The sequence below is a fragment of the Microbacterium hatanonis genome (assembly GCF_008017415.1).
Lineage (GTDB): Bacteria > Actinomycetota > Actinomycetes > Actinomycetales > Microbacteriaceae > Microbacterium > Microbacterium hatanonis.
On record NZ_VRSV01000002.1, the window covers coordinates 963,462 to 1,192,773 of the forward strand.

General features: G+C 70.2%; 217 protein-coding genes, 1 tRNA gene and 1 pseudogene (2 of these 219 only partly in view). 143 read left to right on the forward strand and 76 right to left on the reverse strand.

Annotated elements, in window-relative coordinates; all coding sequences use genetic code 11:
• The 5 genes in view from FVP77_RS14590 to FVP77_RS14610 are tightly spaced (at most 12 nt apart) and all read left to right on the forward strand, a layout consistent with a single transcriptional unit that may run on beyond the window.
• Window positions 1-113, forward strand: partial view of an urea amidolyase associated protein UAAP1 gene (locus FVP77_RS14590; protein ID WP_147895285.1) — the 3' portion only. Its footprint begins 727 nt before the window's first position; only the last 113 of its 840 coding nucleotides appear in the window; its start codon lies beyond the left edge, outside the window; the stop codon is at window positions 111-113.
• A 12-nt stretch (window positions 114-125) separates the two neighbouring features.
• Window positions 126-806, forward strand: a complete 681-nt coding sequence (locus FVP77_RS14595; RefSeq protein ID WP_147895286.1) for an urea amidolyase associated protein UAAP2 — start codon at window positions 126-128, stop codon at window positions 804-806.
• Complete coding sequence (uca, locus tag FVP77_RS14600) at window positions 803-4,417, forward strand: urea carboxylase (RefSeq protein WP_147895287.1); 3,615 nt, start codon at window positions 803-805, stop codon at window positions 4,415-4,417. Before FVP77_RS14595 ends, uca begins: the two co-directional genes overlap by 4 nt.
• On the forward strand, window positions 4,414-6,084 hold the full coding sequence (locus FVP77_RS14605) for an allophanate hydrolase (protein ID WP_147895288.1): 1,671 nt from the start codon (window positions 4,414-4,416) through the stop codon (window positions 6,082-6,084). The genes uca and FVP77_RS14605 overlap by 4 nt, the downstream gene beginning before the upstream one ends.
• A gap of 1 nt (window position 6,085) precedes the next feature.
• On the forward strand, window positions 6,086-6,913 hold the full coding sequence (locus tag FVP77_RS14610; RefSeq protein ID WP_187266959.1) for an N-acyl homoserine lactonase family protein: 828 nt from the start codon (window positions 6,086-6,088) through the stop codon (window positions 6,911-6,913).
• Between the two features lie 66 nt (window positions 6,914-6,979).
• Here FVP77_RS14610 and FVP77_RS14615 read toward each other — a convergent pair whose 3' ends face one another.
• A complete protein-coding gene (locus FVP77_RS14615; RefSeq protein ID WP_246134129.1) occupies window positions 6,980-7,993 on the reverse strand; it encodes a LacI family DNA-binding transcriptional regulator in 1,014 nt (337 codons plus the stop codon).
• A 124-nt stretch (window positions 7,994-8,117) separates the two neighbouring features.
• Between FVP77_RS14615 and FVP77_RS14620 the strand changes: the two genes are divergently transcribed.
• The 3 genes from FVP77_RS14620 to FVP77_RS14630 are packed head-to-tail and all read left to right on the forward strand — an operon-like array spanning window position 8,118 to window position 11,400.
• The gene (locus FVP77_RS14620; RefSeq protein WP_147895291.1) at window positions 8,118-8,825 is read left to right on the forward strand and encodes a ThuA domain-containing protein; all 708 of its coding nucleotides are present in this window, start codon (window positions 8,118-8,120) and stop codon (window positions 8,823-8,825) included.
• Entirely contained in the window at window positions 8,798-9,880 is a 1,083-nt protein-coding gene (locus FVP77_RS14625) for a Gfo/Idh/MocA family protein (RefSeq protein WP_147895292.1), read from the forward strand. The genes FVP77_RS14620 and FVP77_RS14625 overlap by 28 nt, the downstream gene beginning before the upstream one ends.
• Window positions 9,880-11,400 carry an alpha-N-arabinofuranosidase gene (locus FVP77_RS14630; RefSeq protein ID WP_147895293.1) on the forward strand — a complete coding sequence of 507 codons (1,521 nt, stop codon included), beginning with the start codon at window positions 9,880-9,882 and terminating at the stop codon, window positions 11,398-11,400. The genes FVP77_RS14625 and FVP77_RS14630 overlap by 1 nt, the downstream gene beginning before the upstream one ends.
• A gap of 111 nt (window positions 11,401-11,511) precedes the next feature.
• Here the strand turns inward: FVP77_RS14630 and FVP77_RS14635 are convergent, their stop codons facing one another.
• Window positions 11,512-12,537, reverse strand: a complete 1,026-nt coding sequence (locus FVP77_RS14635) for a LacI family DNA-binding transcriptional regulator (RefSeq protein WP_147895294.1) — start codon at window positions 12,535-12,537, stop codon at window positions 11,512-11,514.
• 185 nt (window positions 12,538-12,722) lie between these two features.
• On the opposite strand from FVP77_RS14635, the gene FVP77_RS14640 reads away from it, so the two are divergent.
• From FVP77_RS14640 to FVP77_RS14665, 6 genes are all read left to right on the forward strand, one after another.
• Window positions 12,723-14,072, forward strand: coding sequence for an ABC transporter substrate-binding protein (locus FVP77_RS14640; RefSeq protein WP_147895295.1), 1,350 nt, complete (start codon window positions 12,723-12,725; stop codon window positions 14,070-14,072).
• Between the two features lie 95 nt (window positions 14,073-14,167).
• Window positions 14,168-15,046 (forward strand): carbohydrate ABC transporter permease, encoded by an 879-nt coding sequence (locus FVP77_RS14645; protein ID WP_425463149.1) that lies wholly within the window; start codon window positions 14,168-14,170, stop codon window positions 15,044-15,046.
• Entirely contained in the window at window positions 15,043-15,867 is an 825-nt protein-coding gene (locus FVP77_RS14650; RefSeq protein WP_147895296.1) for a carbohydrate ABC transporter permease, read from the forward strand. Before FVP77_RS14645 ends, FVP77_RS14650 begins: the two co-directional genes overlap by 4 nt.
• A gap of 49 nt (window positions 15,868-15,916) precedes the next feature.
• Window positions 15,917-16,879: a glycoside hydrolase family protein gene (locus FVP77_RS14655; protein ID WP_147895297.1), complete on the forward strand. Its 963-nt coding sequence runs from the start codon at window positions 15,917-15,919 to the stop codon at window positions 16,877-16,879.
• The gene (locus FVP77_RS14660) at window positions 16,876-18,033 is read left to right on the forward strand and encodes a serine hydrolase domain-containing protein (RefSeq protein WP_147895298.1); all 1,158 of its coding nucleotides are present in this window, start codon (window positions 16,876-16,878) and stop codon (window positions 18,031-18,033) included. Before FVP77_RS14655 ends, FVP77_RS14660 begins: the two co-directional genes overlap by 4 nt.
• 117 nt (window positions 18,034-18,150) lie before the next feature.
• Window positions 18,151-19,140, forward strand: coding sequence for an NADP-dependent oxidoreductase (locus FVP77_RS14665; RefSeq protein ID WP_147895299.1), 990 nt, complete (start codon window positions 18,151-18,153; stop codon window positions 19,138-19,140).
• 109 nt (window positions 19,141-19,249) lie between these two features.
• Here the strand turns inward: FVP77_RS14665 and FVP77_RS14670 are convergent, their stop codons facing one another.
• Genes FVP77_RS14670 through FVP77_RS14695 form a run of 6 tightly spaced genes read right to left on the reverse strand, consistent with a single transcriptional unit; the run spans window position 19,250 to window position 26,249 of the window.
• Window positions 19,250-20,674: an alkaline phosphatase family protein gene (locus tag FVP77_RS14670; RefSeq protein WP_147895300.1), complete on the reverse strand. Its 1,425-nt coding sequence runs from the start codon at window positions 20,672-20,674 to the stop codon at window positions 19,250-19,252.
• Window positions 20,671-21,831 (reverse strand): metabolite traffic protein EboE, encoded by a 1,161-nt coding sequence (gene eboE / locus FVP77_RS14675; RefSeq protein WP_147895301.1) that lies wholly within the window; start codon window positions 21,829-21,831, stop codon window positions 20,671-20,673. Before eboE ends, FVP77_RS14670 begins: the two co-directional genes overlap by 4 nt.
• A gap of 2 nt (window positions 21,832-21,833) precedes the next feature.
• Window positions 21,834-22,718 carry a TatD family hydrolase gene (locus tag FVP77_RS14680; RefSeq protein ID WP_147895302.1) on the reverse strand — a complete coding sequence of 295 codons (885 nt, stop codon included), beginning with the start codon at window positions 22,716-22,718 and terminating at the stop codon, window positions 21,834-21,836.
• 29 nt (window positions 22,719-22,747) lie between these two features.
• Window positions 22,748-24,181, reverse strand: coding sequence for an EboA domain-containing protein (locus tag FVP77_RS14685; protein ID WP_147895303.1), 1,434 nt, complete (start codon window positions 24,179-24,181; stop codon window positions 22,748-22,750).
• Complete coding sequence (locus FVP77_RS14690; RefSeq protein WP_147895304.1) at window positions 24,178-25,041, reverse strand: SCO3242 family prenyltransferase; 864 nt, start codon at window positions 25,039-25,041, stop codon at window positions 24,178-24,180. Before FVP77_RS14690 ends, FVP77_RS14685 begins: the two co-directional genes overlap by 4 nt.
• Window positions 25,038-26,249 carry an inositol-3-phosphate synthase gene (locus FVP77_RS14695; protein ID WP_187266960.1) on the reverse strand — a complete coding sequence of 404 codons (1,212 nt, stop codon included), beginning with the start codon at window positions 26,247-26,249 and terminating at the stop codon, window positions 25,038-25,040. The genes FVP77_RS14690 and FVP77_RS14695 overlap by 4 nt, the downstream gene beginning before the upstream one ends.
• 324 nt (window positions 26,250-26,573) lie before the next feature.
• On the opposite strand from FVP77_RS14695, the gene FVP77_RS14700 reads away from it, so the two are divergent.
• The gene (locus tag FVP77_RS14700; RefSeq protein WP_147895305.1) at window positions 26,574-26,879 is read left to right on the forward strand and encodes a DUF3253 domain-containing protein; all 306 of its coding nucleotides are present in this window, start codon (window positions 26,574-26,576) and stop codon (window positions 26,877-26,879) included.
• Here the strand turns inward: FVP77_RS14700 and FVP77_RS14705 are convergent.
• The gene (locus FVP77_RS14705) at window positions 26,876-27,385 is read right to left on the reverse strand and encodes a MarR family winged helix-turn-helix transcriptional regulator (RefSeq protein ID WP_147895306.1); all 510 of its coding nucleotides are present in this window, start codon (window positions 27,383-27,385) and stop codon (window positions 26,876-26,878) included. The genes FVP77_RS14700 and FVP77_RS14705 overlap by 4 nt on opposite strands.
• 56 nt (window positions 27,386-27,441) lie before the next feature.
• On the opposite strand from FVP77_RS14705, the gene FVP77_RS14710 reads away from it, so the two are divergent.
• From FVP77_RS14710 to FVP77_RS14760, 11 genes are all read left to right on the forward strand, one after another.
• Entirely contained in the window at window positions 27,442-27,912 is a 471-nt protein-coding gene (locus FVP77_RS14710) for a MaoC family dehydratase (RefSeq protein ID WP_147895307.1), read from the forward strand.
• Window positions 27,909-28,820: an SDR family NAD(P)-dependent oxidoreductase gene (locus tag FVP77_RS14715; RefSeq protein WP_147895308.1), complete on the forward strand. Its 912-nt coding sequence runs from the start codon at window positions 27,909-27,911 to the stop codon at window positions 28,818-28,820. The genes FVP77_RS14710 and FVP77_RS14715 overlap by 4 nt, the downstream gene beginning before the upstream one ends.
• 2 nt (window positions 28,821-28,822) lie before the next feature.
• Window positions 28,823-30,424, forward strand: coding sequence for an AMP-binding protein (locus tag FVP77_RS14720; RefSeq protein ID WP_147895309.1), 1,602 nt, complete (start codon window positions 28,823-28,825; stop codon window positions 30,422-30,424).
• Window positions 30,421-31,305 carry an amidohydrolase family protein gene (locus FVP77_RS14725; RefSeq protein WP_147895310.1) on the forward strand — a complete coding sequence of 295 codons (885 nt, stop codon included), beginning with the start codon at window positions 30,421-30,423 and terminating at the stop codon, window positions 31,303-31,305. Before FVP77_RS14720 ends, FVP77_RS14725 begins: the two co-directional genes overlap by 4 nt.
• A complete protein-coding gene (locus tag FVP77_RS14730; protein ID WP_147895311.1) occupies window positions 31,302-32,483 on the forward strand; it encodes an acyl-CoA dehydrogenase family protein in 1,182 nt (393 codons plus the stop codon). Before FVP77_RS14725 ends, FVP77_RS14730 begins: the two co-directional genes overlap by 4 nt.
• A 107-nt stretch (window positions 32,484-32,590) precedes the next feature.
• A complete protein-coding gene (locus tag FVP77_RS14735) occupies window positions 32,591-33,592 on the forward strand; it encodes an ABC transporter substrate-binding protein (RefSeq protein ID WP_187266961.1) in 1,002 nt (333 codons plus the stop codon).
• A gap of 70 nt (window positions 33,593-33,662) precedes the next feature.
• Window positions 33,663-34,517 (forward strand): ABC transporter permease, encoded by an 855-nt coding sequence (locus FVP77_RS14740; RefSeq protein ID WP_147895313.1) that lies wholly within the window; start codon window positions 33,663-33,665, stop codon window positions 34,515-34,517.
• A complete protein-coding gene (locus FVP77_RS14745) occupies window positions 34,514-35,362 on the forward strand; it encodes an ABC transporter permease (RefSeq protein ID WP_147895314.1) in 849 nt (282 codons plus the stop codon). The genes FVP77_RS14740 and FVP77_RS14745 overlap by 4 nt, the downstream gene beginning before the upstream one ends.
• Window positions 35,359-36,174 carry an ABC transporter ATP-binding protein gene (locus FVP77_RS14750; RefSeq protein ID WP_147895315.1) on the forward strand — a complete coding sequence of 272 codons (816 nt, stop codon included), beginning with the start codon at window positions 35,359-35,361 and terminating at the stop codon, window positions 36,172-36,174. Before FVP77_RS14745 ends, FVP77_RS14750 begins: the two co-directional genes overlap by 4 nt.
• A 107-nt stretch (window positions 36,175-36,281) precedes the next feature.
• Window positions 36,282-37,121, forward strand: a complete 840-nt coding sequence (locus FVP77_RS14755; RefSeq protein ID WP_147895316.1) for a helix-turn-helix transcriptional regulator — start codon at window positions 36,282-36,284, stop codon at window positions 37,119-37,121.
• Between the two features lie 119 nt (window positions 37,122-37,240).
• Entirely contained in the window at window positions 37,241-38,170 is a 930-nt protein-coding gene (locus FVP77_RS14760) for an SDR family oxidoreductase (RefSeq protein WP_147895317.1), read from the forward strand.
• Between the two features lie 3 nt (window positions 38,171-38,173).
• On the opposite strand, the gene FVP77_RS14765 is transcribed toward FVP77_RS14760, so the two are convergent.
• On the reverse strand, window positions 38,174-39,142 hold the full coding sequence (locus FVP77_RS14765) for an LLM class flavin-dependent oxidoreductase (RefSeq protein ID WP_147895318.1): 969 nt from the start codon (window positions 39,140-39,142) through the stop codon (window positions 38,174-38,176).
• A 103-nt stretch (window positions 39,143-39,245) separates the two neighbouring features.
• Here FVP77_RS14765 and FVP77_RS14770 point away from each other — a divergent pair, with 103 nt between their 5' ends.
• The 9 genes from FVP77_RS14770 (at window position 39,246) to FVP77_RS14810 (ending at window position 48,188) form a co-directional block, all read left to right on the forward strand.
• A complete protein-coding gene (locus FVP77_RS14770; protein WP_147895319.1) occupies window positions 39,246-40,133 on the forward strand; it encodes a carbohydrate kinase family protein in 888 nt (295 codons plus the stop codon).
• A 380-nt stretch (window positions 40,134-40,513) separates the two neighbouring features.
• Complete coding sequence (helR, locus tag FVP77_RS14775) at window positions 40,514-42,673, forward strand: RNA polymerase recycling motor ATPase HelR (RefSeq protein WP_147895320.1); 2,160 nt, start codon at window positions 40,514-40,516, stop codon at window positions 42,671-42,673.
• 30 nt (window positions 42,674-42,703) lie between these two features.
• Complete coding sequence (locus FVP77_RS14780; protein WP_147895321.1) at window positions 42,704-43,489, forward strand: alpha/beta fold hydrolase; 786 nt, start codon at window positions 42,704-42,706, stop codon at window positions 43,487-43,489.
• Window positions 43,486-44,154 (forward strand): esterase/lipase family protein, encoded by a 669-nt coding sequence (locus FVP77_RS14785; protein WP_147895322.1) that lies wholly within the window; start codon window positions 43,486-43,488, stop codon window positions 44,152-44,154. Before FVP77_RS14780 ends, FVP77_RS14785 begins: the two co-directional genes overlap by 4 nt.
• A gap of 48 nt (window positions 44,155-44,202) precedes the next feature.
• On the forward strand, window positions 44,203-44,694 hold the full coding sequence (locus FVP77_RS14790; RefSeq protein ID WP_147895323.1) for a metallophosphoesterase family protein: 492 nt from the start codon (window positions 44,203-44,205) through the stop codon (window positions 44,692-44,694).
• 72 nt (window positions 44,695-44,766) lie between these two features.
• A complete protein-coding gene (locus FVP77_RS14795; protein ID WP_147895324.1) occupies window positions 44,767-45,777 on the forward strand; it encodes an SDR family oxidoreductase in 1,011 nt (336 codons plus the stop codon).
• A 42-nt stretch (window positions 45,778-45,819) separates the two neighbouring features.
• Window positions 45,820-46,305, forward strand: coding sequence for an SRPBCC family protein (locus FVP77_RS14800; RefSeq protein WP_147895325.1), 486 nt, complete (start codon window positions 45,820-45,822; stop codon window positions 46,303-46,305).
• Window positions 46,302-47,756 (forward strand): phytoene desaturase family protein, encoded by a 1,455-nt coding sequence (locus tag FVP77_RS14805; protein WP_147895326.1) that lies wholly within the window; start codon window positions 46,302-46,304, stop codon window positions 47,754-47,756. Before FVP77_RS14800 ends, FVP77_RS14805 begins: the two co-directional genes overlap by 4 nt.
• Window positions 47,757-47,855: 99 nt before the next feature.
• The gene (locus tag FVP77_RS14810; protein WP_147895327.1) at window positions 47,856-48,188 is read left to right on the forward strand and encodes a hypothetical protein; all 333 of its coding nucleotides are present in this window, start codon (window positions 47,856-47,858) and stop codon (window positions 48,186-48,188) included.
• Between the two features lie 15 nt (window positions 48,189-48,203).
• On the opposite strand, the gene FVP77_RS14815 is transcribed toward FVP77_RS14810, so the two are convergent.
• Entirely contained in the window at window positions 48,204-48,650 is a 447-nt protein-coding gene (locus FVP77_RS14815) for a MarR family transcriptional regulator (protein ID WP_246134130.1), read from the reverse strand.
• 211 nt (window positions 48,651-48,861) lie between these two features.
• On the opposite strand from FVP77_RS14815, the gene FVP77_RS14820 reads away from it, so the two are divergent.
• The 3 genes from FVP77_RS14820 (at window position 48,862) to FVP77_RS14830 (ending at window position 51,536) form a co-directional block, all read left to right on the forward strand.
• Entirely contained in the window at window positions 48,862-49,215 is a 354-nt protein-coding gene (locus FVP77_RS14820) for a DUF7882 family protein (RefSeq protein ID WP_246134131.1), read from the forward strand.
• A gap of 147 nt (window positions 49,216-49,362) precedes the next feature.
• Window positions 49,363-50,382, forward strand: coding sequence for a pyridoxal-phosphate dependent enzyme (locus FVP77_RS14825; protein WP_147895328.1), 1,020 nt, complete (start codon window positions 49,363-49,365; stop codon window positions 50,380-50,382).
• Window positions 50,379-51,536, forward strand: a complete 1,158-nt coding sequence (locus FVP77_RS14830; protein ID WP_147895329.1) for a cystathionine gamma-synthase — start codon at window positions 50,379-50,381, stop codon at window positions 51,534-51,536. Before FVP77_RS14825 ends, FVP77_RS14830 begins: the two co-directional genes overlap by 4 nt.
• A gap of 79 nt (window positions 51,537-51,615) precedes the next feature.
• Here FVP77_RS14830 and FVP77_RS14835 read toward each other — a convergent pair whose 3' ends face one another.
• The 5 genes and pseudogenes from FVP77_RS14835 to FVP77_RS14855 form a co-directional block, all read right to left on the reverse strand.
• Window positions 51,616-52,905 carry an alpha-hydroxy acid oxidase gene (locus FVP77_RS14835; RefSeq protein ID WP_147895330.1) on the reverse strand — a complete coding sequence of 430 codons (1,290 nt, stop codon included), beginning with the start codon at window positions 52,903-52,905 and terminating at the stop codon, window positions 51,616-51,618.
• A gap of 62 nt (window positions 52,906-52,967) precedes the next feature.
• Window positions 52,968-54,383: a rhamnulokinase gene (locus FVP77_RS14840; protein WP_147895331.1), complete on the reverse strand. Its 1,416-nt coding sequence runs from the start codon at window positions 54,381-54,383 to the stop codon at window positions 52,968-52,970.
• A 97-nt stretch (window positions 54,384-54,480) separates the two neighbouring features.
• Window positions 54,481-56,574, reverse strand: a pseudogene (locus tag FVP77_RS14845) (bifunctional aldolase/short-chain dehydrogenase); the annotation flags it as partial.
• Between the two features lie 86 nt (window positions 56,575-56,660).
• Window positions 56,661-57,824 carry an L-rhamnose isomerase gene (rhaI, locus tag FVP77_RS14850; RefSeq protein ID WP_147895333.1) on the reverse strand — a complete coding sequence of 388 codons (1,164 nt, stop codon included), beginning with the start codon at window positions 57,822-57,824 and terminating at the stop codon, window positions 56,661-56,663.
• A 99-nt stretch (window positions 57,825-57,923) separates the two neighbouring features.
• Complete coding sequence (locus tag FVP77_RS14855) at window positions 57,924-58,922, reverse strand: LacI family DNA-binding transcriptional regulator (protein ID WP_147895334.1); 999 nt, start codon at window positions 58,920-58,922, stop codon at window positions 57,924-57,926.
• A 294-nt stretch (window positions 58,923-59,216) separates the two neighbouring features.
• On the opposite strand from FVP77_RS14855, the gene FVP77_RS14860 reads away from it, so the two are divergent.
• Window positions 59,217-60,299, forward strand: coding sequence for a fatty acid desaturase family protein (locus tag FVP77_RS14860; RefSeq protein ID WP_147895335.1), 1,083 nt, complete (start codon window positions 59,217-59,219; stop codon window positions 60,297-60,299).
• A 247-nt stretch (window positions 60,300-60,546) separates the two neighbouring features.
• Here the strand turns inward: FVP77_RS14860 and FVP77_RS14865 are convergent, their stop codons facing one another.
• From FVP77_RS14865 to FVP77_RS14880, 4 genes are all read right to left on the reverse strand, one after another.
• Window positions 60,547-62,133: a hypothetical protein gene (locus tag FVP77_RS14865; RefSeq protein ID WP_147895336.1), complete on the reverse strand. Its 1,587-nt coding sequence runs from the start codon at window positions 62,131-62,133 to the stop codon at window positions 60,547-60,549.
• Window positions 62,115-62,858 carry an ABC transporter ATP-binding protein gene (locus tag FVP77_RS14870; protein WP_116648377.1) on the reverse strand — a complete coding sequence of 248 codons (744 nt, stop codon included), beginning with the start codon at window positions 62,856-62,858 and terminating at the stop codon, window positions 62,115-62,117. Before FVP77_RS14870 ends, FVP77_RS14865 begins: the two co-directional genes overlap by 19 nt.
• A 78-nt stretch (window positions 62,859-62,936) precedes the next feature.
• Entirely contained in the window at window positions 62,937-63,515 is a 579-nt protein-coding gene (locus FVP77_RS14875; protein ID WP_147895337.1) for a DnaJ family domain-containing protein, read from the reverse strand.
• Window positions 63,516-63,774: 259 nt separating this feature from the next.
• Complete coding sequence (locus FVP77_RS14880; RefSeq protein ID WP_147895338.1) at window positions 63,775-64,695, reverse strand: oxygenase MpaB family protein; 921 nt, start codon at window positions 64,693-64,695, stop codon at window positions 63,775-63,777.
• Between the two features lie 174 nt (window positions 64,696-64,869).
• Between FVP77_RS14880 and FVP77_RS14885 the strand changes: the two genes are divergently transcribed.
• From FVP77_RS14885 to FVP77_RS14910, 6 genes are all read left to right on the forward strand, one after another.
• Window positions 64,870-65,583 (forward strand): L-ribulose-5-phosphate 4-epimerase, encoded by a 714-nt coding sequence (locus FVP77_RS14885; RefSeq protein WP_147895339.1) that lies wholly within the window; start codon window positions 64,870-64,872, stop codon window positions 65,581-65,583.
• On the forward strand, window positions 65,580-67,157 hold the full coding sequence (locus tag FVP77_RS14890; protein ID WP_147895340.1) for a xylulokinase: 1,578 nt from the start codon (window positions 65,580-65,582) through the stop codon (window positions 67,155-67,157). Before FVP77_RS14885 ends, FVP77_RS14890 begins: the two co-directional genes overlap by 4 nt.
• Window positions 67,158-67,303: 146 nt before the next feature.
• On the forward strand, window positions 67,304-68,416 hold the full coding sequence (locus FVP77_RS14895; RefSeq protein WP_147895341.1) for a hypothetical protein: 1,113 nt from the start codon (window positions 67,304-67,306) through the stop codon (window positions 68,414-68,416).
• Window positions 68,413-69,432, forward strand: a complete 1,020-nt coding sequence (locus tag FVP77_RS14900; protein ID WP_147895342.1) for a LacI family DNA-binding transcriptional regulator — start codon at window positions 68,413-68,415, stop codon at window positions 69,430-69,432. The genes FVP77_RS14895 and FVP77_RS14900 overlap by 4 nt, the downstream gene beginning before the upstream one ends.
• A 155-nt stretch (window positions 69,433-69,587) precedes the next feature.
• Entirely contained in the window at window positions 69,588-71,099 is a 1,512-nt protein-coding gene (araA, locus tag FVP77_RS14905) for an L-arabinose isomerase (protein WP_147895343.1), read from the forward strand.
• A gap of 1 nt (window position 71,100) precedes the next feature.
• The gene (locus FVP77_RS14910) at window positions 71,101-72,054 is read left to right on the forward strand and encodes an aldose 1-epimerase family protein (protein ID WP_147895344.1); all 954 of its coding nucleotides are present in this window, start codon (window positions 71,101-71,103) and stop codon (window positions 72,052-72,054) included.
• 18 nt (window positions 72,055-72,072) lie between these two features.
• Here FVP77_RS14910 and FVP77_RS14915 read toward each other — a convergent pair whose 3' ends face one another.
• Window positions 72,073-72,654, reverse strand: a complete 582-nt coding sequence (locus tag FVP77_RS14915; RefSeq protein WP_147895345.1) for a hypothetical protein — start codon at window positions 72,652-72,654, stop codon at window positions 72,073-72,075.
• 17 nt (window positions 72,655-72,671) lie between these two features.
• The gene (locus FVP77_RS14920; protein ID WP_147895346.1) at window positions 72,672-73,082 is read right to left on the reverse strand and encodes a DUF4383 domain-containing protein; all 411 of its coding nucleotides are present in this window, start codon (window positions 73,080-73,082) and stop codon (window positions 72,672-72,674) included.
• Between the two features lie 176 nt (window positions 73,083-73,258).
• Here FVP77_RS14920 and FVP77_RS14925 point away from each other — a divergent pair, with 176 nt between their 5' ends.
• Together FVP77_RS14925 and FVP77_RS14930 are read left to right on the forward strand one after the other, a co-directional pair.
• Window positions 73,259-73,690, forward strand: coding sequence for a YdeI/OmpD-associated family protein (locus FVP77_RS14925; protein ID WP_147895347.1), 432 nt, complete (start codon window positions 73,259-73,261; stop codon window positions 73,688-73,690).
• Between the two features lie 43 nt (window positions 73,691-73,733).
• Complete coding sequence (locus FVP77_RS14930) at window positions 73,734-74,300, forward strand: asparagine synthase (RefSeq protein ID WP_147895348.1); 567 nt, start codon at window positions 73,734-73,736, stop codon at window positions 74,298-74,300.
• Window positions 74,301-74,378: 78 nt separating this feature from the next.
• Here FVP77_RS14930 and FVP77_RS14935 read toward each other — a convergent pair whose 3' ends face one another.
• The 11 genes from FVP77_RS14935 to FVP77_RS14985 form a co-directional block, all read right to left on the reverse strand.
• Window positions 74,379-74,906: a hypothetical protein gene (locus tag FVP77_RS14935; protein WP_147895349.1), complete on the reverse strand. Its 528-nt coding sequence runs from the start codon at window positions 74,904-74,906 to the stop codon at window positions 74,379-74,381.
• Window positions 74,907-75,091: 185 nt separating this feature from the next.
• Window positions 75,092-75,164: transfer RNA gene (locus FVP77_RS14940), tRNA-Arg, on the reverse strand.
• A gap of 87 nt (window positions 75,165-75,251) precedes the next feature.
• On the reverse strand, window positions 75,252-76,787 hold the full coding sequence (locus FVP77_RS14945; protein WP_147895350.1) for a CoA-acylating methylmalonate-semialdehyde dehydrogenase: 1,536 nt from the start codon (window positions 76,785-76,787) through the stop codon (window positions 75,252-75,254).
• Between the two features lie 24 nt (window positions 76,788-76,811).
• Complete coding sequence (locus FVP77_RS14950) at window positions 76,812-78,134, reverse strand: aspartate aminotransferase family protein (protein ID WP_147895351.1); 1,323 nt, start codon at window positions 78,132-78,134, stop codon at window positions 76,812-76,814.
• A gap of 88 nt (window positions 78,135-78,222) precedes the next feature.
• The gene (locus tag FVP77_RS14955) at window positions 78,223-79,374 is read right to left on the reverse strand and encodes an ABC transporter substrate-binding protein (protein ID WP_147895352.1); all 1,152 of its coding nucleotides are present in this window, start codon (window positions 79,372-79,374) and stop codon (window positions 78,223-78,225) included.
• A gap of 85 nt (window positions 79,375-79,459) precedes the next feature.
• Window positions 79,460-80,266: an ABC transporter permease gene (locus tag FVP77_RS14960; RefSeq protein WP_147895353.1), complete on the reverse strand. Its 807-nt coding sequence runs from the start codon at window positions 80,264-80,266 to the stop codon at window positions 79,460-79,462.
• Entirely contained in the window at window positions 80,263-81,063 is an 801-nt protein-coding gene (locus FVP77_RS14965) for an ABC transporter ATP-binding protein (protein ID WP_147895354.1), read from the reverse strand. Before FVP77_RS14965 ends, FVP77_RS14960 begins: the two co-directional genes overlap by 4 nt.
• Window positions 81,063-81,890, reverse strand: coding sequence for an ABC transporter permease (locus FVP77_RS14970; RefSeq protein WP_246134155.1), 828 nt, complete (start codon window positions 81,888-81,890; stop codon window positions 81,063-81,065). Before FVP77_RS14970 ends, FVP77_RS14965 begins: the two co-directional genes overlap by 1 nt.
• A 122-nt stretch (window positions 81,891-82,012) precedes the next feature.
• On the reverse strand, window positions 82,013-83,029 hold the full coding sequence (locus FVP77_RS14975; RefSeq protein ID WP_147895355.1) for a TIGR03842 family LLM class F420-dependent oxidoreductase: 1,017 nt from the start codon (window positions 83,027-83,029) through the stop codon (window positions 82,013-82,015).
• 8 nt (window positions 83,030-83,037) lie between these two features.
• Entirely contained in the window at window positions 83,038-84,468 is a 1,431-nt protein-coding gene (gene hydA / locus FVP77_RS14980) for a dihydropyrimidinase (RefSeq protein WP_147895356.1), read from the reverse strand.
• Window positions 84,469-84,667: 199 nt separating this feature from the next.
• Window positions 84,668-85,531, reverse strand: coding sequence for a nitrilase-related carbon-nitrogen hydrolase (locus FVP77_RS14985; protein WP_147895357.1), 864 nt, complete (start codon window positions 85,529-85,531; stop codon window positions 84,668-84,670).
• A 238-nt stretch (window positions 85,532-85,769) separates the two neighbouring features.
• On the opposite strand from FVP77_RS14985, the gene FVP77_RS14990 reads away from it, so the two are divergent.
• From FVP77_RS14990 to FVP77_RS15010, 5 genes are all read left to right on the forward strand, one after another.
• Complete coding sequence (locus FVP77_RS14990) at window positions 85,770-86,909, forward strand: sensor histidine kinase (RefSeq protein ID WP_147895358.1); 1,140 nt, start codon at window positions 85,770-85,772, stop codon at window positions 86,907-86,909.
• Window positions 86,906-87,559, forward strand: coding sequence for a response regulator (locus tag FVP77_RS14995; protein WP_147895359.1), 654 nt, complete (start codon window positions 86,906-86,908; stop codon window positions 87,557-87,559). Before FVP77_RS14990 ends, FVP77_RS14995 begins: the two co-directional genes overlap by 4 nt.
• Before the next feature lie 56 nt (window positions 87,560-87,615).
• Window positions 87,616-89,190, forward strand: coding sequence for a bifunctional phosphatase PAP2/diacylglycerol kinase family protein (locus FVP77_RS15000; protein WP_147895360.1), 1,575 nt, complete (start codon window positions 87,616-87,618; stop codon window positions 89,188-89,190).
• 81 nt (window positions 89,191-89,271) lie between these two features.
• Entirely contained in the window at window positions 89,272-90,051 is a 780-nt protein-coding gene (locus FVP77_RS15005) for an ABC transporter ATP-binding protein (RefSeq protein WP_147895361.1), read from the forward strand.
• On the forward strand, window positions 90,048-91,517 hold the full coding sequence (locus FVP77_RS15010) for an ABC transporter permease (RefSeq protein WP_425463145.1): 1,470 nt from the start codon (window positions 90,048-90,050) through the stop codon (window positions 91,515-91,517). Before FVP77_RS15005 ends, FVP77_RS15010 begins: the two co-directional genes overlap by 4 nt.
• A 119-nt stretch (window positions 91,518-91,636) precedes the next feature.
• Here FVP77_RS15010 and FVP77_RS15015 read toward each other — a convergent pair whose 3' ends face one another.
• The 4 genes from FVP77_RS15015 to FVP77_RS15030 all read right to left on the reverse strand — a co-directional run bounded on the left by FVP77_RS15015 (window position 91,637) and on the right by FVP77_RS15030 (window position 94,179).
• A complete protein-coding gene (locus FVP77_RS15015; protein ID WP_147895362.1) occupies window positions 91,637-92,137 on the reverse strand; it encodes a hypothetical protein in 501 nt (166 codons plus the stop codon).
• A 36-nt stretch (window positions 92,138-92,173) separates the two neighbouring features.
• Window positions 92,174-92,662 (reverse strand): SprT-like domain-containing protein, encoded by a 489-nt coding sequence (locus FVP77_RS15020; protein WP_147895363.1) that lies wholly within the window; start codon window positions 92,660-92,662, stop codon window positions 92,174-92,176.
• 43 nt (window positions 92,663-92,705) lie between these two features.
• Window positions 92,706-93,233, reverse strand: a complete 528-nt coding sequence (locus tag FVP77_RS15025; protein WP_147895364.1) for a hypothetical protein — start codon at window positions 93,231-93,233, stop codon at window positions 92,706-92,708.
• A 79-nt stretch (window positions 93,234-93,312) separates the two neighbouring features.
• Complete coding sequence (locus FVP77_RS15030; RefSeq protein ID WP_147895365.1) at window positions 93,313-94,179, reverse strand: spermidine synthase; 867 nt, start codon at window positions 94,177-94,179, stop codon at window positions 93,313-93,315.
• Window positions 94,180-94,344: 165 nt separating this feature from the next.
• On the opposite strand from FVP77_RS15030, the gene FVP77_RS15035 reads away from it, so the two are divergent.
• The 3 genes from FVP77_RS15035 to FVP77_RS15045 all read left to right on the forward strand — a co-directional run bounded on the left by FVP77_RS15035 (window position 94,345) and on the right by FVP77_RS15045 (window position 98,061).
• Window positions 94,345-96,012 carry an ABC transporter substrate-binding protein gene (locus FVP77_RS15035; RefSeq protein WP_147895366.1) on the forward strand — a complete coding sequence of 556 codons (1,668 nt, stop codon included), beginning with the start codon at window positions 94,345-94,347 and terminating at the stop codon, window positions 96,010-96,012.
• A gap of 88 nt (window positions 96,013-96,100) precedes the next feature.
• The gene (locus FVP77_RS15040) at window positions 96,101-97,105 is read left to right on the forward strand and encodes an ABC transporter permease (protein WP_147895367.1); all 1,005 of its coding nucleotides are present in this window, start codon (window positions 96,101-96,103) and stop codon (window positions 97,103-97,105) included.
• A 71-nt stretch (window positions 97,106-97,176) separates the two neighbouring features.
• Window positions 97,177-98,061 (forward strand): ABC transporter permease, encoded by an 885-nt coding sequence (locus tag FVP77_RS15045; RefSeq protein WP_147895707.1) that lies wholly within the window; start codon window positions 97,177-97,179, stop codon window positions 98,059-98,061.
• Between the two features lie 108 nt (window positions 98,062-98,169).
• Here FVP77_RS15045 and FVP77_RS15050 read toward each other — a convergent pair whose 3' ends face one another.
• On the reverse strand, window positions 98,170-99,825 hold the full coding sequence (locus FVP77_RS15050; protein WP_147895368.1) for an ABC transporter ATP-binding protein: 1,656 nt from the start codon (window positions 99,823-99,825) through the stop codon (window positions 98,170-98,172).
• Window positions 99,826-100,033: 208 nt separating this feature from the next.
• Here FVP77_RS15050 and pxpA point away from each other — a divergent pair, with 208 nt between their 5' ends.
• From pxpA to FVP77_RS15080, 6 genes are all read left to right on the forward strand, one after another.
• Window positions 100,034-100,789, forward strand: a complete 756-nt coding sequence (gene pxpA / locus FVP77_RS15055) for a 5-oxoprolinase subunit PxpA (RefSeq protein ID WP_147895369.1) — start codon at window positions 100,034-100,036, stop codon at window positions 100,787-100,789.
• 10 nt (window positions 100,790-100,799) lie between these two features.
• A complete protein-coding gene (locus tag FVP77_RS17085; protein ID WP_147895370.1) occupies window positions 100,800-101,444 on the forward strand; it encodes a 5-oxoprolinase subunit B family protein in 645 nt (214 codons plus the stop codon).
• Window positions 101,441-102,310 (forward strand): 5-oxoprolinase subunit C family protein, encoded by an 870-nt coding sequence (locus FVP77_RS17090; RefSeq protein ID WP_147895371.1) that lies wholly within the window; start codon window positions 101,441-101,443, stop codon window positions 102,308-102,310. Before FVP77_RS17085 ends, FVP77_RS17090 begins: the two co-directional genes overlap by 4 nt.
• Window positions 102,311-102,583: 273 nt before the next feature.
• Window positions 102,584-106,084 (forward strand): DNA-directed RNA polymerase subunit beta, encoded by a 3,501-nt coding sequence (rpoB, locus tag FVP77_RS15070; RefSeq protein WP_147895708.1) that lies wholly within the window; start codon window positions 102,584-102,586, stop codon window positions 106,082-106,084.
• Window positions 106,085-106,191: 107 nt separating this feature from the next.
• Window positions 106,192-110,082, forward strand: a complete 3,891-nt coding sequence (gene rpoC / locus FVP77_RS15075; protein WP_147895372.1) for a DNA-directed RNA polymerase subunit beta' — start codon at window positions 106,192-106,194, stop codon at window positions 110,080-110,082.
• A 243-nt stretch (window positions 110,083-110,325) separates the two neighbouring features.
• Window positions 110,326-110,928: a hypothetical protein gene (locus FVP77_RS15080; protein WP_187266962.1), complete on the forward strand. Its 603-nt coding sequence runs from the start codon at window positions 110,326-110,328 to the stop codon at window positions 110,926-110,928.
• Between the two features lie 81 nt (window positions 110,929-111,009).
• Here FVP77_RS15080 and FVP77_RS15085 read toward each other — a convergent pair whose 3' ends face one another.
• A complete protein-coding gene (locus FVP77_RS15085) occupies window positions 111,010-111,606 on the reverse strand; it encodes a hypothetical protein (protein WP_147895374.1) in 597 nt (198 codons plus the stop codon).
• 127 nt (window positions 111,607-111,733) lie between these two features.
• Between FVP77_RS15085 and FVP77_RS15090 the strand changes: the two genes are divergently transcribed.
• The 50 genes from FVP77_RS15090 to FVP77_RS15335 all read left to right on the forward strand — a co-directional run bounded on the left by FVP77_RS15090 (window position 111,734) and on the right by FVP77_RS15335 (window position 164,164).
• Window positions 111,734-112,804, forward strand: coding sequence for a ribonuclease E domain-containing protein (locus FVP77_RS15090; RefSeq protein ID WP_147895375.1), 1,071 nt, complete (start codon window positions 111,734-111,736; stop codon window positions 112,802-112,804).
• Window positions 112,805-112,816: 12 nt separating this feature from the next.
• Window positions 112,817-113,302 carry a hypothetical protein gene (locus tag FVP77_RS15095; RefSeq protein WP_147895376.1) on the forward strand — a complete coding sequence of 162 codons (486 nt, stop codon included), beginning with the start codon at window positions 112,817-112,819 and terminating at the stop codon, window positions 113,300-113,302.
• A gap of 62 nt (window positions 113,303-113,364) precedes the next feature.
• A complete protein-coding gene (locus FVP77_RS15100; RefSeq protein ID WP_147895377.1) occupies window positions 113,365-114,039 on the forward strand; it encodes a spermidine/putrescine ABC transporter substrate-binding protein in 675 nt (224 codons plus the stop codon).
• 130 nt (window positions 114,040-114,169) lie between these two features.
• On the forward strand, window positions 114,170-115,303 hold the full coding sequence (locus FVP77_RS15105; RefSeq protein ID WP_147895378.1) for a serine/threonine-protein kinase: 1,134 nt from the start codon (window positions 114,170-114,172) through the stop codon (window positions 115,301-115,303).
• On the forward strand, window positions 115,304-121,222 hold the full coding sequence (locus FVP77_RS15110) for an Ig-like domain-containing protein (RefSeq protein WP_147895379.1): 5,919 nt from the start codon (window positions 115,304-115,306) through the stop codon (window positions 121,220-121,222).
• Between the two features lie 31 nt (window positions 121,223-121,253).
• Window positions 121,254-122,219 (forward strand): AAA family ATPase, encoded by a 966-nt coding sequence (locus FVP77_RS15115; RefSeq protein ID WP_147895380.1) that lies wholly within the window; start codon window positions 121,254-121,256, stop codon window positions 122,217-122,219.
• A gap of 28 nt (window positions 122,220-122,247) precedes the next feature.
• On the forward strand, window positions 122,248-123,621 hold the full coding sequence (locus FVP77_RS15120) for a DUF58 domain-containing protein (RefSeq protein ID WP_147895381.1): 1,374 nt from the start codon (window positions 122,248-122,250) through the stop codon (window positions 123,619-123,621).
• Complete coding sequence (locus tag FVP77_RS15125; protein ID WP_246134132.1) at window positions 123,618-126,077, forward strand: transglutaminase TgpA family protein; 2,460 nt, start codon at window positions 123,618-123,620, stop codon at window positions 126,075-126,077. Before FVP77_RS15120 ends, FVP77_RS15125 begins: the two co-directional genes overlap by 4 nt.
• Window positions 126,074-127,570 (forward strand): DUF5684 domain-containing protein, encoded by a 1,497-nt coding sequence (locus FVP77_RS15130; protein WP_147895382.1) that lies wholly within the window; start codon window positions 126,074-126,076, stop codon window positions 127,568-127,570. Before FVP77_RS15125 ends, FVP77_RS15130 begins: the two co-directional genes overlap by 4 nt.
• Window positions 127,567-128,205, forward strand: coding sequence for a hypothetical protein (locus tag FVP77_RS15135; protein ID WP_147895383.1), 639 nt, complete (start codon window positions 127,567-127,569; stop codon window positions 128,203-128,205). Before FVP77_RS15130 ends, FVP77_RS15135 begins: the two co-directional genes overlap by 4 nt.
• A 103-nt stretch (window positions 128,206-128,308) precedes the next feature.
• Window positions 128,309-129,397 carry an RDD family protein gene (locus tag FVP77_RS15140; protein ID WP_147895384.1) on the forward strand — a complete coding sequence of 363 codons (1,089 nt, stop codon included), beginning with the start codon at window positions 128,309-128,311 and terminating at the stop codon, window positions 129,395-129,397.
• The gene (locus FVP77_RS15145; RefSeq protein ID WP_147895385.1) at window positions 129,394-133,866 is read left to right on the forward strand and encodes a type VII secretion EssC family protein; all 4,473 of its coding nucleotides are present in this window, start codon (window positions 129,394-129,396) and stop codon (window positions 133,864-133,866) included. The genes FVP77_RS15140 and FVP77_RS15145 overlap by 4 nt, the downstream gene beginning before the upstream one ends.
• A 117-nt stretch (window positions 133,867-133,983) precedes the next feature.
• Window positions 133,984-134,274, forward strand: coding sequence for a WXG100 family type VII secretion target (locus tag FVP77_RS15150; protein ID WP_246134133.1), 291 nt, complete (start codon window positions 133,984-133,986; stop codon window positions 134,272-134,274).
• A 92-nt stretch (window positions 134,275-134,366) separates the two neighbouring features.
• Window positions 134,367-134,663, forward strand: a complete 297-nt coding sequence (locus FVP77_RS15155) for a hypothetical protein (RefSeq protein WP_121148494.1) — start codon at window positions 134,367-134,369, stop codon at window positions 134,661-134,663.
• On the forward strand, window positions 134,660-136,030 hold the full coding sequence (locus FVP77_RS15160; protein WP_121148496.1) for a hypothetical protein: 1,371 nt from the start codon (window positions 134,660-134,662) through the stop codon (window positions 136,028-136,030). Before FVP77_RS15155 ends, FVP77_RS15160 begins: the two co-directional genes overlap by 4 nt.
• A 1-nt stretch (window position 136,031) precedes the next feature.
• A complete protein-coding gene (locus FVP77_RS15165; RefSeq protein WP_147895386.1) occupies window positions 136,032-136,871 on the forward strand; it encodes a hypothetical protein in 840 nt (279 codons plus the stop codon).
• Window positions 136,868-137,461, forward strand: coding sequence for a hypothetical protein (locus tag FVP77_RS15170; protein ID WP_147895387.1), 594 nt, complete (start codon window positions 136,868-136,870; stop codon window positions 137,459-137,461). Before FVP77_RS15165 ends, FVP77_RS15170 begins: the two co-directional genes overlap by 4 nt.
• Window positions 137,458-138,111, forward strand: coding sequence for a hypothetical protein (locus tag FVP77_RS15175; RefSeq protein ID WP_147895388.1), 654 nt, complete (start codon window positions 137,458-137,460; stop codon window positions 138,109-138,111). The genes FVP77_RS15170 and FVP77_RS15175 overlap by 4 nt, the downstream gene beginning before the upstream one ends.
• Window positions 138,112-138,428: 317 nt before the next feature.
• Entirely contained in the window at window positions 138,429-138,797 is a 369-nt protein-coding gene (gene rpsL, locus FVP77_RS15180; protein ID WP_017201609.1) for a 30S ribosomal protein S12, read from the forward strand.
• 5 nt (window positions 138,798-138,802) lie between these two features.
• The gene (gene rpsG, locus FVP77_RS15185; RefSeq protein WP_116648283.1) at window positions 138,803-139,273 is read left to right on the forward strand and encodes a 30S ribosomal protein S7; all 471 of its coding nucleotides are present in this window, start codon (window positions 138,803-138,805) and stop codon (window positions 139,271-139,273) included.
• Between the two features lie 91 nt (window positions 139,274-139,364).
• Window positions 139,365-141,479: an elongation factor G gene (gene fusA / locus FVP77_RS15190; RefSeq protein ID WP_147895389.1), complete on the forward strand. Its 2,115-nt coding sequence runs from the start codon at window positions 139,365-139,367 to the stop codon at window positions 141,477-141,479.
• Window positions 141,480-141,644: 165 nt separating this feature from the next.
• On the forward strand, window positions 141,645-142,838 hold the full coding sequence (gene tuf / locus FVP77_RS15195; RefSeq protein WP_147895390.1) for an elongation factor Tu: 1,194 nt from the start codon (window positions 141,645-141,647) through the stop codon (window positions 142,836-142,838).
• Window positions 142,839-143,140: 302 nt separating this feature from the next.
• Window positions 143,141-147,475, forward strand: a complete 4,335-nt coding sequence (locus tag FVP77_RS15200) for a DUF7933 domain-containing protein (RefSeq protein ID WP_147895391.1) — start codon at window positions 143,141-143,143, stop codon at window positions 147,473-147,475.
• Window positions 147,476-147,555: 80 nt separating this feature from the next.
• On the forward strand, window positions 147,556-149,067 hold the full coding sequence (locus tag FVP77_RS15205) for a SpaH/EbpB family LPXTG-anchored major pilin (RefSeq protein WP_147895392.1): 1,512 nt from the start codon (window positions 147,556-147,558) through the stop codon (window positions 149,065-149,067).
• Window positions 149,068-149,136: 69 nt separating this feature from the next.
• Window positions 149,137-150,051, forward strand: a complete 915-nt coding sequence (locus tag FVP77_RS15210) for a class C sortase (RefSeq protein WP_222707743.1) — start codon at window positions 149,137-149,139, stop codon at window positions 150,049-150,051.
• Between the two features lie 13 nt (window positions 150,052-150,064).
• A complete protein-coding gene (locus FVP77_RS15215; RefSeq protein WP_147895393.1) occupies window positions 150,065-150,280 on the forward strand; it encodes an Rv0909 family putative TA system antitoxin in 216 nt (71 codons plus the stop codon).
• Window positions 150,281-151,033: 753 nt separating this feature from the next.
• Window positions 151,034-151,342 carry a 30S ribosomal protein S10 gene (gene rpsJ, locus FVP77_RS15220; protein ID WP_116648288.1) on the forward strand — a complete coding sequence of 103 codons (309 nt, stop codon included), beginning with the start codon at window positions 151,034-151,036 and terminating at the stop codon, window positions 151,340-151,342.
• An 8-nt stretch (window positions 151,343-151,350) separates the two neighbouring features.
• Window positions 151,351-152,010 (forward strand): 50S ribosomal protein L3, encoded by a 660-nt coding sequence (rplC, locus tag FVP77_RS15225; RefSeq protein WP_116648289.1) that lies wholly within the window; start codon window positions 151,351-151,353, stop codon window positions 152,008-152,010.
• A gap of 4 nt (window positions 152,011-152,014) precedes the next feature.
• Window positions 152,015-152,677, forward strand: coding sequence for a 50S ribosomal protein L4 (gene rplD / locus FVP77_RS15230; RefSeq protein WP_147895394.1), 663 nt, complete (start codon window positions 152,015-152,017; stop codon window positions 152,675-152,677).
• Window positions 152,674-152,970, forward strand: a complete 297-nt coding sequence (gene rplW / locus FVP77_RS15235; protein ID WP_116648291.1) for a 50S ribosomal protein L23 — start codon at window positions 152,674-152,676, stop codon at window positions 152,968-152,970. Before rplD ends, rplW begins: the two co-directional genes overlap by 4 nt.
• A gap of 25 nt (window positions 152,971-152,995) precedes the next feature.
• Window positions 152,996-153,835 carry a 50S ribosomal protein L2 gene (gene rplB / locus FVP77_RS15240; RefSeq protein ID WP_147895395.1) on the forward strand — a complete coding sequence of 280 codons (840 nt, stop codon included), beginning with the start codon at window positions 152,996-152,998 and terminating at the stop codon, window positions 153,833-153,835.
• Between the two features lie 13 nt (window positions 153,836-153,848).
• The gene (rpsS, locus tag FVP77_RS15245; RefSeq protein WP_116648293.1) at window positions 153,849-154,130 is read left to right on the forward strand and encodes a 30S ribosomal protein S19; all 282 of its coding nucleotides are present in this window, start codon (window positions 153,849-153,851) and stop codon (window positions 154,128-154,130) included.
• 25 nt (window positions 154,131-154,155) lie between these two features.
• Window positions 154,156-154,554 (forward strand): 50S ribosomal protein L22, encoded by a 399-nt coding sequence (rplV, locus tag FVP77_RS15250; protein ID WP_121148515.1) that lies wholly within the window; start codon window positions 154,156-154,158, stop codon window positions 154,552-154,554.
• Complete coding sequence (gene rpsC, locus FVP77_RS15255; RefSeq protein WP_116648295.1) at window positions 154,554-155,324, forward strand: 30S ribosomal protein S3; 771 nt, start codon at window positions 154,554-154,556, stop codon at window positions 155,322-155,324. The genes rplV and rpsC overlap by 1 nt, the downstream gene beginning before the upstream one ends.
• The gene (rplP, locus tag FVP77_RS15260) at window positions 155,324-155,743 is read left to right on the forward strand and encodes a 50S ribosomal protein L16 (RefSeq protein WP_116648296.1); all 420 of its coding nucleotides are present in this window, start codon (window positions 155,324-155,326) and stop codon (window positions 155,741-155,743) included. Before rpsC ends, rplP begins: the two co-directional genes overlap by 1 nt.
• Window positions 155,743-156,054: a 50S ribosomal protein L29 gene (gene rpmC, locus FVP77_RS17190; protein ID WP_116648297.1), complete on the forward strand. Its 312-nt coding sequence runs from the start codon at window positions 155,743-155,745 to the stop codon at window positions 156,052-156,054. The genes rplP and rpmC overlap by 1 nt, the downstream gene beginning before the upstream one ends.
• Window positions 156,054-156,449 carry a 30S ribosomal protein S17 gene (gene rpsQ, locus FVP77_RS15270; protein WP_425463146.1) on the forward strand — a complete coding sequence of 132 codons (396 nt, stop codon included), beginning with the start codon at window positions 156,054-156,056 and terminating at the stop codon, window positions 156,447-156,449. The genes rpmC and rpsQ overlap by 1 nt, the downstream gene beginning before the upstream one ends.
• A 3-nt stretch (window positions 156,450-156,452) precedes the next feature.
• On the forward strand, window positions 156,453-156,821 hold the full coding sequence (rplN, locus tag FVP77_RS15275; RefSeq protein ID WP_116648298.1) for a 50S ribosomal protein L14: 369 nt from the start codon (window positions 156,453-156,455) through the stop codon (window positions 156,819-156,821).
• Between the two features lie 2 nt (window positions 156,822-156,823).
• Window positions 156,824-157,183 carry a 50S ribosomal protein L24 gene (gene rplX, locus FVP77_RS15280; RefSeq protein ID WP_116648299.1) on the forward strand — a complete coding sequence of 120 codons (360 nt, stop codon included), beginning with the start codon at window positions 156,824-156,826 and terminating at the stop codon, window positions 157,181-157,183.
• A gap of 2 nt (window positions 157,184-157,185) precedes the next feature.
• On the forward strand, window positions 157,186-157,776 hold the full coding sequence (gene rplE / locus FVP77_RS15285; protein ID WP_116648300.1) for a 50S ribosomal protein L5: 591 nt from the start codon (window positions 157,186-157,188) through the stop codon (window positions 157,774-157,776).
• 69 nt (window positions 157,777-157,845) lie between these two features.
• On the forward strand, window positions 157,846-158,244 hold the full coding sequence (rpsH, locus tag FVP77_RS15290; RefSeq protein WP_147895396.1) for a 30S ribosomal protein S8: 399 nt from the start codon (window positions 157,846-157,848) through the stop codon (window positions 158,242-158,244).
• Between the two features lie 6 nt (window positions 158,245-158,250).
• On the forward strand, window positions 158,251-158,787 hold the full coding sequence (rplF, locus tag FVP77_RS15295) for a 50S ribosomal protein L6 (protein ID WP_147895397.1): 537 nt from the start codon (window positions 158,251-158,253) through the stop codon (window positions 158,785-158,787).
• Between the two features lie 2 nt (window positions 158,788-158,789).
• Entirely contained in the window at window positions 158,790-159,149 is a 360-nt protein-coding gene (gene rplR / locus FVP77_RS15300; RefSeq protein WP_116648303.1) for a 50S ribosomal protein L18, read from the forward strand.
• A 26-nt stretch (window positions 159,150-159,175) separates the two neighbouring features.
• Complete coding sequence (gene rpsE / locus FVP77_RS15305) at window positions 159,176-159,844, forward strand: 30S ribosomal protein S5 (RefSeq protein ID WP_187267014.1); 669 nt, start codon at window positions 159,176-159,178, stop codon at window positions 159,842-159,844.
• Complete coding sequence (rpmD, locus tag FVP77_RS15310) at window positions 159,844-160,029, forward strand: 50S ribosomal protein L30 (RefSeq protein WP_091484804.1); 186 nt, start codon at window positions 159,844-159,846, stop codon at window positions 160,027-160,029. The genes rpsE and rpmD overlap by 1 nt, the downstream gene beginning before the upstream one ends.
• The gene (rplO, locus tag FVP77_RS15315; RefSeq protein WP_116648304.1) at window positions 160,029-160,577 is read left to right on the forward strand and encodes a 50S ribosomal protein L15; all 549 of its coding nucleotides are present in this window, start codon (window positions 160,029-160,031) and stop codon (window positions 160,575-160,577) included. The genes rpmD and rplO overlap by 1 nt, the downstream gene beginning before the upstream one ends.
• Before the next feature lie 143 nt (window positions 160,578-160,720).
• Window positions 160,721-162,043, forward strand: coding sequence for a preprotein translocase subunit SecY (secY, locus tag FVP77_RS15320; protein WP_116648305.1), 1,323 nt, complete (start codon window positions 160,721-160,723; stop codon window positions 162,041-162,043).
• The gene (locus FVP77_RS15325; protein WP_147895398.1) at window positions 162,043-162,630 is read left to right on the forward strand and encodes an adenylate kinase; all 588 of its coding nucleotides are present in this window, start codon (window positions 162,043-162,045) and stop codon (window positions 162,628-162,630) included. The genes secY and FVP77_RS15325 overlap by 1 nt, the downstream gene beginning before the upstream one ends.
• A 1-nt stretch (window position 162,631) precedes the next feature.
• Entirely contained in the window at window positions 162,632-163,471 is an 840-nt protein-coding gene (gene map / locus FVP77_RS15330; RefSeq protein WP_147895399.1) for a type I methionyl aminopeptidase, read from the forward strand.
• Between the two features lie 3 nt (window positions 163,472-163,474).
• A complete protein-coding gene (locus tag FVP77_RS15335) occupies window positions 163,475-164,164 on the forward strand; it encodes a DsbA family protein (protein WP_147895400.1) in 690 nt (229 codons plus the stop codon).
• A gap of 68 nt (window positions 164,165-164,232) precedes the next feature.
• On the opposite strand, the gene FVP77_RS15340 is transcribed toward FVP77_RS15335, so the two are convergent.
• Complete coding sequence (locus tag FVP77_RS15340) at window positions 164,233-165,096, reverse strand: hypothetical protein (RefSeq protein WP_187266963.1); 864 nt, start codon at window positions 165,094-165,096, stop codon at window positions 164,233-164,235.
• Between the two features lie 400 nt (window positions 165,097-165,496).
• Here FVP77_RS15340 and infA point away from each other — a divergent pair, with 400 nt between their 5' ends.
• The 6 genes from infA (at window position 165,497) to rplQ (ending at window position 168,590) form a co-directional block, all read left to right on the forward strand.
• Window positions 165,497-165,718 carry a translation initiation factor IF-1 gene (gene infA / locus FVP77_RS15345; RefSeq protein ID WP_116648310.1) on the forward strand — a complete coding sequence of 74 codons (222 nt, stop codon included), beginning with the start codon at window positions 165,497-165,499 and terminating at the stop codon, window positions 165,716-165,718.
• A gap of 64 nt (window positions 165,719-165,782) precedes the next feature.
• Complete coding sequence (rpmJ, locus tag FVP77_RS15350) at window positions 165,783-165,899, forward strand: 50S ribosomal protein L36 (RefSeq protein WP_005050492.1); 117 nt, start codon at window positions 165,783-165,785, stop codon at window positions 165,897-165,899.
• A 163-nt stretch (window positions 165,900-166,062) separates the two neighbouring features.
• Window positions 166,063-166,437, forward strand: coding sequence for a 30S ribosomal protein S13 (gene rpsM, locus FVP77_RS15355; RefSeq protein WP_121148533.1), 375 nt, complete (start codon window positions 166,063-166,065; stop codon window positions 166,435-166,437).
• Window positions 166,438-166,469: 32 nt separating this feature from the next.
• Window positions 166,470-166,868 (forward strand): 30S ribosomal protein S11, encoded by a 399-nt coding sequence (gene rpsK / locus FVP77_RS15360; protein WP_116648312.1) that lies wholly within the window; start codon window positions 166,470-166,472, stop codon window positions 166,866-166,868.
• 124 nt (window positions 166,869-166,992) lie between these two features.
• A complete protein-coding gene (locus FVP77_RS15365) occupies window positions 166,993-167,982 on the forward strand; it encodes a DNA-directed RNA polymerase subunit alpha (protein WP_147895402.1) in 990 nt (329 codons plus the stop codon).
• 38 nt (window positions 167,983-168,020) lie between these two features.
• Window positions 168,021-168,590, forward strand: a complete 570-nt coding sequence (rplQ, locus tag FVP77_RS15370; RefSeq protein ID WP_147895403.1) for a 50S ribosomal protein L17 — start codon at window positions 168,021-168,023, stop codon at window positions 168,588-168,590.
• Between the two features lie 70 nt (window positions 168,591-168,660).
• On the opposite strand, the gene FVP77_RS15375 is transcribed toward rplQ, so the two are convergent.
• Window positions 168,661-170,559, reverse strand: a complete 1,899-nt coding sequence (locus FVP77_RS15375; RefSeq protein WP_147895404.1) for an acyltransferase family protein — start codon at window positions 170,557-170,559, stop codon at window positions 168,661-168,663.
• A 72-nt stretch (window positions 170,560-170,631) separates the two neighbouring features.
• Between FVP77_RS15375 and truA the strand changes: the two genes are divergently transcribed.
• Both truA and FVP77_RS15385 read left to right on the forward strand, forming a co-directional pair.
• Window positions 170,632-171,483 carry a tRNA pseudouridine(38-40) synthase TruA gene (truA, locus tag FVP77_RS15380; protein ID WP_147895405.1) on the forward strand — a complete coding sequence of 284 codons (852 nt, stop codon included), beginning with the start codon at window positions 170,632-170,634 and terminating at the stop codon, window positions 171,481-171,483.
• 76 nt (window positions 171,484-171,559) lie between these two features.
• Window positions 171,560-172,261, forward strand: coding sequence for an endonuclease/exonuclease/phosphatase family protein (locus FVP77_RS15385; protein ID WP_147895406.1), 702 nt, complete (start codon window positions 171,560-171,562; stop codon window positions 172,259-172,261).
• Between the two features lie 60 nt (window positions 172,262-172,321).
• Here the strand turns inward: FVP77_RS15385 and FVP77_RS15390 are convergent, their stop codons facing one another.
• Entirely contained in the window at window positions 172,322-172,894 is a 573-nt protein-coding gene (locus FVP77_RS15390; protein WP_187266964.1) for an LPXTG cell wall anchor domain-containing protein, read from the reverse strand.
• Window positions 172,895-173,006: 112 nt separating this feature from the next.
• Window positions 173,007-174,782, reverse strand: coding sequence for a DUF4012 domain-containing protein (locus FVP77_RS15395; RefSeq protein ID WP_246134134.1), 1,776 nt, complete (start codon window positions 174,780-174,782; stop codon window positions 173,007-173,009).
• A 76-nt stretch (window positions 174,783-174,858) separates the two neighbouring features.
• Between FVP77_RS15395 and FVP77_RS15400 the strand changes: the two genes are divergently transcribed.
• Window positions 174,859-175,485 (forward strand): hypothetical protein, encoded by a 627-nt coding sequence (locus FVP77_RS15400; RefSeq protein WP_147895408.1) that lies wholly within the window; start codon window positions 174,859-174,861, stop codon window positions 175,483-175,485.
• Here the strand turns inward: FVP77_RS15400 and FVP77_RS15405 are convergent, their stop codons facing one another.
• Window positions 175,486-176,604: a hypothetical protein gene (locus tag FVP77_RS15405; protein ID WP_147895409.1), complete on the reverse strand. Its 1,119-nt coding sequence runs from the start codon at window positions 176,602-176,604 to the stop codon at window positions 175,486-175,488.
• 12 nt (window positions 176,605-176,616) lie between these two features.
• Window positions 176,617-178,278 (reverse strand): sensor histidine kinase, encoded by a 1,662-nt coding sequence (locus FVP77_RS15410; protein ID WP_147895410.1) that lies wholly within the window; start codon window positions 178,276-178,278, stop codon window positions 176,617-176,619.
• A 177-nt stretch (window positions 178,279-178,455) separates the two neighbouring features.
• On the opposite strand from FVP77_RS15410, the gene FVP77_RS15415 reads away from it, so the two are divergent.
• On the forward strand, window positions 178,456-179,187 hold the full coding sequence (locus tag FVP77_RS15415) for a fructose 1,6-bisphosphatase (protein ID WP_187266965.1): 732 nt from the start codon (window positions 178,456-178,458) through the stop codon (window positions 179,185-179,187).
• Between the two features lie 122 nt (window positions 179,188-179,309).
• Entirely contained in the window at window positions 179,310-180,785 is a 1,476-nt protein-coding gene (locus tag FVP77_RS15420) for a glycosyltransferase family 2 protein (RefSeq protein ID WP_147895411.1), read from the forward strand.
• Window positions 180,786-180,866: 81 nt separating this feature from the next.
• Here the strand turns inward: FVP77_RS15420 and FVP77_RS15425 are convergent, their stop codons facing one another.
• Entirely contained in the window at window positions 180,867-181,877 is a 1,011-nt protein-coding gene (locus FVP77_RS15425; RefSeq protein ID WP_147895412.1) for a response regulator transcription factor, read from the reverse strand.
• 131 nt (window positions 181,878-182,008) lie between these two features.
• Window positions 182,009-183,013: a glycoside hydrolase family 6 protein gene (locus tag FVP77_RS15430; RefSeq protein WP_246134135.1), complete on the reverse strand. Its 1,005-nt coding sequence runs from the start codon at window positions 183,011-183,013 to the stop codon at window positions 182,009-182,011.
• Between the two features lie 345 nt (window positions 183,014-183,358).
• Here FVP77_RS15430 and FVP77_RS15435 point away from each other — a divergent pair, with 345 nt between their 5' ends.
• Window positions 183,359-183,682 (forward strand): DUF7882 family protein, encoded by a 324-nt coding sequence (locus FVP77_RS15435; protein ID WP_147895414.1) that lies wholly within the window; start codon window positions 183,359-183,361, stop codon window positions 183,680-183,682.
• 12 nt (window positions 183,683-183,694) lie between these two features.
• Here the strand turns inward: FVP77_RS15435 and FVP77_RS15440 are convergent, their stop codons facing one another.
• The gene (locus FVP77_RS15440; RefSeq protein ID WP_147895415.1) at window positions 183,695-184,168 is read right to left on the reverse strand and encodes a MarR family winged helix-turn-helix transcriptional regulator; all 474 of its coding nucleotides are present in this window, start codon (window positions 184,166-184,168) and stop codon (window positions 183,695-183,697) included.
• A gap of 113 nt (window positions 184,169-184,281) precedes the next feature.
• Here FVP77_RS15440 and FVP77_RS15445 point away from each other — a divergent pair, with 113 nt between their 5' ends.
• Window positions 184,282-184,659: a PPOX class F420-dependent oxidoreductase gene (locus FVP77_RS15445; protein WP_147895416.1), complete on the forward strand. Its 378-nt coding sequence runs from the start codon at window positions 184,282-184,284 to the stop codon at window positions 184,657-184,659.
• A 52-nt stretch (window positions 184,660-184,711) separates the two neighbouring features.
• Here the strand turns inward: FVP77_RS15445 and FVP77_RS15450 are convergent, their stop codons facing one another.
• A complete protein-coding gene (locus tag FVP77_RS15450) occupies window positions 184,712-185,167 on the reverse strand; it encodes an SRPBCC family protein (protein WP_147895417.1) in 456 nt (151 codons plus the stop codon).
• 85 nt (window positions 185,168-185,252) lie between these two features.
• On the opposite strand from FVP77_RS15450, the gene FVP77_RS15455 reads away from it, so the two are divergent.
• Complete coding sequence (locus FVP77_RS15455; protein ID WP_147895418.1) at window positions 185,253-185,639, forward strand: DoxX family protein; 387 nt, start codon at window positions 185,253-185,255, stop codon at window positions 185,637-185,639.
• A 66-nt stretch (window positions 185,640-185,705) separates the two neighbouring features.
• On the opposite strand, the gene FVP77_RS15460 is transcribed toward FVP77_RS15455, so the two are convergent.
• Both FVP77_RS15460 and FVP77_RS15465 read right to left on the reverse strand, forming a co-directional pair.
• Complete coding sequence (locus FVP77_RS15460) at window positions 185,706-185,960, reverse strand: hypothetical protein (RefSeq protein ID WP_147895419.1); 255 nt, start codon at window positions 185,958-185,960, stop codon at window positions 185,706-185,708.
• Window positions 185,961-186,084: 124 nt separating this feature from the next.
• Window positions 186,085-186,903: an endo alpha-1,4 polygalactosaminidase gene (locus FVP77_RS15465; RefSeq protein WP_147895420.1), complete on the reverse strand. Its 819-nt coding sequence runs from the start codon at window positions 186,901-186,903 to the stop codon at window positions 186,085-186,087.
• A gap of 69 nt (window positions 186,904-186,972) precedes the next feature.
• Between FVP77_RS15465 and FVP77_RS15470 the strand changes: the two genes are divergently transcribed.
• Window positions 186,973-188,148, forward strand: coding sequence for a glycoside hydrolase family 3 protein (locus tag FVP77_RS15470; protein WP_187266966.1), 1,176 nt, complete (start codon window positions 186,973-186,975; stop codon window positions 188,146-188,148).
• 125 nt (window positions 188,149-188,273) lie between these two features.
• Here the strand turns inward: FVP77_RS15470 and FVP77_RS15475 are convergent, their stop codons facing one another.
• A complete protein-coding gene (locus tag FVP77_RS15475; protein ID WP_147895421.1) occupies window positions 188,274-189,305 on the reverse strand; it encodes a TerC family protein in 1,032 nt (343 codons plus the stop codon).
• Between the two features lie 223 nt (window positions 189,306-189,528).
• Between FVP77_RS15475 and FVP77_RS15480 the strand changes: the two genes are divergently transcribed.
• The 5 genes from FVP77_RS15480 to FVP77_RS15500 all read left to right on the forward strand — a co-directional run bounded on the left by FVP77_RS15480 (window position 189,529) and on the right by FVP77_RS15500 (window position 195,131).
• Window positions 189,529-190,098, forward strand: coding sequence for a helix-turn-helix domain-containing protein (locus FVP77_RS15480; protein WP_147895422.1), 570 nt, complete (start codon window positions 189,529-189,531; stop codon window positions 190,096-190,098).
• Between the two features lie 51 nt (window positions 190,099-190,149).
• Window positions 190,150-190,401 (forward strand): hypothetical protein, encoded by a 252-nt coding sequence (locus tag FVP77_RS15485; protein ID WP_147895423.1) that lies wholly within the window; start codon window positions 190,150-190,152, stop codon window positions 190,399-190,401.
• Window positions 190,402-190,485: 84 nt separating this feature from the next.
• Window positions 190,486-191,457, forward strand: coding sequence for a carboxypeptidase-like regulatory domain-containing protein (locus FVP77_RS15490; RefSeq protein WP_147895424.1), 972 nt, complete (start codon window positions 190,486-190,488; stop codon window positions 191,455-191,457).
• 167 nt (window positions 191,458-191,624) lie between these two features.
• The gene (locus tag FVP77_RS15495; RefSeq protein WP_147895425.1) at window positions 191,625-194,447 is read left to right on the forward strand and encodes a M14 family zinc carboxypeptidase; all 2,823 of its coding nucleotides are present in this window, start codon (window positions 191,625-191,627) and stop codon (window positions 194,445-194,447) included.
• Window positions 194,448-194,522: 75 nt separating this feature from the next.
• A complete protein-coding gene (locus FVP77_RS15500) occupies window positions 194,523-195,131 on the forward strand; it encodes a hypothetical protein (RefSeq protein ID WP_147895426.1) in 609 nt (202 codons plus the stop codon).
• Between the two features lie 6 nt (window positions 195,132-195,137).
• Here FVP77_RS15500 and FVP77_RS15505 read toward each other — a convergent pair whose 3' ends face one another.
• From FVP77_RS15505 to FVP77_RS15525, 6 genes are all read right to left on the reverse strand, one after another.
• Window positions 195,138-196,109 carry an LLM class F420-dependent oxidoreductase gene (locus FVP77_RS15505; RefSeq protein ID WP_147895427.1) on the reverse strand — a complete coding sequence of 324 codons (972 nt, stop codon included), beginning with the start codon at window positions 196,107-196,109 and terminating at the stop codon, window positions 195,138-195,140.
• Between the two features lie 363 nt (window positions 196,110-196,472).
• Window positions 196,473-197,327 carry an ABC transporter permease subunit gene (locus FVP77_RS15510; RefSeq protein ID WP_147895428.1) on the reverse strand — a complete coding sequence of 285 codons (855 nt, stop codon included), beginning with the start codon at window positions 197,325-197,327 and terminating at the stop codon, window positions 196,473-196,475.
• Window positions 197,324-198,262 carry an ABC transporter ATP-binding protein gene (locus tag FVP77_RS15515; protein ID WP_147895429.1) on the reverse strand — a complete coding sequence of 313 codons (939 nt, stop codon included), beginning with the start codon at window positions 198,260-198,262 and terminating at the stop codon, window positions 197,324-197,326. The genes FVP77_RS15510 and FVP77_RS15515 overlap by 4 nt, the downstream gene beginning before the upstream one ends.
• 70 nt (window positions 198,263-198,332) lie before the next feature.
• Window positions 198,333-198,473 carry a hypothetical protein gene (locus tag FVP77_RS16885; RefSeq protein ID WP_187266967.1) on the reverse strand — a complete coding sequence of 47 codons (141 nt, stop codon included), beginning with the start codon at window positions 198,471-198,473 and terminating at the stop codon, window positions 198,333-198,335.
• Between the two features lie 45 nt (window positions 198,474-198,518).
• A complete protein-coding gene (locus FVP77_RS16890; protein WP_187266968.1) occupies window positions 198,519-200,354 on the reverse strand; it encodes a DUF2207 family protein in 1,836 nt (611 codons plus the stop codon).
• Between the two features lie 108 nt (window positions 200,355-200,462).
• Window positions 200,463-200,669: a hypothetical protein gene (locus tag FVP77_RS15525; RefSeq protein ID WP_147895430.1), complete on the reverse strand. Its 207-nt coding sequence runs from the start codon at window positions 200,667-200,669 to the stop codon at window positions 200,463-200,465.
• Window positions 200,670-200,846: 177 nt separating this feature from the next.
• Between FVP77_RS15525 and FVP77_RS15530 the strand changes: the two genes are divergently transcribed.
• The 4 genes from FVP77_RS15530 to FVP77_RS15545 all read left to right on the forward strand — a co-directional run bounded on the left by FVP77_RS15530 (window position 200,847) and on the right by FVP77_RS15545 (window position 206,102).
• Complete coding sequence (locus FVP77_RS15530) at window positions 200,847-201,686, forward strand: class II fructose-bisphosphate aldolase (protein WP_147895431.1); 840 nt, start codon at window positions 200,847-200,849, stop codon at window positions 201,684-201,686.
• Window positions 201,687-201,699: 13 nt separating this feature from the next.
• A complete protein-coding gene (locus FVP77_RS15535; RefSeq protein WP_147895432.1) occupies window positions 201,700-203,142 on the forward strand; it encodes an FGGY-family carbohydrate kinase in 1,443 nt (480 codons plus the stop codon).
• A 55-nt stretch (window positions 203,143-203,197) separates the two neighbouring features.
• The gene (locus FVP77_RS15540; RefSeq protein ID WP_147895433.1) at window positions 203,198-204,640 is read left to right on the forward strand and encodes an FGGY family carbohydrate kinase; all 1,443 of its coding nucleotides are present in this window, start codon (window positions 203,198-203,200) and stop codon (window positions 204,638-204,640) included.
• Between the two features lie 118 nt (window positions 204,641-204,758).
• The gene (locus tag FVP77_RS15545; protein WP_187266969.1) at window positions 204,759-206,102 is read left to right on the forward strand and encodes an FGGY-family carbohydrate kinase; all 1,344 of its coding nucleotides are present in this window, start codon (window positions 204,759-204,761) and stop codon (window positions 206,100-206,102) included.
• A 3-nt stretch (window positions 206,103-206,105) separates the two neighbouring features.
• On the opposite strand, the gene FVP77_RS15550 is transcribed toward FVP77_RS15545, so the two are convergent.
• A complete protein-coding gene (locus FVP77_RS15550) occupies window positions 206,106-206,852 on the reverse strand; it encodes a GntR family transcriptional regulator (RefSeq protein WP_187266970.1) in 747 nt (248 codons plus the stop codon).
• A 225-nt stretch (window positions 206,853-207,077) separates the two neighbouring features.
• On the opposite strand from FVP77_RS15550, the gene FVP77_RS15555 reads away from it, so the two are divergent.
• From FVP77_RS15555 to FVP77_RS15570, 4 genes are all read left to right on the forward strand, one after another.
• Window positions 207,078-208,142 carry a sugar ABC transporter substrate-binding protein gene (locus FVP77_RS15555; protein WP_187266971.1) on the forward strand — a complete coding sequence of 355 codons (1,065 nt, stop codon included), beginning with the start codon at window positions 207,078-207,080 and terminating at the stop codon, window positions 208,140-208,142.
• A 42-nt stretch (window positions 208,143-208,184) separates the two neighbouring features.
• The gene (locus FVP77_RS15560) at window positions 208,185-209,711 is read left to right on the forward strand and encodes a sugar ABC transporter ATP-binding protein (protein ID WP_147895437.1); all 1,527 of its coding nucleotides are present in this window, start codon (window positions 208,185-208,187) and stop codon (window positions 209,709-209,711) included.
• A 5-nt stretch (window positions 209,712-209,716) separates the two neighbouring features.
• Window positions 209,717-210,727 (forward strand): ABC transporter permease, encoded by a 1,011-nt coding sequence (locus FVP77_RS15565; RefSeq protein ID WP_205781275.1) that lies wholly within the window; start codon window positions 209,717-209,719, stop codon window positions 210,725-210,727.
• An 86-nt stretch (window positions 210,728-210,813) separates the two neighbouring features.
• Window positions 210,814-211,380 (forward strand): SIS domain-containing protein, encoded by a 567-nt coding sequence (locus FVP77_RS15570; RefSeq protein WP_187266972.1) that lies wholly within the window; start codon window positions 210,814-210,816, stop codon window positions 211,378-211,380.
• Between the two features lie 76 nt (window positions 211,381-211,456).
• Here FVP77_RS15570 and FVP77_RS15575 read toward each other — a convergent pair whose 3' ends face one another.
• The 6 genes from FVP77_RS15575 to FVP77_RS15600 form a co-directional block, all read right to left on the reverse strand.
• The gene (locus tag FVP77_RS15575) at window positions 211,457-213,280 is read right to left on the reverse strand and encodes an amidase family protein (protein ID WP_246134136.1); all 1,824 of its coding nucleotides are present in this window, start codon (window positions 213,278-213,280) and stop codon (window positions 211,457-211,459) included.
• Between the two features lie 53 nt (window positions 213,281-213,333).
• Window positions 213,334-214,080, reverse strand: a complete 747-nt coding sequence (locus FVP77_RS15580) for a cohesin domain-containing protein (protein ID WP_147895713.1) — start codon at window positions 214,078-214,080, stop codon at window positions 213,334-213,336.
• A gap of 126 nt (window positions 214,081-214,206) precedes the next feature.
• A complete protein-coding gene (locus FVP77_RS15585) occupies window positions 214,207-215,253 on the reverse strand; it encodes a PAS domain-containing sensor histidine kinase (protein WP_147895440.1) in 1,047 nt (348 codons plus the stop codon).
• A gap of 72 nt (window positions 215,254-215,325) precedes the next feature.
• Window positions 215,326-215,685 carry a hypothetical protein gene (locus FVP77_RS15590; protein WP_147895441.1) on the reverse strand — a complete coding sequence of 120 codons (360 nt, stop codon included), beginning with the start codon at window positions 215,683-215,685 and terminating at the stop codon, window positions 215,326-215,328.
• 358 nt (window positions 215,686-216,043) lie between these two features.
• Window positions 216,044-217,060, reverse strand: coding sequence for a hypothetical protein (locus FVP77_RS15595; RefSeq protein WP_147895442.1), 1,017 nt, complete (start codon window positions 217,058-217,060; stop codon window positions 216,044-216,046).
• A 287-nt stretch (window positions 217,061-217,347) separates the two neighbouring features.
• Entirely contained in the window at window positions 217,348-218,283 is a 936-nt protein-coding gene (locus tag FVP77_RS15600) for a diacylglycerol/lipid kinase family protein (protein WP_147895443.1), read from the reverse strand.
• A 237-nt stretch (window positions 218,284-218,520) separates the two neighbouring features.
• Between FVP77_RS15600 and FVP77_RS15605 the strand changes: the two genes are divergently transcribed.
• Genes FVP77_RS15605 through FVP77_RS15620 form a run of 4 tightly spaced genes read left to right on the forward strand, consistent with a single transcriptional unit; the run spans window position 218,521 to window position 220,779 of the window.
• The gene (locus FVP77_RS15605) at window positions 218,521-218,865 is read left to right on the forward strand and encodes a PadR family transcriptional regulator (protein WP_147895444.1); all 345 of its coding nucleotides are present in this window, start codon (window positions 218,521-218,523) and stop codon (window positions 218,863-218,865) included.
• A 2-nt stretch (window positions 218,866-218,867) separates the two neighbouring features.
• Window positions 218,868-219,242 (forward strand): DUF1048 domain-containing protein, encoded by a 375-nt coding sequence (locus tag FVP77_RS15610; protein WP_147895445.1) that lies wholly within the window; start codon window positions 218,868-218,870, stop codon window positions 219,240-219,242.
• Window positions 219,239-220,015 carry an ABC transporter ATP-binding protein gene (locus FVP77_RS15615; RefSeq protein WP_147895446.1) on the forward strand — a complete coding sequence of 259 codons (777 nt, stop codon included), beginning with the start codon at window positions 219,239-219,241 and terminating at the stop codon, window positions 220,013-220,015. Before FVP77_RS15610 ends, FVP77_RS15615 begins: the two co-directional genes overlap by 4 nt.
• Window positions 220,015-220,779 carry an ABC transporter permease gene (locus tag FVP77_RS15620; protein WP_147895447.1) on the forward strand — a complete coding sequence of 255 codons (765 nt, stop codon included), beginning with the start codon at window positions 220,015-220,017 and terminating at the stop codon, window positions 220,777-220,779. Before FVP77_RS15615 ends, FVP77_RS15620 begins: the two co-directional genes overlap by 1 nt.
• Before the next feature lie 86 nt (window positions 220,780-220,865).
• Here FVP77_RS15620 and FVP77_RS15625 read toward each other — a convergent pair whose 3' ends face one another.
• From FVP77_RS15625 to FVP77_RS15675, 11 genes are all read right to left on the reverse strand, one after another.
• Window positions 220,866-221,045 (reverse strand): hypothetical protein, encoded by a 180-nt coding sequence (locus FVP77_RS15625; RefSeq protein WP_147895448.1) that lies wholly within the window; start codon window positions 221,043-221,045, stop codon window positions 220,866-220,868.
• A gap of 78 nt (window positions 221,046-221,123) precedes the next feature.
• Window positions 221,124-221,573: a VanZ family protein gene (locus FVP77_RS15630; protein ID WP_147895449.1), complete on the reverse strand. Its 450-nt coding sequence runs from the start codon at window positions 221,571-221,573 to the stop codon at window positions 221,124-221,126.
• 8 nt (window positions 221,574-221,581) lie between these two features.
• On the reverse strand, window positions 221,582-221,974 hold the full coding sequence (locus FVP77_RS15635; RefSeq protein WP_147895450.1) for a DUF5684 domain-containing protein: 393 nt from the start codon (window positions 221,972-221,974) through the stop codon (window positions 221,582-221,584).
• Window positions 221,975-222,001: 27 nt separating this feature from the next.
• A complete protein-coding gene (locus FVP77_RS15640) occupies window positions 222,002-223,327 on the reverse strand; it encodes a UDP-glucose dehydrogenase family protein (RefSeq protein ID WP_147895451.1) in 1,326 nt (441 codons plus the stop codon).
• A 97-nt stretch (window positions 223,328-223,424) separates the two neighbouring features.
• Window positions 223,425-223,610 carry a hypothetical protein gene (locus FVP77_RS15645; protein WP_147895452.1) on the reverse strand — a complete coding sequence of 62 codons (186 nt, stop codon included), beginning with the start codon at window positions 223,608-223,610 and terminating at the stop codon, window positions 223,425-223,427.
• 126 nt (window positions 223,611-223,736) lie between these two features.
• Complete coding sequence (locus FVP77_RS15650) at window positions 223,737-224,744, reverse strand: glycosyltransferase family 2 protein (RefSeq protein WP_187266973.1); 1,008 nt, start codon at window positions 224,742-224,744, stop codon at window positions 223,737-223,739.
• The gene (locus FVP77_RS15655) at window positions 224,741-226,039 is read right to left on the reverse strand and encodes a wax ester/triacylglycerol synthase domain-containing protein (protein WP_147895454.1); all 1,299 of its coding nucleotides are present in this window, start codon (window positions 226,037-226,039) and stop codon (window positions 224,741-224,743) included. The genes FVP77_RS15650 and FVP77_RS15655 overlap by 4 nt, the downstream gene beginning before the upstream one ends.
• Complete coding sequence (locus tag FVP77_RS15660; protein WP_147895455.1) at window positions 226,029-227,402, reverse strand: wax ester/triacylglycerol synthase domain-containing protein; 1,374 nt, start codon at window positions 227,400-227,402, stop codon at window positions 226,029-226,031. The genes FVP77_RS15655 and FVP77_RS15660 overlap by 11 nt, the downstream gene beginning before the upstream one ends.
• On the reverse strand, window positions 227,399-228,085 hold the full coding sequence (locus tag FVP77_RS15665; RefSeq protein WP_147895456.1) for a 4'-phosphopantetheinyl transferase family protein: 687 nt from the start codon (window positions 228,083-228,085) through the stop codon (window positions 227,399-227,401). Before FVP77_RS15665 ends, FVP77_RS15660 begins: the two co-directional genes overlap by 4 nt.
• Window positions 228,082-228,357: an acyl carrier protein gene (locus tag FVP77_RS15670; protein ID WP_147895457.1), complete on the reverse strand. Its 276-nt coding sequence runs from the start codon at window positions 228,355-228,357 to the stop codon at window positions 228,082-228,084. Before FVP77_RS15670 ends, FVP77_RS15665 begins: the two co-directional genes overlap by 4 nt.
• A 20-nt stretch (window positions 228,358-228,377) precedes the next feature.
• On the reverse strand, window positions 228,378-229,312 hold the 3' portion of the coding sequence (locus FVP77_RS15675) for an AMP-binding protein (RefSeq protein WP_147895458.1). Its footprint extends 784 nt past the window's final position; only the last 935 of its 1,719 coding nucleotides appear in the window; its start codon lies beyond the right edge, outside the window — the gene reads right to left on this strand; it ends in the stop codon at window positions 228,378-228,380.

Sequence of the window (229,312 nt, forward strand, 5' to 3'; positions counted from 1 at the left end):
TCGCCTGGACGGAACGGCCGACGGGCGAGGACGACGACGTCTTCCACGCCAGCCCCGAACGCGAACGCGCCTACCGCAACACCGTCGCCTACGCCGAGCTCGCCGGTCTCTGAGAGGACGCCAGAATGATCACCACCGTTCCCGACCGCCCCGTCCACGCCGCCGACGCGCCCCTCGACTGGTCGAGCCCGCTCGTCGACGGCGCCGTCGTGCTCGACCAGCGCGTCGCACCGCGAGCCGCCTGGTCGGCCGTCGTCGCCGCCGGCGACGTGCTGACGATCGTCGACGTCGGGGGGAACCAGTCGGCCGACTTCCTCGTCTACGCCGCCTCCGACACCGACGAGCGCTACAGCGCCGCCGACACGATCGCCTGGCAGCAGAACGTGTACGTGCGCACCGGCACGGTGCTGCGCAGCAACCTCGGGCGCCCGTTGATGACGGTCGTGGGGAACGAGGTCGACCGCCAGGACACGATCGGCGGAGCGTGCAGCAAGGAGTCGAACACCCTGCGGTACGGGCATCACACCCTGTTCCAGCACGGGTGCCGGGAGAACTTCCTCGCCGAGGCCGCCCGTCACGGACTCGGGGCGCGCGACCTCGTCTCGAACCTCAACTGGTTCATGAACGTGCCCGTCGAGGCGGACGGGTCGCTCGGGATCGTCGACGGGATGTCGGCGCCGGGCAAGCGCGTGGCGCTGCGGGCGGAGCGCGACGTGCTCGTGGTCGTGTCGAACTGCCCGCAGATGAACAACCCCTGCAACGACTTCAGCTGCACGCCGCTGCACATGATCGTGACGCGCCCGTGAGGGGCTTCGACACCCTGCTCGTCGCCAATCGCGGCGAGATCGCCCGTCGCATCATCCGCTCCGCACGAGAGCGGGGTTTGCGCACGGTCGCGGTCTACTCCGACGCCGACCGGGCGGCCCCCCACGTGCGCGAGGCCGACACCGCCGTGCGGCTCGGGCCGGCTCCCGCCTCGGAGTCGTACCTGCAGCTCGACGCCGTCCTCGAGGCGGCCGCCCGAACGGGTGCCGGCGCGATCCACCCCGGCTACGGCTTCCTCGCCGAGAACGCGGGAGCCGCCCGTGCCGTGGAGGCCGCCGGGCTCGCGTGGGTCGGTCCCACTCCCGATCAGCTCGACGCTTTCGGGCTGAAGCACACCGCGCGGGGGCTCGCCGCCGCAGCCGGTGTCCCGCTGCTCCCGGGCAGCGGCGTGCTGGAATCGCGCGACGCCGCTGTGGCGGCCGCCGAGTCGATCGGGTTCCCGGTCATGCTCAAGGCGACGGGCGGGGGCGGCGGGATCGGCATGCGGGTCTGCGGCGACGCCGATGCGGTGGCCGAGGCGTTCGACGCGGTCACCCGTCAGGCGCAGGCGAGCTTCGGGTCGTCGGGGCTCTTCGTGGAGAAGTTCGTGCGCCCGGCGCGCCACGTCGAGGTGCAGCTGTTCGGTGATGGGGCCGGGCGCGTCGCCGTGCTCGGCGACCGCGACTGCTCGCTGCAGCGCCGGAACCAGAAGGTCGTCGAAGAGGCCCCGGCGCCGCGCCTTCCCGACGCCGTGCGCGCACAGCTCCACGCCACGGCCGCTGCCCTCGCCTCCAGCGTCGGCTACCGTTCCGCCGGCACGGCGGAGTTCGTCTACGACCCCGTCGCCGAGGCCGCCTACTTCCTCGAGGTCAATGCGCGTCTGCAGGTCGAGCATCCGGTCACCGAGGCGGTCTACGGTCTCGATCTGGTCGGACTCATGCTCGACCTCGCGGCGGGCGGACCCGAGGCCGTCGACCCCTCGCTCTTCGACGCTCCGCGACAACCCGACGGGCACGCCGTGGAGGCGCGCATCTACGCCGAGGATCCCGATCGCGGCAACGCCCCGTCGACCGGACTCGTCACCGGGGTCCGCCTCCCGGAGGGAGACGGCATCCGTGTCGACTCCTGGATCGAGGCGGGAATGGACGTCACGTCGTACTACGACCCGCTGCTCGCGAAGGTCATCGCGCACGCGGCGACCCGCGACGACGCCCTCGACCTGCTGCACGCCTCGCTGGCCGGCACCCGCATCGACGGGATCGTCACCGGCACCGGGATGCTGCGTGAGATCGCGCAGCATCCGGACGTCCGCGACGCCACCCACGACACCGGCACCCTCGACGGCGTCGGCGACCCCGACCCCCGGATCGAGGTGCTCGAGCCGGGCATGATGACCACCGTGCAGGACCTCCCCGGCCGTCTCGGGTACTGGCAGGTGGGTGTTCCGCCGTCGGGTCCGATGGACTCGGTGTCGTTCCGGGAGGCCAACCTCGCGGTCGGCAACCCGCCCGAGGCGCCCGGGCTCGAGGTCACGCTCACCGGACCCACCCTGCGGTTCACCGCGGCCACCCGGGTGTGCGTCACCGGAGCACCGGTCGACGTCACGGTCGACGGCGTGACGGTTCCGCTCTGGGAACCGGTCGAGGTTCCCGTCGGCGGCACGCTCCGCATCGGTGCGTCACCCGGCCCCGGCATCCGCACCTACGTCGCGATCCGCGGCGGGATCGACGTGCCCGCCTACCTCGGAAGCGCGGCGACCTTCACGCTCGGCGGGTTCGGCGGTCACGGCGGGCGGGCGCTCGTCGCCGGCGACGTGCTGCGCCCCGCCGCCGTCGAACCGGCCGCTCCCGGCGGCGCGACCCCACCCGAGCGACGACCGCACATCGGGCGGGAGTGGCGCATCGGCGTCACCGAGGGCCCGCACGCCGCTCCCGAGTTCTTCACCCGCTCCGACATCGACGAGCTCTACGCCGCGGAGTACACGGTACAGGTCAATTCGGCCCGCACGGGCGTTCGCCTCAGCGGCCCGCAGCCCGAGTGGGCGCGCACCGACGGCGGAGAGGCGGGCCTGCACCCCTCGAACATCCACGACACCCCCTACGCCGTGGGAGCCCTCGACTTCACCGGCGACACCCCGATCATCCTCGGACCCGACGGGCCGAGTCTGGGCGGTTTCGTGTGCCCCGCGGTCGTCGCCAGCGGCGAGCTGTGGAAGATCGGCCAGCTGCGCCCGGGTGATTCCCTCCGGTTCGTTCCGGTGCGCGAGGCGGACGCCGCCCGGCTGGACTCCGCCCGCTCGCTGGGCGCGCCCCCGCTCATCGGCGGCGGCGACGGCGACGACGGGGTGATGTCGGTGCGAGAGGCCGACGTCGACGAGACCGGGGTGCAGCGTCCTCGCGTGACCTACCGGCGCGGCGGCGACGACAACGTGCTCGTCGAGTTCGGCGCGCAGGAGCTGGATCTGGGGCTTCGCATGCGCGTGCACGCGCTGCAGACCCGTCTCGCCGAGCACGCGCCCCGTGGCATCCTCGACGTCACCCCCGGCATCCGATCGCTGCAGGTGCACACCGACGCATCCGTGCTCCGCGCCTCGCAGCTCGTCGGGCTCCTCCGGGAGCTCGACGACGACCCGCCCCCGACGAGCGAACTCGTCGTGCCCTCCCGCGAGGTGCGTCTGCCGTTGTCATGGGACGACCCGGCGACGCGGTTGGCGATCGAACGGTACATGGCGGGCGTCCGCGACGACGCCCCGTGGACGCCGTGGAACATCGAATTCATCCGGCGCATCAACGGGCTCGACAGCGTCGACGACGTGTACCGCACGGTCTTCGACGCGCAGTATCTCGTGATGGGTCTCGGCGACGTCTACCTCGGCGCCCCGGTCGCGACCCCCCTCGATCCGCGTCACCGGCTCGTCACCACCAAGTACAACCCGGCCCGCACGTGGACCGCCGAGAACTCCGTCGGCATCGGCGGCGCGTACCTCTGCATCTACGGCATGGAGGGTCCGGGCGGCTACCAGTTCGTCGGTCGCACCGTGCAGGTGTGGAACAGATTCCGACGCGGCGGTCTGTTCGCCGACAACCCCTGGGCGCTGCGGTTCTTCGACCGCATCCGCTGGTACCCGGTGTCGGCGGAGGAGCTCCTCGAGCTGCGCGCTGAGACCGACGCGGGGCGGGGCGACTTCGAGACCTCGGAGGGCGAGTTCCGCCTGGCGGAGTACGAGACGTTCCTCTCCGACAACGCGGCCGGCATCTCGTCGTTCCGCGATCGTAAGCAGCGCGCCTTCGCCGAGGAGCGCGACCGCTGGCGCGAGGCGGGGGAGTTCGATCGACCGGTGGAGTCGGATGCCGTCGCCACCGCCCCGGTCGAGGATCCCTTGCCGCCCGGCTGCGTCGCGGTGCGGGCGCCCTTCTCGGCGGCGGTCTGGAAGGTCGAGACGGAGCCGCGGCAGAGTGTCGCGGAAGGAGAACGGATGCTGGTGTTGGAGGCGATGAAGATGGAGACCACCGTGAGTGCGACACAGGCGGGGATCGTGCGCGACGTGCTCGTGCGACCGGGGGAGCGCGTGGAGGCCGGGCAGCTGCTGGCCGTCGTGGAGGTCGCCCGATGAGCGCGGTCGAGCGGGTCGCCGCCGCGTACCTCCGAAACGCCGAGATCGACCGCCCCGAGGCGTGGATCGCTCTGCGGCCCGAAACCGAGGTGCGCGCCGAGGCCGCCGAGATCGACCGACGCGTCGCCGCCGGGGAACGGCTGCCGCTGGCGGGGACCGTGCTCGCCGTCAAAGACAACATCGACGTCGCGGGCCTGCCCACCACCGCGGGGAGCCCCGCGTACGCGTACGCGCCGGAGGCGGATGCCCCGGCGGTGGCGCGGCTGCGCGCGGCCGGAACGGTCGTGCTCGGCAAGACCAACCTCGACCAGTTCGCCACCGGCCTCGTCGGCACGCGCAGCCCGTACGGTGCCGTGCGCGGGGCCTGGGACCCGGCGCGCATCTCCGGCGGCTCGAGCTCGGGATCCGCCGTCGTCACCGCCCTCGGGGTCGTCGACCTCGCTCTCGGCACCGACACGGCGGGTTCGGGACGAGTGCCGGCCGCCCTGAACGGCATCGTCGGGGTCAAGCCCACGGTCGGCCTCGTGCCGACGACCGGCGTCGTCCCGGCGTGCCGGAGCATCGACTGCGTCACCGTCTTCGCGCGGGAGCTGTCCCTCGCCCGTCAGGCCGCCGAGCTCATGGCGGGGCCCGACGGCATCGATCCCCTGGCTCGCATCGACGTGCCGGCGCCGCCGCTGGATGCCCGGCCCGTCGTCGCGATCCCGACCCCCGAGCACCTGGAGGGTCTCGCCGAGGGATGGGTGGAGGCCTTCCGCGGCGTCGTCGGCAGGCTCGCCGCATCCGGCGTCGACATCGTCGAGGTCGACATCGCGCCGCTCCTGGATGCCGCATCGCTCCTGTACGGCGGGGCGTTCGTCGCCGAGCGCACGGCGGCGGTCGGCGCCTTCATCGAGGCGAATCGCGAGCTCATCGGCACGGATATCGACCCGACCGTCGCCGGCATCGTGCTCGCGGGAGCCGACGCCCGGGCCGCGGACTACTTCCGCGACCGGGAGCGGCTCGACCGACTCGGGCTGGAAGGCCTGGGGCGTCTCGCCGGCGCGGTGGCGCTGCTGACTCCCACGACCACGTGGCACCCGACCCTCGACGAGGTGGCGGCCGACCCCGTCGGCGCGAACTCCCGCATGGGGCGCTTCACGAACTTCGCCAACCTCCTCGACCGCAGCGCGCTCGCCGTTCCGGCGGGGGTCGTGGGAGGCAAGCCCTTCGGCGTCATGCTCACCGGCGCCCCCTTCGCCGACCGCACGCTCGCGCAACTCGCCGAGCGCGTGTCGGCCCCTCCGGTCGACGTGCTCGTGGTGGGCGCGCACCTGCGCGGTCAACCGCTGAACCACCAGCTCGTCGCCGCCGGGGGGTCGTTCGTCGCGTCGGTCTCGACGGCACCCGACTACCGGCTCTTCGCCCTGGCGACCACGCCTGCCAAGCCCGGCCTCGTGCGCGTCGCCGACGGCGGGGCGCCGATCGAGGGGGAGGTCTGGCGGCTGCCGGCCGCCGGGTTCGGCCGCTTCGTCGCGGCGCTTCCCGAACCGATGGGCATCGGCACCGCGCGACTGGCCGACGGCTCGACCGTCTCGGGCTTCCTCTGCGAGACGGTCGCGCTCGAGGGCGCCGCCGACATCACCGGGTTCGGTGGCTGGCGGGCCTACCTGGCATCGGCGGTGTGATGTGACGGCGACGCCCTGGGCTGATGCGGCGCCCCTCCGCCTCGGCGGGCGCCCCCGGCGGCTCGTCCCCTTCGTGGTCGGCTACGAGCCCATCCCGGAGGGAGTCTCGGTCGCCGGCGGCAGCTTCTTCCGATTCCTCCTCGAACCGGTCACCGCCGCCGCCGTCGTCTTCGACGAGGGGTGGGTGCTCGTCGACGGCGGGTTCGACCCGGCCCGCATCCGCGACCGCGATCGGCGCGTGGCGAGCTTCGACTACGAGAACTACACGCCCCTGGTTCCCGCCGGCGACCCGCTGGTCGAGCAGGTCGCCGACGCCGGACTCGACTGGAGCGACCTCGCCGCGGCCGCGATCACCCACGTGCACTTCGATCACACCGGGGCGGCGCGCCTGCTCGCCCCCGACCAGCCCCTGCTCCTGCAGGAGCGGGAGTGGGAGCACGTGCACACGGTGGACGACGCCCGCGCGGGGTTTCTGTTCGTCGATGACGTCGTGCGCGACGGGCTCTCGGTCGTGACGCTCGACGGCGACACCGAGCTCGCGCCGGGCCTGCAGGCGATCGACACGTCGGGCCACACCCCGGGCCACCAGTCGTTCGTGATCGAGCTGGGGGAGCGCACCGTCGTGCTCGCCGGTGACGCGGCCGATCTGCGCCGCAACGTCACCGACTGCGTGCGGTGCGGGTCGACGGTGGGCGAGGGCGGCGACGAGCGCGCGGATGCCGCGATCCGGCGCCTCCACGACCTCGACGCACGCGACGGGGTCGAGGTGTGGCCCGCGCACGACCCGAACTGGGGTCCGTGGCGAGAGGTCATCGCCGACCGCGCCTGACGCCCGTGCCGCACGGGCTCGGGCTGTGCCGGTGCCGTCCCCGGGCGTCCCTGACGGGGTCTGCGGTCAGTCGCCGGCGCCGCGGGTCGAGCCGCGGGCGATGAGCTCGGTCGGCAGCTCCACGATCGCCTCTGCCGAGGGCGCGCCGGTGGCCAGCATCCGCACGGCGGCGGCCGCCATCTCGCGGATCGGCTGGCGCACCGTGGTCAGCGAGGGCTGCAGCCACCGCGCCCCCCGCAGGTCGTCGAACCCCACGATCAGCACGTCGACACCGACTCGCAGCCCCGCGTCGGCCACCGCGCGGTAGGCGCCGGCCGCCATCTCGTCCGAGCAGGCGAACACTCCCACGGGCCCGTCGCCGGAGATCCCTACGAGCGCGCGCTGACAGGCCTCCCGCCCCTCCGTCGCGCCCCAGTTCGCACTCTCGTGCACTCGCGCGGCGCGGGGGAGCGCAGCATCCAGGGTCTCGAAGAACCCCTCCACGCGCGCCCGACCCCAGCGGTAGGGAGGACTGCCCCCGATCACGACGAAGCGGCCCGCACCCCGGGCGATCAGGTGCTCGGCCGCCGCCGACCCGCCGGCCCGGTCGGTCGAGCGCACGCTCGGCAGCCCCCGCGACGAGCCGCTCGGCGGCTCGAGCAGCACCACGGGGATGCCCGCCTCGCGCATCACCGCGGTCTGCGTCGCCGTCGGAAGGATGAGGCCCAGCACGACCCCGGCGCTCCCGCGGGAACGGATGCGGACGGGCCAGTCGTCGTCGGGATCGTCGCGCTCGGTCGTCAGCACGAGGTCGTAGCGCAGGTGCGCCGCCGCGGTCCGCGCACCCGCTGTCACCTCTTCGGTGTACGGGTTGTGGAAATGGGAGAGCACCAGGTCGATCAGCCGGGCGGTGCCTCCGCGTGGGCGACCGCGCCGCTCACCGTCGTGCGTGTACCGGAGCGCTGTCGCGGCGGCCGCTACCCGTGCGCGCGTCGCTGCGGCCATCTCGCCCTGTCCGCGCAGGGCGCGTGAGGCGGTGGTCACGCTCACGCCCGCCGCCGCCGCCACGTCGGCGAGCGTGGAACGGGCGGATGCGGGCACCCCCCTATTTTGCGCAATATCTGGGCGATCGGTCCACGGTGTGTGACATCGTGTTGCCGTCCCCGCCGGGGGGAGCGCGTCGCCGCCTCCCCTTTCCGGCCACCTCTGCGTCGAGGAGTTCGTCATGACCGCACGCCACGCCCTGATCGTCCGAGGCGGGTGGGAAGGACACCATCCGGTCGAGGCCGCCGAGCTCTTCGTGCCGTTCCTGCGCGACAACGGCTTCGACGTGCGCGTCGAGTCCGACCCGGAGGTCTACGCCGACCTCGACGCGATGAACGCCGTCGACCTCGTCGTGCAGTCGGTCACGATGTCGCAGATCTCGCGGGAGGCGGTGGCGGGGCTCCGCGCCGCCGTCGAGCGCGGCGCCGGGCTCGCCGGCTGGCACGGGGGCATCGCCGACTCCTACCGCGGCGACTCCGACTACCTGCAGCTGGTCGGAGGGCAGTTCGCCACCCACCCGTCACGGCACCCCGACGAACGCTCCGGCGACGAGCGCGACAACTTCCTCGACCACACGATCGAGGTCACCGCCGCCGGCCGCGCGTCGGTGATCATGGCCGGCATCGAAGACTTCGCCCTGCGCACCGAGCAGTACTGGGTGCTCACCGACGACCTCAACGACGTGCTCGCCACGACCACTCACCCGGTGCAGCCCTATCACCCGTGGCACCGCCCGGTCACGTCGCCGGCGGTATGGACCCGCGAATGGGGGCGGGGCCGCGTCTTCGTCGCGACCCCCGGTCACGACCTCGACGTGCTGAAAGACGACAACGTCCGCACGATCATCGAGAGGGGGATGCTGTGGGCAAGCCGCACGGAATCGGAATAGTCGGGCTGGGCGTCATCTCGGCCCAATACCTCGACACCCTCGTCGGACTCGACACGGTGCGGATCGCCGCCGCCGCCGACCTCGATCCCGCCCGCGCGCGAGCGATCGCCGATCGCGTGCCGGGGTGCCGGGCCCTCTCGGTCGACGAGCTCGTGGCCGACCCGGAGGTGCAGACGGTGCTGAACCTCACCGTTCCCGCCGCGCACGCGTCGGTCGCGCTCGCGGCGCTCGCCGCCGGGAAGAACGTCTACGGCGAGAAGCCGCTCGCCGCCACGCTCGCCGAAGCGCTCGAGGTCGTCGCGTCCGCCGGCGATGCCTGGGTGGGAGGCGCGCCCGACACCGTGCTCGGCACCGGCGTGCAGACCGCGCGGGCGGTCGTCGACGCGGGGGAGATCGGCCGACCGGTGTCGGCGACGGCGACCTGGGTGGCTCCGGGCCACGAGGCCTGGCATCCGAACCCCGACTTCTACTACCTCGCGGGAGGCGGGCCCCTGTTCGACATGGGGCCGTACTACCTGACCACGCTCTTCCACCTCCTCGGTCCGGTCGTCCGGGTGTCGGGCGTCTCGTCACGGCCCCGCGACGAACGCATCATCGCGACGGGTCCCCGCGCGGGGGAGCGCATCCCCGTCGAGGTCGACACGCACGTGACCGGCGTTCTCGAGCACGTCGGCGGCGCGGTCTCGACGGTGACGTTCAGCTTCGACGCGGTGGCGACCGCCGCCGCGCCCCTCGAGGTGCACGGCGAGAGCGGATCGCTGACGGTGCCCGATCCGAACACGTTCGACGGCGAGGTGAGGCTGCGCCGCTCGCGTTCCGACGAGGGCGCGGTGATCGAGCCCCGCGCCGGCTACGAGCAGGCGGGGCGCGGTATCGGCCTGATCGACTTCGTCGCCGGTCACGGGCGGGCCGGCGGCGACGTCGCCCTGCACGTGCTCGAGATCATGACCGCGCTGACCGAGTCCGCGCGGGAAGGCCGACGCGTCGACCTGGCCACGACCGCGGAGCGCCCCTCGCTCGCACCCCTCACGCCCCGCACCGCTTGGAGAGCATAATGACCTCGACGGCACGCGCCGTGATCGACCTCGACGTGACCGGCGATCGCATCAGCCGCCACCTCTACGGGCACTTCGCCGAGCACCTCGGCCGATGCATCTACGACGGGTTCTGGGTGGGGGAGGACTCGCCGATCCCGAACGTGCGCGGCATCCGTCTCGACATCGTCGAGGCGCTCCGCGCACTCGACATCCCGAATCTGCGGTGGCCGGGCGGATGCTTCGCCGACACGTACCACTGGCGCGACGGCATCGGACCGCGCCAGCGGCGTCCGAAGATCGCCAACACCAACTGGGGCGACGTCGTCGAGAACAACCACTTCGGCACGCACGAGTTCATGGACCTCTGCGACCTGCTCGGCGCCGACGCGTACGTGAACGGCAACGTCGGCAGCGGCACGGTGCAGGAGATGTCGGAGTGGGTGGAGTACCTGACCCGTGCCGATGACAGTCCGATGGCGAGGCTGCGACGGCAGAACGGACGAGACGAGCCGTGGCGGGTGCCGTTCTGGGGACTGGGCAACGAGGCGTGGGGGTGCGGCGGCAACATGTCGGCGTCGTTCTACGCCGAGGAGGCGCGCCGCTACGCCACCTTCTGCCACGAGCACGGCGGCAACTCGCTCACGAGGATCGCGGCGGGCGCGAACGAGGACGACCTCGAGTGGACGCGCACGCTCATGAAGTCCCTGACGGAGTGCCACGGCTGCACGATGGGCGGGAATCTGCCGTATCAGGCCATCTCTTTCCACTACTACACGCACTCCGGGTCGGGCATCAACAGCGAGGCGGCGACCGCGTTCACCACGGCGCAGTACTACGAGACCGTGGCGTACGCGGCGGGGATCGAACGCATCGTGCGCGGGCACGTCGCCGTCATGGACTCCTACGACCCGCAGAACCGCGTCGGTCTGGTGTGCGACGAGTGGGGCACGTGGTGGAACGCCGCCGAGGGCACGAATCCCGGCTTCCTCTTCCAGCAGAACACCGTGCGCGACGCCCTCGTCGCCGGTCTGCACTTCGACGTCTTCCACCGCCACGCTCGTCGCCTGACGATGGCGAACATCGCGCAGACGGTGAACGTGCTGCAGGCGATGGTGCTCACCGACGGCGAGAACCTCGTGCTCACCCCGACCTACCACGTGTTCGAGATGAACAAGGGACACCAGGATGCGGCAGGCCTCCCGGTGCACGTCCTCGAGACGCCGACGACCACCGTGCGCGGCGACGATCTCGACCTCGTGTCGATCTCGGCGTCGACGCGCGACGACACGGCGCTGGTGTCGTTGACCCACCTGTCGGTCGATGCCCCGTGCACGGTGCGGGTCGATCTGCGGGGTCGAGCCGCGAGCGTCGTGCGCGCGCGCGTGCTCACGGGCGACGCGGCATCTTCGTTCAACGACGTCGACGCGCCCGAACGTGTTGCGCCCCGACCGCTCGAGGCGAGCCTCGAGGCGGACGGGGTGCTCGTGGTCGAGCTCCCGCCCCACTCGTTCGCGACGGTCGAGCTCGCGCTCGGCTGACGGGTGCCCCTGGACCGCGAGACGTCAACGTGGATACGAGACTGCGACCCTCGTGCGCAGTGTCGTATCCCGGATGACGTCTCGCGGGCTGGGCGGGGATCGGGGCGGGGGTCAGCGCCGCGGGGGAGCGATCGAGGCGCGCTCGATGGTGGGCATCGGGATCAGCGACTCGCCGGGTGCCCCGGGGTCGAGCAGCCGCTCGACCGCGCGACGCCCCATCGCCTCGTGCGGCAGTCCGATGGTGGTGAGGCCGGGGCGGAGGTACGCGGCGAGCTCGTCGTTGTCGAACGAGACGACCGACACGTCGCCCGGCACCGACAGCCCCGCCTCGGTCAGAGCCTGGTAGGCGCCGAAGGCGAGACGGTCGTTCATGCAGATCAGCGCTCGGGGCGCGGGCCTCGAGGCCAGGAGGTCGCGGACGGCCTCGTACCCGTGGTCGGGCTCCCACAGCCAGATCGAGCGCTCCGCGGCGAAGGCCACCCCGGCCTCCGCCATCGCGTCGCGCACCCCGGCGACGCGTCGGGCGACGGTCGTCGAGCGGAACACGTCGCGTTCGGCCTCGTCGCTCTGACCGATGAGGGCGATGCCCTCGCGATGGCCCGCCTCGAGCAGCAGGCGCACGGCAGCCCGCCCGCCGCTGTACTCGTCGGGGAGGACGGATGCGGGGTGGCCCGGGTTGATCGCGTTGAGCATCACGGCGGCGGTGCCGCGGGGCAGTTCGGGGACGAAGAGCTCGCGGGCCCGCATCGTCGCGAAGATGATGCCGTCGACCTGGCGGTCGACGAGCGCGGCGATCGCCTCCTCTTCGCGGGCGGGGTCGCCGTCGGTCTCGATCACGAGCACGACGTGCGCGGCGGCGCGTGCCGCCTCGAGCGCGCCCTTGATCAGGCCGCTCGCGAAACGGGTCGTCGCGACGAGGTCGGAGACGAAGCCGAACGTCGAGGTCTTGTCGGTGCGGAGTCCTCGGGCGGCGATGTTCGGGCGGTAGCCGAGCTCGGTCGCCGCGGCGTGCACGCGGTCGTGGGCATCCTTCGACAACCGGGTGTCGGGCCGACCGTTGAGAATGAGGGATGCCGCGCTGACCGATAGCCCCGCTCGTTGCGCGACATCGGCGAGCGTCACGCGCTTGGTCGCCATCGATCATCCTCTCGACCTATGGATGCTATCGCCGCTCGGCGCACTTGACAGAACCCGGGCATGCATCCCATGATGAGGGTGCTAAAACCTTTCAGCACCTGCAGAACAGCCGAAACATCCGCAGTACCCCCGCACCACCCCGGTGACCCGCACCGGGGCGCATCACATGACGAAGGAGTCGTTTCATGCCCTCATCCCGCCGCCCCGCAGGGCGCCGCGCGATCGCCCTCGGCGCGCTCGCCGTCGTCGGCGTCGTGCTCTCGGCCTGCGCGCCGGGTGCCGCCGCCCCCGACACCAGCGCCGACGCCGTCAACGTGTCGACCGAGCTGACCTCCGACGAGGTCACCCTCACGATCGCCGACGAGACCGGGTTCCCGGTCACCGACAAGTTGACGGAGGAGTTCACCAAGCAGCATCCGAACGTCACCTTCACCATCACCCGCGACACGTTCCAGAACCTCACGGCGAACGCCCCCAAGCTCCTCGCCAGCTCCACGCCGCCCGACCTCATCCGCCTCCCCACTCTGGGCGAGACGGTGAAGGACGGGCTCGTGCTCGACCTCGACCCGTACTTCGACGCCTACGGATGGGACGCCTGGCCCGCCTCGCAGCTCGCGCCGCTGCGCATGAGCGAAGACGGCGTGCGCGGCTCGGGCGCGCTGTACCAGCTGGGTCTGGGCTACAGCATCACCGGCATCTACATGAACACGGCGCTCGCCGACCAGCTGGGCATCGACGGACCCCCCGCGACGATGGCCGAGCTCGAGGAGGACCTCGCGACGGCGAAGGCCGGTGGCGTGCAGCCGATCATGGCCGGCGACAAGGACGGCGTGGTCAACTTCGTGACGCAGGCCGCGATGAACCAGTACGCCGACAAGGACGAGTTCTTGGCGTGGATGTTCAACGAGCCCGGCGCCACCTACAACACGGAGGGCAACACCGAAGGCGCAGAGCTCATCCGGCGCTGGGCCGACGAGGGCTACTTCCCGTCCGACATCAACGCTCTGGACTACTTCACCTTCGTCAGCCAGTTCTCCGACGGCGGGGCACTGTTCACCTTCAACGGCAACTGGGAGGCGGCGAACTACCAGGCGGCCCTCGGCGACGACGTCACCTTCTTCCTCGTGCCCCCGATCGAGGAGGGCGGCGACCACGTCGCGATGGGAGCGGCCAACTCGTTCTCGGTGGCGGCGAAGTCGCAGCACAAGAACGAGATCGTCTACTTCCTGAACTGGATCCACACCGACCCGGTCGCGCGGCAGATCATCGTCGACGTCACCGGTGCCTCGCCCGGCGGCGACCCGTCGCTCGCCCTCCCCGAGGTCGAGTCGGGCTCGCTCATCGAGAAGGCCCTCGAGATGTCGGCGCAGATCGGCGAGGAGAACGGCCAGGTCGACTTCATGGCCAACACCACCGCCGGCATCTACGCGGGATCGATCATCCCGGAGTCGCAGCTGCTCGTGACGAGTCAGATCACCGGGGCCGAGTTCACCGAGCGCGTGCAGAAGTTCTACGAGAGCGAGGTCGGCGGGTGACATCCCGACCCGCGATCGACCCCGATGTGCTGACGCCGGGGGACACCCCGGCGTCAGCCGTCGCGGGTTCGCGAACCCCCCGTCGGGCCACTGCCATCGCGGTGGCCCGACGGGCCACGCTCGTCGGCTGGGCGCTGCTCGTGCCGGCACTGCTGGCGTACGTCGGCTTCGTGATCTGGCCGCTGATCCAGGGCGTGCAGTACTCGTTCTACGACTGGAACGGCGTGGGCGTGGCCACCTGGGTCGGCTTCGACAACTACCTCCGGGTGTTCACCGACCCCGACCTGCTCGGCGCGATCCGCAACGCGTTCCTGCTCATCGCCTTCTTCACCGTCATCCCGGTGAGCGTCGGCCTCGTGCTCGCGACGCTCATCCGCTCCATGAAGGCCGGCGCGTTCGCCAGCATCTCGCAGACGATCCTCTTCCTCCCGCAGATCATCCCGCTCGCGGCGGCCGGCATCGCCTGGTCGTGGATGTACGCCCAGACCGGCGCGGTCAACCAGATCCTCAGCGGCGTCGGCCTCGGCTGGATCACCCGGTCATGGCTCGCCGACTACACCACCGCCCTCCCCGCCGTCGGCCTCATCGGGTCGTGGGTGCTGACGGGGCTGTGCACCGTGCTGCTGCTCACCGGCATCGGCAAGATCGACGTCTCGCTCTACGAGGCGATCCGTCTCGACGGCGCCGGCTGGTGGCGGGAGTTCTTCACCATCACCCTCCCGGGCCTGCGGCAGGAGATCGCCGTGCTGGTCACACTGACGGTGATCGCTGCCCTCAGCAGCTTCGACATCATCTACACCTCCACCCAGGGAGGACCGGGCCGGGCCACCCTCGTGCCGGGTCTGTCGATCTTCCGCATCGGATTCACCCAGAGCGATGTCGGACTCGCCTCGGCGTTCGGCATCGTGCTGATGGTGCTCATCCTCATCGTCGTGCTGCCCATCCAGCGCCTGTCCCGGACGGAATCCCGATGATCGCCAACCGCACCGAGGTGATCCTCGGCCGGACGCTCCTCATCCTCGCCCTCATCCTCACCGTGATCCCGCTGGTGAGCATGCTGTCGGCCGCGCTCGCACCCGCCGACCGCAACCCGACCGGCATCGAGTGGCCGAGCGATCCGCAGTGGGTCAACTTCGTCACCGCCTTCGAGACGGGCAACGTGCTGCGGCTCATGGGCTCGAGCACCCTCATCGTGCTGGGCGTCGTGCCCATCAGCCTGCTGATCGCGACCCTCGCCGGATACGCGCTGGGAGGACTTCGGGTCAAGGGCGGCCGCGGCATCCTGATCTTCTTCGTTCTCGGTCTCACGATCCCGTTCGAGTCGCTGATCATCCCGCTGTACTACCAGTCGCAGGCGATGGGCACCCTGAATACGCAGTGGGCCGTGATCTTTCCGCTGATCGGTCTGTTCATGCCGTTCAGCGTGTTCTGGATGCGCGCGCACTTCATCAACGTGCCGCCGGAGCTCGGCGAGGCGGCGCGGGTGGACGGCGCCAGCACGTGGCAGGAGTTCCGCCGGATCCAGCTCCCGCTCGCGATGCCCGCGCTCTCGGCGCTGGCGATCCTGCTGTTCATCTGGACCTGGAACCAGTTCATCCTGCCGGTGGTGCTCATCGCCGACCCGTTGAACCGCACGGTGGCCGGTGCGCTCACCTTCTTCCAGGGGCAGTACTCGCTCAGCATCCCCCTCCTCAATGCGGGAGCGCTCATCATCATCACCCCCGCGATCGTGCTGTTCCTGATCTTCCAGCGACAGTTCATCAAGGCCTTGCTGCAGGGCGCGGTGAAGGGGTGAGCCCCCGCTCGTCCCTGACCGCCGCCGCTCATCACGACAGGACAGCCGCATGACCTTCTCCCGACCGGACTCGTGGGTCTGGGACTTCTGGATCGCCCGCGACGGCGAGACGTTCCACCTCTTCTACCTGCACGCCCCGCGATCGCTCGGCGACCCCGACCTGCGGCACCGCAACGCCCGCATCGGGCACGCGGTCTCCGCCGACCTGCGCGCATGGGACGACCTCGGCGTCGTGCTCGGCCCGGGGCCCGACGGGTCGATCGACGCGTCGGCGGTGTGGACCGGATGCGTCGTCCGCGACGATGCGCGCTGGCTGATGTTCTACACGGGGTCGAGGTTCTTCCGCGACGGCGAGATCACGAACGTCGAGACCGTGGCGATGGCCGAGTCGACCGACCTGCACGACTGGACCAAGCTGCCCTTCGCGTTGGGCGCCGACCCCGAGCGCTACGAGGTGCTCGCCGACGGCACCTGGCACGAGGAGGCGTGGCGCGACCCGTGGGTCTTCCGCGTCGGGGATGAGTGGCACATGCTGCTCACCGCGAGGGCGCGCGGCGCGGCCGACGACCGCGACCGCGGGGTCGTCGCGCGTGCACGGTCGAGCGATCTCGTCGAGTGGACGGTCGAGGCGCGCGTCTCGGCCCCGGGCTCGGGCTTCGCGCACCTCGAGGTGCCGCAGGTGGTCTCGGGCGACGGCGTGGAGGCGGTCGTCTTCTCGTGCGACAGCGCCCACCTCGCCGGCGATCGTGCCGGTCAGCAGGGCGGCATCTGGGTGGCACGACGCGACCCCGAGACGGGGTGGATCGACGCGGGCGAGGCCCGCCTGCTCGTGGACGAGAGCCTCTACGCCGGACGCATTGTGCGCGACACCGACGGAGCCCTGTCGCTGATGGGGTTCGAGAACGTGGTCGACGGAGCGTTCGAGGGCCGCATCGGCGACCCGCTCAGGCTCGACGCGGACGACGACGGACTGCTGGTGCTCGCCAGCGACCGGGAAGGGGCACGCGCATGATCGCCATCGACGGCCGGGCAGACGCCCGGTTCGACCGCGTGGTCGACGCCTTCGGCTCGGCTTTCGACGGGCGCCCCGACATGGGCGCCGCCCTCGCCGTGCGCGTCGACGGGCAGCCCGTGGTCGACGTCTGGGCGGGCGTGGCGGATGCTGCGACCGGAGCGCCCTGGCGCGAGGACACCGTCAGCGTGGTCTTCTCCTGCACCAAGGGGCTGATGTCGATCCTCGCCGCGCGCGCCGTCGAGCGCGGCGACCTGCGATACGCCGACCCCGTGGTGGGGCTCTGGCCCGAATTCGGCGTCGGCGGAAAACAGGGCACCACCGTGGCCGACCTGCTCGCCCACCGCGCGGGCCTGTCGGCGCCGCGCGTCGACCTCTCGGAGGACGACATCGTGGACTGGGCGCGCGTGACCGAGGTGCTCGCCGGTCAGGAACCGCTGTGGACGCCGGGTGACGAGTACGGGTACCACGCGATCACCCACGGCTGGCTCATCGGCGAGGTGCTGCGTCGACGCACCGGCCGCTCGGTGGGCGACCTCTTCCGCGACGAGGTCGCGGGCCCGCTCGGTGCCGACGCGTGGATCGGGCTGCCCGCCGCCGTGGAGCCGCGGGTGGCGCCGATGCGCATCGGCGCGACCCTCGCCGCCGCGACGGAGGAGATGCTCCGGCCCGAGGGCGGGCGGTCGTGGCCCGCGCGTGCGATGACCCTCGGCGGGGCGCTCCCCGCAGCCCTCGTCGGGGACGGCATCGGCTTCAACTCGCCGCGCGTGCGGGCGGCCGAGATCCCCGGCGCCGGCGGCGTCGCGTCGGCGCGGGCGCTGGCGGCGATCTGGTCGGCGACCGTGACCCCGACCGACGGGGTGCGCCTGCTCGGCGACGAGGTGCGGGAGGCGGCCACCGTGCCGGTGAGCGCCGGACGGCCGTTCTTCGAGGCGGCGCCCCCGTGGCCGCGGTGGGGCATGGGGTTCCAGCTCGACTCCGAGGCCCGCCGCTACCTCTCGCCCGACGGCTTCGGCCACGACGGTGCGGGCGGGCAGGTCGCGTTCGCCGACCCGGGCCGACGCATCGGCTTCTCGTTCGTGACGAACCTGATGGAGGCCGGCGACGACCGGGGAACCCGGATCGTCGCGGCGCTCGCCGACGCGCTCGCCTGACGACGACACGAGGCCTTGCATCCGCGACGCGTTCGGCTACGAATAGAGCTATGGCGACCGGGTTCCGGTTCGGCCGCCGTGCACACCGTCCGTGCGTTCGACGAAAGGTCGTCCATCGTGTCCAGGAAACCGAGCCAGACCGAGGTCTACGAGTACGACGCCCCGGGTGAGGCCGATGCGCTGACGCTGCGCACGCGGGACCTCGCCGCCCCGGGCGCCGGAGAGGTCACCGTCGAGGTCATCACGGCCGGCATCAGCCACATCGACGGCTTCCTCCGCAGCGGCCGCGAGGCATCGGAGGGCGGATGGCCGCGCCGGTCGGGCAGCGAGTTCGCCGGCGTCGTGGTCGCGCTCGGCGACGGGGTCTCGGCCTTCCGGATAGGCGACGACGTCATCGGCCACGTCTCGAGCGGTGCGCACGCGACCTACCTCAACGCGCCCGTGTCCTCACTTGTGCGCAAGCCCCGCGAGGTCACGTGGGAGGTCGCGGGCGGCCTCTACCTCGCGGGAGCGACCGCGCTCACGGTGCTCGACGAACTCCGCATCGGCGCCGACGACACCGTGGTCATCTCCGCTGCCGCCGGTGGGGTGGGAAGCATCGAGGCACAGGTCGCGAAGCACCTCGGGGCGAAGGTGATCGGAACGTGCGGAGAGCGCAACTTCGACTACCTCCGTCAGCTCGGCATCAAGCCCGTGAAGTACGGCGACGGCCTCGCCGAGCGACTCCGCCGCGCGGCGGAAGGCCGACCCATCACGGCCATGATCGACAACTTCGGCAAGGACGGGCACGAGCTGCTCCCCGGGCTCGGAATCCCCGCGGGGCGCTACCGCTCGAGCGCCGACCGACGAAACATCGAGCTCCGCCTCCTCGACGGCGACCCCGAGGCGGTCGCGAAGGGCACGGATCTGCTGCGCCGCGTCGCGGAACTCGCCCGGGTTCGGGCCTTCACCCCGTTGGTGTCGGGGTTCTACCCGCTGGCCGAGATCGCCGACGCCTACGCCGACCTCGACAAGCTGCACGCGCGAGGCAAGATCATCCTCGCGACGCACCCGGTCACGACCGCCCGCACCCCGAACGCCCGCCAGATCCACGAGGCCGCGCGCTGACCTCCGTGCCGTCCGGAGGAGATGTGCAGACGGGAGGGCGCCCGAGCGGCGATTCTCCTCCGGTGCGCGCATCTCCTCCGGTACGACCGCCGGCTGATCGGGATGCGGGTCAGACGCGCGAACTGCGCCGGGTGGGGGCGTTCACCGGCGAACCGTGGGCGGCCAGGATGAGGTCGCGCACGTCGGTCGCCGCGACTGACGTCACGCTGTCGTCGAGCAGCGCCGCATCCGAGCACAGCAGCAGCGGGGTGTCGGCCGCCGACTCCGGCAGGCGGCCGTGCGTCCCGCGTACCCACGAGGGGTCCAGCGGCACGGTGCTCATCGCGTAGCGCAACCCGAGCTTCTTCTTGACCAGGTTGAGCCCTGCCTTCGCCTTCGCGAGGCGGTCGGCGGGGTCGAAGAACAGCTCGGCGGGGTCGTAGCCGGGCTTGCGGTGGATGTCGACGCCTCGCGCGTACTCCGGGGCGAGGTCGTCGTCGAGCCAGAAGTAGTAGGTGAACCACGCACCGGGTTCGGCGACCACGACGAGTTCGCCCGAGCGCTCGTGGTCGAGTCCGTACGCGGCCTGCGCCTCGCGGTCGAGCACCTCGTCGACGCCGGGGAGCGCGCGCAGCAGGGAGGCGACCCGGGCGATGTCGCTCTCGTCGTCGACGTAGACGTGCGCGACCTGGTGGTCGGCGACGGCGAAGGCGCGCGAGGTCCACGGATCGAGCTGCTCCCGGCCGTCCTGCACGTAGACCTCGAGCAGTCCCTCGCGTCGCAGCGCGCGGTTGATGTCGACGGGCCGATTCGCGTCGGCGATGCCGTACTCCGCCAGCGCGACGACCGTGTACCCGCGGGCCTCCGCGTCGTCGAGGAGCGGCGCCAGTGCGGTGTCGAGCTCCCGCGCGGCGCGGTCGGCCTCGGGCGAGTTCGGACCGAACCGCTGCAGGTCGTAGTCGAGGTGGGGCAGGTACGACATGACCAGCTCGGGAGCGGGCGAGCCCCACCGCTCGCTCAGCATGCCGCGGGTCGCGTCGATGAGCCACTGCGACGAGGCGATGGTCGCCGTCGGTCCCCAGTACTGGAAGAGCGGGAAGTCGCCGAGGTCGCGCACGAGGGGGTCGTGCAGCGCCGCCGGGCGCACGTAGGCGTCGGGGCTCTTGCGCCCGTCGGCGTGGTAGATCGGGCGCGGGGTCACGGTCACGTCGGTCGTCGCACCCATCGCGTACCACCAGCCCAGGTTGGCCGCGCGATAGTCGGAGTCGCGGCGCCGCGCGGTCTCCCACAGCTTCTCGCCGGCGACGAGCTTGTTGTGCTGACGCCACAGCAGCGGGTCGCCGAGTCCGCGGAAGTACCATCCGTTGCCGACGATGCCGTGGTCGCGCGGCATCGTCCCGGTGAGGATCGTCGACTGCACGCTGCAGGTGACGGCAGGGAGGATCGTCTCGAGCTGCACGGTGCGGCCGCGGTCGCCGAGGGCGCGCAGGCGCGGCATGGCTGCGAGGGCTCGCGGGGTGAGGCCGACGATGTCGAGGAGAAGGACGTTCTTCATGGTGTGGTGACCTCTGCGGGGAGTGTGAGGGCGGGGGCGAGCTGGGTCGTCGCCCAGCGGAGCTCGGCGGCGATGCCCTCGACGAGCGAGTCGGGCTGCAGGTGGTCGGGCAGCACCGTCCAGGTGTAGGTCTCGACGTCGAGGTGCGCGTCACGACCGTGCGGGGTCTGCAGCACGGCGTCGACGGCGGCGCGCAGCACCTCGGTGGTGGCGCGCAGGGGCGGGGCGGGGGTCGCGTGCAGCGGGATGTGCACGTGCACCCGCCATGGTCGATCGGTCGGCCAGGCGGGGTCGGCGGCGAGCACCTCGGGCAGGTCGTCGGCGGCGAACTCGGGGACGGATGCGGCGGGACGCGCGCGCACCTGATGCACGTAGCGCGCCTCGGCGAAGGGGGCGAGGGCCTCCAGCGTCCCGTCGGCGGAGGGGTCGGTCACCTCGAGCGCGACCGATGCCTGCACCTTCACGATGCGCACGCCCGCCCGTTCGGCAGCCGCCACGGCGGCGGTGGGGTCGGCGAACGACACGGCGAGGTGACAGGTGTCGAGGCAGAGCCCGAGGAGTCCGTCCGCGGTGAGGTGCGGTCGCGCGCCGAGCCAGGCCACCACGTCGGCGACGTCGTCGAGGATGCAGCCGGGCTCCGGCTCGATGCCGACGCGCACGGTGCGTCCGGTGCGCCGCTCGATCTCCTGGAGACCGTCGACCAGGGCACCGAGGGCGGCCTCGGCGGCGGCGTCGGCGTCGGCATCCCATCCCACCCGCCACCCGAGCGGCAGGGTCGAGATGCTCCCCGACGCCCCCTCGGGCAGCAGCGCGGCGAGCAGGGTCGCGCAGTCGAGCGTGTACCGCAGGCGCTCGGCGCTCGTCCAGTCGGGCCGGTAGACCGCGAGCTTCACCACGTCATCGTGGAACCCGCGGTACGGGAACGCGTTGATCGTCCGCAGCGTGAGCGCGTTGCGCTCCAGCGCGGCCGACAGTCGTCCGCGCGCCGACGCGTCGGCGGCGAGGACGGCAGCGGTGTCGGCCGGGATCCAGAGCCCGACCCCGAGGGCGTCGAGGCCCGCCGCGGCCCGGACGGGGCCGGCGTGCACGTCGAGCTGCTCGATGATGCCGTCGAGGTCTTCGGCCGGGTGCACGTTGGTGCAGTACGACAGCTCCACGCTCAGGCCTCGCGGCGCGACGCGACGCCGCGGAGCACCGAGTTGCCCTCGAAGGTGTCGGGTCCCTGGCGCTCCGGCTCGAAGCCGGGCACGGGGTCGAGGATGAGTCGGCCGCTCTGGCCGTAGAAGTCGACCGGGTTCTGCCACAGCACGCGGTCGACGTCGGCGGCGGTGAACCCCGCGTCGAGCATGGCCTGACCGGTCTTGGCGGTCTTCAGCGGGTCGGAGCGCCCCCAGTCCGCCGCGGAGTTCACGATGACCCGGTCGAGACCGATGCGCTGCATGATCGCCACGACGCGCTGCTCGTCCATCTTGGTGTCGGGGTAGATGGAGAAGCCCATCCACGCCCCGCTGTCAGCGACCATGTCGACGCAGGTCTCGTTGAGGTGGTCGACCAGCAGGTGCTCGACCGGCAGCCCCGACTCGATCGCGACGTCGAGCGTGCGGCGGGTGCCGGTGACCTTGTCGCGGTGGGGGGTGTGCACGAGCGCGGGCAGCGCGTACTCGATCGCGAGGGCGAGGTGCTGCGAGAGGATGTCGTCCTCCTCCGGCGTCATGGAGTCGTAGCCCGTCTCGCCGACCGCCACCACGCCGTCCTTCAGCAGGTAGCGCGGGAGGTGCTCCATCACCTCGCGGCAGCGGGGGTCGTTCGCCTCCTTCGGGTTGAGGGCGATCGTGCAGTGGTGCCGGATGCCGAACTGCGCGGCCCGGAACCTCTCCCACCCGATCAGCGCGTCGAAGTAGTCGATGAACGACCCGACGGTGGTGCGCGGCTGCCCGAGCCAGAACGCCGGCTCGACGAGGGCGCGGACGCCGGCGTCGTACATGGCCTCGTAGTCGTCGGTGGTGCGGGAGGTCATGTGGATGTGCGGGTCGAAGATGCGCATCGGTTCGCCTTTCGGGGGAGCGGGACGGGTCAGGCGAGGACGAGGAGGGAGATGTCGTCGGGGATGCTGCGGCCGGCCGCCCGCCGCTCGTCGGCGTAGCGCGCCGCCATCTCCGACAGTTCGGCGTCGCGTCGGCGCTCCAGTCCGCTGACCACGGAGAGGGGGACGCCCATGAACACGAGCTTGAGCACGCCGTGTCGCCAGGCATGGTCGTCGAGGTGCGCGTCGGCGAAGCCGCCCATGGCGGCGGCGACCAGTCGCGGGTCGTTCGTTCGCAGTGCGTCGGCGACGAGCTCGCCGCCCAGGCGACGCCACTCGGGATCGAGCTCGGCGTCGCGCTCGACGAGCAGGTTCAGCCCTCGCAGCACGCCGCGGCGTTCGGCGTCGTCGCCCTCGCGGTAGAGGGCCGCCACGAGGTCGGCGCCCGACGAGTCGGACGAGGCGAGGGCGGCCACGAGCGCGGCGCGCGCCAGGTCGTCGACGGTGCCGCCGACGCCCTGGGTGTCGGCGGGGTCGACCGGTTCGCGCCCCACGGCGCGACCGGCCTCCGCGAACAGACGCCGTACGCGGGCGGGGTCTGCGGCGACGGTGTCGACGGCGGCCGCGGTCCAGGGGTGGGGCTCGGCGGACAAGGCGCTCATGATGGCCTCCATGCTCGTGCGGGCGAGCCGCGGGGCGTCGAAAGAATGACGGGGCAGCTCGACGGCCGCGACCCCGCGGTAGCCGATCTTCGAAAGCGTCGCGAAGGCCGCGACGAGGTCGAGCTGCCCCGTACCGAGCTCGAGATGCTCGTGTACGCCGGGCATCATGTCGTCGACCTGCACGTTGAGGAGCAGATCTCCGGCCGCCCGGAGCGCCCCGACGACGCCCTGGGGCTCGACGGCGACGCAGTGCCCCAGGTCCACGGTGATCCCCACGGTCACCGGGTCGCCCAGGGCGGTCCGCAGCCGCAGCGCATCGTCGACGGTCTCGACGAGCATGCCCGGCTCTGGTTCGATCGCGAGGCGGACGCCGGCCGCCGCGGCGAAGGGGACGAGTTCGCCGAGACGCTCGACGAGCAGCGTCCACCCGCGCTCGGCCGTGACATCGTCCGGGAGCACGCCGCTCCACAACGACACGCAGTCGGCTTCCAGGACGGCGGCGATCTCGACGGCGCGGCGGAGGAACAGCATCCGCTTCTCGGCCTCGACGTCGACGAGGGTCGGACGATGCTTCTGCCACGGGTCGAGCAGGTAGCGCGCCCCCGTCTCGACCACCACGCGCATGCTTCGACGGCGCAGGTCGTCGCGGAGGGCCACGGCCGCCTCGCGCCAGCCGTCGGCGAACGGGTCGAGGTGCGGGTGCCCGAGGGTCAGCGCGACCGCTCGATATCCGGAGCCCTCGAGGACGTCGAGGGCATCGCCGAGGGTGTGGTCGGCGAAGCCGTTCGTGCCGTACCCGATCACCCAACCGGGATCGGTCATGTCACGTCGCCCTTCGAGCGGAGTCTCGCCAGCACGCGTCCCGCCGCCTGCACCGCGAGGAGCAGCGCCGTCGGAGCGACCGCGCCGGTCCGCGCGACGAGTGCGGTCTGCAGCGGAACCATGGCGTGGATGCTGGCACGCGCAGCCGATCGCGCGTGCTCGGCGTCGGGCTGCCGCGCGGCGGCCACCTGCGACGGCAGAGCCGCTGCGAGGTAGCCGGCGCCGCCGAGGAGGGCGGCGGTCGTGTGCGGTGCGGCTCCGACGACGGAGGCCGCGGCGGCGCCCACGCTCGCGACGGCGGTGGCGCCGGCGGTGGCGGAGGTGGTGCCGTTCACCTCTCCGCGCGCGATGACGGTGAGCGAGGCTGTGTGCGCGGCGACGATGATCGCGGGGACGATCGCGCGGCGCCACCCGGGTCCGGCCGCGCCCATCATCACGTCGAGTCCGCGGCAGACGGCCATGACGACCGGGCCGAAGCGGGTCGGCTTGGCCGCGAGGTCGTAGGTCCAGATCGACGCCGCCAGTGCCAGCGAGATCCAGCCCGACGAGCGGCGGGAGGCGAAGGCCAGGCCGACGCCCGCGACCGTCAGGCCCGCCCCGACCTTGAACGCCGTGTCGCGGGCGACCCGACCCGACGGGATCGGTCGCTCGGGGCGTTCGACGGCATCGAGCTCGGCGTCGGCGTAGTCGTTGAGCGCCATGCCCGCCGCGTACAGGCAGGCCGACGAGGTCGACAGCGGCAGGGCCGAGACGCCCGTGCTGCCGCGCGCGTTCGTCGCGCCGACGAGGGTGTCGCCGATGACGGTCAGGGCCGCGGGGGCCCGCACGAGGTCGAGCAGATCGGTCAGGCGGCCGGTCATCCGGCGCTGACCTCCTCCGCCAGGCGGACGAGGACACCGGTGCGCTGCACCCACGCGACGTACGCGGCGGTCTGGTCGGCGAAGGCGTGCGTGTCGCTTCCCCACGGATCTTTGAAGAAGCATCCGAGCTCCGCGATCGCCCCCGACTGGCCGGCCGCCGACGCCAACGCGAGCACGCGGACGAGGTCGAGCACGAGGGGCGCGGCGAGCGTCGAGTCATACGCGCTCCACGTCGTCTGGAGGGTCACGCGGCTGCCGAGGAAGCCGACGGCGCTGATGTGGTCCCACGCGGTCTTGACGTCGCCGAGGTCGGGCACGTTGTCGATGTGCAGGGGTGCGACGACGTCGTCGCCGACGAGCGAGTGCAGTCCGCGGTTCTTCGACACGAGCTTCGAGCGCACGGCCTCGGGGTCAGCGAGGGTCGCGCCGTCGCCGCCGCCGAGCAGGTTCGTTCCCGCCCACGAGCGCACCTTCAGGTTGCGCGCGGTGAACATGGGAGCCAGCACGGTCCGCAGGAGGGTCTCGCCGGTCTTGCCGTCCTGGCCGGCGAAAGCGATGCCGGCCGCCTCCGCCCGAGCGCGGAGCACGGGCAGGTTGAGGCTGGTCGAGGGGGTGAAGGCGGCGAGGGCGGCGCCCGCCTGGATCGCGGCGGCGGCCGCGACCGCGCTCGCCGGCAGCACCCGCTGCGTCGGGTCGGCGAGGGCGTCGCGCAGTGCCTCTTCGGAGTGGAAAGCCGGGTGGTCGGCGGGGAGCGGCTCCGTCGACGACACGTCGACGACCACGACCGTACTGAGGCCGTGCCGGTCGCGGAAGTCGGCGATGTCGGCCGCCATGCGGTCGATGTGGTCCTGCTGGGTCGGACCCGAGAGGTCGATGAGGCGCAGGTCGTCGTCGGTGCGGTCGAGGTCGGCGCGGACGGCTTCGACGAGCGCATCGGAGAACATGCCGCCGGCAGCGAGCGAGGCGGCCTTCGCCGCGAGCGGCACCTCGTAGATGTCGTGACCGCCGACGACGATGTCGTCGAGGGCGACCAGCGGCACGTCGGCGAACTCGTCGTTCGCGGTCGTCAGGCCGGTCGGAGCCGCCGCCCCGCGGGCGAGGGCGAACAGGCCCACGGTCGCGGTGGTCGCGAGCGACCCGCGGGCTCCGATGAACCAGGCGCCGACGCGGGGCGCGATGAAATCGGGAGAAGAAGCACTGTCGGTCATCGTTGTCCTTGCTCTGTGCGCGGCGGTGCGCGGGGCGCTTCGTGGGGGACCGAGGCGCGTAAACGACCGTATGTCGACCTAATGCCTTCGGTCAAGCAGAAGTCGCGTTGATGTTTGATAAAAGGTGAGCTATGCCCCGCGCGCTTTCGTGCGAACCTCTCGCCGAATGCTCGGTGGGCTACTCGACCGCTGGCCGCGCGAGGCGGCGCTTCCTGCGGCCCTCCCGCCCTCCGCCGGGTGCGGGGGGCGAGGTGCGCGGATCAGGGTCCGGCGCGAGGCGCAAGCCCCACCGGCCGGGGTCCTGTCGGAGAGAGGATCAGGCGCATGCCCGAGGAGCCGTCGACAGCGCAGAGCGCAGCATCCGATCGTGACCTCGAAGCCGCGATCCTCGGACTGCTCGCACAGCGCGCCGCCTCCTCGACGATCTGCCCCTCCGAGGCTGCGCGGGTCGTAGGCGGTGAGCAGTGGCGTGAGCAGATGGATGCTGCGCGCGCCGCGGCGGCGCGACTCGAAGCGGCGGGCATCGTCGACGTCACCCAGGGCGGAGAGGTCGTCGATCCGGCGACCGCCCGCGGGCCGATCCGCATCCGTCGGCGGCCCACGGACGAGGGGTCGGCGGCGGACGCCTAGGAGCGTTTCGGCGGGGCGTTCGGGGTCTCGATCGCCGACTCGGCGAGGCTCCGGCGCGCCCGACGCAGGAAGCTCGCGAAGAGGGCGACCTCGTCGTCGTCGAAGTCGCCGAGCATGGCGTCCTCGATGGCGCGGACGGTCTCGGCCATCGCGTCGATCTTCTCGATGCCGGCCGGGGTGATCGACAGCAGGATCTGCCGACCGTGGTCGGGGTTGCGGTCCCGGCGGGCGAGCCCCGCGTCGACAAGGGGGGTGAGGGTCTCGGCCATCGACTGCGGGCGCACGAACGAACGGCGGGCGAGGTCGGACGACGTGAGGCCGGGAAGGCGTTTGAGCACCGTCAACGCGGTGTACTGCGCGTAGTTCAGCCCGTGCGAGGCCACCGCGTCGATGAACGGACGTCTCACGGCCATCTCGGCCTGTTTGAGCAGGTAGATGAGGCCTCTGTCGCCGGGCATGTTCTCGCGGGCGTCCTTTCCGCGGAGCGGGCCCGCGGGATTCATCATGTCACCCGGATGAGTTTCAGGTAAACTGATACAAATCGCGTTCGAAGGAGAATGAGATGACCTCACCGGATGCTGCGCGCCTGAGCGTGTCGCTGGACGACCTCCCCACCCTCGTCGGGCGGACCTTCGGTCCGTCGTCGTGGCGGGAGATCCCGCAATCGGAGGTGACCGCCTTCGCGGATCTCACGGGGGACCACAACCCCATCCACCTCGACCCCGAGATGGCGGCGACGACTCCCTTCGGCGGCACGATCGTGCACGGGTATCTCACCCTGAGTCTCGTCGTGCCCCTGATGGCCGAGGTCTTCGAGGTGACGGACATCGGCGTGGGCATCAACTACGGGCTCGACCGCCTCCGCTTCCCCTCGCCCGTGCCCGTCGGCTCGCGGGTGCGGATCGCCGGAGAGGTGACCGCGGTCGACGAGGTCGCCGGGGGTCTTCAGGTCGCGGCACGCGTGGTCTTCGAGGTCGAGGGCGGGTCGAAACCCGCCTGCGTGGCCGACATGGTGCTGAGGTACTACCGATGAGCGCGGTCGACCTCACCGGTCGGGTCGCCGTCGTCACCGGCGCCGGACGCGGCCTCGGCAACGCCTACGCCGTGGCGCTGGCCGCGGCGGGGGCCGGGGTCGTCGTCAACGACGTCGACGAGGAGTCGGCGCGGCGCACGGCCGATGAGATCACGTCGGCGGGCGGGCGAGCGGCGGTCGTCGTCGCCCCGGTGGGGCCGGCGGAGACGGCAGACCGCCTCGTCGCCGCCGCGGTGCACGAGTTCGGTCGGCTCGACGCGATGATCGCCAACGCCGGGGTCCTGCGCGACAGGGTGCTGTGGAAGACGAGCGACGCCGAGTTCGACGTCGTCGTGGAGACGCACCTGCGCGGCGCGTTCACCTGCGGGCGCGCGGCGGCGCAGCATTTCCGGGAGGCGGGCGGGGGCGGACGCATCATCCTGATCGGTTCTCCGGCCGGGCAGTTCGGCAACTTCGGCCAGACCGCCTACGCCGCCTCGAAGGCGGGCGTGGTCGCGATGGCGCGCACGTGGTCGCTCGAACTGGCACGAGCCGGAGTGACGGTGAACGCGGTGATCCCCACCGCGATGACCGCGATGACGGGAACGATGCCGATCTACGCCGACCACTACGAACGCCTCCTCGCCGGCGAGCCGTTGCCGCGCGTGATCCGACAGGAGCACGCGCTCGGAACCCCGGCCGACGTCGCACCGCTCGTCGTCTGGTTGGCGTCCGCCGCGTCGGAAGGGGTCACCGGTCAGGCCATCGGTCTGGGCGGTGATCGTCTGACCCTCTACGCGCACCCCTCCGTGCTCGCCACGCACGATTCCGACGGCGGCTGGACGGCCGAGGGGATCGACGCGTACTGGCGGTCCGAGCTCGGCGCCTCCGCTCAGCCCTCGGGCCCGACGTTCGCGCCCCTGGACTGATCGTGGAGGCGCACTACGCGGATCTGTGGCATCGGATCGCGCAGGCGGTCCCCGACCGTCCGGCCATCGTCACGGTCGGCGAAGGGTCGATGACCTACGGCGAATTCGACGATGCGGCCTCCCGGTTCGCCGCCCTCGTCGCCGAACTCGGCCTTCGTCGCGATGACAAGGTGTCGATCCTGCTGCACAACCGCCCCGAGTGGCTCGTGACCTTCGCCGGGTCGATCCGGGTCGGAATCGTCCCCGTCTCGCTCAACTTCCGCTACCGCGCCCACGAGGTCGCGAGGCTTCTCGACGACTCCGACTCGGCGGCCGTCGTCTACGCGGCCAGCCTCGCGCCGGTCGTCGCCGAGGCGGTGTCGATCCTCGGGCGGCCGATCGCCCTCCTGCAGGTGCAGGACGTGGATGCGGAGCTGCTCCCGGGCGCGATGGACTTCCGCGAGCACCTCGCCCGCGACCCGCTGGCCTACGAGGATCCGGTCGACGGCGACTTCTTCATGTACACGGGCGGCACGACCGGAGCGCCGAAGGCTGCGGTGTGGAGCGTGCGGCAGATGCTCTCGATGCAGGTGTACAACGCCTACGTCACCGCGGGACGCCCGTTGCCGCAGACCCCCGAAGACGTCGTCCGCCTCGCGACGGATCCGGCTCACGGGCGCATCATCGCTCTGGCGCTGTCGCCCTACATGCACGGCACCGCGCTGACGACCGTCATCAACGCACTGCTCCTGGGCGGCACGGTCGTCGTGCTGCCGACCGCGAAGTTCGATCCCGTGGGCGCTGTGCGTGCGATCGTCGATGAGCGCGTCACCCGGGTCGCGGTCGCGGGCGACGCGATCGCCCTGCCGCTCCTCGAGGCGGCGGAGGAGATGGGCATCACGGAGCTGCCCCTCCTGGAGTCGGTGCTGTCCTCGGGCATGAGGTTCAGCGACACCACGAAGGCACGCCTCCACGCGCTCGGTCCGGTCGTCATCACCGACATCCTCGCGTCCACCGAGGGCGGGGCGGTGGCGCTCGGCATCACGCGGTCGGTCGACGATCTCCCGGCGCGATTCCGTCTGACGCCGGGCACGGTGATCCTCGACGACGCGCTCGAGGAGGTGCAGTCCCTCCCCGGGGCGGCGGGGCGGATCGCCTTCACCGGCGGCATGCCCCGCGGCTACTACAAGGATGCGGCGAAGACCGCGGCCAACTTCGTCGAGATCCGCGGGCGCCGCCACATCATCGCGGGCGACCTGGTGCGCGTCGAGGCCGACGGGTACATCGAGCTCCTGGGGCGCGGTGCGACCGTCGTCAACTCCGGGGGAGAGAAGGTGTTCCCCGCCGAGGTCGAGGAGTCGCTGCTCGGTCATCCCGCCGTGCGCGACGCCGTCGTGTTCGGCATCCCCGACGACCGGTGGGGGGAGGTCGTCGCCGCGGCGATCGCGGTGGACGACCCGTCGTCCCTCTCCCGCTCGGAGGTGATCTCCCACGTCGGGGCCGAACTGGCAGGCTACAAGAAGCCCAAGCGGCTTCTCGTCGTGGCGGATCTCGAACGCAGCGGAAGCGGGAAGGTCGATCTGGCGAGGCTCCGGGCCCGACTTCTTCAGGAGGAGACGCAATGACCCGTTACGAGCCGGCGATCGACGTCGACGCCATCCGGGCGATCGACACCCACGTGCACGTGCAGTTCGACTCCGAGGGGCGGCGCTCGCTCCCCGACGATCTGCTCGCCGCCATGGACGCGTATTTCGGGCATGCGCCCCGGGCACTGGCGATCGACGAGCTCGCCCAGTACTACCGGGACCGCTCGATGGCGGCGGTCGTCTTCACGGTCGACGCCCGCACCGCCATGGGTGTCGTGCCGAACAGCAGCGCGGAGATCGCCGAGGGCGCCGCCCGCAACGCCGACGTGCTGATCCCGTTCGGCAGTGTCGACCCGCGGACCGGATCGGCGGCGATCGAGCTGGCTCGGGCGCTCTTCCATGACCACGGCGTCCGCGGCTTCAAGTTCCATCCGACCGTGCAGGCCTTCGACCCGTCGGACGAGCGCTACTACCCGTTATGGGAGGCGATCCAGGACCTCGGCGTGCCGGTGGTCGTCCACACGGGTCAGACCGGTGTCGGCGCGGGTCTTCCCGGCGGGTACGGGCTGAAGCTCCGCTACTCCAACCCGATGCTCATGGACGACGTCGCCGCCGACTTCCCCGCGCTCACCGTCATCCTCGCCCACCCGTCCGTGCCCTGGCAGGACGAGGCCCTCTCGATGGCGGCGCACAAGGCCAACGTGTTCATCGACCTCTCGGGCTGGTCTCCCACGTACTTCTCGCCGTCGCTCGTGCGGCAGGCCGGCAGCATCCTGCAGGACAAGATGCTGTTCGGCTCCGACTACCCGGCCCTGACGCCCGATCGGTGGCTCGACGACTTCTCGCGCCTGGAGATCAAGGACGCGGCGCGTCCGAAGATCCTCAAGCACAACGCGGTGCGGTTGCTGGGGCTGTCATGACCGCGCTCTACCCCGTCTCCGACCTCTACGGGTTCGCCGACCTTCTCACCGAGGCCGAGACCGCCAAGCTCAGGTCGCTGCGCGAACTGCTCGAGACACGGCTCGCGCCGATCCTCCCCGACTTCTGGGAGCGCGCGGCCTCGCCGGTGCACCTGCGCGAACCGCTGCGCGACCTGCGGCTCGTCGACGACCCCGCGCTGCTCGGGCCCGACGGGCGCACGCGGGAGCTGTACAACGGCTTCCGGGCGTTCGAGTTCTCGCGCACCGACATCAGCACGGGGATGCTGTTCCACGGGCAGACGGCGATGTTCCGCGAGCTCGTCCGCCAGGGTGGGAGCGACGAGCAGGTGGCCGCGTGGGACGACGCGATCGTCTCGTTCGAGATGACCGGATGCTTCGCCCTGACCGAGCCCGACCACGGCTCCGACGTGGCGGGCGGTCTCGCGACGACCGCGCGGCGCGAGGGCGACGAGTGGGTCCTCGACGGAGCCAAGCGGTGGATCGGCAACGCCGCCTACTCGGAGTTCGTCGGGGTGTTCGCGCGTGACGTCGCCGATGGTCAGGTCAAGGTCTTCCTCGCCCGCACCGACGACCCCGGCATGACGCTGACCACGATCGAGCGGAAGGCGGCCCTGCGTCTGATCACCAACTCCGACATAGCGCTCGACGGAGTGCGCGTGCCCGAGACGCATCGGCTCCAGAGGGTGTCGTCGTTCGCCGACGTCTCCGCGCTCTTCCGCACGCTCCGCCCCGACATCGCCTGGATCGCTGCGGGCGCCCAGGCGGGTGCGTACGAGGCGGCACTTCGCTACACGCTGTCGCGCGAGCAGTTCGGGCGGCCGATCGCGGGGTTCCAGCTCGTGCAGGACAAGCTCGTGCGGATGCTGGGGAACGTGACCGCATCGCTCGGCATGGCGGTGCGCCTCGCCGAGCGGCGACAGGCGGGGGTCTCGCGCGACGAGGACTCCGCCCTGGCGAAGGTGTGGCTGTCCGACCGCCTGCGCGAGACCGTGGCGTGGGCCCGCGAGGTCGTCGGCGGCAACGGGATCGTCATCGACAACGATGTGGCGCGGTTCTTCACCGACGCCGAGGCCGTCTACACCTACGAGGGAACCCGCGAGATCAACACCCTCATCGTGGGGCGGGCGGTGACGGGGTTGAGCGCCTTCACACGATGATCGCGCGACCCCTTGGCTCCGCGGAGTGTTTCAGGTAACCTGATACCCAGCCCGGCGTTCACTGGATCGTCGGCACCCCATCTCGATGAAGAGATATGAGGAGAGCAATGGCGTTTTCCCGTAAGCACATGGCGGCCTTCGCCGCCGCAATCCTGATCACCGGTCTCGCCGGCTGCTCGGGTTCCAGTCCGCAGAGCGGAGGCGGGGGCGATCAGACCCTCGACCCCGCGAGCCCGGTCGCCATCACCGTGGGAACCCTTCCCGCCGGTGATTACGCGCCCCTCTACATCGCACAGGACCAGGGGTTCTTCGAGGACGAGGGACTCGACGTGACCATCGAGACGATCGCCGGCGGTGCGGTCGGCGTCACGCAGCTGATCTCCGGCGACCTGCAGTTCAGCTCGGCGACGTGGACGAACATCCTCTCGGCCGTCTCGCAGGGACTCGAGCTGCAGGTCGTCCGCGAGGGGACGGACTCCAACAAGGAGGGGATCAACGGCATCATCGCCGCCGAGGGCTCGGGCATCGAGTCGATCGAGGATCTTCGCGGCCAGACGGTGTCGGTCAACACGCTGCAGTCGGCCACCGAGCTGCAGGTGCGCGACTGCTTCGCGTCGGCGGGGCTGGAGCCCGGCGACTACGAGCTCGTCGAGGTGCCGTTCCCGGAGGTCGGGGCCGCCGTCAGTCAGGGTCGGATCGCCGCAGGCCTCGTGCCCGAGCCGTTCATCACCATCGGGGCATCCCAGGGCCTCACCAGCATCCTCGCCCCCTCGGTCTGCAACGACGACCAGCGCAACAGCCCCATCGTGACGTGGAACACGTCGAAGGCCTACGCGGAGCAGAACCCGGCGGTCGTGGCCGCGTTCGTGCGAGCCATGGACAAAGCGACGGAGCTGGCACTGGACGATCCCGACACGGTCACCGAGATCCTGCCGACGTTCACCACCCTGACGCCCGAACTCGCCGCTCAGATCACGCAGCCGAGCTTCGTGCGCGACGGCACACCGAACCTCGACGGCGCGCAACTGACGATGGACCTCATGGTCGAGTACGGACTGCTCGACGCTCCGCTCGACGACCTGTCGCAGTACGCCTGGCAGGGCGAATGAGCACGCCGCGCGGGGGCCGGGTCGCGCACCCGGCCGCCGCGTCGGCGACGCCCTCAGTGAGGGAGGGGCGATGACGTCGGTGACCGGCAGCGGCACGCGGCTCGCGCCCCGACGGGCGCGGGCGGCATCGGGACGAGCGTCGAGACGCGGCAAGACAGTGGTGCGCGGAGCGATCGGCCTCCTCGCCCTCTTCGTGATCGCCGAGATCGTCTCGCGCTCGGGGATCGTCGACGCCGCGTTCCTGCCCCCGACGTCGCTGGTGCTCGTCCGGGTCGCCGAACTCCTCGTCGACCCGGCGTTCCTCGGTGCCATTGCGTCGACCCTTCAGGCCTGGGCGATCGGTCTGGTGATCTGCATCGTCGTGTCGGTCTCACTGGGCGTCGTACTCGGTTCGTCCCCCGGTGCCTACTCCGCGAGCCGCGCCGTGATCGAGTTCCTGCGGCCCATCCCGTCGGTCGCGCTCATCCCGCTGGCCATCCTCGTTCTCGGCAACGACGCCGAGATGAAGATCGCGCTGATCGTCTTCTCGACCGCCTGGCCGGTGCTGTTCAACACGATCTACGGCATGCACGACGTCGATCCGATCGCGAAGCTCACCGCGAAGAGCTTCGGACGCGGGCGTCTCGCCACGCTGTGGCAGGTATCCCTCCCGAGTGCCGCACCCTTCATCTTCACCGGCATCCGCATCGCCGCCTCGGTCGCGCTGATCGTCGCGATCAGCGCCGAACTGCTCGCGGGCGCCTCCGACGGCCTCGGGCGGTGGATGCTGGACGCCAGCGCGACCGGAAACCGTCCCGACCTCGTGTACGCCGCGACGATCATCGCCGGCCTCCTCGGGCTCGCCATCAACGGCGTGCTCGTGCTCGTGGAGCGGCGGTTCCTGTCGTGGCAGCCGGCACTGCGGTCGACGGGAGACGACGCATGACGACGACCACGTGGATCGGCGTCGTCCGTCCACCCCGGCGTGCGATCACTTCGCGACACGTCGGGCAGTTCGCCATCAGGTGGGGGGCGCTCCTCGCGCTCGGCATCGTGTGGGAGATCGCCGCGCGAGCAGCCGGCTCCCTCTACTTCCCGCCGATCTCCGACATCATCCGCCGGTTCGCCGAGCGGTGGCTCTCGGGGCCGCCGACGTCGCTGTTCCTCACCGAGAGCGTCTCGACCGACATCGTCCCGAGCCTCGTCCGCATGCTCGGAGGGTGGTCCATCGCGGTCGTCATCGGCGTCGTGCTCGGTGTCGCGATCGGGCGCAGCCGCGTGCTGGGCGACTACATCGAGCCCATCGTGCATTTCGCCCGCGCGATCCCGCCGCCCGCCCTTCTCCCGATCTTCTTCATCCTGCTCGGATTCGGGAACGAGATGAGGGTGTCGCTGATCGCCTTCGCGGTCCTATGGCCGGTGCTCCTCAACACGATCGACGGTGTCCGTTCCGTCGAGCCGCTGCACCTGGACACCGCGCGGGTGTTCGAGATGGACCGCGGCAAGGTGTTCTTCGGCATCGTGCTGCCGAGCGCCTCGCCGAAGATCTTCGCCGGGATGAGGGTGAGCCTGTCGGTCGCTCTGATCGTCATGGTCATCTCCGAGATGGTGGGGCAGCAGGAGGGGATCGGGTCGATCATCCTCGGAGCCCAGCGCACCTACCGGATGCTCGACATGTGGTCGGGCATCCTCCTCCTCGGAATCCTGGGCTACGTGCTCAACGCGATCCTCGCCCTGGTGGAATCGCGCGTCACGAGATGGCACCGGGGCGCACGAGAGGGAGTGTCATGAGCGCGACGACCACGGCCGCAGACCTGTTGACGATCGAAGGTCTCGGTCACGTCTACGAGGGCCGCCAACGCCACGAGGCGATCGGCCGGCTCGACTTCGTCGTCCCGGAGGGCGCGTTCGTGTCGATCGTCGGACCGTCGGGCTGCGGCAAGACGACGATGCTGCGTTGTCTGTCCGGGTTGATGAGGCCCACCCGCGGCACCGTGCTGCTCGGCGGCGAGCCCGTGCTGGGTGTGCCGCGCGACCTCGCGCTGGTGTTCCAGGACTACAGCCGGTCGCTCTTCCCCTGGCGCACGGTCGCTCGGAACATCGCGTTCGTGCTGCCCCGCAACGGCCTGTCGAAGGAGGAGCGTCAGGCCAGGATCGCCGAAAGCCTCGACGCCGTCGGTTTGACGGGGTCGGCCGACAAGTACCCCTGGCAGCTGTCCGGAGGGATGCAGCAGCGCGTCGCGATCGCACGCGCTCTGGCCTACCGCCCGAAGATCCTGCTCATGGACGAGCCGTTCGCCTCGGTCGATGCCCAGACGCGGGCGGAACTCGAAGACCTCATGCTCGCCGTCCGCGACAGGTTCGGGATGACGATCCTGTTCGTCACCCACGACATCGACGAGAGCGTCTACCTCGCCGACCGGGTGCTGGTGCTCTCGAAATCGCCGTCGACGATCGTCGCGTCGATCGATGTCGACCTCCCGCGTCCGCGCGACCAGGTGACCACGCGCGAGCTCGACGCGTTCGTCCACCTCCGCGGAGCCATCGCCCGCATGATCCGCGATCAGTCCACCCGGCGGCCGGCGACCGATACCCCTTCGTAGCCGGGCCGTGATCCCAGGGATGGATCGCGAGGTCCTGGCAGCGCCGACCGCCAGAGGGTAGGAACGTGGTGGGGGCGGCTCGAAGTCCGTCCGCCGGAGGAGGGCGCATGATCGATCGTGCGGGGTTGGCGACGTTCCTGCGGCGCCGACGCGAATCGCTGCAACCCGAAGACGTGGGGCTCGGGCGCGGGCAGCGCCGGAGGACCGCGGGGCTGCGACGCGAGGAGGTCGCGGCGCTCTGCCACATGTCGACCGACTACTACGCGCGGCTCGAACGCGGCACCGGCCCGCACCCCTCGGAGCAGATGATCGCGTCGATCGCTCAGGGGCTGCACCTGTCGCTCGACGAGCGCGACCACGTCTTCCGCCTCGCGGGCCACAACGCCCCGGCCCGGGGCGCAGACAGCGACTTCGTCGGTCCCGGGCTCCTGCGCATCCTCGATCGACTCCACGACACCCCGGCCGAGATCGTCACCGAACTCGGCGAGACCCTGCGTCAGACCCCGCTCGGGGTCGCCCTCACCGGCGATGCGAGCGAGCGCATCGGGCCGGCGCGCAGCCTGGGGTACCGGTGGTTCACCGAGCCGGCGTCGCAGGAGGCGTACCCCGACGAGGAGCGCGCGCAACTCTCCCGCCTCTACACGGCGGGATTGCGGGAGATCGCGACGATGCGGGGAGCGGACTCGCGAGCGGCTCGCCTCGCGGCGCGGTTGCGCGGCGAGAGCGAGGAGTTCGCGCGTCTCTGGGACGCGCACGAGGTCGGCAGGCGTCCCCCCGAGGTGAAGCGGTTCCGTCATCCCGTGGTGGGGGAGCTCGAACTGTCGTGCCAGACGCTTCTCGACCCCGACCAGTCGCACCGTCTGCTCGTGTACACGGCGGTGCCTGGCAGCGAGAGCTACGAGAAGCTCGAGCTGCTCGCCGTCGTCGGGGCATCACCGATGTCGTGACGGCCGACGGGTGTTCCCCGCATCCGTGGATCGTCAGGCCCTGAATATCGCACGCTCGCGGGGCGAGCATCGGGGTACATCGTTTCCGCGGCTCCGGGCCGCACGACCGAGGAGTCCTCATGGCACGCCGCATCGACATCACCGTTCCCGACCTGACCGGAAAGATCGCCGTCGTCACCGGCGCCAGCGACGGGATCGGGCGCGTGATCGCGATGCGCCTGGCCCGCGCGGGGGCGGAGGTGGTCATGCCGGTGCGCTCGCCGGCGAAGGGGGAGCGCGCCGCCGGGGAGATCCGCACGGCGGTTCCCGGGGCGTCGGTCTCGACGCGGGCGCTCGACCTCTCCTCACTCGACTCGGTCGGGGCCCTCGTCGACGAGCTCCGCGCCGAGGGGCGTCCCCTCGACCTGCTCGTCAACAACGCCGGCGTCATGCGGCCGCCCCAGCGGCAGGAGACGCGCGACGGGCACGAACTGCAGTTCGGCACGAACCATCTCGGTCACTTCGCGCTCACGCTGGGCCTGCTGCCCCTGCTGCGCGAGGGGCGAGCGCGCATCACGCACCAGACGAGCATCGCCGCCCGCAGCGGGGCGATCCACTGGGACGACCTGGACTGGCGCGACGACTACAACGGGATGGCCGCCTACAACCAGTCGAAGCTCGCTGTCGCCCTGTTCGCCCGCGAACTGGATGCGCGAAGCCGTGAGGGCGGATGGGGCATCACGAGCAACTCGTCGCACCCGGGTGTGTCACCGACGAACCTGCTCGCCGCCCAGCCGGGGATGGGTCGCGAGAAAGAGACTCCCGAGCGGCGCGTGATCGGTGTGCTCGCGTGCATGGGCGTCGTGGGCACGCCGGAGACCGCTGCTCTCCCCGCGCTGATGGCGGCCACGGATCCGACGGCGAAAGGCGACGAGTTCTACGGGCCGACCCGAGTGGTCGGTGGACGACCCGCACGACGGGAGCTGTGGGCCCCCATGGCGAGCATGGCCGATGCGCGTCGGCTGTGGGAGGCGTCGGAGAGTCTCGTCGGCGCCCGGTTCGCGGCCTGACCCCTAGCCGAGGGCGCCGGCGAGGTCTTCGAGCGCGGCGGAACGGTCGGGACCGACGGGCGTGAGCACCACGCTCGTCGCACCCGCCGCGTGCCGCGCAGCGATCCCGGCGCGCACCCGGTCGGCCGTACCCGCGAGGGTGAGCGCGTCGATCCACTCGTCGGGGAGCGCCGCGGCGAACGCCTCGGGGCTGCCGGTCCGCTCGCGCAGCGCCACGAAGTCGTCGGCGAACGGCAGAGGCGCGATGTGCGGGTGCCAGTCGGGTTCGCCGACGATGCCCAGAGCCGGCCGCACGAGTTCGCGCGCCGCCGCATCCGTCGCCGCGACGGCGGCGATGTCGTACGCGACGACCAGCGGCGCCGCATCCGCGCGTCCGGTGTCGAACGCCGTGGTCTCGATCGACGCGCGGATGTACGCGGGCGCCGACGGCTCGGCGAGCACGACGCCCTGGGCGACGCGTCCCGCCGCTGCGAGCGACCGAGGACCCCGCACGCCCCAGACGATGGGCGGGGGCGTCGACGGCACGAGATCGAGGCGGAGACCCGACACGTCGACGTAGCGGCCTGCCTCGGGCGTCTGCTCGCCGCGCAGGAGAGCGGTGAGAGCGACCGTGTACTCGCTCAGCAGTGTGAGCGGGCTCTTCGGCCACACCCCGAGCGAGCGCATCCAGTGCGGCATGCCGTGGCCGATGCCGACGACCACGCGACCGGGGAAGAGCTCGCCGAGCGTGGCGATCTCCATCGCGGCGAAGGCGACGTTGCGCGCACCCGCGGGGAGGATGCCGACGCCGACCCTGATGCGGCTCGTCGAGGCCAGCACGGCCGAGGCCTGCGCGATGCCGCCGCGGAAGCCGAGGTCTTCGACGACCCACAGCTCGTCGAATCCGAGCTCTTCCGCTCTGCGGGCGAAGGAGACGACCTCGCCGGCCGGCAGATCGCGGGGCAGGATCACTCCCACATTGTCAGGACTCATCGTTGTCGGCCTTTCGTGGAACGGGCCCCTCATTATGGCAACGCCGCCGCTCCTCGCCGCGTACATTCGAGGGACGCGGCACCCGACCGGCACAGGAGAACCCATGAGCACCGCCCCCACCCTCGACGTCGTCGTCATCGGCGAAGCGCTCATCGACATCGTCGAGACGGCGGGAGGAGCGACGGAGCACGTCGGCGGGAGCCCCGCGAACGTCGCGCTCGGTCTCGGCCGGCGCGGGGTCGGCGTCGCACTCGTCACCCAGCTCGGAAGAGACGACCGCGGAGCGCGAATCGCGGCACACCTGGAGGAGTCGGGCGTGGTCGTGCCGCGGGAGTCGTTCGCCGCTGACGCGACGTCGACGGCGCGTGCGCGGATCGCTTCCGACGGCCAGGCGTCGTACGTGTTCGATCTCGCATGGGACCCGTTCGTCGTGCCCGTGGACCTCCGGCCCCGCGTGCTGCACACCGGGTCGGTTGCGGCGTTCCTCGAGCCCGGCGCCACCTCGGTGCGCGAGGCGTTGAGCGCATCGGCTGCGGGCGAGGTCACCTTCGATCCGAACATCAGACCGGCTCTCGTCGGCGAGCACGCCGCCGCGTTCCCGGCGTTCGAAGCCACCTCCCGCCTCTCGACGGTGGTGAAGCTCAGCGACGAGGATGCGGCGTGGCTCTACCCCGGGGAATCGCCCGACGCCGTGGTCGACGCGATCCTCGCACTCGGCCCGCGGCTTGTCGCCGTGACCCTGGGCGGCGAGGGCGCGATCGTCGCGACGAGCACCGAACGGCTCACGATCCCCGCCGAGAAGGTGGCGGTGGTCGACACGATCGGTGCCGGCGACACGTTCATGGCGTCGCTCATCGCCTCGGTCGCCGCATCGGGAAGTGCCGATCTCGACCGGGCGGCCCTCGAGCGGATCGGCGGTGACGCGATCCGCGCCGCGGCGCTCACCGTCTCACGCGCCGGCGCCGACCTCCCCTGGGCCCGCGAGCTCTGACGGCCCACGCCCGCCCGGTCTTCGCCGTCGGGAGCGATGTACCTGGTGGGGGCCGCTGGCATCGGGACTGGCGGGGCGGCGGCCGCAGGCCGACGCCGGGCATGCGGAGTCGGTCGCGCTGTGCTCCGGGCGCGGTGACGTTCGCGGAGCGATGTGCCTGGTGGGGGCCGCTGGCATCGGGACTGGCGGGGCGACGGCCGCAGGCCGACGCCGGGCATGCGGCCCACGCCGGGCACATCGCGCAGCGGACCAGGGGGCGCGAACTCCCTGCCTGGCTCCATTTTACGGCTCGATAGGGGGCTTGCGGCAAGGCCCCCGTCGCGGTGGAGAATCGGCGGCGCCCCGCGCTCGGGGCGTCCGTCGAACCCGGAGCCGATGCCGTGACCTCTTCCGTCTTCTCGCTGCCCGATCACCTCGCCGCCAAGGACGACCCGACGCTCATCGGGGACGACGAACGGCACTTCGCCGAGATCGCCCGAAGCCTCGCGCAGCAGATCGACGACCTGTCGGCGCGACTCGACGCCGAGCGACGGGCCCCGGGCGGCACGGGCCAGGCGGCTCTCGACCGCGACCTCGAGATCCATCGGCTGACCGCTCGACTGCGAACGCTCCGCCGGTTCCGCCTCGACCTCTGTCTGGGGCGCATCGTCGCCGACGACGCGACGCCGCCGCTCTATATCGGGCGCCTCAGCCTCACCGACGGTGCCGGGCGCCTGCTGCTCGTCGACTGGCGCGCGCCCGCCGCAGAGCCCTTCTTCGCCGCCACGCACGGCGACCCGCGGGGACTCGTCAGCCGTCGACGCTACCGCTGGAACGGCGGGCGCATCACCGACTACTGGGACGAGGTGTTCACCGCCGACGGGTTCGCCCAGCGCGCTGCCCTCGATGACCGTTCCGCTTTCATCGCGAGCCTCGGAAGCACCCGCTCGCCCCGGATGCGCGACGTGCTCGGCACGATCCAGGCCGACCAGGACGCCGTCATCCGGGCGGACTCGCGCGGCGCCCTCGTCGTGGACGGCGGGCCGGGCACGGGGAAGACCGTCGTCGCGCTGCACCGCGCGGCGTATCTGATCTACTCCGACCCGCGCCTCGCGCGCGGCCACGGCGGGGTGCTCTTCGTCGGGCCCCACCAGCCCTACCTCGCCTACGTGGCCGACGTGCTGCCGAGCCTCGGCGAAGACAGTGTGCAGACGTGCACGCTCCGCGACCTCGTGCCCGAGGGGAGGGATGCCGCGCCCGAGGCCGATCCGCGCGTGGCCGCGCTCAAGGCATCCGCCGCGCTCCGCGGGCTCGTCGAGGCGGCCGTCCGCCACTACGAGAGGCCGCCGACCGAGACCCTTCGGATCGAGACGGCGTGGGCGGACGTCTCCCTCACCGCCGCCGACTGGGCCGACGCGTTCGACGCGCCCGACCCCGGCACCCCGCACGACGAGGCCCGTGACGAGGTGTGGGATCACCTCCTCGACACCCTCGTCGACCAGCACGACGACGACGTCCCGGCCGGCGTGGTGCGCCGGGCGGTGGCTCGCGACGAGACACTCGCGCGCGCCTTCACCCGCGCCTGGCCGCTGCTCGACCCCGTGGGCGTGGTCGCCGACCTCTGGGCGGTGCCCGCCTACCTGCGGCAGTGCGCTCCGGATCTGACCGAAGGCGAGGTACGGATGCTGCGCCGCGACCCGTCGGAACCGTGGACCGAATCCGACCTTCCGTTCCTCGACGCCGCGCGGCGGCGCATCGGCGACCCGGAGGCGAACCGGGCGGCGAGACGGCGCGAAGCCGCACTCGCCGCGGACCGGGAGCAGATGGACCGCGTGGTCGACGACCTGATCGCGTCGCACGAGCTCGACGACGGCGAGGGCCTCATGACGATGCTGCGGGGCGATGACGTCCGCACGTCGCTCGTCGACGACGCATCCGTTCCCCGCCTCGACCCCGACCTGCTGAGGGGGCCGTTCTCGCACATCGTCGTCGACGAGGCGCAGGAGCTGACCGACGCCGAATGGCGGATGCTGCTGGATCGCTGCCCGTCGCGCAGCTTCACGATCGTGGGAGACCGCGCGCAGGCGCGGCACGGCTTCGCCGAATCGTGGGAGGAACGCCTGGAGCGGGTGGGGCTCCGTCACGTGCGCACCGCGACGCTGACGGTGAACTACCGCACGCCGGAGGAGGTCATGGCCGAGGCCGAGCCCGTCATCCGCGCGGTGCTCCCCGAGGCGAACGTGCCGAGGGCGATCCGCCGGAGCGGGCTGGCCGTCCTCCGCGGCCGCGCGTCGGATGCGCGCGAGATCGTGGCATCGTGGCTCGCGGCGCACGAGGGGATCGCCTGCGTGATCGGCGACCCGGCCTTCCCGTCGACCGAACGGGTGCGGTCGCTCCCGCCGCAGCACGCGAAGGGGCTGGAGTTCGACCTCGTCGTGCTGGTCGAGCCGGACTCCTTCGGCTCCGGCGTCGAGGGCGCCGTCGACCGCTACGTCGCGATGACGCGGGCGACCCGCCAGCTCGTGATCCTAGACGGGTCACGGAGTCGGTCGTCGACCTGATCGGCTCCGCCGGCGGGGTACGTTTACCCGATGACACGAGCGCCCGCCTTCCCCGCCATCGAGCGCCGGGTCGACCTCGACGGCGCCGTGTTCCGCGTGCTCACCTCGGAGTCGACCGCTGCGGATCCCGGCACCCCGTTCGTCCTGATCCACGGGATCGGGATGTCTCACCGATACCTGACGAAACTGCATGCGCGGCTGGCGGTGGAGGCCGACGTGCACTCCGTCGATCTGCCGGGATTCGGCGGGCTGCCGAAACCGGGTCGCGACCTCGGCATCCCGGCCATGGCGGACTTGCTCGGAGAGGTGCTCGACGGCATCGACAGCGGCCCGGTGGTGCTCGTGGGGCATTCCATGGGGGCGCAGTGGACGGTCGAGCTCGCCGCTCAGCGCCCCGATCTCGTGCGCGGGGTCGTCGCGATGGGGCCGGTCGCCGATGAGAAGCACCGCTCGCTGCCCGCGCAGGCGCTCGCCCTGACGATCGAGTCGTTCGGCGAGCCGCCGGCGATCAACTACCAGGTGTTCACCGACTACGTGCGGTGCGGGCCGCGGTGGTATCTCGCGCAGGTGCGACACATGCTGTCGTATCCGATCGAGGAGCGCGTGGCGGCGATGACCGCGCCGCTCCTCGTGCTGCGGGGCGGGAGCGATCCGGTCGCCGGACTCGACTGGTGCCGGCGCTTGCGCGACGCCGCGGTCGACGGTGCGCTCGTCGAGGTGCCCCGCCACCACCACGTGGTGCAGCAGACGGCGCCGCGATCGGTCGCCTCCGCCATCGACGCGTTCGTCGCGGAGCGCGTCGAGGGTCGAGGGTGAACCCGCTCCAGATCCCGGTCTGGTGGGCGAGGGACTACGCCTACGCCGTCGTGTGGCAGGTGCGCGCGTTCTTCAATCGCACGGATCCGGCGATATTCCTCTCCGGCGACCGCACGCCCATCGTGGTGCTGCCCGGCGTGTACGAGACGTGGAAGTTCATGCAGCCGTTGATCGAGGAGCTGCACGGGCGCGGCCACCCGGTGCACGTGGTCGATCTGCTGCGGCGCAACGAGCGTCCCGTCGTCGAGATGGCCGAGCGTGTGACGGAGTATCTCGAGCAGCACGACCTGTCCGACGTGGTGCTCATGGCCCACAGCAAGGGCGGTCTCGTCGGCAAGCAGGCGATGGCGTTCGGCGCGGCGGCGGGTCGAGTGCGGGGGATGCTCGCCGTCGCGACGCCGTTCGGCGGCTCGAGCTATGCGCGGCTCATGGTGCTCGCACCCACGCTGCGCATCTTCTCCCCGCGTGACGCGACGATCCGGGCGCTGGCGCGGGAGACCGCCGTGAACGCGAAGATCGTCTCGGTGTACGGGCGGTTCGACCCGCATATCCCCGAGGGCAGCGAGCTGGTCGGGGCGAAGAACGTGCGGCTCGAGACGGGCGGCCATTTCCGCATCCTCGCGCATCCACGGGTGCTGGCCGAGCTCGCCGTGCTGGCCGACTGACGGGTGCGGCGCAGCATCGCCCCGAACCGGTGGGGGTAGCGTCGAGGCATGGCGACACGGATGCTGCTGATCTCCGACACGCACATACCGGGCCGGGCGCGGGTTCTGCCCGAGGCGGTTCTGCAGGCGGCCGACGAGGCCGACCTCATCGTCCACGCCGGGGACTGGGTGAGCGAGGGCGTGCTCGACGAGCTCCGGCGGCACGGCGACGTGCTCGGCGTGTGGGGCAACAACGACGGCGCCGACCTCCGCGCGCGTCTGCCCGAGGTCGCGCGGCGCGAGATCGAGGGCGTGCGGTTCGCCGTGATCCACGAGACGGGCGACGCCAAGACGCGGGAGCGCCGGATGCCCGCCGCGTTCCCCGACACCGACGTGCTCGTCTTCGGTCACAGCCACATCCCGTGGGACACCTCGGCTGAGGGACTGCGCCTGCTCAACCCCGGATCGCCCACCGATCGTCGTCGGCAGCCGCACCACACGTACATGACCCTCGTCGTCGACGACGGCGCTCTCGCCGATGTGCAGCTCGTGACGGTCTGAGACCCCTAGCCGCCCGCGGGCACCCTGGCAAGACGGGGGGTCGCGGCATCCGGCCTGCGTAGCCTCAGCAGAATGAGCGACACGAACGCACGAGGTACCGCCGTCATCACCGGCGGATCCGCAGGACTCGGACGGGCCACCGCCCGTGAGCTGGCCGACCGCGGCTGGGACGTCGTCGTTCTGGCGCGCGGGGAAGACGGCCTCGCGGCGACCGTCGCCGAGATCGAGGCGGCCGGGCGCCGGGGGCTCGGCATCTCCGTCGACGTCGCCGACGCGAAGGCGGTGGATGCTGCGGCCGCGCGCGTCGAGGAGGAGTTCGGCGGCATCGACCTCTGGATCAACAACGCCATGACCGGGACGATCTCACCGTTCCTCGACACGGCGGAGGAGGACTTCGAGCGCGCCACCGACGTCACCTACCTCGGAGTGGTCAACGGAACGCGCTCGGCGCTGCGGCGTATGGTCCCTCGGGGTCGCGGCCACGTCATCCAGATCGGCTCCGCTCTCGCTCACCGGGGGATCCCGCTGCAGGCGGCGTACTGCGGGGCGAAGCACGCGATCCATGGTTTCACCGACGCGGTCATCGGCGAGCTGTCGCACGACGGCATCCCGGTGGCGATCTCGATCGTCGACATGCCGGCGCTCAACACGGTGCAGTTCAACTGGGTGAAGTCCGACTTCGCCGAGCACCCGCAGCCCGTGCCGCCGATCTTCCAGCCCGAGGTGGGCGCGCGCGCCGTCGCCGACGTGGCGGACACCCCGCGGCGACGCACCTGGGTGGGGCTGCCGACGGTGGGCCTCATCCTGGGAACCCGGTTCGCGGGTCGCTTCATGGATTGGTACCTCGCGAAGACCGCGTGGAGCGGGCAGCTCTCACCCGACCACACCGACCCGCAGCTCCCGGCGAATCTGTACGAGCCCGTCGCGGGCGACCACGGCGCGCGCGGCATCTTCGACGACAAGGCGAAGTCGGGCAGTATTCAGACGTGGGCGATCCACCACCGGCGTCTGCTCGCTGGGGCGGGCGTCGCCGGATCGGCTGTCGCTGCGATCGGGGGAGCGCTCGCACTACGACGGCGCTGATCACCGGATCGCCACTCGCCAGGAGAAACGGGAGGAAATCGGATGTCTTCGAACGTACGCGTGCTCCACTGCACGGCCGACGACGTGTTCGCGGTGATCGCGAACGGCTGGTTGTTCCCGTCCTGGGTGGTGGGCTCGTCCCGCATGCGAGAGGTCGACGACGCGTGGCCCGAGGTGGGGTCTCACCTCTACCACTCGTTCGGCGTCTGGCCCGTGCTGATCGACGACACGACGGTGTCGCTCCAGTGGGACCCGCCGCGTCGCGCCGTGCTTCGTGCGCGAGGGTGGCCGGTGGGCGAGGCCCTCGTCACCATCGACGTCAAACCCCGCGGCGACGGGTGCGTCGTCCGCATCCAGGAGGAGGCCGTCGCCGGACCCGGCCGGCTGGTGCCCGACGCGCTGATGGACGTCGGTCTGTACATCCGCAATGCCGAGACGCTGCATCGTCTCGCGTATCTCGCCGAGGGTCGTGCGCTCCACGCCCGCTCTTCGACCGCGGAGCGCGAGATCGCCGAGGACGGCGAGTGACCGAGGAGTTCGACGCGATCGTCGTCGGGTCGGGTCCCAACGGGCTCGCCGGGGCCGTGACGCTCGCTCGGGCCGGGCTCCACGTGCGCGTCTACGAGCGGGCATCCCTGGTCGGCGGCGGTGCGTCGACGACCGAGCTGACCCTGCCCGGCTTCCTGCACGACGTCTGCTCGGCGGTGCACCCGATGGCGTTCGAGTCGCGGTTCTTCCGCGAGTTCCAGCTCGGGGCGCGCGTGGACTTCGTCGTGCCCGAGGTCTCCTACGCGCATCCCCTCGACGGCGGGCGCGCGGGCCTGGCCTATCTCGATCTCGCCCGCACGGTGGAGAGCCTCGGTCGCGACGGCGCGGCGTACGACCTGCTCATGCGTCCGCTGGCCGAGCATGCGTCCCGGGTGGCGGAGTTCACCGGGTCGACGCTGCTGCGCGTGCCGCGGCATCCTGTCACCGTCCTGAACTTCGGGCTGCGCGCGATCGCTCAGGGCGGCCCGTGGTGGAACGCCCCGTTCCACGAGCAGACGGCTCCCGCCATGATCACGGGTGTGGCCGCGCACACGATCCTCCATCAGCCGAGCCTCGCGGCCGCCGGCGCGGGCCTCGCGCTCGCGGCGTACGGGCACGCGCGCGGATGGCCGATCCCGCGCGGCGGCAGTCAGGCCATCGTCGACGCGATGGTCGACGACCTCGTCGCCCACGGGGGCGAGGTGGCGACCGATCACGAGGTGACCTCGCTCGACGAGCTCCCGACGTCGCGGGTGGTGCTGCTCGACGTGACGCCCGACGCCTTCGTGAGGCTCGCCGGCGATCGGATGCCGCAGTCCTACCGCGCGAAGATGGAGCGCTTCCGCTACGGCGGGGGCGTGGCGAAGGTCGATTTCGCCCTCTCCGAGCCCGTGCCCTGGACCCACCCGGAGGTGCGACGGGCCGGTACCGTGCACGTCGGCGGCACGCGTGCCGAGATCGCCGAGGCCGAGAACGACGTCTCCCGCGGCAGACTCCACGACCGCCCCTACGTGCTCGCCGCGCAACCGTCGCTGTTCGACGCGGGCCGCGCCCCCGAGGGCGCGCACACGCTCTGGACGTACACGCACGTGCCCGCGGGCAGCGACGCCGACCGCGCCGACGCCGTGATCGCCCAGATCGAACGGTTCGCACCGGGCTTCCGCGACACGATCCTCGCGACGAGTTCGCGGACGGCCGTCGACGTCGCCAGCTACAACCCGAACTACCCCGGGGGCGACATCTCGGCGGGAGCCCCGACGTTCGATCAGCTCGTTCGGCGCCCCGTGCTGAGCCCGGATCCGTGGCACACCCCGGTGCCCGGGGTCTACCTCTGCTCGGCCTCCGTCAGTCCCGGACCGGGTGTCACCGGCCTCGTCGGCTGGCGCGCCGCGCTGAGCGCTCTCCGCCATGATTTCGGCGCGCGCGCCGAGCCGTCGCTCGCGCCGTTCTGAGATCGTCTCGACAGGCGGGAATCTCGACGCCCCGGCCCCGCCGCGACCCCCATAATGGACCCATACGGCGGTCTCAGCCGGGGGAGATGAGGGTCACCGATGCCGTTCCGAAGCCAGGACACGCTGCAGGAGTGGCTCGATGAGTTCCACGACCTCGGCTACCCGGTCTCGGGCACGCTGAAGGTGCTCCCGCAGGACGGCGAGGACGGCTCGAACACCGGCCTCGTCGCGGTGAGCCTGCACAACGCCTCGACCGTGACCTACATCCAGCCCGAGTCGCAGGGCTCGCACCGATGGGTCGTCACCCTCGAACCGCGGGAGAACGCCGTGGTGCTGGATGCGGCCGGTCTGCACGGCCTCGCGTCGGAACTCTCGATCGCGTCGGTGCTGTGCTCGTTCCTCCAGGGGAAGTCTCAGAGCTTCTCCGACTGAGCGAGCGGTCGCGCGTCAGGACGCCCGGGCCATGGAGGCGACGGCGGCGGTGAAGTCGTCGAGCGTCCGCGCGAAGTGCGCGGTGTGCTCCCGGTCACCGGCTGCGACGGCCCGGTCGAAGTCGTTGTCGAACTGCTGCAACGCCGACCACGGCAGCTCGCCGAGATCCACGGTGACCGTGATGCGGTTGACGCGGCGGTCGTCGGGGTCGACGTCGCGGCGCACGGCCTCTCGCTCGACGAGACGGTCGATGAGAGTCGTCACGCCTGCCGAGGTGATGCCGAGGTACTGCCGGAGCTGCGTGGGACGAGCGCCCGGGTTGTCGGCGATGAACAGCAGCGCACGCGCGTCGAGTTCGCCGATCTTGAGCTCGCGGCGCGCCTCGATCATTGCGGCGTGACGAGCATCGACGTACTTCTGCAGAGCGCGACGGAGGGGCGACGGTGTCAGTGATCTACTCACGCGTCCTCCTCCTGTGCGTTCGGGCGACCGCGCCCACGTTATCAGAATAGGTAGTGGGGCGAAGATGTAAAGAGATTAGCTAATTTACTGAGATAACTGTATCGTTCTTCCCGAGGGTTCCGCCCCGAAACGGTGACAGTCTCCGGCGGTCGCACATGACGCAGGAACCTCTCCACCGCGCCGATTCGCGCACCGAACAAAGGAGCATCCGATGGGCAAACTGTTCTACGGCAGCACGGACCAGCCGATCGACATGCCCGACCGGGTTCTCGCGCACGTCAAGGTCGTCGTCGCCACCAAGCTCCGCCGAGGCGAGAGCTTCACGCTGTCATGGCGTCACGATGCCGACACCCCGCGCGGTCGTTCGACGATCTGGATCCAGCCGTCGATCCCGCTGCGTTTCGTGTTCTCCTCGGCCGAACCGGAGCTGCTCGACCCCGAGCACCTCAAGAGCCTCGCGAACGATGCGAGTTCGACGTCGGGCCTCGTCGTCGATTTCAACGCGTTCGCGAACGAGGTCGTCGAGACGCGCGTGCCGCGCACCCGCCGCACCGCAAAGGTCTGACGGCCTTCTCACCCGTACTGCGGTGCGGGGCGCCGGGTGTGTACTGTGGGTGTGTGCTGAACTGTCGCTGTTGTCGCTGAGCTCTCTGCTCTCACCGACCCCGACAGATCTCCGCGCCCTCCGCGCGGCTCACCCCAGGAGCAATCCGTGCGATACGCCCGCACCGTCACCGACCTCGTCGGCAATACCCCTCTCGTCCAGCTCAACCGGGTCACCGACGGCGTCCGCGCCACGGTGCTCGCGAAGGTGGAGTACTTCAACCCCGGCGGCTCGTCGAAAGACCGCATCGCGGCCAACATCATCGACGCCGCCGAGCGCGAAGGCCTCCTCCGCCCGGGCGGCACCATCGTCGAGCCGACCAGCGGCAACACCGGCGTAGGGCTCGCCCTCGTCGCTCAGCAGCGGGGATACCGCTGCGTCTTCGTGGTGCCCGACAAGGTCGCCGAAGACAAGCGTGCCGTGATGCGCGCCTACGGCGCCGAGGTCGTGGTGACCCCGACCAACGTCGAGCCGGAAGACCCTCAGTCGTACTACAACGTCTCCGACCGCCTGGTCTCGGAGATCCCCGGGGCGTTCAAGCCGAACCAATACGCCAATCCGAACGGCCCTCGCAGCCACTACGAATCGACGGGTCCTGAGATCTGGCGCGACACCGACGGACGTGTGACCCACTTCGTCGCGGGTGTCGGCACGGGCGGCACCATCACCGGCACCGGTCGGTTCCTGCGCGAGGCATCGGGCGGAAGCGTGCGCATCGTCGGGATCGATCCGGTCGGCTCGATCTACACGGGCGGTCCGGTGCACGGGTATGACGTCGAAGGCGTCGGCGAGGACTTCTGGCCGCCCGCCTACGACCCCGGAGTCGTGGACGAGCTCCACCGGGTCTCCGACGCCGAGTCGTTCGCGATGACGCGACGGCTGGCACGCGAAGAGGGGCTCCTCGTCGGCGGATCCAGCGGCATGGCCGTCGTCGGCGCCCTCCGCGCCGCGCGCGATCTGCCCGAGGACGCCGTCGTGGTCGTCCTCCTCCCCGACCACGGTCGCGGCTATCTCAGCAAGGTCTTCGACGACGACTGGATGACGGCTCGCGGGTACGCGATCGACGACCCGTCGTCCGCCGCATCCACTCCCTCAGCATCCGCACCCGAATCGGAGAACCGCTCATGACCACCGAGAACATCCGCGGATTCGACAGCCTGGCCGTTCACGCCGGCCAGGAGTTCGACCCCACGACCGGTGCGGTCATCCCGCCCGTGCACTTCTCCACGACCTACGCGCAGGACGGCGTCGGCGGTCTCCGCCAGGGCTACGAGTACGGCCGCAGCGGCAACCCCACACGCACGTCGCTGCAGACGCAGCTCGCCGCGATCGAGGGTGGGCGCCACGCGCTGTCGTTCGCCTCGGGCCTCGCCGCCGAAGACGCTCTCCTGCGCGCGGTGCTGCAGCCGGGCGACGAGGTGCTGCTCGGCAACGACGTCTACGGCGGGACATACCGCTTGATCGCCCGCATCCTCGGTCCGTGGGGTGTGAAGCTGCGCGTGGTCGACATGAGCGACGCGAATGCCGTCGCCGCGGCGATCGAGGAGCGCGCACCCCAGATCGTCTGGGTCGAGACCCCCAGCAACCCGCTGCTGCGCATCACCGACATCGCCGAGCTCGCCCGCGTCTCGCACGCGGCCGGCGCTCTGGTCGTCGTCGACAACACGTTCGCCTCTCCGGCGTTGCAGCAGCCTCTCGCCCTCGGCGCCGACGTCGTCGTGCACTCGACGACGAAGTACCTCGGCGGTCACTCCGATGTCGTCGGCGGGGCGCTCGTGCTCAACGACGACGAGCTCGCCGAGAAGGCGAAGTTCTTGCAGTTCGCGGCCGGGGCGGTCTCCGGTCCCCTCGACGCGTGGCTGACGACGCGCGGTATCAAGACGCTGGGCATCCGCATGCAGCGCCACAGCGAGAACGGACAGGCCGTGGCCGACTTCCTCGCCGGTCACGGTGCCGTCGCCCGGGTGTACTACCCGGGCCTCGCCTCGCACCCCGGCCACGAGATCGCCGCCCGCCAGATGTCGGCGTTCGGCGGCATCGTCTCGCTGGCGCTGGCGGATGCTGCCGCCGCCCGCCGGTTCGCGGAGTCGACGCGGGTCTTCACCCTGGCCGAGTCGCTCGGCGGCGTCGAGAGCCTGCTGAACTACCCCGACGAGATGACGCACGCGTCGGTACGCGGCACCGAGCTGGCCGTTCCCGAAGAGGTCATCCGCCTCTCGGTCGGCATCGAGTCGGCCGAGGATCTGCTCGCCGACCTCGAGCAGGCGCTCGCGGGTCTCTGACGCCGAATCCACGCGAGAACGCCCCGATCCACATCCCGTCGCAGCGCGGGAGTGTGGATCGGGGCGTTTCGGTGTGGACTCAGGCGTCGAGCGCGGCGGCGGCCTGGGCCGTCGAGGCCGACACCGGCACCAGGCGCGCCAGCTGAGTGACGTGGCGGGGTTCGAGTTCGTCGAGGTGGGAGACGCCGAGGAGGGCCATCGTGCGCTCGATCTCGGTGCGCAGGATCTCGATCGTGCGATCGACCCCCGCGCGCCCGCCGGCCATGAGGCCGTAGAGGTAGGCGCGGCCGATCAGCGTGAACTTCGCCCCCAGTGCCACGGAGGCGACGATGTCGGCGCCGTTCATGATGCCGGTGTCGACCATGACCGTCGCGTCCTTGCCGACCTCGCGCACGACGTGCGGCAGGAGATGGAAGGGGATGGGAGCGCGGTCGAGCTGGCGCCCGCCGTGGTTGGAGAGGATGATGCCGTCCACCCCGGCGTCGATGAGCCGCGTGGAGTCCTCGACGTTCTGCACGCCCTTCACGACGAGCTTGCCGGGCCACATCGAGCGGATCACGTCGAGGTCGTCGTAGCTGATCGTCGGATCCATGGCGGCGTTCAGGAGCTCCCCGACCGTGCCGCCGGTGGTCGAGAGCGACGCGAACTCGAGCTTCGGCGTGGTGAGGAAGTCGATCCACCACCAGGGCCGGGGGATCGCGTTCACGATCGTGCCCACGGTGAGCTGCGGGGGGATCGAGAATCCGTTGCGCTTGTCGCGCAGGCGCGCGCCCGCGATGGGGGTGTCGACGGTGAACTGCAGGGTGTCGAAGCCGGCCTTCGCCGCGCGCTCGACGAGTCCGTACGAGATGTCGCGGTCGCGCATGACGTAGAGCTGGAACCAGTTGCGTCCGGGAATCGGTCCCCGGGGCTCTCGGACGGTGGCCGCCTTCACGTCTTCGATGGACGTGGTGCCGAGCGTGGAGAGCGTGAACGGGATGCCGGCCGCGGCCGCCGCCCCCGCCCCCGCGCTCTCGCCCTCGGTCTGCATGAGGCGCGTGAATCCGGTCGGAGCGATGCCGAAGGGCAGCGCGCTCGGGCCCCCGAGGATCGTCGTGGAGGTGTCGACGTTCGCGGCGGGCCGCAGCACGTCGGGGTGGAACTCGATGTCGCGGAACGCCTGCCGTGCACGCGCGAGCGACAGCTCGCCCTCCGCGGCGCCGTCGGTGTAGTCGAAAGCTGCCTTGGGCGTGCGGCGCTTCGCGATCAGGCGCAGGTCGTCGATCGTCAGCGCCGATTCGAGCCGGCGGCGCTTCAGGTTCAGGTCGGGCTTCTTGAACTGCATCAGCTCGAGGAGCTCGCCGACCTGGGGGAGTTGGCGCGTGACCATGGGAGTGTCCTTCGGTTGCGTGTGGTCTGACCACACTCTACGTGTGGAGAGGGCGGTGAGGGTCAGTTTCTCGGGTCGAATCGGCGAGGGGTGAACGATGTCGCCACCGCCGCGCGGAGGGTCTCGAGCGAAGCATCCGGCCCGAACCACCCGTGCGCGCGGGCCTGCACGAGCACGTTACCGAGGGCCGTGGCCTCGACGGGGCCCGCGAGCACGGGAACGCCCGAACGATCGGCGGTGGCCTGGCAGAGCAGGGAGTTCAGCGCGCCGCCTCCCACGATGTGGATCACGTCGATGCGACGGTCGGTGAGGTCGCCCGCGGTGCGGACCGCCTCGGCGAACGCGGCGGCGATGCTCTCGACAATGAGCCGGGCGAACGCGGGGCGGGTGTCGGGTACGGCGTCGCCGGCTTCGCGCAGCAGGGCCGAGATCCGTGCGGGCATGTCGCCGGGAGACGCGAGCGACGGGTCGTTCGCCGCGAAGATCGCGCGAGGCGGATCGACCCGGGAGGCGGCGTCGAGGAGGGCGGGAAGGTCGATGGGCGCCGCATCGTCGACCTCCCACGCGCGGATCGTCTCGCTCAGCAGCCAGAGCCCTGTGACGTTGTGGAGGAAGCGGATGCGGCCGTCGACGCCGCCCTCGTTCGTGAAGTTCGCCTCGCGGGCGGCGTCGGAGACGACGGGCGCGTCGAGCTCGACGCCCACCAGGCCCCACGTGCCGCACGAGATGTAGGCCGCGTTCGGCGACGACAGGGGCGCGGCGACCACCGCCGAAGCCGTGTCGTGCGATCCGACGGCGATCACGGGCAGGGGAGCGCCCACGCGGTCCGCGATCCCGGTGCGCAGCGTTCCGACGGTGTCGCCGGCGTCGACGAGCGGCGGCATCGCCGTGGCGGGGATGCCGAGCCGGGCGGCGAGCCCGCGGTCCCACCCCCCGGTGCGCACGTCGAGCAGGCCGGTGGTGGATGCGTTCGTGCGCTCGGCGACGGCCGCACCGGTCAGCAGATAGGCGACGAGGTCGGGGATGAGCAGGCTCGCCTCGGCCTCGTGGAGGCGCTCTTCGACCACGTACTGGTACAGCGTGTTGAACGGCAGATGCTGCAGGCCGTTACGTCTGTAGAGCTCCGCGAACGGCACACTGCGGTGCACCGACGCGACCCCGCGCGCGGTGCGCTCGTCGCGGTAGTGGAACGGCTCGGCGAGGAGGGCTCCCGACCGCACGAGCCCGTAGTCGACCGCCCACGAGTCGATGCCGATGCTCGCGACGTCGGGGTGGGTGCGCACCGCGGCGGCGAGGCCGTCCACGACGTTCTCCAGCAGCGTGGAGAAGCCCCACCGCCACCCGCCAGGTGCGGCGACGGGTCCGTTCGGGAAGCGTGCGACGGATTCGAGCGCCAGAAGCCCCGGGCCGACGTGCCCGACCATGACGCGACCGCTCGTCGCGCCGAGGTCGACCGCCGCGACGACGCCGCCCGTCATCGCGAGTCTCCCGAGCGCACGACCTGCGCCCGAGCGCACGGCCTGGGCACGTACCGGAGCCGTGCGCTCGACGCGAACCCGTGTGCTCGCGCGCGCGTCATCGGAGGAACGCGGCGGCGACGCCCGAGTCGACCGGGATGTGCAGGCCCGTCGTGCGGCTGAGCTCGGGCCCGGTCAGCACGTAGACCGCATCGGCGACGTTCTCGGGCACGACCTCGCGCTTGAGGATCGTGCGGTTGGCGTAGAACTGTCCGAGGTCCTTCTCATCGACCCCGTAGGTGGCGGCGCGGTTCGCGCCCCAGCCCGAGGCGAAGATGCCCGAACCGCGCACGACGCCGTCGGGGTTGATGCCGTTGACGCGGATCCCGTGCTCGCCCAGCTCGACGGCCAGCAGTCGCACCTGGTGCGCCTGGTCGGCCTTGGTGGCCGAGTAGGCGATGTTGTTCGGGCCGGCGAAGACGGAGTTCTTCGACGAGATGTAGATGACGTCGCCGCCCATCCTCTGGTCGATGAGCGCCTTCGCCGCCGCCTTGGCGACGAGGAACGATCCCTTGGCCATCACGTCGTGCTGGAGGTCCCAGTCCTTCTCGGTCGTCTCCAGCAGGGGCTTCGACAGCGACAGGCCCGCGTTGTTGATCACGAGATCGATGCCCCCGAAGGCCAGGAGCGTCGCATCGATCGCGGCCTGGACCCCCGCAGCATCCGCCACGTTCGCGGCGACCCCGATCGCGACGTCGGTGCCGCCGAGCTCGGCGGCGGCGGCCTGCGCCTTGGCGAGATCGAGGTCGGCGACGACGACGCAGGCGCCCTCGGCGGCGAGTCGCGTGGCGATCGCTTTGCCGATGCCGGATGCGGCGCCCGTGACGAAAGCGATGCGGCCCTGGTGCGTCTTCGGCTTCGGGAGGCGCTGGAGCTTCGCCTCTTCGAGCGCCCAGTACTCGATGCGGAACTTCTCGGCGTCGGAGATCGGCGCGTAGGTCGACAACGCTTCCGCGCCGCGCATCACGTTGATGGCGTTGACGTAGAACTCCCCGGCAACGCGGGCGGTCTGCTTGTTCGCGCCGTACGAGAACATCCCAACGCCCGGGACGAGCACGATGAGCGGGTCGGCGCCGCGGATCGCGGGCGACGCGGGTTCGGTCGCTGAGCCTGTGGAGGCGTGCGCGTCGTAGTAGGCCTGGTAGTCGGCGCGGTAGGCCTCGTGCAGTTCGCCGAGGCGGGTGATCTGCTCCTCCAGCGACGCGGTGGTCGGCAGGTCGAGCAGGAGGGGCTTCACCTTCGTGCGCAGGAAGTGGTCGGGGCAGCTCGTGCCGAGGGCGGCCAGCGCCGGCGCCTTCTCCGAGGCGAGGAAGTCGAGAACCTCGGGGGCGTCGGTGAAGTGGCCGACCATCGGCTTGTCGGTCGACGCGATGCCGCGGATGGTGGCCGAGAGGGCGGCGGCGCGCGCTCGTCGCTCCGTCGAGGGGAGCGCGGCGAACCCGTCGCGCACGCCTCCGAAGGGATCGGCCTTCCCGTGCTCGGCGATGTAGGCGGCGGCGGTGTCGATGATCCAGAGCGAGTTGGTCTCGGCCTCGTCGGACGTGTCGCCCCACGCGGTGATGCCGTGGCCGCCGAGGATCGTGCCCACGGCCTGCGGGTTCTGCTCCTTGATCGCGGCGATGTCGAGGCCGAGCTGGAAGCCCGGTCGACGCCACGGCACCCAGACGACCTTGTCGCCGAAGATCTTCGCCGTCAGCTCCTCCCCATCGGCGGCCGTGGCGATCGCGATGCCCGAGTCGGGGTGCAGGTGGTCGACGTGCGCGGCATCGACCAGCCCGTGCATCGCGGTGTCGATCGACGGCGCGGCACCGCCCTTGCCGTGCAGGATGTAGTCGAACGCGGCGACCATCTCGTCTTCGCGGTCGACGCCGGGATAGACGCCGACGAGGGCGCGCATCCGGTCGAGACGGAGTACGGCCAGACCCTTCTCGGTCAGGGTGCCGAGGTCTCCGCCGGAGCCCTTCACCCACATCAGCTCGACGGGCTCGCCGGTGACCGGGTCGGTGTCGGTGCCCTTGGCGGAGGTGTTGCCCCCGGCGTAGTTCGTGTTCTTCGGGTCGGCGCCCAGGCGGTTGGAGCGCGCGATCAGCGCGGCGGCGGTCGGGTTGGTCATGTCGGTCGGTCCCTCGTCGTGTCGTGGCGTGTCGTGTCGTGCGTGCGTGCGTGTGGTTGAAAGTCCAGAACACCCGGGCGCTCTCCGAGCGCCTCCGGGTGTCTTGGACTCTCAGAGCTCGGCGCTCACGCTCCCCAGCCGGCCTGCACTCCGCCGACGCGGTCGGCGGCGATCTTCTCCTGGTACCCGGATGCTGCGTACGCGGCCATCGGGTCGGCGGCGAGCCCGCGCGACTCGCGCCACTCGGCGAGGGCCGGGCGCACGTCGGTGTAGAAGGCGTCCATGAGCACGGCGTTGGCGCCGAGCACGTCGTTCGCGCGCTGGGCGGCGTCCAGCGCGTCGCCGTCGACGGAGAGGGCGCGCGCGGTCATCTCCTGCACGTTCAGCACGGAGCGGATCTGGCCGGGGATCTTCTCCTCGACGTTGTGGCACTGGTCGAGCATGAAGACCACGTCGGGGTTCTGGAGCCCGCCGCCGCGGTTCACCTCGAACAGGATGCGGAAGAGCTGGAACGGGTCGGCCGCGCCCACGATGAGGTCGTCGTCGGCGTAGAAGCGCGAGTTGAAGTCGAACGAGCCGAGCTTTCCGAGGCGCTGCAGCTGCATGACGATGAATTCGATGTTCGTGCCGGGTGCGTGGTGCCCCGTGTCGAGGCACACCATCGCGCGCTCGCCGAGCGCCGCGACCTGCACGTAGGAGGTTCCCCAGTCGGGAACGTCGGTGTGGTAGAACGCCGGTTCGAAGAACTTGTACTCGAGCACGAGGCGCTGCTCGCCCGTGAGGCGCGCATAGATCTCCTGGAGGGATTCCTGCAGTCGATCCTGTCGGGCTCGGAGGTCGGCCTGGCCGGGGTAGTTGGAGCCCTCGGCGAGCCAGATCTTCAGATCGCGCGACCCCGTCGCATCCATGATGTCGATGCACTCGAGGTGGTGATCGATCGCTTTCCGGCGGATGCGGTCGTCGTGGTGTGTGAGGGCGCCGAACTTGTAGTCGTCGTCCTGGAAGGTGTTCGAGTTGATCGTGCCGAGGGTCACGCCGAGGTCTTCGGCATGACGGCGAAGGGCCGCGTAGTCGTCGACCTTGTCCCACGGGATGTGGAGGGCGACGGTCGGCGCGAGCGCGGTGAAGCGGTTCACCTGCGCGGCGTCGGCGATCTTCTCGAACGGGTCGCGGGGCGTGCCGGCCGTGGCGAACACCTTGAATCGGGTGCCGGAGTTGCCGAACGCCCAGGAGGGCAGCTCGATGCTCTGCGCTTCGAGGGTGGAGAGGGTCTCGGGGGTGAGGGGCATCGTCGCTTCCTTGGTCGCGCATCGCGGTCAAGCCGCGGGCAATGAATCGTTTCACGGGCAGGCTACAACGAGCGCCCGCTCCGACGCAACAGGTCGAGGTCAGTCGGCCGCCGTCGACGCCCGCGCGACCAGCTCGGGCTGGAAACGCACGTGCGATCGATCCGTGTCGGCATCATCGGCGAGAAGCAGGTCGACCGCGGTGAATCCGAGGGCAGCGGCCGGCTGACGCACCGAGCTCAGGGGGACGGCCGCGGCGGCGGCGAAGTCGATGTCGTCGTAACCGATCAGGGCGAGGTCGTCGGGAACCCGCACCCCCGACGACGACAGCGCCTGCAGCATCCCGACCGCGAGGAGGTCGTTCGCGGCGAAGACCGCGTCGGGCCGATCGTCGACGGCACGCGCGCGGAGGCGCTCGCCGGCCGCCCGGCCGTGCTGCACGGTCATCCCCGCCTGCTCCACCACCTCGAGGGCGGCGTCGTCGCGGGTCGCGATTGCTTCACGGGCGCCTTCGAGGCGGTCGGAGACCTGCCGCGCGGACAGCGGCCCGCCGAGGAACACGATCCGACGCCGGCCCATGGCGAGCAGATGCTCGACCGCGAGCCTGCCGCCCGCCACGTCGTCGACCGCGACGGAGGGGAGGGGCGTTCCCGCCGAGTGACGGTCGACGAGCACGACGGCGGTGCCCGCGTCGGCGAGGCGCTGCATCGCCCCCAGGTCTTCGGACGCCGGACTGATCAGCACCCCGCGCACCCGCTGCTCGAGGAGGAGCTCGAGCAGCCGGGCCTCGCGGGCGGCATCGCCGTCGCTCGTGACGATCAGCACCGCCATGTCGTCATCGGCTGCGCGCCTCTCGGCGCCGCGGGCGACCTCGGCGAAGAACGGGTTGCCGATGTCGGGCAGCACGAGGCCGATCGACCGGCTCTTGCCGGCACGCAACTGGCGGGCGGCGTCGTTGCGCACATAGCCCAGCTCGGCGATCGCGTCGTGCACGCGTTGCGACACGTCGGGGGACACCCCGACCCGGCGGTTGAGAACGTTCGAGACGGTGCCCACCGATACGGCCGCGCGCGCCGCGACGTCTTTGATGCTCGCCGCCATCGGGGCTCCTTCCGGTCTCATGCGACTCTAGACATCGTCGGCGACGGCCGCTTCGCCGAGGGGTCAGCGGATGCAGCGGTACACCCGTATTTCGAGGGGCTGAGCGTCTGCTGGACATACCCGGAGACATACCCGGGCGGGTATGAGCGTGCGCGTAGTGTCGGCTACAGCGATCGGCAACCGGCCTTTGGCTTCCCCCTCCAGCGATGCCCCCGCGTCGCTGCCGATCGACAGGAGCCCCTCGTGGCATCACCCGTCGTCGCAACGACTTCCCCCACCTCGACACTCGGCCCCGTGCGTACGACCTACGCCACGACCAAGGACTTCCCGCCCGTCGCGAAGGCCTACACCCAGGTCTCGCAGGTGGTGAAGGAAACGGGTCTGCTCCGCCGGGCGCCGCTGTTCTACGCGCTCGTGGGTGCCGCGATCGTGCTCGGCTTCGCCGGCGCGATCACCGGGTTCCTGCTCCTGGGCGACTCCTGGTTCCAGCTGCTCATCGCCGCCGCCCTCGGCATCCTGTTCACGCAGGCGGCGTTCATCTCCCACGAGGCGGCTCACAAGCAGATCTTCGCGTCGGGCAAGGCCAATGATCGCCTCGCGCGCTTCATCGGCCCCGGCATCGTGGGCATGAGCTACACCTGGTGGGACTCGAAGCACTCCCGTCACCACGCCAACCCCAACCGCGTCGGCAAAGACCCCGACATCGAGATCGACACGATCTCGTTCATCGAAGAAGATGCGGCGAAGGCCCGGGGCATCGTCAAGCTCATCACCCGCAAGCAGGGCTACCTGTTCTTCCCGCTGCTGACGCTCGAGGGCATCAACCTCCACTTCCTCGGGATCAAGCACAACCTCGCGCGCGGCCCGGTTCCCCGTCGCTGGGAGGAACTGACCCTCATCCTGCTGCGTCTCGCCGTCGTGATCGTGCCGGTCTTCCTGCTCCTGCCCCTCGGCATGGCTTTCGCCTTCATGGGCGTGCAGCTCGCGGTCTTCGGCATCTACATGGGTGCGGCGTTCGCTCCGAACCACAAGGGCATGCCGATCATCGACCCCAACGCGCGTCTCGACTTCTTCAGCAAGCAGGTGCGCACCTCCCGCAACGTCGCCGGTGGCTGGTGGGCCACCGCGCTCATGGGCGGCCTCAACTACCAGGTCGAGCACCACCTCTTCCCGAGCATGGCTCGTCCCCACCTCGCGCAGGCTCGTGAGATCGTCATCGAGTACTGCCGCACCTTCGACGTGCCGTACACCGAGACGAGCCTCATCAAGTCTTACGCGATCGTCATCGAGTACCTGAACCGCGTCGGCCTCGCCGCCGGCGGCGATCCCTTCGACTGCCCCGCAGCGATGCAGATGGGTGCCTACCGCAAGGTCTGAGCCTCGACACAGAACCTGAGAACGGATGCTGCGCGCGTGCGCAGCATCCGTTCTTCTTTGCGCCGACCTCTCGCATTCCCGGATCGCGATGGCCGTCGCGCCGCAGACCGATTGCCGCTGCTGGACGAACCGAGTTCCCCACGGCAGACGTTCCGGGGTAGGAGATGGCGCCGGCGTAGGCCGATTCATCCTCATTCGGCCTGCGTTCGCCCCATCGCCTACGCTCGCGACACGGCCCGGCGGCGGGTCAGGCGTTCTTGTACGACTTCAGTCGGCTGAGCAGCGACGGCGCGGTGCGGTCGAAGACGCGGCCTCCGACGATCACGCCGACGACGCACAGCACCGCGCCGAGTACGATGCCCACGATGACGGCGAGCCACGACCACAGGGGGTCGCCGAGCGCGATGGCGAGCACGGCGAACACGATCTCGGGTGCGGCAAGGAGCCCGGCCACGAGCCACAGCCCGATGCCGACGAGGCCCATGGTGAACGTCGCACCGGGCACGCGCTTGAACGGGCTGTCGCCGGCGGCGGCCACCGGGATCACCAGCAGAGCCGAGCTGACGGCGCAGACGCCGTAAGCGGTGAGGAGCACTCCGAACGAGGCGCCGAGAACCGCGGGCAGCACCTCCCAGCGGCCCGAGATGCCGACGGTGACGACGGCGACCAGGAGCACGAGGGGGACCGCGACGGATGCTGCGGCGAGCGTGCGCCCGACGCGGTCGGCCCTCCCGCGGATCCCGGTCTGCAGGATGCCCGCGAATGCCGTGCCGTCGTAGGAGATGATCGTGTACGGCGCGACGCCGACGAAGAACGCCGAACCGATCGCGGACCCCGCGAAGAACGGGCTCGTCAGATCGCCGCCGCTGTAGAACAGCACGAAGACCGGCACCAGCGGGGCGAGGAGCAGCTGCTGCAGGTAGCGGGCGTCGCGCACCCAGTAGGTGAGCGAGCGGGCCCAGGTCGCGCCCACGGGTCCGGTCGGGAGACGGCCGAACCAGCCGAGGGAGCCCGACTGCACGCGGCGTGCGGACGTCTGCGGCGGCGAGGCGAGACCGGCCGCGAGGCTGCGGCTCCACAGCAGCCAGAGCCCCGCAAGGGTGGCGGCGGCGATGAGCAGCTTGAACAGAGCGGTCACCGGCGAGCCGGCGGCGAGATCGCCGGGCACCGCCCAGGCGGCGGCGAGCGGCGTCCACGAGAGGCCGTCGAGGATCGCGAGGAACTGCACGCCCGATTCGACCCCGGTGCGGAAGAGCTGCGTCGCGCCGAGGAAGATCGGACCGGCGAAGAGGATCACCACGAACGCGATCAGGCCGACCGTCTCCTGGGTGCGACGGCGACCGCCCAGCCCCGACGCGAGCGAGGCGACGGTGCGGGACGCGACGACGCAGATCGCGACGCCGAGCGGCACGCACACGACCGCCGCGACGGCGGCGAGGGGCCAGCGCCACCACGCGGTGAAGGTCGCGAGGCCGCCGATGAGCGAGGCGAGACCGGGGATGCCGGTGAGCCCCGCGATCGCGATCGCGATCATCATCCGCCCGGTCGTGAGCGGGAAGGTCGCGAGCTTCGCGGGATCGAGGGTCGTGTCGATCCCGGCGACGAAGACGGGGCCGATGATCCAGCCGAGAGTGAGGATCGCACCGCCGGCGACGACGGCGTAGCGGGTCACATCCGCCCCGGCCGCCCCGGCGAAGAAGAGCCCGACCGCCGCCATGAACAGCACGCCCACGGCCCAGAAGGCGGTGATGATGAAGCCGACGAGCTGCCAGGGGCTGCGCGCGAGAGTGTTGCCGAGGATGCGGAACCGGATCCTCAGGAGCGTCGCAACCACTCGGGGCCCTCCGTGTGGTGACGGCCGCCGACGAGTTCGACGAAGCGGTCCTGCAGGCTCTCGCCGCCGCGCACCTCGTCGACGGTGCCCGCGGCGAGGAGGCGTCCGGCGCCGATGACGGCGACGTGATCGCACATGCGCTGCACGAGGTCCATGGAGTGGCTCGAGACGATGACCGTGCCGCCGCCCTGCGTGTACCCGCGCAGGATGTCTTCGATGTTCGCGGCGGACACCGGGTCGACTGACTCGAACGGCTCATCGAGCACGAGCAGGCGCGGCGCATGCACGAGCGCGCACGCCAGGGCGATCTTCTTGGTCATACCGGCCGAGTAGTCCACGACGGGAGTGCCCGCGGCCTCGCCGAGGTCCATGATGCGCAGGAGGTCGGCGGTGCGCTGGCCGATCTCGTCGCGCGAGAGACCGAACATCATGCCGGTGTAGGTCACCAGCTGCTCGCCGGTGAGCCGGTCGAAGAGCTTCACTCCGTCGGCGAGGTTGCCGATCATCGCCTTCGCCTCGACCGGGTGCGCCCAGACGTCGACCCCGTGGATCGTGGCCGTGCCGGCGTCGGGGCGCAGCAGTCCGGTCGCCATCGAGAGCGTCGTCGTCTTCCCCGCGCCGTTCGGACCGACCAGGCCGTAGAACGAGCCTGTCGGCACGACGAGATCGAGCCGGTCGACGGCGACCTTCTCGCCGAAGCGTTTGACGAGCCCGGAGAGAGCCATCGCCGGCACCCCCGCATCGGCTGGTGGGGGAGCGGTCACGGGGATCGGAAGATCGCGAGGGTCGGCCACCCCTCGAACCTAGCGGGGCCGAGTGCGCCGCCACCAGCGCGACGGCCGAGGGGTCTGCTCGGGAGGGACGGCGGATGCGGCGCTCTCCCGCGCGGTGCGACGGTTCTGCCACGCGGCGACCTCCGCGTCGACGTCGTGCGTGGGAGTGACGACGGGGGGTCCGCCGAGGAGCTGCCGCCGCGCTTCGATCACCCGCCGGTTGAAGTCCTCGACAACATCGCGAACCTCGTCTTCGCGGCGGAGGGTGTCGAGGCGCTCGGCCATCTCGGCGTGCTCGACCCGCAGAGTTAGGGCGGGAGGACCGAGTCCGGTGATCTGCTCCGAGGCGATCTTCCGCCGGATCCACCAGTCGGGATCGTGCGTGTCACCGAGCCCGACAAGGGGCTTTCCCGCGCCGGGAAGCCCGTCGAAGTCCCCGCGCCGGATCGCCTGCTGGATCGCCGTCTCGACGTACGCGGCGCGCTCGCCCGCGGTCGAGCCCCGGGCGACATCTGCTTCGGTGTCCGCAGCATCCGGTGTCTCGCCCGCCGCCGCGGCATCGCGTGCCTGTCGATACTCCTGTGCGGCCTGCCGCGGATCGTCTCGCATGTGCTCTCCGGACCCTCCTCGTCTTTCATCGAACAGAATGTGCCGCCCTCCTGCAAGTGACCCCACCCATTCATGGCGTCGGATGCTGCGAACGGGCGCAGTCGCGACGGATCGCCTCCGCGCGGTGCGCGCCGTGGCGCACGGAGTGACCGGCGGGATCGGCACGACCGCCGACGGCATGACGGGCTCGCTGGGCTGCTGCGCTGTCCTTCTCGCAGAATCTCACGGCGTCGCCCCCTCGGGCGGCGCCGTCGTCGCGTCAGGCGTCGCGGCGTTCGCGGTCGAGGCGTCGCAGCCGGCGGCGCGCGAAGTCTTGCGCGCGGGGGCCGGATCCCAGGGCCCGCGCCGAGACCGCGAGAACGATGCGCGTGAGCGTCACCACCGGCAGGGGCGAGCGTCGCAGGCCCAGCATCTTGCGCCACTCACGCGGCAGCGACGCCACGGCCGCTTCGAAGAGCACGCGGTAGGCCAGCCCCATCGCCCCGGTGAACGGAGGCTTCCGCAGGAAGCGCACCACCTCGTCGACCCGCTCGTCGCGACGCAGCTCGCCGCGGGAGCGGAAGCCCTCGAGCGCGGCTCGCAGCTGCGCCTCGCTGGTCGGCGGCTCCGGTACGCGCATGAGTCTTCCGGCGGCCGCCCATTCGGCGACGTAGGCGTCGGCGCCCCCGGGAATCGGGGCGCCCCACATCTCGTGGCTGCGCAGGAAGGCGTCGGCGAACGCGAGGTGCACCCAGGTGACGAGGTCGGAGGCATCGGCGGTATACCCGCGGACCTCTCCGTCGCCGGCGGTGTAGTCCCCCTTCACCCGGGTATGCAGGCGTCCGACCCGTGCGGTCTCGGCCTCCGCCTGGGTGCGCGAGCCGTAGGTGACGCAGATGACCCAGCGCACGGTACCGCTCAAGCGTCCGATGGGGTCTTCTCGGTACCGGGACCAGTCATGCACGCCCGCGAGAGCTCCCGGGTGCAGTGCCTGCACGAGCAGCGCGCGGATACCCGCCACGAGCGTTCCCATCCCGCCGTGCACGACCCACGTCGCGCCGTCTTCGGGGAAGTATCCCGCGTCGTCGCCCTCTTCGATCGCGAGCACCCACGGCGGAGTGCCGTTCGGGTCGCCGGCGAGGGCCGTCAGCATCCGCGAGCGCAGACGTGTCGTGCGCGCGGACGGGCCGGATGCGGTCATCCTCCCAGCGTGCCACCGCCGTGGCGGGCAGGGGTCGGGTTCTCACGCCGTCGAACGACCTGCGCAGCATCCCCGTCTCCGGGGGAGTGCGAGAAGAGGCTGGCGGGGTGACGGTGGTAGCGGTAACATTGGGATGCGGCCGACGGGGCCGCGCACGACGACGATGGAGCTTCCGTGAGCAGTACCGCCCTCACCCCCGAGATCCAGGACGCGGTCGAGGCGGTGCGAGCCGATGTGGCCCGCCTGCACGGCGAGCTCGTCCGTTACGGCCTGGTCGTCTGGACCGGTGGCAACGTCTCGGGGCGCGTGCCGGGTGCCGATCTCTTCGTGATCAAGCCGTCCGGTGTGTCGTACGACGACCTGGCTCCCGAGAACATGATCCTCTGCGACCTCGACGGCAACGTCATCCCCGGCACCCCGGGGAGCGAGCGGAGCCCCTCGAGCGACACCGCCGCCCACGCCTACGTCTACCGCAACATGCCCGACGTCGGGGGCGTCGTGCACACCCATTCGACCTACGCCGTGGCCTGGGCCGCGCGAGGCGAGGAGATCCCCTGCGTGATCACGGGCATGGCCGACGAGTTCGGCGGGCCCATCCCGATCGGCCCGTTCGCGGTCATCGGCGACGACTCCATCGGCCGCGGCATCGTCGAGACCCTGCGCGGTCACCGCAGTCGCGCCGTGCTCATGCAGAACCACGGGCCGTTCACGATCGGCGTCTCGGCCAAGGATGCGGTGAAGGCCGCCGTGATGTGCGAGGACGCCGCGCGGTCGGTGCACATCGCGCGCGAGGCCGGGCCCCTCATCCCCATCCCGCAGGACCGGATCGACGCCCTCTACAACCGCTATCAGAACGTCTACGGCCAGAACTCGGACGCCCGCCGGTGACCGCCGCGATCGCCGACGGCCGCGCCGTGCTCGGGATCGAGCTCGGCTCGACCCGTATCAAAGCGTGCCTCATCGACCCCGACGACCCGACCACCGTGCTGGCGGTCGGCAGCTCGGACTGGGAGAACCGCTTCGAGAACCGCACGTGGACCTACTCGCTCGACGACGTCTGGTCGGGTCTGCAGTCCGCGTACGCCGCTCTCCTCGCCGACGTCGACCGGCGCTACGGCATCGCCCTCGGCGCGGTCGGCGCGATCGGCATCTCGGCGATGATGCACGGCTACCTCGCCTTCGACGGCGGGGGCGAGCTGCTCGTACCGTTCCGCACGTGGCGCAACACGTCGACGGGCCCCGCCGCGGCCGAGCTGACCGAACTGTTCGGCACGAACATCCCACTGAGGTGGTCGATCGCGCACCTCTACCAGGCGGTCCTCGACGACGAGCCCCACGTGGCCGATGCGAGGTTCGTCACGACTCTCGCCGGCTACGTGCACTGGCGTCTCACCGGCCGCCGAGTGCTGGGTGTCGGCGATGCCTCGGGCATGTTCCCGATCGACGCCACGACGAAGACCTACGACGCGCGGATGCTGCGCCAGTTCGGCGATCTGGTGGGCGACCGGGGGATCGACCTCGCAGCGCTCCTCCCCGAGGTGCTCCCCGCGGGGGCGCCTGCCGGTGAGCTGACCGCCGAGGGCGCAGCCCTGCTCGACCCGACCGGAGCGCTCCGCCCGGGTGCGCTCCTCTGCCCGCCCGAGGGCGACGCGGGCACGGGCATGGTCGCGACCAACTCGGTCGCGCCGCGCACCGGAAACGTGAGCGCCGGCACGAGCATCTTCGCGATGGTCGTGCTCGAGCGACCGCTCGAGAGCCTGCATCACGAGATCGACCTCGTCACCACCCCCGCGGGCGACCCGGTCGCGATGGTGCACTGCAACAACGGCGCAAGCGAGCTCGCCGCGTGGGTGGGGCTCTTCACGCGCTTCTCGGAGGCCGCGGGCACGCCCGTCGGGGCCGATGCGGCGTTCGACGCCCTCTTCCGCGAGGCGCTCGTCGGAGCCGCCGATGCGGGCGGGCTCCTCGCCTACAACCACCTCGCCGGTGAGCCGATCGCGGGTCTCGACGAGGGCCGGCCGCTGTTCGTCCGCACTCCCGACAGCGCGCTGAACCTCGCGAACTTCATGCGGGCCCAGCTCTACGGCGTCTTCGGCACTCTCGCCCTCGGCATGCGCGTGCTCGACGGCGAGGGCGTGGCGCTCGATCGCATGTTCGCCCACGGGGGCATGTTCCGCACGGCCGGAGTCGCCCAGCGCTTCCTCGCCGGTGCGCTCGCCGCCCCGGTCTCGGTGGCCGAGACGGCGTCCGAAGGAGGAGCGTGGGGCATCGCGGTGCTCGCCGCCTACGCTGCGACCGCTCCCGAGACCGCGCTCGACGACTACCTGACCGACCGCGTGTTCGCCTCGGCCGCGTTCGAGACCGCCGAGCCCGATCCCGCCGACGTCGCGGGCTTCGCGTCGTACCTCGACCGCTACGCCGCCGGGCTCGTCGTCGAGCGGGCCGCCGTCGCCTCCCTCTGATCTTCACCGAAAGAGTCGTCCGGGTGCTCCGGAGGCGATCGGCGCCGACCGGTAAAGTTGCTCACCGCACGAGGACTCTCCTGAGGGAGTCGACCAGGCTCCTGCCCTCGGCTACGGAGCGCGACCTGAGACAGGGTGGGAGAAGCATGCGAAGGCGCATCTTCAGGTGGGGACGGGTCGGTTCGTGGGCCAGCGTCGCGCTGGCGGCCGTGCTCGTGGCGGTGCCGGCGGTCGCCACAGCGGACGCGGCGGCCGACATCACGTGGTCGGTGACCCCCGCGAGCGTGAACGGCCCTGACGACCGAAGCGTGATCGAGCAGGAGGTCGATGCCGGGTCTTCGAGCCAGGACTTCTTCGCGGTGCGCAATCTGAGCCAGTCGGAGGTGACATTCCGACTCTCCGCGGCGGACGGCTACTACACCGATGCCGGGCGGTTCAACATGCTGGCTGCTGACGAAGAATCGGTAGACGCCGGCACGTGGATCGCGATGCCGGAGACGGTGACAGTAGGAGCCGGTGCCACCGTTGTCGTGCCCTTCACGACGACCGTGCCTGCCGACGCGATACCCGGCGATCACGCGGCCGGTATCGCCGCATCCGTCCTCTCCTCGGGCACGGACGACGGCGGGGCTCAGGTCGGTGTCGAGAGCCGGGTCGGGTTCCGAGTGCTCACGCGGGTGACGGGTGAGATCACACCCTCCGTAGAGATCGCGGCGATCAGCACCGGCTACGAGATGTCGTGGAATCCCGTGCGGCCCGGTGTCGCGACGGTCACCTTCGACGTTCGCAACACCGGGAACGCGAGTGTGTCCGTTGTCGGTCGCGTCAGCGCCGGGACGGGATCCGCAGCGTTCCCGGCGCCGGATGAACCGCAACAGCTGCTCCTTCCCGGGGACAGTCGCAGCTTCACCGTCACGGTGGGCGAGGTCTGGCCGACGCTTTTCGTGCCCGCATCGATCTCGCTGACTCCCTCGGCGACCGACTTCGGGGGCGCGCGCATCGATATGGCCCCCCTCGCCTCCGATGCGACGATCTGGGCCGTCCCGATCCCGCAGCTGCTGCTGATCCTCGGTCTCGCGCTCGTTCTGCTCGCCCTTCTCTGGGGGCGGCGGCGTTCCCGACGCAAGTTCGCGGAGGCGATCACGGCGGCGCGCGAGGAGGGGATGGCCTCAGCCGGTGCGCGCGCTCATGCCGGGGAATCAGCGCCGTTGACGAGGTCTGCCCTGCGGAGCGCCGAGCGCCGAGACGGGGACGGATGATCCATCGTCAGCGTCCCAGCATCTACGACGTCGCGCGCGAGGCCGGGGTGTCGCACATGACGGTCTCGCGGGTCGTGAACGGTCATGCGAACATTCGCGAGGCGACGCGCGCGCGGGTGCTGCAGGTCATCGAGGAGATGAACTACACCCCCAGCTCGATCGCTCGGGCGCTCGCTACACGCCGTGCGCATCGGATCGGCGTGTTGGTCGACGCCCCGGATCAGTACGGGCCGAACAGCACGCTGCAAGCGCTCGAGAGTGCCGCTCGCGCGGCGGGATACGCGATCAGCACGTTCTCGATCGCCGATGACGGTGGGTCGCAGATCGATTCCGGCGCGGCGGAACTCGCGACTCAGGGTGTCGAAGCGTTATGCGTCATCGCGCCCCGTGCGTCATCTCTCGACTTGCTCCGACGACAGGCGACGGGCTTGCCGACCGTCGTCATCAAGTCGGAACGAGACGAGCAGTGGCACACGATCGGGGTCGATCAGCGGGCCGGGGCGGTGAAAGCGGTCACCCATCTCATCGAGCTCGGGCACACCTCGATCGCGCACCTCGCGGGGCCGCTCGACTGGTTCGACTCCCGTGAGCGTGCGGAAGGTTGGCGCCAGGCGCTGAGAGAGCACGGTATCCCGGCCGGTGTGACGGTGAGCGGAGACTGGACGTCGAACTTCGGTTACGAGTTCGGTCGCGGATTCGATCCCGGCAGCACGACGGCGGTCTTCGCGTCCAATGACCAGATGGCACTCGGGCTGATTCACGGGCTCAGCGAGCGAGGAATACATGTCCCGCGCGACATCAGCATCGTGGGCTTCGACGACCTTCCCGACACGCGTCACTTCCTGCCCCCCTTGACGACCGTTCGCCAGGATTTCGCGGCTCTGGGCGATCTGGCCCTGCACCGCATCGTCGCCGCGATCGAGAGCGACAGTTCCGTCCGTCACGAGACCATCGAGCCGGACCTGGTCGTCCGCACGTCCTCGGCGTCGCCGTCGGTCGCTGGGAGCCGAGGCTGAGACCGACGGTCCAGGTCGCGATCAGCGAGGACGCGTGCTTCGCGGGCGTCGCTCCGGCCGGCGAGAGTGCTGCGAAACAGGCTCGCAGTTTGTAGTGTTAGCGCGCACACTGTTTGTGGCAGCCGCACCTCCTCCGAAGACGAAAGAGTCCCGTCATGTCCCGTACGCCTTTGTCCACGTCGCTCGATGCCTTCGAGGTGTGGTTCGTCACCGGTAGCCAGAATCTGTATGGGGAGGAGACGCTGCGTCAGGTGGCGGAGCAGTCTCAGGCGGTGGCGGATGGTTTGGGTGGGTTGCCGGTGCGGGTGGTGTGGAAGCCGGTGTTGAAGGATTCGGACAGCATCCGCCGTCTCGCGCTGGAGGTCAATGGTCGTGATGACGTGATCGGTGTGGTCGCGTGGATGCATACGTTCAGTCCGGCGAAGATGTGGATCGCGGGGTTGGATGCGTTGCAGAAGCCGCTCCTTCACCTGCATACGCAGGCGAATGTGGAGTTGCCGTGGGCGGATATCGATTTCGATTTCATGAATCTGAACCAGGCGGCGCATGGTGACCGGGAGTTCGGGTACATCCAGACGCGCCTCGGTGTTGCCCGGAAGACCGTGGTGGGGCATGTGTCGAACCCGGTGGTGTTGCAGCAGGTGGAGGATTGGCAGCGTGCGGCGGCGGGGTGGGCGGCGTCGCGGACGCTGAAGCTCGCGCGGTTCGGTGACAACATGCGGTTCGTCGCGGTCACCGAGGGCGATAAGACCGAGGCCGAGCTGCGTTTCGGTGTGCAGGTGAACACGTGGGGCGTGAACGAGCTGGCGGATGCTGTGGCCGCAGCATCCGCCGCGGACGTCGACGCGCTCGTGGCCGAGTACATCGCCACGTACGACGTAGCCGACGAGCTGCTGCCCGGCGCCGAGCGCCACCAGTCGTTGCGTGATGGTGCGGCGATCGAGATCGGGCTGCGTTCCTTCTTGGAGGAGGGTAGGTTCGGCGCGTTCACCACGAGTTTCGAAGACCTCGGAGCACTCAAGCAGCTGCCGGGGCTGGCGGTGCAGCGGTTGATGGCCGAGGGCTACGGTTTCGGTGCGGAGGGCGACTGGAAGACCGCGATCCTCGTGCGTGTCGCGAACGTGATGGGTGCGGGTCTTCCCGGGGGCGCGTCGCTGATGGAGGACTACACGTACGACCTCGTCCCCGGTAACGAGCGCATCCTCGGCGCTCACATGCTGGAGGTGTCGCCGTCGCTGACGACCGCGAGACCGCGCCTGGAGGTGCATGCCCTGGGCATCGGGGGGAAGGATGACCCGGTGCGGCTGGTGTTCACCGCCGACCCCGGCCCGGCGCTGGTGGTGGCGATGAGTGACATGCGCGACCGGTTCCGTCTGGTCGCGAACGTGGTGGAGAACGTCGATGCCCCCGATCTCCCGAACCTTCCCGTGGGGCGGGCGGTGTGGAAGCCCGCACCGGACTTCGCCACGTCGACCTCGTGCTGGTTGGCGGCGGGGGCCGCGCACCACACCGTGATGACCACCGCGGTGGGTATCGACGTGTTCCGCGACTTCGCGGAGATCGCGAAGACCGAGCTCGTCGTCATCGACGAGGACACCACCGTCCGCGACTTCCACCGCGAACTGCGCTGGAACCAGGCCTACTACCGCCTCGCCCAGGGACTCTGACGTGGCACGCGTTCCCGTCTCCGGCGAGCAGCACGTCCTGCGGGCCGGCGAATACGACGCGATCGTCGCGAGCGTCGGTGCCTCCCTCCGCTCGCTGACCTACCGCGGTCGCGACCTCGTCGTACCGTTCGACGCCGACGAGCTCCGCCCTGGCTTCCGCGGGGCGACGCTCGCCCCCTGGCCGAACCGCATCGTGGACGGGCGCTACACGTTCGGCGGCGAGGAGCACCAGGTCGCGCTGAGCGAGCCGAACCGCGGTCACGCCCTGCACGGTCTGCTCGGGTGGAGCGACTTCAGCGTCACCGACAAGGGTCCGAGCCACGTGACCCTCGCCGCCACCGTCGAACCGCAGGTCGGCTACCCGTGGCGCGTCGAGGTCGAGACGACCTTCGCCCTCTCCTCGGAGGGGCTCACCCAGTCGGTGACGGCACGCAACGACTCCGCGACGTCCGCTCCGTGGGGAACCGGTCCGCACCCCTACCTCGTCGCGGGCGAGGGCCTCGTCGATGGGTGGACCCTCACGCTTCCCGCAGCGCAGGTGCTCGAGGTCACGCCCGACCGCCTTTCGCCCACCGATCTCTCCCCCGTGGGCGTCGATGCCGACCGGTTCGACTTCCGTGTCGCCCGCCCGCTGGGTGCGGTCGAGATCGATCACGCCTTCACCGCACTCGATCGTGACGACGACGGACTCGCGACCGTGACGGTGACGGATGCTGCGGGAACCGGCGTCGCGATGGACTGGGATGCCACGTGCCCCTGGGTGCAGATCCACACGGCCGACGTCGATGGCGACCCCGCGACTCCCGGCTACCGCGTCGGACTCGCGGTGGAGCCGATGACCTGCGCGCCCGACGCGTTCAACGACACGGCCTACCCGTTCGACGCCGGGCTCACCGTCCTGGAGCCCGGCGTACAGCATCCGGGCGCCCGGTGGCGCATCCGCGCGATCGGCTGATCCCGAGCGTGCCGAGTATCAGTGCCCGTCGTGCGTCACGACGGGCACTGTGCCGTCGTCGGTGAGGAGCACGGCGTCCTGCGCCGCGCCGAGCGCGGGGGTGACGATCACGGCGATGATCGCCGCGGCCACCAGCATGCCGAGGAGTCCGCGGAGCGCCCCGACGTCGCGGGGCTTGTCCGCGCCGCGACGGACCACCACGGCGCAGGCGCCGCCGACGATCAGCAGGAGGAAGGTGCCCGCGGCGATCGCGTAGACGCCCGTGTGGGAGGGTGCGACGGCGAGCAGTCCGAACATCGCCAGCACGCCCGCGACGGCCCCGGCCAGCGCGAGCGGGGGAGCGACGAGACGGGAGGCGACGAGGTTGGCCCCGCCCCAGAAGAGCGAGAGCACGCCGAGGCTGACCAGCACCACTCCGACAGCCCGGTCGCTGAACGTGGAGCTGGCTCCGACGATCGCGCCGGCGCCGAGGGCGGCTTGGATGAGTCCGGCGCCCCAGGCCGCGACCGAGGGCCACGATGCGGTGAAGCCGGACGACCCCACGGCCGGACGGGCTCGATGAGCCGTCACGACCGTGGGGGTGTTCGCGTGAACAGTCACGGTGGTGAGTCGTTCGATCAGATCGCGGCGGTTCGGGGAACGTTCTTGTCGGCGGCGAGGCCGACACCGAGCAGAACGACCGCGCTGGCGAGGTGGAGGAAGTGGTCGGCCACGTTCAGCGCGAGGATGTTCGCGGCGGTTCCGACGAGGAAGAAGCCGACGACACCCAGGAGCAGGTAGACGGCGCCCACCGTGGTGTTGACGCCCTTCGCGGCGCGGACGTTGGCGAGACCGGCGATCAGGAGCGCCGCGCCGATGAGGAGGTGGGCGATGTTGTGCAGCGGGTTCACCTCGAAGATGCCGAGGAGAAGGCCTCCCTCGGTGGCGATGAAACCCACGCCGCCGGTCACGGCGAAGCCGAGCAGACCGACGAGCAGGTAGACGGCGCCGAAGATGGTGGCGACGATGCGGTTCGGTGACGAGCCCATGAGGGACCTCCTTGTTCAGGATGCGACCGGCGCCGCATCTGAGAATGATTCGTATCGGGTGGAAGATCGGATTGGGCGTTCTCCCAGGTTCGAAGCTATGGCCTGATCGGGCCTCGAATCGCGGGGGTTGCGCGCGCCGGTCCGACGCGGTATCCGCGGACTGCCACACTTCTCGCATGAAGTTCGAGACGGCACTTTTCCAGAGCGGGAACAACACGGGCATCGAGGTGCCTCCCGAGCTGATCGAGGAGCTCGGCGGCGGCAGACGCCCCGCCGTGACCGTGACGGTCAACGGGTTCACCTACCGCAGCACGGTCGGGGTGATGGGAGGGCGCCACCTGATCCCGTTCTCGTCCGACAAGCGCGCCGAGACCGGCCTCGGCGGGGGAGACGCGATCACGGTCGAGCTCGCCCTCGACACGGCGCCGCGAACGGTCGAGCTGCCCGACGACCTCGCGACGGCCCTCGCCGAAGCCGGTTCGCGAGACCTGTTCGACGCGCTCGCGCCGAGCCAGCGCAAGGCGCACGTCACCAACGTCGAGGGCGCGAAGACCGCCGAGACGCGGGAACGCCGCATCCAGTCCATCGTGGCGAAGCTCTCCGTCTGAGCCCGGCCGCGGTCGCGCTAGCCTCGTCTAGAGGAGGTGTGCCGTGGGGAAGACGTCGGATGCTGTCGCCGAGGGCGTCTCGATCGCCGCAGCGGCCGCACGGCTGATCGTGCGCAACCGCATCCTCGTCGACACGATCGCCGATGGCGGGCAGTTCGACGCCGACGCGTTCGGCGAGATCACCCGCGAGACGCTGCTCGGGCTCGCCGCCGAGCAGGAGCGCGCCGCCGACCGGGCACGGCGCTTGCGGCGCGGCGCCTGGGGGAAGTTCTCGACCTCGTCGGGCACGCACGACTACCGCGACCGCGACACCGCGAACCTGCGCCGCCGTCGCAAGCAGTACCTGGGCGTCGCCGCGGAGCTGCGTGCCTGGGCGGGCGACGAGGCCCGCGTGAGCGCGCTGCTCGAGAGCGCGCGCGATGCCGCGTGGGGCGATGTGGAGTCGAACCTCGCCCGCCGGCTGAACGTCGAGGCGATGACGGCCGACTCCGACCCCGAGTACGAGACGATGCGCAAGGCCCGCATGGATTCGCTCCGCATGATCGACCTCGCCCGGCTCGCGTCGCAGGCCAAGAAGAAGGCCCAGCAGGCGCGCGCCGACGGCGCCTGACGCTCGCTTCGGGGCGCAGGTCTCCGTTCGGGGCCCGACATTCCGCGCCCCGAGGAGAGGAACGCGCCCCGAACCGGGTCAGCGTCGAAGCGCCGCCGGGCGCGCGATGTCGAGCGCCTCGAGCAGGTCGCCGAGGCGCCGATCGAGCTCGACGCCCGCCTGGGTGAGCTTGTTGAGGCCGAAGCTCGCCAGGTGCAGGCCAGGCTGCTCAAGGGTCAGGGCGACCTCGTCGCCCCGCGCGACCAGCAGCATCCGCACGGGCAGGTAGAGCAGGGCGGCCGGCTCGATCCGATGGATGCGGGCGGCCGCCGCCCAGTCCATGAGCCGGTAGCCTACGGCCGCAGCATCCCTTCCCGCCACGCTCAGGACCCGGCCCAGGTCGTCGGTCGGCAGTCGGACGAATCCGTTCGGCGCCTCCCAGGAGAGGCCGCGCACGAAGTCGTCCCACGGGGTGCGACCCTGCGCGACCGCGTCGAGGTCGGCGCGGTCGAGCTCGGGCACCTCGGCCTCGATGCGGGCGCGCAGCTCATCGAAGGGCGCGGCGACGCGGAGGGTGATGCGGCGTGCACCGTGCTCGGCGGTCTCGTCGGCGGTGCGATAGCTCATTCCCCCCATGCTCGCAGAGCCCGGGCGCCCGAGCGCCCGTCCGCCCGCGTGAAAGCCCAGAACACCCGGACGAGCGCACGGTGCGCTCCGGGTGTTGTGGACTCTCGGAGGAAACAAGGGCAGAGAAAAAGGCTCCGGCCCCCGCTTTCGCGAGGGCCGGAGCCTGTCACTGTCTCAACACAGTGTGCGCCCGAAGGGACTCGAACCCCTAACCTTCTGATCCGTAGTCAGATGCTCTATCCATTGAGCTACGGGCGCGCGACCCCCAACACGAAACGGTGCGGGGGCCTCGAGCGAGCTTACCCTACGCAGAACGCGGTCGCGAATCGAGACGGCACCGACGGCTCACTCGTGCTGCGGGAAGCCCAGGTTCAGGCCGCCGTGCGAGGGATCGAGCCAGCGCGAGGTGACCGCCTTCTCCTGCGTGAAGAAGTCGAACCCGTGCGTGCCGTAGGCCTTCGCGTCGCCGAACAGCGACGCCTTCCAGCCTCCGAACGAGTGGTACGCCACCGGCACGGGGATCGGCACGTTCACGCCGATCATGCCGACCTGCACCTCGTGCTGGAAGCGGCGGGCGGCGCCGCCGTCGTTCGTGAAGATCGCGGTGCCGTTGCCGAAGGCGCCCGAGTTGATCATCTCCAGCCCCTCCTCGTATCCGGCGACGCGGATGACCGACAGCACCGGCCCGAAGATCTCCTCGCGGTAGGCGGCCGAGGCCGTCGGCACGCGGTCGAGCAGGGTCGGTCCGAGCCAGAACCCGTCGGCGTCGCCGTCGACGGCGACACCGCGCCCATCGATCACGACGTCGGCCCCGTCACCGGAGGCCACGTCGATGTACGACGCGACCTTGTCGCGGTGGGCGGCGGTGATCAGCGGGCCCATGTCGGTACCGCGAGTGCCGTCGCCGATCGTGAGCCTCCCCATGCGCTCGCGCACCTTCTCGATGAGCGCGTCGGCGACCGTGTCGACGGCGAGCACGACCGACACCGCCATGCAGCGCTCGCCTGCCGAGCCGAAGCCGGCGTTCACCGCCGCGTCGGCGGTGAGGTCGAGGTCGGCGTCAGGGAGGACGAGCATGTGGTTCTTCGCGCCGCCGAGCGCCTGCACGCGCTTGCCGAGGCGGGTGCCCGTCTCGTAGACGTAGCGCGCGATCGGGGTCGAGCCGACGAACGAGATCGCGCGGACATCGGGGTGCTCGAGGAGGGCGTCGACCGCCGTCTTGTCTCCGTGCACGACCGAGAAGACGCCGTCGGGCAGGCCCGCCTCCTTCAGGCGGGCAGCCATCCAGTTCGCCGCGGACGGATCCTTCTCGCTCGGCTTGAGCACGACAGCGTTGCCCGCCGCGAGCGCGAGCGGGAAGAACCACATCGGCACCATGGCCGGGAAGTTGAACGGGCTGATGATCCCGACGACGCCGAGCGGCTGCCGCAGCGTGTAGACGTCGACGCCGGTGGAGACGTTCTCGGAGTAGGCGCCCTTGTTGAGCGTGCCGACACCGCAGGCGAACTCGATCACCTCGAGGCCGCGCGCGATCTCGCCGAGGGCATCGGAGGTGACCTTTCCGTGCTCGGAGGTGAGGATCGCGGCGAGCTCGTCCTTCCTCGCGTTCACCAGCTCACGGAACGCGAACAGCACCTGCGTGCGCTTCGAGATGCTCGAGTCGCGCCACGCGGCGGCCGCGCGCGAGGCGGAGGCGACGGCATCCGCCACGTCTTCGGTCGACGCGAACCGCACCTCCTTCTGCACGACGCCGCGCGCCGGGTCGAAGACCGGGCCCGTGCGGTCGGACGAGCCGGGCCACGGTGCGCCGTCGACCCAGTGGTCGAGCACGACGGTGTCGGATGCTGCGGAGGCGGGAGCCGCGAGTGCGGTGTCGGCCATGGTGTTCCTTTCTGAGGGCGCTCGTCAGCGAGCGCGGGCGAGGTCGGTGAAGGCCTCGTCGTAGATGGCGGCGGCCTGATCGACCTCGGCTGTGGTGACCACGCAGGGCGGTACGACGTGGATGCGGTTCTCGGACACGAAGGGGAGGAGCCCCCGGGCGACGAGACCGCTCTTGAGCGAGCCCATCGCCGCGGCCGGGAGCGGCTCGCGCGTGGCGCGGTCGGCGACGAGCTCGAGCGCCCAGAAGACGCCCTCGCCGCGGACTTCCCCGATCACGTCGTGCCGTTCGGCGAGGGCGTGCAGAGCCGGGCCGATCGACTCGGAGCCGACACGTGCCGCGTGGTCGACGATGCCTTCGTCGGCCATCGCGTCGAGGGCGCCGATGATCGAGGCCGCGGCGAGGGGGTGACCGCTGTAGGTGAGTCCGCCGGGGAAGACCTCTTCGTCGAACTGCGCCGCGATCGGGTCGGAGATGATCACGCCGCCGACCGGGACGTAGCCGGAGTTCACCCCCTTGGCGAAGGTGATGAGGTCGGGCATGACGTCGTAGCCGTCGAAGGCGAACCAGCGGCCGGTGCGTCCGAACCCGGCCATGACCTCGTCGAGGATGAGCACGATTCCGTACCGGTCGGCCAGCGCGCGGACGCCGGCGAGGTATCCCGGCGGGGGAACGAGCACGCCGGCGGTGCCGGGGATCGTCTCGAGCAGGATCGCGGCGACCGTGGTGGGGCCTTCGGCCTGGATCACGCGCTCGAGGTGGCGGAGCGCGCGCTCGCACTCCTCCTCGGGGCTCGCGGCCCAGAACTCGGTGCGGTACAGGTAGGGGCCGAAGAAGTGCACGTGCCCGCGGGCGTACCGGTTCGGGATGCGCCGCCAGTCGCCGGTGGAGACGATCGCGGCCCCGGTGTTGCCGTGGTACGAGCGGTAGGTCGACAGCACCGTGTCGCGACCGGTGTGCAGTCGCGCGAGCCGGATGGCGTTCTCGTTCGCGTCGGCGCCGCCGTTGGTGAAGAAGACCTTCTCGAATCCGTCGGGCGCCCGTTCGACGATGCGTCGCGCAGCCTCTCCCCGTGCGAGGTTCGCCGTCGCGGGACCGATGGTCGCGAGGGTCGCCGCCTGCTCCTGGATGGCACGGACGACGGCCGGATGCTGATGGCCGATGTTCACGTTCACGAGTTGGCTGGAGAAGTCCAGATAGCGGGTGCCGGCGTGATCCCAGACGGTGGTGCCGGAGCCTCCCGCGATCACCATCGGATCGAGCGCTGCCTGCGCCGACCACGAATGGAAGACGTGCGCGCGGTCGAGGTCCTTGGTCCTCGCGTCGAGGTCGGTCGTCTCATCGGTCATGCGTCGCTCCTTCGCCCACGGCCTGTACCTCTACGTTCGTCGTTCGGAGGCCGGAGCGGAAGCCCCGACCCCCGAACGAGGAGGGTTCTCAGCTTCCGCCCTCTTCGAGGGTCACCTCGATGGGCGAGAAGCTGCCGCCCGTGATGTCGACACCGTCGGCCTCGAGTTCGTCGAGGGCTCGCTGGATGTACTCGTTCGAGTACGCGGTCGCCGGCGGTTCGGCGGTGATGAGGTGCGCGCCGGTCTCGTTGACCGCAGCCATCGCCCCGTCGACGGTCTGCTTCCAGGCCGCCTCGTCGATGATCCCGATGCCCGCATCAGCGGGCCAGATCAGCTTGTTCGTCTCGTTCATCATCCACAGCTCGTGGCTCGGACCCCAGCCCGACCCCGATGCGAGGGTGATGTCCGCGGCATCCTGCGGATTGTCGCGCGCGAACGCCCAGCCCTTCACCACGGCTTTGAGGAACGACACGGCCGTCTCGGCGTAGGCCTCGTCGGACTCGAGCCGCTCGGTGTCGGCCCAGATGGCGTCCTGCAGCATCGCTCCCTCGGTGTCCTCATAGCTGATGACCTCGAAGTCCTCGGGCACGTACAGCTCGCCGGTGTCGGGGTTCACGGTCTCGAGCAGCTGCGCGTACTCGTTGTACGTCATCGCCTGGGCTGCGTCGATGTCGCCCTGCAGGAAGGCGTTCATGTTGAAGTCCTGCGTGATGATCTGCACGGTGCTCGCGTCGAGGCCCTCCGCGGCCATCGCCGCGAAGATCTCCCACTCGTTGCCGAAGCCCCACGAGCCGATCCGCTTGCCCTCGAAGTCGGCCACCGAATCGATGCCGGAGTCGGCCCACGAGACCTGCAGGGTGCCGGAGCGCTGGAAGATCTGCGCGATGTCGGTGAGGTTCGCGCCGGCCTCGATCGACCCCAGCACCTTCGGCACCCAGGCGATCGCGAAGTCGGCGTCGCCGTTGGCGAGGGCGTCCTGCGGCACGATGTCGCCGCCGGAGGGCACGATCTCGACGTCCAGCCCCTCCTCCTCGAAGAATCCCTGCTCGACGGCGGCGAAGTAGCCGGCGAACTGGGCCTGCGGCAGCCACTGCAGCTGCAGGGTGACCGGCGTGAGCCCGCCCTCGGATTCGGCGTCGGATGATCCGCCGCCGCCCCCTCCGGAGCAGGCGGCGAGGATGACGGTGGCCGACAGGGCGAATGCTCCGGCCGCGAGTGCGCGACGTGTGCTGTGCGTCATGATCGTTCCTTTCTGGTACTCAGTGCGGTGGTGCTCGGGCGACCTCTCGGTGTGTCGAGGACGAGGGCGGGTCGGACGCGGCGCGTCATCGCGCGTCCGACGGGATGCGTGCGCGGACGATCCGTTCGAGCAGGGCCGTTCCGAGGTAGAACACGAGGCCGACGACGATGCCCGCGGCCACGTAGGCCCACGCCCGCGCGTAGGCGCTGGTCGCGGCCGAGGTCGAGATGAAGGTGCCGAGCCCCCCGCGAGGGCCGCCGAAGTACTCCGCGACCAGCGCGGAGATCACCGCGAGTGAGCTGGCGATGCGCACCCCCGTCGTCACGTAGGGGACCGCGGTGGGGAAGGTGACGGTGCGGAAGGTCTGCCCGGCGCTCGCCGCGTAGGCGCGCAGCAGATCGCGATGCACGGCCCGCGTCTGGCGCAGGCCACGCAGCGTGTTGACGAAGATCGGCACGAAGGATGCGAGCGCGGCGATCGCCTGGCGGCCGAACTGGCTGTCGGCGCCGAACATCGAGTTGAGCACCGGTGCCAAGGCGACGATCGGCACGACGGCGAGCGCGGCCACCACCGGCGCCGACATCGAATCGATGGGACGCCACTGCGACGCGAGCGCGCCCAGGAGGAGGGCGATCGCGCTCCCCACCACGAGACCCACGAGCGCATTGGTGCCGGTCACGAGGGCGGCGCTCGAGATCGCCGGCCAGAACTCGACGACCTCGGCGGCGATCGCCGCCGGGCTCGGAAGGAGGTAGTCCGACACGCCTCCGACGGTGACGAGGAGCTGCCACCCGACGAGCGCGACGACGCCGACGCCGAGGGGGAGCAGTATGCGCAGCCGCGCCTCGACCGCGGGGGTCCAGCCGGTGCGCCCCGGTGCGGTCGAGGTCATCGCGTCTCCGCTCCGCGGGCGGCGGAGTGCTCGGGTGTGCCGTGCAGGGCCGCCCGCACCGCGGTGACCCGTTCGAAGAAGGTGGCGTCCTCGCGCAGGGCGTCGTCGCGGTGATCGCCGAGCCGCACCTGCACCGTCTCGGTGATCCGTCCGGGGCGCGGCGACATCACGACGACCCGGTCGGAGAGGAAGACCGCCTCGGGGATCGAGTGGGTGACGAACACCACGGCGGCTCCGGTGTCGGCGGCGATCCGCGCGAGCTCGCCCTGCATGTGCTCGCGTGTCATCTCGTCGAGCGCGCCGAACGGCTCGTCCATGAGGAGCAGGCGGGGCCGTTCCGCCAGCGCGCGGGCGATGGCGACGCGCTGCTGCATGCCGCCGGAGAGCTGGTCGGGGTAGCTGCCGGTGAAGTCGGTGAGTCCGACGAGATCGGCGAGCTCCGCGACCCGTGTGCGGCGCGCGGAGCCGCCGACGCCGTGGAGTTCGAGGGGCAGCGCGATGTTGTCGGCGACCGTCCGCCAGGGGAGGAGCCCTGCCTGCTGGAAGGCGATCCCGTACTCCTGGTCGCGCCGCGCGCGCTCCGCGCTCTTCCCGAAGACCTCGATCGTTCCCGAGGTGGGCGCGTCGAGGTCGGCGATGAGACGCAGGAGCGTGGACTTGCCGCATCCCGACGGCCCGATGAGCGAGACGAACTCGCCCTCCGCGACGGTGAGGTCGGCGCCCGCGAGCGCTGTGACCTGGCCGTCCCGGGTGTCGAACGTCTTCGACACCCCCGTGATCTGCACCGCTGCGGTCATCAGAGCGCCTCCCCGCGTCGAAAGTTCTTCAGCGTCACGCCCAGCAGCGCGACGGATCCGGCGGCGACCAGCCCGAGCGCGACCGCGCCGAAGATCGGCCCCCACGCCTTCGCCGGGTCACCCGAAGCCTGGCCGGCGAACTGCACCAGGAGGCGCCCGATCCCGCCCTGGAGGCCGGTGGACACCTCCGCGACGACCGCCCCGATCACGGCGTTGGCCGCTCCGAGTCGGAGCGCGGGGAGGAGGTAGGGGACGGCCGCCGGCAGGCGGAGGGACCAGAGTTCGCCCCAGTACCCCGCCGCGTACGTATGGAACAGCTCGACGTGGATGCGGTCGGGCGACTGCAGCCCCTTCAATGCGCCGACGGCGATCGGGAAGAACGCCAGATACGACGCGATCAGCGCGACCGACATCCAGTCCTGCCAGTCGACGCCGCCGCGCGAGAGCTGCGACCCCCAGCTCTTGACCAGCGGAGCGAAGGCGATGAGCGGAACCGTCTGGCTCAGGACGATCCAGGGGAGGAGCCCCCACTCCGCCAGGCGCCAGCGCTGCATCACCAGGGCGAGCCCGACTCCCACGACGAGACCCAGCAGCCAGCCGGCCGCGGCGATGCCGAGAGTCGTCAGGGCGCCCAGGGCGATCACGCCCCACAGCGGCGGGGAGTCGGGCGCACGGGTGACGGGTTCGGCCAGCCGCACGATCATGTCCCAGATGTGGGGCATGGCGAGATCGGTGGTGCGGGGGAGCACGCGCGTCCCCGCGATCACGACGCCGTCGTCGGGGCCGAGGAGCTTGTAGCCCTCCCACAGAGCGACGATCACGAGCAGGCCGGTGAGCCCCCAGCCCCAGGACGCACCCGTTCGAGCGCCCGACCCCCGGCCCCGCGGACCGCGCGGGCGCCGCGGCGCGGACGCGACGATCGTCGCTTCGGCGAAGTCGGGCGCGGGCGTCACGCCTTCGCCGTCACGTGCTGCTGGAGCGCGGGGATGACGGTCTCGCCGTAGACCCGGAGGGTCTCCTCCTTGTTGTCGTGCTGCAGGTAGCCGGCGAACTGGGTCACCCCGAGCGCGCGCAGCTGCTCGAGCTTCGCGATGTGCTCCTCGGCGGTGCCGAGGATGCAGAAGCGCTCGACGATCTCGTCGGGGACGAAGTCGACGTGGTCGTTGCCGGCCTTCCCGTGGGAGTTGTAGTCGTAGCCGGTGCGTCCCGCGATGTAGTCGGTGAGGGCGTCGGGCACCGAGCCGTGGGCGCCGTACTTCGCCACGATGTCGGCGACGTGGTTGCCGACCATCCCGCCGAACCAGCGTGTCTGGTCGATCATGTGGGACCGGTCGGTGCCGATGTACATGGGAGCTGCGACGCAGAAGGCGATCGCGTCGGGGTCGCGCCCGGCGGCCGCCGCAGCATCCCGCACCGTCTTGATCATCCATGCCGCGATGTCGACGTCGGCGAGCTGCAGGATGAACCCGTCGGCGACCTCGCCCGTGAGCTTCAGCGCCATCGGCCCGTAGGCGGCGACCCAGACGTCGAGCTCGGAGCCGCGGCTCCACGGGAACTGCAGGGTCGCGCCCTTGTACTCGACGGGCCGCGAGTTCGCGAGCTCGCGGATGACGTGGATCGAGTCGCGCAGCTCGGTCATCGTCGACGGGCGTCCGTTGGTCACCCGCACGGCGGAGTCGCCGCGCCCGATGCCGCACACCGTGCGGTTGCCGTACATCTCGTTCAGCGTCGCGAAGATCGAGGCCGTCACGGTCCAGTCGCGCGTGGCGGGGTTGGTCACGAGCGGTCCGATCGTCACGCGGCGCGTGGCGGCGAGGATCGCCGAGTAGATGACGTAGGGCTCCTCCCACAGCAGGTGGGAGTCGAACGTCCACACGTGCGAGAACCCGTGCGCCTCGGCCAGCTGGGAGAGGTGGATCACCCGCGAGGCGGGCGGATTGGTCTGCAGAACGACGCCGAAGTCCATGGTTCCCCCTAGATCAGGTACTGGCTGAGTCCGCGCTTGACGAACCGGCCGTCGCCCTTGGCGCCGCGGTAGGCGCCGTCGTCGACGATCACGCGTCCGCGCGAGAGCACGGTGTCGACGTGGCCGTCGATCTGGAACCCCTCCCAGGCCGAGTGGTCCATGTTCATGTGGTGGGATGCTGCGCTGATCTCCGTGCGACCGTTCGGGTCGTAGACGACGATGTCGGCGTCGGCTCCCGGCTGGATGACGCCCTTCTTGCCGTACATGCCGAACATGCGCGCCGGGGTCGTGCTGGTGAGCTCCACCCAGCGCTCGAGGGTCAGCTCGCCGGTGACGACGCCCTGGTACATGAGGTCCATCCGGTGCTCCACCGAGCCGATGCCGTTGGGGATGGCGCGGAAGTCGTTCCTTCCGAGCTCCTTCTGACCCTTCATGCAGAACGGGCAGTGATCGGTCGAGACCATCTGCACGTCGTTCGTGCGCAGCGCCTGCCACATGTGGTGCTGGTGGCCCTCGGCGCGACTGCGCAGCGGTGTCGAGCACACCCACTTCGCGCCCTCGAAGGCGCCCCATTCTTCGCTGAAGGCGCCGAGCTGGTCCTCGAGCGAGAGGTAGAGATACTGCGGACAGGTCTCGCCGAACACGTTCCAGCCCTGGTCGCGCGCCCAGGCGAGCTGGTCGACGGCCTGCTTGGCCGACACGTGCACGACGTAGAGCGGAGCGCCGGTGAGGTTCGCGAGCATGATGGCGCGGTGCGTCGCCTCCTCCTCCATCTGCCAGGCGCGGGCGATGCCGTGGTAGTACGGCGCGACCTTGCCGGCCTCGGCGAGCTGGGCGGCGAGCACGTCGATCGCCGGGCCGTTCTCGGCGTGCATCATCGTGAGCAGGCCCGTCTCGGCCGACTTCTGCATGGCCTTCAGGATCTGTCCGTCGTCGGAGTAGAAGACGCCGGGGTAGGCCATGAACAGCTTGAAGCTCGTGATCCCCTCGTCGACCAGCGAGTCCATCGCCCGCAGCGACGCGTCGTCGACGCCGCCGATGATCTGGTGGAACCCGTAGTCGATCGCGCAGTTGCCGGCGGCCTTCTCGTGCCACGCGGCGAGCCCGTCCTGCACGCGCTCACCGGTCTTCTGCACGGCGAAGTCGACGATCGTGGTCGTGCCGCCCCAGGCCGCGGCCCGGGTGCCCGTCTCGAAGGTGTCGGAGGCGTTCGTGCCGCCGAACGGCAGCTCCATGTGGGTGTGCGCATCGATGCCGCCGGGGATCACGTACTTGCCCGTCGCGTCGATCACCGTGTCGACGTTCGCGGCGACGTCGAAGCCCAGCAGCGCCGATCCCGGCGCCAGCACCGCGGCGATCGTCTCGCCGTCGACCAGCACGTCGGCCAGGCTCGAGCCGGTCGCCGTGACGACGGTGCCGCCCGTGATGAGAGTCTTCATCGCTCGACCTCCGTCGCTCGCTGCGCGATGGCATCGGCGTCACCGCATGCCCGGGACGACGTTCGGTCGTCCTCCGCCAGTCCCGTGTCGATCAGGGGCAGGGCCAGCGGTGCCGCCGACCCCATCGGTCCGCTCGGTCTGGAGGCGGACCCGAAACCGAGGTACTCGAGGCGGGCGATGGCCCGGGCAGTCGCGGCGTTCACGGCTGCGCGATCCCGGTGTAGGAGTCGGGGCGGCGATCCCGATAGAACTGCCAGTCGTCGCGCATCTGCCGCACCATGTCGAGGTCGAGGTCGCGCACCAGCACCTCCTCGTGCTCGCCCGAGCCGCGCTCGCCGACGAAGTTCCCGCGCGGGTCGATCACCTGGCTGGTGCCGTAGAAGTCCACGGCCAGGTCGCCGTACTCGTTGTCCTCGCGGCCGACGCGGTTGGGCTGCAGCACGAAGTACCCGTTCGCCACGGCCGCGGCCGGACCCTCCACCTCCCAGAGGCGGTTGGACAGCCCCGGCTTCGTGGCATTGGGGTTGAACACCATGTGCGCGTCGTTCAGGCCGAGTTCGCGCCACCCCTCGGGGAAGTGGCGGTCGTAGCAGATGTACATCCCGATCCGACCGACCGCGGTGTCGAAGACCGGGTAGCCGAGATTCCCCGGGCGGAAGTAGAACTTCTCCCAGAACCGGTCGAGGTGGGGGAGGTGGTGCTTGCGGTACTTTCCGAGGATCGTGCCGTCGGCATCGACGAGCACCGAGGTGTTGTAGTAGACGCCGGTCTGCGCCTCTTCGTAGATCGGAAGCACCATCACCGTGCCGAGCTCCCGGGCGAGGTCGGCGAACCGCTGCACGATGGGGCCGTCGGCCGCCTCGGCGAAGTCGTAGTACTTCTTGTCCTGCGTGATGCCGAAGTACGGACCGTAGAACAGCTCCTGGAAGCAGACGACCTGGGCCCCGTCGGCGGCCGCGTCGCGCGCGAAGCCCTCGTGCTTGTCGAGCATCGACTGCTTGTCGCCCGTCCAGGTGGTCTGCGTGATCGCCGCGCGAACGACGTTGCCTGATGCCTGCGTCATTGGTGCCTCCGTGCTGGTCGTTGGCGGGGCTCGTCGCGAGACGACGCATCCGGGGCCCCATCGCCCTCTGTCATCCTGACCGTCCGACGTTTCCGCGCGGTTTCGGCTCGTGACGCGTCCGTAACAGCATCCCTACCGCACGGGACGGGTCGCCCACAATGACGCGGCTCGGAGCGGGACGGGCATCTACATCGCGAGGCGGATGCCGGGGGCCGCCCCGACGCGTACGGTGAAAGCGATGTTCCGCTCCCTCCGCCCGTACCAGATCGCCCTCGATCTGTCCCTCGCCGCTGTGTTCGGGGTGTGCGCCGCGCTCCTCGAGGTCATGGGGGTGAGCTACGAGCAGACCGACCCCGTCCAGGTGGGCGCGGTGGTGTTGCTCTTCACGGTGGCGCTCGCCATTCGACGGCTCCAGCCCGGCCTCGCGCTGGGCGTCGCCTGGCTCGCCGCGGTTCTGCAGATGCTCTTCCTGCAGCAGCCGCGACCGGTCGACGTCGTCGTGTTCGCCGTCCTCTACGTCACCGCCGCGTACGGCTCGCGGCTGGTGTTCTGGCTCGGCTTCGCGTCCGCCATCGGCGGCGCCGTGGTCATCACCGTGTACATCTTCGGCGTGCTCACCACGGTGGGATTCGACAGTCTCCCGACGGCGATCGCGGTGCTCGTCGCCGCCCTGTTCGCCCTGCTGCTGTCGTGGGTGACCGGAGCCCTCGTGCGCACCGCGATACGCGGTCGCGAGACACGGCGGGCGCAGGAGCTCGCCGAGGGTCAGGCCGCGGCCGAGCAGGAGCGCGTGCGCATCGCCCGCGACATGCACGACGTCGTGGCGCACTCGCTGACGGTCGTGATCGCGCAGGCCGACGGGGCGCGGTATGCGGCAGCATCCGACCCCACCGCCGCCGCCACCGCGCTCGGCACGATCTCGACCACGGCCCGTGCGGCGCTCGCCGACGTGCGACTGCTGCTCACGCAGCTGCGGCACAGCCAGGCGCCGGGCCCGCAGCCGACCCTCGCCGACGTCGAGGCGCTGTACACGCAGGTGCGCGCCGCCGGGGTCGAGCTCAGGGTCGACGTCGATCCGGCGCCCGCCCGCGAGCAACCCGCTTCGGTGCAGCTCGCCGTCTACCGCATCCTGCAGGAGGCGCTCACGAACGCCCTGCGTCACGGCGACGGCGGGGTCGTCTCGGTGCGGCTGGCGTGGTGGCCCACGCGGGTCGACCTGACGGTCACGAACGGACGGACGGGCGACCCCGCCCCCGGAGGCCACGGCCTGATCGGCATGCGCGAGCGCGCACAACTCGTCGGCGGGCGCCTCGACGCCGGCGCCGACGGCGCAGACTTCGTCGTGCGGGCGACGATCCCGCTGGGGGTGGAGTCATGATCCGAGTGGTGCTGGTCGATGACCAGGCGCTCTTCCGCGCGGGCATCCGCATGATGATCGACTCGCAGGACGACCTCGAGGTCGTGGGCGAGGCCGCCGACGGCGCCGAGGGCATCGATGTCATCCGCGCGACACGCCCCGACGTGGTGCTGATGGACATCCGGATGCCGCGGATGGACGGCCTCGCCGCGACCGCCGTGATCCTCGCCGACCCGGTTCCCGAGCACGTCGAAGGGCCGCCGCGCATCGTCATGCTCACGACCTTCGACCTCGACGAGGCCGCCGCGCGAGCGATCCGCCAGGGCGCCAGCGGGTTCCTGCTGAAGGACGCCGATCCCGAGTTCCTCCTGGCCGCGATCCGCACGGTGCATTCCGGATCGGCGGTGATCGCCGCATCCGCCACCCGCGAGCTGTTCGCGGCCACGACCCCCGCGCCGGTGCCCGTTCCCGCCGCCTTCGAGACGCTCACCGACCGCGAGCGCGAGATCTTCGCGCTCGCCGCCCGCGGGCTCAGCAACGCCGAGATCGCCGCGCGCGAGTATCTCTCCGAGGCCACCGTGAAGACGCACATCAGCCGCATCCTCGCGAAGCTCTCCCTCCGTGACCGCGTGCAGCTCGTCGTCTTCGCCTTCGAGCACGGCTTGGCATGACGCCCGCGCGGCCGCAAGGCTCCTCTGTCTCGGCGCGCATCGCCTAGCTTCAGAGCATGCGACTGGAGCGACTGCGGCACCCGATCTTCTCGATCCGTCGCCGGCGGGTGCTGCCGCGGTGGGTGCGCCGAGCCGATCGATCGATCAATCGCCGGGTCAATGCGGCCGGCGTCGGACCTGTCGGAGACACGGTGTTCCGCATCGCGTCACGGGCGGCGAATCGCAGCATGCTGTGGTTCGCCATCGCCGGCGTGCTCGCTCTCGCGGGCAAGCCGCGTGCGGCTCTGCGGGGGTCGGCGTCGCTGGTGCTGGCGAGTGCTCTCGCGAACCTCGTCGGAAAACGGCTGTTCGGTGGGCCCAGGCCGCTGTGGAAGGACGTACCGGTCGGTCGCAGGCTCGGGTCCTACCCGACGTCGGCATCCTTCCCCTCCGGGCACTCCGCGAGTGCGGCCGCCTTCGTGACGGGTGTCGCTCTGGAGTCTCCCGCAGTCGGCGCGGCGGTGGCGCCGCTCGCCGCGGCGGTCGCGTACTCGAGGGTGCACGTCGGCGCCCATTGGGCGTCCGACGTCCTGGGCGGGATCGGCATCGGCGCCGCCGTCGCCGCGGTCGGCGCGGTGATCCTTCCCCCGCGCCGGCCGCAGAGCGAGTCGTCGGTCGCCGAGACGGGCACGCGGGTGGATCTGCCCGAGGCCCGAGACGGCGAAGGCCTGCTCATCGTGCTGAACGAGGAGGCGGGCACCTCGGTGCTGCACGCCGACCCGCGGCCGGTCTTCGCCTCGCGGTTGCCCCGCGCGCGTATCCGGGAGATGGGGCCGGATGACCGGATGGACGACATCGTGCGCGAGGAGGTCGCCTCGGCGACCCCGCCACGTGTGCTGGTCGCCTACGGGGGCGACGGCTCCGTCGCACGGATGGCACAGCTGGCGCGGGAATACTCGCTTCCGCTCCTGGGCCTGCCCGGCGGTACCTTCAACCACTTCGTACGCGCTCTCGGTGTCGACGAGCTGGACGTCGGGCTCGACGCGGCGAGCACGGGTCGAGGTCTTCGGGTGGGGGTCGGCTCGCTCGCTGTCGGTGACGACACGCCGCTCACGGTGCTCAACACCGTCTCGGTCGGCATATACCCCGATTTCGTGGCCGAGCGCATCCGACGACAGGCGCGCTGGGGCAAGTGGATCGCCGCCGTGGTCGCCGCCGCGATCGTCGTCCGGCGAGCGCGGCCGATCACGGTGGAGATGGACGGTGAGCAGATGTCGGTCTGGTCGGTGTTCGCGAGCGTCGGCCGCAACGATCCGGGCCGCGTATCGACGATGCAGCGTCGCCGGCTGTCGACCGGGGAGCTCGACCTCCGCATCCTGCATGCGCGGGACTCCCGCCTGCGTGCCTTCGGATCGCTCGCCTTCGGCCGACGGACGGCCGCCGTCCTCCGTACGCTGCGCCTGCTGCCTCGGGCGTCGGACGTGGAGCGTCGGGTCGTCGGCGATGTCGCCGTGCGGGTGCTGCTCCGCGACGGACAGGTGGTGCCCTTCGCTCACGACGGTGAGCTCGAGGACGCCCCCGCCTCGACCGCCGACGGCTACGTCCTGCGTCTGGCAGCCCTCTCGAGCGCGCTGGACGTCTACGCGCCCTGAGCGATCGTCATCCTCGCGATGTACGCGAATGCGTCGCTCGGGCGACGCGGCGCGCCCGGCCCGATTCGTAGCGTCGAAGGCATGGAAATCACCTCGACAGATCTCGGGCTCGCCGCCCGGGTGCAGCAGCTCACCAAGTCCTACGGTGGCGGCGAGAACGCCGTCCGTGCTCTCGACGGCGTCTCGGTCGGCATCCGCCGGGGACAGTTCACCGCGATCATGGGCCCCTCCGGCTCGGGCAAGTCGACCCTGATGCACGTCATGGCAGGCCTCGACGCTCCGACCTCGGGTCGCGCGTGGATCGGCGACACCGAGATCAGCGGCCTCGGCGACCTGGAGCTGACCCTCCTGCGTCGCCGCCGCGTCGGCTTCGTCTTCCAGGCCTTCAACCTCGTGCCGACGCTCGACGCGATCGGCAACATCCTCCTGCCGTTCGACCTCGACGGACGCCGGCCGTCGGCGATCGAGCGGGCGCGCATCGACGGCCTCGTCGAGACGCTCGGCCTCACCGCGCGCCTCACCCACCGCCCGCACCAGCTCAGCGGCGGTCAGCAGCAGCGCGTCGCGATCGCTCGCGCGCTGGCGACCGCGCCCGACCTCGTCTTCGCCGACGAGCCCACGGGCAACCTCGACTCCCGCTCGGGCCGGGAGGTGCTGGGGCTCCTCGCCGCGGCCAGCCGTGACCACGGGCAGTCGATCGCGATGGTGACCCACGATCCGCTGGCGGCCTCGCACGCAGACCGCGTGCTGTTCCTCGGCGACGGTCGGATCGTCGCCGACAAGCCGCGTCAGAGCGCCGAGCAGATCGCCGCCTACATGCTCGAGACCGAGAGCGCCCTGTCGTCGGAGGTGACGGCGTGACCGCGGTCGCGGTGGACGCGCCGGTGCAGCGCCCCGCCGCATCCGCCCGTCCGCTGGCATGGTTGCGCGAGCGGGGGATGGGGGCGAGCGTGCTCGTCGCCGCCCTGTCGAGCGCCTTCGCGGTCGTGCTCATGTCGACGACCGCGTTCATCTCCCTCCTGCTGCGTTCGGACCCCTTCATCGGGGAGAGCGAGACGCTGGTCTTCATCCTGGGCTTTCTCACCGTGCTGCTCGTCGGCGTCGCCGTCTACGTCGCCGCGATCGTCACGGCCAACACCTTCGCCACCGTCGTCGCCGGGCGCACGCGTCAGATCGCCCTGCTGCGCCTGATCGGCGCGTCGGCCAAGGCGCAGCGCGCCGAGGTCGCTCGGCAGGGACTCATCGTGGGGGCGATCGGCGCCGCGCTCGGGTTCGTCATCGGCGTCGGGCTGTCGCTCGGCGGAGCGCTGCTCGCGGTGCAGATGATGGACCTCGTGCTGGTCGACGACGTCACGACGCTGCTGCAGCCGCTCCTGGCACTCCCCGTCGTGGTCGTCGCCCTGACGACCTGGGGAGCCGCGTGGGCCGGATCGCGCCGCGTGCTGACCGTGACGCCCCTGCAGGCGCTCGGCGGCTCGGTGGAGCCGACCCGTGAGACGGTGGCGCGCCGGAGCGGCCGCAACATCACCGCCCTGGTGCTGTTCGTGATCGGCGGGGGGATGCTCGCCCTGGGCATCGCGGTGGGTCTCGTCACGCCGCTGGGCGTCGCGATCTCGTTCCTCGGCGGCATCTTCTCGTTCACGGCGCTCGCCCTCGGGGCGACCCTCGTCATGCCGCCGGTCCTTCGGCTGGTCGGCCGCCTCTTCGGTCGCTCGGCGACGGCGCGACTCGCGGCGGAGAACGCCCTGCGCTATCCGGAGCGCTCGTCGCGGATGGCGATCGGAGTCGTCATGGGAGTGACGCTCGTGACGATGTTCGCCGTCGCCCTCGAGACGGTCAAAGCCGTTCTCACGGCATCCAGCGGAGGAGAGCTCGACCCCGGGATGGCGACCCTCATCGACTCCTTCTCGGCCATCATGATGACGCTCGTCGCGGTGAGCGCGGTGATCGCCGGCGTGGGGCTGGTCAACCTCCTCACCATCGGAGTGGTGCAGCGCCGACGCGAGCTCGGGCTGCTCCGGGCGCTGGGGATGTCGAACGCGCAGGTGCGTCGCATGGTGCTGCTCGAAGCCGCGCACGTCACGATCGCCGCCCTCACGACGGGGCTGGTGCTCGGCATCGCCTACGGCTGGGCGGGCGCGCAGTCGGTGCTCGGCTCGGTGCGCTTCCCGCCGGCGTGGCTCTCGCCGACGTTCGTTCCTCCGGCGGTGCCGCTGTGGCCCGTGGTCGCCGTGGTCGTCGCCACGGCGGTGCTCACCCTGGTGGCCGCGGTCGTACCGACCCGCCTCGCCACGCGCGTCGCCCCCGTCGCCGCGCTCGCCGATTAGCAGCATCCGCTGAACACATTCGTGCTCGAGTCCACACCTCCGCGCAGCCGTGGGGTGTGGATTCGCGCTGTACGGGGTGGAGTGGATGCTGCGCACCCCGCGCGGTCGGGACGAGCGGGTCAGGCCCCGGGCTCGGGGTCGTGGGCCCAGGTCGGGGCGAGGGCGCGCAGGCGCGCCGCGCGCCACTGCCACGCCGCCCAGAGCGTCGGCCAGAGGAGCGGCGCGGCGCGGCCGCCGATCACCAGGCGATCGCGCCACAGGGTGCGCGTCGGATCTCCGGGGGCGGGCGAGACGGCCATCTGGTGGTCCCACACGTCGAGGGCGGCGAGGGGGCCGGTGAGCGGCATGCCGCTGTCGCGGAAGATGCGCACGCGGGCGCCCGCCGCATCCGTCGTCTCGCGGTCCGACACCGAGATGAGCTGACTGCCGACGGGCACGATCCCGGCGACGCTCAGGCTCACCGGGGCGTCGGTGCCCGTCTCGAAGGAGGTCGGCGGATCGGCCAGCGGCGCCATCTGCATCAGCGGCCCGTAGAGCTCGGCGACCGCCGTCGGGGAGTGGAGGGCGCGCCACGCCGCATCCGCGTCGCAGTCGATGACGAGCTTCAGGAGGATGCGCATGCCTCATCCTCTCTCAGCGGCGACCGCCGGGGCGCCTCAGCGCGGAGTTCGTGCGGCGAGCCGTTCGGCGGAGCTGATCTCGCGCCTGGTCCAGGTGAAGAGGTACCGCAGATCGAAACGCGGCGCGCACTTCGAGCACGACGTCGCCCGCGGCGCGCGGCGGTGGCGGTACGCGACGTGCCCCGCGGGGCAGACGCCCACCCAGGGCGCGAGCTCGACGGCGGTCTCGCCGCGGTGCGTGGTGCCGCCGACGTAGCCGAGATCACGGGCGATCGCCTTCCAGCGAGGGCCGTGGCCGGCACCCGGGCCGGCGATCGCGTGGGCGACCTCGTGGAGCAGGGTCTGATGGTTCTCTTCGTCGTCGTGCCGCGCCGAGAGGTAGCGCGAGACGGTGATGCGCTTGCGCCGGAAGTCGCAGACCCCCGCGCGCAGCTTCGCGTTGTCGAAGCCGAACGACCACGAGGCATCGAGGTGGAGGGCGAGAAGCGCCTCAGCCCAGGTGCGAACGCGCTGCGGTTCGGTCATGCTCGCGACGATAGAACGTACGTCCGACACTCGGCCATCGGGGTCAGCTGGCGACGGTGGTCCGAGCGCGTCGTCGGTCGGCGGCGTCGATCGCGAGCAGGGTCGCCTCCAGCTGCTCGTCGGTGGCCCCGGCGTCCTGGCGGAGGAACAGCGCGCGCTTGAAGTCGGTACGCGCCGACTCGTAGTCCTCGCCGTCGTAGGAGGTCTTGCCGCGGTGCTGGTAGGCGAACGCCGCGATGCCCGACCAGCGCTGCCCTTCGGCCTCCTCGGCGCAGGCGGTGAGCTCCTGCAGCGCGGCGGCGAACGCTCCGCGGTTCTGCAGAACGGTCGCGTGAAGGATGCGGGCACGGAGGAGGTCTTTGCGGGTGCCGCCCATGCGGGCCACGCGCACCGACTGGTCGGAGACCACCAGTGCCTCGTCGAGTCGGTCGAGCACCTTCAGCAGCCACACGCGCTCGAGGAGCGCGGGGAGGCTGCGCTGTGCGCCGATCTCTTCGAGACGCTCACGGCATTCCTCGAGATCGACGATCTCGCGAAGCGTGTCGGGGTCGTACCCGTGGATGTAGCTCACTCGCGACTCCTTCCGCCCGTGCCGGCCACTCCGCAAGTCTGCGGCACGTCGTCGGGTGCCCCGTCCAGGCGCGCCGATCTCACCGGTCGAACAGCGACGGCAGAGGCTTCGGAGACGCGGTGGCGTCACCGTCGGTCGCCGGTCGAGCACCGCGGATGAACTCGTCGATCTCGGCGCCCTGGGCCACCTTCGCGGGGTGCGGTCCCGCCGCCATCAGCCTCGGCAGCCACTCGACCGGGAGGGGGGAGGCGGATGCCACGACCACCAGATTGCCGAATCGGCGGCCCTTGAGCACCTGCACCTCGGCGAGCACGACGACGTGCTCCAGCACTTCCCGGACGGTCGCGACCTGTCGACGGGCGAAGGCGAGCCCCGCCCCGTCGGCCACGTTCACGAGCATCACCCCGTCGGGGGCGAGGAGGCGCGCAGCATCCCGGTAGAACTCCACGGTGGTGAGGTGCGCGGGGGTCTGCGCCCCGGCGTAGACGTCGGAGACCAGCAGATCGACCGCGCCGGTCAGCCCCGCCGGCAGCTTCGCGGTGACCGCGCGGGCATCGCCGATGCGCACCCTCAGCGAGGCGTTCCGCGGCAGGGGGAGGTGCGTGCGCACGAGATCGATGAGCGGCTGTTCGAGCTCGACCACCTGCTGGCGCGACCCCGGGCGCGTGGCCTCGACGTACCGCGGGATCGTCAGGGCGCCCGCGCCGAGGTGCACGGCGGTGAGCGGCTGCCCCGGCATGCGGAGCCGATCGATGACCGCGCCCATGCGTGCCACGTACTCGAAATGCAGGTGCGTCGGGTCGTCGAGGTCGACGTGCGACTGCGGCGTCCCGTCGACGTCGAGCTCGTATCCGGAGGTGTACGCGGAGGGCAGGACGCGCGCGATCGTGCCGTCGCCCAGGCGCACGCGACCGAGCTCGTCGTTCTCGATCCGCGCCCTGGCCACGCTCCCACGCTAGTCCGCTCGCACGAAACACGATCGATACACAAGGGCAATCCGACTGCCGTGCGTACCCGGGTACGGTCGTCAGATCGGTTGAACCCGGCTGGCACGACGACGTGACCGCGTCATCGTCCCGCCCCATTCCCCACAACGGAAGGTGCACAGCACATGGCCCACACGATGAGACGACGGATTCTGACGGGAGCCGCCGCGATCGCGATCGGTACCCTCGCACTCTCCGCCTGCACGAGCCAGCGCGACGACGACGGCGGCACGACCACGGAGGGCGACGTCGACTCGACCTTCATCTTCGGGGCGTCGGGCGAGCCCTCGAGCCTCGACCCCGCCTTCGCGAACGACGGCGAATCGTTCCGGGTCTCGCGGCAGATCTTCGAAGGACTCGTCGGTGTCGAGCCCGGCACCGCGGACCCGGCTCCCCTCCTGGCCGAGAGCTGGGACGTCGCGGACGACGGCCTGTCGTACACGTTCCAGCTGAAGGAGGGCGTGACCTTCCACGACGGCACCGAGTTCAACGCCGACGCCGTCTGCTTCAACTTCGACCGGCAGAACAACTTCACCGGCCTCGCCCAGAGCGAGAGTCTCTCGTACTACTGGGGCAAGCTGATGCGCGGCTATGCCGACACCGGCACCTCGATCTACGGCGGCTGCGAAGCATCCAGCCCCTCCGAGGTGACGATCTCGCTCACCCAGCCCTACGCGGGCTTCATCCCCGCGCTCTCGCTCCCCGCGTTCGCGATCCAGAGTCCGACGGCCCTCGACGAGTACGACGCCGACAACGTCGGCGGAACCGAAGAGGCGCCGACGCAGAGCGAGTACGCCACCTCCCACCCGACCGGCACCGGACCGTTCCAGTTCGACTCGGCGGCGCCCGGTGAGCAGACCACCGTCACCGCCTACCCGGAGTACTGGGGCGAGCAGGGGCAGGTGCAGGAAGTCATCTTCCGAGTGATCGGCGACACCACTGCCCGGCGCCAGGCCCTCGAGTCGGGATCGATCGACGGCTACGACCTCGTCGCCCCCGCCGACCTCGGCGCGCTCGAGGACGCCGGCTACACGCTGGTCAACCGCGACCCGTTCAACATCCTCTACCTCGCGATGAACCAGGCCGACCCCGCGCTCGCAGACATCCGCGTGCGTCAGGCGATCACCCAGGCCATCGACAAGGAGCAGCTGGTCACCCAGGTGCTGCCGGAGGGCACGACCGTCGCCAGCCAGTTCATGCCCGACAGCGTGATCGGCTTCAACGACGCCGTGACGACCTACGACTACGACCCCGATGCGGCCATCGCGCTCCTCGCCGATGCCGGGTTCACCGAGGCCAACCCGCTCACGCTGACCTTCAACTACCCGGTCAACATCTCGCGGCCGTACATGCCGAACCCGGAGCAGATCTTCACGAACCTGCAGTCGCAGCTGTCGGCGGTCGGCATCGTGCTCAACCCGGTCTCGAACGAGTGGGGCGAGTACCTCGACCTCATCCAGGGCGGCTCCGACCACGGCATCCACCTGCTGGGCTGGACCGGCGACTACAACGACCCCGACAACTTCGTGGGCACGTTCTTCGGCGCCCAGGGCAACGAGTGGGGCTTCGACAACGCCGAGCTGTTCTCGGCGCTGACCGCGGCGCGCGGTCTCGCCACCGAGGAGGAGCAGGCTCCCGCGTACGAGGCGATCAACGAGCAGATCGCCCAGTTCATCCCGGGCGTCCCGCTGGCCAACCCCGTCCCGACGCTCGCGTTCGACCAGCGTGTGACGTCGTACCCGGCGAGCCCGGTGCAGGACGAGGTCTACAACATGATCGAGCTGTCCGAGTGATGTGACGGATGCTGCGCGCCCGGTCCGATGCGTCGGCCGGGCGCGCAGCATCCACGTTCCGTAATCGCATCGACCCGGGAGTGCCCCCGTGCTTCGCACCATCGGCAGGAGACTCCTCCTGCTCGTCCCGACCCTGATCGGGCTGTCCGTCCTTCTCTTCTTCTGGGTGCGCGCTCTGCCCGGGGGCCCCGCCGTGGCGCTCCTCGGAGAACGCGCCACCCCCGAGGCCGTCGCGCGCATCAACGAGCTCTACGGCTTCAACGAACCCCTCTTCATCCAGTACTTCACGTGGCTCGGACGTCTCCTCTCGGGTGACTTCGGTGCCTCGATCCAGACCGGCAGGCCGGTGCTCGAGGAGTTCCTGCGCCGCTTCCCGGCGACCCTGGAACTCTCGATCGCGGCGCTGATCGTTGCCGTGGGCATCGGCATCCCGCTGGGGTACTGGGCCGCTCGCAAGCACGGCAAGGCGTGGGACCACATCGCGGTGGTCCTCAGCCTCATCGGCATCACCGTGCCGGTGTTCTTCCTCGCCTTCATCTTCAAGTACGTCTTCGCCGTGCAACTTGGCTGGCTCCCGTCGGACGGGCGCCAGAACCCCCGCATCGACGCCACGCACTACACGAACCTGTACGTGCTCGACGGTCTGATCACCGGCGAGTTCGACGCGGCGTGGGACGCCGTGCTGCACCTGATCCTGCCCGCGCTCGCTCTCGGCACGATCCCGCTCGCGATCATCGTGCGGATCACCCGGGCGTCGGTGCTCGAGGTGCAGAACGCCGACTACGTGCGCACGGGGCGCGCCAAGGGCATCGCGCAGAACACCCTGCGCAATCGCTTCATCCTCCGCAACGCCATGCTGCCGGTGGTCACGACGGTGGGCCTGCAGGCGGGCCTGCTGATCTCGGGGGCGGTGCTCACCGAGACGGTGTTCGCCTTCCCGGGCATCGGCGCGTTCCTGGCGTCGTCGATCTTCGCCCGGGACTTCCCGGTGCTGCAGGGGTTCATCCTCTTCATCGCCATCGCCTACGCGCTGATCAACCTGCTCGTCGACGTCTCCTACAGCTTCATCGACCCGAGAGTGAGAGTGCAGTGAGCTCCGGCATCCTTCCTCCCGCCCCCAGCGGCGGCCCCGTCGACGACAACGCCATCGTCGACACGCAGCTCATGGCCGCCCAGACCCGAGGCGGCTTCTGGCGAGACGTGTACCGCCGCCTCCGGAAGAACCCGACCGCCTGGGTCGGTGCGGCCATCGTGCTGCTGTTCCTCCTCGTGGCGGCGTTGGCGCCGATCCTGGCCCCGTTCCCGGGCGAGTCCCTTCCGGGCCAGCGCTACATCACCCCGACCGACATCCCCGGGCCGGGTGAGATCGGCGAGTTCCCGCTGGGCCTGGACCGGTTCGGCGGTGACGTGCTGTCCAAGCTCATCTGGGGCGCCCAGGCCTCCCTGCTGATCGGGGTGATCTCGACGGCGATCGGTCTGGCGGGCGGGATGCTGCTGGGGCTGCTGGCGGGAACCTTCGGCGGCTGGGTCGACAACGTCGTCATGCGCTTCGTCGACATCCTGCTGTCGGTGCCGAACCTGCTGCTCGCGGTGTCGATCGCCGCGGTGCTGGGCCAGAGCCAGTTCGCGATCATGATCGCCATCGGAGCCTCGCAGGTACCGGTGTTCGCCCGCCTGCTGCGGGCCTCTATGCTGCAGCAACGGGGGGCCGACTACGTCCTGTCGGCGCAGACCCTCGGGCTCAGCCGCCGCAAGATCACGATGAGCCACGTCCTTCCCAACAGCGTCGGTCCGGTCATCGTGCAGGGAACCCTGTCGCTCGCGACCGCGGTGATCGACGCGGCCGCGCTGTCGTTCCTGGGCCTCGGCGGAGGGCTGCCGCAGACGGCGGAATGGGGCCGCATGCTCACGTACGCGCAGTCCGAGCTCGCGATCGCCCCGTGGCTCGCGTTCCTCCCCGGCATCTGCATCGCGGTCACGGCGCTGGGCTTCACCCTGCTCGGCGAGTCGCTGCGGGAGGCGATGGACCCGCGCACCCGCGCTCGGTAGCGCGTCTTCCCGCCCGTGAGAATCGGTCGTTCGCACGACAACCGGTGCACCGCACCGAGCCTCGTGCGTCGGACCGATTCTCGCGCGGGGCCCGCCGACCGGGCGGGCTCAGCCGGCGATGCCGAGCTCGTTGCCGGGGATCGAGGCCAGCAGGCGCCGGGTGTAGGCGTCGCGCGGGTTCGTGAAGATCTCCTCGCTGGAGGCCGCCTCCACGAGCCTGCCGTCCTTCATCACGCACACATAGTCGCTGATGAGCCGGACCACGGCGAGATCGTGCGAGATGAAGAGGTAGCTCAGTCCGTACTCGCGCTGCAGGTCGCGCAGCAGCGTGAGGATCTGATCCTGCACGAGGACGTCGAGCGCCGAGACCGGTTCGTCGCACACGACCAGGTCGGGGGACAGCGCGAGCGCACGCGCGATCGCGACGCGCTGGCGCTGGCCGCCCGACAGCTCGGACGGATAGCGGCGGAGCATCGACTGCGGCAGCGCGACATCGTCCATCAGCTGACGCACGCGGGCCGCGCGTTCTTTCGCCGAGCCGCGCCGATAGTGCGTCAGCGGCTCCTCGACGAGGCGCTCGACGGTGAACATCGGGTTCAGGCTCGAGTACGGATCCTGGAAGATCGGCTGCACCTTCTGCCGGAACTCGCGCAGCGCCGGGCCCTTGAGTGACGCGACGTCCTGCCCGTCGAAGGTCATCGTCCCGCTCGTCGGGTCGATGACCTTCAGCAGCATCCGCGCCGTCGTGGTCTTCCCCGATCCGGACTCGCCGACGATCGCCACCGTCTCCCCGCGCGGAATCGCCAACGACACGTCGTCGACCGCGCGGAAGTCCTCGCCGCGCCCCCGCGTCTTGTAGACCTTCGTCAGGTTCGAGATCTCGACGATGTTGTCGCGGACGCGGGGTGCGTCGCCGGCGATGCCCAGATCCGCGCCCCGGAACTCCTCCGGCCGCAGGCGCACGGCGGCGACGGACGGGGCCGCGGCCACGAGCGAGCGCGTGTACGGATGCTGCGGAGCCTCGAGGATCTGCTTCGCCGGACCCTGCTCGACCACCCGCCCGCGGTGCATGACGATCACACGGGAGGCGCGTTCGGCCGCGAGGCCGAGATCGTGCGTGATGAGGAGGACGGCCGTTCCGAGCTCCGTGGTGAGGCGGTCGATCTGGTCGAGGATCGTCTGCTGCACGGTCACGTCGAGGGCGCTGGTGGGCTCGTCCGCGATGAGCAGGCGCGGGTTGCAGGCGAGGCCGATGGCGATGAGCGCGCGCTGGCGCATGCCCCCGGAGAACTCGTGCGGGTACTGCGTGGCGCGCGTCGCGGCATCGGGGAGCCCGGCGCGCTCCAGCGTCTCGACGACCTTCGCGGCCACGTCCTTGCGGGTCGCGAGTCCGTGCGCCAGCAGCGTCTCGCCCACCTGCGTCCCGATCTTCGCGACCGGGTTGAGGTTCGACATCGGATCCTGCGGGACGAGGCCGATCTGCGCCCCGCGCACCTGGCGCATCTTCGCTTCGCTGTACTGGGTGAGGTCGTTCCCGTCGAGCTCGATGCTGCCGCGTGCGACGCTCCCACCCGATGCGAGCAGGCCGATGATCGCCATCGCCGTGGTCGACTTGCCCGACCCCGACTCGCCCACGATCGCCACCGTCTCGCCGGCGGCGATGTCGAGGTCGACGCCGTCGACGGCGCGCACCGGCCCGTCGACGGTGCCGAACTCCACGGCGAGATCACGGACGGACAGCAGCGGCGTTGCGGCGGGGGACATCACCCCATCCTGCCTGCCCACCCGCGCGACCGCACCGTCCTGGCGCCATCCTTCATCGACCTGTAACAGCGCCGGGCACCTCCGTGCGTCGGAGCATCCCACGAGCGTCGGAGGATCGCACCGCCGTCGGACGATTCCGCGCCGATCGTCCGGCGCACGCGCCATCCTCCGACGGTCGTGAGCGGGTGGCCCCCGCTACCGTGGGGTGATGGGCACGATCGACCTGAACGCCGACCTCGGCGAGACGATCCGCGGGGTCGCCACGGCCGACGACGAGGCCATGTTCGCGCTCATCTCGAGCGCGAACGTCGCCTGCGGAGGCCACGCGGGCGACGAGGCGTCGATGCGGGCCTCGGTCGAACGGGCGGAGCGCTTCGGCGTCGCCGTCGGCGCCCACCCGTCCTACGTCGACCCCGAGAACTTCGGTCGCGTGCGCCGCGACCCCGGGGCCGTCGTCCTGCGCGCGCAGATCGCAGCCCAGCTCGCCGCGCTCCGCGCCGCGGGCGCCGACATCCGGTATGTGAAGCCCCACGGGGCGCTCTACCACGCGGTCGTGGACGACGCGCGACAGGCGGACGCGGTCGTCGACGCCGTCGCCGAGCTCGCGTCCGACCTCGGCCGTCCCGTGCCGCTCCTCGGCGTCGGCGGCGAGGCCGAGCGGGCCGCGGCCGCTGCGGGTCTGCCGTTCCGTCGGGAGGCCTTCCTCGATCGCGGATACCTCTCGACCGGCGCTCTCGTCCCGCGCGGCGAGCCGGGCGATCTTCTCGACGATCCCGAGGCCGTCGCCGCTCGCGCGCGGCGCCTCGTCGCGGACGGCGAGCTCGTCGCGGTCGACGGCACCCGACTGCGGCCGCACGCCGACTCCCTCTGCCTGCACGGCGACACCCCGGCCGCCGTCGCGATGGCGCGAGCGGTGCGCCGGGGTCTCGAGGCCGACGGCGTGAGCGTGAGGGCGCCGTGGTGAGGCGCCGGCGATGAGGGGCGATGCCGCCGCATCCGTCATCGTTCGTCCGATGGGGGACCGCGCGCTCCTGGCGGAGGTCGGTTCGCTCGACGCCGTGCTCGCCCTCCACGCGGCGCTCGACGCGAGCAGGCCCCCGGGGGTCGTCGACCTCGTGCCCGCCGCGCGCACGGTGCTGATCGCCCTCGACCCGGCCGTGCTGCCGCTGTCGCGAGCGCGCGGGTGGATCGCCGACGCGGCCGAGCACGCGGGTCCGGATGCTGCGGAGCCCGGCCCGCTCGTCGAGATCGAGGTGCGGTACGACGGGCCCGACCTCGCCGACACCGCCGAACTGCTCGGGCTCGCGCCGCGCGCGCTCGTCGAGCGTCATCTGGCGACCGCGTGGTCGGTCGCCTTCACCGGATTCGCGCCGGGATTCGCCTACCTTGTCGGCGAGGGCTGGCCGTTCGAGGTGCCGCGATTGAGCGCGCCCCGCACCCGCGTGCCGGCGGGAGCCGTCGGACTGGCCGGATCGTTCTGCGGCGCCTACCCCCGCGAGACCCCCGGCGGGTGGCGCCTGATCGGCACGACACGGGCGGCGCTGTTCGATGCCGGTGCCGACGATCCGGTGCTCCTCGCACCCCGCAGCCGCGTGCGCTTCGTCGAGGCGACGGCATGAGCCTGCGCGTGCTCGCGCCGGGCCTGTTCGCGACCGTTCAGGACCTGGGCCGAGAGGGGCGGGCGGCGCTCGGCATCGCGCGATCGGGAGCCCTCGACCGCGGCGCGCTCGGGCTCGCGAACCGTCTCGTCGGCAATCCCCAGGGCGCCGCCGCGATCGAGGTGGCCGTCGGCGGGTTCGGCGCCGTCGCCGAGTGCGACCTGTGGGTGGCGGTCGCCGGTGCGGGCGGCGAGGTGCGCCTGGGCGGCCGCGCCGTCGACTCGCACGCGGCGGTGCGCTGGCCCGCGGGCGAGGAGCTGCGGGTCGATTCCTTCGTCACCGGGGTCAGGGCCTACATCGCGGTGCGCGGCGGGATCGACGCGCCCCTCGTGGCGGGCTCGCGCTCGACCGACACGCTGGCCGGACTCGGCGGGGCGCCCCTGCGTGCGGGCGACGTGCTCACGGTCGGTCCCGAGCCGACCGACGCCGTCCCCTCGATCGACGTCGTGCCGTGGCGCGCGCACGCCGCGGGACCGATCGAGGTGCGCCTGGCCCCCGGTCCGCGCGCGGACTGGTTCGCCGCATCCGCCCTCGCTCTGCTCTTCGAGGGCACCTGGGCCGTCGGGGGCGCGGCCGACCGCGTCGGGCTGCGCCTGGACGGACCCGCTCTCGAGCGCGTGCGCGAGGGGGAGCTGCCGAGCGAGGGGATGGTGCCGGGAGCCCTCCAGGTGCCGCCGAGCGGCCGACCGACGATCCTGCTGGCCGACGGCCCGGTGACCGGCGGGTACCCCGTGATCGCGGTGGTGACGGATGCATCGCTCGACGCGCTCGGACAGGCGCGGCCGGGCGACGGCCTGCGCTTCTCGCACGCGCGCCTGATCGAATAGGCGCGACGGCGAGGGGGAATGCGGCGTGGCGGCTCGCGGTTATACCGCAGCGGATCACACTCGTCAAGATTCCGGCTGGACACGGCGCGGGATCCGACATATAGTTGGTCTTTGCGCTCCTCGTATCTCCCTGCCCTCATATGGTGGTCGGCTGTCTCTGCGCGTCCCCGCGATTCCGCGGTGTGCGACGCGCAGGGTTTCGGGGCCGAGGAGCACTCCACCTGACGACGAGGAATCATGAGCCCCCTGCCCGGGCTCTGCGGAGGATATCTTTTGGCTGCTGCGCGCAACGCATCCAACACCACCACCAACCAGAAGAACGGTCGCGGGACTTCCCGCCTCTCGTTCGCCAAGATCTCCGACACCCTGCAGGTCCCCGACCTCCTGGCGTTGCAGACCGAGTCCTTCGACTGGCTCGTCGGTAACGAGCAGTGGAAGGCGCGGGTCGCCGAGGCCCAGTCCGTCGGCCGCACGGATGTCTCCGAGATCAGCGGTCTGGAGGAGATCTTCGAGGAGATCTCCCCGATCGAAGACCTCAGCGAGACGATGCAGCTCTCGTTCACGAACCCCTACCTCGAGCCCGAGAAGTACTCCATCGAGGAGTGCAAGGAGCGCGGCAAGACGTACGCGGCCCCGCTCTACGTCGAGGCCGAGTTCATGAACCACCAGACCGGTGAGATCAAGACCCAGACGGTCTTCATGGGCGACTTCCCGCTCCAGACGGGCAAGGGCACGTTCATCATCAACGGCACCGAGCGTGTCGTCGTGTCGCAGCTCGTCCGCTCGCCGGGCGTCTACTTCGACAAGACCCCCGACAAGACGTCCGACAAGGACATCGTCTCCTCGCGCATCATCCCCAGCCGCGGTGCATGGCTCGAGTTCGAGATCGACAAGCGCGACCAGGTCGGCGTGCGCATCGACCGCAAGCGCAAGCAGTCCGTCACCGTCTTCCTGAAGGCCCTCGGCCTCACCAGCGAAGAGATCCTCGCCGAGTTCGCCGGCTTCGACTCCATCGAGGAGACGCTGTCGAAGGACACCATCCTCACGAAGGAAGACGCGCTCCGCGACATCTACCGCAAGCTCCGTCCGGGCGAGCAGGTCGCCGCCGAGGCCGCGCGTGCGCTGCTCGACAACTTCTACTTCAACCCGAAGCGCTACGACCTCGCCAAGGTGGGTCGCTACAAGATCAACCAGAAGCTCGGCCTCGCGGGCCCGCTCAGCGACTCGGTGCTGACCGTCGAAGACATCGTCGCGACGATCAAGTACCTCGTCCGCCTGCACCGCGGCGACACGACGTTCAACGGTCTCCGCGGCGGCCAGCCGGCCGAGATCCGTCTCGACACCGACGACATCGACAACTTCGGCAACCGTCGCATCCGCGCCGTCGGCGAGCTCATCCAGAACCAGGTCCGCACCGGTCTGTCGCGCATGGAGCGCGTCGTCCGCGAGCGCATGACCACGCAGGACATCGAGGCGATCACGCCGCAGACCCTGATCAACGTGCGCCCCGTCGTCGCCGCGATCAAGGAGTTCTTCGGAACGTCGCAGCTGTCGCAGTTCATGGACCAGAACAACCCGCTCGCGGGTCTGACCCACAAGCGTCGCCTCTCCGCGCTCGGCCCCGGCGGTCTGTCGCGTGAGCGCGCCGGCGTCGAGGTCCGTGACGTCCACCCGTCGCACTACGGCCGCATGTGCCCCATCGAGACCCCTGAAGGCCCGAACATCGGTCTGATCGGTTCGCTCGCCTCGTTCGCCCGCATCAACTCGTTCGGGTTCATCGAGACGCCGTACCGCAAGGTCACCGCGGGCAAGGTCTCGGAGCAGATCGACTACCTCACGGCGAGCGAAGAGAGCGACTACATCGTCGCCCAGGCCGGTGCCGAGCTGAAGGCCGACGGATCGTTCGTCCAGGACCGCGTGCTCGCACGTCGCGGCCAGGGTGGCGAGGTCGACCTCTTCCCGATCGACGAGATCGGCTACATGGACGTCTCGCCGCGCCAGATGGTCTCCGTCGCGACCTCGCTGATCCCCTTCCTCGAGCACGACGATGCCAACCGCGCCCTCATGGGTGCGAACATGCAGCGTCAGGCCGTGCCGCTGGTGCGCAGCGACTCGCCGTTCGTCGGAACCGGTATGGAGGGCTACGCCGCGATCGACGCCGGTGACGTCGTCACCGCGCAGAAGGCCGGCGTCGTGCAGGAGGTCTCGGCCGACGTCGTGACCATCCAGCTCGACGAGGGCGGCACGCAGGACTACTTCCTCCGGAAGTTCGACCGCTCCAACCAGGGCACGTCGTACAACCAGCGCGTCATCGTCTCGGCGGGCGACCGCATCGAGGTCGGCGAGGTCATCGCCGACGGGCCCGCCACCGAGAACGGTGAGCTCGCCCTCGGAAAGAACCTCCTCGTGGCGTTCATGACGTGGGAAGGCCACAACTTCGAAGACGCGATCATCCTCAGCCAGGAGCTGGTGAAGGACGACACGCTCTCCTCGATCCACATCGAGGAGTACGAGGTCGACGCCCGCGACACGAAGCTCGGCAAGGAGGAGATCACCCGTGATCTCCCCAACGTCAGCCCCGACCTGCTCAAGGACCTCGACGAGCGCGGCATCGTCCGCATCGGCGCCGAGGTCCGCCCGGGCGACATCCTCGTCGGCAAGGTCACGCCCAAGGGCGAGACCGAGCTGTCGGCCGAGGAGCGCCTGCTCCGCGCGATCTTCAACGAGAAGAGCCGCGAGGTGCGCGACACGTCGCTCAAGGTTCCCCACGGCGAGCAGGGTACGATCATCGCCGTCAAGGAGTTCAACGCCGAGGACGGCGACGACGAGCTCGGCTCGGGCGTCAACCGCCGCGTCGTGGTCTACATCGCCCAGAAGCGCAAGATCACCGAAGGCGACAAGCTCGCCGGCCGCCACGGCAACAAGGGCGTCATCGCGAAGATCCTCCCCGTCGAGGACATGCCCTTCCTCGCCGACGGAACGCCGGTCGACGTCATCCTGAACCCGCTCGGCATCCCCGGCCGCATGAACTTCGGCCAGGTGCTGGAGCTTCACCTCGGCTGGATCGCCAAGCAGGGCTGGAAGGTGGAGGGCACCCCCGAGTGGGCGGCCAACCTCCCGAAGGAAGCGTTCGAAGCCGCCCCGAACACGAAGGTCGCCACCCCGGTGTTCGACGGCGCGTTCGAGCAGGAGATCGCGGGTCTGCTCGACTCGACGACCCCCACGCGCGACGGCGACCGTCTGATCGACTCCTCGGGCAAGACGAAGCTGTTCGACGGCCGCTCCGGCGAACCGTTCCCGGCTCCCGTCTCGGTCGGCTACATGTACATCCTGAAGCTGCACCACCTGGTCGACGACAAGATCCACGCCCGTTCGACCGGTCCGTACTCGATGATCACCCAGCAGCCGCTCGGTGGTAAGGCGCAGTTCGGTGGACAGCGCTTCGGTGAGATGGAGGTGTGGGCCCTCGAGGCCTACGGCGCCGCATACGCGCTCCAGGAGCTCCTCACGATCAAGTCCGACGACATCCTCGGCCGCGTCAAGGTGTACGAGGCGATCGTCAAGGGCGAGAACATCCAGGAGCCCGGCATCCCCGAGTCCTTCAAGGTGCTCATGAAGGAGATGCAGTCGCTCTGCCTGAACGTCGAGGTCCTCTCGGCGGACGGCACGGCGGTCAACCTCCGCGACACCGACGACGACGCCTTCCGCGCCGCCGAAGAGCTCGGCATCAACATCTCGAGCCGTTTCGAGTCCTCATCCATCGACGAGATCTGATCCGGAACCGGATGCTGCGGCCCTCCGCCTGAGGGCGACCGGCCGCAGCATCCGACCCCGGACGTCGACCCAAAATTTCAGCGACTGAATTTCTACCAGGAGAATTCGTGCTCGAGTCAACAACTTTCGATCAGCTTCGCATCGGCCTCGCGACCGCCGACGACATCCGTCGTTGGTCCTTCGGCGAGGTCAAGAAGCCCGAGACCATCAACTACCGCACCCTGAAGCCCGAGAAGGACGGTCTGTTCGGCGAGCAGATCTTCGGCCCTTCCCGTGACTGGGAGTGCGCGTGCGGCAAGTACAAGCGCGTCCGCTTCAAGGGCATCGTCTGCGAGCGCTGCGGCGTCGAGGTCACCAAGTCCTCCGTCCGCCGCGAGCGCATGGGCCACATCGAGCTCGCCGCTCCCGTGACCCACATCTGGTACTTCAAGGGCGTCCCCTCGCGCTTGGGCTACCTGCTCGACATGGCGCCCAAGGACCTCGAGAAGGTCATCTACTTCGCCGCCTACATGGTCATCTCGGTCGACGCCGACGCGCGTCACCGCGACCTGGCCACGCAGGAGAACAACATCCGTCTCGAGCTGAAGACGCTCGGCGACCGCCGCGACTCCAAGATCGCGGCCCGCCTCGCCAAGCTCGAGGAGGAACTCGCCGCTCTCGAGGCGGAGGGTGCCAAGGCCGACGCCAAGAAGAAGGTCAAGGACGCCGCCGAGAAGGAGATGTCGCAGGTCCGCAAGGGCGCTGACGAGCAGATCGCCAAGCTCGAGCGCGTGTGGGAGGACTTCCGCACGCTCGAGGTCGGTGCCCTCAAGCCCGAGGACGACGTCTTCCACGAGCTGCAGGACCGCTTCGGACAGTACTTCGAAGCCCACATGGGTGCCGAGTCGATCCAGCGTCGCCTGGCCGCGTTCAACCTGCAGGAAGAGGCCGACAGCCTCCACCTGCAGATCTCCGAGGGCAAGGGTCAGCGCAAGATCCGCGCGATCAAGCGCCTGAAGGTCGTCAACTCGTTCCTCCAGACCGGCATGAGCCCGGCCTCGATGGTGCTCGACGTCGTCCCGGTGATCCCGCCGGAGCTGCGCCCCATGGTGCAGCTCGACGGTGGCCGCTTCGCGACCTCCGACCTCAACGACCTCTACCGTCGTGTGATCAACCGCAACAACCGTCTGCGGCGCCTGCTCGACCTCGGTGCTCCCGAGATCATCGTGAACAACGAGAAGCGGATGCTGCAGGAAGCCGTCGACGCGCTGTTCGACAACGGTCGTCGTGGTCGCCCCGTCACCGGTACCGGCAACCGTGCGCTGAAGTCCCTGAGCGACATGCTCAAGGGAAAGCAGGGTCGCTTCCGTCAGAACCTGCTCGGAAAGCGCGTCGACTACTCGGGTCGTTCGGTCATCATCGTCGGTCCGCAGCTCAAGCTCCACCAGTGCGGTCTGCCCAAGCAGATGGCTCTCGAGCTGTTCAAGCCGTTCGTGATCAAGCGCCTGATCGACCTCGGTCACTCGCAGAACATCAAGGCCGCCAAGCGCGCCGTCGAGCGCACGCGTCCCGAGGTGTGGGACGTGCTCGAGGAGATCATCCGCGAGCGCCCCGTGCTGCTGAACCGTGCGCCCACGCTGCACCGTCTCGGCATCCAGGCGTTCGAGCCGCAGCTCGTCGAGGGCAAGGCCATCCAGCTCCACCCGCTCGTCTGCGCGGCGTTCAACGCCGACTTCGACGGTGACCAGATGGCCGTCCACCTGCCGCTGTCGGTCGAGGCTCAGGCCGAGGCGCGCATCCTGATGCTCGCGTCGAACAACATCCTGAAGCCGTCCGACGGCCGCCCGGTCACCCTGCCTTCGCAGGACATGATCATCGGTCTGCACCACCTGACCACGGTCAAGAAGGGTGCGATCGGCGAGGGCCGTGCGTTCGGTTCGGTCGGCGAGGCAATCCTCGCCAAGGACGAGGGAACCCTCGACCTGCAGGCCAAGGTCCGCATCCGCATCCCCGGTCTGTCGTTCCTCGAGTCGGAGGGCGAGACCCCCGAGACGATCGAGGCGTACGAGCGCAACGGTCTCGTCGAGGCGTCGCTCGGGCAGGCGATCTTCAACGACACGCTCCCCAAGGGCTACCCGTTCGTCCGCGAGCAGGCCGACAAGGGCAAGCTGTCGCAGATCGTGAACAAGCTGGCCGAGGAGTACCCGAAGACCGAGGTCGCCGCCTCGCTCGACCGGATCAAGGACGCCGGCTTCTACTGGGCCACCCGCTCGGGTGTCACGGTGGCGCTCAGCGACATCCTCACCCCGCCGAACAAGGCCGAGATCGTCGGCGGCTACGAGAAGCAGGCCGCGAAGGTCCAGTCGCAGTACGAGAAGGGTCTCACCACCGACGCCGAGCGTCGTCAGGAGCTCATCAAGATCTGGACCGAGGCGACCGACGAGGTGCAGAAGGCGATGCGCGCCAACTTCCCCGAGGACAACACCATCAACCGCATGGTGTCGTCGGGTGCTCGTGGTAACTGGCTGCAGATCCGGAACATCGCCGGTATGCGAGGCCTCGTCAACAACCCCAAGGGTGAGATCATCCCGCGTCCGATCATCTCCTCGTACCGCGAGGGTCTGTCGGTGGCGGAGTACTTCATCGCGACGCACGGTGCCCGCAAGGGTCTGGCCGACACGGCCCTCCGTACGGCCGACTCGGGCTACCTGACGCGTCGTCTGGTCGACGTCTCGCAGGACGTCATCATCCGCGAAGAGGACTGCGGCACGTCGAAGGGCCTCGAACTGCCCATCGCCCTGGTGGGCGCTGACGGTTCGCTGACCCGCGACCCGAACGTCGAGAACTCGGTGTTCGCCCGCACCCTCGCCTCCGAGGTCGTCGACGCCCAGGGCACCGTCCTGGCCGACGCCGGCGACGACGTGGGCGACGTGCTCATCAACAAGCTGGTCGAGGCCGGTGTCGAGACCATCAAGGTGCGCTCGGTGCTGACCTGCGACTCCGCCGTCGGCGTCTGCGCGAACTGCTACGGCCGTTCGCTGGCCACCGGCAAGATCGTCGACATCGGCGAGGCCGTCGGCATCATCGCGGCCCAGTCGATCGGTGAGCCCGGAACCCAGCTGACGATGCGTACCTTCCACACCGGTGGTTCGGCGTCGGCGGAGGACATCACCCAGGGTCTTCCCCGTGTGCAGGAGCTCTTCGAGGCCCGCACCCCCAAGGGTGCGTCGCCGATCGCCGAGGCCGATGGTCGCATCACGATCGACGAGACCGAGAAGGCCAAGAAGGTCATCCTCACGCCCGACAACGGCGACGAGGCGGTCGTGTACCCCGTCCTGAAGCGCGCGACGCTCCTGGTCGAGGACGGCCAGCACGTCACGGTCGGTCAGCCGATCCTCGTCGGAACGCTCGACCCCAAGGAGGTCATGCGTGTCATGGGTGCCCGCGAGGTGCAGCGCTACCTCGTGAACGGCGTCCAGGGCGTGTACCGCTCGCAGGGTGTGCCGATCCACGACAAGCACATCGAGGTCATCGTCCGTCAGATGCTGCGGAAGGTCACCGTGGTCGACCACGGAGACACCACGCTGCTCCCGGGCGAGCTGGTCGACTTCAAGAAGTACCAGAACATCAACCGCGAGACCGTGGGCGAGGGCAAGCGCCCCGCGTCGGGTCGACCGGAGCTGATGGGTATCACGAAGGCGTCGCTCGCGACGGAGTCGTGGCTGTCGGCCGCATCGTTCCAGGAGACGACCCGCGTGCTCACGCAGGCCGCCATGGAGGGCAAGAGCGACCCGCTCGTCGGCCTCAAGGAGAACGTCATCATCGGAAAGCTCATCCCCGCCGGAACCGGACTTGCGAAGTACCGCAACGTCGCGGTCGAGGCGACGGAGGAGGCGAAGAGCGAGCGGTACCCCAACCGCATCTTCGCCTCGGACGGCGCCTACAGCGACGCCGACCTGAGCTACGTCGATTTCGACAGCTTCTCGACGGACGACTTCACGCCCGGTACCTACAACTGAGTGAGGCGAGAGTCGAGCGAGCTTGTTCGCTCGACCGAGCCGATCGAGGTTGCTGAGCGACATCGTCGCGAAGACAACTGAGTGAAGAGCGGATGCTGACAGCATCCGTGTGACGAAGGCCTCCGCCCCTCCCGGGTCGGGGGCCTTCGTGCTGCGCCGCCCGGCCCTTCTCCCTCGTTCGGGGCGTGCCGCAGCCGGGTGTTCGCCGCCGTGGTGCGTACCGTGGAGGCAAGGGGAGGTCGAGTGATGGCCAAGGTGGGTGGACGCAGCGCGTGGATCGCGTGGCCGGCGTTGCTGTTCTGCGCCGCCGTCGTGCTCGTTCTGCTGTGGCTCGCCGCCCCGGGGGTGCCGGGGGCGATCTCGTTCGTCGGCGACACGCTCCGCAGTGCCACCACGGCCACGGCCGCCAGCGCGCCGGACGAGGCCGACGAGGCCGCGACCGATTGCCGCACGCTCTATCCCGATCGGCTGTGGGCCGAGCTGACCTGGACGCCCGAGGTGCTCCTGTCGCAGAACGGCGCGGCGCCGGCGGCCACGACGACCCTCGCCCAGGCGCTCGCTCCGACGGTGCGGTTCACGTGCACGTGGACCACCGAAGACGGCCGCAGCGCGTCGACGACCCTCGCCGACGTCGCCGCGGGATCGGGCCCGATCGCGTCGGCGACGCTCGCGAGCGAAGGGTTCTCGTGCGCGGAGGACGGCGAGCGCCTGCATTGCGAGCGCACCGCCGGCGACGTGGTCGAGATGCACGACCTCCAGGGCACCGCGTGGCTCTCGACGGTGCTGACGAACTGGCAGCCCGAGGACTACGGCGCGCAGACCGCGGCTCGCGCCTTCCCGCGCTGATCGCGTGAAACCCCCGTTGCGGCTGAGACATCGCGCCTGGCGGCGCGTCTCAGCCGATCGCGGTGTCTCGGCCTCGAGGGGTCAGCCGAAGACGCGCTCGATGATGCTGCTGGTGTAGCCGCTGGGTGCCAGGTTCGAGTACGACGTGTCAATCAGCAGCCCCTCGCGATAGAAGAGCGTGCGGCCGTCGGTCGTGCCGTACGTCGGGTTCTGGAACGTCTTCTCGCACCGCGTGCCCTTGTCGGGCGTGAAGCAGGTGAATCCGTCGGAGGCGACGAGGCCGTTCAGCAGGTCGAGTGCCGGTCCCGACGACATCCGCGTGATCGTGGTGACCAGGCTCGTGGTGTCGGCCGCCGGGTCGCGCCAGATGCAGGTGAGCGTGTCGCCCCGCGCGCCGGAGGGACCGAACGACGGGTCGTTGAGCGGAACACCGGCGAGCTCCGCCAGCACCGAGGCGGAGAGGATGCTGCGGCAGTCGGTGGGCAGCGCGGAGGAGCCGGGGGAGCCCGACGGGGACGGCGAGCCCGCGGGGCTGGCGGATGCGCCCGGCGTCTCGCCGGCGGTGGGGGCGTTCGACGGCGTCGCCTGCCCGTCGCCCTCGGGGGCGCATCCCGCGAGCACGACGATCCCCGCCACCGCGACGGCGAGGGCGATGGCGCGGACGCGGAGACGGGTCATGGGCACACCCTACCGGGGCCTCTCGCGACCCCGACATCGACACACGACGGCACGCCTGACCGCCGTGCGACCGCCGCGGGGTTAACCTCGCAACGCGGGACCGTGCCCCCGCGGGAGGAATGCGGCGATGAGTGATTCCAGGTCGTCCTACGGCGAACCGGTCGACGAGCCGAAGGATGTCGTCGACCACGACGTCGTCAGCCGCGCCCACGAGGGGCTTGCAGAAGCCGAGGCCGCGCGCCGCGAGGCGGAGGCGGCCGACACCCCCGCACACGAGCCCGAGAGCGCCGCGGGCGACCGGACCGCTGCCGAGCAGCGCGTCGAGCCGGTGTCGCAGGAGCGCGCGGAGCCCGTGTCGCAGGAGCGCGTGGAGCCCGACGGCGTCCCCTGGTACGAGCGCGACGACGTGCCCCTCGACGACGAGCCCGCGGTGACCGCGAGCGAACCCGCCGCCGAGCGCGAGTCGTCGTACGCCCCGGCCGCCTGGACCACCGGCGCGCCGCAGGCAACCGAGCCGGCGTACACCGCGCCCGAGCCGACCTACACCGCACCCGAGCCCGCCTACGCGCCCGAGCCGTCCTACGCGGCCGGCGCTGCCGGCGCTGCCGCAGCGACGGCGCCCGCGGCCCAACCGATCTTCGTGCAGGCCCCCGAGGCGCCCCGCGCACGGGGCAACCGGGGTGCCGCCGGCGCCATCGGTCTGCTGGCTGCTCTCGTCTTCGCCGTGCTCTTCCTCGCCGCGTGGCTCGGTCTCGAGCTGCTGTACGACGGCGGGATCACGCTCGCCGAGGTGCCGCAGGCCGCCCTCGCCGCGCTCACCACCTGGACGCTGTGGGTGCCGGTCGTGGCGTTCTACATCGGCTTCTGGCTGCTCGGCGCTTTCATCAACCGCGGGCGCTGGGGTCACTGGGTCGTCTGGGGCATCCTCGTCGGCCTGGTCGCCTACGCCGGCAACCTGCTCGGCGAGCTCTTCCAGGCTCCGTTCTGGATGCTGACGGCGCGTGAAGGCGCCGCTCTGGTCGAAGAGCAGCTGCTGGCGCCTCTGTCCATCGTCGCCTTCGTGCTCGGCCGCGAGCTCACCATCTGGTTCGGCGCGTGGGTCGCCGCTCGCGGGCGTCGTGCCACCGAGCTCAACGACGAGGCGCAGCGCGAGTACGAGCGCACCCTCGAAGCGGGCCCGCAGCTGCGCCAGGGCTGACCGGATGCGGCGATGACGGGCGCGTCCACAACGGAGGGCGGCCCGGTCCGCCGTTCGATCGCGGTCGCCTTCGCCGCCGTCGGGTTCGCCGCCCTCGCGATCTGCGGGCTCGGAGTGACGAGCCTCGTCCTCGATGCCGACGTGATCACGACGCCCGGCGGCGGGCAGATCCCCGGCATCGTAGGCATGATCGTCGCCGTCTCGGTGTTCGCCGCGGCTCTCGCGGTCGCGCTGCGGCCGCCGCATCCGTCGTTCTGGAGTGCGCCGATCGTCGCGCTGGCGGTCTTCCTCCTCTACGGAGGGGGAGTCGCGGTCGGGGCGGGGATCGCGGGTGTCGACCCGGCGGCGGCGGTGGCGGCCGCGGGCCGCACGCTCGTCAGCTGGTTCGGCGTCATCGTCGCGGCCGCCGCCGTCGTCGCGGCGTGGGCCGGCATCGCCCTCGTCCGCACCCGCGCCCGGCGCCCCCGGTGGGGCTGGGAGGGCGACGAAGACGAGTGACGCGCCGCGCCGCGGATGGCCGGTGCCTGGGAAGTCCGGGCGTGTCGCACTACCGTGGGACCGTGGAGCGGTCGCTCGAAACCCAGGTCAGCCAGGCCGTCGATACCTGGCTGCGGTGGCTGCCGCGCTGGGAACCCGCCACGCACCGCGGACGCGTCGCCCCCTGCCGGCGCTGCTTCGGCTCGCCGGTGCTGTCGGCCGCGGGGCTCGGGTCCGACGTTCCGCACGGCGTGCAGCACGGGCTGTCGACCCGGGTGAAGACGATCGTCGATCACGCCGTCGCCGAGTACACGGCGCGAAACCTCCCGATGCTCCAGGCCGAGCTCGACCAGCAGGCCGAGCGCAATCGCATCCGCAGCTATCGTCCGGCGGAAGGACTCGAGCCGGAGTTCGAAGGGCTCCCGCTCGACCCCGACCCCGATCCCGGGTCGCCCTTCCTCTTCACCCTCTCCGGGCTCGCAGCGGAGGAGGAGGCGGCCATCCCGGCGCTCCCTCCGCTCAGCGACGAGGCCAAGGCGGCGCTCCGGCAGGAGGTCGGCCTCGCCGACGACTACGCCAACATGATCGGCCGCGAGGTGTGCGCGATCCTGCTGCATCACCGGTTGCGCATCCAGGCGGCCGTCGCGCAGTACGTCGAGCCCCAGATCGCCGCGATGCTCGAGGAGCTCACCCGCACGCTCGACGCCCCGTTCGAGGCGCCGGCCGATCCCGGGGAGCCGGGCCTGCCGAACCTCTGACCGGATCGGCCGGTCCCCGGGCGGGCGATGGGCGTTCGAGGCGCCGATCTTGTTAGCATTGCCGGGCTCGCACCAGGAGCTGCCCGCGCCGATGTCGGCGCGCTGGGGATCGCAAGAATCGGGAGGACGGGTGCCGACACGCCTGCCCGCTGCGCCCCCGATCCTCCCCGGGCTCGGCTACATCAGACCGCTCGGTTCGGGCGGCTTCGCCGACGTCTTCCTGTACGAGCAGGACATGCCGCGCCGCAACGTCGCCGTGAAAGTCCTGCCGAGCGACGTGCGGGATCCCGATCTGCTGCGGATGTTCAACGCCGAGGCCGACGTGCTCGCACACCTGTCGGCGCATCCGTCCATCGTCACCGTCTACCAGGCGGGGATCTCCGCCGACGGTCGTCCGTACATCGTCATGGAGTTCTGCCCCGGGTCGTTGTCGCAGCGCTATCGCGTCGAGCGCATGCCCGTTCCCGAGGTGCTCACCATCGGCGTGAAGATGGCGAGCGCACTGGAGTCCGCTCACCGCGCGGGACTCGTGCACCGCGATGTGAAGCCGAGCAACATCCTCATCACCACCTTCGGGGCGCCGGTGCTCGCCGACTTCGGCATCTCGTCGTCGCTCGCGCGCGAGTCGGCCGACGAGATGCTCGCGATGTCGATCCCGTGGAGCGCCCCCGAGGTCGTCGCCGAGCAGACGGCGGGGTCGATCGCGAGCGAGGTGTGGAGCCTGGGCGCCACGGTCTACTCGCTCCTCGCCGGGCACAGCCCGTTCGAGAGGCGCGAGCGGGGGCAGAACACGCGCGATCAGCTGCGCCGACGGATCGCGCGCGCGTCCTACGTCGAGATCCCCCGCGCAGACGTGCCCGCGTCGGTGCAGACGGTGCTCGCCCGTGCGATGCACCGCGACCCGAAGCAGCGGTTCGCCAGCGCCCGGGAGATCGGCGACGCCCTGCGCGAGGCCCAGTCCGAGCTCGGCCTCCCCGTCACGCCGCTCGAGGTCGCGGCCGACGAGTGGGCACCGACGTCGCGTCCCATCGACTTCGCCGACGGTTCTCTGCGGGGGCCGGTGCGTACGCGTGTCGAGCACACGAGCGCACGCAAGGTGCGCACCGCGTCGGGGATGGCGGGGCTCGCACGTGACGAGGACACCGACATCTCCGCCTCGCCCGGTCGTCGCAGCAGGGTCGTGCCGTGGATGCTGGCCGGTGGCGGTGTGCTCGCGGCCGGGATCGTCGTCGTGACCACCCTCTTCGTCACGGGGGTGCTCTAGGTGCGCCGCCGCACCGCGGCCGGGATCGCCGCATCCGCTGTCGCGGCCGCACTGATCCTCGGTGTGAGCGTGGTCTGGCCCGGTCTCGACGCGCAGGAGACGCCCGAGGTCGATACATCGGTCTGGGCCCTCCAGACCGGTGAGAACTTCCGCTACGCACGGGTGAACACGACGATCCGCGAGCTCGATACGGTGCGCAGCGTCACCAACCCGAGTGCCGTCGTGCAGGGATCCGACGGCGCGTACCTCTACTCCGACAGCTACAGCAAGCTCACCCGCATCGACGAGTCGCTCCCGGTCGACCTCGACGAGGAGGTGCTCCGCACCTCGCCGTCCACGCCCGCGGGCACGACCCGCGTGGCCACCGCCGGCGACTTCGCGGCCTACCTCACCGACACCGGGGCGGTCTTCGCCGGGCGGCTGTCGTCGGGCGACGCCGTCCAGCTCGATCCGTTCGCGTCCGACGAGGACGCCCCGCAGTACGCGGCGGAGGCCGTCGCGGTCGATCGCACCGGCCGCCTCTTCGCATACTCCTCGGCCGACGCATCCGTGCTGCGATACGACATCGCGACCTCGGAGGTGCGCGGTCGCGATCCGCTCGACGCGGATGTCGCCGCGCCGTCGTTGACGGCCGCCGGCGACGCGTGGGCGCTCGTCGACGGCGAGTCGGGCGAGGTGCGGCTGCGCGACGTCGACCTGTCCGTGAGTGCCGACCTCACCGGCACGATCGCGGTGGGCGAGCCCGATCCCGACGGTTCGTCGATCTACCTCGCCGACGAGTCGAGCCTGGTGAGCGTGCCCGTCGACGGGTCCGGCGTCGTATCGGAGCGCGACACGGGCGCATCGGTGCTCGGCACCCCCGCCCCGCCGATCGTGCACGACGGCGTCGTCTACGCCGCCTGGCTCGGCCCGAGCGACGGCGGCGGCCTGCTCTGGCGCAGCGACGGCGGCGAGACGGCGCTCGACTACGGCGCCGAGACCGCCCCCGACCAGCGGCGACCGGTGTTCGTGGCCACAGACGACGCCGTCATCCTCAACGAGACGCGCACCGGGTGGGTGTGGACCGTGCCCGACGGCGAGCTCGTACCGTCGAGCCAGGACTGGTCGCTCGACGACCGCACCGACCCCGACGCCGTACCCAGCGAGGAGCAGCTGAGCGTCGTGATCGACCCCAAGCCGCCGATCGCCGAACCCGACGCGTTCGGCGTCCGGGCCGGCAGCCTGGCGACGTTGCCGGTGCTGATGAACGACCACGACCCGAACGAGGACGTGCTGAGCATCGACCCCGCCTCGGTCACCGGCCTCGACCCCGGCTTCGGCACCGTGTCGATCACCGACGACGGCCAGCGCCTCGCGGTGCGGGTCGAGCCGGGGGCGACGGGCTCGACGACCTTCCAGTACGCCGTGACCGACGGCACCGCGCAGGAAGGCCTGACCTCGGCCGCGACGACGGTCACCCTGACGGTGTCGACCGGGGATGCTGCGCCGGAATGGTGCGGGGTGGAACGCTGCCTCGTGCGTTGGCCCGAGCCCGAGGTCGCGCGGGGCGGCACCGTCACCGTGCCCGTCCTCCCCGGATGGGTCGACCCCGACGGCGACCCGCTGCTGCTGCTGTCGGTCGAGAACCCCTCGGGCATCGGCACCGTCGCCGCGACGCCGTCGGGCGAAGTGGTCTACCAGCACAGCGACGACGGCTCGGGCGGTGAGCAGCTCATCGAGCTGCCCGTCACGGTGGCCGACACGACGGGCCTGGTCTCGCAGCGCTCGCTTCTCGTGCGGGTCTCACCGAGCCCGGCGCTCGCCGTGCAGTCGTTCGCCGTCGTCGATTCCATCGAGTCGGGGATCACGGTCGACGTCGCCCCGCACGTGACCGGCACCTCGGGGTCCCTCTCGGTGTCGTCGGTGCGCGTGCTCGATGACGCGGCGGCCTCGGCGACCGTCGTCGGAGGATCGACGACCTTCGACTTCTCGGCCCGGGACGCCGGTACGTTCCGGGTCGGCTTCACCGTGACCGACGGCGTCAGCGAGGCCACGGGCACCGCGCGCGTAACGCTCGTCGCCGCCGATGCGCCCGCTGAGCTCGCCACCTCGCCGGTCGTGGCGTTCGTACGCCCGCAGGAGGACGCGACCCTCGACGTCTTCGCCGCGGTGTCGAACCCCACTCGACGCGTTCTCCTGCTCAGCGACGTCGTCGCGAACGCCGATGAGGGCGCCACGCTGTCGGTCGACGCTGTGGGCCAGAACGATCTGCGCGTCTCCGGTTCGACCGCGAACGGCTCGGCCGGTCGACTCGGCACCGTCTCGTACACGGTCAGCGACGGCACCGAGGACGAAGGAGCACGCGTCGCGGGCGAGGCCACGGTCTACCTGCTGCCGCCGACGCCCGAGATCGCGCCGATCGCGGTCGACGACAGCGTGGTCGTGCGGGCCGGCTCGCAGATCGACATCCCCGTGCTCGACAACGACATCTCGCCGGCGGGCGGGCGTCCGACGCTGAATCCGGCCTCGGTGGTCTCCAGCACTCCCGACGCCCTGGCGTTCGCATCCGGCGGCGTGCTGCGCTATCTCGCGCCCACCGAAGCCGGTGAGTACGGCATCGACTACTCCGTGTACACGACCGGGCTCCCGTCGCTCTCCGACACCGCGACCGTGCGCGTGCGGGTGCTCCCGGGCGACGCCAATCGTGCCCCGCTGCCCGACCGGATCGAGGGGCGGGTGCTGAGCGGCCAGACCACGACGATCGATTTCGACGGCTTCGGCATGGATCCCGATGGCGACGTGGTCACCCTCGACCGCATCGCGACGCAGCCCGAGAGCGGCTCGGCGACGATCTCGGCCGACGGTTCGTCGATCGTGTACACCAGCGTGCCCGGGTACCGCGGGCAGGTCTCGTTCCGGTACCGGGCGGTGGATGCTGCGGGAGCGGGCGGCGAGGGCACGGTGCGGGTCGGCGTGCTCGATGCCGACTCCAACCCGAGCCCGGTGACCTTCACCGATTACGTGCAGGTGCAGGCGGGGCCCGACAACACGATCCGCGTCAGCGCGCTCGCCAACGACATCGACCCCACGCAGGGCACGCTGGCCATCACCGACGTCCGGCCGGACCTGCCCGAGACCCTCGCCGACGGCGAGGTGAACGAGGAGTACACCCGCCTCGCCGCTCAGATCCGCGACGTCAGCGACAGCGACGTGCTTCTGGCTGCGGGGGAGAACCCCGGAACGATGTCGTTCCTGTACGACGTCGAGTCGAGCTCGGGCAACACCGGGCGCGGGCTCATCGTCGTCAAGGTCGTCCGAGAGAGCGTGCCCGACTACCCGATCGTGTCCGACACGGTGCTCACGACCGAGAACCGCGACGAGTTCGCCGACGGCGTCGACGTGCTGACGGCGAAGGCCGCATGGTCGGGCGGCGATGTCGGCAGCCTCGTCTTGGGCCTGTGGGCCGACCCCGGCGACATCCGGGTCGACGGATGGCGTCTGAGCGGCGAGCTCCCCGAGACCACCCGCGTCATCCCGTTCGCGGTGACGGGCGAGGTCGCCGGCACCGAGGTGCGCACCTACGCGTTCCTGCGCGTACCGGGCGACGACGATCTGGCACTGGCGCTTCGCGCCGGCACGGCGGCACAGCAGGTCGACGAACTCGCGTCGGTCTCGTTCGACATGGCTCAGCTGGTCGCCCTCCCTCGCGGCGCGTCGCTCGAGATCGGCGGCGACGTCAGGTCGGCGGGGGCACGACCGGCGGCGATCTGCACCGCGGAGGGCGGCACGACGGTGCGCTACAGCGCGGGTCAGGGGGCGCCGTGGACCGACGCGTGCCAGGTTCCGGTCCGGATCGTCGGGACGGAGGACTGGACCTACCTGTCGGTGCCGATCCTGGTCAACGCACTCGACCCGCAGCCCGAGCTGCGTCCCGCCTCCCTCACCGTCGGACCCGGCGAGACGGCGACGTTCGACCTGCGCACCATGACGACGTGGCAGCTCCGCGACGACTGGAACGCCCTGCAGTACGGCATCGAGTACAGCGGATCGGCGTTCGACGTGTCGCTGGCCGGGTCGACGGTCACGGTGACCGGCAACGATCGCGCGCTTCCCGGGTCGGAGAACGCGGTGCTCGTGGGGATCACCAGCCACACCACCGCGCCCGCCCGTCTCATCCTGCGCGTCGGCGCCGCGCCGTCGACGCTGCCGCAGGGCGGATCGACCGCGCAGCAGTGCTCGCAGGCCGCCGGATCGTCGTGCACCGTGACGGTCATCGGGGCGTCGGGCGAGGTCAACCCGCTCCCGCGCACGCCCCTGGAGGTCGTCGACGTCCGTCCGACCGCTGCGTGCGTCGGGGTGAGCTTCCGCGTCGCCTCCGCGAACACGGTGACCGCGTCGTGGAGCCCCGACGCCCCGGGTGCGACCTGCAGCGCCTCGTTCTCGGTGCGCGACGCCCAGGGCCGCGTGACGGCCGGTCCCCGGGACGGGCGCCTGCTGCTCGATCTGCAGGGCTTCCCCAAGGCTCCCGGGAGCGTCCGCCAGACGGCGTACGCCGACGGCTCGGTGACCCTCCGCGTCGACGCGGGAGAGTCGCGTCAGGCCTACCCGGGCCTCACCGGCTTCGTGATCCGTCACGCCGGCCAGGAGGTCGCGCGCTGCAGCATCGACGGAGTCTGCCCCGCGATCGCCGCTCCCAACGGCGAGCAGCGCTCGTACGAGGCGTGGGCCGTGAACGGCACCGGCGAGTCGCGCTCCAGCGTGCGCACGACCGCCTGGGCGTACGACGCCCCCGACGCCCCTGCCGAGATCCTCTGGCAGCCCCGCGACGTCGGAGCGGACGGGAAGGTCATCGACCTCGGGATCTCCGGAATCGACGCCTCGGCGACCGGGCGGTTGCAGATTGCCAGCGCAGCGGGCGAAACGCGCGATGTCTCCATACGCCCGGGCCAGACCTCCGTCGAGGTCAGATCGTTCGCCGTCGGCTCGAACACGGCGACGGATGTCACCGTGACGCCGTTCTCGCGCTTCACGCTCCCGCCGGGTCTCGGCGGGGCGCCGTCCGGTCAGTCCACGACGATCCGTGCCAACGGAGTCGGTGCCCCGCAGAACGTGGCGCTCTCGGTCGAAGCCCGACAGGGCCAGAACGGGACCGAGCTCGTTGCCAGCGCGACAGCGACGGTCAACGGGGATGGATCGGCCCTGGTGTACGGATTCGCTCTGGGCCGAGATCGATGCACCCCGCGCGGATCCGCCGCCGCCGCCACGTTCTCCGACGTCGACGAAGGCGAGGAGTATTCGGTCGTCGTCTGCGTACAGTCGCGCTACCGGGACGAGGGCTTCGGCACCGCCACCGCCAGTCGTACGGCGCGAATCGACACGACCAAGGTCCCCACGGGCTGGGAGTTCGAGGTCGACCGTCGGCCCTCGGTGTCGGGCGCGCGAGCGGAGTGGCGCATCACGAGCGAGCCGCGCTCGCAGACCGATCAGCCGCCTCGACGCTATCGCGCTGCCTTCGAAGGCCTCCCGTCGACGGTCTATGGTCGCGACCCGGGCGTCACGGTGCGCTACGTGCGCGACGGATGGTCCTCGTCAGCGCCCCAGAACGTGGGGCCCCGCTCCGGCAGCGCACCGTTCCAGGTGCAGGCGGAGTGGTCGGTGGGCCAGGGCGGCTGCGTCGCGGGGAGCACGCTGACCGCGACGGGCACCTCGAGCAACGCCCAGGCAGACATCGCGTTCGACTACTCCGGGGTGCGCTATCTCGATGCGAATCGCGCCGCGCTCGCCCGCGGCGAGGATCCGCGGCTGGTGCCGGCAGGCGCGCGGTACGTCGACAACATCGCCGTCACCGCCGGATGGTCCACGCAGGGCTGGAACCTCGACGCGGCACAGTCGACCTTCTCGGGGCAGTGCGATCCCGGCACACCGGCCACGGCCCCCTGACCCTCCCTTCCCCACGACACAGGAGAGCACGATGACGATCACCCAGGAGCAGGCGACGTGGTTCGCCGACACCTTCGCGCAGATCGCCGACAACGTCGAGCGCGCCGTGCTCGGCAAGCGGCGGGTCGTCGACCTGGTGCTCACCGCGATGCTCAGCGACGGGCACGTGCTGCTCGAAGACGTACCGGGAACGGGTAAGACCTCGCTCGCCCGCGCGGTGGCGCAGTCGGTTCAGGGGACGAACACGCGCATCCAGTTCACCCCCGACCTCCTGCCCGGTGACATCACCGGCATCACGGTGTACGACCAGAAGACGGGAGCGTTCGAGTTCCACTCCGGCCCGGTCTTCGCCAACATCGTGCTCGCCGACGAGATCAACCGTGCGAGCCCCAAGACCCAGTCGGCGCTGCTCGAAGTGATGGAGGAGAAGCACGTCACGATCGACGGGGTCACCCGCGCGGTGGGCGACCCGTTCCTCGTGCTGGCGACGCAGAATCCCGTCGAGCAGGCCGGCACCTATCGCCTGCCGGAGGCGCAGCTCGACCGCTTCATGATGCGCACGTCGCTCGGGTACCCCGACCACGCCGCCACCGTGCGCATCCTCGACGGCGCAGCGGTGGCCACCGAGGACCTCTCGCCGATCATCACCCCGCAGGCGCTGGCGGGCATGGCGGACCTCGCGGCCGAGACCTATGTGGACGCCCTCGTGCTCGACTACATCGCGCGGCTCGTCGACGCCACCCGTTCGGCCGACGAAGTGCGGCTGGGTGTCAGCATCCGTGGCGCCCTCGCCCTCACCCGCGCCACCCGCGCACGCGCCGCGTCGCAGGGGCGCACCTACGCCACGCCCGACGACGTGAAGGCGCTCGCCGTGCCGGTGCTCTCGCACCGCCTGATCCTGCATCCCGAATCGGAGTTCGACGGCGTCACGCAGGAGGCCGTCGTCGGCCAGGTGCTTCTCGACGTCGCGCCTCCCACGCAGCGCGAGGCCGTATGAGCGCTGACCCGAGCCCCGGCGGAGCGGCATGAACACCGTCGATTCGCGTCTCACCCGCACCTCCGCCGCGTCGTCGACGACCACGTCGTCTCGCACGTCGATCACCTCGACGACCTCCCGGCGACGCGAGCGGGCGATCGTGCGCGCCGCGGTGCGTACGACGGTCGCTCTCCGCGCCACCCGCGACGCGCTCGTCGCCGCGGTCCGGTGGGCGGGGCGCACCGTCCGACCGGCAGGCGCGCTCGTGGTCGTCGCCGCCACCGCCGGTCTCGTGCTCGGCGTCGCCTTCGGGTGGGTCGAATGGATGGTCGCGGGCGTCGTCTCGGTCCTCCTGGTGATCATGGGCGTCCCGTTCCTGTTCGGCGCCCGCGCCTACGAGGTCGACCTCACTCTCACGCACGAGCGGGTCGTGGCCGGCCAGGGTGTGACGGGCGAGATCGTGGTCCGCAACGACGGGCGACGCGTCGCCCTCCCGGGGCGCCTCGACATCCCCGTGGGTCGCGGTCTCGTGGAGTTCGGGGTTCCGCTTCTGCGCCCGGGTCACACGGTGGCGCAGCCGCTCGAGATCCCCGCTCTGCCCCGCGGCATCGTGCGGGTGGGGCCCGTCACCACCGTCCGCAGCGACCCGGTCGGGCTCCTCCGGCGCGAGCACGCGTTCGACGACGTGCGCGACCTGTTCGTCCACCCGCGCACCACCGCGATCCCGTCCACCAGCGCGGGGCTCATCCGCGATCTCGAGGGCAACCCGACCCGCCGCCTGGTCGACTCCGACATGTCGTTCCACGCGATCCGCGAGTACGCCCCGGGCGACTCGCAGCGGCAGGTGCACTGGAAGTCGACGGCGAAGACCGGCCGCCTGATGGTGCGCCAGTTCGAGGAGTCGCGCCGCTCGCGCATGGCGGTGGTGCTCGGTGTCGCCGAGCCCGAGTTCGCCGACGCCGACGAGTTCGAGCTCGCGGTATCGGCCGCCGCATCCCTCGGCCTGCGTGCCGTGCGCGACGCGCGCGACCTCGACATCGTCTCGGGGTCGGAGATCCCGCGGGTGGTGCGGGGCCGGCTCCGCGCGATCCAGCACATCGCGACCGTGTCGCCTCGCGCGATGCTCGACGGGTTCAGCGCCATCACGCGCCTGGAGAACACGATGCCGGTCGACGAGGTGTGCCGCCTGGCCGCCGAGGCGAACGAGCGTCTCTCCATCGCGTTCATGGTGGTCGGCTCGACGGTGCCGCTGCAGCGCCTGCGTCAGGCGGCGCTCGCCTTCCCCGCCGACACCGCCCTGGTCGCCGTCGTCTGCGACGAGAGCGCGCACCCGCGCATGCGCGTGCTGTCGGGGCTCTCGGTGCTGACGATCGGCACCTTGGACGACCTGTCGGGCCTCCTCGCACGCGGAGCGGCGTCGTGAAGGGGCCTCGGATCATCGCGGGCGCCGTCTACGTCGCCGCGACGGTGCTGGTGGCCGCGCTCGCCGCGTGGCCGATCTACGCGTCGACGGCGTTCCTGCTCGCGGCCGGTGTCGGAGCGCTGGTGGGCGCCGGAATCGCCGTCCTCGCCCTCGTGCGCCGCTGGGGCGGGTGGATCGTGGCCGCGCTGCTCGTCGTCGCCTTCGCCCTCCTCTCCGTGCCGCTCGCCGTGCCGTCACGGCTGACCGGCCCGGTCGAGATGCTGCAGGGACTCGCCGAGGCGTTCGCCGGGGTGGTCGTCGGCTGGAAGGACCTGGTCACGGTAGACCTCCCCGTCGGCGCCTACCGCAACCTTCTCGTGCCGGCGCTCGTGATCTTTCTCGTCGGCACGACCGTGACTCTCCTCCTCGCCTGGCGGGAGGACAGATGGGCGAACGCCTCCGTCGTCGTCGGACTGGGCATGGTGTCGTTCGGTCTCTTCTTCGGCCGCACGGCCGTCAGCTCGGCACTCGTGCTCGGGCCGGTGACCCTCGCCGCCCCGGTCGAGACCCTCGTCGGGGTCTGCGCTCTCGGATCCGCGCTGATGTGGCTCGCATGGCGTGCGCGCGACGAACGCGTCGCGGCGCTGCAGCGCGCCACCTCGGCGAGCGGTGTGCGCATGTCGCGCCGCCCGTCGGGCGCCGACCGCCGCCGGGCGGCTCTGGGCGCGGGGATGCTGACTGTCGCGCTCGTGGCGGCCGTGGCCGTCGTGCCATGGGCGGCGCGGGGAGCCGATCGTCAAGTGCTGCGGACGGCGGCCGGCCCCGAGCTCGAGATCGCCGCCGCGGTGAGTCCTCTGTCGGACTATCGGATGCTGTTCTCCGACGCGCGTGCCGACGACGTGCTGTTCACGGTCAGCGGCGACGCGCTTCCCGAGCGGGTGCGCGTGGCCACGCTCGACGGCTACGACGGCGAGATCTTCCGCCCGGGCGGCGACGGGAGCCGGTTCGTGCGGGTGCCCTCCGTCCGCGACGCGGGGGAGGGCGCCGCGATCGACGTCGAGGTCGAGATCGCCGATCTGGGCGGCATCTGGATGCCCACCGCGGGCAGCCTCGCCCGCGTGGATTTCGAGGGCGACCGCGCGTCGGCGCTCGCCGACAGCTTCTACTACGACGTCACGGCCGGCGCCGGTGTGCAGACCGCCGACGGCGGGCTCGCGGCGGGCGATCGCTACCGGCTGCGGGGTGTCGAGCCCGCCGTTGCCGATCTCGCGTCCATCGGCGAGCCGGGCGGTGATCCGGGCGGGGTCCTGCCGCCCGACAACCTGGCGGCCTGGGTCGACGAGCACGCCGTGGGCACGGGCGGTACGGCGCTCGACGGGCTCGTGAGGCTGCTGCGGGAGCGCGGCTACCTCAGCCACGCGCTCGACGAAGGCGAGCAGACCCCGGTGTGGAGGGCGGGTCTCGCGGGCTACGTGTTCCAGCCCAGCGCGTCGGGGCACTCCCTCGCGCGCATCGACACGCTCTTCTCCCGCCTGCTCGAGCGCGAGAGCGACCCGCGGGCCGTCGCGTCCGACAACTTCGTCGCGGCCGTCGGCGACGACGAGCAGTTCTCGGTAGCCGTCGCCCTCGTCGCTCGCGAGCTCGGCTTCGCCTCGCGGGTGGTGGTCGGCGCGCGACTGACCTCCTCCGACCCGGGGCTCACCACGTGCGAGGCGGGCACCTGTCGCGCGAAGGATCTCGCGGCGTGGGCGGAGGTGCTCTCCGACGACGGCCGCTGGATCGCGGTCGACGCGACCCCCCAGTGGGAGCAGTCGCCGAGCCTGGAGGTGACGGAGCAGCGCGACCCCGAGAACGTCACCGAGGTGCGCCCCGACACCGTCGAGGAAGTCGTGCCGCCCGAGCCCGTGCAGGAGGACTCCGCGCGGGACGCCCCCGACGACGATGCGGCCGGGATCGACCTGGCGTGGCTCTGGCCGATCCTGCGCGTCGGGGGCATCGTGCTGCTCGTCCTCGCGGTGGTGCTCGGTCCGTTCGTGGCCGTCCTGGCCGCGAAGGCCTCGCGCCGACGCGGGCGCCGGACGGCGTCCGACCCCGTCGAGAAGATCGCCGGCGGCTGGGAGGAATACGTCGACGCGGGCGTGGACGCCGGCCACCCGGCACCGCGGGAATTGACGCGCTCCGAGCTCGCGGCGACCTTCGGCACGCCGTCCGGCGAGCAGCTCGCGGCCACGGCAGACCGGGCCGTGTTCGCCCGCGAGCAGACCACCGCCGACGACGCTGCGGAGTTCTGGCGGATCGTCGACGACGAGCGCAGACGCCTCGTCGGTGAGCGTGGATTCCGGCGTCGCTTCGTCGCGGCCCTATCGTTGAGGTCATTCGTCCGGTTGATCGCGCCGCGCCCCGCGCGCTCGCGCTCACCGCGGTCCGTCGAGAGGGGGAAGCGCCGACCAGCTGCTGGCGGACGCACCACGACATGAACGACTCTTCCATCGGCCTGGTCGCCGGGCTCATCACGTTCGCCGTGATCGTCCTCGTCTATCTCTGGGCGTCGCTCTCGCTCGCTGCGGTGTTCCGCAAAGCGGGCGAGGACGCCTGGCAGGCGTGGGTGCCCATCCTCAACACGGCGGTTCTCCTGCGCCTGGGCGGATTCTCGCCGTGGCTCGTCTTCATCGTCTTCGTGCCGCTGTTCGGTCAGATCGCCTTCGTGGTGATCCTCGTCATCGCGTACTACCGCGTCAACGTCGCCTTCGGCTTCGGCGGCGGGATGACGGTCGTCGCCGCGCTCTTCCCGCTCATCTGGGCGAGCATCGTCGGATTCGGCTCCGCGCGCTGGATCGGCGAGGAGCAGTCCGGCCCCCGTCGCACAGGGGATCTCGACGACCCCGCGGATGCTGCCCTGGCCCCGCGTGCCGGAGCCTTCGCCGCCTTCGCGCCGATGTTCGCCGATCCGGTCGACACGACGCGCGTCGACGTCCCCCGAGCCGATAGCGCTCCGCAGGACCCCGCGCCCCTCTCGACGGGCTTCTGGGCTCCGACCCCCGAGACGCAGCGCCCCGCCGCATCCACCCCTCCTCCCGCACCGGTCGTCGTGCCGAAGGCCGATCCGCCCGCGGAGTCGCCGGTGCTGCCGCCGCCCGCGTCGTTCCTCGCCGCGCGGTCCGCGCCGCGCCCCGCGGACGAGCCCGACGACAGCGCGGTCGACCCCGAGGACCGCGTGACGCCGCCGGCCCCGCCGAGCCCCACGTTCCTGCCGTCGCCTCCTGCCGCCGAGCCGGAGCAGCCCCGGCGCACCGGGGCTGCCGCACCGATCGAGTCGGTGCCGGCGGCGCCGCCGCGCGAGACGCCCGAGGTCGCCCCCGCACCGGTCGCCGAGGTCCCCGAGCCCCCCGCGCCCGCACCGGTGCGGGAACCGTGGGCTCCCGGACCGCTGCGCGCGCCCGCCTCGGCGCCGAGCGATCCCGAGCAGTTCCCCGAGCTCAGCGAGGCGATCTCGGCCGTGCCGGGCGCGCCCGACGCGGGTGCTCCTCGATCGGCGCTCTCGTCGGTCTCGGCGCTCTACGCCCAGAGCGACTCGCCCGACGACGAGGACGACGACCTCGAGGCCATGGATCGCACCATCGTGGCGCGTCGGCGTCGCGTGCCGTGGAAGCTCATCCCGCCGGGCGGGGCCCCCGTCGACATCTCGTCGGAGGTCGTCATCCTCGGTCGGCGACCCGCGCCCGATCCCACGCGGCCCGGCGCGCAGCTGATCGCCATCTCCGACGAGACGCGCACGGTGTCAAAGACCCACGCCCGCCTCGAGCTGCGCGGCGAGACGTGGTTCGTCACCGACCTCGATTCGACCAACGGCGTGCTGTTCGCGACCCTGATGGGCACCGAGATCGAAGCGCAGCCCGGTCAGGAACTCGAAGCGGGGGAGCGGTTCTTCCTCGGCGACGCGGAGGTGCGGCTCAAGCGGAGCGAGGCGTGAGCGAGCGCGACGCCGACGCCGACGCCGACGCCGACGACGTCACCATCTGGGCGGGACGACTGCGCGCGTGGCCGAATGCTCCCCACGAGGGGCAGCAGGACGCACCTCCGCCGGTCGACGACGAGACCGTCCTGGCGCGACGCCGTGCAGCGGAGGAGCCGACGGTCCTCGCTCGTCGCGCGTCACCCGCGGCCCCGGTGGAGCCGGGCCCTCCGGCCGAGGCGGTCGACGACGTCACGGTGCCCGGGCGTCGGCGGCTCGCAGCATCCGACGACGAACCGGACGACGACACCGCGCCGGGCTCCCGCGAACGCGCCCGCCCTGCGGTCGTTCCCGCGGCTCGCGTCCGCCAGTCCGAGGTGCGTGCGGCGCAGGGGTTGCCGGAGGAGCGCAAGGCCCGGGTCCCGTCGAGCGACGACCGGGAGATCTACCGGCCGCGGCCGGTCGAGTCGGAGGTCGTGACGCGCGCCGCTCCGACCCGACGGGAACCGCAGGCGTCCGTCGACGTGGCCGCCGCATCGGCCTCGCGCGCTCGACGCGATCGGCGTCGGGCCCTCGCGGCGATCGTCGTCGGCGCGCTGGCTGCCGGCCTGGCGATCGTCGCGGTCGTGTGGGCGATCGTCGTACCGGCGTGACCGCGGCACCGGCGAGGTGTGCGGCCGCACACCCGTCAAGCGACGGGGTGGGCCGCGTCGCTGCGATAGGTTTACCAGTCGAGCTTTTCTGCGAGGGGGACCGATGAGCGGAGCCGGTGAGACGCGGGTTCGAACCCCGTCGGATGCGATCGGCGGCGACCCGGAGTCCGCCGCACGGCTGGGCATCGTCGCCGCCCGGCCCGGCGTGCGGGCGTGGGCCTTCGCGATCGATCTTCTGATCTGGTCGCTGCTCGCCATCCCCGCCGGCATCGGCGGCGCCCTCCTCTTCGCGGGCGACGCATCGTGGGGTCCGTTCGTCCTGGTGATCGCGGGGTCGGTGCTGCCGGCGCTGTTCGGACTCGTCCAGCTCGTTCTCCACGGGCGCCGCGGCGTGACCGCCGGCAAGGCCGCGATGCGGCTGCGCTCGGTCTCCGTGGCCGATCTCGGGCGCCCGGGCTTCTGGCGCATCGTGCTCCGCGCCCTCGTCCTGGGTGTCAGCGGGATCGTTCCGACCGTCGGACCGGCGGTGATGTTCGCGTCGGGGCTGTGGGATCGCGAGGGTCGCGGCCGCAGCATCCTCGATCGTGTCGCGGGATGCTGGCTGATCGACGCGCGCGCGGGGCTCGACCCGGCCGACGCACGCGCCCTGCGCCGCACCGTCCGCGAGCTCGACATGCCGCTCCGGGAGGTGTCGGAGGGCCTGCCGTCGCTGGCGTCGAACGGATCGGGCGAGCTGCCGATGCTCGCCGAGCGCCGCTCGCGGGCCGGCATCGTCGGCGTCTCGGGCGGACCGTGGGCCCAGCAGCCCGTCGAGGACGAGGCGGCCGGACTGATCACGGCCGCGCCGAGGATCGAGCACGTGCTGGTCTTCGAGGACGGCTCGAGCGTGCGCGTGCCGGAGTACGGTCTGATCGGTCGACAGCCCGAGGCCGCACCCGGTCAGACCGCCGAGGTGCTTCTGACCCTCGAAGACCCCGACAAGCTGCTCTCCAAGACGCACCTGGCGTTCGGCCTCGATGCGGGCGGGGTGTGGGTCATGGACCGCAACTCGAGCAACGGGACGTCGATCGTCGGGGCGGACGGCGCCGAGACCCCGCTCACTCCCGGGTCGCGCGTCGGCCTCGAGGCGGGCGCCGTCGTGCGCCTCGGCGGGCGCATGTTCCAGGTTCGTCGAGGAGGCCCCCAGGCATGAAGATCAAACTCGCCCTCCGCCGGGAGGCCGCCGCGCCCGTCGACGTCATCGTCACCGCCGACGCCACCGCGACCGTCGAAGACGTGGCGCGATCGCTCGCCGACAGCAGTCGCATCCCGGCGTCGGTCACGCCCACGCTGCTCGTCGCCCCTCCGGGCGAGGAATCCACGCAGATGGATCCGACGGCCCTCGTCGCCGACGCGCCCCTCGGCTCGGGCTTCGACGCGGCGGTGGTCGCAGCGACGGCCGACGCCTACGCGTCGAGCGGGGCCACCGCTGCCGTGATGCAGATCCTCAGCGGCGCCGAAGCGGGGCGGGTCGTCCCGCTGGCCCACGGCACCTCCATCATCGGGCGGGTCGAGCCCGCTCACGTCGTGCTCCGCGACCCGATGGTCTCCAAGCGCCACGCGCGCGTCGAGATCGACAAGGAGATCGAGGTCATCGACCTCAACTCCGCCAACGGGCTCGTCATCGACGGCGGTCTCGTCTCCCGCGTGCGCGTGCGACCCGGCCAGATCATCACGATCGGCGGCACCGACGTGCGGTTCGTCCGCACGCCGAACGAGGGCGACGCCGACGAGACGCGCATCTTCGAGCAGGGCGGGTCCCTGCTGTTCAACCGCTCGCCCCGCGTCGAGAAGCGTTACGCCGGACGCGAGCACCGGCATCCGATCATCCCGGCCGAGGCCGACCCCCGCATCTTCCCGTGGCCGATGGTCGCAGCCCCCGTGCTCCTGGGCCTCGCCCTGTTCGCGGTGACCCAGCGCCCGACGTCACTGCTGATCGTCTTCATGGCCCCGCTGATGATGCTCGGCAACTTCATCGGGCAGCGCACCCAGCAGGGCAAGAAGCTCCGTCTGGAGATCGACACCTTCGAGACGCAGATCGACGAGCTCGAAGACGCCCTGCTCGCCGAGGAGGTGGTCGAGCGCGAACGCCGCCGCGAGGAGGCGCCGCCGACGGCCACCGTCTTCGAGCAGTCCATGAAGCTCGGCCCGCTGATGTGGACCCGTCGCCCCGAGCACTGGAACTTCCTCTCGGTGCGACTCGGATCGGGCACCGGTCGCAGCCGCAACACCGTGCAGGAGGCGAGCGACCAGCGCGGCATCGCCGAGTACTCCGACCGGGTGAACACCCTCCGGTCGCGGTTCGAGCACATCTCCGACGTGCCTCTCGTGGAACTGCTCCCGTCCGCCGGAGCGATCGGCATCGCCGGCGGACGCGGCGAGGTCGCCGACGTGCTCCGAGGGATCGGCGTGCAGCTGTTCGGCCTCCACGCTCCCAACGAGGTCATCACCGCGGCGATCGTCGACCCCGCCTGGACGCCCGACGTCGAGTGGATGAAGTGGTTGCCGCACACCACGAGCCCCCAGTCACCGTTCGCCGAGATCGCGCTCGCCGACAGCCCCTCGGCGGCGACCGTGCTGCTCAACGCCCTCGAGGGCGCCGTTCTCGAGCGCCTCACCGGCTCACCCGAGCAGCGCGGCCCCCTGGCGCCGCAGGACACCTCGATGGAGCTCGGCAAGAGCGTCGGCGAACGGGCGCACAGCCCCGCGAAGGGCGGCGACGTCTCACTCATCCTCATCGCCACCAATGACGCCCCCGTCGACCGTGCCCGTCTCACCCAGCTCATCGAGCGGGGACCGGATGCGGGGGTCTTCACGATCTTCGTCGCGCCGACCGTCGAGTCGCTCCCGGCCGCCTGCCGCACGTTCGTCGACGTCACGAACGGGCTCGACGACGCCGTGGTCGGCTGGGTGCGCGCCGGTGAGCGGGCCGAGGGGGTCAGCGTCGAGGGCGTCTCCCGCGAGTACGCAGAGCACTTCGCCAAGCGCCTCGCGCCCGTGGTCGACTCCAGCTCCGTCGCGCCCGACTCGTCGGACCTCCCGAACAGCGTGTCGCTCCTGCGCATCATCGGCGCCGACCGGGCCGCGGAGACCTCCGCGGTGATCGAACGGTGGCGACAGAACAATTCGATCATCGACCGATCGCGGACGCCGCGCCCGCGGCTGAAGCGCGCGGGCACCCTCAAGGCCTTCATGGGTCAGGGCAGCCCCGATGCGATGTCTCTCGACCTGCGCACCCAGGGGCCTCACGCGCTGGTCGGCGGAACGACCGGATCGGGCAAGAGCGAGTTCCTGCAGACCTGGGTGCTGGGGATGGCGGCCGAGTACAGTCCCGACCGTGTGACGTTCCTCTACGTCGACTACAAGGGCGGCTCGGCCTTCGCCGACTGCGTCGACCTGCCCCACACGGTGGGACTCGTGACCGACCTGAGCCCGCACCTCGTGCGGCGCGCCCTGACGAGCCTCCGGGCAGAGCTGCACCACCGCGAGCACCTGTTCAACCGCAAGAAGGCGAAGGACCTGCTCGAGCTCGAGAAGCGTCAGGATCCCGAGACGCCGCCGGCTCTCGTCATCGTCATCGACGAGTTCGCCGCCCTCGCGACCGAGGTGCCGGAGTTCGTCGACGGGGTCGTCGACATCGCCCAGCGAGGTCGTTCCCTCGGCATCCACCTGATCATGGCGACGCAGCGCCCCGCTGGCGTCATCAAGGACAACCTGCGCGCGAACACCAACCTGCGCGTCGCCCTCAGGATGGCGGATGCCTCGGACTCGAACGACGTCGTCGGCGATGCCGTCGCATCCACCTTCGATCCCTCCATCCCCGGTCGCGGCATCGCCAAGACCGGCCCCGGCCGGCTCGTGCCGTTCCAGGCGGCCTACGCCGGAGGGTGGACGACGGAGGAGCCGAACCGCGCCCAGGTGCGTGTCGCGGAGCTCCGCTTCGGATCGGTGACGCTCTGGGAGTCCGAGCGCGACGACGACGGATCGGACGCCCACGACGAAGACCTCGGCCCGAACGACCAGAAGCGCCTCGTGGCCAACCTGGTGGCGGCGTCCGAGGAAGCCGGCCTGCCGAAGCCGAGGCGCCCGTGGCTCGAAGACCTGGCGGGCACGATCGATCTGCGCGACCTGCCCCTGGACGGCGACGCGCGCATCCCTCTCGGACTCGCCGACATCCCCCAGCAGCAGCGGCAGACGGCCGTCTTCTTCGAGCCCGACACCGACGGCCACATGCTCGTCTACGGCACGAGCGGGTCGGGGAAGAGCGTCGCGCTGCGCTCGATCGGGATCGCCGCGGGCGCGCGTCCCGACCTCGGTCGCGTGGCGGTGTATGGCATCGACTTCGGCACCGGTTCGCTCCGCTCGATCGAGACCATGCCCCACGTCGGCGCGATCGTCTCGGGCGACGATGCCGAGCGCGTCCAACGCCTGCTGCGTACCGTCCGCTCGATCCTCGACGACCGCGCGCGACGGTTCTCCGCCGTCAACGCCTCGACGCTGACCGAGTACCGCGTTCTCGCCGGCAAGCCCGACGAACCGCGGATCGTCATCCTGCTCGACGGGTTCGGCACGTTCAAGCAGGACTGGGAGACGGTGTCGGCGCGCGCGCCGTACTACGCGATCTTCATGCGCGTGCTCGGCGAGGGGCGACCGCTCGGCGTGCACGTCGTGGCCACCGCCGATCGCTACGGGAGCGTCCCGACGGCCGTCAGCGCGAACGTGACCAAGCGCATCGTCCTGCGCATGGCCGACGACGGCGCGTACTCGATCCTCGGAGTGCCGAAGGACGTGCTCAACGAGCGCAGTGCCCCCGGGCGCGCCATCGTCGACGGCGTCGAGACCCAGATCGCGGTCATCGGCGGCACGACGAACGTCGCCGAGCAGAACACCGCCGCCGAGGCCTTCGCCGAGAGCCTCCGCGCCGCCGGCGCCGTCGAGGCCGAGAACATCGGATCGCTCCCCACCGAACTCGACGCGGCGAGCCTGCCCGATCGGCTCGACGGACTCCCCGTGCTCGGCATCGGCGACGACACCCTGGGACCCCGGGCGTTCGAGCCCATCGGCACGTTCGTCGTCGCGGGGCCGCCGCAGAGCGGAAAGACCACGGCGCTGCGGGGCCTCGTCAGGGCCGTGGAGCGTCTCGACCCCGAGGTGGCGCTGTTCCACGTCGGCGGACGCCGCGCGGCGCTGCGTTCGTTCCGTCCCTGGACCAGGACGGCCAGCAGTCCGGAGGACGTGCGAGCTCTCGCCAAGGAGCTCAAGGACGTCGTCGTCGACGAGACCCTCACCAAGAGGCTCATGATCGTCGTGGAGAACATCACCGAGTTCAGCGACACCGATGCCGAGCGTCCGCTCAAGGAGCTGTTCCAGGCGATCAACCGCAGCGATCACTTCCTGGTCGCCGACGGCGACGTCGCCCAGCTCACCAGCGGCTTCGGTCTGATCGGCGAACTCAAGGCGGGGCGGCACGGCATCGCGCTGCGGCCGGAGACCTACGACGGCGACTCGCTGTTCAAGGTTCCCTTCCCGAAGGTGCAGCGTCACGAGTTCCCGCCGGGCCGCGGCCTGTTCGTCGAGAACGGCCGGATGGTCACCGTGCAGCTCCCGCTGGTCGCCGACTGAAGCGCGTTACCACAACCCCTCGGCCGTCGGGAAGGTCTGTCCTGGGCCGCGCGGAGGTTCGGTTAGGGTTGTGGTCGTTCGGGGGTTCCGGCCCCTTCTTCCTCAACGAAAAGGTGCATGATGGCGGATTTCAAAGCGTCCTACGGCGAGATGGAGTCGATGTCGGGAAAGCTCGAGTCGGGCCGTGAAGAGATCGGCGACGTGCTTCGTCGCCTGAAGGACGACGTCGACCGGCTCCTGGGCGACGACTTCAAGACGCAGCACGCTTCCGGCAAGTTCGGCGAGGGTTACACCGAGCTGACGACCGGTCTGGAGAAGGCCATCGAGGGCATCTCCGACATGGGCGAATCGCTGCGCAAGATGATGCAGGCGATCAAGGACACCGACCAGGCGCTCGCGGGCAACTGACGTACTTTCACCCCGGGCCGTCCTCATCGAGGAACGACCCGGGGTGAAAGCCGTGTGCGCGACGGTTCCGGCGACGACGAAGAGGAGACCGCATGGCCAACGACGGGATGGATGTCGATCTCGGTGATCTCGAGCTGATGGTGAGCCGCCTGGATTCGTTCAAGACCGAGTTCGCCGATCTCGGGAAGAACACCGACACGGTGGCGGATGCTGTGGGTCGACCCTCCGGGCGGTCGGAACTGCGCGGCAAGGTCGAGGAGTTCCAGGGCGGGTGGGACGGCAACCGCGAGCAGCTGTCGGAGGACCTCGACACGGTTTATCAGCACTTGAAGGACTTCGTCGACACCATCGGCGAACTCGATGTGGAATTGGCGAGTGATCCCGAATGACCTACTCACCGAATCGCGGCTATCGGCTCGAGGAGCTCGAGGGTGACCCCTACGACATCGAGACCGCCGGGAACGAGTACACGCGCATGGGCGAGCGCATGCAGTGGACCTCCGATGAGCTCGAGAAGCTCTCGTCGGAGACGCGCTACAAGGCCGAGGGGCTCGACGCGATCCGCGAGCAGGCCGGCGAGCTGGCCGATCAGCTGACCAAGGTCGCCGATCGCTACACGAGCTCGGGGCCCGTCCTCGTCACGTACGCCGCCGCGCTCCGCGACGCGCGCACGCGCACCGTCAATCCACTCGTGGACGACATCTTCGCCGCGATCACGGCGCGCAACGAAGCCGTCGCCGCCCGCGAGGAGGCCGAGAGCACCGCGGACGACCTCCGCAACCCCTGGCCGTGGCAGGACGAAGCCACCGACGCACAGCTCGCCACCGCCGACCAGGCCGCCTCGAGCGCCGGAAGCGCGGCGAGCAGTGCCGAGACCGAACTCGAGGGTCTCTGGGAGTCCTTCGAGTCGGGCTACTCGGTATGGGAAGAGGCCTACGAGAAGGCCGTCAACGATCTGGAGTCCGCGTACAGCGCATCGGGCATCGACGACAACCCGTGGGAGGACGCCTTCGACTTCATCGCCCAGGCGCTGACCGTGATCGGCACGATCGCCGTCGTCGTGGCGATCTTCGTCGCCGCTCCCATCGCTGCGGTGCTGCTCGTCATCGCCACCGTGGCGGCCATCGCCACCCTCGCCATCCACGTCGGCATGATGCTCGCCGGCTCCAAACGCGTGACGATGGGCGACCTGATCTTCGACACCATCGCGGTGATCCCCTTCGCCGGAGGCGTCGTCAAGGCCATGCGCGGCGGATCGGGGTTCTTCCGCGCACTCGGGCCCGCAGCCGGTCTCGGCACCGCGTCTCGCACCACGATCACGGCGGGCCGCAACGCCGTCGAAGACGGCGTGCGCACGATCCTCGGCTGGGGCGGCTCGGGCGGGGGACAGGCCGCTCGCCGGGCCGCTGCCGGGGGGATCGCGGACGACTTCCTGCGCACCTCCGTCGGCAACTGGGGTCAGGGCGCCTGGAACGCCATCCGATCCGGTGGTGGTCGTCTCGACGGCCAGGCGCTGAGCATGTCGGAGAACATCCTGAACGCCTGGCCGCGCCCGGGCGGCGTGCCACGTGTCGCGGCGAACAACTGGCTCGCCGGCGTCGGGGCCCCCGGTGGGTTCATGCAGGGGACCAACGTGGTGAACTTCTTCAACGGCATCGAGCAGTCGGTGAGCACCGGTGTGGGCGTGTTCGGCGGCCCCGACATCCCGACCGTCGCCGACATCCCCGGTCTCGACTTCAACCCCTTGGCGAGGTGACGTGTCCGACCTGACCACCGACGTCACCGCTGATCTGAAGGGCCGCGTTACGGAACTGCGCAGCCGCAAGCGACTGGACGCCGTCGTCGATGCGTCGCGGGCAGCCCTCCTCGTGGCGGTGCCGCGCCTGCGCGGCGAACACGACAACGTCGTTCGTCGTTCGGGTGCGGGTCCCGTGAGACCCTCTCGTCCGACATGGGGCGTCCGCGACACCGTCACCGTCATCGCCCTCCTCCTGGGTCTCCTCGCGGCCGGCCTCGTCCTGCCGTCTCCGCGCAACGGCCGCCCCGCCCTCGGCGTCGACACCGCCGCACTCTGGGTCGGTCTCTGCGCGGTCGCCGCGTTCGCGATCTTCGTCGCGTTGGAACGGGGTCGACGCGACACCCTTCTCCTCGGCGCCCACACGAGGGGCGCCTGGCGGCTGTACATCGTGCTCGCCGTGGTGTGGGCCGCGGTGTTCGTCTACATGTCGCTCAACTGGGACGACGTCGACCGTTTCGAGCCGCAGGCGCCGATCGCCGGTCTCGTCCTCCTCGGTCTGTCGGTCGTGGGTTTGGCGGGGCTCGCGGTCGTGGCGCGTCGTCGCGACCGCACCGCGCTGCTCGACCCCGCCGTCGCGGCGAAGGACGAGTGGGGGGTCAGCGTCGGCGACGGCGACCCGGTCGATGAGTGGTGGGCCTCCCTGCCCACGAAACTCGCCCCCGCCGAGCGGTCGGCCGGCGACCGCTCCTACGGCACCACGATCGACGTGCTGGAGCGCGAAGGCATCATCCGCCCCGGCGACGCACGACGCCTCCGGCGGAAGAACCCGTCGGTGGTCTGGAGAGGAGACGCCGGATGAGCGCCGCAGAGGTGATTTTCGACACCGACCGCTGGATCCGGGTGCCCCTGGACTACGCGGACACCCGCTGGCGCGACGCCGAGGAATGGGCCGACTGGCTCGCGGAATCGGCCACGAGCGGTCGGCCGGACGCCGAGACCGTCGCGCCCCTCGTACGCTCCAGCGCGCGCGCGGTCGCGCTGTTCCCCGCCGCTCACGTGTGGGCGCGGTTCTGGCACTATCCGATCGCGTCGATCCCGACCGGATTCGTCGACGTCTACGTGCAGAGTCGCGACCCCGACGGCACGCACGCGGAGGACCTGCTCCCCGATCCGGGGTTCACGGCGCTCGACCCGGTCGTGGAGGTCTTCTCGATCGACGGGTTCACCTCCGCGGCACGCCGTCACAGCCTCCCGCTCGTGCTGCGTTCGGAGGACGACGCCGAGCCCGCGGTGCTGCCGCGGCTGGAGTGGCTGGGCGTCACGCCCGAGTGGGTCTGCTACCTGGTCACGAACGATCACGACCCCGCGGCGATCGCCGACCGGGAAGCCGACGTCGAGGCGCTGTTCCGGAGTATGGCGGAGCCCCGCGAACGAGAGACGGATCGATGACATTGCGCGAAGAACTCATCGGCCGCCCAGCCGCTCCGCCCCGGCCCGCGCCCTACCGCCTCCTGGCCCCGGCGGGATGGCGGAGGGTCCCCGCCGACGTCTTGACCGACGTCTTCGGCGAGACCGCCGTCGAGCGGCTGAAGGACGCCGATCGGCCGGATCTCGTGCTGCAGATGCGGGGGATGCTGTCGCAGCTGCGACGATCGCTGCGGTCGACCCACGTGTTCGAGGCCTACCTCCCCCCGACCCTCGACGGCGATCCTCAGCCGGCCGTGCTGACGGTGGCCCCGTTCGTCCGCCCGAGCGATGTGTCGTGGGCCGACGCCGTCGGTCGCGCCGCCCAAGGCGCGGAGGTCGTCCAGCCGGACTTCACGGCGACCTCGATGTGGCGATGGACGAACGACCACAGCGAGCGGCGCGGCACGGACGAGCCCGCGATCCGCACGCGCGCGCAGCACTACGTCGTTCCGGTGGGCGTCGATGCGCCCGAACGCCGCGGGCTCCATTTCGTCCACACCGTCCTGGCGGCCGACGACACGCAGCCCGCGCTGTCGGACGACGCCCTCACCCCGACCAGGCTCACGGAACTGCTCCTCGAGACGGGCGACGTCATCCTGAGTACCTTCCGGTGGGTCGACGTCGAGGACTGACGCGGCTTCCCCGCCTCGAGGATCCGCCGCATCCGCCCTCGTTTGCCCGCACCCCTCCCGGGGGCGTATGATTGGGCGGGTGTGCGCTCATGCGCGCCCTGCGTCGTGCCCCCGGTGTGCTGCAGGAGCGTGGAGCTCACCATCTCAGGGATGGGCCTGCGAACAGGTCACCCCCACGGCATATCCACCACGAGAAGCGTCAGATCATTCTGCCGCTCGGTGGGTCTATGTGAGCCCGCACCGTCATGAATCGAAAGATCCGGATGCTGCGGGGGAGACACACCCGCTGTCACCGTGCAGCACAACAAGGAGAGAACGTGCCAACTATTCAGCAGTTGGTTCGCAAGGGACGCTCGCCGAAGGTCACCAAGACCAAGGCCCCCGCCCTGAAGTCGAACCCCCAGCAGGCCGGTGTCTGCACCCGCGTCTACACGACGACCCCGAAGAAGCCGAACTCGGCCATGCGCAAGGTCGCCCGTGTGAAGCTCCGCAACGGCACCGAGGTCACCGCCTACATCCCCGGCGAGGGCCACAACCTGCAGGAGCACTCGCTCGTGCTCGTCCGCGGCGGTCGTGTGAAAGACCTCCCCGGTGTCCGTTACAAGATCGTCCGCGGTGCACTCGACACCCAGGCCGTCAAGAACCGTAAGCAGGCCCGCAGCCGCTACGGTGCGAAGAAGGGCTGAGTCAGATGCCTCGTAAAGGTCCCGTCACCAAGCGCCCGGTCGTCAACGACCCGGTCTACGGTGCTCCGATCGTCAGCCAGCTGGTCAACAAGATCCTCGTCGACGGCAAGAAGTCGATCGCGGAGTCGATCGTCTACACCGCCCTCAAGGGCGTCGAGGCGAAGAACAGCCAGGATGCCGTCGCCACCCTCAAGAAGGCGCTCGACAACGTGCGCCCCACCCTCGAGGTCAAGAGCCGCCGCGTCGGTGGCTCCACCTACCAGGTGCCGATCGAAGTGAAGCCCCACCGTGCGAACACGCTGGCCCTGCGCTGGCTCGTGAGCTACGCGAAGGCCCGCCGCGAGAAGACCATGATCGAGCGTCTCCAGAACGAGATCCTCGACGCCTCGAACGGCCTCGGTGCCGCGGTCAAGCGCCGCGAAGACACCCACAAGATGGCCGAGTCGAACCGCGCCTTCGCGCACTACCGCTGGTAATACGCCTGAACGTCGACCTCCGGGTCCCGAGCCTGTCGAAGGGCCCGGAGGTCGACGGAATGTCCCTCTCCACAAGTTAGGAACCCCGCCCGTGGCACAAGACGTGCTCACCGACCTCACCAAGGTCCGCAACATCGGCATCATGGCGCACATCGATGCCGGCAAGACGACGACGACCGAGCGCATCCTCTTCTACACGGGCGTCAACCACAAGATCGGCGAGACGCACGATGGCGCCTCGACCACCGACTGGATGGAGCAGGAGCAGGAGCGCGGCATCACGATCACGTCGGCCGCCGTCACGTGCTTCTGGGACAAGAACCAGATCAACATCATCGACACCCCCGGTCACGTCGACTTCACCGTCGAGGTGGAGCGCTCGCTCCGCGTCCTCGACGGCGCGGTCGCCGTCTTCGACGGCAAGGAGGGCGTCGAGCCCCAGTCCGAGACCGTGTGGCGTCAGGCCGACAAGTACGACGTCCCCCGCATCTGCTTCGTCAACAAGATGGACAAGCTGGGCGCCGACTTCTACTTCACGGTCGACACGATCGTCAACAAGCTGAAGGCCAAGCCGCTCGTCATCCAGCTGCCCATCGGCGCGGAGAACGACTTCGTGGGCGTCATCGACCTCGTCGAGATGCGCGCGCTGGTCTGGCCCGGCGACTCCAAGGGTGACGTCACCATGGGAGCGAAGTACGAGATCCAGGAGATCCCGGCCGAGCTCGCCGACAAGGCCGCCGAGTACCGCGAGCTGCTGCTCGAGACCGTCGCCGAGTCCGACGAGGAGCTTCTGGAGAAGCACTTCGGCGGCGAAGAGCTGACCGTTGCCGAGGTCAAGGCCGCGATCCGCAAGCTGACCATCGCGTCCGAGGTCTACCCGGTGCTCTGCGGCTCGGCGTTCAAGAACCGCGGCGTGCAGCCGATGCTCGACGCGGTCGTCGACTACCTCCCGTCGCCCCTCGACGTGCCGGCCATCGAGGCCCACGACCCGAAGGACGAAGAGATCGTCATCGAGCGCCACGCCGACCGCGAAGAGCCGTTCACGGCCCTCGCGTTCAAGATCGTGACGCACCCGTTCTTCGGTCGTCTCACCTACATCCGCGTCTACTCCGGTCACCTCGACTCCGGCGGACAGGTCGTCAACTCGACCAAGTCCAAGAAGGAGCGCATCGGGAAGATCTTCCAGATGTACGCGAACAAGGAGAACCCGGTCGACTCGGTCACCGCCGGTCACATCTACGCGGTCATCGGCCTCAAGGACACCACCACGGGCGACACGCTCTCCGATTCGCAGCACCAGGTCGTGCTCGAGTCGATGACGTTCCCCGAGCCGGTCATCGAGGTCGCCATCGAGCCGAAGACGAAGGCCGACCAGGAGAAGCTGGGTCTCGCGATCCAGAAGCTCGCGGAGGAGGACCCGACGTTCCGCGTCGAGCAGAACTCCGACACCGGTCAGACCGTCATCAAGGGCATGGGCGAGCTCCACCTCGACATCCTCGTCGACCGCATGAAGCGCGAATTCCGCGTCGAGGCGAACGTCGGCAAGCCGCAGGTGGCGTACCGCGAGACGATCAAGAAGGCCGTCGAGCGTCACGACTACACCCACAAGAAGCAGACCGGTGGTTCGGGTCAGTTCGCGAAGATCCAGTTCGCGATCGAGCCCCTCGAGGTCACGGCCGAGAAGACCTACGAGTTCGAGAACAAGGTCAGCGGTGGCCGCATCCCGCGCGAGTACATCGGCCCCACCGACCAGGGTTTCCAGGACGCCATGAACGTCGGCGTCCTCGCCGGCTACCCCATGGTCGGCGTCAAGGCGATCCTGCTCGACGGTGCCTCGCACGACGTCGACTCCTCGGAGATGGCGTTCAAGATCGCCGGCTCCATGGGATTCAAGGAAGCCGTCCGCAAGGCGAACCCCATCATCCTCGAGCCCATCATGGGCGTCGAGGTGCGTACTCCCGAGGAGTACATGGGCGACGTCATCGGCGACCTCAACTCGCGTCGTGGCCAGATCCAGTCGATGGAAGATGCCCAGGGCGTCAAGGTCGTCAAGGCGAACGTCCCCCTCTCGGAGATGTTCGGCTACATCGGCGACCTGCGTTCGAAGACCTCCGGCCGCGCCGTCTACTCCATGGAGTTCGACAGCTACGCCGAGGTGCCGCGCGCGGTGGCCGACGAGATCGTCCAGAAGACCAAGGGCGAGTAACTCCGCCCTCCGGATGCTGCCGGCTCAGCGCCCCGGTGAGGGGCCGGCAGCATCCACCCCACAACTTCACATCACACCTCTACTAAGCTGAATCCATCCCCGTAGAGAACCGGTCGCAAACCAGTGCCCGGACCCTCTACACATCACCGTCCTGAGGAGGACCCAGTGGCTAAGGCCAAGTTCGAGCGGACCAAGCCGCACGTGAACATCGGAACGATCGGTCACGTCGACCACGGCAAGACCACGCTCACCGCTGCCATCTCGAAGGTGCTCGCCGACAAGTACCCGTCGGCCACCAACGTTCAGCGTGACTTCGCGTCGATCGACTCGGCGCCGGAAGAGCGTCAGCGTGGTATCACGATCAACATCTCGCACGTCGAGTACGAGACCCCCAAGCGTCACTACGCCCACGTCGATGCGCCGGGCCACGCTGACTACATCAAGAACATGATCACCGGTGCCGCCCAGATGGACGGCGCGATCCTCGTGGTCGCCGCCACCGACGGCCCGATGGCTCAGACCCGTGAGCACGTTCTGCTCGCCAAGCAGGTCGGCGTCCCCTACCTGCTCGTCGCGCTGAACAAGTCCGACATGGTCGACGACGAGGAGATCCTGGAGCTCGTCGAGCTCGAGGTCCGCGAGCTGCTCTCGAGCCAGGACTTCGACGGCGACAACGCCCCCGTCGTCCGCGTCTCGGGCCTCAAGGCTCTCGAGGGCGACCCCGAGTGGGTCGAGAAGATCGTCGAGCTCATGGAAGCCGTCGACGAGTCGATCCCCGACCCGGTGCGTGACAAGGACAAGCCGTTCCTCATGCCCGTCGAGGACGTCTTCACCATCACCGGTCGTGGAACCGTCGTCACGGGCCGCGCCGAGCGCGGCACCCTGGCGATCAACTCCGAGGTCGAGATCGTCGGCATCCGTCCGACGCAGAAGACGATCGTCACCGGTATCGAGATGTTCCACAAGCAGCTCGACGAGGCCTGGGCCGGCGAGAACTGTGGTCTGCTCCTCCGCGGCACCAAGCGTGACGACGTCGAGCGTGGCCAGGTCGTCGTGAAGCCGGGTTCGGTTACGCCGCACACCGGGTTCGAGGGCACCGCCTACATCCTGTCGAAGGAAGAGGGCGGCCGTCACAACCCGTTCTTCACGAACTACCGCCCGCAGTTCTACTTCCGCACCACCGACGTCACCGGCGTCATCACGCTGCCCGAGGGCACCGAGATGGTCATGCCCGGCGACACCACCGACATGACGGTCGAGCTGATCCAGCCCATCGCCATGGAAGAGGGCCTCGGCTACGCGATCCGTGAGGGTGGCCGCACCGTCGGCGCCGGCACGGTCACGAAGATCCTCAAGTAACACCCCGCTCGCGTCGCGAGCGAAAGAGAAGCCCCTCGGGTCCATCCGGATCCGGGGGGCTTCTTCGTGCCTGACCCGGGATTATGGGGAGTCTAGAGAAAGTCACCGGCTGTGAACCGATCGTTCACTTGCATATCTCGGGTCTCTAGCAATATTCTATGAAACGTCGTCCCCCTCACGAGAGCGGGGTGCGACGATCCGGAGTCTGGTGCCCCTCCTCCGCACATCCCGTGACGTTCGCGTTGCGTGCGTACTGTGGGCGGCTGACGTCGCCTACCGTCCCCTCACAGATACGCACCGATATGTCGCCTCACCTGGAGTTTCGTCTCCCCGCGCGCGCCCTGGCCGCGTGGCGCGGAGTGCGCACCGGTGTGGCGGCGGCGACCGTGGTGGCTCTCATCGTGACCCTCCTCGCGACGGGTGGCGTGGCCGCGGCGGCGACGTCGGTCGCGCCGGCCGGGTCGGACACGGCTATCGGGAGCGACGGCACACCGACTATGTCGGAAGACCCTCCCATTGAGGTCGATGCCCCCTCTTCGGAGCAGGATGACGTCGCGGAGGCGGACGCCGCTCCGGCTGCCGAGCCCGGACTATCCGGCCCGGCATCGGCTCCGGACGCATCATCGTCGCCTGCGAGCGAGCCGGTGAGGGCCGCCCGGGGTCCGCCCGAGGCGCGAGCCACGAACGACGCCTCCGTCTCGATCCTTGCCGCCGGAGTTGCCGAGGCGCCGGTCTCCGTCTGGCTCGAGGACTTCGAGGCGGTCTCCGGCACTGCTGCGGTTCCCCTGGCGACGTCGCTCTCGAACGTCTACACGGCGGATGCGTTCTGGCTCACCACTGCGCAGTGCAACGGCGTCCTCGCCGAATACGCCACCACCGACGCGTCGCTGGCTTCGGTCTGCAGCGCGTCCCCGCAGTCCTCCCGCAACAACATTCGTCGCCTCGCCGACGCTCTCGGCCAGATGCGGCTCGGCGTCGCGGGCGCCGCATCCGTCGATGCCGCGACCGCCGCCGGTTCGACCGCCTCGCCCAACGGAGGGTCGCAGGGCAACCGTGCGCTGACCGAGTGGACCGAGTCGCAGAACGGCACGGCCGGTCAGACCCTCATGCTCGGCCGCTCGAGCACCGCGCCCGCGCTGGGCATCTCCGCGTCGGCGTCGCGGTACTACGTCGTGCGCCTCGACATGGGTGAGGCCTCGTGCACCTTCGGCACCCGCGCGCAGGTGACGCTGGGTCTCGCCGTCGGCACGGGGGGAACCCCGTCGATGACGTCGCGGGCCTTCTCGCCGTGCACCGATGCCGCCTCGCGCTGGTACACCTCGCCCGCCCTCACCGGGGGATGGAACCTGGGCGGCAACGGCGTGGCGGCCGGCACCTTCACGTCGGACACGTCATTGCTGCTCACGCCCGCGCAGGCGGCGCAGCTGCGACCCGTCGTGCGGAACACCAATGTCACCTCGGGCGGAAACGACCTCGCGGTCGACAACCTGCGCATCCTCGACGCCACGCCCGCCCTCGACAAGGCGTTCGCCGCCGACACGATCGTCGCGGGTACGCCCACGACGCTCACGTTCACCGTCACGAACACCTCCGAGCTGGCCGCCAAGACCGACTGGAGCTTCACCGACGCTCTCCCTGCCGGCCTCGTCGTCGCCCCGACCCCCACCGTCGGCGGCACGTGCACGAACGTCGGCGGAGCGGCCTTCACCGTTCAGGCGGCGGCAGGGTCGTCGACGATCACGGCCACCGGGGGAGACCTGGCAGCGGGGGCGGTGAGCTGCACGATCACGCTGAACGTCGTCGCCAACACGCCGGGCACGTACGTGAACGGCGCCGCCAACGTCACCACGGTGCTCAGCCCGCCCGACAATGCCACGCTCATCGTCGAGGCGCCCGCGCGCATCACTGTCCAGAAGAACGTGGTCGGACGCGCAGTCGTCGGGGACCAGTTCCGCCTCGCACTCAGCTCGGGCGCCACCGAGATCGCCGCAGTCAGCACACTCGGCTCCACGACCGGCGTCCAGACCCAGCGGGTGGGCCCGGTGAACGTCACCCGCGGAGCGACGTACACGATCTCCGAGACCATCACGTCGACCGCGTCGCTGAACACCTATTCCACGACCTACCAGTGCGTGCGCGGCACGACCACGATCGCGACCGGCACCTCCGTCTCCGGCCCCATCACGATCCCCGACGAGCCCGGCGCCGAGGTGGTCTGCACCTTCACGAACACGCCGCAGCCGGCGAGCCTCTATTGCGACGGAACCTATTTCTACGCCGTCCGCGCGAACGGGTCGATCGCGCAGGCGAACTCGACGAGCACCGCTGCGCCGACGCAGATCACCGGCGCCGTGACCGGGGCGGTCGACGTCAACGCGCTCGGTGTCAGCGGCGACGGAGCGACCGCGATCGCCATCGACCGCGGATCGAATGCGTCGACCGCCGCCGCCGTGGTGAACTACACGATCGTCAGCGGCGGACTCCAGGCCGCGCGCACGGCGTTCACCACCGCGCAAGGAGCCATGCTCGACCGGTCGGGCGCGGCCCTCGACGGCACGATCATCGCCGGCGCGGTCGACCCGCTCAACGGCAGGTTCATCGTCGGCAAGTCGGCGACGGGCTCGGTGCGCCTCTGGGAGTACACGCCGAACTCGCTCGCAAACGGCAGTCGCTTCCTGTACCTCGGGCAGGTGGCGACCGGCACGACCGCGGGGGAGAACGGCGACCTGTCGTTCGACGCACAGGGCAACCTCCACATCGTGCAGACCGCCGCCGACTCGAGCAACGTCGGCATGTTCAGCGTCACGCGCGAAGCGCTCGCGGCCGCGTCGGGCGGCACCATCCCCTCGAGCGCGACCGTACGCCGCGCGCTGAGCGGCACGGACAGCGGATTTGCTCTCACGGCGGTCAACGGCATGGCGTTCTCGTCATCGGGGACCGTCTACCTCGGAGGCGCGACCGTCGCCTACCAGTTCGATCCGACGACGTGGGTGCGCGTTCCGGGAAGCCCCCGCGCAACGATCGGTACGACCGCCACGGGTGCCGGAGCGACCGACCTCGCCGCCTGCTCGACCCCGTCGACGATCTCCCTCGAGAAGAACGTCGTCGGCCGCGTCGCCGGCGCCGACCAGTTCCGCCTCGCCATAGCGGCGGGCTCTCCGGCGACCGAGTCCTCGGTCGCGACGACGACGGGCACGGCGACCGGCGTGCAGTCGGCGCGGATCGGGCCGACGCCGGTGCAGATCAGTACCGCGGTCACGATCTCCGAGACGATGGCGACCGGTTCCTCGTCACCGCTGACGGCGTACACGTCGGTCTACGAGTGCTGGGCCGACGGGGTGCGCATCTTCACGGGAACGGAAAAGTCGGCGACGATCACGATCCCGAACCGGCTGAGTGTCGGCGTTGCCTGCACCTTCACCAACTCACCGGCACCCTTCGCGACGGTGCGCGTGACGAAGATCGTCGAGGACTGGAGCGGAACCAATCGCACCCCCACCCCCGGGTGGACGATGACCACGACGGCGGCGGCCACCACCGGCAGCACCGTGTCGATCCTGCCCTCCCGCAACCCCGCCCAGCAGACGGGGGCCGACGGCGCCGCGACATGGCAGGTGCTCTTCGGAGCTGCGTCCCACCGGGCTCGGGTCACGGTCGCCGAGACGACCCAGACGGGCTTCCGCTACCAGAGCCTCGTGTGCACGGTGAACGGCGTGGCGGGAGCCACGACGGTCACCACGGTCGGGGATCAGGTGCGTGGCGCGCTCACCGTGGACGTCGCACCGGGGAGCGCGGTCGAGTGCGTCTACACCAACCGGCCGGTGGCCACCCTGACCCTCGTAAAGAACGTCTCCTACGGCAGCGCCTCGCCCTCCGCATGGCAGCTCTCGGCGACCCGCAGTCTGGCGGCGGCGCTGCCGGGACCGAGCGGGGCGGGCGGCAGCGGCACGCTGAACACCGTCACCGTCTCAGCCGATACGCCCTACCGCCTCGCGGAGGCCGGCGGACCGGCGACCTACCTGCAGATCGGCGCGTGGGTATGCACCACGGCGACCGGGACGACGGTGCCGGTCACCGCTGCCGGTGACGTGACCCTCACCCGCGCGACGGCGGTCACATGCACCGTGACGAATGCCACAGCATCCGTCGTCCTGCTGAAGAACGTGCAGAGCCCGCAGGCCGGGTTCCAGCCCTCGACGTGGAACCTCACGGCGACGCCGGCCGCCCTCGCCGGGCTCGCACCGACCACGGTCGCCGGCGCCGACTACGCGACCGCCGGCAACCCCTCCAGCACGTTCGACGTGAGGCCCGGACACGCCTACACCCTGACGGAGGCGCTCGCCCAGACGGGCACCCGTCTGGCCTACCGGCAGCTCCGCGTGGAGGTCAGGCAGCCGAACGGAACCTGGGCGCCGGTGACGACGGCGTCGTCGGGTGCGGCGTCGATCACCGCTCCGGCGGCCGGTCAGACGGCCGTCTACCGCTTCGTCAACGCGCCCGTCCAGCCGGCCACCCTCCCGCTCACCGGCGGCACGAGCACCGATGCCTTCCTCATCGGCGGCTCCGTCGTCCTGGTCCTCGCACTCGCCCTCGCCGTCTGGCACGGGCGCCGCCGAACGAGAGGGAGGGCTTTCTGAAACCCGCTCCCGCCTCGCTCAGCAACCCGCTTCCCCCTATGACCGCACCACCTGCTTTCCTCACCGAATGGAGAAAACCCATGTCCTCGTCCACACTTCGGCGGGTCACCGCCGCGATCGGCGCCATCGTCCTGGCCGCCGGCGCGGCGATCGTGGCGACCGCCCCCGCGCAGGCGGTCACGCTGCCCGGAAACATCGACAGCACGCAGGCTCGGAGCCTGACCGTGCACAAGTACGCGCTCGGCCCCAACAGCCCGCAGCAGGCCGGTACCGGTCAGCAGCTGCCGGCCGGCACGAACCTCGGCACGCCGCTGGCCGGTGCGGTCTTCACCGCCACCCAGGTCGCGGGTGTCGACCTGACCACCCCCGAGGGCTGGACGATCGCCGGCAACCTCACCCCGCAGACCGCGGCCAACCGACTCAGCACGACGACGTTCACGTCGACGGCATCGGCATCCAACGGCACCGCGACGTTCCCGTCCGACATGCCCATCGGTCTGTTCTACGTCCAGGAGACCGTGCTCCCCGCTGAGGCGACCAACCCGACCGCGCCGTTCCTCGTCTCGCTGCCGCTGCCGACCGGTTCGCAGGGCGCGCCCGCGAACCAGTGGATCTACGACGTGCACGTGTACCCCAAGAACGCCGTGACCGAGCTGACGAAGACGCGTGTTCCCGCTCCGGCGAACTCCGCCGAGGCGCGCAACCCCGACCTCATCCGCTGGGCGATCTCGTCGACGATCCCGACCCTGGCGGCGGGCGACTCGATCTCGAACTTCTCGCTGGTCGACACCATCCCGGCCGACCTCACCTTCGTCGGCACCCCGCCGGCCGGTGTGTCGCCGACGACCGTCACCGTGACCAACTCGGCGGGCCTCGCGCAGAACTTCGTCGCGGGCACCGACTACAACGTCGTCACCGACGCCGCCGCCGGTACGTCCACGCTGACCTTCACCCCCTCCGGCCTCACCCGCCTGACGGGTCTGCAGGGCGGCGTGGTCTCGTTCAACGTGCTGACCCGTGCCGTGTCGATCCCCGCCGACGGCCGCATCGTGAACAGCGCGACGGGAAACATCAACGGTCTGACGACCACGGTCACCGGCGTCACGCCCATCGGACAGCTCACGGTGCTCGCCTACGAGAGCACCAACGGCAGCCCGCGCGTTCCCCTCGCCGGCGCGATCTACCAGGTCTACCTGAACCAGAACGACGCCAACCTCCAGCAGAACCCCATCTCCATCAACGGGGCGACGAACTGGACCACCGGGGCGAACGGCCTCGTGGAGATCCCGATCATCACGCCCGGTAACTACTACGTGCGCGAGATCACGCCGCCGGCCGGCTTCAACCTGCCCCAGAGCAACCCGGTGCAGACGGCGGTCGTCGCCGGCCCGACCTCGACGGTCCCGCCGGTGCAGAACTACATCGAGTTCGGTCACACCCAGGTCTCGGCGGCGAACTTCCTGCTGCCGCTGACCGGTGGTGACGGCGGTCTGTGGTTCGGTCTCGGCGGGGGTGCCCTCGTGGTCATCGCCCTCGGCGCCGCGGTCGTCGTGTCCCGTCGTCGTGCGCTCGCCGAGCGCGCCGCAGCGTAACCCGACGTGAAGACAGCGAAGGCGGGGCGTCAGCCGGGCGTCCCGCCTTCGTCATTCCCGTCGCGCAGGATGCTGCGCCGGGCCCGGCGGTGGCGTCTGCCGGTCTTCCCCCTCGTGATCGCTCTCGTCTCACTCGCCGGTGCGGGACTCCTGCTGTTCCCGACCGTCGTGTCGTGGTTCAGCCAATACGAGCAGTCGCAGCGCATCGATGCGCTGACCGACGACGTCGCCGATCTCGGTGCCGACACCCTCCGCGAGCGTCTGCGCGACGCCCGCGCCTACAACGACGCGCTGACCGGGGGCGGCGTGAACATCGCGGCGAACGAGCGCCTGCCGTTGGCCGCCGACCCCGAGCAGGGCGGCGACTACGACGCCGTCCTCCGGGGCGACGCCGACGGTCTCATGGCGCGTCTGAAGATCCCCGCGATCGACGTCGACCTGCCGATCTATCACGGCACGAGCGACGACGTCCTCGAGCACGGGGTCGGACACCTCGAAGGAACCGCCGTGCCGGTGGGGGGAGCATCCACCCATTCCGTTCTCACCGCCCATCGTGGTCTGGCGACGTCCGAGCTCTTCACCCACCTCGACCGCGTGCAGGTCGACGACACCTTCACGGTCGAGGTCTTCGGCGAGGTGCTCACGTACCGCGTGGTCGAGACCCGCGTGGTCGACCCCGCCGATACCGAGAGCCTGCTGCCCGTGGTGGGCGAGGATCTTCTCACGCTCGTCACGTGCACGCCGTTGGGCGTCAACAGCCATCGCATCCTGGTGACGGGGGAGCGCGTCATCCCGACACCTGGGGCCGATCTCGACGGCGCAGGAGAGCGGCCGGAGATCCCCACCTTCCCCTGGTGGGCCTTCATCGCGGCGGGCGCCGTGATGGTCGCCTCCACCTACGTCTGGCTGTCGGGGAGACCCCCGCGCGCTCTGCGCCACCCCTTGCCACCCACGCAGCGGCCATCCGAGAATGAGGCTCTCTAGGAGGAGGTCCACCATGGGTGTCGACGACATCATCAACAAGGGAAAGCAGCTGTTCGAGCAGAACCGCGACAAGATCGAGGAGGCCCTCAAGAGCGAGAAGGCCGAAGACGTCAGCGACAAGTTCCTCGACGGCGCCGCCGACGCGATCAAGAAGGTCGCTCCCGAGCAGCATCACGGCAAGATCGACGAGGTCCGCGCCAACGTCGACAAGAACCTCGGCAACCAGTAGCGCGCCGCCGAGAGTGCCCGTTTCCGTCAGAGGTGCCCGAATATTCGGGCACTCGCGGCGGGAACGGGCACTTTCGACGTCTGGCCGGGCGGTGCATCCACCCGTCTTCATGGGCACGACCGCGGCCGCGGCCTTCGACGGCGGGCTCCGCGCTGTCGCGTGGCGTGGCCACGGCCGGTACGACGAGGAGAGCGCCGCAGCCCTTCGCGAGAGCGTGCAGGCGATGGCGGATGCGGCGGGGTCGGTCCGCGGCATCCTGCGATCTCGCGGCGTGCTCGACTGGCACCGAGAGAGCCCGCATCCGCCGTTCGAGGCCGAAACTTCGGGCACCCGCGGCCGAAACGGGCACCGTCGGGGTGTGCGAGGCTGGGGGAGCGCTGCATATCGCGAATCGCGACACGCCCGGGTTTGCGACACGCCCGGGCGGCACGTAGACTAATCCAGTTCCACACTCCGGTGGCCGCTCTGCGTGCCGCCGGTCACTGCCAGGGCAGTGCATAGCGACACGAGAGTGAGCTAGGCCGCGGGCAGGAGAACATCCCACCGAAACCCTCCACTCTTTCGGGAGTGCGTCTTCGTGCGCGGGGAGGGGCGGGCCGGATGCTTCGGCAGCCGGTTTGACAGCAGAACAGCGGTGCAGCATCGCTCGCAAGAGTGAGCAGAAGTGCCAGGGCGCGCAAGCGCCGTCGTGCGTCCAATGCCACCGGGTCCGAATGGCCCGGGGGTAAGACGCGTAAAGAGAGAGAGCAGACAATGGCGGGACAGAAGATCCGCATTCGCCTGAAGTCGTACGATCACGCCGGACTCGATTCGTCCGCGCGCAAGATCGTCGACACCGTGACCCGTGCCGGTGCAACCGTCGTCGGCCCCGTGCCGCTTCCGACCGAGAAGAACGTCATCGCGGTCATCCGGTCGCCGCACAAGTACAAGGACAGCCGCGAGCACTTCGAGATGCGCACCCACAAGCGCCTGATCGACATCATCGACCCGACGCCCAAGGCCGTCGACTCGCTGATGCGTCTCGACCTCCCGGCCGATGTCAACATCGAGATCAAGCTCTGAGGTTCGACATGGCTGACATCAACTCCAAGATTTCCAAGGGCCTGCTGGGCACCAAGCTGGGCATGACCCAGGTCTGGGACGCCAACGGCAAGCTCGTTCCCGTCACCGTCATCGAGGTGGCTCCGAACGTGGTCACCCAGGTTCGCACCCCCGAGAAGGACGGCTACAACGCCGTGCAGATCGCCTACGGGCAGATCGACCCCCGCAAGGTGAACAAGCCCCTGACGGCCCACTTCGAGGCCGCGGGCGTCACCCCGCGTCGCCACGTCACCGAGATCCGCACCGCGGACGCCGGCGACTACTCGCTCGGGCAGGAACTCACCGCGGAAGGCCTCTTCGAGGCCGGCCAGCTGGTCGACGTCGTCGGCACCAGCAAGGGCAAGGGAACCGCCGGTGTCATGAAGCGCCACAACTTCAAGGGCGTCTCGGCATCGCACGGTTCGCACCGCAACCACCGCAAGCCCGGTTCGATCGGCGCATCGTCGACCCCGAGCCGCGTTTTCAAGGGCATGCGCATGGCCGGCCGTATGGGTGGCGAGCGCGTGACCGTCCTCAACCTCACGGTGCACGCCGTCGACGCCGAGAAGGGTCTGCTGCTCGTCAAGGGCGCCGTCCCCGGTGCTCGTGGCCGCATCGTCTACGTCCGCAACGCAGTGAAGGGTGCCTGAACTCATGGCTGACTCGACTCTCGCGCTCGACGTGCTGAAGGCAGACGGCAAGAAGGCTGGCTCCGTGGAGCTGCCCGCCGCGATCTTCGACGTCAAGACGAACATCCCGCTGATCCACCAGGTCGTCGTCGCGCAGCGCGCGGCGGCTCGCCAGGGAACCCACTCGACCAAGCGTCGCGGTGAGGTCTCCGGTGCCGGCCGCAAGCCGTTCAAGCAGAAGGGAACCGGTAACGCCCGTCAGGGTTCGATCCGTGCTCCCCACATGACCGGTGGTGGCATCGTCCACGGTCCCAAGCCCCGTGACTACGGGCAGCGGACCCCCAAGAAGATGATCTCGGCCGCCCTCCTCGGCGCACTGAGCGACCGCGCACGCGGCGACCGTCTCCACATCATCGACTCGTTCGGGTTCGACGGCACGCCGTCGACGAAGGCCGCAGCATCCGTGCTCGGTGCCCTCTTGGCGACGAAGAACGTGCTGGTCGTCATCGAGCGCGGCGACGACGTCGCCGTGAAGAGCGTCCGCAACCTCGCGTACGTCCACGTCCTCACGTTCGACCAGCTCAACGCGTACGACGTGCTCGTCTCGGACGACATCGTCTTCACCAAGGCCGCGTACGACGCCTTCGTGGCGTCGAAGTCGGCGACCACCCAGGAGGTGTCGGCATGACCGTCAACAAGGACCCGCGCGACATCATCCTGAAGCCGGTCGTCTCCGAGAAGAGCTACGGGCTCATCGACGAGGGCAAGTACACGTTCTACGTGGACACCCGCGCCACCAAGACCGAGATCAAGCTCGCCATCGAGAAGATCTTCGACGTCAAGGTCGCCGCGGTGAACACCATCAACCGCGTCGGCAAGGCGCGTCGCACCCGCTTCGGCCTCGGCAAGCGCAAGGACACCAAGCGCGCCATCGTCACGCTGAAGTCGGGCACCATCGACATCTTCACGGCAGTCGGCTGACGGTCGGGACTGAGGACTACAGAACATGGCTATTCGCAAGTACAAGCCCACGACCCCGGGTCGCCGCGGTTCGTCGGTGGCCGACTTCGCCGAGATCACGCGATCGACGCCCGAGAAGTCGCTGCTCCGACCGCTGTCGAAGACCGGTGGCCGCAACAACCAGGGCCGCATCACCACGCGTCACATCGGTGGCGGTCACAAGCGCCAGTACCGTCTGATCGACTTCCGTCGTAACGACAAGGACGGCATCGACGCCAAGGTCGCTCACATCGAGTACGACCCCAACCGCACCGCGCGCATCGCGCTCCTGCACTACGCAGACGGCGAGAAGCGCTACATCATCGCGCCGAACAAGCTGTCGCAGGGCGATGTCGTCGAGTCGGGTGCCGGCGCTGACATCAAGCCCGGCAACAACCTGCCGTTGCGCAACATCCCGACCGGTACGGTCATCCACGCCATCGAGCTCCGCCCCGGCGGCGGCGCGAAGATGGCGCGTTCGGCCGGCGCATCCGTGCGTCTGGTCGCCAAGGACGGCCCGTACGCCCAGCTGCGTCTGCCCTCCGGCGAGATCCGCAACGTCGACGTGCGCTGCCGCGCGACGATCGGCGAGGTCGGCAACGCCGAGCAGTCGAACATCAACTGGGGCAAGGCCGGTCGCAACCGCTGGAAGGGCATCCGCCCGACCGTCCGCGGTGTCGCGATGAACCCGGTCGACCACCCGCACGGTGGTGGTGAGGGCAAGACGTCCGGTGGACGTCACCCCGTGACCCCGTGGGGTCAGAAGGAGGGGCGCACCCGCCACCCCAACAAGGAGAGCGACAAGCTCATCGTCCGTCGTCGTACCGCCGGCAAGAAGCGCAAGTAGGTAGGAACAGAAGATGCCACGCAGTCTCAAGAAGGGCCCCTTCGTCGACGAGCACCTGCTTCGCAAGGTCGTGTCGCAGAACGAAGCCGGTACCAAGAACGTGATCAAGACCTGGTCGCGTCGATCGATGATCATCCCCGCCATGCTCGGCCACACCGTGGCCGTGCACGACGGTCGCAAGCACATCCCCGTGTTCGTGACCGAGACCATGGTGGGCCACAAACTGGGCGAGTTCGCGCCCACCCGCACCTTCCGCGGCCATGAGAAGGACGACAAGAAGGGCCGCCGCCGCTGACGCGGGGGCGCTAGAGGAGAGAGAAATGGTGGAGTCCATCGCACGCGTGCGACACATCCGCGTGACCCCTCAGAAGGCTCGTCGTGTCGTTGCGCTCATCAAGGGAAAGCAGGCCGCTGAGGCCCTCGCCATCCTGAAGTTCGCGCCGCAGGGCGCGAGCGAGCCGATCTACAAGCTCGTCGCCTCGGCGATGGCGAACGCTCGGGTCACTGCCGACAAGACGAACGAGTACCTCGACGACCAGGATCTGTTCGTCGCGAACGCGTACGTCGACGAGGGCGCGACGCTGAAGCGTTTCCGTCCCCGTGCCCAGGGCCGCGCTTTCCAGATCAAGAAGCGCACGAGCCACATCACGGTCGTGCTGTCGACGCCCGAGGCGCCGACGGCCGAGGCCGGAACCCCGACCAAGAAGGCGAGCAAGTAATGGGCCAGAAAGTCAACCCGTACGGCTTCCGCCTCGGTATCACCACGGACCACGTGTCCCGGTGGTTCTCCGACTCGACGAAGCCGGGCCAGCGCTACGCCGACTATGTGGCGGAGGACATCAAGATCCGTCGTCTGCTCACCACGTCGCTCGACCGCGCCGGTGTCAGCAGCATCGAGATCGAGCGCACCCGTGACCGCGTCCGCGTCGACATCCACACCGCCCGCCCGGGCATCGTGATCGGTCGTCGCGGCGCCGAGGCCGAGCGCATCCGCGCCGACCTCGAGAAGCTCACCGGCAAGCAGATCCAGCTGAACATCCTCGAGGTCAAGAACCCCGAGGCCGACGCTCAGCTCGTCGCGCAGGGCATCGCCGAGCAGCTCGTGGGTCGTGTGGCGTTCCGCCGCGCGATGCGCAAGGGCATGCAGGGTGCACAGCGCGCCGGCGCCAAGGGCGTCCGCATCCAGGTCTCCGGCCGCCTCGGCGGCGCCGAGATGAGCCGTTCGGAGTTCTACCGCGAAGGCCGTGTGCCCCTGCACACGCTCCGCGCGAACATCGACTACGGCTTCTACGAGGCGAAGACCACCTTCGGCCGCATCGGCGTGAAGGTCTGGATCTACAACGGCGACATGACCAACAAGGAGCTCGCCCGCGAGCAGGCCAACGCGCCGAAGTCCCGCGGTCGTGACGACCGTGGCGACCGTGGCGACCGCCGTCCGCCGCGTAGCCCCCGCAACGAGGCCCCCGTGGCAGAAGGAGCGTCGGCGTAATGCTCATCCCCCGTAAGGTCAAGTACCGCAAGCAGCACCACCCCGGGCGGTCCGGTCAGGCGACCGGCGGCACCGAGGTGAGCTTCGGCGAGTACGGCATCCAGGCCCTGACTCCCGCTTACGTGACCAACCGTCAGATCGAGTCCGCTCGTATCGCCATGACGCGTCACATCAAGCGTGGCGGAAAGGTGTGGATCAACATCTACCCCGACCGTCCGCTGACCAAGAAGCCCGCCGAAACCCGCATGGGTTCCGGCAAGGGTTCGCCCGAGTGGTGGGTCGCGAACGTCAAGCCGGGCCGGGTCCTCTTCGAGGTCTCCGGTGTCGACGAGTCCCTCGCACGCGAGGCTCTCACCCGGGCAATTCACAAGCTGCCCCTCAAGGCACGCATCATCAAGCGCGAGGAGGGCGACGCGTAATGGCGATCGGCACCAAGCAGCTCGCCCCGAGCGAGCTCGACACGTTCGAAGACCAGCGTCTGGTCGAAGAGCTGCGCAAGGCCAAGGAAGAGCTGTTCAACCTGCGCTTCCAGTCGGCCACCGGCCAGCTCGAGAGCCACGGCCGCATCCGCGCCGTCAAGCGCGACATCGCGCGGCTCTACACCGTCATCCGTGAGCGCGAGCTCGGCATCCGTGCCACTCCCGCTCCGGTGGAGGCGACGAAGGCGAAGAAGACCAAGGCCAAGAAGGCGGATGCCGCTGACTCGGCCGCGAAGGAAGAGGCCGAGTGATGGCTGAGACCACCGAGAAGAAGAAGGCACCCGCCCGCAAGGCGTCGACCAAGGCAGCTGCGGCAGCCGAGGCGCCCGTCGTGGACGAGGCCGTGCAGGCGAAGGGCCACGAGAGCTCCGAGCGCGACGTGCGCGACGCGGACGCCCGCGGTTACCGCAAGTCGCGCCGCGGCTACGTGACCAGCGACAAGATGGACAAGACCATCGTCGTCGAGGTCGAGGACCGCGTGAAGCACCCGCTCTACGGCAAGGTCATCCGTCGCACCTCCAAGGTGAAGGCGCACGACGAGACCAACTCCGCCGGCATCGGCGACCTCGTGCTGATCAACGAGACCCGTCCGCTCAGCGCCACCAAGCGGTGGCGTCTGGTCGAGGTCCTCGAGAAGGCGAAGTAACCCATGATTCAGAACGAATCCCGCCTCAAGGTCGCCGACAACACCGGCGCCAAGGAGCTGCTCACCATTCGCGTGCTCGGCGGCTCCAACCGTCGGTACGCGGGCATCGGCGATGTCATCGTGGCGACGGTCAAGGACGCGATCCCTGGCGGAAACGTCAAGAAGGGCGACGTCGTCAAGGCTGTCGTCGTGCGCGTCATCAAGCACACCCGTCGCCCCGACGGCTCGTACATCAAGTTCGACGAGAATGCCGCCGTGATCCTGAAGACCGACGGGGAGCCCCGTGGCACCCGCATCTTCGGTCCGGTCGGTCGTGAACTTCGCGACAAGAAGTTCATGAAGATCGTCTCGCTGGCACCGGAGGTCATCTGATCATGGCGAAGATCAAGAAGGGCGACCTGGTTCAGGTCATCTCGGGCGCCAAGCCCGAGCGCGGCGGCGACCGCGGCAAGCAGGGCAAGGTCCTCGAGATCCTTGTCGAGCAGAACCGCGTCATCGTCGAGGGCGTGAACTACGTCACCAAGCACACCCGCGTGGGTCAGACCCAGCGCGGAACCAAGACGGGTGGCATCGAGACGTTCGAAGCCCCCATCCACATCTCCAACGTCGCCCTGGTCGACCCCTCGAGCAAGAAGCCGACCCGCGTCGGCCACCGCGTCGAGGAGCAGGTCAAGGACGGCGTGAAGCGCACCGTTCGTGTGCGCTTCGCGAAGAAGTCAGGCAAGGACCTCTGAATATGAGCACCGATACTGCCGCGCCCGCTGGCAAAATCCAGCCGCGCCTGAAGCAGAAGTACAAGAACGAAATCCAGAAGGCTCTGCAGGAGGAGTTCGGTTACTCGAACGTCATGCAGATCCCCGGTCTCGTGAAGGTCGTCGTGAACACCGGTGTCGGCGAGGCAGCTCGCGACAGCAAGGTGATCGATGGCGCGGTCGACGACCTCGTCAAGATCACCGGCCAGAAGCCGGTCGTCACCAAGGCCCGCAAGTCCATCGCGCAGTTCAAGCTGCGCGAGGGCCAGGCCATCGGCGCTCACGTCACCCTCCGCGGCGACCGCGCATGGGAGTTCCTCGACCGCCTCGTGAACCTCGCGCTTCCCCGTATCCGCGACTTCCGTGGTCTGTCGTCGAAGCAGTTCGACGGCAACGGCAACTACACGTTCGGTCTCCAGGAGCAGTCCGTGTTCCACGAGATCGACCAGGACCGCATCGACCGCGTTCGCGGTTTCGACATCACCGTCGTGACCACCGCGAAGACGGACGACGAGGGCCGCTCGCTGCTCCGGCAGCTCGGTTTCCCCTTCCAGGCCGCCGAAACTCAGGCATAAGCCATCCATCATCGAAGGTCGTCTGCCGCGTAACGGCAGCCGAAACCTCATGAACGAAAGAAGCATCACATGACGATGACAGACCCGGTCGCAGATATGCTGACCCGTCTGCGCAACGCGAACTCGGCGCACCACGACTCCGTGTCGCTGCCGAGCTCGAAGCTCAAGACCCACATCGCCGCGATCCTCAAGCAGGAGGGTTACATCTCCGACTGGATCGTCGAAGACGCCCGCGTCGGTCAGACACTGACCCTCACGCTGAAGTACGGCCCGAACCGCGAGCGGTCGATCGCCGGCATCAAGCGCGTGTCGAAGCCCGGTCTGCGCGTCTACGCGAAGTCCTCCGAGATCCCCACGGTCCTCGGCGGCCTCGGCGTTGCCATCCTGTCCACTTCCTCCGGTCTTCTCACCGACCGCCAGGCCGACCAGAAGGGCGTGGGCGGAGAAGTCCTCGCCTACGTGTGGTGATCTGACATGTCGCGAATCGGACGTCTTCCCATCGACATCCCCGCCGGCGTCACCGTGACGGTGGCCGGTCAGGATGTCGCAGTCAAGGGCCCCAAGGGTGAGCTCTCGCTCACCGTGGCGCGCCCCCTCGAGGTCAAGGTCGAGGAGAACCAGGTTCTCGTCAGCCGGCCCGACGACGAGCGCGAGTCGCGGTCGCTCCACGGCCTGACCCGCACGCTCATCAGCAACAACATCATCGGTGTCACCACGGGGTACACCAAGGGTCTCGAGGTCGTCGGCACGGGTTACCGCGTCGCGCAGAAGGGCAGCTCGGTCGAGTTCGCCCTCGGCTTCTCGCACCCGGTTCTCGTCGAGCCCCCCGCGGGAATCACCCTCACGGTCGAAGGCAACAACAAGGTCACCGTGAGCGGCATCGACAAGCAGGCCGTCGGTGAGGCCGCCGCCAACATCCGCAAGATCCGCAAGCCCGAGCCGTACAAGGGCAAGGGTGTGCGGTACGCGGGCGAGGTCGTGCGCCGCAAGGCCGGAAAGAGTGGTAAGTAGCCATGGCTCTCAAGACAAAGAGCGAAGCACGCGCGCGTCGTCACGCCCGCCTTCGCAAGAAGATCGTCGGCAGCGAGGCCCGTCCTCGTCTCGTCGTCACCCGCTCGGCGCGTCACGTCTTCGTGCAGCTCGTCGATGACAGCAAGGGCCGCACGCTGGCCTCCGCGTCGACCCTCGAGACCGACCTGCGCGGCCTCGACGGCGACAAGACCGCAAAGGCACGCAAGGTCGGCGAGCTCGTCGCCGAGCGTGCGATCGCCGCCGGAGTGACCGACGCCGTGTTCGACCGTGGCGGAAACCGCTACGCCGGACGCGTTGCTGCGATCGCCGATGGCGCCCGCGAGAAGGGGCTGAACCTGTGAGCGACAACAAGGAGACCGAAGTGGCAGTGGATGCCGAGCAGACCGCGCCCGCCGAGGCGCCGGCTGCTGCAGCTCAGGCGCCCGCCGAGCGCGAGCGCGAGCCGCGCCGCGGTGGCCGCGAGCGCAACGCCAACCAGCGTGACCGCGGTTCGCGTGACGACAAGAGCCAGTTCCTGGAGCGCGTCGTGACGATCAACCGTGTCGCCAAGGTCACCAAGGGTGGAAAGCGCTTCAGCTTCACCGCTCTGGTGGTCGTCGGTGACGGCAACGGTGTGGTGGGCGTCGGATACGGCAAGGCCCGCGAGGTCCCCCTGGCGATCTCGAAGGGTGTCGAAGAGGCCAAGCGCAACTTCTTCCGTGTTCCCCGCGTCGCGTCGACGATCCCGCACCCGGTGCAGGGCGAGGCCGCTGCCGGCGTCGTGCTGCTCCGTCCGGCCGCTGCCGGTACCGGTGTTATCGCCGGTGGTCCGGTCCGCGCCGTCCTCGAGTGCGCGGGCATCCACGATGTCCTGTCGAAGTCGCTCGGCTCGTCGAACACGATCAACATCGTGCACGCGACGGTCGCCGCCCTGAAGCAGCTCGAAGAGCCCCGCGCCGTGGCCGCCCGCCGTGGCCTGGAGTTCGACCAGGTGGCACCTGCCCGGCTCGTCCGCGCCGAGGCCGACGCCATCGCCGCCCAGAAGGTAGGTGCCTGATGGCCGCCCGTCTGAAGGTCACGCAGATCAAGTCCAAGGTGAGCGAGAAGCAGAACCAGCGCGACACGCTGCGCAGCCTCGGTCTGAAGCGGATCAACGACTCGGTCGTTCGTCCCGACGACGCGCAGACGCGCGGCTACGTCAAGACCGTCGCCCACCTCGTCAAGGTTGAGGAGATCGACTAATGGCTGAGAACGAAACCGAAGCCGCCGAGCCCAAGAAGGCTCCGGCGCGCAAGCCCGCCGCCAAGAAGCCGGCCGCTGCGGCGAAGACGAAGGAAGCTCCTGCCACCCGCCCGGGTGTGCTGAAGGTGCACCACCTCCGTCCGGTCCCCGGTGCCCACAAGGCCAAGACCCGTGTGGGTCGCGGTGAGGGCTCGAAGGGTAAGACCGCCGGTCGCGGTACCAAGGGAACGAAGGCTCGTTACCAGGTTCGCGTCGGCTTCGAGGGCGGGCAGATGCCCCTCCACATGCGTACGCCGAAGCTGCGCGGGTTCAAGAACCCGTTCCGCGTCGAGTATCAGGTGGTCAACCTCGACAAGCTCGCCGAGCTCTACCCCGAGGGCGGAGAGGTCACCATCGCGGGCCTCGTCGCCAAGGGCGCGGTTCGCAAGAACGAGAAGGTCAAGGTGCTCGGCACCGGCGACATCTCGGTGAAGCTCACCGTGTCGGTCGACAAGGTCTCGGGTTCCGCCGAGCAGAAGATCGTCGCTGCGGGCGGCACCGTTCAGTAACACCCATGACAGGGGTCGGAGGCTTCCTCCGGCCCCTGTTGCCGTTCCAGCCGGAGGGCGCGGACCACCCCGCACGCCCGGCTGGGCTACGCTGGCTTCTTGTGCGCTCTCTGTGCGCGCGGAACCATTCCGGAGGAGTCCCCTTGTTCAGCGCCATCGCGCGGGTGTTCCGCACACCCGACCTGCGGAGGAAGATCGGCTTCACTCTCGCGATCATCGCCATCTACCGTCTGGGCGCGCATGTGCCGACGCCGTTCGTGAACTTCCCGAACGTGCAGTCGTGCCTCGACCAGTCGGGCAGCACCGAGGGTCTCCTCTCGCTCGTCAACCTGTTCTCGGGCGGCGCCCTGCTGCAGCTGTCGATCTTCGCGCTCGGCGTCATGCCGTACATCACCGCGACGATCATCGTGCAGCTCCTCCGCGTGGTCATCCCGCACTTCGAGACCCTCTACAAGGAGGGCCAGGCGGGCCAGAGCAAGCTGACGCAGTACACGCGTTACCTCACGATCGCCCTCGCGCTGCTCCAGTCGACGACCCTCGTCACGGTCGCGCGGTCGGGCCAGCTCTTCGGAGCCACCAGCATCCCCGAGTGCCAGCAGCTCCTCACCAACGATGTGTGGTGGGCGCAGCTGCTCATGATCATCACGCTGACCGCCGGCACCGGCCTCATCATGTGGTTCGCCGAGCTCGTCACCGAGCGTGGCGTCGGCAACGGAATGTCGATCCTCATCTTCACCTCGATCGCGGCGACGTTCCCGTCGGCGATGGGCTCGATCTGGGCCGCCCGCGGTTTCGAGGTCTTCCTCATGGTGCTGGCCGTCGGCGTCGTCGTCGTCGCGCTGGTGGTGTTCGTCGAGCAGTCGCAGCGCCGCATCCCGGTGCAGTACGCGAAGCGCATGGTCGGTCGACGCACCTACGGCGGGTCGAACACGTACATCCCGATCAAGGTCAACATGGCCGGCGTCGTGCCCGTCATCTTCGCCTCGTCGCTGCTGTACATCCCCGCGCTGATCGCACAGTTCAACCAGCCGCAGCCGGGCCAGGAGGTTCCGGGCTGGGTCGCGTGGATCCAGCAGTACTTCACCTCGGGTGACCAGCCGGTCTACATGGCCACGTACTTCCTTCTCATCATCGGCTTCACCTACTTCTACGTGGCGATCACGTTCAACCCGGTCGACGTCGCCGACAACATGAAGAAGTACGGCGGGTTCATCCCCGGCATCCGTGCCGGACGCCCGACGGCCGAGTACCTCGACTACGTGCTGACGCGCATCACTCTGCCGGGCTCGATCTACCTCGGTCTGATCGCGCTCCTCCCGCTCATCGCCCTGGCGACGGTCGGTGCCAACCAGAACTTCCCGTTCGGCGGCGCCTCGATCCTCATCATCGTCGGTGTCGGACTCGAGACCGTGAAGCAGATCGATGCCCAGCTGCAGCAGCGTCACTACGAAGGCCTCCTCCGCTGATGGCGCGCCTTCTCATCGTCGGCCCCCAGGGTTCCGGCAAGGGCACGCAGGGCGTGCGCATCGCTGAGTCGTTCGGCATCCCCGTGGTGTCCACGGGCGACGTCTTCCGCGCCAATGTCGCTGAGGGAACCGACCTGGGGCTCCAGGTCAAGGAGATCATCGACGCAGGGCGCCTCGTCCCCGACGAGCTCACCAGTGCCGTCGTGCGCGATCGTCTGGCGCAGGCGGATGCCGCGGAGGGATTCCTCCTCGACGGGTACCCGCGCAACCTCGGGCAGGTGCTGCACCTCGACGAGTTCCTCGAGGGGCGCGAGGAGTCGCTCGACGCGGTGATCGCCCTCGTGGTTCCCCGGGACGAGTCGATCGACCGCCTGCGCAAGCGCGCGGAGGAGCAGGGCCGCGCCGACGACACCGAAGACGTCATCGCGCACCGGCTCTCGATCTACGAGTCCGAGACGGCGCCGATCCTCGGTGTCTACGGAACCCGCGGTGTGGTCGACGAGATCGACGGCGTCGGTTCGTTCGACGACGTGACGGCGCGCATCTTCGCGGCGCTCGACGCCCGCGGGCTCTCCCGCTCCGTCTGACGTGCGCTTCCGCACCTCGATCTACAAGTCGCCCGCCCAGCTGCGGGCCATGGTGGCACCCGGACTCATCACCGCCGCCGCACTCGACGCGGTGCGCGCGATCATCGCACCGGGTGTGCGGACGATCGAGCTCGACGCCGCAGCATCCGCCGTCCTGCGGGCGCGCGGTGCGCAGTCGAACTTCCAGATGGTGCGCGGGTATCGCCACACCATCTGCGTGTCGGTGAACGAGCAGGTCGTGCACGGTATCCCGGGCGAGCGCGTGCTCGAGCCGGGCGACATCGTGTCCGTCGACGCCGGTGCCCAGTTCGACGGGTGGAACGGCGACTCCGCGTTCACGATGATCGTGCCGGGCGAGGCTCCCGTCGAGGTCGTCGAGCAGCGCCGCCGCCTGTCCGAGGTGACCGAGGGGTCGCTGTGGGCGGGGATCGCCGCGCTGGCGTCCGCGTCGCGGCTCGGCGAGGTGGGGACGGCGATCGAGTCCTACGTCGAGGCCAACGCCCCCGAGGGCGGGTACGGGATCCTCCGCGACTACGTCGGGCACGGCATCGGGCGCAAGATGCACGAGGCGCCCAGCGTCTTCAACTACCGCATCAGCGACCCCGGTCCGGAGGTCCGGCCGGGGCTCGCGGTGGCGATCGAGCCCATGGTGGTGGCGGGCGATCAGGAGACCTTCGTCGAGGACGACGACTGGACGGTATCGAGCGTCGACGGGTCGCCCGGCTCACATTGGGAGCACAGCGTCGCGGTGCACGATGGAGGCATCTGGGTCCTGACGTCGCCCGACGGAGGAGCCGAGAAGTTGGCGCCGTTCGGCGTCGTTCCACGAGCGATCGGATAGAGCATGGCTGCGGGTAAGACGAACTGGTTCGCGATCTGGGTCAGCGCCGCGGTCGTCGTGGTGATCGTCGCCGTCGGCGGCATCGTGTGGTTCTCGAACTCGCAGGCGACCTCCGCCGGTCCCGCCCCGGAGAGCTCGGCGATCAACCAGGACACCGGAGCCATCGCGGTGGGCAGCGGCCCCAACACGGTGGACACGTACGTCGACTTCATGTGCCCGATCTGCAACAACTTCGAGCAGACCTACGGCTCGACGCTCTCGCAGCTCGTCGACGACGGCACGATCACGCTCAACATCCACCCGATCTCGATCCTCGACCGCGCCTCGCAGGGCACGGAGTACTCGACCCGTTCGGCCAACGCGATGTACTGCGTCGCGGCCGACGACCCGGCCAACGCGCTGCCGTTCCTCCAGGCGCTCTACGAGAACCAGCCGGAGGAGCAGTCCACCGGCCTCGACGACGCGACGCTCACGAGCATCGCCGAGGGCGTCGGAGCGGGGGAGGGCGTCGCATCCTGCATCACCGACGGCACCTATAGCCGCTACGTCACGGCGATGACCCGTGAGACCCCGATCCAGACGGGTGCCTCCGGCGTCTCGACCCCGACCATCGTCGTGAACGGCCAGACCCTGACGAACCAGACCGACCTCACGGGTGACCCGCAGGCCGACATCGTCGCGCGCTTCAGCTGACTCGAAACACCATTTCTGGCTGAGACGCCCCGCCTGGCGGCGCGCCTCAGCCAGAAGGTGTGTCTCGGTCACCGAGAGCGCGGGTTCGATCGGAGCGTCGCGAGCAGTCCCGGCTGTGGTGAGAAGACCTGGGGGAGGCCGGCGGCCAGGAGAGCATTCTGAAGCGGATCGACGCGCATGACGTCGCTCCAGTCCCAGCGCGCGAATCCGCCGACGTGGCGTCGGAGGCGATCCTCCCGCGTCTTCTCACGGCGAAGGGCCGACATCGGATCGTCGCCCGAGGCCGAGTACTTCGCATATCCATCGGATTCACCGATGATCCACCACCGTCGCCAGAGGAAGTCGACGCGGTCTTCGACGCTGCCCGAAACGAACGGTTGCTGCAGCTCCGCCTCCGGGAAGCCGAGCCACTCGATCACCGCCCGGCTGACGGACTCCCCGGCTGACTCGGCAGCGGCATCGGCGCGAGAGGCCGCCCACTCGAGACGCGCCCGCCCGCGGCGAGTGGCCTGTGAGCGACCGAGGTCTCGGAGGTCGGTCGCTGACAGAGTCGAGCCCGCCTGTCGAAGCACCGCGTCGACGACGGCCAGGGCGAATGCCGGTGGAAGGACGCGCGCGAGATCCACGGCCGTGGCATCGCTCGACGTCGTGTATGGTCCGTCGCCGACGATGCGGAGGCCATCCGCACCGGTGTGTACAAGGACGTCGCCGAACCGCCGCGAGCGGGTCCTTCTGTGGTCGAATACATGGATGTCACGGGGTTCACCGAAGAGGGGCAATCGCTGCAAGGCGGCGGCCGACTCCAGGCAGAACACTGCGCCCGGATGCGACAGGGCGAAGGCGTGGACCCTCACGAGGTACCGGTCCCACGGGGCGAGAGCCGCCCATGCGCTGCGATCGACATAGACGCCGGGGCGCACTCGCTCGAGCATCGGCCCGCGTCGCGCGCGAACGTGCGTGAGCTCCTCGTCCGCGCGTGTGATGAATGCGAGCGGCGAGGGCGCGCAGGGAGGTGCAGTGCGATCGACCATTCCGACAGCGTGGTGGGGTCGGATACGGCGCGTGCGGCGCGACCGACGAGGTGTGGATGGTTCCGCCGGCTCCGTCCCTGGGGAGGACCGCCGGTGAAACCCACCGATCGGCTGAGACACCACGCCAGGCGGTGAGTATCGGCCGATCGGCGTGTGTCACCGTCCGCGGGGCGGCGCGAAGTTGCCGGAAGCCGGCGCGTGGCGTATGCTCGTTCTTTGGTGCGTTGCGCCTACTTTGGCGTGCTTCTGCACCGAAACCCATCCAACGCAGACCGACCGGTCTCCAAGTGATAGCGAGTATATGGCGAAGAAAGACGGTGTCATCGAGATCGAGGGCACAATCTCCGAGGCGCTGCCCAACGCGATGTTCCGCGTCGAGCTCACCAACGGACACAAGGTGCTCGCCACGATCTCGGGCAAGATGCGACAGAACTACATCCGCATCATCCCCGAAGACCGCGTCGTCGTAGAGCTGAGCCCCTACGACCTCACGCGCGGTCGTATCGTCTACCGCTACCGCTAGACCGGTCGAGAAGTAACGTCCCCGCGCCGCGGTGCGGGGAACGAAGACAGCGAAGCAGGAAATCATGAAGGTAAACCCCAGCGTCAAGCCCATCTGCGACCACTGCAAGGTCATCCGCCGTCACGGCCGGGTGATGGTGATCTGCAAGAGCAACCCGCGTCACAAGCAGCGCCAGGGCTGACGGATGCTGCGCCAGGCCGTGTCTTCACGGCCTGCGCCGCACCTCGAAACTCGCAACTGAACACACACCGGCAGGATCAGATCCTCGAAAGAGGGGACACCTCGGGCGGAGGCCCGGGCACCGATCCTGCTCCACACCTCCACAACACTCCTAGGAGAGTCGCATGGCACGTCTCGCCGGCGTAGACATCCCGCGTGACAAGCGCGTGGTCATCGCCCTGACCTACATCTACGGCGTTGGCCGTACCCGTTCCGACGAGATCCTCACGGCGACGGGCATCAGCCCCGACATCCGTGTGAAGGACCTCACCGACGACCAGCTGATCGCACTGCGCGACCACATCGAGGCCGCCTACAAGGTCGAGGGTGATCTCCGCCGTGAGGTCGCCGCCGACATCCGCCGCAAGGTCGAGATCGGTTCGTACGAGGGCATCCGCCACCGTCGCGGTCTTCCCGTGCGCGGACAGCGCACCAAGACGAACGCTCGCACCCGCAAGGGCCCGAAGCGCACCGTCGCCGGCAAGAAGAAGGCGCGCTAGGCCTGCGCCGGCGCTGAGGTTTCAGGAGAATCATGGCTACCCCCAAGTCCGCAGCGCGCAAGCCGCGCCGCAAGGAGAAGAAGAACATCGCGCTGGGCCACGCCCACATCAAGTCGACGTTCAACAACACGATCGTTTCGATCACCGACCCCTCGGGTGCGGTCATCAGCTGGGCATCGTCCGGCGGCGTGGGCTTCAAGGGCTCGCGCAAGTCGACGCCCTTCGCCGCAGGTCTGGCCGCCGAGTCGGCCGCCCGCCAGGCGCAGGAGCACGGCGTGAAGAAGGTCGACGTCTTCGTCAAGGGTCCCGGCTCCGGCCGCGAGACCGCGATCCGTTCGCTCACGGCCGCCGGCCTCGAGGTCGGATCGATCCAGGACGTCACCCCGCAGGCGCACAACGGCTGCCGCCCGCCGAAGCGCCGTCGCGTCTGACACCCGTCGACCGTGGATGCTGCGGCCACCCGTTTCGGTGGCCGCAGCATCCGCTCGACCACAACTCAATACCTCACCCATTGCACGTGTCATATAGCGGATACGTGATCGAAAGGAACACATCGTGCTTATCGCACAGCGTCCCACTCTGACCGAGGAGAAGGTCGGGGAGTTCCGCAGCCGTTTCATCATCGAGCCGCTCGAGCCCGGCTTCGGTTACACGATCGGCAACGCCCTGCGTCGCAGCCTCCTCTCGTCGATCCCCGGTGCGGCCGTCACCAGCATCCGTATCGACGGAGTGCTGCACGAGTTCAGCACCATCCCGGGTGTGAAAGAGGACGTCACCGAGATCATCCTCAACATCAAGCAGCTCGTCGTCTCGAGCGAGCGCGATGAGCCCATCACGGCGTACCTGCGCAAGACCGGCTCCGGTGAGGTCACGGCGGCCGACATCTCCGCCCCCGCCGGCGTCGAGGTGCACAACCCCGAGCTCGTCATCGCGACCCTGAACGACACCGCGAAGTTCGAGCTCGAGCTGACGATCGAGCGTGGCCGCGGCTACGTCTCGGCCACCCAGAACCGCAACGAGTACGCCGAGGCCGGCCAGGTGCCGATCGACTCGATCTACTCGCCCGTGCTGAAGGTCAGCTACCGCGTCGAGGCGACTCGTGCCGGTGAGCGCACCGACTTCGACAAGCTCATCCTCGATGTCGAGTCGAAGTCGTCGATTGCCCCGCGTGACGCGGTCGCTTCGGCCGGTCGCACGCTGACCGAGCTGTTCGGCCTCGCTCGCGAGCTGAACGTCGAGGCCGAGGGCATCGAGATCGGCCCCGCGCCCGTCGAGACCGTCCTCTCGAACGAGCTGTCGATGCCGATCGAAGACCTCGACCTCTCGGTCCGTTCGTACAACTGCCTGAAGCGCGAGGGCATCAACACGGTGTCCGAGCTCGTCGCCCTCTCGGAGACGCAGCTGATGAACATCCGCAACTTCGGTCAGAAGTCGGTCGACGAGGTTCGTGACAAGCTCACGTCGCTCGGACTGTCGCTCAAGGATTCGGTGCCCGGTTTCGACGGCGCCCAGTTCTACGGCGGCTACGACGACGAGACCGTCTGATCCCGGCTTCCGCCTCGATTCCACTGGAGTAAATCACTATGCCCAAGCCCACGAAGGGTCCCCGCCTCGGCGGCGGTCCGGCCCACGAGCGTCTCCTGCTGGCGAACCTCGCCGCGGCACTGTTCACGCACAAGTCGATTCAGACGACCGAGACGAAGGCCAAGCGCCTCCGTCCGCTCGCTGAGCGTCTCATCACGTTCGGCAAGCGCGGCGATCTGCACGCGCGTCGTCGCGTGCTGAGCGTCATCGGTGACAAGGACGTCGTTCACACGCTCTTCACCGAGATCGCGCCCCTGGTCGCCGAGCGCCAGGGCGGCTACACCCGCATCACCAAGATCGGCAACCGCAAGGGCGACAACGCCCCCATGGCCGTGATCGAGCTCGTCCTCGAGCCCGTCACGCCGAAGGCGTCGTCGGCGAAGCGCACGGCTCCGGCCGCTGCCGCCGCCCCGGTCGAGGAGCCCGTCGAAGACGAGGCCACCGACGCCGTCGCCGAAGCGGATGCTGCGGACGACGCCGCCGCCGATGCAGGCTCGGAGTCGCCCGAAGAGGGCGCCGCCGCCGAGGCTGCAGCCGACGACGCGGTCGTCGAAGACGACAAGAAGTAAGAACCCGCCGGACCTCCGGCTCGAACGGCCCGTGCATCGCGAGATGCGCGGGCCGTTCGGCGTTCTCGGCTCAGTTGCTGCCGAGCAGGCGCCGGTTGAGCTGGTAGCTCCGCAGGTCGAGCGCGTACTGGCGGTCGAGGCGATCCCTCTGGGCGGTGTCGACGGCCGCGGCGACCGTGTCGGCGAAGATGCGTCCCCCCGCGGACCCGGGGTGGATCCGGTCGCCGGCGAGGAGATCCTCGTGAGGGCCGATCGCCCCCGACCAGTCGGCCAGCTCGACAGTGGGGTAGTCGGCGGCGAAGGTCTGCAGCTCGGAGTTGACCCCCGCGATCCAGTCGCGCGGGGCGTGGGCGTTCACGACGACGAGCTCGCGGTCGGGTCCGACGATCCGTTCGATCTCGTCGAGCGTCGCGCGGTCGATGGCCCCGTTGGTTCCGAGCGCGACGACGACGTAGCGGCGCAGCTGGCCGGCGGAGGAGAGCTGTTCGAGAATGTCCGGGCCGGCATACATCGAGCGCGAGACCGCCGCATCCACCTGGATACCGGGGAAGCGGTCGACCAGCGCGGGTGCGGAGGCGAGCATGACCGAGTCGCCGACGGCCGTGATCTCGTTGCCTCCGACGGGGGTGGGCGCCGGCGTCGGAACGGGGATGGGATCGGTCGTCGGCGTCGCGCCGGGCTCACTGCTCTGCGCGTCGTTGTCGAGCGCGTCGATGCCCGCCTGCACCGCCGATTCGGCCGAGGTCTCGGCGGGCGCCGCGGCGATGGCGGCCGTGGTGCCCCCGAGGACGAGCAGCAGAGCGACCGCGGCGGCCACTGCGCGCAGGCGGCGCTGCGGTGAGCCCCTCAGCGCACCCCACGCGGCCGTCGCGGCGCCTCGGAAGCCTCGCCGGCGCACCGGGGTCTCCCACAGCCGGTACGACAGCTCGGCCGCGACGGCGGTCACCGCGAGCGTCACCAGGGCGATACTCAGCGGCACCTCGGCCGTCGTCGCGCCTGCCGCGGCGGTAAGGAGCACGAGCACCGGCCAATGCCACAGGTAGAGACCGTAGGAGCGGTCTCCGATCCACCGCAGCGGCGCCACATCGAGGCTCCGTCCGAGGATCGATCCCGGCCAGGTCGTGGCGGTGATGACGAGGGAGGTGAGCACGCTCGCGACGAGCATCGTGCCCGGGAACGTCGCCCCGGAGTCGGTGGCGGGGAGCATGGCCACGACGAGGAGTGCCGCGAGGGCGACCACGCCGACGGAGCCGATCAACGTCTTCACGCGGCGTCGCAGCATCCACGACGGCGGTTCGGCGAGGGCCGTCCGCAGGATCAGCGCCAGAGCGACCCCGATGAGGATGCCGAACGCGTAGGTGTCGGTGCCGAAGTAGGCGCGCGTCAGATCCCCGCCGCCGATGACCTGCGCCATCCACGCGGCCGACGCGCCGGCGAGCAGGAGCACGACCGCGACCCGTACGACCCGTGATCGCACGAGCAGGAGGAGCGGGAGCGCGACCGGCCACAGGACGTAGAACTGCTCCTCGACGGCGAGCGACCAGAGGTTGCGGAAGAGCTCGGGCGACGTCGCGGCGAAGTAGTCGGAGCCGCCGGCGATCGACACCCAGTTGTAGCTGAAGGTCGCCGCACCGAGGATCTGCGCCCCCATGCGCGCCAGGACGTCGCCTCCGACGAGCCAGGCCGCGCTCGCGCAGACGGTGACCACGAGCAGGAGCGCGGGTGCCAGTCGCCGCGCTCGGCGCGTCCAGAAGGCACGCAGGCTGATGCGCCCCGTCGCGCCGTGCTCGACGAGGAGGAGCGAGGTGATCAGGAACCCGCTGATGACGAAGAACGCGTCGACGCCGACGAAGCCGCTCGCGAAGATCCACCCCGGGAAGAGGTGGTAGATGACGACGAGGGCGACGGCGATGGCACGCATGCCGTCGAGACCCGCGTAGCGGGCAGGGCGTGGCGGACGTTCTGTCATGGGCGGGGGGAGGCTCCGAGACTCGCGGACATGCCAGTCTAATCAGGCGGGTGGGACGCATAGGCTGGGGCCGTGCGGATCCGTCTCGACATCGCCTACGACGGCACCGCATTCCGCGGGTGGGCGCGACAGCCCGGCCTTCGCACCGTGCAGGGCACGCTCGAGGACGCACTGGCCCGCATCGTCGGCGGAGCACCGCGGCTCGTCGTCGCGGGGCGGACCGATGCCGGCGTGCACGCGACCGGGCAGGTTGCGCACCTCGATCTCGACCCCGATCAGGTGCGACGCCTCCCGCGAGGGCGAGGGCCGGCAGCATCGGAGCCCGCGGAGGCCGCCACGGCGCTGTCGACCCGTGTGCGCGGCGTGCTCGGCGCCTACCCCGACGTCACCGTCAGGTCGACCGGGCTCGCTCCCGACGGGTTCGACGCGCGCTTCTCGGCGGTCTGGCGCCGCTACGAGTACCGGATCGCCGACGGGGACGCCCGGTACGAGCCGCTCGAACGCCTGCGCACGACGACCGTCCGAGGTGCGCTCGACGTCGAGGGCATGGATGCGGCGGCACGCTCGCTCATCGGACTCCACGATTTCGCGGCGTACTGCAAGCCGCGGGACGAAGCGACGACGATCCGCACCCTGCTCGAGTTCGACTGGCGCCGCACCGCCGAGGGGGTGCTTCTGGCGCACGTGCGGGCGGATGCTTTCTGCCACAGCATGGTGCGGGCTCTCGTCGGCGCGTGCGTCGCGGTCGGAGAAGGGCGGCTCGGCGTCGACGACGTGGTGTCGATCCGCGACGGCGCGGTGCGCACGAGCGAGACGAAGGTGCTCGCCGCGCGGGGGCTGACGCTCACCGAGGTGGGCTATCCGGCGGTCGACCTGCTGGCCGATCGAGCCGAACAGACGCGCCGCCGCCGAGACCAGGAGTGAGCGCGACGCCGATCGACGGCGAGCCGGTGTCAAGCTGGCCCGCCCCCATGGATCGTGTGCCTAGGCTGGACCCGCTATGAAGGTCATCTCCTACAACTTGCGCAAGCATCGTGCGGCGACCGAGCTCGCCGAGCTCGTCGAGGCCCACGGCGCCGACATCCTCTGCCTGCAGGAGTGCGACACGACGGGCCTCCCCGCCGAGATCGCCGGCCTCCGCCTCGCCGAGGCCACGCAGCGCAACAGACTGGGTCTGGCGGTGTACTACCGGGCGAACACCTTCCGCGCCGTCGAGGTGCGCTCGCTCGCCCTGAAGAAGTCCCTGCACGACTACGTGCTCAAGCCCGCCGAGGAGCGGATGCTGGGGGTGCGGCTGTTCGACATCGACCACGGACGCGAGATCATCGTGGCGTCGTTCCACGCGGCGCCGCTGACGGCTCTGAACTCGCTTCGCCGCCACCAGATCCGCACGGCCCTGGCGGCCCTGCAGAACCTGGGGGAGGGGCTGCCGACGCTCATGGTCGGCGACTACAACTACCCCGTGTTCAAGGAGTACCTCGGGCAGAAGATCCGCGCGCAGGGGTACGAGCTCACCCTGAGCGACTCCCGCACCTACACCCGGTACCGGTTCTTCCGCGGGCACTACGACTTCGCGACGTCGTCGGGCTTCGACATCGAGCGCATCCGCACGCTGCCGCAGGGACTGTCGGACCATCTCCCGATCCTGATCACGGCGAAGGTGTCGGACGCGCACGCCCCTGTCGACGACGACGCGGCCTGAGAGCGGCAACGAGAAAGGGCCGCCCGTTTCCGGACGACCCTCTCTGCGAACCGCTGTGTCTTACGCGGCGTGCTTGCGCTGACGGTGCACTGCAGCACCGACCGCGACGGCACCACCGGCGAGGACGAGCGCGCCGCCGCCGACCCAGAGGCCGAGGAGCGAGCCGGAGTCCATACCGGTAGCGGGCAGGCTGCCACCGGCGTTGGAGCCGCCACCGGTGCCGCCGCCGGCCGTTGCAGCCGTGACGGTCACGCTGACACCCTCGGGAACCGAGGGGGACGTGGCGGTGATGGTGTAGACGCCCGAGGCGTTGGCCGGGAAGACGATTCGCGCGTCGATCGAACCGTCGGCCGCGGCCGGGATGGTTCCGAGCGTCGCGGTCTCGACGGCGGCCTTGAGGACGGCCAGGCTCGCGCCCGAGGCGCTCTCACCCGTGAGGGAGATCGTGACGGGCTCGCCCGGAACGAACGTGCCGTCAGCGACGGCGAAGTCGATGGTCCCGCCAGGCGTGACGTTCGTGCTGGAGACGCTGGCTTCCTCGCCCGTGGGGTAGGCGTGCGCAGCGAGGGGGACGAATGTGGCGGCGGCGGCGATGGTGATCACCGCGGCTACCTTTGCAAAGTTGTTCTTCATGGGGGGCACCTGTCTCTTGGTCAGCATTCGCCGCGGAATCGCAGCGTTGTGCAAGGCAGGGGAACGACGGTGGAGGTGGATCCTGAGGGTCCCCTTTAAACGATTATCGAGGTTACTCACAGGTAGTTGCAACTCGCGGCGTTTCATTCGTGTTAACAGTCGGTGATATGTGCATGACCAGCTGCGGAGTCTGGGGCGTCTTCACGCGCACGCGCAGCGTCGCCTCCTCGCCCGGGGCGAGCTCGCTCGTCCACGAGATCACCTGACGGCCCGTGTCGAAACCCCCGCCGAACACCGGCGTAGCGCCGGCGTTCGAGGCCTCGCTGGAGACGAGTTCGGCCCCCGCCGGCAGGTACAGGTAGGCGACCGAGCGGGCCGATCCTTCCGGTACGCCGAAGCTGCCCCCGCCGGTGATGTAGGTCGGCAGAGTCGCCGCATCGGCGGGCGCGTCGTTGCGAATCGTGACGACCGCCTCCGCGGTCGATCCGCCGTCGACGCCGGTGCACCACCCGGCACCCGCCCCGGCGGCCAGGTAGTAGTCCATCTTCGAGCCGGTGCCGTCGTTGAGGTACACGCCGAACGCCGTCTGCGCCGCATCCGTCACGGGCAGACCGCCCTGCAGCGTGGTCCCGTCGAGGATCGCCTGGTCGTCGTCGCGCGCGCTCCACAGCAGGAGGCGGTTCTCGTCACCCGCGCGCGCGAGCGCCTCGAGGAGCGGGCGAGGCTCGGCGGCACCCGATGACAGTGCCGAGAAGACCTCCGCCGCCGCGGCCTGGAAGAAGGCGTCCTGGTCGGACGGACGCTCGTAGCGCTGGTAGACGCCGTTGAGGAGCAGATCGACGGCGTTGTCGCTGGTCAGCACGTCGCCGGTCGGCAGGGTGATCGGGCCCGTGGCCGTCAGGAGGTACGACAGGGCGACCGGATCGAGGGAGATGACGCCGTCGACCTGCGTGCCGAACTCGCGCGCCCACATCTCCTTCGCGATCTGCCCGGTGAGCGCGAAGTCCGCGACCTGGGTGGCGTTCTGGATGTACAGCCCGGGGCGCTCGCCGTACACGCCGAGCAGCTCGGGCGACAGCGGCACCACCGAAGAGTCGTACCGGCGGAAGTCGCCCGACGATCCCTGAGCGGTGAGCGACATCCGGCCGCCGTCGGTGCTGATCACGGCCATCGCGCCGACGATGCCGCCCTGGGAGCGCCACTCGGCGTTGTTCTGGAAGATGACGAGGTAGTTGCGCGGACCGTCGGCGCCGAGCATGGCCGGCATGAGCTCGGTCGCGCGAGCGAGGGTCTCGGCACCGGCCGCGGTCGTCTGGAGCAGCTCCTGCGCCTGGGTGATCGGGGCCTGCAGCGGGCCGATCAACAGCGATGTGTCGATCGCATCGACGGATGCTCCGGCCGAGCCGATCGCGTCGGCACCGGTGCGCGCCGCGGGGGCGAGGGACGTGAAGAGCGACACGTCGATGGCGCCGTCCCGGGGGCGGATGGCATCGACCGAGAACGACGACGCGACCTCGGCCAGCGGGGTGAGCGCCGAGCTCGCCACGTCGTCGATCGCCGCTGTCACGGTCGACACGGCCGACAGCTGCGCGCCGATCCACGGCAGGGATTCGGCGGCCCGCCAGATCGGGTCGCTCGTGAGGGACCGTGCCGCCGACGTGTCGGCGGAGATGCCGGCGATGGCGTCGGCCGCGGTCGCGGGATCGTTCAGGCTCGCGGCGACGTCGGCCGCCGCATCCTGGGCGTCGGTCAGGTGCCCGTAGGCCATCGCGCCGCGCACGCCGATCCACAGGGACCCGAGCACGGCGAGGGCGAGGATCGCCGCCAGCGTCCACGCGACGATGCGGCCCGGCAGGCGTCGGGGGGCGTCGGGGGTCGATGCGCTCACCCGATCACCCTAGGCGGTCGCGGGACGATCACCCGCGCGCGGATAGAATCGCAGTCATCCAGGGAGAGGCCCGCACATGGTTGGTTCGAATCGACGCCGCACGGTGGGTGCGGGCGCACTCGTGCTGACGGCAGCGCTCCTCATGACGGGCTGCGGAACGCCGCCCTGGGCGGTCGGCAGCAGCGATGCACCGGAGGTCTCGGCCTCGCCCTCTGCGCCGCAGTCGGCGGCGCCGCAGCCGGTGCCCAACGACCTCTCGAGCGGCTCGACCGAGCGCAAGATCCAGGCCGGCTCCGTCGCCGCCGACGTCAACTACTGGTCGACCCTGTCGATGGACAGGTGGACGGCGACGGCGCTGAAGCCGATCCAGCTCTCCATGGTGACCACCGTCACGCCGAACGACGGCCAGCAGGTCTACCTGCAGCGCGCGTCGATGATCGCCGTGCCGGGCAATGCGACCGAGTCGTTCGCTCCGCTGACCGCGCAGGTCGATCAGTCGACGGTGAGCCCCGGCTACCCGGTGCTCGACCCCTACAGCTACTCGCAGACGTTCAACGTGGGCGAGGTGCCCGACGGCGCGACCTTCGTCACCCTGCAGTTCACCTACGAGTACCTCGTGCAGACCACGCCGACCTCGAGCGAGTACGCGAAGCAGACGGCGACCGACACCCTCACCGTCGCCATCGCGGGCGGCGCGCAGTAGTCAGGCGCCGATCCGCTGCCAGCGGTCGCCGCCCCGGGCGGATGCTTCGGCCGAGGCCTGCTGCGCCGCGGTGAGCAGCGTGGGGAAGTCGTAACCCACGACGTCCGCCGGGGCCCAGCCGATGCTGGCCGACAGCTGCACCGAGATCTGCTGGGCGGCGTCGATGATCGACACCTCGTGCAGGAGCGCGCGCATGTGCTCGCGGACGACGGGCCCGGGTCGTGCGGTCAGAACGACCAGGCGACCGCGTCCCTCGCGCCCGATGTCGGCTTCGGCGGGGAACGAGGAGACGACGGCCTGATCGAACCGTTCGGCGATGCGGGAGAAGGATGCCTCCCCGGCGGCCGCACGGATCTCGTCCGGATCGTCGATCTGCACCGACAGCAGCACCCAGCTCGTCTCGCCGGCCGCGCGGGCCCGCGCCAGGCGGTCGGTCGCGGCGACGGCGAACTGCGTCCACGATCGCGCCGTCTGGACCCCCACACTCGACACCGAGGTGAAGAACAGGAGGCTGACGGTCACGCACACCAGGTACACCAGCATCCCGAGCGAATTCAGCAGCCGCACGAGAGCGAGGTCTTCGCTGGTGCCGGGCGAGGAGATCAGACCGGCGAGCAGCGAGAACACGCCCAGCACGACGAACGCGGACGAGACCAGCATCAAGGGGAGCACGAGCCGTTCATGCCGGTCGGGGGAACGCTGGATCTCGACGACGGTGAGCGCCGCGAAGACGCCCGCGACGAGGAACAGGGTGCGGAAACCGAGGCTGTACGCCTGCGGGTCGGCCAGCACGATCAGGACCGCGGCGGACACGGCCGCCTGCACGGCGGCGATCCACGGGAGCGCGGGCACACGCCGCCGGGCGCGGAAGCCCGACCAGATGAGCGCCGGCGCGCCGAGCATGAGTCCGAGGCCCAGGCGCCGCAGACCCTCCAGCGCCAGTGCCTCTCCCGCGAGGGTGACCCAGGTGCTGACCATCGCGAGGATGAAGGCGAGCGACCACATCAGCGACGCCCTCGACGGGCGCTGGAGGAAGCCGAGGCCGACGATCATCACGGTTCCCAACGATGCGACGACCGCCTGGGCGATGCCGAGGTTGGCGACGGAGATCGACCCCATGAAAGACCCCGTTTATGCCTCTGTCTCGATCGGCAGCGTGACCGTCACGGTGGTACCGGTTCCCTGCTCGCTGTCTACGTCGAGCGTACCGCCCTGCTGCTCGACGATGTCGCGGACGATCCCCATCCCCAGTCCCGTGCCGGGCGTGGGGCTCTCGCGCGCGGACTGCGTGCGGAAGTAGGGGTCGAAGATACGCGGCAGGTCGGCGGGGGAGATGCCCACCCCGGTGTCGGCGAACGCGACGACGAGGCGATCGTCGGACCGCGTCGCGCTGATGCGCACGGTTCCACCGCCGGGCGTGTACTTGATCGCGTTGCTCAGAATGTTGTCGAACGCCTGCCGCAGCCGGAACGCGTCGCCGACGAGGGGGAGGTCGCCGGGCACATCGACGAGGATGGCGATGCGACGCCCGTCGGAGGCCGGGCGGAAGGACTCGACGGAGGCGTCGACGACACGACGCACGTCGGCCGCGTTCTGCGCGCTCGACTCGTCCGACCGCGCGCGGGAGCCCGCGAGGATCTCGGAGATCAGCTTCTGCATGCGCTGGCCGGCGTTATCGATGACCTCGATCTGCTCCCGGACGCGGGCCGGGAGGTCGGCGTGGTCGAGGAGGAGGTCGGCGTGACCGATGATCGCCGTGAGGGGGTTGCGCAGCTCGTGCGAGACGACCGTCGCAATCTGCTCCCGCGCTCGCTCCGCCTCGATGAGAGCCGTGACGTCGTGGATGATGAGGAGCGTCGTGGCCGGTTCGTCATCGCTCGAGGTCAGGCGGCGCGTCGAGGCCGACAGCGCGTGCCACTGGCCGCGGGTGTCGTAGAGCCAGACGCGCTCGTCTTCGAACTGCTCACCCCGAGCCGCGCGCATGAACGGCCGGTCGGGCTCGGCCAGGGGCTCGCCGCGGAGGGTCGCGTACTCGACCGACGCCCCCGGACGCTTGGGGTCGTCGCGGTCGACCGCGTAGAGCGTCACGTAGGTGTCGTTGAGTGCGAGCACCTCACCGTCGGAGGACAGGCGCGCGATCCCGGTGTCGAGGCCGTTCAGCATCTCCGACACGCGTCTCTCCTGCCCGGTGACGCGTTGCAGCGTGCTCTGCAGCCGGGCGGCCTGGCGGCGGAGGAGGTTCTTGAACGCGTTGTTCTGGCGGGCGGTCAAGTAGGTGGTGAGACCGATGAAGGTGAGCGAGAGCATCACCACGAGCAGCCGGAGCGCGGTGAACGGGGTCGGGCCGTTCAGGTTGGCGTCGATGAGGATGATCGCGCCGACCGTTCCGAGCGCCCCGCCGAGATGCAGGAGCGAGTAGTGGGAGGCGATCCAGGTCACCGGGAAGACCCAGAAGAACCCGAAGCGCATCTCGCTGCCGTAGGCCAGCAGTCCGATCCCGATCAGATCGAGCAACGGCACGAGCACGACGGCGTTGCGCGACACGCGCCGCCACGGGACGACCAGGGTCACGGCCGTCAAGGCGATGATCATGATGACCCCGGCGGAGAAGGTCCACGCACCGAACAGCTGCGGCTGGAGCGCCTGGACCATGATCACCGTGACGATCACGCTCGCGGCCAGAACGAGCTGGAGCAGCCAGATCGATCGGGTCCGGCTGCTCGGAGACGCGTTGTCTGGGTCTTCCACGACGTCGATCGGCGACGACGCCGGAAGACGAATCGCGGCACCCATGCGGTGAGTCTACGACGGTGGTGTATTCTCTTGCGCGCCATCCTGTCTCTGCTCCGGCCGATGTATGCTCCCGACTCATCGCCCGGTCAGACTCCCCCTGAGGCCTGCATCCCGCAGCGTGATGGTCGCCGAACCGACCCTCGCGCATCCGCGCGTCACATCCTCAGGAGTGGGCCCATGAGCCTTCGTGTTTCCTCGCGCCGGAAAGTCCGCGCCGCGGCCTTCGTCGCCTCTTTCGCCCTCGCCGGTCTGTCGCTCACCGGGTGCGCACAGCTCGTCGACACGTTCAACAGCGTCCAGGGCATCTCCAACCCGGCGAGCGCCCCGACCTCGGTCGTCACCCCGCAGCCGCAGCCCTCGGCCTCGATGGACTTCGCCTCGCAGTTCACGTACGACGGGTCGGTCTCGCTCACCACCGAGGTCGCCGACGGCCTCCAGGTGACGCTCGACATGTGGGCCGTCGACTCTCGGCGCACCCAGGAGTGGACGACCGATCGGGAGAAGACCTTCGGTTTCGCCGTCAACGCGTACGACCAGCGCGTGGACGAGAAGGCCGTGCTCACCCAGAAGCGCCGCGTCTACATCTCGTCGATCTCGATCACGTCGCAGACCGCCCAGACATCGGGACAGGTGCAGAGCCCGTTCCAGTTCAGCGCCGACCCCCGCACGCTGGTGCCGGCCGATACGAACCGATCCGACCGAGGTCTGCTGCTGAACAGCTTCCAGGGCGGTCTGCACGTGCCCGAGACGACGATGCACCAGATGCCGAACGACACCTACGGAGTCACTCTGGAGTTCGCGATGAACATCTGGGTCGAGGGCGGCGCGAACGACGAGAACTCGTTCTCCCAGCAGACCGTGTACCAGTACGTGCCCATCGCGATCTACCCCGCCGGGTCGGCCGGATGACCCCGGGGCGATCTTGAGGGAATCTTGCGGGAAAGCGTGACGTACGCTCGCTGATTCCCTGAGGGGGGTCCGCCAGAGTGGGTATCGGCCGGAAGGTCGAAGAATCCGATTGGAAGACACCCATGAGCGACACGCGCACCTCCCTCGCCACTCAGGCGTTCGCGCCCCCCTCGTTCGCCCACGAGCCCATCCAGGCGAACTCGACGGCGGGCTTCGCCGACGACTTCGCCGCGGTGCTCGAGAACAACGGCGGACACCGCTCGACCATCGGGTGCGTCATCCCCGCCTACAACGAGGAGGAGTCGATCGCCGAGGTGATCGAGGCTCTCCTGAAGCAGACGCGCGTTCCCGACGTCATCCACGTCGTCGTCAACAACACGTCCGACGCGACCGTCAAGATCGCCTCGGAGTACAGCGGGCCGCACGAGATCACGACCGACCTGGGAGAGCAGTTCACCGAGGTCTTCGTCCACGACATCGGCAAGAACCCCGACAAGAAGGTCGGCGCGCTCAACTACGGCTACTCGCTGGTGGAGGGGTACGACTACCTGCTCGGCGTCGACGGTGACACCATCGCCGACAAGCAGGCCGTCGAGTACCTCGAGAGCGAAGCGGTCGCCGACTCGCGCATCGGCGGGATCTCAGCGATCTACTCGATCGACGACCGCCCGATCAAGGGCGGCATCGCGAAGTTCCTCATCGCCGGCCAGCGCACGCAGTTCGCTGCCTTCAACCTGCAGAACCTGCTGCGCGGACGCAACATGGCCGTCCTCGGCGGGCAGTTCTCCATCTTCTCCACCCACGCCCTGCGCGAAGCCATGCGGCAGAACCACCAGAACTCCCCGTGGGTGCGCGACTCGGAGGTCGAGGACTCGCTCCTCTCACTGCAGATCAAGAGCGCCGGGTACCTCACGAAGATCAGCCCCTACGCTCGTGCGAACGTCGGCGGCATGACCACGCTCTCCGGCTACGACGCGCAGCAGGTCAAGTGGACCTACGGCGCGATCGAGCTCATGTGGCCCGGCCAGCGCGGCGACACGAAGGGTCAGCCGCTGCACCCGAACCTGCGCCTGCGGTGGCTGGAGAACTTCGGCATGCTCACCAACCTGTTCGTCCGCGTCGCCTTCGTGACGCTCCTGGCGGGCTCGCTGTCGATCAACGCCTTCGTGTTCTCACCGTGGTGGCTCATCCCGTCGGGGATGGCGATCCTGCTCAACGTGCGCATCGCGCGGACGATGAAGGACAGCAACAGTCGAGACGTCCTGTTCGCGGCGACCTTCCTTCCCGCAGAGATGTTCATGTGGGTGCGTCTCAGCCACTTCGTCCGTTCCTGGAGCCGCTTCTTCTCCCGCAAGAAGGTCGACAACTGGGCGATGCAGGCCAAGGCCGAGAAGGGCGGCGGTCTCGGACACTGGACGCCGCTCATCGTGCTCATCGCCATCGCGATCGCGATGACGATCGTCTGGATGCTGATCGGCCCGATGGCCCAGTCCACGATCCTCTGGATCGGGTGGCCGATCGTCGGCGTCGTGACCGTCCTCCAGACCCTCGGAATGTTCTTCAAGCTCGTCCGTCGCTACCACGGATACAAGGTCTGAACACGAACCCGTCGTTTCAGAAACACGGATGCCTCGGCCCTGGGGAGGGTCGAGGCATCCGTTATGCGTGCTGCGCGCGGATCACGCCGAGGTGAGCTCGGAGGTGAGGCGGTAGCCGACTCCCCGCACCGTCTCGATGTAGCGCGGTGCGGCCGGGTTGTCGCCGAGCTTGCGGCGCAGGTTCGTCATGTGCGCCTCGATCGCACGCTTGTCGGCATCGCCGACGAAGTAGCTCGTCACGTAGGACTCTCCCCGCAGGACCAGCGTGAGATCGGCCTTGCTGCGCACGCGCCGCTTCGATTCGAGGAGCGTCGCCAGCAGGTCGAACTCGGTGCGGGTCAGATCCATCTCCTGGCCGGCGACCAGCACGATGCGGGTCTCGGGGTCGAGCTGCAGGTCGCGGTGCAGCACCCAGTTGTCGCCGGTCGGCACGAGGGCGCCGCTCGGCCGAACGGCCACGTCGGAACCCGGCGCGGGGTAGGAGGCGGGCCCCTGCGAGGAGGGGACGATTACGGGCGACCCGGGCATGGCGCTGGTCGGCGGCAGACGGTGCTCGTCGAACGCCGGAACGGAGGGCTGGCCCGAGGGCTGCTGAGGGGCATCGGGTGCGTTGCGCACGATCGGGATCGATTGCGTCTGCCCGGTGGGACGCGCGCCGGGGAAGGACGGGCCGACGGAGTCCTGTCGCGGAGCGTTCGCCTGAGCGTCTCCGCCGCGCGGCCGGCGGAGAAGGGCTTCGATGCGCGCCCGGAGCTCGCGCGGCCGGAACGGCTTGACGACGTATTCGTCGGCCCCCGCGCCGAGGCCGAGCACGACGTCGGCCTCGTCCTCCAGGCCGGTCAGCATGATGATGTAGGTGTCGCTCTGCGCCCGGATGCGGCGCGCGGCCTCGAATCCGTCGATGCCGGGCATGTTGACGTCGAGCGTGGTGATCAACGGCTGGTACGCGATGACCGCGCGGACGCCGTCGATGCCGTTGCCGACCGACACGGTCGAGAAGCCGGCCGATTCGAGGACCTCGACGAGGAGATGCCGGATGTCGGGATCGTCCTCGACGATGACGGCGGTCTTGACGTCCGCTGAATCGCTCATGTCCCTGCTCTCCGGGCTGGTCTAGGTGAGCGGATGCTGCGAACCGAAGGTCGCGCAGACCGGTGGCACCGCTCGGTCCAGCGTTATCATTCCATACTTGTACATATGTTGTGAGCGGCCCCCCGTGGCCCTCACCGCGCTTCGCGGGTGAGCTCCGCGGAGCCCTCCGGCCACCAGACGCCGGCATCGGGGCCGCCGTTGCAGGTGCCGTCGCTCTCCCCGGGCGGCTTGATCCAGAGGTTCGTGTCGACGACGTCGTCGCCGTAGGTGCCCCCGGGGTCTCCGATCAGTCGTCCTGCGGGGTTGCACCACTCGCTCCCCGCCGGGCCGGCGCCGTTGCGCGACGTGTCGACGATCGCGTGCACGTCGCCCCCGAGGAGGCCGGCCACCTCGTGGGCGTAGTCGAACTCGGCGGTCGTGGACTGGTAGTTGGACACGTTCGTGGCGAAGCCGCGCACATGGTCGGATACGCCGACCTGGCGGATCAGGTCGGCCATCTGCTCAGCGGGCAGCCAGTCGGAGTGACCGCCGTCGAGGTAGATCCAGGTGTCGATGCCCGCCAACCGGTCGGCGGCGCCGGAGAGCTGCGGCACCCGCTCGTCGATGTTGCCGCAGTCGGGGGCGAGGGCGAGGCTGTCGGGCTCGAGGATCACGATCTTCTGCACATCCTGAGCGTTGCGCAGCGCCTGACCGATGAGGTCGGTCCACTCCACGTACCCCTCCGGGTCGAGTCCGCCGGCGGAGTGATTGCCGCAGTCGCGCCCGGGCAGGCCGTAGACGACCACCGCGAGCGCCGCATCCTGATCGCGTGCCTCGTCGGCGAGGTGTGCGATCCGGTCCCAGACCTCGTCGATCGGGTCGAGCTCGGGAGTCAGCCAGTAGGCGGTCGGCTGCTCGGCGAGGTAGGCGGCCGCGGCGGCCTCGTCGTCGGACAGCCCGCTCGGAGAGGCGGCGGAGAGGGCGGCTTTCGACTCGGTGGGGGCGACGATCGTCGTGCCGACCGCGGGCGGGCGGGCGCCCAGCGCATGGAAGAAGGTCTGGGCGTTGACGCCGACGAACGCGATCACGGCGACGAGCCCGATGGCCAGCAGCGCGGCAGCGGCGATCAGCAGGGTCTTCTTTGTCCGTCGGCGCATCGTCGGACGAGACGTCGGGGTACCCATCAGGAGGGACTCTACTCGCGGTGGGGCCGACCGGTGCGATCCGGACGGCAGCGGAAAAAAGAGTGCCCTCGTCGGGTGGACGAGGTCACACGCCGGCGAGGGCTGACGACCGGTGCCGGGCCGTCCCGCCCATCATAGGGTCGGAGTCCCCCGTTCGGGGGACAAAAGTGAATTCTTGTGCATCGATTCCCGGGGAACTCGCGGGAAGGCGGGCGGGCCCCGGAAGGCCGTGAGATTCCGTGGAACGGCACCGGGGGAGAGATAGTTAACTCCCGTCGTACCGAGTAGTTAAGTCGAAGCGCGCGGTAGTCTGTGATCGTGGGCAAACTGATTTACAACGCGCAAGGACATTCCTTCGACATCGAGGACCGTGCGCTGTCCCACCTGCGAATCGTCTTCATGAACAAGCTGCGTCGCAACGAGTCGTTCATGTTCCAGTTCGCCGCCGGCGATGGAAGCGGATCGCGATCGATCTGGATCCATCCGTCGATCCCGCTGGTCTTCCATTTCTACGGAAGCCGGGCGCCGGCGCTCAACCGCCGCTGGGTCGACCAGCTCATGCTCGAGGCCGGGAGCCCGAACGGGCTGGCCGTGACGCCCGAGCCCGACGCGGACGCCCCGATGGAGCCTGTGGTCGGCTGACGCTGCCCGCTCTCAGGCGCACTCCGCGTCGACGACCTCGCGCACGCGCTCGAGGAAGTCGGCGATCTGGGCCGCCGCCTCGGGGGAGAGGTCTGCGGCGAACTGACGGATCTTGGCGGTCACCGGGTCGACGTCGTCGGCGTCCGTCGAGCGGTCGAAGGGAACGACCAGCTTGCTGCGCCGGTCGCGAGGGTGCGCCTCGAAGGCGATCATGCCCCCGGCGTGCAGACGATCGAGCATGCCGGTGACCGAGGCGCCCGAGACACCGAGGTGCGACGCGATCTCGCTCGGCGTCACTCCCTCTCCGACGTCCGCTCGCTCGAGGATGTATCGCATCGCCGCGCGCGCGTTCTCGCTCGGACCGCAGTCGGTCTGCCGCCTGCGCGACAGGCGGGCCTCGGAGAGTCGGAGCAGCTCCACCGATCGGGCGGCGTCGTGGATCGCCTCGTTCGTATCGAAGTCGGTCTCGGTGTCGGTGACGGTCACCGGTCACTCCCTTCCCTGTGGGCTCAGGGTGCATGGTTCGTGCCCGGGCCATTCTACTTAGGCTCGGTGATTACTAGGCGAGTAAAGAACTTCCACTCTGGCACGCTGGGACGATGATCACCGCCGCCGCGCGCACCTTCCTCTCCGAATACCACCTCGCCACGCTCTCGACCCTGGGGCGTCGCGACCGCATCCACGCGGTACCCGTGGGATTCACCTGGGAGGACGACGTGGTGCGGGTGATCGGATCGCGGGGTTCGCAGAAGTTCCTCAACGCCCAGCGCCGCGGTCGCGCCTCGATCTGCTCGGTGGACGGCGGGCGCTGGATCAGTTTCGAGGGCACAGCATCCGTGCTCGATGACGCCGACGCCGTCGCGCACGCCGTCGAGCTCTACGCGCGGCGCTATCGGCAACCGCGCGTGAACCCCGAGCGCGTCGTCCTGGAGCTCCGACCCGAGCGCGTGCTGGGTTCGCCGGACTTCCGAGCCTGACACGACGGACGGCGGCCGGAGCGTTCCGACCGCCGTCCATCCGCAGGGGACGTCAGTTCTCGACGTCGCCTCGCCAGGCGCCGGTCTCGGATCCGCGCGACTCGATGAACTTCTTGAAGTTCGCAAGGTCGCGCTTCACGGCGATGTCGTCGACGCCGACCAGGGCGCCCGCCTTCTCGAGCAGCCCGGTGGGCTCCCAGTCGATCTGCACGGTGACGCGCGAGGTGGTGTCGCTGAGCTTGTGGAAGGTCACGACGCCGGCGTGGTTCTCCTCGCCCGCGATGCTGTTCCAGGCGACGCGCTCGTCGGGGTGCTGTTCGGTGATCTCGGCGTCGAACTCGCGCTCCTGGCCGCCGATCTTCACCTTCCAGTGCTGCGTCTTGTCGTCGGTCTGCACGATCGACTCCACGAAGCTGAGGAACTGGGGGAACTCCTCGAACTGCGTCCACTGGTTGTAGGCGACACGAACGGGGACGTCCACGTCGATGGTCTCGATGATCCGGGCCATGGTCTGCCTTCCTGTTGCGGTTTCCTCCCATGGTCTCGCCGGTCCGCCGTCGCGCGCCCCGCCCTTGACAACTACCCTCGGAATCATGAGAACTGTCGCCCGGTGGGCGCTCGCCGCCGCCATGGTCTTCGCCGGACTGAGCCACCTGCTCTGGGCACGGAAGGATTTCCAGGCACAGGTGCCCGACGCGCTCGTCGACGGCATGCCGCTGGACAAGGACACGATCGTGGTCGCCTCGGGCGTGGTCGAGGTCGCCTTCGGCGTCGCGCTGGTCGCCCTGCCCGGAGAACGCCGACGGGTCGGATCGCTCCTCGCGGCGTTCTTCATCGCCGTGTTCCCCGGCAATCTCGACCAGTGGCGCAAAGGCCGCTCCGCCTTCGGGCTCGACACCGACCGGCGGCGCTACGTGCGCCTGTTCTTCCAGCCCGTGCTGGTGGCATGGGCGTGGTGGTCGACGCGTCGCGCCGCGTAGTGCTTGAAAAGCGACCGCCCCGCCCCCGCCCGCCGAGGCGGGGCGAAGACGGGGCGGGAAGCGCGGTCAGTAGCTGCTGACCATGCTCATCATGGCCGAGAAGGACGCGATGCCGATGATGATGCCGAGCACGGTCAGAACGATGCCGATGATGATGCCGACGAGGGCGGGCGTGTTCTTGTAGCCGGCCTTCTTCGACTGGTTGAAAGCGATCGCCGAGATGATCAGACCGATCACGTTGAAGAAGATGGCGACGACGAGGCCGACGATGCCGAGGGTCTTGCCGGGGTAGTCGATTCCGGCTGCGGGCTGCTGAGTCATGAGTATCCTTCACGGCTGAGAGAAGCGGCACCCGGGCAGACACCGCGACCCCAGAATGGCAGAACCTGGACGTCTGCTGTGAACGTTGCGCCGGATATTCCGGTTCGGTAGGGTCTGCCGCCGGTCAGCACACCGCGAAGACGTGGTCGGGATCGCCCGGCGCCGAGAGCTGTCGATCGCGCAGAACCATCGACGAGGGCGACCCGGGATCGGCGCACATCTCGTCGAACGTGCGGGGCAGAGCATCGGTGTATTCGATATCGATCACGGCCGACCCGTAGACGTCGGCGTAGCTCGCGCACTCGTCGTAGGCGGCGCACTCCTCGGTCACGGCGAAATCGAAGCCTGCGGCGCCGCGCAGGTCGGACGCGAATTCCGCCGCGTTCTTCTGCCCCGCGGCGAGGCCCGCCCCGTGCGCCACGTCGACGAGCATCGCGGCCAACGCGAGGTTGTCCTCGAGCGTCAGCGCGCCGCCCGTGCGCGTGAACGTGTCGAGATTGTCGAACTCGACGGCATGGAACCCGGATGCTGCGCACCCCTCGATCCACGGACCGACGATGTCGGCGATCGCCTGGCGCTTCGCGGTCGAGCCGGTATCGAGGATCACCTCGTCGGGCCACCCGGGGTCGATGACCGGCTCGCCGTCGGCGCTCCGGAGAAGCAGCTCCTCAGGCCACTCGTCGCGTTCGGCGGGCTGCGTCTGGAACCCGTTGACGTAGCAGATCGAGTACAGCCCCTCGGCCGGCTCCGCCGACCGGTCGCGTCCGACGATCGTCACCCGGTCATCGGGCGGATAGGCATCGCCGAGCTGGTAGTCGGGCACCCCGGCGGCCGGGGGAGGAACGGCGGCCGGCGGAGGAGAGGCGACCGATGCGCACGACACCAGTGCACATGCCACGATCCCCAGAGCGGCGAGGCTCGAGCCGATCCGGGTGCTGATCATCGGTGAGAGCCTAACGTCGGCGCGCGCAACCCGTGCCGCGCGCACGGGGAGGGTTGCGACCATGGAAGGGTGACGAGAACCCTCCCCACCGCAGCCCTGGCCGTCGCCGCGATCCTCGGCCTCGTCGGATGCTCGGCTCCGGCACCGTCGCCGACCGCGGAACCGTCGAGCATCGCTCCGTCGAGCGCTCCACCGGCGTCTCCGACGCCCACCCCCACACCCGCCGACCCGATCGCCGGCCTCTCGCTCGAACAGCGGGTGGGGCAGCTCTTCATGGTGGGCACCTCGGTCGGCGGACCCGATCCGATCACGCTCGACGCGGTGTCGCAGCAGCACGCCGGCGGCGTCTTCCTCCACGGCCGCTCCTCCGCGGGGGTCGAGGCGGCTGCCGCGTTCGTGAAGGCCTTCGAAGACGCCCGCGTCGAGAGCGACCCGCCGCTGTGGATCGCGACCGACCAGGAGGGCGGCGACGTGCAGGTGCTCTCCGGTCCCGGCTTCGACGGCATCCCCACCGCTCTCACCCAGGCGCGCTCCGACACGGCGACGCTCCAGGCGGACGCGACACGCTGGGGCGCTCAGCTGGCCCAGGCCGGCGTGAACATGAACCTCGCCCCGGTGGCCGACATCGTCACGAGCGCCGAGGCCGGGCCACAGAACCCGCCGATCGGCGCCCTCAATCGCGAGTACGGATTCGACCAGGCCACCGTCGCCGACAAGGCCGGAGCCTTCGCCGCCGGGATGCGGGCCTCGGGCGTCATGCCGACGCTGAAGCACTTCCCCGGTCTCGGGCGGGCGACGCAGAACACCGACACCCGGTCGGGTGTCGTCGACGACGTCGTCGGTGCCGACTCGGCCGACGTGGCCGTCTACCGCGATCTGCTCGCCGGGGGGCCGGCGGTCGTGATGATGTCGACCGCCGTCTACGCGCGGATCGACCCCAGCGCGCCCGCCGCGTTCTCGCTGACCGTCGTGACGGGCCTGCTGCGCGAACAGCTCGGGTTCGACGGCGTGGTCACGACCGACGATCTGTCGGCCGCCGCGCAGATCCGCGACTGGACGCCCGCCGACCGTGCCCTCCTGTCGATCGAGGCAGGAGTCGACCTGGTGCTCGTCTCGGCCGATCCGACGGTGTTCCCCGAGATGTACGCGGCCGTGCTCTCCCGCGCGCAGACCGACGAGGCGTTCGCGGCGAAGGTCGATGCCGCCGCGCGCCGGGTGGTCGAGGCGAAGGCCCCGCTCGGCTGATCGCGCGGGCGCAGCATCCGTCGCCGCGGGCGGATAAACGACGAACGGAGGACGAATCCCTGGGGGATCGTCCTCCGCTCGTGAGGTCTCCTCCGCCCGTCACCGGGCGCAGGCGGGCGCGGGGACTAGCGCTTCGTCTCGTCGTCGGCGTGGATGACGGGCTCGCCCTCGATGCGGGAGCGATCCTTCTTGCGGTCGTCGTTGCGGGTCTTCGCGAGACTCGCGACGGTGGCGACGGCGATGGTCGCGCCGATGAACAGCAGCGAGAACCAGATCGGGATCTCAGGCACCCACAGGAGCGGCTCGCCCCCGTTGATGAACGGCAGCTCGTTGACGTGAAGGGCGTGGAACACGAGCTTCACACCGATGAACGCGAGGATGACCGCCAGACCCTGGGCGAGGTAGACGAGGCGCTCGAGCAGGCCGCCGATGAGGAAGTACAGCTGGCGCAGACCCATCAGCGCGAACGCGTTGGCCGTGAACACGATGTACGCCTCGTTCGTGAGGCCGTAGATCGCGGGGATCGAGTCGACGGCGAAGACGAGATCGATGAAGCCGATCGCGACGATCGTGAGCAGCATGGGGGTGACGAAGCGCTTGCCGTCCAGCTTCACCGTGAGCTTGTCGCCGTGGTACTCCTCGGTGACGGCCAGGTGGCGGCGCACGAACTTCATGAACCTGCCGTTGGCGGGGTCGCTCTCGCCATGGGAGAACGCCTGACGGTACGCGAGGAAGAGCAGCAGGGCGCCGAAGAGGTAGAAGATCCACGAGAAGTTGTCGATCAGCGCGGCGCCGACGGCGATGAACGCTCCGCGCATGATGAGCGCGATGACGATGCCGATCATGAGCACCTTCTGCTGGTACTTCTTGGGTACCGCGAAACCGGTCATGATCAGCAGGAACACGAAGAGGTTGTCGATCGACAACGCCTTCTCGGTGAGGTACCCGGCGTAGTACTCGCCGCCGAAGTCCCAGCCCCACACCGCTCCGATGACGACACCGAACAGCAGCGCCAGCCCGATGTAGAACGCCGACCAACGGGCGGATTCGCCCACTGTCGGTTCGTGCGGTGTGCGCACGTGCGCGAAGAATTCGTAGACGAAGAACGCGATGGTGACCGCGATCGTGATGAGCCAAATGAGAGGCGTGATCTCCATGGGAGAGCTCCAGGGGTGAGAGGACGTTACAACGACGTCAAGGTCTCCTCCATCACGACCGGGGTCGGGACCGACGTGCCGGGACTCGATGTCGAGTCCGTAATGACGGCAGCGCCGCGAGTGGGAGTACTCCCCTTGCTCCACCAGGATAAGGCATGGCGCAGGGGCTTGGGGATGCGCCGTCTGTGTGGTAAGCGCTACGATCCGAGGCGGGGAGGATCGTATGGGGACGATCACATCGAACGGACGCTCGGACAGGGCGGCGCGGGCGGCCGTCGGAGTAGCTGCTCTGGGCCGCCGCATCCATGATCATCGGACGGCGCAGGGACTGTCCCTGCAGGAGTTCGCGACGCTCGCCGGTGTCGCCGCTCCCGCGCTGTCGGCGCTCGAGCGCGGCGAAGGGGCGACGTCGCTCTCGACCCTGTTCGCGGCGGCCGACGCCCTCGGGGTCCCGGTGCGGTCGTTCGTATCGGTGGGGGAGACGTCGGCGGATGCTGCGCCTCCTCCGCCTGTGGGCGATCACGCGCCGGCGGTGCCCGCGGCGGTCGCGGAGCCGCCGTCGAGCGATCCGGCCTCTCCGGCGGAGCGCGCCCCTCGCACGTTCGCGGATCTGCGCAAGGGAGCGCTCGCCGACCGCTCGTTCGATTCCCTGCCGCAGTTCGCCGTTGCCGCCGTGATGGAGGCGCGTTATTCGGTCGCCGCGATCGCGCGGGTCTTCCGGGTGCCGGCGTGGAAGCTGCAGGGCTGGGTCGACGAGAAGACCGCGTCGGATCCTGCCGCACACCGCCGGTAGCGCGTGCGCAACCCCGGCTTCCCCGGGTGTCGTGCGACGTACGCTCGCGCCATGAAGACCTCAGAGATCTCCTGGAACGAACCCGCACGAGCGAAGATCCTCGACGACGCCGACCGCGTGCTGCGCGAGGCGGTCGTCGACGTCGCGAAGACCCGCCCCGACGTGACGGCCGACGAAGCGTTCGCCGAACTGAACGCGCGCCTGAAGGACCGGTTCATCGACTACGAACCCGGACCCGACCTGCGCAAGTACGCCGAGGCCATCGTCGCCGGTGAGATCGAGTACGAAAGCGACACCGAGTAGTCACCTCCGCGCCATCCGGGGCTGTTACGGTGCGGCGACCGCGGCCGACCACGGCGGTGGATCGATCTCAGCGGGAGCGGCCACGTGAACCACTCGAACGGCTCGCACCGACCGGGCTCCCTGCGACGAGCCGCCGCCCTCCTCGCGTCGGCGGTCGTCGCGGGGTCGTTCCTCGCTCCCGCGACGGCCGTGGCGGCGGAGCCCGGCACCGGGCGCATCCTCGGACGCCTCGCCTCCGACACCGGGCAGGCGGTCGCCGGCGACGTCGTCGCGATCGACGAATCGACCGGTCAGGCGTACAGCGCGACAGCTCGATCCGACGGCGGCTACGCGATCAGCGACGTTCCGGCCGGCCGATACGCGGTGCTGTTCCGTCCGTCGGAGATCGCGCTCCCGGATGCCCCCTTCGGGTATGTGGAGGCGTGGTTCCCCAACGTCCGCCGAGGTGACGACGCCACGCGCGTGATCGTGGATGCCGGAGCCGAGACCCTCGCCGTCGACGCGGCCTTGACGGCGGCGGGCCGGGTGACGGGCGCGATCTCGGGTGCGGACGGCCGGTACGCCGTCGCGCTCCTGAACGAGCCGACCCCGGTCGATCCCTTCGACGGCGACACCCTCGTCGTCGAGAGCGACCCCACCGGACGCTTCGTCCTGCGGGCTCCCGCCGGCAGATACGAGCTTCTCGTGTACCGGCGTTCCGGTCACGACTGGCTGCCCTACGCGCTCGCCGAAGAGACCGTGGAGCTGTCGAGCCGCCGCGACGTCGAGGTGACGCCCGTGGTCGTGCCGACCGCCGGCGCGGTCGAGCTGCTGCTGTGCGCAGAAGACGGGGCGTTCGCCGCGGAGGCCGATGTCACGCTCGCGCGGCAGGGGTGCGTCCGCGTGGAGCGGGACGGACTCACCGACCACACCGGTCGCGTGCTCTTCGAAGGACTGGCCCCGGGGCGCTACGCCGTGGCGGTCGACGGTGTCGCCCGCACACCGTCTCTCGTGGTCACGATCGAACCTGACCGCATCGCGAGGATCACCGGTCCGGCGAGCGCGATCACCGCATAGCCCGCGCATAGTCTTCTCGACACCCGGCCGACACGAGGGCGAAACACGCGCTTCCTAGGGTAGGGGCACCGCCTGTCTCTTCGATCCCCGTCCCACCGGACGGCGTGGTCCCGCGCGCTCAGCTCCGAGCGCGCGTCGAGCTCCCCCTCTCGAATGGAGTCCGCTTCGTGCGAACCCGTGCCCTCGTGTCCATAGGTGGCGTCGTCGCCATCGCCTCCTCCATGCTGGCGTTCGCGCCGGCGAGCGCGGCGGTCGACCCGCCCGCGCTCTCGATCGTCCGACCGACGTCGTCGATCGAGATGCCGACGCAGTACCCGTATCAGCCCCGGCTCACCGTCGTCCCCGACCTGCCCACGGACGCGTCGATCGCGCGCGGCGTGATGCCCTACGACGAGATCGCCCCGTTCCTGAACCGCCTGATGGACCGCAGCAACCGCGTGTCGTCGCAGGTCGTGGGCACCTCCTACCAGGGCCGCGAGATCTACATGGTGACGGTGACGTCGCGTGAGACCCCCGCCGAGACGGCTCAGCAGGACGCCTGGCGCACCAAGGTGAAGTACGACCCCGCCGCCGCAGCATCCGATGCGGCGCTCGCCGAGGGCTACAAGGTGCCGCTGTGGTTCAACGCGAACATCCACGGCAACGAGTGGGAGGGCACGGACGCCACCCTCAACTACATCGAGGATCTCGCCACCAGCGCCGACCCGGTCATCCAGGACCTGCTCGACAACCACCGCATCTACTTCACGGTCACGAACAACCCCGACGGGCGCGCGCTCGGGCAGCGCGGCACCGCCAACGGGTACGACCCGAACCGCGACTTCATCACCGGTGCGACGAAGGAGGCGTCGATCGTCCGCGACCTCGCCAGCATCATCCAGCCGACCTATTTCATCGACCTGCACGGTTACACCAACGTGCTGCAGGTCGAACCGTGCGGTCCGCCCCACGGCGAGAACTACGAGTACGACCTGTTCGTGCCGCACGCCTACGCGACCGCGCTCGACATCGAGAAGGCCGTGACCGAGGCGAACATCCCCGGCAACACCTACTACGACCCCGAGACCGCGGGAGTGACGTCGACCAACACCGGCTTCATCAACATCCCCTACCGCGACCAGCGTTCGGGATGGGACGACTGGCCGCCGATCTTCGCCCCGCAGTACGTCGCCTACCAGGGTGCCGTCACGAACACGGTCGAGCTCCCGCTCGGTCGCAGCGGTGACCAGCCGGCGCGCGCGAAGGTGAACATCGAGGTCGCCGAGGTGGTCATCGACACCGTCGCCGACTACGTGCAGGAGAACAGCGCCTCGCTGCTGGAGAACCAGATCGAGATCTTCGAGCGCGGGCTCACCGGCGCCGAGAGCGTCGAGATCCCCGCCGACGTCTCGCCGGACGACCTCGCCGAGGGCGTGCCCACGGAGTGGACCGACATCTGGGACGAGAACGACATCTACACGACCGAGTTCCCGCGCGCCTACGTCATCCCGCAGGGTGCGGGTCAGCGCTCCGACTCCGACGCGCGGACGCTCGTGCAGCAGCTGCTCGTCAACGGCATCGAGGTCTCGCGCACGACGGCATCGTTCACCGCCGAGGGCGTCACCTACCCGGCCGGCTCCTACTACGTCGACATGCACCAGCCGGTCCGCGGACTCGCCAACGCGCTGCTCGGCGACGGCACCGACATCACCGAGCGGGTGCCCGACATGTACGACATCTCCGCGTGGAGCCTGTCGCTGCTGTGGGGAGCCGATGTCGAGGCCCTCGGCTACACGACCGATCCCGCCCCGACGACGGCACTCGAGCCCATCTCCGAGGCGCCTCTCACGGGTTCGGTGGATCCCGCGAGCGACTACCTCTCGTTCGAGCCGCGCGGCGTCGCCGACTACCAGGCCATCAACGAGCTGCTGGGCGAGGGCATCGCGCTGTCGCAGCTCGAGGACGGCACCGTGGTGTTCCGGCGCGACGCGACGGCGGATGCTGCGGCCCGGGCCGCAGCGGGCATCTACGGCGTCGACTTCGCCGCCTCCGACGGATCGGGTCTGCGCGAGGAGGGCGTCGTCGGACTCCGTCCGGTTCGCGTCGGATACGTCACCAGCACCGACGACCGCGACGCGCTCACCAAGCTCGGCTTCACCGATCTCGTACCGGTTACCGCGGCGACGATCGATTCGGGCGCGGTCGACCTCGGCTCGATCGATCTGCTGTGGGTCGGCGCCACACTGAACATCAACCCGACGACGCAGGCGACCGGCTATACCGCGATGCGCACGTTCCTGGACTCGGGCAAGCCCGTCGTCGGGCGCGGCGCGGCCGGAGCGTCGTTCGTGTCGACCTTCGGACTGGCCACTGTGACGGCGACGACGGGCACGTCGGGGTCCAACGGCATCGTGTCCATCGACACTCCCGAGGACGGGGTGCTGGGCGACTTCGCCCAGGACACCGCGTTCGTCTACCCGGCGACGTGGTTCACTGCCCTCGGGGAGAATGTGTCGGTCGAGGCGAGCTACGCCGCAGACCCGCTGGTCTCGGGTCACTGGCGGGCAACCGACGGCCGATCCACGACCGATGCCGCAGGCAAGGCCGCAGCCGTGTCTGCGACGTCGACGATCTCGGGTAATCGCGTGTTCCTGTTCGGTACCTCTCCGACGTTCCGCAACCACCCGGTCGGCGCGTTCAGCGACGTCGCGCGGTCGATCTTCTGGGCTACCGAGACGGCGAGCGCCGTCGAACCGCCCGTCGTGCAGCCCGAGCCGACGGCGACCCCGACGCCGGAGCCGACGACGGAGCCGACCGCGGCCCCGACGCCGACGCCGACGCCCACGACCACCGGGGCCCCGGCGGTCGTGGTGCCGCCGAACGACTCGAGCCTCGCGGCGACGGGTGGGTCGAGCCCGGGGTCGCTCTGGGCCGGGGCCGCCGCGCTCATGATGTTCGGAGCGGGTGCGTTCGTGCTCGCCCGCACGCGGGCGAGGCGTTCCGCCGAGTGATCCGACGAGGGGGAGGGCGGGATCATCGCATCCCGTCCTCCCCCTCGCCGTCCCGCCACGACAGAGGAGTACCGCATGACCGAGCAGGATGATCGGACCGATGCCGAGACCGTCGCGTCGACCGTCCGACGACGGATCGTCTGGGGGTACGTGGGCGGCGCGGCGCTGATCGTCGTCGCGGTGCTGCTGGCCTGGTGGGCGATCGCGAACGGGGCCGCGACCGCGGCTCCCGCCGCCTCGATGCCGACGACGCCGACCGCATCGTCATCGCCGCCGGGATCGCCCGCGGCATCCGTCGCCCCGTCCGCCGGTCCGGCGTCGTCGACTGCGCCGCCGCCCGCCGCGAGCGACGCGCCGGACGCCTCGGGTACGCCTGAGACCACCACCGCGCCGGTCATCGATGCCTTCGCGGTGAGCACGACCGCGGCCGAATGCACGGACGATCGCTCGGCGACCGTGCCCCTCTCCTTCACCTGGAACACCACCGGCGCCGGCGAGGCGTGGATCGGGGTCGGGACGACGGATGCGTCGGCCGTGCCGTCCGCCGCCGTGCCGCCGTCATCCGGCGGCTACACCGGGCTCGCCTTCTCCTGCCGTGACGAGGAGCAGCTGTACACCCTGACCGTCCGCGGCCCGGGCGGGACGACGAGCAGCTCGGTCACCGTCGCGCGGTCGCTCCTCTGACCCGCGTCAGAGGGCGCGGAGCTTCTCGAGCAGCGGTTCGGCGATCTCGGCGACGAAGCGCTCCTGCTGCTCGTCGCCGACCTGCACGATGGCGATGTCGGTGAAGCCCGCGTCGACGAACGGACGGACGCTCTCGGCCAGGGCGTCGAGGTCGGGGCCGCAGGCGATCGACTCCGCGACGTCCTCGGGCCGGACGAACTGGCTCGCGCCCTCGAAACCGGCCGGCGTCGGAAGATCCGAGTTCACCGCCCAGCCCCCGGCGAACCAGCGGAACTGATCGTGGGCGCGGGCGATCGCCGCATCCTTGTCGGGGTCCCAGCTGATCGGGATCTGGCCGATCTTCCGCGAGGCGGGCTCACCCTCTCGCGCGGCATCCCACGACGAGATCAGGTCGGCGTCGGGTTCGGTGGTGATGAGGTGATCCCCGAGCGGGGCGAACTGCGCGATCGACTTCGCCCCCGAGACCGCGACCCCGATGGGCACGCCGCCGTCGGGCGCGTCCCAGATGCGGGCCGAATCCACCCGGAAGTACTCGCCGTCGTAGGTGACGAGATCACCGGTGTGGAGCGCCCGGATGATCTCGATCGCCTCCACGAGCATCTCCTGTCGGGGCTGCACCGACGGCCAGCCCTCGCCGATCACGTGCTCGTTGAGGTTCTCGCCCGAACCGAGACCCAGCGTGAAGCGGTTGTCGGAGAGGATCTGCAGCGTCGCCGCCTTCTGCGCGACGACCGCGGGGTGGTAGCGCAGAGTGGGGCAGGTGACGTAGGTCATCAGCTCGACCTTCGACGTCGCGTTCGCGACCGCACCCAGCACGGTCCAGGCGTACGGGGCGTGACCCTGGCTCGTGAGCCACGGGGAGAAGTGGTCGCTCGAGACGAGGAAGTCGAAGCCGGCGTCCTCGGCGGATGCGGCGTACCGCACGAGCTCGCGAGGACCGCTCTGCTCGGTCATCAGTGTGTAGCCGAAACGGGTCATGCTGTGCTCCCTCGTCGTCGTCCGCCGCTGAGTTCTCCTGCGGGGGTTCCGACGATAAGCGGGGCACCACGACGTCGTGCCGGGGTTGCCGAAGCGGTTGCGTTAGGGCATCCTGCCGGGACTCAGAAGGGCTGACGACCGACGATGGTCCGCGGCTTCTTCGAGCGGGCAGGGGCCGGCGCCGCGGCTCTGCGGTTCGATCCGACCGCGGGGTCGAACCTCTCCGTACCGGCGGGAGGGGTGGGGCGGGGGGCTGAACGTTCTGAGGGATTGTCCATCACCGAACGCTATGCGTTTCACATGTACGTGCTCACAGGTTCGCGCTCGGGCCCCCGAGGCGGTAAGGGGGCCCGAGCGCGAGCGTCACGCGTCGCGGCGCTTCAGCAGCACGATCGCCGTCGAGAACAGCACGACGACCCACGCGACGAGGATCAGTCCGCCGGCCCAGGGCTCGATGGTCCAGAGCCCCTCGGTGGTGGGCCCGCCCGACGACTCGACGGGATAGGCCGCCAGGGCGCTACCCGCCGACGAGGGCAGGATCTTCTCGAGGTTCTGCATCCACACCAGCTGTGTCAGCACGCCCACGATGTTCAGCACGATCGGGGCGGCGAGGACGAGGCCCAGCGCCACGGCGACGCTCCCCGCCGTGTTGCGGATGATCGCGCCGAGCGAGAACGCGATGAGCCCCACGAGCACGAGGTAGCCGACGCCACCGAGGATGGCGAGCCAGTACTGCGGGTCTGCGAGGTCGGTCTCGAGGCCTTTGCCCGACAGCAGCGCCACGGACACCGCGATCGAGATGCCGAAAGAGATCACGGCGACGACGAACGTCGCGATGGCGAACACGAGTGCTTTCGCCAAGAGCGCGGGCGTCCGCTTCGGCACGGCGGTGAGCGTGGAGCGGATCATGCCGGTGCCGTACTCGCCCGAGATGATGAGCACGCCGAGCACGCTGACCACGAGGGCCCCGAAGGTGGTGCTGATCGTCACCGCCTGCACGGACAGCGACTGGGCGGAGTCGCCCGTGGGTGCGGGGTCGACGCTGAGCGATGCGGACAGCAGCAGGCTGAAGCCGACGGTCAGCACGACCAGGATCGCGAAGCACCACCAGGTCGAGCGGATGCTGCGGAACTTGATCCACTCGGAAGCCACGACTCCGCCGAAGCTGAGGTCGCGGCCGGTGGGGGTGAACACGGGGGTGGGGGTCGAGGTGCTCATCGGGTCGCCTCCGCGGTCGTGGGGGTGTCGTAGTCGGCGGTGGCGTACTCGATGCTGTCGCGTGTGAGCTCCATGTAGGCGTCCTCGAGCGAGCCGGTGAGCGGTGTGAGCTCGTACAGCACGACGCCCGCGCTCGCGGCGATCTCGCCGACGCGCTGCGCGACGATGCCCGTCACCGACAACAGGTCGGGCGCCGTCGCCGTCGCGCTGGCGCCCTCGCTCTCGAGGAGCGGGCCGAGCTGCGCGATCTGGGGCGTTCGCACCTTGACCGAGCCGCCCGAGGCATTGGCGAGGATCTCGTTCACGGGGGCGTCGGCGACGATCCGTCCGCGTCCGAGCACGATGATGTGGTCGGCGGTCTGGGCCATCTCGCTCATGAGGTGCGAGGACAGGAACACGGTGCGCCCCTCGCCGGCGAGGTGCCGGACGAACTGACGCACCCATGCCACGCCCTCGGGGTCGAGGCCGTTGACCGGCTCGTCGAGGATCAGGGTGGCCGGATCGCCGAGCAGCGCCACGGCGAGACCGAGGCGCTGCCCCATGCCGAGCGAGAACCCGCCGACACGCTTGCGGGCGACGGACTCGAGTCCGGTGAGGCCGATGACCTCGTCGACGCGCTTCGCGCCGATCCCATGGGTGGCGGCGATGGCCAGCAGGTGGTTGCGGGCGCTCCGCCCGGTGTGAACCGCCTTCGCGTCGAGCAGTGCGCCGACCTGGTGAAGCGGCGCGCGGTGCTCGGCGTACGGCTTGCCGTTCACCGTGACCGATCCGTTCGTGGGGCGGTCCAGACCCACGATCATGCGCATCGTGGTGGACTTTCCGGCACCGTTCGGTCCGAGGAATCCGGTGACGTGCCCCGGACGGACGGTGAAGTCGATGGTGTCGACGGCGGTCTTGGCGCCGTAGCGCTTGGTCAGGGAATGGGCTTCGATCACGACAGGAACTCCATGCCACCCACCGTAGCGAGGGCGATCGTCGCGCCGATACCGGGGTATCCCTACCCGGTCATCGGGTCAGCAGGGCGGCGGCGACCAGCAGGACGGTTCCGAGCGCGACGATCACCGCCCCGACGATGAGCCACACCGGCTGGCGGTGGGGCGGGCGGGTGGACGAGAGGCGGCGGCGAGTACGTCTTCGGGCAGACATGCTCGAAGCATAGGGGCCGCACGTGACGCGTGTGTGACGCGGACGCTACCGGCCTCCGCCTCCGCCGCCTCCTGCGCCGCCGCCCGAGAATCCGCCCCCCATGGAGCCCCCGGAGAAACTGCTCCCTCCGCTGGCGGCCCAGGTCTGCGCGGGCGGGCTGGCCGCCGTTCGCGACGCCGTCATCACGGCCACCAGCTGGGCGGAGGAGAACGCCTGGGTTCCGCGGTACCAGTCCAGCGAAGCATCCGTCCGCTCGGCCTGCGTCGCGAGCACGCCCGCCCACTCCTTCTCGATGCCCCAGATGATCGCGTAGGGGAGCAGGCGCTCGTAGAGGTGCAGGACCTCGGCCGCCTCCGGTCCGCTGCGCTCCGCGCCTTCGGGGCTCTGCAGCATGCGGATGCGATCGGCCTCGGCCAGTTGCAGGTAGTCGCGCAGGCCGAGGAGATGGTCGCGGACCGGCGCGCCGCGATCGGTGATGCGGTCGCGGGTGCGCCACATGGTGACGGTCACGATCCCGGCGAGGACGGCCACGACGACGGCGGCCCCGGGCACCCACCGCGGGGCGTCGCCCATCGCGGCGAACACGGCGCAGACGACCGCGACGGCGAAGGCGACGAAGGCGACGGCGAAGGCCGAGCCGGGCAGCCGATGCGACTGCTTCTGCGTGAGGCCGGCCGCGTGGAGCTCGCCGACGGCCGAGGCGGACAGGCTCGTGAAACGCGACGCGATCTCGGCGTCCGCGCCCTTCAGCCGCAGCCGCCGGCCGGGTTCGGGGGCGAGGCCGAACACCGCGTCGAGGGTGCGCTGCCGGGCCGGATCGTCGGGACTCGGTGCGAGGTACTCGAGCGACACGTCGGTCGCCGCATCGTCGTGCGCGATGACGCGCGCGTGACCGGTGACGGCGAGATCGACGATCGCGGCGGGGACGGCTGCGGCGGGGCGTCCGACGAGGTGCGCGGCCTGCACGACCGAGACCTCCTGCGGCGGGTCGTACTCGGCCACGATGATGCCGCGTCCCTCCGCGTCGCGGCTGCGGCGTCGCGCGAGGAGAGCCGCGGACGCCGCCGCGATGCTCGCGACGATCGCGGCGACGGCGCCGACCTGGAACACGGGAGCGGCGTCGGTGGCGAAGTCCTGCACCGCACTGCGCTCGACCTCGCCGGGAACGAAGGTCCCCGGCTCGAAGCCGATGGCGACCGTCACGTTCTCTCGCGGCTCGAGGTCGAACGCCTGCGGGAAGAACTCCTTCGGTTCACCCGGCGCGGTCGCGCGCTCGACGATCTCGCAGGTGTCGCTCGAGCCCTCTTCGCCGACGTAGCAGGCGGTGTTTCCCGTGAGCGCGTCGGCCAGGGAGGGATCGATGACGATGTAGGCGCTGACCTCGCCGAAGGGCTGCTCCCATCCCGTGCCGTTGAGGTCGCGGTAGAACTCGTCGGCGTCGGTGTCGGCGAACGCGCGGATCGTGTCGCGCTGCGTGTAGGAGATGACGTAGGTCTGCACTCCCCGCACGTAGGAGTCGTCGCCGGTCGCCACCTCGATGAAGCCGTCGCGCTCGCTCACCTCGTAGGGGATGGGCTCGCCACCGCCCGACGTCACCGAGGTGACGGACGTGTGCAGCGGCACACCGGCGTCGTCGTCGGGGATCGCGCGCACGATGCCGCGGTTCTGGTCGCTGTCGGGGAAGCGGGCCACGAGCGTCTCGGTGACCGAGAGCTCGGCGTGCCCGTCGGTGGCGCGGGTGAGCAGCATGTCGGCGTGGAACGAGTCGAAGGCGAAGTCGTCGACGTCGGCCGACGCCGCGGCGGCCGGGAGGAGCACCGCCGCGACCGCGATCAGGAGCGCGAGGACGAACCGGCCGAGGAGCGAGATGCGCGCGGTCATGCCTCCGACCCTAGGCGAGGCGTGCGCGGGATCGAATCCACACCCCGCCGCGTGAGTCCACTCGCGGACGCCGCCGCGCGGTGGTGATCCGAGCGCGGAGGTCTGGACTCAGCGCCGCTTGCGGCCGCGGCGTCCGCGGAGCAGGACGAAGGCGATCCCGCCGACCACGGCGACGGCGACCAGGCCCGCGATGGCGACGAAGACGTAGACGACGCCGGCGGCGCCGTCGGCGGGGGTCTCGGGGGTGCCGTCGGCGAGCGCCCCCGACAGGAGTGCGGTGAAGAGGGTGAGCGAGGTGACGAGTCCGGTGAGCACGGGCGTCCTTTCCGACGTTCCGGCCAGGTTAGGCGGGTGCCTTGGGTCGACCCCGAGCCTGGACGAGCGGCCACTCAGGGGGTATGAGCGAACAAGCAGGGAGGCTGTTGTACGTACAGACTGGACGATCTGTACTGTTCAGGTTAGAGTGACGCTGTCTCTTCGAAAGGACCCCCTATGCCACTGGTCAGCGGCCTCGACGTCATTCAGGAATGCACCGCGCGCGGGCTCGTCGCAGGTGCTTTCAACACCACGAACATCGAGACGACGATGGGGATCGTCGATGCCATCGAGAAGGTCGGAGTGCCGACCTTCATCCAGGTCGCCCCGACCAACGCGGCGCTGTCGGGCTTCGAGTACATCTACGACATGGTCAGCCGACGGCTCGCCGAGACCCGCGTTCCCGTCGCGCTGCACCTCGACCACGGCAAGTCGCTCGGAGCGGTCGAAGACGCCCTCGCCGCCGATTTCACGTCGATCATGATCGACGCCTCCGAGGAGCCCTACGACGAGAACGTGCGCATCTCGTCGATCGCGCGCGAGATGACCCCGGCCGATCTGGCCCTCGAGGCGGAGCTCGGCAGCATCGGTGGCAAGGAAGACGACCACGGCCCCGAGGTGGAGCTGAGCACCGACCCCTCTCAGGTCGAAGGCTTCGTGACGGCGGTGCGCCCCGACATGCTCGCCGTGTCGGTCGGGAACGTGCACGGGTACTCCCCGACGGCGGCGATCGACTTCGACCTGCTCGCGCAGGTGCGGGCGGCCAGCAGCGTCCCGCTCGTGGTGCACGGCGGATCGGGGCTCCCGCCCGAGCAGCTCGGGCGCCTGCACGAGTTCGGCGTCGTGAAGGTCAACGTCGCCAGCGATCTGCGCAACGCCATGATCCGCGCCTTCGGAGAGGCGTACGCCGCCAATCCGCAGGAGGTGTCGCTCATCCGCGTCTCCACGCAGGCCGTCGCAGCGATCTCGGATGTGGTGGAGCGACGCATCCGGATGCTGAATCCCTCCGCGGCCTGAGCGGTCGGGCCCCATGCTTCCCACGATCACCGTCGACGTCGGAACGACCAGCGTCAAGCTCTGCCTGTTCGACGCATCCGGCGACCCGCGCGCCACCGCCCGCCTGGCCACGCCGACGACGGAGGACCGCTGGGGGGAGGTCTACCACCTCGCCGAGCTGGCGGCGGGCATCGATCGGTTCGTGCTCGCTCTCGACGCGGACGATCGGGCGACGGTGCGCCGGATCGCCATCACCGGCGTCGGCGAATCGGGCGGTCTCGTCCGCGGCGACATGTCACTGGCGTCGCCGATGATCCTCTGGCACGACGACCGGGGCTCGGACTACCTGAACCGGCTGGACGCGCTCGAGCGTCGTCGCGTCTACGAGGTCACCGGGCTTCCGATCAACGCCAACTACGGCCTGTCGAAGGTCGCGTGGGCCGTCGCCCACGCCGACGACGCGGGCGACGCCCAGTGGCTCAATGTCGCGGAGTATCTTGCCGGCACGCTGACCGGGGACCGGTGGTCGGAGTACTCGCTGGCCAGCCGCACCATGGCGCTCGACCTCGTCGAACGCCGCTGGTCGGCCGAGATCGTCGGGCTCGTCGGTCTCGACACGTCGCTGTTCCCACCGCTCCGAGCCGCCGCCGAGGGGTCGGCGATCACCGCCGACGCCGCACGACGGCTGGGTCTCGGCGACGACGTGATGGTGCACGTCGCCGGCCACGACCACATGGTCGGCGGTGCGGGCGCCGACCTTCGGCCAGGCGAACTGCTCAACTCCACCGGAACGACCGAGGGCCTCCTCTTCGTCGGTCAGCGCCCGAGGCTCGACGAGGCCGCCGCCGCGGCGAAGCTGGCCAACGGCATCGACTGCGCGGGGGAGGGGTTCACCCTGTTCGCCTCGATCCCCACGGGCGGGTCGGCCTTCGCGACGCTCCAGAGCATGCTCTCGCTCACCGCCGACGAGCTCACCGCGTGCATCGACGACCTCGCCCGGCGCTACGCCCGCGGGGCGCTCGACCTCGACACCGTGCCTCTCGTGCTGCCGCAGTTCCGAGGGAGCCCGCCACCGGATAAGAACGCCGCGGCACGGGGCGTGGTCGCCGGGGTGCGCAGCGACACGACCACCGCCGACATCGTGCTCGGCTGCTTCCTGGGCATGGCCCTGCAGTTCCGCGACGTGCTCGGTCTGTTCGACCGTCCGGTCGAGCGGGTGAAGGTCATCGGGCCGGCCGCCGTGAATCCGCTCTGGCTGCAGCTGAAGGCCGACCTGCTGGGGGTGGCGTTGAGCGTCTCGCGCTTTCCCGAGGTGGTCTCGCGCGGGGCTCAGGCCCTCGCATCGGGCGAGACCGTGCCGTGGGCCCGCAGCGAGCCGCGCGAGGTCGAGGTCGATCCTCGCAACGCCGAGCGGGTCGCCGCCTGGGCCGCCTCCGTCGGTCCGCGCTGGGAGCACCTGAAGGCCATGCCGTGGTGAGCCGTCGGCGGCCGCACGGCGGCGACACGTTCCACGAAGACCAGGGGGAGAAGCGATGACGCTCGTCGCCGGAATCGATTCGTCCACGCAGGCGTGCAAGGTCACGGTGCGCGATCTCGCGACCGGCCTGCGCGTGCGAGAGGGCAAGGCCGCCCACCCCGACGCGACCGTCGTCGACCCGGAGGTCTGGTGGACGGCGCTGCTGGAGGCCGTGCGCGCGGCTGGCGGGCTGGACGACGTCGCGGCCGTCTCGGTGAGCGGCCAGCAGCACACGCCCATCTTCCTCGACGCCTCGGGTGCCGCCGTCGCGCGGTCGCCCCTGTGGAACGACACCGGGTCGCACCCGCAGATGGTCGCGCTGAACGCCGAGCTCGGGCGGGAGGAGTGGATCCGTCGAACGGGGCTGCCGCTGACGCTCTCCGACACGGTGGTCAAAGCGCGGTGGCTGCGCGACACCGATCCGGACGCCGCTCGACGCACCGCCGCCGTCGCGGTCGTGCACGACTGGCTCACCTGGCGACTCCGCGGATTCGGACCGGGTACGGGCGGTGTCGAACGGTTGACAACGGATCGATCCGAAGCATCCGGCACCGCCTACTGGTCGGGCCAGGACGAGGCCTACACCCCCGACCTGTTCGCGCACGCCTTCGGGTCGTCGGCGATCCTGCCCGAGGTGCTCGGGCCGCTCGGTCGCGCGGGCGTGACCGGCGCGGGGATCCCCGGGGTTCCGGCCGGCATCCCGATCGGTGTGGGAAGCGGCGACAATGCGGCCGCGGCACTGGCCCTCGGACTCGAGGACGGCGACGCGGTGCTCAGCCTCGGCACCTCGGGGGTCGTCTACGCCCGCACGGCCGCCCCGGTGCACGACTATGCGGGATACGTGTGCAGCTACGCCGACGCCACGGGTGCGCACCTGCCGCTGGTCGCCACGCTGAACGCCGCGCGCAATCTGCATCTGGGGGCGAGCCTGCTGGGGTGCACCTACGCCGAGCTGTCCGACCTGGCTCTGGAGGCGCCCGCCGGTGCGGGCGGACTGGCGCTGCTGCCGTACTTCGAGGGCGAACGCACGCCGGACCTGCCCCACGCCCGCGGGTCGCTGCAGGGGGCGACGCTCACGAACCTCACCCGCGCGAACTTCGCGCGCGCCGTCGTCGAGGGGACCCTTGCGAGCCAGGTCGCCATGCTCGATGCGCTGCACGCCTGTGCCGTGCCGACGACGCGGATGCTGCTGATCGGCGGGGCGGCGAAGAACCACGCCGTGCAACGGGTGCTCAGCCAGATGGTCGACCTGCCGATCGTCGTGCCGGAGTTCGACGAGTACGTCACGAAGGGCGCCGCCATGCAGGCGGCGGCGGCCCTGGACGGGGCGTTCCCGTCGTGGGAGCTCGCCGCGACGGAGCTCCCGCGTGCGCAGTTCGAGCCGCAGATCGCCCGGCAGCACGTCGAGGCGCAGCGCGCGCTCGGCTACATCGACCCCGTTCTCATCGGCTCCTCCTGACCTCGGCCGACGGCCGAGGGTCGTGCGGGCGGTTATGGTCGTGGACGACGCGACCACTGCCCGGTCGGCGTCTTCGGCAGGTCGTCGCCCGTGGGGCGCCCCGGGGAGGAGTGGTCACGTGTCCGCTGGTTCGCGCGTGCCCGTCGCCTGCGGCGTCGATGTCGGGAGCACCAATTCCAAGGTCATCGCCATCGACGAGTCGGGAGCCGTCGTCGCTCGTGCCAGTCGTCCGACGCCGCGTGACGCGGTCGATCTGTCGGTGAAGGTCGACCGTCTCTTCGACGCCGTCGAGGAGATGGTGATCGAGGTCTGCGGCGAGATCTTCGAGGTGCACGCGATCTGCGTCGCCGGAGTCGGCGAGGACGGCGTGCTCGTCGACGACGGGCTCGGCGTGCTCACCCCGGCGCTGACGTGGTTCGATCCGCGTCGCCAAGACCTCTTCCGCGCGCTTCGACCGCAGCTGGTCGACGACGAGACGTTCGACTCGGAGACCGACCCCGTGCGGACGGTCGTCGGGTGGGCGTGGGCGCGGACGCACGAGACCGCCGGTCGGGCGCGGTCGTGGCTCGCGCTGACCGACCTCGCCGCGTGCCGGTGGGCCGCGCGGCCGTTCTTCAGCGACACCCTCGCGTCGCGCACGGCGGCGTGGCGATCGAGCGACCGGGTGTGGGCGGTCGACCGCGTCGCCGCCACCCTCGGCTCGCCCGAGCTGCTGCCCCCGGTCGTCGCGACCGGTGAGATCGTCGGCCCCCTCGATTCGCCGACCCTCCGCGCGGCGGGTGTGATCGCGGGCGACGCCATCACGGTCGCGGGCGGACACGATCATCCGATCGCGGGGTGGGGCGTGCAGCAGATCGTGCCCGGCGCGATCCTCGATTCGATGGGCACCGCCGAGGTCGTGGTCGCGCAGGCTCCGGGGATGCCGGTCGTGCGCGGTGAGCACGTCGATGTCGCCCCCGGCATCCGCTCCGACGGGCGGACGCTCCTGCGCGTGGAGGAACTCGCTCGCAACGTGCAGTGGGCGTCCCAGGATGCGGATGTCGCCGCGGAGGTCCGCGCGCTCCTGGAGGGAGCGGCCGAACCGCTGCCGCTGTGGGACTCGGGTTACTTCGTGCCGGGGGAGAGGGGCGGTGGTGCGCCCTCGTACTCGCCCGACGCTCCCCGTGATCCGCGCGCCCGCGCGTCGGCGGTGCTCGGTGCGCTGGCAGTGGCGGGACGCGACGCCGTCGACGCGGTGTCGGCGGGGATGCCCGATCGAGGCGAGGTGCGCCTGGCGGGTGGATGGGTGCGTTCGCCCGGATGGATCGAGATCAAGTCGGCGGTGCACGGCCTGCGGGCGGCGCCCATCCTGGAGCCGGAGGTGACGGCGGTCGGGGCGGCGCTGCTCGCGGCGACGGCTCGCGGATGGCGGCCAGACGCGGTCGTCTCGCTCGGCGGGTTCACCGCGTCGATGCTCGGGTGAGCGTCAGCTCGCCGCGACGCTGACCTCGAGCGGGATGACGTCGGTGAGCACCCAGGTCTCGTAGTAGTCGAAGCGCGTGTCGCTGTGGTCCCACGAGAGCGACCGCACGCGGAGGACGGGCTGATCCGTCTCGATGCGCAGATGCTGCGCCACGGCCGCGGGGGGCAGAGTGGCGTGGATGAGGCGACGTGCGCCGCTCGTGACGAACCCGGCTTCGCGGAGTCTCTCGTTGACCGACCCGGTGCCGTCGAGCACGGCGTCGGCGGTCGCCATGGTGCGGCCCACGGCATCCGGGAACCAGTTCGTGCTGAACATGGCCACACGACCGTTGAGCGAGCGGACGCGTTCGATCGCGAACACCTGGTCGTCCGACCCGACGCGCAGCGCCTCGGCGACGTGATCGGGCGGGCGGACGAAGCCGGCGTCGGTGACCTCGGTCTCGATGCCGGTGCGACCGTGCCGGATCTGGGACTCGAGGAACCCCTCCTGCACGGTCCACCCCGAGGGGGCCTCGGGGGACGTGGCGAACACGCCGCGTCGGGGCACGCGACGCGCGAAGCCGTCGGACTCGAGCTTCGACAGCGTCTGGCGCACCGTCGCGCGGGACAGGCCGTATTCGCGGCAGAGCTCCAGCTCGCTGGGGAGTCGCTCGTCGGCGGGCACCTCTCCCGCGACGATGCGGGCGCGCAGGATCTCGAAGAGCTGTTCGTAGTACGGCACCGGAGAGGTGCGCTCGATGATCTGGGACACGACCACACTCCTTTGCATCGATGAACGGGCCGAGAATGATCTATCGGTACGTTGTCGTCCGACTGTACAGACAAGCACGATCCCGCCGCACCCGAGCGGTCGGGGAGTTCACGGTTTGCATTCCGCGATGTTGGCTGTACATTCTGTACGTACAAGACGTACGATACGTTCAGAATGACGTCGGCAGCAGCCGTCACCTGTCCCGCACTTCAGAGAGGAAGTCGCATGCGAACTTCAATGATCACCGGTGTCGCACTCCTCGGAGCCGGCGCCCTCCTGCTCGCCGGGTGCTCCGGCGACACCGCCGGCGCCGGCACCGACAGCGGCGACCCGGCCTCGACGCCGCTGAGCTACTCGCAGCCCCACACCGACCCGTTCCAGAACGCCGAGAACGTCGGTTCGATGGAGCGCTTCGCCGAGCTCGGCTACGCCACGATCCCCGCGACGAACGCCGACCGCGATGCGGCGCAGCAGATCACCGACATCCAGACGCTCATCAACAAGGGTGCGAAGGGCCTCGTCATCTCGGTCGGCGACGCCGACGCGATCGTGCCCGCGATCGAGTACGCGAACGACGCCGGTGTGCCGATCGTCGCGATCGACGAGGCTCCGGCCTCGGGCAACATCGCCATGATCGTCCGCGCCGACAACGTCAACATGGGCGCCCTCGCCTGCGAGGAGATGGGCTCGCGCGTCGCCGCAGGCTCGGCCGTGATCACCCTCGACGGCGACCCGGTCACGTCCAACGGTCGCGACCGCACGAACGGGTTCAACGACTGCATGAAGGAGAACTACCCCGACGTGCAGCTCGTGAACGTCGCCACCGAGTGGGACCCGGCCAAGGCCGCCACCGGGATCGAGACCGCGCTGAACCAGTACTCCAACGTCGCCGGCATCTACAACCAGAGCGACGCGACCTTCTTCCCGACGATCCTCGACACCCTCGAGTCGATCGGCAAGCTCATCCCGGTCGGCGAGCCCGGTCACATCGTGCAGGTCTCGGTCGACGCGAGCCCCATGGCGATGACCGCGATCCGCGACGGCTGGCTCGACGCCGCCATCGCCCAGCCGATGACCGACTACATCGACTACGGCGCGGACTACCTCACGCGCGCCATCGAGGGTGAGACCTTCGCTCCCGGTGAGACCGATCACGGCAGCGTCATCGAGGAGCGCAACGGCAACCTGGTCGACCTTCTGCCGACCCCGGTCGTCACCAAGGAGAACGTCGACGACCCGGACCTCTGGGGCAACAAGCAGTTCGCCCTGGACGCCTTCGGCGCCGCGTAACACCCCACCGCCCGACCGCGCAGCATCCGAGACGGAGACGTCATGACCGCTTCACCGACCACCGTGCCCGTCACCGTGCCCGCCATCGAGATCGATGGCGTCAGCAAGACGTACGGTGCGACGAGAGCCCTCCAAGACGTCTCCGTCTCGATCCTGCCCGGACAGGTGCACGGCCTGATCGGCCGCAACGGCGCCGGCAAGTCCACGCTCCTGCGCATGATCACCGGCCTCGAGACCCCCGACACCGGGAGCGTGAGGTTCTTCGGATCCGAGGCTCCACCCGCATCCGATCCGAAAGCGTGGCAGCAGCGCGTCGCGTGCGTCTACCAGCGTCCCTCGGTCTTCGCGAACCTCACCATCGCGGAGAACCTCTTCACGGGCCGGCTGCCGCAGCGCGGCGCCGGGGTGTCGTGGCGGCGCATGCAGGAGGAGTCCGAGCGCATCCTCACCGAGTGGAACATCAACCTCGACCCGAAGATGCTGCTGGCCGATGCGCCGCTGGAAGAGCGGCAGATGCTGACGATCGCGAAGGCGCTGGAGGCGGGCACCCGCATCGTGCTGCTCGACGAGCCGACCGTGCAGCTCGAGGGCGCGGCGATCCGGCGACTGTTCGACAAGGTGCAGGAGCTCCAGGCGGCGGGCGTGACGTTCGTCTTCGTCTCGCACTTCCTGCGCGAAGTGACGGCGATCTGCGACTCCGCGACGGTGCTGCGCGACGGCAAGCTGCTCTGGTCTCGGCTGGGCGACGAGATCCGATCCGACGATCTCGTCGATGCGCTGCTCGCCGGACAGGAACAGCGGCGGCACCGGGCGGAGTCGACGGCCGCATCCGATGCGCAGGCATCGCACGCCATCGCCCTCGCCGTCGAGAATGCGACCGACCGGGAGGGCGCGTTCACCGACGTGTCGTTCACGGTCGCGCCGGGCGAGATCGTGGCGATCGGCGGCGTCGGCGGGTCGGGCAAGTACTCCGTCGGCGAGGCGATCGCGGGCCTGCGCAAGACCGCCACCGGGGGCATCATCGTCAACGGCGAGCCCGTCGCCGCAGGCAACGTCAAGGCCAGTCAGCGCGCCGGCATCGGGTTCGTCCCCGCCGACCGGCACCGCGACGGATACGTGCCGCAGCTCAGCGTCGCCGAGAACATGACCATGGGCGTGATGGACCAGATCGCCCCGCGGGGATTCTTCTCCCCCCGCAAGCGCACCGAGATCTCGCGCGACCTCATCGCCGACGTCGCCCTGGTGCCCCCGGATCCGTCGCTGGCGGTGTCGGGACTCAGTGGCGGCAACCAGCAGAAGGTGGTGCTCGCGCGCGCCCTCGCCCGCAATCCGCGCGTGCTCGTCCTCATCTCGCCGACCGCGGGCGTCGACATCGCGGCGAAGGACGCGATCTACGCCCTCATGCTCCGCGCCCTCGGCGACGGCGTCGCCGTGGTGCTGATCTCCGACGACGTCGAGGAGCTGCTCGTCAGCCCCCGCGTCCTCATCATGCGGGAGGGGCGCATCGGCGCCGAGCTCCGCGAACCGACCGAAGAAGACATCGTTCGAGCCATCGAAGGCCTGGAGTGAACATCGTGCGAACCACCGTCATCCGTACCCCCGCCGCGAAGAACCCCTTCGCGCGCACCGTCGTGAAGAACGTCCGCGAGCTGAGCGTGCTGCCCGGCCTCGTGATCGTGGCGATCATCGGCGCGGTCGTGAGCCCCGCGTTCCTGTCGGCGGCGAACCTTACGCTGATCCTGCGCCAGTCGGCGGAGCTCGGCATCGTCGTGATCGGTCTGACCTTCATCCTGCTCACCGGCAAGCTCGACATCTCGCTCGAGTCGACCGTGGGGCTGGCGCCCATGGTCGCCGCGTGGCTGCTCATCCCCGCCGCCGTCGGCGGTCTCGGAACCGAGATCAACGAGTTCGGCGCGATCGGCATCACGATCGGGATCGGGATGCTGGTCGGACTGTTCAACGGATTCCTCGTCGTGAAGGTGAAACTCGACCCCTTCATCGTCACGTTGGCGATGCTGATCCTCCTGCGCGGCATCACGCTCGGCATCAGCGAGGGGAAGACCCTCGCCGGCCTCCCCGAGGCCTTCCGTTACGTCGGGTCGGCCCGGTGGGCGGGGATCCCCGCGGCGATCTGGATCACCGGCATCCTCTTCCTCATCGCCGGCCTGCTCCTGCGTTACACCTCGTGGGGACGCGCCCTCTACGCGATCGGCGGCAACGCCGAGGCCGCGCGTGCGGCCGGCATCCGGGTCGACTTCGTGCTCATCACGGCCTTCGTCGCGGCCAGTGCGCTCGCCGCGTTCGCCGGCCTGATGCTCGCCGGGCGTCTCGCCTCGGTCACGAGCGGCATGGGCGAGAACCTCATCTTCAGCGCTCTCGCCGCCGCCGTCATCGGGGGCGTGCAGCTCACGGGAGGACAGGGCCGGATCGTCGGCGCGCTCATGGGCGTGCTACTGCTCGGTACGCTGACCAACGTCCTCACGCTCGCGGGCGTCCCGACCTTCTGGATCAACGCCGTCTACGGCGCCGTCATCCTGCTCGCCCTCCTCGTCGGGCGCCTCGGCGCCAAGCCGGGTGTGAGATGACCCGTGATCAGCACGAACCCGGTGAACAGCACCGGGGAGAATCCGAAGAGAAGCACCGGGAAGAATCTGAAGAGAAGAGAGTGGACATGTCGGAATTCCGCGAGATCAGCGCCACCGTCGTCCAGGAACTCGGCGAGGTCTTCCGCCGGGTGCCGCTCGACAACATCGAGGCCGCCCTCGACGCGCTCGAGAGCCACCAGCGCATCTTCGTGCTCGGCATCGGGCGCGAGGGGCTGGGGTCGAAGGCGTTCGCCATGCGCCTGACGCATTTCGGCAAGACCGTGCACTGGGGGTGGGACGACACGACCCCCGCGGTGACCGCCGACGACCTGTTCATCATGCCGTCGGGCCCGGCGAACATCCCTCACCTCCACTACATCGCCGAGCAGGTGAAGAAGACCGGTGCGACGCTGCTCGTGGCCACCGCCGTGCCCGACGGGCCGACCGCACAGCTCGCCGACATCGTGCTGACCGTTCCGGCCCACACCTACGGTGCCGACGACCCGAGCGGTCTCGTGCCGACCATCCAGGCGATGGGGAGCCTCTTCGAGCAGTCGCTCTGGATCTTCTGGGACGTGCTGTACCTCATGCTGGTGCGGCGCACCGGGGCGAAGTTCGACGACCTCGTCGCCCGCCACCGCAACTTCGAATGATCTGACGCGGTCGTCGCCGCGGACAGAGAGAAGGGCCTCCCGGTCGACACCGGGAGGCCCTTCCTCTGTGTGCGGGTTACTCCAGCGGGCCGTACAGGGCCGGCGCGGTGCGGGCGTCGATCTCCTGTTCGAGCGCGAACGCGTAACCGAGCAGCGGACCTTCGGCGAAGTCGCGCCCGAGGAACTCGAGGTTGACGTTGCCCGCGGGCGACTCGCCCACCGCGGCCGCCCAGCCCATCGGCACCGTCACCGCGGGGAGCCCGGTGTTGGGGCTCAGGCGCATGTTGGTGCTGATCGTGCTGTACGCGTTGCCGCTCGGGTACACGATGGCGTCGAGACCCAGGTCGTCCATCAGCTTCGTCACGAGCGTCTTGCCCTTGGCGAGCTGCGTGGTGTGGGTGCCCGTCGGACCCGCCCAGGCCTGGTAGGCCTCCTCGGTGACGGCGGCACGCTGCCCGTACGGGTTGCTCGCCCGTCCGGGGACGATGCTCGTCGACTGGCTGATCTTGAGCAGGCTGTTCGCCGAGACGTCGGGGTCGAGGTAGGTGTCGATGTACTCCTGGAGGTCGTGGTTGAACTCCGGGCCGCTGCCGCTGCCCTCACCGAGGATGGCGCTCCAGCCCTCGGGCGGGGTCACCTCGACGACCTTCGCGCCCTTCTCGACGAGCGTCGCCTTGGTCTTCTCCCACAGGGCGAGGGTGCTGGCGTTCGTTCCGAACATCGCCGGCACATAACCGAACGTCTTGCCGGCGAGCGAGTCCGCGTCGAGGTACGACGTGTACGACGTCGGCACCTTGCCGGCCTGGTTCGCGGTGATCGGATCCGCAGCATCCGCTCCGACGACCGCATCGAGAGCAACGGCGGCATCCGTCACCGAGCGGGCGATCGGGCCACCGGTGTCCTGCGACAGGGCGAGCGGAACGATGCCCGCGCGGCTGGCGAGACCGACGGTCGGTCGGACGCCCACGAGCGAGTTGTACGTCGACGGGACGCGGATCGATCCGCCCGTGTCGGTGCCGAAGCCGATCGCGGCGAGGTTCGCCGAGATCGACGCGCCCGTGCCACCGCTCGAGCCGCCCGAGGTGCGCGACGTGTCGAGCGGGCTCGAGACCGTCAGCGCCGTGCCGGGCGTCTGGAACGCCGACCACTGCGACGACAGGTTGATCGCGAACTCGTCCATGCTCGCCTTGGCGAGGATGACCGCGCCGTCGGCGCGGAGGCCCGTCACCATCGTGGCGTCGGTCGTGGTCTGGTTGTCGTTCCAGCACCCGCACCCGGCCGTGGTGGGCATGTCGACGGTGTTGTAGTTGTCCTTCACCGCGATCGGCACGCCGAGCAGCATGCTCGTCATGCCCTTCTCGGCGCGCACGGCGTCGGCCGCCGCGGCGGCGGTCAGTGCCGCCTGCTCACCCACCGTGATGATGGAGTTCAGCGGTCGCGCGCCGCCGGAGACCGTGACCTTGTCGTAGGCGTCGATGCGGTCGATATAGGCCTGCGTGAGCTCCACCGACGTCGTGACGCCGGCGTTCATCGCGGCCTGCATCTCGACGACGTCGGCCTCGACGAGCTGGAACGGGCCGTCGTCGTAGATGATGCGCTGCGACAGCAGAGCGAGGTCGGACACGGTCACGGCGCCGTCGGCGTCGAGGTCGAACGTCGAGTACTCGGCCCACTGCGGGTCGGTGCTCGTCGCGCCGATCGCCGCCGACAGCACGGCGAGGTCGGCATCGGTGACCTGGTCGTCGCCGGTCTGGTCGAGCTCGGTGTAGTACGGCGCGAGGAACGGTGCCCTCTCGGCCGCGGCGACGGGTGCCGCGGTGGCGGGGACGGCGAGGGAAGCGGCGGCTACCGTTCCCAGCGCGGCCGCGACGGCGACGATGCGCCGAGTGGATGCTGTCACGAGGGGGCCTTTGCGGGACGAAGGGGAGGAGGGCGTCGAGCTCTGCGTGCGGATCATTCGGACACCGCCTGACGACGACGGATCACCAGGAGGGCGCCCGCGGCGATGAGGACGACGGCGGCCGCGCCCGTGATGAGCCACGGGGTGGCGTCGGCGCCGGTGGCGGCCAGCGGCTGGCCGTTCGAGGCGACCGGGACGGCCGTCGCCGAGGCGCTCGCGCTCGGGGTCGGCGTCGCGCTCTCGGTCGGAGTCGACGTCGGCGACGGCGACGGATCGGGGAGGGCGACGAGCGAGACCGACGCGGAGTCGACGTCGGTCTGGGTCACCGACTCGTCGGTCGAGCTGACCAGCTCGGCCGAGGCGAGCGCGACGACCGTGTCGCCGCCGTCGATCGCGCGGAACGAGAACGAGGCGAGCTCGACCGTGCCGGAGAGCCCGGGGGAGGTGCCCAGGCGGGTGTGGGTCACGGCGACCAGCCCGTCGCCGAGCGCGCCGGTGGTGAATCCGCCGTCGGGGCCGACGGCCGACTCCTCGTCGAACTCGAGCACCGCGGGGTCGTACGCGAAGATCAGGTCGTAGGCGTACAGATCGGTCGTGCCGGTGGAGGTCACGGTCACCTCGAGCGTGTCGCCCTCGGTCGCCTCGTCGGGGGAGACGTCGATAGAGATGCTCGCGGCGGGGGCCGCGGCGAATGCCGCGGGAGCCAGCGCGACCGATCCGCTCGCCAGGGCGAACGTGGTGACGAGCAGCGCGATGCCGCGAGCTCGCAGCATCCTGCCTCTGCCAGTGGTTTCAGACATGCGGGAGAAGCCCTTCTACGGGTAGAGGGACTCGCCGACGCACGCGACGACGCGTGCTCGCGTCGGCGCGTCCCGTGTGGGTACCAGCAACCTCTCAGACTCCCGTTTCGGGGCGGGGTCGCGCTGTTACCGCCCGGTTTCGTCGGCGGCGCGGGGCAGACGCACGCGCACCGTCGTGCCGCGGCCCAGCGAGCTCTCCAGTCCGATCGTGCCGCCCGCGTTCGCGACGGCCCGCGCGGCACTGGCGAGTCCGATCCCGCTGCCTCCGTCGTCGTCCCTGGCCAACCGCCCGCGCACGCCGTCCTCGAGGATCGCCGACAGATCGTCGGGGTGGATGCCGCGACCGCGGTCGCGCACGACGATGTCGACGGTGTCGGCGGTCGCCTCGACGATCACGTCGATGGTCGCCTCGGAGTACTTGGCCGCGTTCTCGAGCACGTTCTGAACGGCGCGCCGCAGTTCGGTCGCGTCACCCTGCACGGCGGCGTCGTCGGCGATCGAGAACGACAGCCGACCGAACAGGTCGCCGGGGAGCACCAGGCTCGCCGCTTCGCGCACCAGTGTGCCGACGTGGGCGACCTCGTCGCGCCGCGGCGGAGGGTCGTCGCGTACCCGCGCGGCGAGCGCGGTGGCCATGGCGAGGAGGTGGTCGCTGGTTGCTCCGAGATGCCGCAGCATCTCGTCGGTGTCACCGATGCCTTCGCGCAGCAGATCGACGTAGCCGCGCACGGCCGTGACCGGCGAGAGGAAGTCGTGCACGAACGACCGGAGGAAGGCGTTGAGCTCGTCGTCGGCGCGCTTGGACGCGGTGAGGTCGCGGACGATCTTCACGAATCCCGTCGGCGTGCCGTGGGCGTCTCGCACCGCCGTGATCGTGACGTGGGCCCAGAAGAGGGCGCCGTCCGATCGCACACGCCAGCCGGTGTCTTCGACATAGCCGTGAGCCAGGGCTGAGGCGAGCAGCCTCTCCGGCACACCGCGCTCGCGGTCTTGGGGTCGGTAGAAGCGGGAGAAGTGCTCTCCGACGATCTCTTCGCGGGTGTATCCCTTGATGCGTTCGGCGCCGGAGTTCCAGCTCTGCACGTAGCCGGATCGGTCGAGTTCGACGATCGCGAAGACCGCTACCTGGTCGCTCCAGGCGATCGAGGGTGGTCGGGTCGAGGTGGGTTCCACGCGTACTCCGATTCACCGTTCCGGTTCCCCAACCACGAACAGCATGGCATCCGTCTGCTCCTGCTGTCGTGGTCAGGCGCGTGTGAAACCGTCGAGGTCGGGGTCCCAGCTCGTGTCGGGATCGTTCAGCGCGTACAGCTCCGCGCCCGTCGCGCTGCGGCGGGGATAGCCGGGGTGCGAACGGAGGGCAGCGGCGGCCTCGGAGAAGTCCAGCTCGTCGCCCTCCCACTCGGCGGGCGCGGACAGCACGTCGTTGCCGACGCCGATGACGAGCTCCGCCGTACCGTCGTCGTCGGTCGTGCGCGAGACGATCGGAATCGTCACCGCCTCCGCCCGGCCGTCGTTCGCGATGGCGGCAGTCAGCTTCACCAGCGCCTCCGCCACCTCGTTGGTCGTGATGATCGTCTCGCCCGCATAGGTGATGCTTCTCATCGCTCCACTCTGTCGTCCTACCCTCTTCCCGGGCCGACCCATTGCCATGGGAGGGACGGTGGGATAGGTCGGGCTCGCAGATCCCGGACAGCGCCGCCGAGGCCTGTTCGGGCGTGTTCGGGGTTGTTCGGAATCACGGTCTCGGGCTGCACGGGCGACGGCACCGGCCTAGCGTCGAAGATGAGCGGGTCGGGATGTCAGCCCCTTTGTCATCGCGACCCGCTCGCATGATTCGACACGTGGAGATGCCGGGCCGTGGGGGGATCCCGGTCTCTCCGCCTCCGCCCTCGGGCGGAGCGATTCACCGCCGACGATGTCGGTGGATCCGTGCGCGACGGATGCTGCGCTCCCCGGTGCTTCAGGCGTGCAGCGCAGCATCCGTCCGCGTCTCGCCATCGCGCCGAGACTCGCCGGTCGCCATGCGACCGACCATCGAGCCGACCAGATCGTGCTTCAGCATGCGGGCCGGAAGCAGGCCGATCACCGCGAGGGCGATGAAGCCCGAGATGAGCTTGTCGGCCAACGAGGTCAGCAGGTTCGCGGTGAAGACCGCCGGGGCGAGCTCCTCGCCCGAGGCGACGAGACCTTCGGCGATCTGGTCGCTGGCGTGACCCGTCTCGCCGCCGAAGACCGTCATCAGCACCGGCACCGAGACGATCGTGCAGACGACGCCGACGATCAGGCTCAGCGCGAAGAACCTCGGCAGCGACCGCGCTCCGCCGAACGCGCGGACGCCGTAGCCCCACGCCAGAGCGCCCGCGATGTTGACGAGTCCGAACGGCAGCGAATCGGTGGTGCCGGAGACCGTCTCGACGGCCGTGGAGCCGGCGGCGACGAGCACCCCCCACCAGGGACCGAACGCCATGGCGGCGACCGCCGTGCCGATCATGTCCAGGAAGAGCGGGAGGCCGAGGGTGGCGACCGCGGCGCTGCCCGAGAAGTTCAGGACGACGCAGCCGACGAGCAGGATCGCCGTCCACAGGGCCGAGTGCTGTGCTGCGGGCTGCGTCACCGGCTGTGCCGCGGTCTGCCTCACCGGAGGAGGCGTCGGCTGGGCGGGAGCTGCGTGCCGGGCCTTCTGTGCGAGACCGCAGCGAGTCTCCCAGCCCTCGGCCTCCGCGTCGTCGGCTCCGAGTGCTCGCACGATCTCGCCCACGAGGGCGGCGTTGATCCGCGAGCGACCCAGCCGGAAGGCGTCGTAGACCGTCGTCCGGGCGGGTACCGACGCCGAGACGGGCACCCCGCGCTCGATCCGGGCCAGCGCGATGCGGCTTCCGATCTCGGCGTACGACGGGCCTCCGGCGCGGGCGCGGAGTTCTCGCAGGCTCCTCGCGATGTCGTCGAAATCATCGTTCGTTCGGTCGTCCGCAGGCACCGGCGTTTCCCCCTTTGCCGGGAGGCCCCCCCGCCCGGCTCCAGAAGCCTAAGCGACGAGGCGTCGATCTCGCGGACTCGCCACGACGACCCGTCCCGGGTCTGCGAAAGGACCCCTAGGGGGAGGAAGGGGGCTATATAGGGGTTTCTGTCCCCCATTCAGGGGACAAGATCGGCTAATGTCTGTGTCAGCGACGAGACGCACGGCACCGCGAATCGTCGCCTGCAGAAACCGGACCCCCGCCCGTCTTGTCTCGACAGGGCGGGGGTCCCTCTTCTCTTCCCGGGTCAGCGCACCCGGACCGCGGACGGCTGCAGAGACACGGTGAACTCCCGCGTCTCGCCGATCTCCTCGCCGTCGATCTCGAACGCCCGCGGGTCGGGAAGCGTCACCCGGATCTTCTTCGCTCGGCCATGCGAGACCGACTCGGAGCTGGTCGTGTCGTCCTTCTTGGTGATCAGGCGCATGAGCCCGTTGTCCCACATCATCGTCTTGAGGGTTCCCATCCACTGGCCGAGCCCTTCGGCGCTCAGCAGCAGGAAGTCGAGCTCGCCGTCGGAGGGATCGGCGTCGGGCAGCAGCGTGAAGCCGCCCTGCAGCGTGCCGCAGTTCGCGATCAGCAGCGTATGGCCCTGTTCGTCGCGGCCCGGCTCGTCGTCGACGGTGAGATGGAAGGGCACGATGTCGCTGGCGGCGAGGGCCCGCCCGAGCGACTCGACGTAGGCGAGCCAGCCGGCCTTGCTCTTGAGCTCGTCGTCGGTCTCGGCGATCATCTGCGCATCGATTCCGAAACCGATCATGACGACGAAGCCGTGGCGTTCGGTTCCGGTGTCGAGGTCGACGTCGACCCAGCCGACGTCGATGGCGGTGGCGCTGCCGGTGAGGGCGCGGTCGACCGCCTTCGCAATGTCGTTGATCGGGACACCGAGGTTGCGCGCGAGCAGGTTGCCCGTTCCGAGCGGCACGATGCCGAGGTCGACGTCGGCCTTCTCGTCGGCGAGGTGCTCGGCGACCGCGCGCACGGTGCCGTCGCCGCCCGCGACGATGACCACGTCGGGTGAGGCCTCGAGGGCGCGGCGGGCGGCGCCCTGGCCGGGGTCGTCCACGCTGGTCTCGAACCACTGAACGTCGGCGTCGGAGCCGAGCGTTTCGTCGAGAGGCGTCTCGAGGGCCTCCCGCTCGGTCTTCGACGGGTTCCAGACGACCGCTACCCGGGTGCTCATTCTCGTGGTTCCCCCTCAGTCAGGACCTGCTCGCGGCGACGAGCGTCGTCGCGGTGTCGCCACAGTCTGACCCCCGCCGCGAGGCAGCGCCAACTCCTTGCGGCGGGCTCGACTTCCGGGCGGTCGTCGCGCTAGGGGCGGAGCGGTAGCGGCTTCTCGGTACTCGGTCTTGCCAAGTACCGCTATTCGGCGTTACTATCTACCGGTACTCAATGACACGGAGTAGTGAGGTATCGCATGGCAAAACAGATGACCGAAATGCTCAAGGGCACGCTCGAGGGCATCGTCTTGGCGCTGCTGGCCGTGCAACCGGCCTACGGCTACGAGATCACAGCGCGGCTGCGCGAACAGGGCTTCTCCGACATCGTCGAGGGCACCGTCTACGCGCTGCTGATCCGCGTCGAGCAGCGGGGTCTCGTCGCCGTCGAGAAGGTGCCCTCGGAGAAGGGGCCGCCCCGCAAGGTCTACTCGCTCAACGCGCAGGGGAGCGAGTACCTCGACGAGTTCTGGAGATCGTGGAGCTTCCTCGTCGACCGCATCGAGAGCCTCCACACCCCGCACACGAGAAACCAAGGAGAGTAGCCATGGCTGCGAAGTGGATCGAGACCCTCACCGGGTCGCTGGAGCAGAAGAAGCAGTACCGTCAGGCGACCGCACGCATCGAGGCGCTGCCCGAGCCGCACCACCAGGCCGCGAAAGCGCTGAGCCGATACCTCATGTACTACGCCGGCGTCACTGACGGCGGCACGCTCGTGACGATGTTCGCCGACCACGCCGACCTCTGGGAACGCGCCGCGGTCGACGCGACGCCCGTGCGCGAGATCGTCGGCGACGACCCCGTCGAATTCGCCGAGTCGTTCGCCCGCGCGTACTCGGGCGCGCAGTGGATCGACAAGGAACGAGCACGCCTCACCTCGGCGATCGACGCCGCGGCGGGCGAGCCGAGCGCATCCTCATGAACGCCGTCGACGTCCGTGGGGTCACGAAGTCGTACGGCGCCGTGCACGTGCTGCGCGGTGTCGACCTCGAGGTGGGAGAGGGCAGCATCCTGGCTCTTCTCGGCTCGAACGGGGCCGGGAAGACGACCCTGGTGCGGATCCTCTCGACCCTGTCGAGGCCCGACGCGGGCAGCGCGATCGTCCACGGGTTCGACGTCGTCACTCAGTCCGGCGAGGTGCGGGAGTCGATCAGTCTCACGGGGCAGTTCGCCGCCGTCGACGAGGTGCTCAGCGGTCGCGAGAACCTCGTGCTGGTGGCGAGGCTCCGGCACCTGAAGAACCCTCGCGCGATCGCCGACGCCCTGGTGGAGCGCTTCGACCTCGTCGAAGCCGGCGATCGTCGCGCGGGCGGCTACTCCGGGGGCATGCGACGTCGCCTCGACATCGCGATGAGCCTGATCGGCGACCCTCCCGTGATCTTCCTGGACGAACCCACCACGGGTCTCGACCCCCAGGCGCGCGCCGAGGTGTGGCGGACGATCGCTCGGCTCGCTGCGAGCGGCACCACGGTGCTCCTGACCACGCAATACCTCGACGAGGCCGAGCATCTGGCCGACCGCATCGCGATCCTGCACGAGGGCAGGATCATCCAGAACGGCACGCTCGACGAACTGCGGCGGCTGCTGCCTCCCGCCGAGGTCGAGTACGTCGAGAAGCAGCCGACGCTCGAGGACGTCTTCCTCGCCCTGGTCGGCGGTTCGGGCGACGAGCCCGCGCACCGGAAGGACCTCTGATGACCGGCCACGTCCTCGGCGACACCGGCGTGCTGACCGGGCGCTCGCTGCGCCACATCCTGCGCAGCCCCGACACGATCATCACCACGGCGGTCACCCCGGTCGCGCTCATGCTGCTGTTCGTCTTCGTGCTCGGGGGAGCGATCGACACGGGGTCGAGCGAGAGCTACGTCGACTACCTCCTGCCGGGCATCCTGCTGATCACGATCGCGTCGGGGGTGGCGTACACTGCCTACCGGCTGTTCCTGGATCTGCAGGGCGGGATCTTCGAGCGGTTCCGGTCGATGCCCATCGCACGCTCCAGCATCCTCTGGGCCCACGTGCTCACGTCTCTCGCGGCGAACGTCGCGGCCCTGGTGATCGTCGTCGGGGTGGCGCTGGTCCTTGGCTTCCGCACCGGCGCCTCGATCGGCGCGTGGCTGGCGGTCGCCGGCATCCTGGTGCTCTTCACGCTCGCGCTCACGTGGATCGCGGTGGTCGCGGGCCTCTCGGCCAAGACGATCGACGGGGCCAGCGGCTTCAGCTACCCGCTGATCTTCCTGCCGTTCATCAGCTCGGCGTTCGTGCCGACCGACTCGATGCCGGGTCCGGTGGCGTGGTTCGCCGAGAACCAGCCCGTCACGTCGGTCGTCGACACCGTGCGCGCGCTGTTCGCCGGCCAGCCCGTCGGAGGCGCGATCTGGGTGGCGCTGGCGTGGCTCGTGGGCATTCTCGTGGTCGCGTACGCGGCCGCGATCGCCATCTACCGGCGCCGCCTGAGCTGACCCCGGTGTTCTCGCTCTGAGAGTCCAAGACACCCGGATGCTGCGCGAAGCGCGTCCGGGTGTCTTGGACTCTCAGTGGGACGGCGTCAGTCTTCGAGGTCGCCGGGGGCCTCGGGCTCGGCCTCGGTCTTCTCGACCTTGCCGCGGAGCTGGTCGGCCATCGCGGCGGCGCCGTGCTCGCCGTGCTCGTCGTCGACCTTCGCGATCAGCTTGCCGAGCTCGGTGTCGGAGCCGGTCGGGTCGGTGTCGTTCTCGTCGGTGCTCATGCGGCGACCCTACGGTTCCCCCCTGAGAGTCCACGACACCCGGATGCTGCGCGGGGCGCGCCCGGGTGTCGTGGACTCTCAGCGGGAGTGGCCCTGAGGCGTCCGGCGGGGCTCGCGCCGACGGGTGACGGCGGCGGCGATGAGGATGCCGATGCAGGTGCCGGCGGTGTTCGCGAGGATGTCGGAGATGCTGGCCGTCCGCTTGTCGAGCAGCTCGGCCTGCAGACCCTCGATCGTGATCGTCGTCAGCAGCCCGATGGGCAGCACGAGATAGCGGGAGCGCTCGAGCACGAAGCTGAGCAGCAGTCCGAGCGGGACGAAGAACAGCACGTTCGCCGTGACCTCGATGCGCACGTAGGTCGCCCACGGCAGCCACCGCTCGATGCGGTCGAGCAGCCCGACCGCGCCGCTGTCGACCGGCACGGGCCAGAAGGCGATGAGCAGGACGACGACGCCGTAGACGACGAGGAGCTGCAGGGCGATACGCCGTCGGCGCGCGTCGCGCGAGCGGGTGTCGGTCTCGATCATCCGGTGGTTCAGGAGCGGATGCGGCGCTCGTCGTAGGTGTCGGAGCCGAAGCCGACGACGAAGAACCCGATGATGTAGAAGATCCAGAGGAAGAACACCGAGAACACCGCCCCGTGCCCGAACGCCCGGCCGACGCGCAGCGACACGATGAGGTGGAAGACGAATCCCAGGATGGGGACGATGTAGAGCAGGCCGAACCAGGCGGAGAAGCCCGCGATCTTCACGAGCGTGAAGACGTTGACGATCGGGATGATCGCGAGCCACCCCGGGTAGCCCGCCTTCGAGAAGACGCGCCAGAGCGCGACGACGATGACCACGTAGACGGCGAAGGTGAGAACACCGGTCACGCCGTTCAGCGCGAAGAGGTCGGCGCGGTCGGTGATCCTGCTGAGCGTGTCCATGGCGCTGAGCCTAGGGGGTCGGCCCCGTCAGGGGCGTCCCATCCCGTAGTAGGTCCATCCGGCGGCGCGCCAGGCGTTCGCGTCGAGGCAGTTGCGGCCGTCGATGACGATGTGGCCGTTGGTGAGCGACGCGGCGTGCTCGGGGGGCAGCTCCCGGCGGTATTCGTCCCACTCGGTGACGACGATGACGGCGTCGGCGCCGCGGAGGGCTTCGTCGCGGTCTTCGACGTAGTTCAGCTGCGGGTGGATGCGGCGGGCGTTCTCGATCGCCGCGGGGTCGGTGATGGTGACCCAGGCGCCGAGGCCGTGGAGGCGGACGGCGACGTCGAGGGCGGGCGAGTCGCGGATGTCGTCGCTGTGGGGTTTGAACGCGGCGCCGAGCACGGTGATGTTCTTCTTGAAGACCTGCCCGTCGAAGGCCTGCACGACCAGGTCGACGGCGCGGTCGCGGCGGCGGAGGTTGATCGCGTCGATCTCGCGGAGGAACGCGACCGATTCGCCGCGGCCGAGTTCTTCGGCGCGGGCGGCGAAGGCGCGGATGTCCTTCGGGAGGCAGCCGCCGCCGAAGCCGATGCCGGCGCCGAGGAATCGACGGCCGATGCGGGCGTCGTGGCCGATCGCGTCGGCGAGGGTGGTGACGTCGGCGCCGGTGACCTCGGCGATCTCGGCCATCGCGTTGATGAACGAGATCTTCGTCGCGAGGAACGCGTTCGCGGAGACCTTCACGAGCTCGGCGGTGGCGTAGTCGGTGATGATGAACGGCGTGTTCTTCGCGACCGACGGGTGGTAGACCTCACGGAGCACGGATGCTGCGCGCTCGCCCTCCTCGGTGGCGCCGTTCGCGTCGGAGGGGACGCCGGCGACGAGGCGGTCGGGGTCGATGGTGTCCTGCACCGCCCACCCTTCGCGGAGGAACTCGGGGTTCCACACCAGGGTCGCACCGGTGGGGGTGACGCTCTCGGCCAGGCGCGCGGCGGTGCCGACGGGCACGGTCGACTTGCCGGCGACGAGGTCGCCCTCGCTCAGGTAGGGGAGGAGCCCGTCGACGGCGGCGTTGACGTAGGTGAGGTCGGCTGCGTAGCCGTCTTTCTGCTGCGGGGTCCCGACGCCGATGAAGTGCACCTTCGCGCCCTGGGCCGCCGACATGTCGGTGGTGAAGGTGAGGTTGCCCGACGCGATACCCGCGGTCAGCAGCTCCTGGAGGTCGGGCTCGAAGAACGGCGCCTCGCCCCGGGACAGCTGCGCGATCTTGCGCTCGTCGACGTCGATGCCGACCACCTCGTGGCCGATCGACGCCATCGCCGCGGCATGGACCGCACCCAGATACCCACAACCGATCACGGACAGACGCATGAGACTCCTCGAGAAGGACGGGAAGGAACTGCCTGGAAGCCGGCGATCGTTGGCGGCGAAGCGCCTCCCGCACGAGCGGGAGGACACAGGGAACAACCTAGCGGTCGGATGCACCCGTCCGTGACGAGGTGTCGGCGGCCCAGTCGTCGAACTCGCGCTCGCGCGCCTCGTCCTCCCGGAAGCGCCGGACGAGCGTCGCCACGCCGACGAGGGCGGCGCACGCGATCACCGCCGCGAAGACCGAGACCGTCACACCGAGGCGGGCGGGATGGGCGACACGCATGAGACTCCTCACGCCGTCGACCGAGCCAGGGGGGCTGTAGCACCGGAGTATGGGGGGCTCCGACAGTCGTGGCGCCCCACCATCGTATGTCGGCCCCTCGACCGCTCCCTGATCGGGGCCGGTGCGTCATCGTGCCGGCACCGCCGAGGCCTCGTGCCGTGCGAGCCGGTAGCCGCGCATGGCGACGCCGCGGCGCAGCATCCGCGCGATCCCGTCCTGCAGGCGCCACGCGCCCACCAGACCGGCCGCCCGATAGACCGCCACGATCGAGGTCTCGAGCGCACCGGGGTCGTCGCGTGCCGCGATGCGACGCTGCAGCGCGGCGAGCACGCGGTTGTAGGAGCGCGGGATGTCGATGATCGGCGTCAGCTGCGCGGGCCTCTCGCCCCACCGTGCCTCGATCTGGGCGATCGCACCCCCGCGCGCGGTGCATTCGCGCAGGAACGCCGAGAGACCGCGCGCGTGGTGGTGCGCGGCGCGGGCATCGGGGTCGAAGACCGCGACCGCACCGAGCTTCTCGAGACGCAGGCCCAGGTCGAGGTCTTCGTTGTACTCGAGGCGGACCGAGGGGAGAAGCTCCTCCGCGCGCTCGTAGAGCTCGCGCCGAAGGCTCAGGTTGCCGCCCCACAGCGATCGCAGGAGCAGGGCGGGGTCGCCGTCGCGCCACACCCGCACCTGCGCCTCGTACTCGCGGGCGTAGAGGTAGGTGGGCGCCTGGTCGCGGCCCCGCGTGGCGGGGAGGGCGGTCGGCATGTACCCCTGCAGCACGCGCCCGGCGTGCACGGCGTGGAAGGCGCGGTGCCGGTCGACGAGCCCCGGACCGGGTTCGACATCGTCATCGACGGCGAGCACGATGTCGCCGGTGGCCGCTCGGAGACCGGCGATACGCGCCCGTGCCAGACCGAGGTTCTCGGGCAGTGCGACGACATCGAGATCGGCTCGAGCGACCGGCGCGACGGCGTGCTCCCATCCGGGGTGCGGCCCGTCGAGGACGACCACGACCTGGTCGGCGCCCTGAGCGCGGTAGGCGCGTACGAGGTCGGCGATGCGGTCGAGGCGGCGGTACGACGGGATGACGACGGAGACGGAGAGCGGATGCTGCGCCGCAGCGCTGCTGTCGATCGGGTCGGTCACGGGCGCTCGCCGTCGTCGAGGGGCATGAGCTGGGCCGCGATGCGGTCGAGGGTCGCGGCGATGTCGCTGCGCGCCGGCATGTTGGCACCGACGGTCATCGCGCCGTTGTAGATGACGCCGACCGCCGCGAGCTCGTCGGAGCCCAGGCTCGCGGGGAACGGAATGACCTCGCGCACCTCGCTCCCCGCGAAGTAGCGCGGGCGCGACACCCACGGGATGACGGTGGTGAAGCCGATCGCGTCGTCGGACGGCGCGGGGGCATCGGTCTCGTCGCGGGCGGCGATCTGCTCGTGCACGGCGAGCACCCGGTCGGCGAGCGGAGCGTCGGCGTCGGCCTGAACGGAGATGTCGCGCACGCTGTTGCGCGCTTTCGGGCCGCTCTCGGCTGTGACCATCACGGGGAACCGCAGGGTGACGCGCCGCTTCGCCCCGTCCCACGCGCCGATGGCGGCGGCGGCGAGGAGGTCGCTGAGCGTGCCCCCCAGGTCGCGGGCGTGCTGACGGGCGCGGGCGTAGTCGACGCGCGTGTACGCCGAGACGCGCGGGGGGAGCGCGGCGGCGCGTGCCGCCTCGCCTCCGGCATCGAACCGCAGCGGCAGCAGCAGCCGCCCGGCGACGCGGCGGGCGCGCTTCATGAGGGGCTTGGAGAGGTACGAACGCACGGCCGCGCGGGGCGCGCGATCGGGGAGCGCGCGCCACCAGCGCGCCGCAGCCAGGACGGGCAGTTCGGTCGCGCGTGCGGCGCGCGTGCCGGCGAAGGGGTCGTCGGGTCCGACGGGGTCGTCATCGGCGGCCTTGGTGGTGAGCATCGTCATCACCTTCATCATCGACTGGCCGTCGAGGGCGGCGTGGTGCAGAACGCACCCGATCGCCACGTCTCCGTCTGTCAGCTCGGTCACGCGCATCCGCCACAGCGGGTGGTCGATCGACAGCAGGGTGCCGTCGTCACCGGCGAGTCGTCGGATGTCGGCGGTGGCGAGGTCGACGGGGGCGTCGGCGTAGATCACGTGCCGCGCGAGGTCGAAGTCGTCGTCGGGCACCCACGCGGGAGGCGTGAGTCCGAGGAACGAGCGCTGCAGGCGCAGACGGAACACGGGCGCGCTCGCCGCTGTGGCGCGGAGGAAGTCGTCGATGCGCGTGCGGTCGAGCCGCCCGTCCTCGTCGCGCAGCTGCTCGCCGCGCACGAGGAAGAAGCACGGGGTGTGCATGGTCTCGTACGCGATGCGCGTCGAGACGTAGCCCTCCTCCCACGTCTTCATGAATTCGGCATGGATGCGCTTCGGCTCAGGGCTCATCGTTTCCCGTCGTGTCGCGTGGTCGATACCGCCCGGGGTCCTCCGACCCCGTCATGAGCGTGAAGATGCGCCCCACGGTGGCCTCGACGTCGAGGTCGGTGGGCATGTTCGCGCCGATGAAGAGCGAGCCGTTGTACATGATCCCCGCCGCCGCGAGACGGTCGCCGCCCAGGCTGGCCGGGAAGGGGACCATGGCGAGCACTTCGCCGCCGGCGAAGTACCGCGGTCGCGAGACCCACGGGAGGAGGGTGGTGTAGCCGATCGGTGCGCCGGGCACGACGTGACCGTCCCAGGCGGTGTCGCGCGCCGCGACCTGCGCGTGGACCGAGGCGACGCGCTCGGCGAGCGGCGTGTCGGCGTCGCCGTGGATCTCCATGTCTCGCACGTTGTTGCGCGCCTTCGGGGCGTTCTCCGAGTGGAACGACACCGGGAAGCGCAGCTTGACCTCGCGCTCCCGCCCGTTCCACGCGCCGATCGTGGAGGCCATGAGCAGGTCGCTGAGGGTGCCGCCGAGCTCGCGCGCCCGCCGCCCGGCGAGGGCGGCGTCGAGTCGGCGGTACGACGAGTGCCGGGGGCGGAGGGCGGCGGCGCGGGCCGCTTCGCCGCCGGCTCCGTAGCGGACGGGGAGGAGGAGGCGGGCGGCCACCCGTCGCGCCCTGCGAACGAAGGGCTTCGCGGTGTACGAACGCCAGGCGGCGCGCAGACGGGGCGTGTCGAGGTCGTCCCACCACTGCCTCACGGCGAGTGCCGGCAGCTCCCACCGTCTCGCCGCGCGCATGCCGGCGAACGGGTCGACGGGGGCAGGCAGGTGCTCGTCGGGCGACTTGACGTTCATCACCGACATGGCCTTCATCCCCGACAGGCCGTCGAGGCTCGCGTGGTGGAGCATGTTGCCGATGGCGACGTCGCCGTCGCTCAGCTCCGTCACGCGGATGCGCCACAGCGGGTGCCGGATCGACATCACGCCGTCGTCGTCGCCGGAGAGTCGTCGCAGGTCGGCGGTGTCGAGGTCGACCACGTCGTCGGCGAAGACCACGTGGCGGGCGAGGTCGAACTCCTCGTCGGGCACCCAGGCGGGCGGTGTGAGGCCGAGGAGCGATCGTTGCAGGCGCAGCCGGAACATCGGAGCGCTCGCGACGGTCGCTGCGAGGTGCTCGAGGATGAGCTCGCGCCGGAGGCGACCGTCGCCGTCGCGCAGCGGTGCGCCCGCGACGATGAAGACGCCGGGCGTGTGCATGATCTCGAACGAGATCCGGTTCGACACGTACCCCTCCTCCCAGATCTTCATGAACTCGGCGTAGGGGCGTCGGGCGGGGGAGGCGGTGCTCCGGGGCGGGGTACCGGTCTGTTCGAGGATGGTCATGACAACTCCGTGAGGGCCGCTTCGGGTGCGGCGGGAAGAGGGATGGAGGAGGGGGCCTCGGGCGGTGCGTCGGGCATCGGCGCCGCGAGAGGAGGGGTGAGGCGGTGCACCTCGGGCGGCGCGTCGCGGGAGAGCACGGCGAGAGCCGCCTCGAGACGGAAGACGGGGGCCTCGAGGAGGGCGGGTACGGCGAAGCGGCGGAAGTCGCGCCGCAGTCCTTCGCCGCTCGCTTTGACGAGGGCCTCCTTCGCGGTCCACACCCGAGCGAGGTGGGGGAGGCGGGCATCGGTCGGAACGCGGGCGAGCCTGTCGTGCTCGGCGGGGGTCAGCATCCGTCGTCGCAACGCCGCGGAGCGGAAGGCCTCGAAGGGCGCGGCCTCGACGTCGACGCCCACCCGTACCCCCACTCCCACGGCGACCAGCACGAACCCGCCGCTGTGCGAGACGGAGAAGTCGGCCCCGTCCGACGCGAAGCGCGGCTTCGAGAACGGCGGCACCGCGGCGAAGCCGGTCCAGGCGAACAGGCCATGGGTGCGGACGATCTCCTCGACCCACGCCCGCGCGACCGTCGAGGCCGCCTCCGCGGGGTCGCGGACGCCGAGACGCCACCGCACGACGCCGCCGCGCGTCTGGAGACACCCTTCGGATGCCCGCAGACGCGGCGGCGACGTCAGGGCGGTCACGAGGGGGCGAGCCTCTCGTGGAGGGCGACGGCGACCTGTCCGAGCGTGTCGCGGCCCTCGAAGAACGTCGGGTCGATCTCGGTTCCGTACGTGTCCTCGATGTCTCCGCAGAGGGTGAGCACGTAGATCGAGTCGAGACCGAGGTCGCTCAGCGGCGCGTCGAGGGTCACGACGGCCGCATCGACCTGGTCGTAGAAGCGGATGCGTTCGATGAGCCAGTCGCCGAGGGCGGCGACGGACGTGGGGGCGGTGGTGTCAGGCGAGTTCGACATGAGTGGTCTTCCTTGGTGGATCAGTGGGCGGTCGCGACCGCGTCGCGGTAGCCGCGGGAGAAGGTCGTGGTCAACGACCCGGCTTCGATCGCTGCGAGGGTGGGGCGGCGGCGCACCTTGCCCGTCGGTGTGCGCGGCAGCAGCCCGGGCTCGACGAGCGCGACGGCGACCGACGGCAGCGAGACCCGCTGGGTGAGGGTCGCACGCAGCGCCTCGGCGAGGTCGGGAAGGGTGGTGCCGGCGAGGGCCTCGGCGTCGTACTCGGCGACGATGCCCACCGCCGAGGGGTGGCCGTCGAGCTCGAATGCGGCGGAGATCCCGACCGCCGGGTGCGCGGTGGCGGCGGTGGCCTCGATGTCCTGCGGGTAGAGGTTGCGCCCGCGGACGATGATGACCTCCTTCAGCCGTCCGGTGACGTAGAGCTCGTCGTCGACGATCGATGCCAGGTCTCCCGAGCGGAGGTACTCGTGCTCGGAGCCCGGCAGGCGGTGACCGAAGGTCTCGGCGGTGGCGTCGGGGCGCAGGAAGTATCCCGGACCGACCATCGGCGACGACACCCAGACCTCGCCCACGGTGCCGTCGGCCACCGGCTCGAGAGTGTCGGGGTCGACGATGACGACGCTCGTGTTGCTCGCCGGCTGGCCGTTCGACACCATCGCGACGCTGCCCTCGCCCTCCGCGCCGACGAGGCGACCCACCGAGACCTCGGCGGCGTCGAAGCTCGTGAAGCGGATCGGACGGCCGGGCCGCTTGCTGGTGATGAGCATCGCCTCGGTCATGCCGAAGGCCGGCAGCACCGCGTCGGCGGTGATCCCGGTCGAGGCGAACCGGGTGAGGAACGCATCGAGCGTCTCGGCCCGCACCGGCTCGCTGCCGCAGAGCAGCGTGGTGAGGCTCGACAGGTCGAGCTCGGCGACCTGCGCGTCGGTGGCCAGCTTCGCGCTGAGTGCGAACG

Coding starts and splice junctions, on each gene's coding strand:
- FVP77_RS14595 (WP_147895286.1), top strand. CDS start 126: ATGATCACCACCGTTCCCGACCGCCCCGTCCACGCCGCCGACGCGCCC.
- FVP77_RS14605 (WP_147895288.1), top strand. CDS start 4,414: ATGAGCGCGGTCGAGCGGGTCGCCGCCGCGTACCTCCGAAACGCCGAG.
- FVP77_RS14620 (WP_147895291.1), top strand. CDS start 8,118: ATGACCGCACGCCACGCCCTGATCGTCCGAGGCGGGTGGGAAGGACAC.
- FVP77_RS14630 (WP_147895293.1), top strand. CDS start 9,880: ATGACCTCGACGGCACGCGCCGTGATCGACCTCGACGTGACCGGCGAT.
- FVP77_RS14635 (WP_147895294.1), bottom strand. CDS start 12,537: ATGGCGACCAAGCGCGTGACGCTCGCCGATGTCGCGCAACGAGCGGGG.
- FVP77_RS14640 (WP_147895295.1), top strand. CDS start 12,723: ATGCCCTCATCCCGCCGCCCCGCAGGGCGCCGCGCGATCGCCCTCGGC.
- FVP77_RS14650 (WP_147895296.1), top strand. CDS start 15,043: ATGATCGCCAACCGCACCGAGGTGATCCTCGGCCGGACGCTCCTCATC.
- FVP77_RS14655 (WP_147895297.1), top strand. CDS start 15,917: ATGACCTTCTCCCGACCGGACTCGTGGGTCTGGGACTTCTGGATCGCC.
- FVP77_RS14660 (WP_147895298.1), top strand. CDS start 16,876: ATGATCGCCATCGACGGCCGGGCAGACGCCCGGTTCGACCGCGTGGTC.
- FVP77_RS14670 (WP_147895300.1), bottom strand. CDS start 20,674: ATGAAGAACGTCCTTCTCCTCGACATCGTCGGCCTCACCCCGCGAGCC.
- FVP77_RS14680 (WP_147895302.1), bottom strand. CDS start 22,718: ATGCGCATCTTCGACCCGCACATCCACATGACCTCCCGCACCACCGAC.
- FVP77_RS14685 (WP_147895303.1), bottom strand. CDS start 24,181: ATGACCGATCCCGGTTGGGTGATCGGGTACGGCACGAACGGCTTCGCC.
- FVP77_RS14690 (WP_147895304.1), bottom strand. CDS start 25,041: ATGACCGGCCGCCTGACCGATCTGCTCGACCTCGTGCGGGCCCCCGCG.
- FVP77_RS14695 (WP_187266960.1), bottom strand. CDS start 26,249: ATGACCGACAGTGCTTCTTCTCCCGATTTCATCGCGCCCCGCGTCGGC.
- FVP77_RS14700 (WP_147895305.1), top strand. CDS start 26,574: ATGCCCGAGGAGCCGTCGACAGCGCAGAGCGCAGCATCCGATCGTGAC.
- FVP77_RS14705 (WP_147895306.1), bottom strand. CDS start 27,385: ATGATGAATCCCGCGGGCCCGCTCCGCGGAAAGGACGCCCGCGAGAAC.
- FVP77_RS14710 (WP_147895307.1), top strand. CDS start 27,442: ATGACCTCACCGGATGCTGCGCGCCTGAGCGTGTCGCTGGACGACCTC.
- FVP77_RS14715 (WP_147895308.1), top strand. CDS start 27,909: ATGAGCGCGGTCGACCTCACCGGTCGGGTCGCCGTCGTCACCGGCGCC.
- FVP77_RS14725 (WP_147895310.1), top strand. CDS start 30,421: ATGACCCGTTACGAGCCGGCGATCGACGTCGACGCCATCCGGGCGATC.
- FVP77_RS14730 (WP_147895311.1), top strand. CDS start 31,302: ATGACCGCGCTCTACCCCGTCTCCGACCTCTACGGGTTCGCCGACCTT.
- FVP77_RS14735 (WP_187266961.1), top strand. CDS start 32,591: ATGGCGTTTTCCCGTAAGCACATGGCGGCCTTCGCCGCCGCAATCCTG.
- FVP77_RS14740 (WP_147895313.1), top strand. CDS start 33,663: ATGACGTCGGTGACCGGCAGCGGCACGCGGCTCGCGCCCCGACGGGCG.
- FVP77_RS14745 (WP_147895314.1), top strand. CDS start 34,514: ATGACGACGACCACGTGGATCGGCGTCGTCCGTCCACCCCGGCGTGCG.
- FVP77_RS14750 (WP_147895315.1), top strand. CDS start 35,359: ATGAGCGCGACGACCACGGCCGCAGACCTGTTGACGATCGAAGGTCTC.
- FVP77_RS14755 (WP_147895316.1), top strand. CDS start 36,282: ATGATCGATCGTGCGGGGTTGGCGACGTTCCTGCGGCGCCGACGCGAA.
- FVP77_RS14760 (WP_147895317.1), top strand. CDS start 37,241: ATGGCACGCCGCATCGACATCACCGTTCCCGACCTGACCGGAAAGATC.
- FVP77_RS14765 (WP_147895318.1), bottom strand. CDS start 39,142: ATGAGTCCTGACAATGTGGGAGTGATCCTGCCCCGCGATCTGCCGGCC.
- FVP77_RS14770 (WP_147895319.1), top strand. CDS start 39,246: ATGAGCACCGCCCCCACCCTCGACGTCGTCGTCATCGGCGAAGCGCTC.
- FVP77_RS14780 (WP_147895321.1), top strand. CDS start 42,704: ATGACACGAGCGCCCGCCTTCCCCGCCATCGAGCGCCGGGTCGACCTC.
- FVP77_RS14790 (WP_147895323.1), top strand. CDS start 44,203: ATGGCGACACGGATGCTGCTGATCTCCGACACGCACATACCGGGCCGG.
- FVP77_RS14795 (WP_147895324.1), top strand. CDS start 44,767: ATGAGCGACACGAACGCACGAGGTACCGCCGTCATCACCGGCGGATCC.
- FVP77_RS14800 (WP_147895325.1), top strand. CDS start 45,820: ATGTCTTCGAACGTACGCGTGCTCCACTGCACGGCCGACGACGTGTTC.
- FVP77_RS14810 (WP_147895327.1), top strand. CDS start 47,856: ATGCCGTTCCGAAGCCAGGACACGCTGCAGGAGTGGCTCGATGAGTTC.
- FVP77_RS14820 (WP_246134131.1), top strand. CDS start 48,862: ATGGGCAAACTGTTCTACGGCAGCACGGACCAGCCGATCGACATGCCC.
- FVP77_RS14830 (WP_147895329.1), top strand. CDS start 50,379: ATGACCACCGAGAACATCCGCGGATTCGACAGCCTGGCCGTTCACGCC.
- FVP77_RS14835 (WP_147895330.1), bottom strand. CDS start 52,905: ATGGTCACGCGCCAACTCCCCCAGGTCGGCGAGCTCCTCGAGCTGATG.
- FVP77_RS14840 (WP_147895331.1), bottom strand. CDS start 54,383: ATGACGGGCGGCGTCGTCGCGGCGGTCGACCTCGGCGCGACGAGCGGT.
- rhaI (WP_147895333.1), bottom strand. CDS start 57,824: ATGCCCCTCACCCCCGAGACCCTCTCCACCCTCGAAGCGCAGAGCATC.
- FVP77_RS14855 (WP_147895334.1), bottom strand. CDS start 58,922: ATGGCGGCGAGCATCAAAGACGTCGCGGCGCGCGCGGCCGTATCGGTG.
- FVP77_RS14870 (WP_116648377.1), bottom strand. CDS start 62,858: ATGGCTCTCTCCGGGCTCGTCAAACGCTTCGGCGAGAAGGTCGCCGTC.
- FVP77_RS14875 (WP_147895337.1), bottom strand. CDS start 63,515: ATGCGAGACGATCCGCGGCAGGCCGCACAGGAGTATCGACAGGCACGC.
- FVP77_RS14880 (WP_147895338.1), bottom strand. CDS start 64,695: ATGACCGCATCCGGCCCGTCCGCGCGCACGACACGTCTGCGCTCGCGG.
- FVP77_RS14895 (WP_147895341.1), top strand. CDS start 67,304: ATGCGAAGGCGCATCTTCAGGTGGGGACGGGTCGGTTCGTGGGCCAGC.
- FVP77_RS14900 (WP_147895342.1), top strand. CDS start 68,413: ATGATCCATCGTCAGCGTCCCAGCATCTACGACGTCGCGCGCGAGGCC.
- araA (WP_147895343.1), top strand. CDS start 69,588: ATGTCCCGTACGCCTTTGTCCACGTCGCTCGATGCCTTCGAGGTGTGG.
- FVP77_RS14920 (WP_147895346.1), bottom strand. CDS start 73,082: ATGGGCTCGTCACCGAACCGCATCGTCGCCACCATCTTCGGCGCCGTC.
- FVP77_RS14925 (WP_147895347.1), top strand. CDS start 73,259: ATGAAGTTCGAGACGGCACTTTTCCAGAGCGGGAACAACACGGGCATC.
- FVP77_RS14935 (WP_147895349.1), bottom strand. CDS start 74,906: ATGAGCTATCGCACCGCCGACGAGACCGCCGAGCACGGTGCACGCCGC.
- FVP77_RS14945 (WP_147895350.1), bottom strand. CDS start 76,787: ATGGCCGACACCGCACTCGCGGCTCCCGCCTCCGCAGCATCCGACACC.
- FVP77_RS14950 (WP_147895351.1), bottom strand. CDS start 78,134: ATGACCGATGAGACGACCGACCTCGACGCGAGGACCAAGGACCTCGAC.
- FVP77_RS14955 (WP_147895352.1), bottom strand. CDS start 79,374: ATGACGCACAGCACACGTCGCGCACTCGCGGCCGGAGCATTCGCCCTG.
- FVP77_RS14960 (WP_147895353.1), bottom strand. CDS start 80,266: ATGACCTCGACCGCACCGGGGCGCACCGGCTGGACCCCCGCGGTCGAG.
- FVP77_RS14965 (WP_147895354.1), bottom strand. CDS start 81,063: ATGACCGCAGCGGTGCAGATCACGGGGGTGTCGAAGACGTTCGACACC.
- FVP77_RS14975 (WP_147895355.1), bottom strand. CDS start 83,029: ATGGACTTCGGCGTCGTTCTGCAGACCAATCCGCCCGCCTCGCGGGTG.
- hydA (WP_147895356.1), bottom strand. CDS start 84,468: ATGAAGACTCTCATCACGGGCGGCACCGTCGTCACGGCGACCGGCTCG.
- FVP77_RS14985 (WP_147895357.1), bottom strand. CDS start 85,531: ATGACGCAGGCATCAGGCAACGTCGTTCGCGCGGCGATCACGCAGACC.
- FVP77_RS14990 (WP_147895358.1), top strand. CDS start 85,770: ATGTTCCGCTCCCTCCGCCCGTACCAGATCGCCCTCGATCTGTCCCTC.
- FVP77_RS14995 (WP_147895359.1), top strand. CDS start 86,906: ATGATCCGAGTGGTGCTGGTCGATGACCAGGCGCTCTTCCGCGCGGGC.
- FVP77_RS15000 (WP_147895360.1), top strand. CDS start 87,616: ATGCGACTGGAGCGACTGCGGCACCCGATCTTCTCGATCCGTCGCCGG.
- FVP77_RS15005 (WP_147895361.1), top strand. CDS start 89,272: ATGGAAATCACCTCGACAGATCTCGGGCTCGCCGCCCGGGTGCAGCAG.
- FVP77_RS15015 (WP_147895362.1), bottom strand. CDS start 92,137: ATGCGCATCCTCCTGAAGCTCGTCATCGACTGCGACGCGGATGCGGCG.
- FVP77_RS15020 (WP_147895363.1), bottom strand. CDS start 92,662: ATGACCGAACCGCAGCGCGTTCGCACCTGGGCTGAGGCGCTTCTCGCC.
- FVP77_RS15035 (WP_147895366.1), top strand. CDS start 94,345: ATGGCCCACACGATGAGACGACGGATTCTGACGGGAGCCGCCGCGATC.
- FVP77_RS15045 (WP_147895707.1), top strand. CDS start 97,177: ATGGCCGCCCAGACCCGAGGCGGCTTCTGGCGAGACGTGTACCGCCGC.
- FVP77_RS15050 (WP_147895368.1), bottom strand. CDS start 99,825: ATGTCCCCCGCCGCAACGCCGCTGCTGTCCGTCCGTGATCTCGCCGTG.
- pxpA (WP_147895369.1), top strand. CDS start 100,034: ATGGGCACGATCGACCTGAACGCCGACCTCGGCGAGACGATCCGCGGG.
- FVP77_RS17085 (WP_147895370.1), top strand. CDS start 100,800: ATGAGGGGCGATGCCGCCGCATCCGTCATCGTTCGTCCGATGGGGGAC.
- FVP77_RS17090 (WP_147895371.1), top strand. CDS start 101,441: ATGAGCCTGCGCGTGCTCGCGCCGGGCCTGTTCGCGACCGTTCAGGAC.
- FVP77_RS15085 (WP_147895374.1), bottom strand. CDS start 111,606: ATGACCCGTCTCCGCGTCCGCGCCATCGCCCTCGCCGTCGCGGTGGCG.
- FVP77_RS15090 (WP_147895375.1), top strand. CDS start 111,734: ATGAGTGATTCCAGGTCGTCCTACGGCGAACCGGTCGACGAGCCGAAG.
- FVP77_RS15095 (WP_147895376.1), top strand. CDS start 112,817: ATGACGGGCGCGTCCACAACGGAGGGCGGCCCGGTCCGCCGTTCGATC.
- FVP77_RS15115 (WP_147895380.1), top strand. CDS start 121,254: ATGACGATCACCCAGGAGCAGGCGACGTGGTTCGCCGACACCTTCGCG.
- FVP77_RS15120 (WP_147895381.1), top strand. CDS start 122,248: ATGAACACCGTCGATTCGCGTCTCACCCGCACCTCCGCCGCGTCGTCG.
- FVP77_RS15130 (WP_147895382.1), top strand. CDS start 126,074: ATGAACGACTCTTCCATCGGCCTGGTCGCCGGGCTCATCACGTTCGCC.
- FVP77_RS15140 (WP_147895384.1), top strand. CDS start 128,309: ATGAGCGGAGCCGGTGAGACGCGGGTTCGAACCCCGTCGGATGCGATC.
- FVP77_RS15145 (WP_147895385.1), top strand. CDS start 129,394: ATGAAGATCAAACTCGCCCTCCGCCGGGAGGCCGCCGCGCCCGTCGAC.
- FVP77_RS15150 (WP_246134133.1), top strand. CDS start 133,984: ATGATGGCGGATTTCAAAGCGTCCTACGGCGAGATGGAGTCGATGTCG.
- FVP77_RS15155 (WP_121148494.1), top strand. CDS start 134,367: ATGGCCAACGACGGGATGGATGTCGATCTCGGTGATCTCGAGCTGATG.
- FVP77_RS15160 (WP_121148496.1), top strand. CDS start 134,660: ATGACCTACTCACCGAATCGCGGCTATCGGCTCGAGGAGCTCGAGGGT.
- FVP77_RS15170 (WP_147895387.1), top strand. CDS start 136,868: ATGAGCGCCGCAGAGGTGATTTTCGACACCGACCGCTGGATCCGGGTG.
- FVP77_RS15175 (WP_147895388.1), top strand. CDS start 137,458: ATGACATTGCGCGAAGAACTCATCGGCCGCCCAGCCGCTCCGCCCCGG.
- rpsG (WP_116648283.1), top strand. CDS start 138,803: ATGCCTCGTAAAGGTCCCGTCACCAAGCGCCCGGTCGTCAACGACCCG.
- FVP77_RS15200 (WP_147895391.1), top strand. CDS start 143,141: ATGTCGCCTCACCTGGAGTTTCGTCTCCCCGCGCGCGCCCTGGCCGCG.
- FVP77_RS15205 (WP_147895392.1), top strand. CDS start 147,556: ATGTCCTCGTCCACACTTCGGCGGGTCACCGCCGCGATCGGCGCCATC.
- FVP77_RS15210 (WP_222707743.1), top strand. CDS start 149,137: ATGCTGCGCCGGGCCCGGCGGTGGCGTCTGCCGGTCTTCCCCCTCGTG.
- FVP77_RS15215 (WP_147895393.1), top strand. CDS start 150,065: ATGGGTGTCGACGACATCATCAACAAGGGAAAGCAGCTGTTCGAGCAG.
- rpsJ (WP_116648288.1), top strand. CDS start 151,034: ATGGCGGGACAGAAGATCCGCATTCGCCTGAAGTCGTACGATCACGCC.
- rplC (WP_116648289.1), top strand. CDS start 151,351: ATGGCTGACATCAACTCCAAGATTTCCAAGGGCCTGCTGGGCACCAAG.
- rplD (WP_147895394.1), top strand. CDS start 152,015: ATGGCTGACTCGACTCTCGCGCTCGACGTGCTGAAGGCAGACGGCAAG.
- rplW (WP_116648291.1), top strand. CDS start 152,674: ATGACCGTCAACAAGGACCCGCGCGACATCATCCTGAAGCCGGTCGTC.
- rplB (WP_147895395.1), top strand. CDS start 152,996: ATGGCTATTCGCAAGTACAAGCCCACGACCCCGGGTCGCCGCGGTTCG.
- rpsS (WP_116648293.1), top strand. CDS start 153,849: ATGCCACGCAGTCTCAAGAAGGGCCCCTTCGTCGACGAGCACCTGCTT.
- rplV (WP_121148515.1), top strand. CDS start 154,156: ATGGTGGAGTCCATCGCACGCGTGCGACACATCCGCGTGACCCCTCAG.
- rpsC (WP_116648295.1), top strand. CDS start 154,554: ATGGGCCAGAAAGTCAACCCGTACGGCTTCCGCCTCGGTATCACCACG.
- rplP (WP_116648296.1), top strand. CDS start 155,324: ATGCTCATCCCCCGTAAGGTCAAGTACCGCAAGCAGCACCACCCCGGG.
- rpmC (WP_116648297.1), top strand. CDS start 155,743: ATGGCGATCGGCACCAAGCAGCTCGCCCCGAGCGAGCTCGACACGTTC.
- rpsQ (WP_425463146.1), top strand. CDS start 156,054: ATGGCTGAGACCACCGAGAAGAAGAAGGCACCCGCCCGCAAGGCGTCG.
- rplN (WP_116648298.1), top strand. CDS start 156,453: ATGATTCAGAACGAATCCCGCCTCAAGGTCGCCGACAACACCGGCGCC.
- rplX (WP_116648299.1), top strand. CDS start 156,824: ATGGCGAAGATCAAGAAGGGCGACCTGGTTCAGGTCATCTCGGGCGCC.
- rplE (WP_116648300.1), top strand. CDS start 157,186: ATGAGCACCGATACTGCCGCGCCCGCTGGCAAAATCCAGCCGCGCCTG.
- rpsH (WP_147895396.1), top strand. CDS start 157,846: ATGACGATGACAGACCCGGTCGCAGATATGCTGACCCGTCTGCGCAAC.
- rplF (WP_147895397.1), top strand. CDS start 158,251: ATGTCGCGAATCGGACGTCTTCCCATCGACATCCCCGCCGGCGTCACC.
- rplR (WP_116648303.1), top strand. CDS start 158,790: ATGGCTCTCAAGACAAAGAGCGAAGCACGCGCGCGTCGTCACGCCCGC.
- rpmD (WP_091484804.1), top strand. CDS start 159,844: ATGGCCGCCCGTCTGAAGGTCACGCAGATCAAGTCCAAGGTGAGCGAG.
- rplO (WP_116648304.1), top strand. CDS start 160,029: ATGGCTGAGAACGAAACCGAAGCCGCCGAGCCCAAGAAGGCTCCGGCG.
- FVP77_RS15325 (WP_147895398.1), top strand. CDS start 162,043: ATGGCGCGCCTTCTCATCGTCGGCCCCCAGGGTTCCGGCAAGGGCACG.
- FVP77_RS15335 (WP_147895400.1), top strand. CDS start 163,475: ATGGCTGCGGGTAAGACGAACTGGTTCGCGATCTGGGTCAGCGCCGCG.
- FVP77_RS15340 (WP_187266963.1), bottom strand. CDS start 165,096: ATGCTCGAGCGAGTGCGCCCCGGCGTCTATGTCGATCGCAGCGCATGG.
- infA (WP_116648310.1), top strand. CDS start 165,497: ATGGCGAAGAAAGACGGTGTCATCGAGATCGAGGGCACAATCTCCGAG.
- rpmJ (WP_005050492.1), top strand. CDS start 165,783: ATGAAGGTAAACCCCAGCGTCAAGCCCATCTGCGACCACTGCAAGGTC.
- rpsM (WP_121148533.1), top strand. CDS start 166,063: ATGGCACGTCTCGCCGGCGTAGACATCCCGCGTGACAAGCGCGTGGTC.
- rpsK (WP_116648312.1), top strand. CDS start 166,470: ATGGCTACCCCCAAGTCCGCAGCGCGCAAGCCGCGCCGCAAGGAGAAG.
- rplQ (WP_147895403.1), top strand. CDS start 168,021: ATGCCCAAGCCCACGAAGGGTCCCCGCCTCGGCGGCGGTCCGGCCCAC.
- FVP77_RS15375 (WP_147895404.1), bottom strand. CDS start 170,559: ATGACAGAACGTCCGCCACGCCCTGCCCGCTACGCGGGTCTCGACGGC.
- FVP77_RS15385 (WP_147895406.1), top strand. CDS start 171,560: ATGAAGGTCATCTCCTACAACTTGCGCAAGCATCGTGCGGCGACCGAG.
- FVP77_RS15390 (WP_187266964.1), bottom strand. CDS start 172,894: ATGAAGAACAACTTTGCAAAGGTAGCCGCGGTGATCACCATCGCCGCC.
- FVP77_RS15400 (WP_147895408.1), top strand. CDS start 174,859: ATGGTTGGTTCGAATCGACGCCGCACGGTGGGTGCGGGCGCACTCGTG.
- FVP77_RS15405 (WP_147895409.1), bottom strand. CDS start 176,604: ATGGGGTCGATCTCCGTCGCCAACCTCGGCATCGCCCAGGCGGTCGTC.
- FVP77_RS15410 (WP_147895410.1), bottom strand. CDS start 178,278: ATGGGTGCCGCGATTCGTCTTCCGGCGTCGTCGCCGATCGACGTCGTG.
- FVP77_RS15415 (WP_187266965.1), top strand. CDS start 178,456: ATGAGCCTTCGTGTTTCCTCGCGCCGGAAAGTCCGCGCCGCGGCCTTC.
- FVP77_RS15420 (WP_147895411.1), top strand. CDS start 179,310: ATGAGCGACACGCGCACCTCCCTCGCCACTCAGGCGTTCGCGCCCCCC.
- FVP77_RS15425 (WP_147895412.1), bottom strand. CDS start 181,877: ATGAGCGATTCAGCGGACGTCAAGACCGCCGTCATCGTCGAGGACGAT.
- FVP77_RS15430 (WP_246134135.1), bottom strand. CDS start 183,013: ATGCGCCGACGGACAAAGAAGACCCTGCTGATCGCCGCTGCCGCGCTG.
- FVP77_RS15445 (WP_147895416.1), top strand. CDS start 184,282: ATGATCACCGCCGCCGCGCGCACCTTCCTCTCCGAATACCACCTCGCC.
- FVP77_RS15450 (WP_147895417.1), bottom strand. CDS start 185,167: ATGGCCCGGATCATCGAGACCATCGACGTGGACGTCCCCGTTCGTGTC.
- FVP77_RS15455 (WP_147895418.1), top strand. CDS start 185,253: ATGAGAACTGTCGCCCGGTGGGCGCTCGCCGCCGCCATGGTCTTCGCC.
- FVP77_RS15460 (WP_147895419.1), bottom strand. CDS start 185,960: ATGACTCAGCAGCCCGCAGCCGGAATCGACTACCCCGGCAAGACCCTC.
- FVP77_RS15465 (WP_147895420.1), bottom strand. CDS start 186,903: ATGATCAGCACCCGGATCGGCTCGAGCCTCGCCGCTCTGGGGATCGTG.
- FVP77_RS15475 (WP_147895421.1), bottom strand. CDS start 189,305: ATGGAGATCACGCCTCTCATTTGGCTCATCACGATCGCGGTCACCATC.
- FVP77_RS15480 (WP_147895422.1), top strand. CDS start 189,529: ATGGGGACGATCACATCGAACGGACGCTCGGACAGGGCGGCGCGGGCG.
- FVP77_RS15485 (WP_147895423.1), top strand. CDS start 190,150: ATGAAGACCTCAGAGATCTCCTGGAACGAACCCGCACGAGCGAAGATC.
- FVP77_RS15500 (WP_147895426.1), top strand. CDS start 194,523: ATGACCGAGCAGGATGATCGGACCGATGCCGAGACCGTCGCGTCGACC.
- FVP77_RS15505 (WP_147895427.1), bottom strand. CDS start 196,109: ATGACCCGTTTCGGCTACACACTGATGACCGAGCAGAGCGGTCCTCGC.
- FVP77_RS15510 (WP_147895428.1), bottom strand. CDS start 197,327: ATGAGCACCTCGACCCCCACCCCCGTGTTCACCCCCACCGGCCGCGAC.
- FVP77_RS16885 (WP_187266967.1), bottom strand. CDS start 198,473: ATGTCTGCCCGAAGACGTACTCGCCGCCGCCTCTCGTCCACCCGCCCG.
- FVP77_RS16890 (WP_187266968.1), bottom strand. CDS start 200,354: ATGACCGCGCGCATCTCGCTCCTCGGCCGGTTCGTCCTCGCGCTCCTG.
- FVP77_RS15530 (WP_147895431.1), top strand. CDS start 200,847: ATGCCACTGGTCAGCGGCCTCGACGTCATTCAGGAATGCACCGCGCGC.
- FVP77_RS15535 (WP_147895432.1), top strand. CDS start 201,700: ATGCTTCCCACGATCACCGTCGACGTCGGAACGACCAGCGTCAAGCTC.
- FVP77_RS15540 (WP_147895433.1), top strand. CDS start 203,198: ATGACGCTCGTCGCCGGAATCGATTCGTCCACGCAGGCGTGCAAGGTC.
- FVP77_RS15555 (WP_187266971.1), top strand. CDS start 207,078: ATGCGAACTTCAATGATCACCGGTGTCGCACTCCTCGGAGCCGGCGCC.
- FVP77_RS15560 (WP_147895437.1), top strand. CDS start 208,185: ATGACCGCTTCACCGACCACCGTGCCCGTCACCGTGCCCGCCATCGAG.
- FVP77_RS15570 (WP_187266972.1), top strand. CDS start 210,814: ATGTCGGAATTCCGCGAGATCAGCGCCACCGTCGTCCAGGAACTCGGC.
- FVP77_RS15580 (WP_147895713.1), bottom strand. CDS start 214,080: ATGTCTGAAACCACTGGCAGAGGCAGGATGCTGCGAGCTCGCGGCATC.
- FVP77_RS15590 (WP_147895441.1), bottom strand. CDS start 215,685: ATGAGAAGCATCACCTATGCGGGCGAGACGATCATCACGACCAACGAG.
- FVP77_RS15600 (WP_147895443.1), bottom strand. CDS start 218,283: ATGAGCACCCGGGTAGCGGTCGTCTGGAACCCGTCGAAGACCGAGCGG.
- FVP77_RS15605 (WP_147895444.1), top strand. CDS start 218,521: ATGGCAAAACAGATGACCGAAATGCTCAAGGGCACGCTCGAGGGCATC.
- FVP77_RS15610 (WP_147895445.1), top strand. CDS start 218,868: ATGGCTGCGAAGTGGATCGAGACCCTCACCGGGTCGCTGGAGCAGAAG.
- FVP77_RS15615 (WP_147895446.1), top strand. CDS start 219,239: ATGAACGCCGTCGACGTCCGTGGGGTCACGAAGTCGTACGGCGCCGTG.
- FVP77_RS15620 (WP_147895447.1), top strand. CDS start 220,015: ATGACCGGCCACGTCCTCGGCGACACCGGCGTGCTGACCGGGCGCTCG.
- FVP77_RS15625 (WP_147895448.1), bottom strand. CDS start 221,045: ATGAGCACCGACGAGAACGACACCGACCCGACCGGCTCCGACACCGAG.
- FVP77_RS15630 (WP_147895449.1), bottom strand. CDS start 221,573: ATGATCGAGACCGACACCCGCTCGCGCGACGCGCGCCGACGGCGTATC.
- FVP77_RS15635 (WP_147895450.1), bottom strand. CDS start 221,974: ATGGACACGCTCAGCAGGATCACCGACCGCGCCGACCTCTTCGCGCTG.
- FVP77_RS15640 (WP_147895451.1), bottom strand. CDS start 223,327: ATGCGTCTGTCCGTGATCGGTTGTGGGTATCTGGGTGCGGTCCATGCC.
- FVP77_RS15645 (WP_147895452.1), bottom strand. CDS start 223,610: ATGCGTGTCGCCCATCCCGCCCGCCTCGGTGTGACGGTCTCGGTCTTC.
- FVP77_RS15655 (WP_147895454.1), bottom strand. CDS start 226,039: ATGAGCCCTGAGCCGAAGCGCATCCATGCCGAATTCATGAAGACGTGG.
- FVP77_RS15660 (WP_147895455.1), bottom strand. CDS start 227,402: ATGACCATCCTCGAACAGACCGGTACCCCGCCCCGGAGCACCGCCTCC.
- FVP77_RS15670 (WP_147895457.1), bottom strand. CDS start 228,357: ATGTCGAACTCGCCTGACACCACCGCCCCCACGTCCGTCGCCGCCCTC.